The sequence below is a fragment of the Burkholderia cenocepacia genome (assembly GCF_900446215.1).
GTDB lineage: Bacteria > Pseudomonadota > Gammaproteobacteria > Burkholderiales > Burkholderiaceae > Burkholderia > Burkholderia cenocepacia.
Window position 1 is genome coordinate 166974 of record NZ_UAQZ01000014.1, and the last position, 230686, is coordinate 397659.

Annotated in this window: 193 protein-coding genes, 2 tRNA genes and 1 pseudogene (1 of these 196 running past the window's edge); 63 read left to right on the plus strand and 133 right to left on the minus strand. The window is 67.9% G+C overall.

The genetic code is table 11. The features are described from left to right. The 5 genes from zapE to typA all read right to left on the minus strand — a co-directional run. Nucleotides 1–882 carry the 5' portion of a cell division protein ZapE gene (zapE, locus tag DTA15_RS27485; protein ID WP_012492563.1) on the minus strand. It extends 216 nt beyond the left edge of the window, so 882 of the gene's 1098 nt are visible here — the first part of the coding sequence; it begins with the start codon at nt 880–882; the stop codon falls past the left edge of the window. A gap of 98 nt (nt 883–980) precedes the next feature. After that, nucleotides 981–2411, minus strand: coding sequence for a dihydrolipoyl dehydrogenase (gene lpdA / locus DTA15_RS27490; RefSeq protein WP_006483484.1), 1431 nt, complete (start codon nt 2409–2411; stop codon nt 981–983). 81 nt (nt 2412–2492) lie between these two features. Further along, nucleotides 2493–3770 carry a 2-oxoglutarate dehydrogenase complex dihydrolipoyllysine-residue succinyltransferase gene (gene odhB, locus DTA15_RS27495; RefSeq protein WP_006493538.1) on the minus strand — a complete coding sequence of 426 codons (1278 nt, stop codon included), beginning with the start codon at nt 3768–3770 and terminating at the stop codon, nt 2493–2495. 136 nt (nt 3771–3906) lie between these two features. Then, complete coding sequence (locus DTA15_RS27500) at nt 3907–6771, minus strand: 2-oxoglutarate dehydrogenase E1 component (protein WP_006495342.1); 2865 nt, start codon at nt 6769–6771, stop codon at nt 3907–3909. 316 nt (nt 6772–7087) lie between these two features. Then, the gene (typA, locus tag DTA15_RS27505) at nt 7088–8914 is read right to left on the minus strand and encodes a translational GTPase TypA (RefSeq protein WP_006490690.1); all 1827 of its coding nucleotides are present in this window, start codon (nt 8912–8914) and stop codon (nt 7088–7090) included. A gap of 326 nt (nt 8915–9240) precedes the next feature. Here typA and DTA15_RS27515 point away from each other — a divergent pair, with 326 nt between their 5' ends. From DTA15_RS27515 to DTA15_RS27530, 4 genes are all read left to right on the plus strand, one after another. Further along, the gene (locus DTA15_RS27515; protein WP_034178626.1) at nt 9241–9732 is read left to right on the plus strand and encodes a MarR family winged helix-turn-helix transcriptional regulator; all 492 of its coding nucleotides are present in this window, start codon (nt 9241–9243) and stop codon (nt 9730–9732) included. A gap of 87 nt (nt 9733–9819) precedes the next feature. After that, nucleotides 9820–11316, plus strand: a complete 1497-nt coding sequence (locus DTA15_RS27520; protein ID WP_012492562.1) for an efflux transporter outer membrane subunit — start codon at nt 9820–9822, stop codon at nt 11314–11316. Nucleotides 11317–11368: 52 nt separating this feature from the next. Beyond that, entirely contained in the window at nt 11369–12583 is a 1215-nt protein-coding gene (locus DTA15_RS27525; RefSeq protein WP_006490688.1) for an HlyD family secretion protein, read from the plus strand. Between the two features lie 28 nt (nt 12584–12611). After that, complete coding sequence (locus DTA15_RS27530; RefSeq protein WP_012492561.1) at nt 12612–14171, plus strand: DHA2 family efflux MFS transporter permease subunit; 1560 nt, start codon at nt 12612–12614, stop codon at nt 14169–14171. A gap of 108 nt (nt 14172–14279) precedes the next feature. On the opposite strand, the gene truB is transcribed toward DTA15_RS27530, so the two are convergent. From truB to DTA15_RS27575, 9 genes are all read right to left on the minus strand, one after another. Continuing rightward, nucleotides 14280–15212 (minus strand): tRNA pseudouridine(55) synthase TruB, encoded by a 933-nt coding sequence (truB, locus tag DTA15_RS27535; RefSeq protein ID WP_006490683.1) that lies wholly within the window; start codon nt 15210–15212, stop codon nt 14280–14282. Nucleotides 15213–15225: 13 nt separating this feature from the next. Next, nucleotides 15226–15624 (minus strand): 30S ribosome-binding factor RbfA, encoded by a 399-nt coding sequence (gene rbfA / locus DTA15_RS27540; protein WP_006490681.1) that lies wholly within the window; start codon nt 15622–15624, stop codon nt 15226–15228. A gap of 115 nt (nt 15625–15739) precedes the next feature. Continuing rightward, nucleotides 15740–18655, minus strand: coding sequence for a translation initiation factor IF-2 (gene infB / locus DTA15_RS27545; protein WP_006490685.1), 2916 nt, complete (start codon nt 18653–18655; stop codon nt 15740–15742). Nucleotides 18656–18746: 91 nt separating this feature from the next. Further along, entirely contained in the window at nt 18747–20222 is a 1476-nt protein-coding gene (gene nusA, locus DTA15_RS27550; RefSeq protein ID WP_006495348.1) for a transcription termination factor NusA, read from the minus strand. Beyond that, on the minus strand, nt 20222–20680 hold the full coding sequence (gene rimP, locus DTA15_RS27555; RefSeq protein ID WP_006490686.1) for a ribosome maturation factor RimP: 459 nt from the start codon (nt 20678–20680) through the stop codon (nt 20222–20224). The genes nusA and rimP overlap by 1 nt, the downstream gene beginning before the upstream one ends. Before the next feature lie 430 nt (nt 20681–21110). Beyond that, a complete protein-coding gene (gene rluB, locus DTA15_RS27560) occupies nt 21111–22862 on the minus strand; it encodes a 23S rRNA pseudouridine(2605) synthase RluB (RefSeq protein WP_012492560.1) in 1752 nt (583 codons plus the stop codon). Between the two features lie 60 nt (nt 22863–22922). Beyond that, nucleotides 22923–23960 (minus strand): SMC-Scp complex subunit ScpB, encoded by a 1038-nt coding sequence (gene scpB, locus DTA15_RS27565; protein WP_012492559.1) that lies wholly within the window; start codon nt 23958–23960, stop codon nt 22923–22925. A 272-nt stretch (nt 23961–24232) separates the two neighbouring features. Further along, the gene (locus DTA15_RS27570; RefSeq protein ID WP_006486111.1) at nt 24233–25435 is read right to left on the minus strand and encodes a pyridoxal phosphate-dependent aminotransferase; all 1203 of its coding nucleotides are present in this window, start codon (nt 25433–25435) and stop codon (nt 24233–24235) included. A 74-nt stretch (nt 25436–25509) separates the two neighbouring features. Continuing rightward, nucleotides 25510–26412, minus strand: a complete 903-nt coding sequence (locus DTA15_RS27575) for a LysR family transcriptional regulator (protein WP_006486096.1) — start codon at nt 26410–26412, stop codon at nt 25510–25512. 431 nt (nt 26413–26843) lie between these two features. Between DTA15_RS27575 and DTA15_RS27580 the strand changes: the two are divergent. Then, nucleotides 26844–27239 (plus strand): annotated as a pseudogene (locus tag DTA15_RS27580) (transposase); the annotation flags it as partial. 201 nt (nt 27240–27440) lie between these two features. Beyond that, entirely contained in the window at nt 27441–27692 is a 252-nt protein-coding gene (locus tag DTA15_RS27585; RefSeq protein WP_006495353.1) for a hypothetical protein, read from the plus strand. A gap of 194 nt (nt 27693–27886) precedes the next feature. On the opposite strand, the gene DTA15_RS27590 is transcribed toward DTA15_RS27585, so the two are convergent. Then, nucleotides 27887–28204 (minus strand): hypothetical protein, encoded by a 318-nt coding sequence (locus tag DTA15_RS27590; protein WP_006495354.1) that lies wholly within the window; start codon nt 28202–28204, stop codon nt 27887–27889. 160 nt (nt 28205–28364) lie between these two features. On the opposite strand from DTA15_RS27590, the gene DTA15_RS27595 reads away from it, so the two are divergent. The 3 genes from DTA15_RS27595 to DTA15_RS27605 all read left to right on the plus strand — a co-directional run bounded on the left by DTA15_RS27595 (nt 28365) and on the right by DTA15_RS27605 (nt 29960). After that, nucleotides 28365–29081: a YdcF family protein gene (locus DTA15_RS27595; protein ID WP_012492558.1), complete on the plus strand. Its 717-nt coding sequence runs from the start codon at nt 28365–28367 to the stop codon at nt 29079–29081. Nucleotides 29082–29290: 209 nt separating this feature from the next. Continuing rightward, nucleotides 29291–29566, plus strand: a complete 276-nt coding sequence (locus DTA15_RS27600) for a hypothetical protein (protein ID WP_006486101.1) — start codon at nt 29291–29293, stop codon at nt 29564–29566. 136 nt (nt 29567–29702) lie between these two features. After that, the gene (locus DTA15_RS27605; RefSeq protein ID WP_006486090.1) at nt 29703–29960 is read left to right on the plus strand and encodes a hypothetical protein; all 258 of its coding nucleotides are present in this window, start codon (nt 29703–29705) and stop codon (nt 29958–29960) included. 47 nt (nt 29961–30007) lie between these two features. Here DTA15_RS27605 and DTA15_RS27610 read toward each other — a convergent pair whose 3' ends face one another. From DTA15_RS27610 to DTA15_RS27625, 4 genes are all read right to left on the minus strand, one after another. Further along, nucleotides 30008–30298 carry a putative quinol monooxygenase gene (locus tag DTA15_RS27610; RefSeq protein ID WP_006486097.1) on the minus strand — a complete coding sequence of 97 codons (291 nt, stop codon included), beginning with the start codon at nt 30296–30298 and terminating at the stop codon, nt 30008–30010. 533 nt (nt 30299–30831) lie between these two features. Next, a complete protein-coding gene (bamC, locus tag DTA15_RS27615) occupies nt 30832–32040 on the minus strand; it encodes an NlpB/DapX family lipoprotein (RefSeq protein ID WP_012492557.1) in 1209 nt (402 codons plus the stop codon). A gap of 140 nt (nt 32041–32180) precedes the next feature. Further along, a tRNA-Pro gene (locus tag DTA15_RS27620) sits at nt 32181–32257 on the minus strand. A gap of 131 nt (nt 32258–32388) precedes the next feature. Next, entirely contained in the window at nt 32389–33102 is a 714-nt protein-coding gene (locus tag DTA15_RS27625; RefSeq protein ID WP_006486100.1) for a class I SAM-dependent methyltransferase, read from the minus strand. Nucleotides 33103–33421: 319 nt separating this feature from the next. Here DTA15_RS27625 and DTA15_RS27630 point away from each other — a divergent pair, with 319 nt between their 5' ends. From DTA15_RS27630 to DTA15_RS27645, 3 genes are all read left to right on the plus strand, one after another. Continuing rightward, nucleotides 33422–34300 carry a tyrosine-protein phosphatase gene (locus DTA15_RS27630; RefSeq protein WP_006486109.1) on the plus strand — a complete coding sequence of 293 codons (879 nt, stop codon included), beginning with the start codon at nt 33422–33424 and terminating at the stop codon, nt 34298–34300. A gap of 294 nt (nt 34301–34594) precedes the next feature. After that, complete coding sequence (locus DTA15_RS27640; RefSeq protein ID WP_020979829.1) at nt 34595–36805, plus strand: hypothetical protein; 2211 nt, start codon at nt 34595–34597, stop codon at nt 36803–36805. A gap of 279 nt (nt 36806–37084) precedes the next feature. Then, entirely contained in the window at nt 37085–38050 is a 966-nt protein-coding gene (locus DTA15_RS27645; protein ID WP_006476181.1) for an IS110-like element ISBcen8 family transposase, read from the plus strand. Nucleotides 38051–38066: 16 nt separating this feature from the next. Here the strand turns inward: DTA15_RS27645 and DTA15_RS27650 are convergent, their stop codons facing one another. The 13 genes from DTA15_RS27650 to DTA15_RS27715 form a co-directional block, all read right to left on the minus strand. Continuing rightward, on the minus strand, nt 38067–38480 hold the full coding sequence (locus DTA15_RS27650; RefSeq protein WP_006486110.1) for a MerR family transcriptional regulator: 414 nt from the start codon (nt 38478–38480) through the stop codon (nt 38067–38069). Between the two features lie 58 nt (nt 38481–38538). Then, nucleotides 38539–38925, minus strand: coding sequence for an integration host factor subunit alpha (locus tag DTA15_RS27655; RefSeq protein ID WP_006486093.1), 387 nt, complete (start codon nt 38923–38925; stop codon nt 38539–38541). A 72-nt stretch (nt 38926–38997) separates the two neighbouring features. After that, entirely contained in the window at nt 38998–41427 is a 2430-nt protein-coding gene (pheT, locus tag DTA15_RS27660) for a phenylalanine--tRNA ligase subunit beta (RefSeq protein ID WP_012492555.1), read from the minus strand. Between the two features lie 97 nt (nt 41428–41524). Further along, nucleotides 41525–42538, minus strand: coding sequence for a phenylalanine--tRNA ligase subunit alpha (pheS, locus tag DTA15_RS27665; protein ID WP_006486107.1), 1014 nt, complete (start codon nt 42536–42538; stop codon nt 41525–41527). A 148-nt stretch (nt 42539–42686) separates the two neighbouring features. Continuing rightward, nucleotides 42687–43046 carry a 50S ribosomal protein L20 gene (gene rplT / locus DTA15_RS27670; RefSeq protein ID WP_004192938.1) on the minus strand — a complete coding sequence of 120 codons (360 nt, stop codon included), beginning with the start codon at nt 43044–43046 and terminating at the stop codon, nt 42687–42689. A gap of 30 nt (nt 43047–43076) precedes the next feature. Beyond that, on the minus strand, nt 43077–43274 hold the full coding sequence (gene rpmI, locus DTA15_RS27675) for a 50S ribosomal protein L35 (protein WP_004191477.1): 198 nt from the start codon (nt 43272–43274) through the stop codon (nt 43077–43079). 190 nt (nt 43275–43464) lie between these two features. Continuing rightward, nucleotides 43465–43989 carry a translation initiation factor IF-3 gene (infC, locus tag DTA15_RS27680; protein WP_071734130.1) on the minus strand — a complete coding sequence of 175 codons (525 nt, stop codon included), beginning with the start codon at nt 43987–43989 and terminating at the stop codon, nt 43465–43467. 49 nt (nt 43990–44038) lie between these two features. Next, nucleotides 44039–45946, minus strand: a complete 1908-nt coding sequence (gene thrS, locus DTA15_RS27685) for a threonine--tRNA ligase (RefSeq protein ID WP_006486105.1) — start codon at nt 45944–45946, stop codon at nt 44039–44041. A 271-nt stretch (nt 45947–46217) separates the two neighbouring features. Then, nucleotides 46218–46294 (minus strand) — tRNA-Val (locus tag DTA15_RS27695). An 85-nt stretch (nt 46295–46379) separates the two neighbouring features. Beyond that, nucleotides 46380–48614 (minus strand): RelA/SpoT family protein, encoded by a 2235-nt coding sequence (locus tag DTA15_RS27700; RefSeq protein WP_006486099.1) that lies wholly within the window; start codon nt 48612–48614, stop codon nt 46380–46382. A gap of 49 nt (nt 48615–48663) precedes the next feature. Beyond that, the gene (locus DTA15_RS27705; RefSeq protein WP_006486103.1) at nt 48664–49017 is read right to left on the minus strand and encodes a RidA family protein; all 354 of its coding nucleotides are present in this window, start codon (nt 49015–49017) and stop codon (nt 48664–48666) included. An 80-nt stretch (nt 49018–49097) separates the two neighbouring features. Further along, nucleotides 49098–49994, minus strand: coding sequence for an alpha/beta fold hydrolase (locus tag DTA15_RS27710; RefSeq protein WP_012492553.1), 897 nt, complete (start codon nt 49992–49994; stop codon nt 49098–49100). Between the two features lie 123 nt (nt 49995–50117). Beyond that, a complete protein-coding gene (locus DTA15_RS27715; RefSeq protein WP_012492552.1) occupies nt 50118–51026 on the minus strand; it encodes a LysR family transcriptional regulator in 909 nt (302 codons plus the stop codon). Nucleotides 51027–51160: 134 nt separating this feature from the next. Between DTA15_RS27715 and DTA15_RS27720 the strand changes: the two genes are divergently transcribed. Genes DTA15_RS27720 through DTA15_RS27730 form a run of 3 tightly spaced genes read left to right on the plus strand, consistent with a single transcriptional unit; the run spans nt 51161 to nt 53491 of the window. Further along, nucleotides 51161–51718: an ester cyclase gene (locus tag DTA15_RS27720; protein WP_006486092.1), complete on the plus strand. Its 558-nt coding sequence runs from the start codon at nt 51161–51163 to the stop codon at nt 51716–51718. Between the two features lie 11 nt (nt 51719–51729). Then, complete coding sequence (locus DTA15_RS27725; RefSeq protein WP_012492551.1) at nt 51730–52740, plus strand: polysaccharide deacetylase family protein; 1011 nt, start codon at nt 51730–51732, stop codon at nt 52738–52740. Between the two features lie 37 nt (nt 52741–52777). Then, complete coding sequence (locus DTA15_RS27730) at nt 52778–53491, plus strand: SDR family oxidoreductase (protein ID WP_006488511.1); 714 nt, start codon at nt 52778–52780, stop codon at nt 53489–53491. 76 nt (nt 53492–53567) lie between these two features. On the opposite strand, the gene DTA15_RS27735 is transcribed toward DTA15_RS27730, so the two are convergent. Continuing rightward, nucleotides 53568–54209, minus strand: a complete 642-nt coding sequence (locus DTA15_RS27735; protein WP_006488513.1) for a CoA transferase subunit B — start codon at nt 54207–54209, stop codon at nt 53568–53570. A gap of 1 nt (nt 54210) precedes the next feature. Further along, nucleotides 54211–54915 (minus strand): CoA transferase subunit A, encoded by a 705-nt coding sequence (locus tag DTA15_RS27740; RefSeq protein WP_006488507.1) that lies wholly within the window; start codon nt 54913–54915, stop codon nt 54211–54213. Nucleotides 54916–55135: 220 nt separating this feature from the next. Between DTA15_RS27740 and DTA15_RS27745 the strand changes: the two genes are divergently transcribed. Next, nucleotides 55136–55681, plus strand: coding sequence for a LuxR C-terminal-related transcriptional regulator (locus DTA15_RS27745; protein WP_006488515.1), 546 nt, complete (start codon nt 55136–55138; stop codon nt 55679–55681). Nucleotides 55682–55809: 128 nt separating this feature from the next. Here DTA15_RS27745 and DTA15_RS27750 read toward each other — a convergent pair whose 3' ends face one another. Both DTA15_RS27750 and DTA15_RS27755 read right to left on the minus strand, forming a co-directional pair. Further along, nucleotides 55810–56259: an acyl-CoA thioesterase gene (locus DTA15_RS27750; RefSeq protein ID WP_006488508.1), complete on the minus strand. Its 450-nt coding sequence runs from the start codon at nt 56257–56259 to the stop codon at nt 55810–55812. A gap of 32 nt (nt 56260–56291) precedes the next feature. Continuing rightward, nucleotides 56292–57074: an SDR family oxidoreductase gene (locus tag DTA15_RS27755; RefSeq protein ID WP_011545236.1), complete on the minus strand. Its 783-nt coding sequence runs from the start codon at nt 57072–57074 to the stop codon at nt 56292–56294. Nucleotides 57075–57253: 179 nt separating this feature from the next. On the opposite strand from DTA15_RS27755, the gene DTA15_RS27760 reads away from it, so the two are divergent. After that, a complete protein-coding gene (locus DTA15_RS27760; RefSeq protein ID WP_006488512.1) occupies nt 57254–58927 on the plus strand; it encodes an electron transfer flavoprotein-ubiquinone oxidoreductase in 1674 nt (557 codons plus the stop codon). A 150-nt stretch (nt 58928–59077) separates the two neighbouring features. Here the strand turns inward: DTA15_RS27760 and aroC are convergent, their stop codons facing one another. The 3 genes from aroC to DTA15_RS27775 all read right to left on the minus strand — a co-directional run bounded on the left by aroC (nt 59078) and on the right by DTA15_RS27775 (nt 62996). Next, nucleotides 59078–60178, minus strand: coding sequence for a chorismate synthase (gene aroC / locus DTA15_RS27765; protein ID WP_006488506.1), 1101 nt, complete (start codon nt 60176–60178; stop codon nt 59078–59080). 288 nt (nt 60179–60466) lie between these two features. After that, nucleotides 60467–62401 carry an MFS transporter gene (locus DTA15_RS27770; protein WP_006488514.1) on the minus strand — a complete coding sequence of 645 codons (1935 nt, stop codon included), beginning with the start codon at nt 62399–62401 and terminating at the stop codon, nt 60467–60469. A 139-nt stretch (nt 62402–62540) separates the two neighbouring features. After that, the gene (locus DTA15_RS27775) at nt 62541–62996 is read right to left on the minus strand and encodes a CBS domain-containing protein (protein ID WP_006488504.1); all 456 of its coding nucleotides are present in this window, start codon (nt 62994–62996) and stop codon (nt 62541–62543) included. A 157-nt stretch (nt 62997–63153) separates the two neighbouring features. On the opposite strand from DTA15_RS27775, the gene DTA15_RS27780 reads away from it, so the two are divergent. Further along, a complete protein-coding gene (locus tag DTA15_RS27780) occupies nt 63154–63471 on the plus strand; it encodes an Mpo1-like protein (protein ID WP_006488510.1) in 318 nt (105 codons plus the stop codon). A 15-nt stretch (nt 63472–63486) separates the two neighbouring features. On the opposite strand, the gene DTA15_RS27785 is transcribed toward DTA15_RS27780, so the two are convergent. Further along, entirely contained in the window at nt 63487–64815 is a 1329-nt protein-coding gene (locus DTA15_RS27785; RefSeq protein ID WP_020979863.1) for a YihY family inner membrane protein, read from the minus strand. A 145-nt stretch (nt 64816–64960) separates the two neighbouring features. On the opposite strand from DTA15_RS27785, the gene wrbA reads away from it, so the two are divergent. Genes wrbA through DTA15_RS27805 form a run of 4 tightly spaced genes read left to right on the plus strand, consistent with a single transcriptional unit; the run spans nt 64961 to nt 68266 of the window. Beyond that, on the plus strand, nt 64961–65581 hold the full coding sequence (gene wrbA, locus DTA15_RS27790; RefSeq protein WP_012492548.1) for an NAD(P)H:quinone oxidoreductase: 621 nt from the start codon (nt 64961–64963) through the stop codon (nt 65579–65581). After that, nucleotides 65578–65970, plus strand: a complete 393-nt coding sequence (locus tag DTA15_RS27795; protein ID WP_006497741.1) for a DUF2069 domain-containing protein — start codon at nt 65578–65580, stop codon at nt 65968–65970. The genes wrbA and DTA15_RS27795 overlap by 4 nt, the downstream gene beginning before the upstream one ends. A gap of 18 nt (nt 65971–65988) precedes the next feature. Further along, the gene (locus DTA15_RS27800; protein ID WP_006485637.1) at nt 65989–67410 is read left to right on the plus strand and encodes an FAD-binding oxidoreductase; all 1422 of its coding nucleotides are present in this window, start codon (nt 65989–65991) and stop codon (nt 67408–67410) included. A gap of 25 nt (nt 67411–67435) precedes the next feature. Continuing rightward, complete coding sequence (locus DTA15_RS27805) at nt 67436–68266, plus strand: metallophosphoesterase (RefSeq protein WP_006485635.1); 831 nt, start codon at nt 67436–67438, stop codon at nt 68264–68266. Nucleotides 68267–68324: 58 nt separating this feature from the next. Here DTA15_RS27805 and DTA15_RS38725 read toward each other — a convergent pair whose 3' ends face one another. Both DTA15_RS38725 and DTA15_RS27810 read right to left on the minus strand, forming a co-directional pair. Continuing rightward, nucleotides 68325–68477 (minus strand): hypothetical protein, encoded by a 153-nt coding sequence (locus tag DTA15_RS38725; protein WP_006476208.1) that lies wholly within the window; start codon nt 68475–68477, stop codon nt 68325–68327. Nucleotides 68478–68594: 117 nt separating this feature from the next. Continuing rightward, nucleotides 68595–69536, minus strand: coding sequence for a LysR family transcriptional regulator (locus DTA15_RS27810; RefSeq protein ID WP_006485634.1), 942 nt, complete (start codon nt 69534–69536; stop codon nt 68595–68597). A gap of 157 nt (nt 69537–69693) precedes the next feature. Here DTA15_RS27810 and DTA15_RS27820 point away from each other — a divergent pair, with 157 nt between their 5' ends. The 4 genes from DTA15_RS27820 to DTA15_RS27835 are packed head-to-tail and all read left to right on the plus strand — an operon-like array spanning nt 69694 to nt 74566. Continuing rightward, complete coding sequence (locus DTA15_RS27820) at nt 69694–71259, plus strand: efflux transporter outer membrane subunit (RefSeq protein ID WP_012492547.1); 1566 nt, start codon at nt 69694–69696, stop codon at nt 71257–71259. A gap of 14 nt (nt 71260–71273) precedes the next feature. Then, nucleotides 71274–73478, plus strand: a complete 2205-nt coding sequence (locus tag DTA15_RS27825; protein ID WP_006490436.1) for an FUSC family protein — start codon at nt 71274–71276, stop codon at nt 73476–73478. Beyond that, nucleotides 73475–73678 carry a DUF1656 domain-containing protein gene (locus DTA15_RS27830; protein ID WP_006476212.1) on the plus strand — a complete coding sequence of 68 codons (204 nt, stop codon included), beginning with the start codon at nt 73475–73477 and terminating at the stop codon, nt 73676–73678. The genes DTA15_RS27825 and DTA15_RS27830 overlap by 4 nt, the downstream gene beginning before the upstream one ends. Before the next feature lie 12 nt (nt 73679–73690). Next, the gene (locus DTA15_RS27835) at nt 73691–74566 is read left to right on the plus strand and encodes an efflux RND transporter periplasmic adaptor subunit (protein WP_006490438.1); all 876 of its coding nucleotides are present in this window, start codon (nt 73691–73693) and stop codon (nt 74564–74566) included. Between the two features lie 21 nt (nt 74567–74587). Here DTA15_RS27835 and DTA15_RS27840 read toward each other — a convergent pair whose 3' ends face one another. Next, nucleotides 74588–76261: a methyl-accepting chemotaxis protein gene (locus tag DTA15_RS27840; RefSeq protein ID WP_020979851.1), complete on the minus strand. Its 1674-nt coding sequence runs from the start codon at nt 76259–76261 to the stop codon at nt 74588–74590. A gap of 406 nt (nt 76262–76667) precedes the next feature. Here DTA15_RS27840 and DTA15_RS27845 point away from each other — a divergent pair, with 406 nt between their 5' ends. Beyond that, on the plus strand, nt 76668–77906 hold the full coding sequence (locus DTA15_RS27845; RefSeq protein ID WP_006491594.1) for an MFS transporter: 1239 nt from the start codon (nt 76668–76670) through the stop codon (nt 77904–77906). A 69-nt stretch (nt 77907–77975) separates the two neighbouring features. On the opposite strand, the gene DTA15_RS27850 is transcribed toward DTA15_RS27845, so the two are convergent. Continuing rightward, nucleotides 77976–78770 (minus strand): 5'-methylthioadenosine/adenosylhomocysteine nucleosidase, encoded by a 795-nt coding sequence (locus DTA15_RS27850; protein ID WP_370448169.1) that lies wholly within the window; start codon nt 78768–78770, stop codon nt 77976–77978. After that, entirely contained in the window at nt 78770–81133 is a 2364-nt protein-coding gene (locus DTA15_RS27855) for a UvrD-helicase domain-containing protein (protein WP_006490410.1), read from the minus strand. Before DTA15_RS27855 ends, DTA15_RS27850 begins: the two co-directional genes overlap by 1 nt. A gap of 224 nt (nt 81134–81357) precedes the next feature. Here DTA15_RS27855 and DTA15_RS27865 point away from each other — a divergent pair, with 224 nt between their 5' ends. Both DTA15_RS27865 and galU read left to right on the plus strand, forming a co-directional pair. Next, nucleotides 81358–84225, plus strand: coding sequence for a valine--tRNA ligase (locus DTA15_RS27865; protein WP_006490439.1), 2868 nt, complete (start codon nt 81358–81360; stop codon nt 84223–84225). Between the two features lie 87 nt (nt 84226–84312). Then, the gene (galU, locus tag DTA15_RS27870) at nt 84313–85197 is read left to right on the plus strand and encodes a UTP--glucose-1-phosphate uridylyltransferase GalU (protein WP_006490437.1); all 885 of its coding nucleotides are present in this window, start codon (nt 84313–84315) and stop codon (nt 85195–85197) included. A 52-nt stretch (nt 85198–85249) separates the two neighbouring features. On the opposite strand, the gene DTA15_RS27875 is transcribed toward galU, so the two are convergent. The 7 genes from DTA15_RS27875 to DTA15_RS27905 form a co-directional block, all read right to left on the minus strand. Further along, entirely contained in the window at nt 85250–85864 is a 615-nt protein-coding gene (locus DTA15_RS27875) for a DUF4136 domain-containing protein (RefSeq protein WP_006490440.1), read from the minus strand. Between the two features lie 37 nt (nt 85865–85901). Beyond that, complete coding sequence (locus DTA15_RS27880) at nt 85902–88289, minus strand: CHASE2 domain-containing protein (RefSeq protein ID WP_006490408.1); 2388 nt, start codon at nt 88287–88289, stop codon at nt 85902–85904. A gap of 10 nt (nt 88290–88299) precedes the next feature. Further along, nucleotides 88300–89661 (minus strand): FecR family protein, encoded by a 1362-nt coding sequence (locus tag DTA15_RS27885; protein WP_012492544.1) that lies wholly within the window; start codon nt 89659–89661, stop codon nt 88300–88302. Beyond that, nucleotides 89658–90362, minus strand: coding sequence for a response regulator transcription factor (locus DTA15_RS27890; RefSeq protein ID WP_006490421.1), 705 nt, complete (start codon nt 90360–90362; stop codon nt 89658–89660). Before DTA15_RS27890 ends, DTA15_RS27885 begins: the two co-directional genes overlap by 4 nt. 267 nt (nt 90363–90629) lie before the next feature. Beyond that, nucleotides 90630–91064 (minus strand): hypothetical protein, encoded by a 435-nt coding sequence (locus DTA15_RS27895; RefSeq protein WP_012492542.1) that lies wholly within the window; start codon nt 91062–91064, stop codon nt 90630–90632. A 283-nt stretch (nt 91065–91347) separates the two neighbouring features. Continuing rightward, entirely contained in the window at nt 91348–91575 is a 228-nt protein-coding gene (locus tag DTA15_RS27900; protein ID WP_006402122.1) for a sulfurtransferase TusA family protein, read from the minus strand. Nucleotides 91576–91692: 117 nt separating this feature from the next. Further along, nucleotides 91693–92628 carry a LysR family transcriptional regulator gene (locus tag DTA15_RS27905; protein ID WP_012492541.1) on the minus strand — a complete coding sequence of 312 codons (936 nt, stop codon included), beginning with the start codon at nt 92626–92628 and terminating at the stop codon, nt 91693–91695. 110 nt (nt 92629–92738) lie between these two features. On the opposite strand from DTA15_RS27905, the gene DTA15_RS27910 reads away from it, so the two are divergent. Next, nucleotides 92739–94259 (plus strand): CoA-acylating methylmalonate-semialdehyde dehydrogenase, encoded by a 1521-nt coding sequence (locus tag DTA15_RS27910; protein ID WP_006488924.1) that lies wholly within the window; start codon nt 92739–92741, stop codon nt 94257–94259. Between the two features lie 57 nt (nt 94260–94316). Here DTA15_RS27910 and DTA15_RS27915 read toward each other — a convergent pair whose 3' ends face one another. The 8 genes from DTA15_RS27915 to DTA15_RS27950 form a co-directional block, all read right to left on the minus strand. Then, nucleotides 94317–95201 carry a MurR/RpiR family transcriptional regulator gene (locus DTA15_RS27915; protein ID WP_006488922.1) on the minus strand — a complete coding sequence of 295 codons (885 nt, stop codon included), beginning with the start codon at nt 95199–95201 and terminating at the stop codon, nt 94317–94319. 294 nt (nt 95202–95495) lie between these two features. Beyond that, entirely contained in the window at nt 95496–96668 is a 1173-nt protein-coding gene (locus DTA15_RS27920; RefSeq protein WP_006488917.1) for a Gfo/Idh/MocA family protein, read from the minus strand. A gap of 32 nt (nt 96669–96700) precedes the next feature. Continuing rightward, complete coding sequence (locus DTA15_RS27925) at nt 96701–97627, minus strand: TIM barrel protein (RefSeq protein ID WP_006488923.1); 927 nt, start codon at nt 97625–97627, stop codon at nt 96701–96703. Between the two features lie 39 nt (nt 97628–97666). Next, the gene (gene iolG, locus DTA15_RS27930; protein ID WP_006488925.1) at nt 97667–98680 is read right to left on the minus strand and encodes a bifunctional inositol 2-dehydrogenase/D-chiro-inositol 1-dehydrogenase; all 1014 of its coding nucleotides are present in this window, start codon (nt 98678–98680) and stop codon (nt 97667–97669) included. Between the two features lie 74 nt (nt 98681–98754). Beyond that, nucleotides 98755–99666 (minus strand): sugar phosphate isomerase/epimerase family protein, encoded by a 912-nt coding sequence (locus DTA15_RS27935; protein WP_006488926.1) that lies wholly within the window; start codon nt 99664–99666, stop codon nt 98755–98757. 43 nt (nt 99667–99709) lie between these two features. Then, nucleotides 99710–100735 (minus strand): ABC transporter permease, encoded by a 1026-nt coding sequence (locus DTA15_RS27940; RefSeq protein WP_006488918.1) that lies wholly within the window; start codon nt 100733–100735, stop codon nt 99710–99712. A 27-nt stretch (nt 100736–100762) separates the two neighbouring features. Next, nucleotides 100763–102346 (minus strand): sugar ABC transporter ATP-binding protein, encoded by a 1584-nt coding sequence (locus tag DTA15_RS27945; protein ID WP_012492539.1) that lies wholly within the window; start codon nt 102344–102346, stop codon nt 100763–100765. 66 nt (nt 102347–102412) lie between these two features. Next, a complete protein-coding gene (locus DTA15_RS27950) occupies nt 102413–103339 on the minus strand; it encodes a sugar ABC transporter substrate-binding protein (protein ID WP_012492538.1) in 927 nt (308 codons plus the stop codon). A gap of 317 nt (nt 103340–103656) precedes the next feature. On the opposite strand from DTA15_RS27950, the gene DTA15_RS27955 reads away from it, so the two are divergent. The 5 genes from DTA15_RS27955 (at nt 103657) to DTA15_RS27975 (ending at nt 110023) form a co-directional block, all read left to right on the plus strand. Further along, a complete protein-coding gene (locus DTA15_RS27955) occupies nt 103657–105612 on the plus strand; it encodes a bifunctional 5-dehydro-2-deoxygluconokinase/5-dehydro-2-deoxyphosphogluconate aldolase (RefSeq protein ID WP_006489372.1) in 1956 nt (651 codons plus the stop codon). Nucleotides 105613–105658: 46 nt separating this feature from the next. Then, nucleotides 105659–107542 (plus strand): 3D-(3,5/4)-trihydroxycyclohexane-1,2-dione acylhydrolase (decyclizing), encoded by a 1884-nt coding sequence (iolD, locus tag DTA15_RS27960; protein WP_006494057.1) that lies wholly within the window; start codon nt 105659–105661, stop codon nt 107540–107542. Between the two features lie 59 nt (nt 107543–107601). After that, complete coding sequence (iolE, locus tag DTA15_RS27965; RefSeq protein ID WP_006481603.1) at nt 107602–108531, plus strand: myo-inosose-2 dehydratase; 930 nt, start codon at nt 107602–107604, stop codon at nt 108529–108531. Between the two features lie 56 nt (nt 108532–108587). After that, nucleotides 108588–109406 (plus strand): 5-deoxy-glucuronate isomerase, encoded by an 819-nt coding sequence (gene iolB, locus DTA15_RS27970; RefSeq protein ID WP_006481608.1) that lies wholly within the window; start codon nt 108588–108590, stop codon nt 109404–109406. Nucleotides 109407–109528: 122 nt separating this feature from the next. Further along, nucleotides 109529–110023, plus strand: a complete 495-nt coding sequence (locus tag DTA15_RS27975) for a heme-degrading domain-containing protein (protein WP_006481607.1) — start codon at nt 109529–109531, stop codon at nt 110021–110023. Between the two features lie 46 nt (nt 110024–110069). Here DTA15_RS27975 and DTA15_RS27980 read toward each other — a convergent pair whose 3' ends face one another. From DTA15_RS27980 to DTA15_RS28015, 8 genes are all read right to left on the minus strand, one after another. Beyond that, on the minus strand, nt 110070–110816 hold the full coding sequence (locus DTA15_RS27980) for an SDR family NAD(P)-dependent oxidoreductase (RefSeq protein WP_006481604.1): 747 nt from the start codon (nt 110814–110816) through the stop codon (nt 110070–110072). Between the two features lie 193 nt (nt 110817–111009). Beyond that, complete coding sequence (locus DTA15_RS27985) at nt 111010–111714, minus strand: ABC transporter ATP-binding protein (protein WP_012492537.1); 705 nt, start codon at nt 111712–111714, stop codon at nt 111010–111012. Beyond that, nucleotides 111711–112463: an ABC transporter ATP-binding protein gene (locus DTA15_RS27990; protein ID WP_006485993.1), complete on the minus strand. Its 753-nt coding sequence runs from the start codon at nt 112461–112463 to the stop codon at nt 111711–111713. The genes DTA15_RS27985 and DTA15_RS27990 overlap by 4 nt, the downstream gene beginning before the upstream one ends. Continuing rightward, on the minus strand, nt 112460–113689 hold the full coding sequence (locus DTA15_RS27995; RefSeq protein WP_012492536.1) for a branched-chain amino acid ABC transporter permease: 1230 nt from the start codon (nt 113687–113689) through the stop codon (nt 112460–112462). Before DTA15_RS27995 ends, DTA15_RS27990 begins: the two co-directional genes overlap by 4 nt. Then, entirely contained in the window at nt 113682–114617 is a 936-nt protein-coding gene (locus DTA15_RS28000) for a branched-chain amino acid ABC transporter permease (RefSeq protein WP_006485992.1), read from the minus strand. The genes DTA15_RS27995 and DTA15_RS28000 overlap by 8 nt, the downstream gene beginning before the upstream one ends. A 9-nt stretch (nt 114618–114626) precedes the next feature. After that, nucleotides 114627–115064, minus strand: coding sequence for an acyl-CoA thioesterase (locus DTA15_RS28005; protein ID WP_006485994.1), 438 nt, complete (start codon nt 115062–115064; stop codon nt 114627–114629). A 163-nt stretch (nt 115065–115227) separates the two neighbouring features. Beyond that, nucleotides 115228–115764 carry an NUDIX domain-containing protein gene (locus tag DTA15_RS28010; protein ID WP_006494058.1) on the minus strand — a complete coding sequence of 179 codons (537 nt, stop codon included), beginning with the start codon at nt 115762–115764 and terminating at the stop codon, nt 115228–115230. A gap of 112 nt (nt 115765–115876) precedes the next feature. Continuing rightward, nucleotides 115877–117148 carry a YbfB/YjiJ family MFS transporter gene (locus DTA15_RS28015; RefSeq protein WP_012492534.1) on the minus strand — a complete coding sequence of 424 codons (1272 nt, stop codon included), beginning with the start codon at nt 117146–117148 and terminating at the stop codon, nt 115877–115879. A gap of 125 nt (nt 117149–117273) precedes the next feature. On the opposite strand from DTA15_RS28015, the gene DTA15_RS28020 reads away from it, so the two are divergent. Then, entirely contained in the window at nt 117274–118188 is a 915-nt protein-coding gene (locus DTA15_RS28020; RefSeq protein WP_006489674.1) for a LysR family transcriptional regulator, read from the plus strand. 140 nt (nt 118189–118328) lie between these two features. On the opposite strand, the gene alaS is transcribed toward DTA15_RS28020, so the two are convergent. After that, nucleotides 118329–120953 (minus strand): alanine--tRNA ligase, encoded by a 2625-nt coding sequence (gene alaS, locus DTA15_RS28025; protein WP_006489675.1) that lies wholly within the window; start codon nt 120951–120953, stop codon nt 118329–118331. Nucleotides 120954–121196: 243 nt separating this feature from the next. Here alaS and DTA15_RS28035 point away from each other — a divergent pair, with 243 nt between their 5' ends. Then, entirely contained in the window at nt 121197–122417 is a 1221-nt protein-coding gene (locus tag DTA15_RS28035; protein ID WP_006489673.1) for a CaiB/BaiF CoA transferase family protein, read from the plus strand. Between the two features lie 33 nt (nt 122418–122450). On the opposite strand, the gene DTA15_RS28040 is transcribed toward DTA15_RS28035, so the two are convergent. Continuing rightward, nucleotides 122451–122999, minus strand: coding sequence for an RBBP9/YdeN family alpha/beta hydrolase (locus tag DTA15_RS28040; RefSeq protein WP_006489670.1), 549 nt, complete (start codon nt 122997–122999; stop codon nt 122451–122453). Between the two features lie 191 nt (nt 123000–123190). Next, entirely contained in the window at nt 123191–123400 is a 210-nt protein-coding gene (locus DTA15_RS28045) for a YMGG-like glycine zipper-containing protein (RefSeq protein WP_006497729.1), read from the minus strand. Nucleotides 123401–123653: 253 nt separating this feature from the next. Between DTA15_RS28045 and DTA15_RS28050 the strand changes: the two genes are divergently transcribed. Then, nucleotides 123654–125363 (plus strand): glutamine--tRNA ligase/YqeY domain fusion protein, encoded by a 1710-nt coding sequence (locus DTA15_RS28050; protein WP_006482253.1) that lies wholly within the window; start codon nt 123654–123656, stop codon nt 125361–125363. A gap of 134 nt (nt 125364–125497) precedes the next feature. Here the strand turns inward: DTA15_RS28050 and DTA15_RS28055 are convergent, their stop codons facing one another. The 3 genes from DTA15_RS28055 to DTA15_RS28065 all read right to left on the minus strand — a co-directional run bounded on the left by DTA15_RS28055 (nt 125498) and on the right by DTA15_RS28065 (nt 127825). After that, the gene (locus tag DTA15_RS28055) at nt 125498–125971 is read right to left on the minus strand and encodes an NUDIX hydrolase (protein WP_006482252.1); all 474 of its coding nucleotides are present in this window, start codon (nt 125969–125971) and stop codon (nt 125498–125500) included. Nucleotides 125972–125979: 8 nt separating this feature from the next. Beyond that, entirely contained in the window at nt 125980–126366 is a 387-nt protein-coding gene (locus DTA15_RS28060; protein ID WP_006482251.1) for an RT0821/Lpp0805 family surface protein, read from the minus strand. Between the two features lie 109 nt (nt 126367–126475). Next, a complete protein-coding gene (locus DTA15_RS28065) occupies nt 126476–127825 on the minus strand; it encodes a cytochrome-c peroxidase (RefSeq protein ID WP_020979792.1) in 1350 nt (449 codons plus the stop codon). A gap of 222 nt (nt 127826–128047) precedes the next feature. On the opposite strand from DTA15_RS28065, the gene DTA15_RS28070 reads away from it, so the two are divergent. Then, nucleotides 128048–129634 carry an acid phosphatase gene (locus DTA15_RS28070; protein WP_006490385.1) on the plus strand — a complete coding sequence of 529 codons (1587 nt, stop codon included), beginning with the start codon at nt 128048–128050 and terminating at the stop codon, nt 129632–129634. 109 nt (nt 129635–129743) lie between these two features. On the opposite strand, the gene DTA15_RS28075 is transcribed toward DTA15_RS28070, so the two are convergent. From DTA15_RS28075 to DTA15_RS28100, 6 genes are read right to left on the minus strand one after another with little or no spacing between them, the layout of a single operon-like run. Continuing rightward, on the minus strand, nt 129744–131249 hold the full coding sequence (locus tag DTA15_RS28075) for an alginate export family protein (RefSeq protein WP_012492532.1): 1506 nt from the start codon (nt 131247–131249) through the stop codon (nt 129744–129746). Further along, nucleotides 131246–131947: a YoaK family protein gene (locus DTA15_RS28080; protein ID WP_006497734.1), complete on the minus strand. Its 702-nt coding sequence runs from the start codon at nt 131945–131947 to the stop codon at nt 131246–131248. Before DTA15_RS28080 ends, DTA15_RS28075 begins: the two co-directional genes overlap by 4 nt. Beyond that, nucleotides 131944–132858, minus strand: coding sequence for a hypothetical protein (locus tag DTA15_RS28085; RefSeq protein ID WP_006482679.1), 915 nt, complete (start codon nt 132856–132858; stop codon nt 131944–131946). The genes DTA15_RS28080 and DTA15_RS28085 overlap by 4 nt, the downstream gene beginning before the upstream one ends. 26 nt (nt 132859–132884) lie before the next feature. Beyond that, nucleotides 132885–133346, minus strand: coding sequence for a DoxX family protein (locus tag DTA15_RS28090; protein WP_006482676.1), 462 nt, complete (start codon nt 133344–133346; stop codon nt 132885–132887). Nucleotide 133347: 1 nt separating this feature from the next. After that, complete coding sequence (locus DTA15_RS28095) at nt 133348–135237, minus strand: amidohydrolase (protein ID WP_006482680.1); 1890 nt, start codon at nt 135235–135237, stop codon at nt 133348–133350. Nucleotides 135238–135255: 18 nt separating this feature from the next. Next, entirely contained in the window at nt 135256–135423 is a 168-nt protein-coding gene (locus tag DTA15_RS28100) for a DUF1427 family protein (protein WP_006493101.1), read from the minus strand. Between the two features lie 98 nt (nt 135424–135521). On the opposite strand from DTA15_RS28100, the gene DTA15_RS28105 reads away from it, so the two are divergent. Beyond that, nucleotides 135522–136445: a LysR family transcriptional regulator gene (locus tag DTA15_RS28105; RefSeq protein WP_006482668.1), complete on the plus strand. Its 924-nt coding sequence runs from the start codon at nt 135522–135524 to the stop codon at nt 136443–136445. Nucleotides 136446–136508: 63 nt separating this feature from the next. Here DTA15_RS28105 and DTA15_RS28110 read toward each other — a convergent pair whose 3' ends face one another. Further along, on the minus strand, nt 136509–137195 hold the full coding sequence (locus tag DTA15_RS28110; protein WP_006482670.1) for a hydrolase: 687 nt from the start codon (nt 137193–137195) through the stop codon (nt 136509–136511). A 274-nt stretch (nt 137196–137469) separates the two neighbouring features. Here DTA15_RS28110 and DTA15_RS28115 point away from each other — a divergent pair, with 274 nt between their 5' ends. From DTA15_RS28115 to DTA15_RS28130, 4 genes are read left to right on the plus strand one after another with little or no spacing between them, the layout of a single operon-like run. Next, nucleotides 137470–137730 (plus strand): XapX domain-containing protein, encoded by a 261-nt coding sequence (locus DTA15_RS28115; RefSeq protein WP_006482681.1) that lies wholly within the window; start codon nt 137470–137472, stop codon nt 137728–137730. Between the two features lie 25 nt (nt 137731–137755). Further along, nucleotides 137756–139336, plus strand: a complete 1581-nt coding sequence (locus DTA15_RS28120) for a cation:proton antiporter (protein WP_006482678.1) — start codon at nt 137756–137758, stop codon at nt 139334–139336. A gap of 44 nt (nt 139337–139380) precedes the next feature. Further along, a complete protein-coding gene (locus DTA15_RS28125) occupies nt 139381–139773 on the plus strand; it encodes an OsmC family protein (protein ID WP_006482674.1) in 393 nt (130 codons plus the stop codon). Nucleotides 139774–139805: 32 nt separating this feature from the next. Beyond that, entirely contained in the window at nt 139806–140690 is an 885-nt protein-coding gene (locus DTA15_RS28130; RefSeq protein ID WP_006482682.1) for a pirin family protein, read from the plus strand. 55 nt (nt 140691–140745) lie between these two features. Here the strand turns inward: DTA15_RS28130 and DTA15_RS28135 are convergent, their stop codons facing one another. The 13 genes from DTA15_RS28135 to DTA15_RS28200 all read right to left on the minus strand — a co-directional run bounded on the left by DTA15_RS28135 (nt 140746) and on the right by DTA15_RS28200 (nt 160655). After that, on the minus strand, nt 140746–140943 hold the full coding sequence (locus DTA15_RS28135; protein ID WP_006482672.1) for a hypothetical protein: 198 nt from the start codon (nt 140941–140943) through the stop codon (nt 140746–140748). Next, on the minus strand, nt 140925–142481 hold the full coding sequence (gene bcsG, locus DTA15_RS28140) for a cellulose biosynthesis protein BcsG (RefSeq protein WP_006482675.1): 1557 nt from the start codon (nt 142479–142481) through the stop codon (nt 140925–140927). The genes DTA15_RS28135 and bcsG overlap by 19 nt, the downstream gene beginning before the upstream one ends. Nucleotides 142482–142508: 27 nt before the next feature. Then, nucleotides 142509–145046, minus strand: a complete 2538-nt coding sequence (gene bcsA / locus DTA15_RS28145) for a UDP-forming cellulose synthase catalytic subunit (protein WP_006482677.1) — start codon at nt 145044–145046, stop codon at nt 142509–142511. Continuing rightward, on the minus strand, nt 145043–145822 hold the full coding sequence (bcsQ, locus tag DTA15_RS28150) for a cellulose biosynthesis protein BcsQ (RefSeq protein WP_012492531.1): 780 nt from the start codon (nt 145820–145822) through the stop codon (nt 145043–145045). The genes bcsA and bcsQ overlap by 4 nt, the downstream gene beginning before the upstream one ends. Beyond that, nucleotides 145819–146052, minus strand: coding sequence for a hypothetical protein (locus DTA15_RS28155; protein WP_012492530.1), 234 nt, complete (start codon nt 146050–146052; stop codon nt 145819–145821). Before DTA15_RS28155 ends, bcsQ begins: the two co-directional genes overlap by 4 nt. Further along, entirely contained in the window at nt 146049–148028 is a 1980-nt protein-coding gene (bcsE, locus tag DTA15_RS28160; RefSeq protein WP_006499000.1) for a cellulose biosynthesis protein BcsE, read from the minus strand. The genes DTA15_RS28155 and bcsE overlap by 4 nt, the downstream gene beginning before the upstream one ends. 16 nt (nt 148029–148044) lie before the next feature. Then, on the minus strand, nt 148045–151950 hold the full coding sequence (locus DTA15_RS28165; protein ID WP_020979845.1) for a cellulose synthase subunit BcsC-related outer membrane protein: 3906 nt from the start codon (nt 151948–151950) through the stop codon (nt 148045–148047). Further along, nucleotides 151935–153164, minus strand: coding sequence for a cellulose synthase complex periplasmic endoglucanase BcsZ (gene bcsZ / locus DTA15_RS28170; RefSeq protein WP_034195702.1), 1230 nt, complete (start codon nt 153162–153164; stop codon nt 151935–151937). Before bcsZ ends, DTA15_RS28165 begins: the two co-directional genes overlap by 16 nt. 3 nt (nt 153165–153167) lie before the next feature. Further along, nucleotides 153168–155501: a cellulose biosynthesis cyclic di-GMP-binding regulatory protein BcsB gene (bcsB, locus tag DTA15_RS28175; protein WP_012492527.1), complete on the minus strand. Its 2334-nt coding sequence runs from the start codon at nt 155499–155501 to the stop codon at nt 153168–153170. Nucleotides 155502–156349: 848 nt separating this feature from the next. Next, a complete protein-coding gene (locus DTA15_RS28185; protein WP_012492526.1) occupies nt 156350–156802 on the minus strand; it encodes a hypothetical protein in 453 nt (150 codons plus the stop codon). Beyond that, complete coding sequence (locus DTA15_RS28190; protein ID WP_012492525.1) at nt 156802–158205, minus strand: phosphatase PAP2/dual specificity phosphatase family protein; 1404 nt, start codon at nt 158203–158205, stop codon at nt 156802–156804. Before DTA15_RS28190 ends, DTA15_RS28185 begins: the two co-directional genes overlap by 1 nt. Further along, complete coding sequence (locus tag DTA15_RS28195; RefSeq protein ID WP_006481856.1) at nt 158202–159971, minus strand: bifunctional alpha/beta hydrolase/class I SAM-dependent methyltransferase; 1770 nt, start codon at nt 159969–159971, stop codon at nt 158202–158204. Before DTA15_RS28195 ends, DTA15_RS28190 begins: the two co-directional genes overlap by 4 nt. A 78-nt stretch (nt 159972–160049) precedes the next feature. Continuing rightward, nucleotides 160050–160655: a CDP-alcohol phosphatidyltransferase family protein gene (locus DTA15_RS28200; protein WP_006481852.1), complete on the minus strand. Its 606-nt coding sequence runs from the start codon at nt 160653–160655 to the stop codon at nt 160050–160052. 123 nt (nt 160656–160778) lie between these two features. On the opposite strand from DTA15_RS28200, the gene DTA15_RS28205 reads away from it, so the two are divergent. The 3 genes from DTA15_RS28205 to DTA15_RS28215 are packed head-to-tail and all read left to right on the plus strand — an operon-like array spanning nt 160779 to nt 162722. Beyond that, nucleotides 160779–161126, plus strand: coding sequence for a hypothetical protein (locus tag DTA15_RS28205; protein ID WP_227743224.1), 348 nt, complete (start codon nt 160779–160781; stop codon nt 161124–161126). After that, nucleotides 161123–161755 (plus strand): lysophospholipid acyltransferase family protein, encoded by a 633-nt coding sequence (locus DTA15_RS28210; RefSeq protein ID WP_006481857.1) that lies wholly within the window; start codon nt 161123–161125, stop codon nt 161753–161755. Before DTA15_RS28205 ends, DTA15_RS28210 begins: the two co-directional genes overlap by 4 nt. Nucleotides 161756–161792: 37 nt before the next feature. Beyond that, nucleotides 161793–162722, plus strand: coding sequence for a phosphatidate cytidylyltransferase (locus DTA15_RS28215; protein ID WP_006481850.1), 930 nt, complete (start codon nt 161793–161795; stop codon nt 162720–162722). 40 nt (nt 162723–162762) lie between these two features. On the opposite strand, the gene DTA15_RS28220 is transcribed toward DTA15_RS28215, so the two are convergent. Then, nucleotides 162763–163587, minus strand: a complete 825-nt coding sequence (locus DTA15_RS28220) for a hypothetical protein (protein WP_006481846.1) — start codon at nt 163585–163587, stop codon at nt 162763–162765. 275 nt (nt 163588–163862) lie between these two features. On the opposite strand from DTA15_RS28220, the gene DTA15_RS28225 reads away from it, so the two are divergent. Together DTA15_RS28225 and DTA15_RS28230 are read left to right on the plus strand one after the other, a co-directional pair. Beyond that, complete coding sequence (locus DTA15_RS28225; RefSeq protein ID WP_006481853.1) at nt 163863–164660, plus strand: helix-turn-helix transcriptional regulator; 798 nt, start codon at nt 163863–163865, stop codon at nt 164658–164660. Between the two features lie 387 nt (nt 164661–165047). Next, a complete protein-coding gene (locus DTA15_RS28230) occupies nt 165048–165869 on the plus strand; it encodes a carbon-nitrogen hydrolase family protein (protein WP_006481851.1) in 822 nt (273 codons plus the stop codon). 44 nt (nt 165870–165913) lie between these two features. Here the strand turns inward: DTA15_RS28230 and DTA15_RS28235 are convergent, their stop codons facing one another. From DTA15_RS28235 to DTA15_RS28245, 3 genes are read right to left on the minus strand one after another with little or no spacing between them, the layout of a single operon-like run. Beyond that, the gene (locus tag DTA15_RS28235; RefSeq protein WP_006481849.1) at nt 165914–166225 is read right to left on the minus strand and encodes an AtuA-related protein; all 312 of its coding nucleotides are present in this window, start codon (nt 166223–166225) and stop codon (nt 165914–165916) included. Then, nucleotides 166225–167583: an acyclic terpene utilization AtuA family protein gene (locus DTA15_RS28240; RefSeq protein WP_012492524.1), complete on the minus strand. Its 1359-nt coding sequence runs from the start codon at nt 167581–167583 to the stop codon at nt 166225–166227. Before DTA15_RS28240 ends, DTA15_RS28235 begins: the two co-directional genes overlap by 1 nt. Before the next feature lie 39 nt (nt 167584–167622). Further along, nucleotides 167623–168921 (minus strand): CitMHS family transporter, encoded by a 1299-nt coding sequence (locus tag DTA15_RS28245; RefSeq protein WP_006481569.1) that lies wholly within the window; start codon nt 168919–168921, stop codon nt 167623–167625. Nucleotides 168922–169018: 97 nt separating this feature from the next. On the opposite strand from DTA15_RS28245, the gene DTA15_RS28250 reads away from it, so the two are divergent. Further along, a complete protein-coding gene (locus DTA15_RS28250) occupies nt 169019–169915 on the plus strand; it encodes a LysR family transcriptional regulator (protein WP_006491842.1) in 897 nt (298 codons plus the stop codon). A gap of 39 nt (nt 169916–169954) precedes the next feature. Here DTA15_RS28250 and DTA15_RS28255 read toward each other — a convergent pair whose 3' ends face one another. Then, on the minus strand, nt 169955–170539 hold the full coding sequence (locus DTA15_RS28255) for a flavin reductase family protein (RefSeq protein ID WP_006481567.1): 585 nt from the start codon (nt 170537–170539) through the stop codon (nt 169955–169957). Nucleotides 170540–170671: 132 nt separating this feature from the next. Further along, nucleotides 170672–171097: a VOC family protein gene (locus DTA15_RS28260; protein WP_006481570.1), complete on the minus strand. Its 426-nt coding sequence runs from the start codon at nt 171095–171097 to the stop codon at nt 170672–170674. A 112-nt stretch (nt 171098–171209) separates the two neighbouring features. On the opposite strand from DTA15_RS28260, the gene DTA15_RS28265 reads away from it, so the two are divergent. Beyond that, entirely contained in the window at nt 171210–172100 is an 891-nt protein-coding gene (locus DTA15_RS28265) for a LysR family transcriptional regulator (protein WP_006481573.1), read from the plus strand. A gap of 15 nt (nt 172101–172115) precedes the next feature. On the opposite strand, the gene DTA15_RS28270 is transcribed toward DTA15_RS28265, so the two are convergent. From DTA15_RS28270 to DTA15_RS28285, 4 genes are read right to left on the minus strand one after another with little or no spacing between them, the layout of a single operon-like run. Next, nucleotides 172116–172865 (minus strand): hypothetical protein, encoded by a 750-nt coding sequence (locus DTA15_RS28270; protein ID WP_006481566.1) that lies wholly within the window; start codon nt 172863–172865, stop codon nt 172116–172118. 36 nt (nt 172866–172901) lie between these two features. Continuing rightward, entirely contained in the window at nt 172902–175469 is a 2568-nt protein-coding gene (locus DTA15_RS28275; RefSeq protein ID WP_034195703.1) for a TonB-dependent siderophore receptor, read from the minus strand. A 54-nt stretch (nt 175470–175523) separates the two neighbouring features. After that, entirely contained in the window at nt 175524–176507 is a 984-nt protein-coding gene (locus DTA15_RS28280; protein ID WP_012492522.1) for a FecR domain-containing protein, read from the minus strand. A 3-nt stretch (nt 176508–176510) separates the two neighbouring features. Beyond that, nucleotides 176511–177020, minus strand: coding sequence for a sigma-70 family RNA polymerase sigma factor (locus tag DTA15_RS28285; protein ID WP_006490536.1), 510 nt, complete (start codon nt 177018–177020; stop codon nt 176511–176513). 488 nt (nt 177021–177508) lie between these two features. Between DTA15_RS28285 and DTA15_RS28295 the strand changes: the two genes are divergently transcribed. After that, a complete protein-coding gene (locus DTA15_RS28295) occupies nt 177509–178669 on the plus strand; it encodes a porin (protein ID WP_012492521.1) in 1161 nt (386 codons plus the stop codon). On the opposite strand, the gene DTA15_RS39205 is transcribed toward DTA15_RS28295, so the two are convergent. After that, nucleotides 178657–178836: a hypothetical protein gene (locus DTA15_RS39205; protein ID WP_006492085.1), complete on the minus strand. Its 180-nt coding sequence runs from the start codon at nt 178834–178836 to the stop codon at nt 178657–178659. The genes DTA15_RS28295 and DTA15_RS39205 overlap by 13 nt on opposite strands. 246 nt (nt 178837–179082) lie before the next feature. Here DTA15_RS39205 and DTA15_RS28305 point away from each other — a divergent pair, with 246 nt between their 5' ends. Then, nucleotides 179083–180312, plus strand: coding sequence for a lytic transglycosylase domain-containing protein (locus DTA15_RS28305; RefSeq protein WP_006490616.1), 1230 nt, complete (start codon nt 179083–179085; stop codon nt 180310–180312). A 65-nt stretch (nt 180313–180377) separates the two neighbouring features. Here the strand turns inward: DTA15_RS28305 and DTA15_RS28310 are convergent, their stop codons facing one another. From DTA15_RS28310 to DTA15_RS28360, 11 genes are all read right to left on the minus strand, one after another. Beyond that, nucleotides 180378–182501 carry a phospholipase effector Tle1 domain-containing protein gene (locus DTA15_RS28310; protein ID WP_006490603.1) on the minus strand — a complete coding sequence of 708 codons (2124 nt, stop codon included), beginning with the start codon at nt 182499–182501 and terminating at the stop codon, nt 180378–180380. A gap of 5 nt (nt 182502–182506) precedes the next feature. Beyond that, nucleotides 182507–182986 (minus strand): DUF3304 domain-containing protein, encoded by a 480-nt coding sequence (locus DTA15_RS28315; protein ID WP_012492520.1) that lies wholly within the window; start codon nt 182984–182986, stop codon nt 182507–182509. A gap of 8 nt (nt 182987–182994) precedes the next feature. Beyond that, complete coding sequence (locus DTA15_RS28320) at nt 182995–183369, minus strand: DUF805 domain-containing protein (protein WP_006490533.1); 375 nt, start codon at nt 183367–183369, stop codon at nt 182995–182997. Continuing rightward, nucleotides 183366–184256: a DUF4123 domain-containing protein gene (locus DTA15_RS28325; protein ID WP_012492519.1), complete on the minus strand. Its 891-nt coding sequence runs from the start codon at nt 184254–184256 to the stop codon at nt 183366–183368. The genes DTA15_RS28320 and DTA15_RS28325 overlap by 4 nt, the downstream gene beginning before the upstream one ends. A 5-nt stretch (nt 184257–184261) precedes the next feature. After that, nucleotides 184262–187066, minus strand: coding sequence for a type VI secretion system Vgr family protein (locus DTA15_RS28330; protein WP_006490576.1), 2805 nt, complete (start codon nt 187064–187066; stop codon nt 184262–184264). A gap of 342 nt (nt 187067–187408) precedes the next feature. Beyond that, on the minus strand, nt 187409–188335 hold the full coding sequence (locus DTA15_RS28335) for a hypothetical protein (RefSeq protein ID WP_006490524.1): 927 nt from the start codon (nt 188333–188335) through the stop codon (nt 187409–187411). Then, on the minus strand, nt 188332–192033 hold the full coding sequence (locus tag DTA15_RS28340) for a type VI secretion system Vgr family protein (RefSeq protein ID WP_012492517.1): 3702 nt from the start codon (nt 192031–192033) through the stop codon (nt 188332–188334). The genes DTA15_RS28335 and DTA15_RS28340 overlap by 4 nt, the downstream gene beginning before the upstream one ends. Before the next feature lie 61 nt (nt 192034–192094). Then, complete coding sequence (locus DTA15_RS28345) at nt 192095–194494, minus strand: T6SS phospholipase effector Tle1-like catalytic domain-containing protein (protein WP_006490570.1); 2400 nt, start codon at nt 194492–194494, stop codon at nt 192095–192097. Beyond that, nucleotides 194491–195099, minus strand: coding sequence for a DUF3304 domain-containing protein (locus DTA15_RS28350; protein WP_006490559.1), 609 nt, complete (start codon nt 195097–195099; stop codon nt 194491–194493). The genes DTA15_RS28345 and DTA15_RS28350 overlap by 4 nt, the downstream gene beginning before the upstream one ends. Nucleotides 195100–195183: 84 nt before the next feature. After that, complete coding sequence (locus DTA15_RS28355; protein WP_006490520.1) at nt 195184–196038, minus strand: DUF4123 domain-containing protein; 855 nt, start codon at nt 196036–196038, stop codon at nt 195184–195186. Nucleotides 196039–196040: 2 nt separating this feature from the next. Next, nucleotides 196041–198836, minus strand: a complete 2796-nt coding sequence (locus tag DTA15_RS28360; RefSeq protein ID WP_006490556.1) for a type VI secretion system Vgr family protein — start codon at nt 198834–198836, stop codon at nt 196041–196043. A gap of 479 nt (nt 198837–199315) precedes the next feature. Between DTA15_RS28360 and DTA15_RS28365 the strand changes: the two genes are divergently transcribed. Beyond that, the gene (locus DTA15_RS28365; RefSeq protein ID WP_006490523.1) at nt 199316–199579 is read left to right on the plus strand and encodes a PAAR domain-containing protein; all 264 of its coding nucleotides are present in this window, start codon (nt 199316–199318) and stop codon (nt 199577–199579) included. A 36-nt stretch (nt 199580–199615) separates the two neighbouring features. After that, complete coding sequence (locus DTA15_RS28370; protein ID WP_006490611.1) at nt 199616–201013, plus strand: hypothetical protein; 1398 nt, start codon at nt 199616–199618, stop codon at nt 201011–201013. Nucleotides 201014–201235: 222 nt separating this feature from the next. Here the strand turns inward: DTA15_RS28370 and DTA15_RS28375 are convergent, their stop codons facing one another. Then, the gene (locus DTA15_RS28375) at nt 201236–201571 is read right to left on the minus strand and encodes a hypothetical protein (RefSeq protein ID WP_012492516.1); all 336 of its coding nucleotides are present in this window, start codon (nt 201569–201571) and stop codon (nt 201236–201238) included. Between the two features lie 273 nt (nt 201572–201844). Next, nucleotides 201845–202591, minus strand: coding sequence for a MipA/OmpV family protein (locus DTA15_RS28380; protein ID WP_006490517.1), 747 nt, complete (start codon nt 202589–202591; stop codon nt 201845–201847). Nucleotides 202592–202833: 242 nt separating this feature from the next. Here DTA15_RS28380 and DTA15_RS28385 point away from each other — a divergent pair, with 242 nt between their 5' ends. Both DTA15_RS28385 and DTA15_RS28390 read left to right on the plus strand, forming a co-directional pair. Next, a complete protein-coding gene (locus tag DTA15_RS28385; RefSeq protein WP_006490542.1) occupies nt 202834–203559 on the plus strand; it encodes a response regulator in 726 nt (241 codons plus the stop codon). Beyond that, the gene (locus DTA15_RS28390) at nt 203560–204951 is read left to right on the plus strand and encodes an ATP-binding protein (RefSeq protein WP_043033206.1); all 1392 of its coding nucleotides are present in this window, start codon (nt 203560–203562) and stop codon (nt 204949–204951) included. 46 nt (nt 204952–204997) lie between these two features. Here the strand turns inward: DTA15_RS28390 and DTA15_RS28395 are convergent, their stop codons facing one another. The 6 genes from DTA15_RS28395 to DTA15_RS28420 form a co-directional block, all read right to left on the minus strand. Next, nucleotides 204998–206038, minus strand: coding sequence for a FecCD family ABC transporter permease (locus tag DTA15_RS28395; protein WP_006490591.1), 1041 nt, complete (start codon nt 206036–206038; stop codon nt 204998–205000). Next, on the minus strand, nt 206035–207015 hold the full coding sequence (locus DTA15_RS28400; RefSeq protein WP_006492108.1) for an ABC transporter substrate-binding protein: 981 nt from the start codon (nt 207013–207015) through the stop codon (nt 206035–206037). The genes DTA15_RS28395 and DTA15_RS28400 overlap by 4 nt, the downstream gene beginning before the upstream one ends. Nucleotides 207016–207020: 5 nt before the next feature. Beyond that, nucleotides 207021–207797 carry an ABC transporter ATP-binding protein gene (locus tag DTA15_RS28405; RefSeq protein WP_006490619.1) on the minus strand — a complete coding sequence of 259 codons (777 nt, stop codon included), beginning with the start codon at nt 207795–207797 and terminating at the stop codon, nt 207021–207023. 20 nt (nt 207798–207817) lie between these two features. After that, nucleotides 207818–209908, minus strand: coding sequence for a TonB-dependent receptor (locus DTA15_RS28410; RefSeq protein WP_034178414.1), 2091 nt, complete (start codon nt 209906–209908; stop codon nt 207818–207820). 258 nt (nt 209909–210166) lie between these two features. Then, nucleotides 210167–211075 (minus strand): SphA family protein, encoded by a 909-nt coding sequence (locus tag DTA15_RS28415; protein WP_006490525.1) that lies wholly within the window; start codon nt 211073–211075, stop codon nt 210167–210169. Between the two features lie 161 nt (nt 211076–211236). Continuing rightward, on the minus strand, nt 211237–212160 hold the full coding sequence (locus tag DTA15_RS28420) for a LysR family transcriptional regulator (RefSeq protein WP_006490514.1): 924 nt from the start codon (nt 212158–212160) through the stop codon (nt 211237–211239). 119 nt (nt 212161–212279) lie between these two features. On the opposite strand from DTA15_RS28420, the gene DTA15_RS28425 reads away from it, so the two are divergent. From DTA15_RS28425 to DTA15_RS28445, 5 genes are read left to right on the plus strand one after another with little or no spacing between them, the layout of a single operon-like run. Then, on the plus strand, nt 212280–213161 hold the full coding sequence (locus DTA15_RS28425; RefSeq protein ID WP_006490560.1) for an intradiol ring-cleavage dioxygenase: 882 nt from the start codon (nt 212280–212282) through the stop codon (nt 213159–213161). After that, nucleotides 213158–213460, plus strand: coding sequence for a Dabb family protein (locus DTA15_RS28430; RefSeq protein WP_006492128.1), 303 nt, complete (start codon nt 213158–213160; stop codon nt 213458–213460). The genes DTA15_RS28425 and DTA15_RS28430 overlap by 4 nt, the downstream gene beginning before the upstream one ends. 7 nt (nt 213461–213467) lie before the next feature. Further along, nucleotides 213468–214535, plus strand: a complete 1068-nt coding sequence (locus DTA15_RS28435) for a maleylacetate reductase (protein ID WP_006490547.1) — start codon at nt 213468–213470, stop codon at nt 214533–214535. Nucleotides 214536–214571: 36 nt separating this feature from the next. Next, on the plus strand, nt 214572–216245 hold the full coding sequence (gene mhpA, locus DTA15_RS28440) for a bifunctional 3-(3-hydroxy-phenyl)propionate/3-hydroxycinnamic acid hydroxylase MhpA (RefSeq protein WP_227743226.1): 1674 nt from the start codon (nt 214572–214574) through the stop codon (nt 216243–216245). 13 nt (nt 216246–216258) lie between these two features. Next, nucleotides 216259–217326: an alpha/beta hydrolase gene (locus tag DTA15_RS28445; protein ID WP_006490585.1), complete on the plus strand. Its 1068-nt coding sequence runs from the start codon at nt 216259–216261 to the stop codon at nt 217324–217326. Nucleotides 217327–217351: 25 nt separating this feature from the next. On the opposite strand, the gene DTA15_RS28450 is transcribed toward DTA15_RS28445, so the two are convergent. Both DTA15_RS28450 and DTA15_RS28455 read right to left on the minus strand, forming a co-directional pair. Then, nucleotides 217352–217792, minus strand: coding sequence for a nuclear transport factor 2 family protein (locus DTA15_RS28450; RefSeq protein ID WP_006490563.1), 441 nt, complete (start codon nt 217790–217792; stop codon nt 217352–217354). Nucleotides 217793–217839: 47 nt separating this feature from the next. Continuing rightward, nucleotides 217840–219864 (minus strand): oxidoreductase, encoded by a 2025-nt coding sequence (locus DTA15_RS28455; RefSeq protein ID WP_006490590.1) that lies wholly within the window; start codon nt 219862–219864, stop codon nt 217840–217842. Nucleotides 219865–220015: 151 nt separating this feature from the next. On the opposite strand from DTA15_RS28455, the gene DTA15_RS28460 reads away from it, so the two are divergent. Further along, complete coding sequence (locus DTA15_RS28460; protein ID WP_006490577.1) at nt 220016–220597, plus strand: PadR family transcriptional regulator; 582 nt, start codon at nt 220016–220018, stop codon at nt 220595–220597. Nucleotides 220598–220756: 159 nt separating this feature from the next. Here DTA15_RS28460 and DTA15_RS28465 read toward each other — a convergent pair whose 3' ends face one another. The 7 genes from DTA15_RS28465 to wecB form a co-directional block, all read right to left on the minus strand. Then, entirely contained in the window at nt 220757–221737 is a 981-nt protein-coding gene (locus DTA15_RS28465) for an NADPH:quinone oxidoreductase family protein (RefSeq protein WP_006490601.1), read from the minus strand. A gap of 139 nt (nt 221738–221876) precedes the next feature. Beyond that, nucleotides 221877–223706, minus strand: coding sequence for an acyl-CoA dehydrogenase (locus tag DTA15_RS28470; protein ID WP_006490595.1), 1830 nt, complete (start codon nt 223704–223706; stop codon nt 221877–221879). A 109-nt stretch (nt 223707–223815) separates the two neighbouring features. Continuing rightward, the gene (locus DTA15_RS28475; RefSeq protein WP_006490608.1) at nt 223816–224583 is read right to left on the minus strand and encodes a class II aldolase/adducin family protein; all 768 of its coding nucleotides are present in this window, start codon (nt 224581–224583) and stop codon (nt 223816–223818) included. Between the two features lie 73 nt (nt 224584–224656). Continuing rightward, the gene (locus DTA15_RS28480) at nt 224657–226981 is read right to left on the minus strand and encodes a xanthine dehydrogenase family protein molybdopterin-binding subunit (protein ID WP_006490526.1); all 2325 of its coding nucleotides are present in this window, start codon (nt 226979–226981) and stop codon (nt 224657–224659) included. Then, a complete protein-coding gene (locus DTA15_RS28485; protein ID WP_006490528.1) occupies nt 226978–227439 on the minus strand; it encodes a (2Fe-2S)-binding protein in 462 nt (153 codons plus the stop codon). Before DTA15_RS28485 ends, DTA15_RS28480 begins: the two co-directional genes overlap by 4 nt. Nucleotides 227440–227790: 351 nt before the next feature. Next, on the minus strand, nt 227791–228801 hold the full coding sequence (locus tag DTA15_RS28490) for a zinc-binding dehydrogenase (protein ID WP_034178406.1): 1011 nt from the start codon (nt 228799–228801) through the stop codon (nt 227791–227793). Between the two features lie 299 nt (nt 228802–229100). Continuing rightward, on the minus strand, nt 229101–230318 hold the full coding sequence (gene wecB, locus DTA15_RS28500) for a non-hydrolyzing UDP-N-acetylglucosamine 2-epimerase (RefSeq protein ID WP_006490561.1): 1218 nt from the start codon (nt 230316–230318) through the stop codon (nt 229101–229103). Nucleotides 230319–230686: the final 368 nt, after the last annotated feature.

Sequence of the window (230686 nt, forward strand, 5' to 3'; positions counted from 1 at the left end):
CCGCGGCGACATCTGCGGCACCTCGGACAGCACGATCGCATGGAAGCGGCTCGCCAGTTCCAGGTAGTCGTTCTGCGAACGCGGGCCGCCGCACAGCGTCGCGAAATCGAACCACACGACGCCGTCCGCCTTGCGCAGCGCCTTCAGTTCGCGTTTCTCGATATGCAGGATCGGGCTCTCGTCGGGCACCGCCGCGAGCTTGCCGAATGCATGGCGCAGTTCGCGATCGGCCTCCGCGCCGAGCGGCGTGTGATACATCTTCACCTGCGCGAGCGTGCGCTGGCGATAGTCGACCCCCGCATCGACGTTGAGCACGTCGAGCTTTTCCTTGATCAGCGCGATCGCCGGCAGCATGCGGTCGCGATGCAGACCGTCCGGATACAGATCGTCGGGATCGTAATTCGACGTCATCACGAACTGCACGCCGTTGTTGAACAGGCGATCGAGCAGGCGGTACAGGATCATCGCGTCGGCGATGTCCGACACGTGAAACTCGTCGAAACAGATCAGCCGGTAACGCTTCGCGATGCGTCGCGCGAGTTCGTCGAGCGGATCGGCCTGCCCTTTCAGCTCCTCGAGCTCGCGGTGCACTTCGCGCATGAATTCGTGGAAATGCAGGCGCGTCTTGCGCTGCACGGGTACGACTGCGTAGAAGCTGTCCATCAGGAAGCTCTTGCCGCGACCGACACCGCCCCACATGTAGACGCCGCGCGGAAGATCCGGATGATTGATGAGCTTCTTGAAAGCGTTCGAGCGGCGCGCCTTGTATTCGACCCATTCGTCGAAACAGCGCTGCAGGCGATCGACGGCCGCGCGCTGCGCGGGATCGGACTGATAGCCGCGCGTGGTCAGTTCGCGCGTGTAGTATTCGGTGACGTTCATCGGGCAAACCGGAAAGAACGAAGGCGAGCGGGAAACCCCGCCCGCCTTCGTCATGAGACGGCTGCGCCGGCCGACGGCCGGCAGGCGCTACCCCGTGCTCAGCTGTTCAGCGAGCGCTTGTCGACGGCGAGCGCCGCTTCGCGCATCACTTCCGACATCGACGGGTGCGGATGGCAGATGCGGGCGATGTCTTCCGACGCCGCCTTGAATTCCATCGCCACCACGGCTTCCGCGATCAGGTCCGACGCGTTCGCGGCGATCACGTGCACACCGAGCAATTCGTCGGTCTTCGCATCCGCGATCATCTTCACGAAACCGTCCGGCGCGTTCATGCCGAGCGCGCGACCGTTGATCGAGAACGGGAACTTGCCCGTCTTGATCTCGCGGCCTTCCGCCTTCAGCTGCTGCTCCGTCTTGCCGACCCATGCGATTTCCGGGTACGTGTAGATCACCCACGGAATGCAGTTGTAGTCGATGTGCGGCTTCTGGCCGTCGATCACTTCCGCGACCAGCACGCCTTCGTCTTCCGCCTTGTGCGCGAGCATCGGGCCGCGCACCACGTCGCCGATCGCGTACACGTTCGGCACCGCCGTGCGGCAATGGTCGTCCACGTCGATGAAGCCACGCTCGTTCGCCTTCAGGCCGATCGCCTCGAGGCCGAGGTTGTCGGTGTTCGGCACGCGGCCGACCGACACGATCAGGCGGTCGGCGTCGAGCGTCTGCGCGTTGCCGTCCTTGTCCGTGTAGGCGATCGACACGCCGTTCGCGGTCGTCTTCACTTCACCGATCTTCACGCCGAGATGGATGTCGAGGCCTTGCTTCTTGAACAGCTTGGCCGCTTCCTTCGCGAGCGCTTCGTCGGCTGCGCCGAGGAATGCCGGCAGCGCTTCGAGCACCGTCACGTCGGCGCCGAGGCGACGCCACACCGAGCCGAGCTCGAGGCCGATCACGCCTGCGCCGATCACGGCGAGCTTCTTCGGCACCGAGTCGAACGTCAGCGCACCTTCGTTGTCCGACACGATCTTGTTGTCGACCGGAATGTTCGGCAGGTGACGCGCCTTCGAACCCGTCGCGATGATCACGTTCTTCGCGGTGACGACTTCGGTTTCACCCTCGCCGCTCACTTCGATCTGCACGCCGGCGTCGGTCTTGCCGGTGAACTTGCCATGGCCCTTCAGCCAGGTGATCTTGTTCTTCTTGAACAGGAACTCGATCCCGCTCGTCATCTTCTCGACGATCGCGTCCTTGCGGCCGAGCATCTTCGCGACGTCGATCTTCACGCCGTCGACGGTGATGCCGTGGTCGGCCAGGTGATGCGACGTGTTCTCGAACTCTTCCGACGACGCGAGCAGCGCCTTCGACGGGATGCAGCCGACGTTCAGGCAGGTGCCGCCGAGCTTCAGCGCGCCGGCCGGGTTCTTCCACTTCTCGATACAGGCAACGGTCTTGCCGAGCTGCGCGGCGCGAATCGCGGCGATGTAGCCGCCGGGGCCGGCGCCGATCACGACGACGTCAAATTCCTTGGACATGACAATCCTTTCTACTTGTACGCCCGCAGGTTCGCGTGTGAGTGCGACCCTGCGGAACGGGTCGATGCAGTGAGACTCGGCTTACAGGTCGAGCAGCAGGCGTGCCGGATCTTCCAGCGCATCCTTCATCGCGACGAGCGACAGCACGGCTTCGCGGCCGTCGATGATGCGGTGGTCGTACGACAGCGCGAGGTAGTTGATCGGGCGGATCACGATCTGGCCGTTCTCGACGACCGGGCGCTCCTTCGTCGCGTGCACGCCGAGGATGGCCGACTGCGGCGGGTTGATGATCGGGGTCGACAGCATCGAGCCGAACACGCCGCCGTTCGAGATCGAGAACGTACCGCCCGTCATTTCCTCGATCGACAGCTTGCCGTCCTTCGCCTTCTGGCCGAATTCGGCGATCTTCTTCTCGATCTCGGCGAGGCTCAGTTGATCCGCGTTGCGCAGGATCGGCACGACCAGGCCGCGCGGCGAACCGACCGCGATACCGATGTCGAAGTAGCCGTGATAGACGATGTCGTTACCGTCGATCGACGCGTTCACGAGCGGGAATTTCTTCAGCGCATGGACGGCGGCCTTCACGAAGAACGACATGAAGCCGAGCTTCACGCCATGTTCCTTCTCGAACTTGTCCTTGTACTTGTTGCGCAGTTCCATGACCGGAGCCATGTTCACTTCGTTGAACGTCGTCAGGATCGCGTTGGTCTGCTGCGATTCGAGCAGACGCTCGGCGATACGCGCACGCAGACGCGACATCGGCACGCGCTGTTCCGGACGATCGTTCAGCCACGTCGCGGCCGACGCCGGCACCTTCACTTCCGGCAGCGACGGCTTCGCAGCGGCGGTCTTCGCCGGTGCGGCGGCCGGAGCAGCCTTCGGTGCGCTGCCTGCAGCCAGCGCGTCGCCCTTCGTGACGCGGCCGTCGCGGCCCGAACCTGCGACGTCGCCCGTCGACAGGCCCTTCTCGGCCAGCAGCTTCGCTGCGGCCGGCGATGCGGCGGCCGAGCTCGATGCGGTTGCGGCTGCCGGCTGAGCGGCCGGTGCGGCGGCAGCCGGCGCGGCGGCCGGCTTGACTTCGGCGGCGCCTGCCGCTGCTTCGGCAGCACCTGCCTTCGCTTCGGTGTCGATCGTCGCGATGATCTGGTCGGCCACGACCGTGTCGCCGTCGTTCTGCAGCACTTGCGCGAGCACGCCCGCTGCCGGTGCCGGCACTTCGAGGACGACCTTGTCGGTCTCGAGTTCGATCAGGATTTCATCCTGCGCGACTGCTTCGCCCGGCTTCTTCTTCCACTGCAGCATGGTGGCTTCCGACACCGACTCCGACAGCTGGGGGACTTTGACTTCTACGATAGCCATGTGATTTTCCTGGATGCTTAATCTGGGGTGTGACGAGGTTCGTGCGATGCCTTCGGCCGGTGCGGTTCGCTACGCGCCCGGCGGGCCAAAAGGGACGGGAAAGCGCCGCGCGCCTTCCCGTTTCGCTTGACGTCGGTTATTTCGCGATCGATGCGCTCTTCAGGCGGCCGAATGCCCCTTCGATCAGGGCCTTCTGCTGCTCGTAGTGCTTCGCGTAGTAGCCAACCGCCGGCGAGGCCGAAGCCGGACGGCCGCTGTATGCCAGCTTCTGCCCTTCCTTCATGCCTTCCTTCAGATGGTGCTCGACGTAGAACCAGGGGCCCTGGTTCTGCGGCTCGTCCTGCACCCAGACCACTTCAGTCGCGTTCTCGTACTTCTTCATTTCGGCTTCGAACTGCTTGTGCGCGAACGGATACAGCTGCTCGATCCGGATGATCGCGACGTCGTTCGCCTTCGCTTCGCGGCGATGTGCAACGAGGTCGTAATACACGCGGCCCGAGCATACCAGCACGCGCTTGACCTTCTTCGCGTCGATGCCGCCGTCGGTTTCGCCCAGCACCGGCTGGAACGAACCCTTCGCCAGTTCGGACAGGTCCGACACGGCTTCCTTGTGACGCAGCAGCGACTTCGGCGTGGCGACGATCAGCGGCTTGCGGAACAGGCGGATCATCTGGCGACGCAGCAGGTGGAAGATCTGCGCCGGCGTCGTCGGCTGAACGACCTGCATGTTGTGGTCAGCGCACAGTTGCAGGAAACGCTCGATACGCGTCGACGAGTGTTCCGGACCTTGGCCTTCGTAGCCGTGCGGCAGCAGCATCGTGAGACCCGACACGCGGCCCCACTTCACTTCGCCCGACGAGATGAACTGGTCGATCACGACCTGCGCGCCGTTGACGAAGTCGCCGAACTGCGCTTCCCACAGCACGAGCGTGTTCGGCTCGGCGGTCGAGTAACCGTACTCGAAGCCCAGCACCGCTTCTTCCGACAGCACCGAGTCGATCACCGTGAACTTCGCCTGACCTTCGGCGATGTTCTGCAGCGGCACGTACGTGCCGTCGTTCCAGCGCTCGCGGTTCTGGTCGTGCAGCACCGCGTGACGGTGCGTGAACGTGCCGCGGCCCGAGTCCTGGCCCGTCAGGCGCACCGAGTAGCCCGATGCGACGAGCGACGCGAATGCGAGGTGTTCGCCCATGCCCCAGTCGAGCGGCTGGTCGCCGCGCGCCATGTTGCGGCGGTCGTTGATCACGCGCTCGACGAGCGGGTGGACCTTGAAGTTTTCCGGGACGGTCGTGATGCGTTCGCCCAGGCGCTTCAGTTCGGCGAGCGGCACGGCCGTGTCGGCTGCGTCCGTCCACTTGCGGTTCAGGAACGGAACCCAGTCGACCGCGTACTTGCTCTTGTAGTTCGACAGGACCGGATCGACGGTGTGGTGGCCGTCGTCCATCGCCTTGCGGTACGCCTTCACGTAGTTGTCGGCGTCTTCGGCGGTGATCACGCCCTGCTGCACGAGCTTCTCGGCGTACAGCGCACGGGTGCCCGGGTGCTGCGCGATCTTCTTGTACATCAGCGGCTGCGTGACCGCCGGCGTGTCCTGCTCGTTGTGACCCAGCTTGCGGAAGCAGACGATGTCGATCACGACATCCTTGTGGAACTGCATCCGGTAGTCGATCGCGATCTGGATCGCGAGCACGACGGCTTCCGGATCGTCGCCGTTCACGTGCAGCACCGGCGCTTCGATCATCTTGACGACGTCGGTACAGTACAGCGTCGAACGCGCATCGCGCGGGTCGGACGTCGTGAAGCCGATCTGGTTGTTGATGACGATGTGCAGCGTGCCGTGCGTGCCGTAACCGCGCGTCTGCGCGAGGTTCAGCGTTTCCATCACGACGCCCTGGCCAGCGAAGGCCGCGTCACCGTGGATCTGCACCGGCAGCACTTGCAGGCCGTCTTCGTCACCGCGACGGTCCATCCGCGCCTTCGCGGAACCTTCGACCACCGGGTTCACGATTTCGAGGTGCGACGGGTTGAACGCGAGCGACAGGTGGACCGGGCCGCCTTCCGTCGACACGTCCGACGAGAAGCCCTTGTGGTACTTGACGTCACCGGCCGGCAGGTCGTCGACGTGCTTGCCTTCGAATTCGGCGAACAGGTCGGCCGGCATCTTGCCCAGCGTGTTGACCAGCACGTTCAGACGGCCGCGGTGAGCCATGCCGATGATGATTTCCTGCACGCCGCTCTTGCCCGCGTGCTGGACGACTTCGTCCATCGCCGCGATGAAGCTCTCGCCGCCTTCGAGCGAGAAGCGCTTCTGGCCGACGTACTTGGTGTGCAGGTAGCGCTCGAGGCCTTCGGCGGCCGTCAGGCGATTCAGGATGTGCTTCTTCTTGTCGATCGAGAACGACGGCGTCGCGCGGGTCGACTCCAGGCGCTCCTGCCACCAGCGCTTCTGTTCCGGATCACTGATGTACATGTACTCGGCGCCGATCGTGCCGCAGTACGTGTCGCGCAGACCCTTGACGATATCGCGCAGCGAAGCCTGGTCGAAGCCGAAGTACAGGTTGCTTGCGCTGTAGGTCTGGTCGAGGTCGCCTTCGGAGAAGTCGTAGAACGCGGGTTCGAGCTCGGGAATGGCCGGGCGTTCGCGGCGCTTCAGCGGATCGAGATTGGCCCATTGCGAGCCGAGGAAGCGGTAGGCGCTGATCAGCGACTGGACGTGCACCTGCTTGCGTGCGGTCGCGAGATTGCTGGTGCTTTCGCGCGGGATGAAGGCATTGGCCTTAGCACGCTCGGCGAACGATTCGACGATCGGGAAATGCGCAACGTCATTGGCGTTGGAGCCGTCCGTTGCAGGCACGTTCTGCAGCGCGTCGAAATACTCTCGCCAGTTCTCCGGCACCGACGCCGGATTGTTGAGGTATGCATCGTACAGTTCTTCAACGTACGAAGCATTGCCGCCGAACAGATAGGAGTTCAGCTGAAACTGCTTCATTACATCTGACATTTTACGCTCACCTTTCTTCGAGCTTCTCGAGAAATAGCGGGTTACTCAACCTTCCGCGACACGGCCTGACCGTTTAGCGGATTGCGAATCAAGTCTTGCTTGGAAGGACCTAAAACTTGCGTGCGCGCAGCATATCACAGAACCGATACCGGAGTTCACGGCGAAATGTGCCTGAAAGCACCGCGCGGCGGGGTTTTGCCGGATTGCCGCGACCTGCGGGAACAGTGTTTTGCAGGCAATCCGGTTGCCCGACGCGCGGATGCAAAAAAGGCTGCCCGAAGGCAGCCTTTTTCGTCGTGTCGGGAACGGCCGATGCTCAGTCGACCGCGCCTTCGCGGCTCGCGCGGCGACGTTCGTGTTCCTTCAGAAAGCGCTTGCGCAGGCGGATCGACTGCGGCGTCACTTCGACGAGCTCGTCGTCGTCGATGAATTCGACCGCGTATTCCAGCGACATCTGGACCGGCGGCACGAGGCGCACGGCTTCGTCGGTACCCGACGCACGCACGTTGGTCAGCTGCTTGCCCTTGATCGGGTTCACGACGAGGTCGTTGTCGCGGCTGTGGATGCCGATGATCATGCCCTCATACAGCGCGTCGCCCGGCTTCACGAACATGCGGCCGCGATCCTGCAGCTTCCACAGCGCGTAGGCCACGGCCGCGCCGTCGTCCTGCGAGATCAGCACGCCGTTGCGACGTTCGAAGACCGAACCGTCCTTGACCGGTGCGTACGAGTCGAAGATGTGGCTCATCAGGCCCGTGCCACGCGTGAGCGTCAGGAATTCGCTCTGGAAGCCGATCAGGCCACGCGCCGAGATCTTGTATTCGAGACGCGTGCGGCCGCGGCCGTCCGACGCCATGTCGAGCATTTCGCCCTTGCGGCGGCCGAGCTCTTCCATCACGCCGCCCTGGTGTTCGTCCTCGACGTCGACCGTCAGCAGCTCGTACGGCTCGTGACGCACGCCGTCGATTTCCTGCATCACGACGCGCGGACGCGACACGGCCAGCTCGTAGCCTTCGCGGCGCATGTTCTCGACGAGAATCGTCAGGTGCAGCTCGCCGCGACCCGACACTTCGAACACCGTTTCGTCGCCGGTATCCTTCACGCGCAGCGCGACGTTGTGGTTCAGCTCCTTCATCAGGCGGTCGCGGATCTGGCGGCTCGTCACGAACTTGCCTTCGCGGCCGGCGAGCGGCGACGAGTTGACGAGGAAGTTCATCGTCAGCGTCGGTTCGTCGACGGTGATCATCGGCAGCGCTTCCGGCGTGTCGACCGCGCAGATCGTCGCGCCGATGCCGACGTCTTCAATACCGTTGATCAGCACGATGTCGCCCGCTTCGGCCGACTCGACCTGCACGCGCTCCAGGCCCTTGAAAGACAGCACCTGGTTGATCTTGCGGTTCAGCACGTCGCCTTCCGGGCCGAAGCGCATCACGACCGGCTGGCCCGGCTTGATGCGACCGCGCGTGATGCGGCCGACGCCGATCCGGCCGACGTACGTCGAATAGTCGAGCGACGTGATCTGGAGCTGCAACGGCGCTTCCGGATCGGCCGGGCGAACCGGCACGTGCTCGAGGATCGCCTCGAACAGCGGACGCATGTCGCCTTCGCGGGCCGCCGGGTCGAGCGACGCGTAGCCGTTCAGGCCCGACGCGTAGACGATCGGAAAGTCGAGCTGCTCCTCGGTCGCGCCGAGCTTGTCGAACAGGTCGAAGGTCTGGTTGATCACCCAGTCGATCCGCGCGCCCGGGCGGTCGATCTTGTTGACGACGACGATCGGCTTCAGGCCGAGCGCGAGCGCCTTCTTCGTGACGAAGCGCGTCTGCGGCATCGGGCCCTCGACCGCGTCGACGAGCAGCAGCACCGAGTCGACCATCGACAGCACGCGCTCGACTTCGCCGCCGAAGTCCGCGTGCCCCGGGGTGTCGACGATGTTGACGTGCGTGCCTTCGTATTCGACCGCGCAGTTCTTCGCGAGAATCGTGATCCCGCGTTCCTTTTCGATGTCGTTCGAGTCCATCACACGCTCGGCGACTTGCTGGTTGTCGCGGAAGGTGCCGGACTGGCGAAGCAGTTGGTCGACGAGCGTCGTCTTGCCGTGGTCGACGTGAGCGATGATGGCGATATTGCGAAGGGCGCGGGTCATAGAAACCTGGAAATCGTTTGAACGCGCAAACGCGCGCGCTCGTTTTCACGGGCGCGCGCTGTTGCAGCTTGGAAAGCCACAAATTATAGCACGTGCGCGTGTCGACAGCTGACCCGCACGGTGCAACGCAACAAAACGGGCGCCACCGCCACCCTTCCGAACCGGTCGACCGCCCGGCGCGCCGCCATCGAACGACCGAAAAAACCTTATCCCGACAAGGGACTCTCGCCGGACAAAGCGCGCGTTTGCCGTTCGATTAACATTTGCCGCGGCAAGCAATTGTGCCTATACTGCTGCCTAGTCAACTATTGCAGCTTCAGGGTTTTATGTCGGATTCTCCTACCCCACCGCCCGTTTCGCCGCTGTCTTCTTACCAGATGAACGACAGCGTCGGTTATCTGATGTCGCGCGTGAAGTCCGTGATGACCAACCTCGTCACGCAACGCACGCAGGAAGAGCTCGGCATCACGGGCACGCAGGCGAGCATGTTGTTCATGATCGCGGTCGGCAAGTGCTCGACGGCCGCCGAACTCGCGCGCGAATACGGGATCGACGCAAGCGCGGTCACGCGCCTGCTCGACCGGGTCGAGAAACGCGGCCTGCTGTCGCGCGTGCGCAGCGTCGAGGACAGGCGCGTCGTGCGGCTCGAGCTCACCGACGAAGGCCGTGCGCTCGCCGAACGGCTGCCGCCGATTTTCCGCAGCGTGCTCGACCAGGTGCTGGACGGGTTTACGCCGGAAGAAGTCGGGTTCCTGAAGAGCATGCTGCGCCGCATTCTCAGCAACTATTGCGAGACGGCCGGCGGTAGCATCACGTAATAGTTGCCATAACAATTACTTTTGACAGATTAATGTAAGGAAATCCTTGCAGTGTCCATCATTCATTCCGAGTCAGGGGTTAGCGCGATGAAAACCTCCCCGTTGTCCGTGCGCGCCGGGTCGTGCCGCGCCGCCGTCGCCGCCGCGGTCGCCACGCTGGCGCTGGCGGGCTGCGCGAATTACATCGGCATCAAGAGCGACAAGCAGATCGCCCCCGCGTCGCAATTCGAATCCACCCAGAGCCTGCCGGCCCAGGGCGGCCAGTGGCCGGCGCTCGACTGGGCCAGCCAGTTCGGCGATCCGCAACTGCCGAAGCTGATCGACGAAGCACTGCAGGGCAACCCGTCGATCGCGCAGGCGCAGGCGCGCATCGCGAAGGCCTCGTCGTACATCGAATCGTCGCGCTCTAACCTGATGCCGAAGGCCGAAGCCAGCTATTCGTGGACACGCGAGCTGTATTCAGCGAACGGGCTGTTCCCGCCCCCGTACGGCGGCCAGTGGTACAGCGAGAACAACGCGCTCGCGAGCGCGTCGTGGGAACTCGATCTGTGGGGCAAGAACCGCGAACGCCTGCACACGGCCGTATCGCAGGAAAAAGCGGCCGAAGCCGACATGCAACAGGCGCGCATCACACTCGCGTCGTCGGTCGCGCGCACCTACAACTCGCTCGCGCAGCTCTACGCACTACGCGACATCGCGCAACGCGAGATCACCAACCGCGAGACGGTCGGCAAGATCACCGACGGCCGCGTATCCGCCGGCCTCGACACCAACGTCGAACGCCAGACGGCGCGCGGCAACATCGCGACGACCCAGGCTTCGCTGTCGGACCTCGACGGCCAGATCACGACGGTGCGCTACCAGCTTGCCGCGCTGCTCGGCAAGGGTCCGGATCGCGGGCTGCAGATCGCGGCGCCCGTGATGAATCCGAGCGGCAACGTCACGCTGCCCGGCAACCTGCCGGCCGACCTCGTATCGCGCCGCCCCGACATCGTCGCCGCGCGCTGGCAGGTCGAAGCCGCGATGCACGACGTGAAGGAAGCGAAGGCCGAGTTCTACCCCGACGTGAACCTCGCGGCCGGCTTCGGCTTCGATGCGTTCGGCTGGGGCAAATTCCTGAACTTCGCGAGCCGCCAGGCGCAGTTCGGCCCGGCGATCCACCTGCCGATCTTCGATGCCGGCGCGCTGCGTGCGCAGCTCAAGGGCCGCTACGCGGACTTCGACCTGTCGGTCGCGAACTACAACCAGACGCTGATCAGCGCGCTGAACGACGTCGCGACGCAGGTCGCGTCGATCCGTGCGATCGATCGCCAGATGGGCGACGCGCAGCGCGCGCTCGACGCGTCGACGCGCGCGTACGATCTCGCGGTCATCCGCTACAAGGCCGGCCTGTCGCCGCAACTGCAGGTGCTGACGGCGGACAGCAACCGCCTCGCAGCGGAACAGACGGTGACCAACCTGAAGATGCGTCGCCGCGACATGCAGCTCGCCCTGATCAAGGCGCTCGGCGGCGGGTTCGACGCGACCGGCACGCCGCTCGCCGCGCCCGATGCCGCCACGCCGACCAAACAGGCCGCCAACTGAGCCGGCGCCACTACTACGCAGACACTCGAAATAACGGACGGAGAAAATCGCCATGAGCGACCAACAAAACGCCGCCAGCGCGCAGCCGCAGAACAACGGCAAGCGCAAACGAATGATGACGCTGCTCGTCGCGGTCATCGTGATCGCGGCCATCGCATACGGCCTGTACTACTTCCTCGTCGCCCGCTTCCATGAAGACACCGACGATGCCTACGTGAACGGCAACGTCGTGCAGATCACGCCGCAGGTCACCGGCACCGTGATCGCCGTGAAGGCGGACGACACGCAGACGGTCAAGGCCGGCGACCCGCTGGTCGTGCTCGACCCGGCCGATTCGCAGGTCGCGCTGCAGCAGGCGGAAGCCAACCTCGCGCAGACGGTACGCCAGGTGCGCGGCCTGTTCGTCAACGACGACCAGTACCGCGCGCAAGTCGCGCTACGCCAGTCCGACCTGTCGAAGGCCCAGGACGACCTGCGTCGCCGCCTGGCCGTCGCGCAAACGGGCGCCGTGTCGCAGGAAGAAATCTCGCACGCCCGCGACGCGGTGAAGGCCGCGCAGGCATCGGTCGACGCCGCGCAGCAGCAGCTCGCATCGAATCGCGCATTGACCGCGAACACGACGATCGCATCGCATCCGAACGTGATGGCCGCCGCCGCGAAGGTGCGCGACGCATACCTCGCGAACGCACGTAACGTGCTGCCGGCGCCGGTCACCGGCTACGTCGCGAAGCGCTCGGTGCAGGTCGGCCAGCGCGTGTCGCCCGGCAACCCGCTGATGTCGGTGGTGCCGCTGAATGCCGTGTGGGTCGACGCGAACTTCAAGGAAGTCCAGTTGAAGCACATGCGCATCGGCCAGCCGGTCGAAATGACGGCCGACATCTACGGTTCGTCGGTCACGTACCACGGCAAGGTCGTCGGTTTCTCGGCCGGCACGGGCTCGGCGTTCTCGCTGCTGCCGGCGCAAAACGCGACCGGCAACTGGATCAAGGTCGTGCAGCGCCTGCCGGTGCGGATCGAACTCGATCCGAAGGATCTCGACAAGCATCCGCTGCGCATCGGCCTGTCGATGCAGGTCGACGTGGACATCAAGGACGAACGCGGCGACCAGCTCGTCAACGCGCCGAACACCGTCTACGAGACCAACGTGTTCGCGAAATACGGCGACGAAGCCGACGCCGAAATCGCGCGCATCATCGCCGAGAACGCAGGCGGCAACGCGTCGGCGCCGGTCGCGGCGAAGCAGAACAGCGCCGCGAAAATGATGTAACCGTTCCGACTCCGGAAAGACAACCGACATGGCACAGGCTCCTGTCTCCCACCCGCCCTTGCAGGGCGGGCAACTCGTGCTCGGCACGATCGCGGTGTCGCTCGCGGTGTTCATGAACGTGCTCGACACGTCCATCGCGAACGTCGCGATCCCGACCATCTCGGGCGACCTCGGCGTGTCGTCCGACCAGGGCACGTGGGTCATCACGTCGTTCGCGGTCGCGAACGCAATCTCGGTGCCGCTGACCGGCTGGCTGACCGACCGTTTCGGGCAGGTTCGCCTGTTCCTCGCGTCGATCATCCTGTTCGTGATCTCGTCGTGGATGTGCGGGCTGTCACCGAACCTGCCGTTCCTGCTCGGCTCGCGCGTGCTCCAGGGCGCGGTCGCCGGCCCGATGATTCCGCTGTCGCAAGCGCTCCTGCTGTCGAGTTATCCGCGCGCGAAGGCGCCGATGGCGCTCGCGCTATGGGCGATGACGACGCTGATCGCGCCCGTCGCGGGTCCGATTCTCGGTGGCTGGATCTCCGACAACTATTCGTGGCCGTGGATCTTCTACGTCAACATCCCGGTCGGCATCGCCGCCGCCGCCGCGACGTGGGCGATCTACCGTAATCGGGAGTCGGCCGTGCGCCGTGCGCCGATCGACGGCGTGGGCCTCGCGCTGCTGGTCGTCTGGGTCGGCTCGCTGCAGATCATGCTCGACAAGGGCAAGGATCTCGACTGGTTCGCGTCGACGACCATCGTCGTGCTCGCGCTGACCGCTGTCATCGCGTTCGCGTTCTTCGTGATCTGGGAGCTGACCGCCGAGCACCCGGTCGTCGACCTGTCGCTGTTCCGCATCCGGAACTTCACCGGCGGCACGGTCGCGCTGTCGATCGGGTACGGCCTGTACTTCGGTAATCTCGTGCTGTTACCGCTGTGGCTGCAGACGCAAATCGGCTACACCGCGACCGACGCCGGCCTCGTGATGGCGCCGGTCGGGTTGTTCGCCATCCTGTTGTCGCCCCTCACCGGGAAGTATCTGCCACGCACCGATCCGCGCTTCATCTCGACGGCGTCGTTCCTGACGTTTGCGCTGTGCTTCTGGATGCGTTCGCGATATACGACGGGCGTCGACGAATGGTCGCTGACGCTGCCGACGCTCGTGCAGGGCATCGCGATGGCCGGCTTCTTCATCCCGCTCGTGTCGATCACGTTATCCGGCCTGCCCGGCCACCGCATTCCCGCGGCGTCCGGCCTGTCGAACTTCGTGCGGATCATGTGCGGCGGCATCGGCACGTCGATCTTCCAGACCGCATGGGACCACCGCAACAACTTCCATCACGCGCAACTGGTCGAGCAGGCGAACCCGTACAACCCGACGTTCAACCAGGCCGTCACGCAGATGGGCAATCTCGGGCTGTCGCAGAACCAGGCACACGGACTGATCAACAACATGGCCACGCAACAGGCCGCGCAGCTCGGCGTGAACGACCTGTTCTACATCTCGGCGGTCATCTTCGTGCTGCTGATCGCACTGATCTGGATCACCAAGCCCGAACGCGCGGGCGGTGGCGATGCCGGTGCGGCGGCATCGGCGGCGCACTGAGCGCTACCCGGCACGCCGCATCCCTGCGCGGTCACGCCAAGCAAAAAGCCCGGTCGAAATCGACCGGGCTTTTTCATGCCGCTGCATGCACTTGCGTGCACGACTACATCATTGCGCCGTCACGACCAGCCGTTCCGGGGCGAGCACGCCATTCGCCTTGCGCGCCACGCCGAGCAACCGCGTCGCGTCATACACACGCACGCGCTCGCCATCGGCCGCGTCGATCGGCTCCAGCGCCGACAGCGGCAGGCGCTGACCATGCAGGAACCGCTTCGCGGACGCGTCGTCGAGCCGAATGGCCGGGAACGTCGACAGCAACGCATCGACCGGCTGCAGCCATGCATCGCGCGCCGCTTCGGCAGCGTCCGACAGCGCATCGAGCGTCACCGCATGCTCGAGCGTCAGCGCGCCGACGCCCGTGCGACGCAGCATCGTCAGATGCGCGCCGCAACCCAGCGCCTCGCCGATATCCTCCGCCAGCGTGCGCACATACGTGCCCTTGCTGCAGGTCACGCGAAACGTCACGTCGGGCAGTTCGCAGGCGAGCAGTTCGAGCGCATGAATCGTCACGTTGCGGCCCTCCCGCTCGACGGTCTGGCCCGCACGCGCATATTCATACAGCGGCTTGCCGTCGCGCTTGAGCGCCGAATACATCGGCGGCACCTGCACGATGTCGCCGGTGAAGCGCACGAGCGCGGCTTCCACCGCCGCACGATCGCATTCGACCGGCCGCGTGTCGATCACGTCGCCTTCCGCGTCACCGGTAGCCGTGCGCTGGCCGAGGCGCATCGTCGCTTCATAGGTCTTGTCGGCGTCGAGCAAGTCCTGCGAGAACTTCGTCGCCTCGCCGAAGCACAGCGGCAGCAGGCCCGAAGCCAGCGGATCGAGCGTGCCGGTGTGACCGGCTTTCTTCGCGAGAAGCAGGCGCTTTGCGCGAATCAACGCATCGTTGCTCGACAGGCCGACCGGCTTGTCGAGCAGGAGAACGCCGTCCAGCACGCGCCGGGGCACGCGCGGACGTTGGGGTGCTGCATTCGTCATAGGCCGGTCGAGCTCAATCGTCCTTGGCAGGCGCGCCGGCCTCGTCGTCGTCCTTCGCGCGCGTCGAATTTGCTTCCTTGATCAGGCGCGACATTTCGACGGCCTTCTCGATCGTCTGGTCGTAGTGGAAATGCAGCGTCGGCACCGTATGAATGTGCAGGCGCTTGAACAGCAGGTTGTGCAGGTGGCCCGACGCATGGTTCAGCGCCTCCTGCGTCTTGTCCGGATCGCCGGTGAGCGCCGTGAAGTAGACCTTCGCGTGCGCATAGTCCGGCGTGAGTTCCACGCTCTGGATGGTTACGATGCCGATGCGCGGATCCTTGACCTCGCGCATGATGAGTTCGGACAGATCGCGCTGAATCTGGTCGGCGATCTGAACGTTGCGATTGGGGGAAGTACGTTTCCTGGACATGATCGATCCGTGATCCGTTTATCAGGATGAAGCGGCGGCCATGTTCGGCACGCCACCATGAAAATGGGCGGGACAGGCCCAAGCCTGCCCCGCCCATGAGCCGATTACGCGACGATTACAGCGTCCGCGCGACTTCGGTCACTTCGAAGACTTCGAACTGGTCGCCTTCGATGATGTCGTTGAAGTTCTTCACCGACATACCGCACTCGAAGCCTTGCTTCACTTCCTTCACGTCGTCCTTGAAACGCTTCAGCGATTCGAGTTCGCCCGTGAAGATCACGACGTTGTTGCGCAGCACGCGCACCGACGACGAGCGCTTGACGATACCGTCCGTGACCATACAGCCTGCGACCGTGCCGACCTTCGGTACCTTGAAGACCTGGCGCACCTCGACCATGCCGGTGATGACTTCGCGCTTCTCCGGCGCCAGCATGCCCGACATCGCCGCCTTCACCTCATCCACTGCGTCGTAGATGATGTTGTAGTAGCGGATATCGATGCCGTTCGCTTCGGCCAGCTTGCGTGCCTGAGCATCCGCACGCGTGTTGAAGCCGATGATGACCGCCTTCGATGCCGTCGCGAGGTTGACGTCGTTTTCGCTGATACCACCGACCGCGCTGTGCACGATCTGCACGCGCACTTCGTCGGTCGACAGCTTGAGCAGCGACTGCACGAGCGCTTCCTGCGAACCCTGCACGTCTGCCTTGATGATGAGCGGCAGGTTCTGCACTTCGCCTTCGCCCATCTGCTCGAGCATGCTTTCCAGCTTCGCGGCCTGCTGCTTCGCGAGCTTCACGTCGCGGAACTTGCCTTGACGGAACAGCGCGATTTCGCGCGCCTTGCGCTCGTCCGGCAGCACGATCACTTCCTCGCCCGCACCCGGCACTTCCGACAGACCCTGGATTTCGACCGGGATCGACGGACCGGCTTCCTTCGTCGGCTTGCCGTTCTCGTCGAGCATCGCACGGACGCGGCCGTAAGCCGTACCGGCCAGCACGATGTCGCCGCGGTTCAGCGTACCGGACTGCACCAGGATCGTCGCGACCGGGCCTTTACCCTTGTCGAGCTTCGCTTCGATCACGATGCCCTTGGCCGGCGCTTCGACCGGTGCCTTCAGCTCCAGCACTTCGGCCTGCAGCAGCACGTTCTCGAGCAGATCGTCGATCCCTGCGCCCGTCTTCGCCGACACCGGCACGAACGGCGAATCGCCACCGTATTCTTCCGGCACGACGCCTTCCGCGACCAGCTCCTGCTTGACGCGATCCGGGTTCGCTTCCGGCTTGTCGATCTTGTTGATCGCGACGACGATCGGCACGCCACCCGCCTTCGCGTGGGCGATCGCTTCCTTCGTCTGCGGCATCACGCCGTCGTCGGCCGCCACCACCAGCACCACGATGTCGGTCGCCTTCGCGCCGCGTGCACGCATTGCCGTGAACGCTTCGTGACCCGGCGTATCGAGGAACGTGATGACGCCACGCGGCGTGTCGACGTGATAAGCGCCGATGTGCTGCGTGATGCCGCCCGCTTCGCCCGCGGCAACCTTCGCGCGGCGGATGTGGTCGAGCAGCGAGGTCTTGCCGTGGTCGACGTGACCCATCACCGTGACGACCGGCGGACGCGGCAGTTGCTCCGCATCGGTACCGGTTTCGCCTTCGACGAGCAGCGCTTCCGGATCGTCCAGCTTCGCGGCGACCGCGCGGTGGCCCAGTTCCTCGACGATGATCATCGCCGTTTCCTGGTCCAGCACCTGGTTGATCGTGACCATCTGGCCCATCTTCATCATCACCTTGATGACTTCGGAGGCCTTGATCGACATCTTGTGCGCGAGATCGGCAACCGACACGGTTTCCGGCACGTGCACTTCACGGACGATCGGTTCGGTCGGCGCCTGGAACGACGATGCGCTGTCCTGGTGACGGCCGCGACCCTTCGGGCCGCCGCGCCAGCCGCGGTCGACGCCGCCGCTCGAGTCGCCGCGCGTCTTGATGCCGCGACGCTTCGACGCGTCGTCCTGCCAGCCGCCCTTGCCTGCGCCCGGCTTCTTGTTGCGGTCGCCCGCGCCTGCCGGCGCTTGCGTCGTGGCCGGTGCCGCGGCGCCGGCCGGCTTCTTCACGGCCGGACGCGCCTGCGCACCTTCCGGCTTCGCCGGCTTGTGCAGCGTGCCCTTCGCTTCGGCCGGCTTCGCCGGTTCCGCCGGCTTCGGCGGCTCGGCTGCCTTGACCACGGCCTTGCGCGGCGTGTTCATCATTTCGCGGATCGCACGCGCTTCGGCTTCCGCCGCCGCGCGACGCTTGCTGATCTCTTCCTGCTCGGCGCGCGCCTTGTCGGCCGCCTCGCGGGCAGCGTCCTCGGCCTTCTTCGCCGCTTCGCGCTGCGCCGCACGTTCGGCGGCTGCGCGTGCCTCGTCCTGCGCGGACTGCGTCGGCGCGGTTTCCTGCTCGGCGGCGGCCTGCTGGGCTGCCGCCTGCTGCGCTGCGGCGGCTTCCGCCGCGGCACGCTTCGCAGCGGCTTCTTCCTCGGCGCGACGACGCTCGGCCTCGGCCGCTTCCTCGCGGGCGCGACGCTCGGCTTCCTCGCGTTCGAGGCGTTCCTGACGCTCGCGCAGCTCCTGCGCCTGCTTCTCGAGCAGCTCGGCCTCGCGGCGCGCTTCTTCCTCGCGACGCTTCAGTTCCGCATCGTCGTCCGCTTCGGCGACCTGCGCCTGACCCTGTTCCGCACCTTCGCTCACGTCGTCGCGCTTGACGAACGTACGCTTCTTGCGAACCTCGACCTGAATGGTGCGAGCCTTGCCCGTCGCGTCAGATTGCTTGATCTCCGACGTATGCTTGCGGGTCAGCGTGATCTTGCGCTTGTCGCCGTCGGTTGCGCCGTGTGACTTGCGCAAATGATCGAGCAGACGCGCCTTGTCCGCTTCGGACAGCGCATCGTCTTCACTCGCTTTCTGGACGCCCGCTGCCTGCAGCTGTTCGAGCAGCACACCAGCAGGCATTTTCAGTTCCGCGGCAAATTGGGCTACGTTGTTACTCGCCATTCATTCCTCTTAGTGCAAGGACCGATTCCTTGCGGTTAGCATCGGGTCAGGCCATACGGCCGCCATCAAATCAGTGCGCCATGGTCATTTCTCACTGGAACCAGTGTTCACGTGCTTTCATGATCAACGCCTTAGCGGCATCCTCTTCCATCCCGGTCATGTCGACCAGTTCATCTACAGCCAGCTCGGCGAGATCGTCGCGCGTCTGCACGGCGTGTTCGGCCAGCTTCGCGAGCAGCTCCGGCGTGATGCCGTCGAGGCTCTTGAGATCCAGCGCTGCGTTCTCGACCTTTTCTTCGTTCGCGATGGCCATCGTCAACAGCGCGTCGCGTGCGCGGTTGCGCAGTTCGTGCACGGTGTCCTCGTCGAACGCTTCGATTTCGAGCATTTCGTTGAGCGGCACGTACGCGATCTCTTCGAGGCTCGTGAAGCCTTCGTCGATCAGGATGTCGGCAACTTCTTCGTCGACGTCGAGGCGCGCCATGAACAGTGCACGCAGCCGGTCGCGCTCTTCACCCTGCTTCAGGGCGGATTCGTCCGGCGTCATGATGTTGATCTGCCAGCCGGTCAGTTCGCCGGCAAGGCGAACGTTCTGACCGCTGCGGCCGATCGCGACAGCCAGTTCGTTCTCGTCGACGACGACGTCCATCGAATGCTTTTCTTCATCGACGACGATCGACTGGACGGCTGCCGGCGCGAGCGCGCCGATCACGAACTGGGCGGGATCCTCCGACCATAGCACGATGTCGATGTTTTCGCCACCGAGCTCGTTGCGCACGGCCTGCACGCGCGAACCGCGGATGCCGACGCAGGTGCCGATCGGATCGATCCGCTTGTCGTATGCGATGACGCCGATCTTCGCGCGCACGCCCGGGTCGCGGGCAGCCGCCTTGATCTCGAGCAGGCCCTGTTCGATTTCCGGCACTTCCATCTCGAACAGCTTCATCAGGAATTCGGGCGCCGTACGCGACAGCTCGATCTGCGGGCCGCGCGCGGTGCGGTCGACCTTCGCGATGTACGCACGCACGCGGTCGCCCACGCGCAGGTTTTCCTTCGGGATCAGCTGATCGCGGCGCAGCAGCGCCTCGACGCGGCCCGATTCGACGATGAAGTTGCCCTTGTCGAGGCGCTTCACCGTACCCGTCATGATCTTTTCGCCACGCTCGAGGTAGTCGTTCAGGATCTGCTCGCGCTCCGCGTCGCGCACCTTCTGCAGGATCACCTGCTTCGCGGCCTGCGCGCCGATGCGACCGAACTCGATCGACGGAACGGGTTCCTCGACATACTCGCCGACTTCGACGTCGGGCTTCTGCTCACGTGCTTCGAACAGCAGGATCTCGCGATCCGGCTCCTGCAAGCCTGCCTCGTCGGGCACGACGAGCCAGCGACGGAAGGTTTCGTGCTCGCCGCTTTCGCGATCGATATGGACGCGGATTTCGGCGCCTTCGTCGAACAGCTTCTTGGAAGCGGACGCGAGCGCAGCCTCGAGGGCGCCCAGCACCACATCCTTGTCGACGTTTTTCTCGCGCGCCAGCGCATCCACCAGCATCAACACTTCGCGACTCATTATTTGCGGCTCCTAAAGTCAACTTGCGGAATCAGGCGGGCTTTGTCGATATCGGCCAGCGTGAAATCCAGCATGGCTGCCTCGCCCTTCTTCCCCTCAAATTCCAAACCGATCGTTTCGCCATTCGGCGCGTGCAGAATGCCCCGGTACGTCTTGCGCCCGTCCAGCGGCTTTTTCAAGGTCACGGAAACTTCGCTGCCGGCGAAGCGCTCGAAGTCGGCCAGCTTCTTCAACGGGCGGTCGAGCCCCGGGGACGAGACTTCGAGCCGTTCGTAATCGATATTTTCGACCGTCAAGACGTGCTGGAGCTGACGCGTAACCTTTTCGCAGTCATCGAGCGAGATGCCGGCAGGCTGATCGATATAGATGCAAAGCATGCCGCGCCCGGTGCGCTCGAGTTCCACCAGCTCGTAGCCGAGCCCGGTGACCGTGGTTTCTATCAGTTCCGTCAGTTGCACAGTGTCCTCTCAGGTGTTCGCGCCCGCCGCTCGCGATTCACCCGCGGGCGCGCGCCTTAGCCGGCGCAGGAAGCGCTACCCGAGATGCCTAACCGTTTCAGCAAAAAAAAATGGGCGGAACGCCCATCTTCTTACTGGTGGTCGCACCTGAGCCGCACATTGAATCCGTACGCCCAGCGACTCCGCGATTATAGCGATTTTTGGCGCAAACGCCAAGCCAGCCGGTAAAAGCAGCGCGTCGACAGCCTTTACGGACCAAAAATGCGAAATCGGGCTACCCGATCGACCGGGACTCCCGTGCCGCGCCGGTGATCGTCGTTGTCGCGGCACGCGACACGGATCAGCCGAAACGCGTCGACAAAGCCGGCCGGATGCCGGCCTGGCCGACGCGCCGGCGGCCTTGGGCCGCCGTACGCCGACCGACAGGCGCTTAACGGCTGCGCGTACGACTGCGCTGCGGACGCTGACCGCCGCGCGGACCGCCGTTGCCGCCGCCGTCGGCACGATTGCCGTTCGGCGTGCGGTTACCACTGCCCTTGCTGCCGCCGCGCTTGCCGCCCGCGCCATCGCGCTTGGGGCCCGCGCCATACGACGCACGATTGCCGTCGACATCGCGACCACCGCCGGCGCGGTTGCCGTCGCGGCCGCCACCCATGCGGTTGCCGTCACGACCGCCGCCCGTGCGGTTGCCATAGCCCGACGGTGCAACCGGCAGGCTGCCGTAGCCGCTCAGGCCCGGCAGGCCCGGCGCGCCGCGCCGGCCACCACCGCGACGCGGCTGGTCGAGTTGCCCGTGCGTCGTCAGCACCGGCTCGCGGCCGATGAAACCCATCGACGTCTGCATCGGATCGGGCTGGCGCCGCTCGGTCGGACCGGCACCGCCGCGCTTGCCCTTCTCCTCGGACGGCGCCTTCAGGCCGACGGTCGCCATCAGCTTGCGCACCTGCGCATCGTCGAGCTCCTCCCAACGACCACGCTTCAGGCCGCGCGGCAGCGGAATCGGGCCGTGACGCGTACGGATCAGCCGGCTCACCATCAAGCCGACCGCTTCGAACATCCGGCGCACTTCACGGTTGCGGCCTTCGGCCAGCGCGACGTGATACCAGTGGTTCGTGCCTTCGCCGCCGCCATCGCGGATGCGCAGGAAATTCGCCGGACCGTCTTCGAGCTCGACCCCGTGCAGCAGCTTCTGCCGCATGCCTTCGGCCAGCTCGCCGACCACACGCACCGCGTACTCGCGCTCGACGCTGTAACGCGGATGCATGAAGCGGTTCGCGAGGTCGCCGGAGGTCGTCAGCATCAGCAGGCCTTCGGTATTGAAGTCGAGGCGGCCCACCGCCAGCCATTTCGCCGTCTTCATCGGCGGCAGGCGGTCGAACACCGACGGACGACCTTCCGGATCCGCGTGGCTGACGATCTCGCCGGTCGGCTTGTGATACAGCAGCACGCGCGGCGGCTTGTTCGGCAGCTTGCGCTTGACCGGCTTGCCGTTGATCCGCACCTGGTCGGTCGGCATGATCCGCTGGCCGATGTGCGCGGGCTCGCCGTTCACCGACACGCGGCCGGCAACGATCAGTTCTTCCATTTCGCGGCGCGAGCCCATGCCCGCTTCCGCCAGCACCTTGTGGAGCTTCGGCGCGTCGTCGTCCGGCGACAGCACGCGCTTGTTCGCCGGCTGGTTGCGGCCGCGACGCAGCATCGGCGCACGCACGCCGCTACCGCCCGCGGAGTTGTCCGCGTCGAAGGCGGGCGACGTCACGTACGCGAACAGTTCGTCCTGGGACGCATCGCCTTCCACGGCCTTCGCCGCGCCACCTTCGGCTTTCGATGCACCGCGACGGCCCTGGCCGCCTTGACCGCCCTTGGCCGCACTTTCGCGCTTGCCGGCCGGCTTGCGACCGCCCTTGGCCGCACCTTCCTTGCGCGGCGCACGCGCCGGCGGCGCATCGGCGGCCTCGGCCGGCTGCGCATCGGCGCCCTCGGCACCCTGCTGCTCGCCTTCGGCGCCCTTCGACTTGGCCGCCGCGCGACGCCGCGCGATCAGGCTGCGCGGGCCGCGCCGCAGACCGCGGCGGGGACGCTCGTCGCCACCCGCGGCCGAAGCATCCTGCTCCGGCGCATCGTCGGCACGCGCTGCCTGCACGGCAGGCGCGGACGATTCAATATCGTGGATATCTGTCAAAACAACCTCAAAATGTCAGGTCTCGCGCCCGGCGCGGGCGCGGCAAGAAGTTGGCCGCGATCAGGCGCGACGCTGTTCGGGTTCTGCTTCGTCGTCCGGCAGCGCGTCGGCGCCGATGGGCGCACTGGCGCTTCGTACGGCATCCGCGAGACTGTCGGACGTGTCGTCCAGCGTCTCGTCGTCCGCGGGACGGGAACGGGAGGCGTCGGCCTGATCGGCCTCGCCGGGCATGTCGCCGGCCGCTTCCGCTCCGTCTCCGGCAGCCGCTTCGGCGGCCGGCTTGCGATCTTCCTCGCTCCAATCCGCTGGCTGCGGCTCGGGCTGCACATCGGCCGGCACTGCTTCGGCGCCAACCTGTTCCGTCTGCTCCGTTTGCCCGCGATCAGCATCGAGCGTATCGCGACTCGGCATTTCCTGCGTCGACGCGACGTCGGCCGCGGCATCGCCGGAGGCCTCGGCCGACTCGCCGGCGGGCACTTCATTCGCCAGTGCCTGCGGTACGTCGCCCGCCGCATCGTCGGCCACCGGCACGTCACCGTCGAAATCCATGGCCTGCTGCGCGAGCAGCGCGGCCTCGATGTTCGCGGCCGGCTCTTCGAGCGCCGGCAGGTCGTCGAGCGCCTTCAGGCCGAGATCGTCGAGGAACTGCTTGGTCGTCGCATACAGCGCCGGACGCCCCGGCACGTCGCGATGACCGATCACCTCGATCCAGCCGCGATCCTCGAGTTGCTTGACCACCTGCGTATTGACCGTGACGCCGCGAATCTCTTCGATGTCGCCGCGCGTGACGGGCTGCCGGTACGCGATGATCGCGAGCGTTTCGAGCACCGCGCGCGAATATTTCGGCGGCTTCTCGGGATGCAGGCGATCGAGATAATGACGCATCGCCGGCTTGCTCTGAAAGCGCCATCCGGTCGCCAACGCCACCAGTTCGACACCGCGACCGGACCAATCCTGTTTCAGATCTTCGAGCAACGTGCGGACCGTGTCAGCCGACACGCCGTCGGCAAAGAGCTTGCGCAAATCGCCGAGCTTCAGCGGTTCCTGCGCGCAGATCAAAGCAGTCTCGAGGACGATCTTCGCCTCTTGGGTATTCATGCAGCTAGGCCAGACCCTGTGGTCAAACGAACCGGATCAACAAACAGACGAAAGGAACGGAAGACGCGCTCGCCCGATTCTGATCGGTCATATTGATGGGAGCACGAACCGGGGGCGGCGAACCAACTTCAGGCCAGGCCCAAACCGGACGGAACAGCACGGCTCAACGACGGAACCGCGTGACTGAGCGCCATATTACGCAAAATTGCCCGGTGCGTAAAGATGAGTGGAACAGGCCGCCGCCCGGGCGGCGCGCCCGCTCCGGCCCCGCTTCAGCGGGCGCCCGTGCCGCGTGCAAGGAACCGGCGCAGCCGCTCGACGCCCGCATCGAGCCGCGCCGGATCGCACGCGTAGCACCAGCGCACGAACCCTTCTCCCTCCGGGCCGAATGCGCGCCCGGGCGCAAGGCCGAGCCCCGCTTCGCGCACCAGCGTCGTGCAGAACGCCAGGCTGTCGGCCGCACCCGGCAGCCGCAGGAACAGGTACATCGCGCCCGGCGGGGGCGGCACCTCGACGCCCGGCAGGGTCCGCAGCGCGGCAACCAGGTGATCGCGCGCGTCGCGCAGCGCCGCGACGAACGACCGCACGAACGGCTCGCCGTCGCGCAACGCGACCTCGGCCGCGGCCTGCACGAAGCCCGGCGCACACGACGTGTTGTATTCGACGAGCTTCGACAGGTCGCCCATCACCGATGCCGGCGCAATCAGCCATCCGAGCCGCCAGGCCGTCATCGCCCACGCCTTCGAGAATGAATTGACGACCACGACGCGCTCGTCGCGCGACGCGATATCGAGGAACGACGGCGCGCCGCCGTCGCCGAATGCAAGCCGCTCGTACACCTCGTCGGCGACCAGCCAGATGCCGTGACGGCGACAATGGGCGAGCACGACCTGCTGATCGTCGCGCGACATCGTCCAGCCGGTCGGGTTGTTCGGCGAATTGATCAGCAGCATCCGCGTATCGGGCGTCAGCGCCGCGAGCAACCGGCCGACATCGAGCTGCCAGCCCGCGTCGCCATAGTCGAGCGGCACGCAGTCGACCTGTGCACCGAGGATCTTCGGAATCTCGACGAGATTCGGCCACAGCGGCGTGATCGCGACGACCCGCTCGCCCGGCCCGACCAGCATCTGCGCAGCCAGCATCAGCGCACTCACACCCGAACTCGTCACGGCCACCGTGTCCGCCGGCGTCGCACCGTGACGCGCGCCGACATAGGTCGCGATCGCGTCGCGCAGCGGCGCCGTGCCGAGATTGTGCGTGTAGAAGGTCGTGCCGTCGCGCAGCGCGGCCGCTGCGGCGTCGCGGATGAAGTCCGGCGTCACGCGATCGGATTCGCCGAACCAGAACGGCAGCATGTCCGGCACGCCGAAGCCGGCGTTTGCGACCTCGCGGATCAGCGACGGGCGCAGCGCCTGCACCGCGGCACGCGCCGCCGGCTCGTCGTTTGCCGGGAAAAAACCTGCGGATTGCGTCATCGAGCACCACCGCCGAGGAACACGATCCGCGTAGTGTACCGGCCGGCAAGCCGGACCGCGCACGTTGGCAAGCGTCAGTCGAGATCCTCGGCCCTCGCCGGCATCTGCCGCACGAGCTCCCAGATCGCCTGCGCGGCGGGCGACAACGACCGGTCGCGACGACGCACCAGCTCGACGGTACGCTCGGTGCGCGGCGTGAGCGGCCGTGCGATGAGCGTCGAGCCGGCGGGCAGCGGCAGCGACAGCCACGGCTGCACGCTCACGCCGACACCGGCCTCGACCAGCCCGAACACGGTCGCCGAATGCCCGAGTTCCTGCATGACCGTCGCGTTCACGCGATGCGTGGCCAGCGCCGCATCGATCAGCGGCCGGCTGCCCGACGCATGATCGAGCAGCACGAGGCGCTCGCCGTCCAGCGCCGTCCACGGCACCTCGGCCCGCGCCGCGAGCGGATGGTCAGCGCGCGCGACAAGGCAGAACGAATCGGTCATCAGCGGCTCGCAGACGAGATCGGCGACCGTCAGCGGCCCGATCACGACGCCGAAGTCGACTTCGCTCGACTTCACCTTGCGCAGCACGTCGCTCTGCACGTCGTCGCGCAGGCCGAGCGTCACGAACGGGAACTGGCGCTCGCACGACGCCACCACGCGCGGCATCAACCTGCATGCGATCGTCGGGCTAGCCGCGACGATCACGCGCCCGCGACGCTGCTCCCCTATTTCGCGAATCTCGCGCAGCGTGTCGTCGAGATCGTCGAGCAGGCGCGACACGCTCGCGATCAGGTTCGCGCCGACGTCGGTCAGTTGCACGTCGCGCGTCGTGCGGTCGATCAGCTTCAGCCCGAGTTCGGCCTCGAGCTCGCGCACGCAGCGGCTGACCGCGGACTGCGTGAGCCCGATCTCGTCCCCCGCCCGACTGAAGCTCCTGAGCCGCGCGACTTCGATGAATACGCGAAGCTGGCGCAGCGTAACGTTCATCTCCTGACCTCATCAATCGTCGATATCGATGCGCGATTTTAATGTGCGAACCCGGCTTCGGCGAACGAATCCGGCACCCGCCGCACATGTTTCGCTGCGGTGCAATACGTTCGCAAACGCACGTGACACGGGCGAATTGCACAAGATTGGTGATTGTCCCGATTTGCTGCCGGGTTATTTTGGCGTCTTATACGCCCCTAGCTGACTTAGCCGTTAGCTCGCTGCCAAGCGGCTCTCGAGGAATTCACCTCCGACATGGCACGCTTCGTGCATTACCTGGCGCACAGGGCACAGGTTTCGTCGGACGGAAGAGCAGAAACGCCGCTGCCGGCCAACCGGACGCCCCCACCCGGCACTCGCCGATCGAGTGCCTGAAGAGTGCGCGGCGCAGGGCAGCGCACCGGAGTTAGCTTCGCTGAGGTGAGGACATGATGCTGTTCGACGATTTGAGAGATAACGAGTGGGCGCTGGTCGAGGGTCTGTTTTGCTCGGAGCCCGCACGGAGTGAGCGGCGCGGCCGTCCCCGCGTGGAAGCCCGGTCGGTGGTCAACGCCGTACTGTGGGTACTGTCGACGGGTGAAGGTTGGTCGAAACTGCCGGGCCGCTATCCGTCCCCGCCGACCTGCCGCCGCCGCTTCGACGAATGGCAGGCCGACGGCACGCTTGCCGAGATCGTGAAGCGACTCGGCACGAGCGGTCGGCAAATCTCGCTGCGCGGACGCATCGGCGCAAGCGCGGCGAAGCCGCCTGCCCCGCCGAGCCGCGACCGGCTGCGCGGCGCCTTCTGGACCAACCCGGAATCCTGGCGCGCGCCCGTCAAGATGGCGTAACGCATGCTCGATCGGGCGGCTTCGGCCGCCCGGTTTCTTTCTGCGATGCGACTTTGTCGCGACGCATGTCTTGCCGTCGATTACCGTTGTCGTGTCGCGAAACATCTATTTACTATTATTTACAGCAAGCCTGCACTCCCACGCTTACCTTAGCGACATATCAACAGGCCGCACGGACGGCTTGAAGGGAGCCCCGCCATGAAAACAATGTCACTGCTCGTTGCATGCGGCATTGTCGTTTCCGTGGCGCTCGCCGCTCCTGTCCATGCCGACGATCGCGTGAAGCCGCCCCATCGCCAGCAGGATCATCGCAACACCCTCCGCCAGCCGCCGTCCGCCAACTCGTCCAGCCGGCAAACCGTGCCGCGCGGCGACTTGCGTGGCGACATCGCGAGCAACGCACGGGCGCGGATCGGCTCGCAGCCGCCGGGCGTGCCGCGTCATCCGTAGTCCTGCCGATTTCGACGTTTCGCCAAAGAAAATGCCCGCATCCGGGAACTGCGCCGCATGCGGCGAGTCACATCGTTGCCATGAGCACAGCGTGGCAGCAGCAAAAGTATCCGGTACGCCCGTATCCTCGCGATACGGGCTTTTTTTGCGTCGCCGGCCTGCCGCGGCGATGCACGGGGCGGGATGAAGAACCGCTACAGGCGGCTTTCGAGAATCGCCACGGCGCTCGCTTCGCTCAATGCGTAGTCGTCCATGCGGCGATCAGTCCAGGACAGTAATTTCTCGTCGCGCTCGAGGCGCGAGAATTCGGCTCGACCGCTGTCGGTCAGTACGGCGATGTCGACCGGTGCATGGAAGCCCGGTGCGGGGGCAACGGTTTTCTGCCTGACCGTGTCCATCAGCCCGAGCGAACGGAGATACTCGAACACGCCCGGGCGGCGTGCCCACGGTACCTGGCGGTACTGCACTCGTCTCAATGCGTCGAGCACCGCTTCGTTGGAATACGTGGCCATCTCGATTCTTTCTTAAAGTGCAGCGACAATGCGAAGCGGCGCGCCGGGCGGGGTCTCCGCCCGCCGAAACCGCCACCGATTCTGGAGGCCGACGTTGTTCGGCGTCGCGTCAGGGCCGGATCGTCAGCCGTCCATAAAAAGACACCATACCCCAATCAAATTGATTCTGTTCGATTCATTTGTACTTCTCTTCATCGGTTTCATGCTCTGCCGCAAGCGGCGTCGAACCATTTCGATCGTCGCCGCTGCGCTGTTCTGGCTGCTCGCGACGGGCTGGCTCGCCGCGCCGCTGATCGCCTGGAGCGAGGCAGGCGTCACGCCGGTCGAGCATCCCGACATGCATGGACGAACCACGCTGATCCTCATCGGCGCCGGCACGCTTCGCACCGATGCCGGATTGCAGCCGCCGCCCGACGGCGCCGCGCGCATCCGCAAGATTGCGGCGCTCTATCGCACGTGCCGGCAGCAGGCCGAACGCTGCACCGTGGTGATGTCGGGCGGCGACCCGCAGCATCACGGCGATACCGAGGCGGCCGTCTACGGGCGCCAGCTCGTCGCGCAAGGCGTGGCGCCGGCCGACCTCGTGCTCGAACCGAACAGCCGTACAACCTACGAAAACGCGAAATTCACTGCGTCTATACTACGCTCACAGTATGACGACGCGCGCATTCTCGTCACGTCGTCGTACCAGATGCGCCGGGCGCTGCTCGATTTCCGCCGCTTCGGCATCGATCCGCAACCCGTTTATGCGAATCTCCGGCGCGCGCAGACGGGGTGGCTGCCGCGCTGGCGCAATGTGGCCAACGCCGAACACGCGCTGCACGAGCTGGTCGGGATCGCGCAATTCCACGTGTATCGTTGGCTCGGCTGGTTTTGACGACCGCATGGAAATCTCCGCACTCCCCTGGATGGCAGGCGCGTGACGAACCGCGCGAAGTGTTGCGCGACTTCAACGGGGCCTTGCGTCGTGCGGCGATCCGGTGCACATTGATCCGTCACTTTTGTTACACTCGACACGCACTCGATTGCAGTCGCCAGACAAAACGGCAACACTCGGGTTCATCACCACTTAGCGGAGGTAAAGCAATGAAGAAGACGTCCCTGGCTATCCTGGTAGCGATGTCGGCGCTGACTGGCGCAGCGTATGCGCAAGAGAGCACGCAGATCCAGACCATCACCGATCCGGCCAAGATCGCCGAGATCGAGCAGCGTGCACAAGCGCTGCAACAGCAGCAAGCGGCCGAAGCGGCTCAGCCGGCGGCGCAGGAAGAGCATCACCACGGCAAGAAGGCTGCGCATCACAAGGCAGCTGCGAAGAAGGCCGGCAAGAAGGCAAAGGCTGCAGACGCTGCCAGCCAGTAAGTTCGGCGGCACCGCATCAGCGAAAAGCCGAATCCGGGCAACCGGGTTCGGCTTTTTTGGTTGCGGCGCCCGCGCGCTGTGCTAAAGTCGCGCACCGAAATTTTCCACCCGTGCGCACCCCGGTGCGGAGGACAGCATGAGCAACATTCAACTCGACATCGAGTGGACCGAAGCCGCCACTCGCAAGATCAAGCAACTGATGCCCCGCGGCTCGGACGACGCGTTCCTCGCGCTGCCGCCGATCGAGTGCCTGCCGATGGAGGGCGACGTGCTGTTCCTCGGCCCGCAAGGCAAGCAGCAACCGTTCATCGTTGCCGAGCGCCAGTATCACCATGACGGCGACGCAGACTGGACGATCATCCTGATTCTCGACGTACCCAGCGCGTCGCACTGACGCGCCGCCGCGACCGGACACGTCCGGTCGCCCCACCCGGCTCAGACTCAGAGGAGCTTCGACAGCACGCGGATTTCGGAACGCTCGATCCAGTCCGCGGCCGCTTCGCGATAAGCGAGAATATGCGCGGAACGCGCATGAGCGGCCAGCGCCTCCTCGCTCTCCCAACGCTCGACGAATACGAACCGCGCGGGCTCCTTCAGATCGCGGTGCAGGTCGTACTGCAACGCGCCGGCTTCGTTGCGGGTCGGCTCGACGATTCCCTCGAGCACGGCGCGCAGTTTTTCCTCGGCCCCCGGCTTCGCCACGATCAGCGCCACGACTGCAATTTCCGCCATTCCCGCCTCCTTCATCCGAAAAAGTCCGAGAATACGCGAATCCTGCGCCGCACATCGGCTACCCGGATACGACATGGCGACGGCACCAAAAAAATAGCCCGCGCTTCAGAGAAGCGCGGGCGAAACCGTCGCCCTACGAGGATAGGCGACGGGGCCATCGAGATCCGCACGCTGGCGCGGACCATCATCTGTTGCGCCGACGCTTGGCGCGTCGGCATGTGAAGGCGTCGATCCCGTTGTTCATGCGCTCGCCGCGCATTCCCGGTCCCTGACGCCGTCCTCCCTGTTCTAACGATTCCAACCTATAAAGCAGGTTGCGTGCCAGGCATTACACGCGCAATATTCCATTGATTTATAAGGAAAAATTTTTAGATCGACGACAATGCGACACGTGTTCTGTCGTCGTAACGCGGGGATGTTACGTAACGTCACGAGAAGGGACGGGCCCCGCCGAACATGCGCACACGCTGGCGAGCGGACATGAAAAAAGCCCGCCGAATGGCGGGCTTTTCAAGGGTGCGGAGACGCCGGGATCAGCGGAGCTGATTCACGAGCAACCCCATGATCTGGCGAGCGGCCGACGACGAATCGATTGCGCCCGAATCGTCGACGACCGCGACACGCGTCTGATCGGCCGTAAGCGCCTTCACGTTGACGCGATACTGCTTCGCCTGCTTTTCCTTCTTGCCGTGGAACAGCTGGCTCCAGAAGCCCTGCTCGGCCGAGCTCAGATCCTTCGGATCGACATAGCGCACGAAATACAGGCCCTTCGTGCGATCGCGATCGTCGACCGTGAAATTCGCGCGATCGAGCGCGAGACCGACGTGCAGCCACGACCGGTCGTACGGCTCGCCGAGCGTGACTTCGGACGGCACGGCCGCTTCGGCCGCGTCATTGCCTTGCGCCGACGTACGCGAGACGTTCTGCGCAGCGATCGCCGCGGCAGCCTTCGACGACGCGTCGGCATCGGCCTTCTTGTCCTTCGAGACCGCGTTGTCCTTGATGTTCGCGATCGGCGGTTCGCCGTTCTTCGCGCGCTGCTCGTTCTGCGCGAGCACGGCCATCAGCCGCTTCAGGTATTCCGTCTCGAGCGCCGGATCGTTCGGCTTCGGTTCCCACTTGCTCGAATCGTTGTTCGCGCCGGTGATCGCCTCGCGCATGCCCTTCTGGCTGATGAACACGTAGGTGCCGCCGTTCGGCGCCGAATCGAGACGCGTGCGGTACTTGTTGCGCTCGGCCGTCACGTACGAATTGCCCATCGCCTTCGAGATCACGCTGCGGATCAAGCCGTCGTTGATCTGCGGATGGGTTTCGTTCCAGTCGGTTTCCATCACGCCCTTGTCGCGCTGGTCGACGACGAGCAGGAAGCCCTGCTCCTGCCAGAAACGGCGAACCTGCGGCCAGATCGCGGCCGGCTGCTTGCCGTCGATCACGAGCCAGCTTTCGGTGCCGTCGCGCTGGATATGCATGCCGGCGACGGCCGGCGCGACGGTGTCCAGCGCAGGCGCGGCCTGCTGGACCTGCTGGAGCGCGGACAGGGAAGTCGCGCCGCCCTGGGGCGGCAGCGAACGCTGATCGGCCGTCTCGTCGAGCATGTTGGGCGGCACTGCGAGCGACGCTTCCTTCGATTTCGAATCGCTCTTGTAGTCCACTTTCGTGGGCGACGACGTACCGCAACCGGCGACGAGCGCGCCGGTGGCGAGCACTGCAGCGAACCGCATGGTAAGACGAAGATCAGTCATGTTCGGGGAATCCTCTTCCGCTAAATCACGGCGCTTTCCGTGGATCAACCTTGCATTTTACCGGGGCCGCGTTGCGATGTGCAAAAAAGCGGCGGCCAAGAAAAAACCCGCGTCAGCTTGAGCTGACGCGGGTTCTTGTCTGGTCGGGGCGAGAGGATTTGAACCTCCGACCACCTGCACCCCATGCAGGTACGCTACCAGGCTGCGCTACGCCCCGAAAGAAAAAAATTATAACAGACAGTTTCCCGATTTAGAACGGGTCGCATGCATTTTGTGAATGTTCTCGTGCAATTTTTTGGCGTGATGGCGGCGATGCAGGCAATCCGCGGCACTCACCGCGCATCGTCGTCACCGCTTGCGTGCGACGCAGATGACCGTCAGGCCGGCGACGCGATTGAAGCGGAACATCGGCAACTCGATGCGGCAGATCGTCTTCAGCAAGCCGTTGACGAACGGATGATGACGACGCAGTTGCGACGCAGGCTCGCGCGGCTGCGAACGCGCCCGCTCGCCCAGCCGCAACGCGGCCGCGAGCGGAAACGTGAGGCCGAAATAATAGGCGCCGTGCTCGACGTCGAGCCCGGCACGCCGCACCACGCCCTCGAGGCCGCCGAGCGTATACCTGCGCTTGTGTTCGAGGAAATCGTCGTGGCCGCTCCACAGGAACTGGAACGCGGGCACCGTGATCAGGAACCGGCTGCCCGACGGCGCACCGTGCACGTACTGCGTCAGCAGCCCGACGTCGTCGTCGACATGCTCGAGCACGTCCATCAGCAACACGAGATCGGCATCGAATCGATCGACGGCGCGCCGAAAGTGGATGGGCTTGCCGGCCGCCTCGCCGTCGCTGTCGTCGGCATAGCTCGTATCGACACACCACGCTTCCGTCGCTTGCGTGCGTTCGAGCAGATGCTTCGAGAAAAAACCGGAGCCCGCACCGACGTCGAGTATCCGGTTCGCGCCCGACGCGCCCAGAAACCGGCGAATCGCGCTCGCCTTCGACGCGTAGTACCAGTGATCGCCCACCCCCGCACCGAGTACGTCGACTTCCTTCAGGTCCATGGCGCTTCCCCGTGATGGCTGCCGTGTCGTGATATCGAACCCGCCACTGATGCCGATCTTACCTCGCCGCCATCGCCGCGCGTATCGGTCGATGCCCGGGGCCGCGCCGCTACCCGGCATTCGCCCCTAATCGAAAAGGACGATGGCCGCTTCACGGCAAATCGCTACCGTGCGGTAAGCCGGCGCGAGATCGACGTGCCCGGCAAGCCGTCCGACTGCATGCCGATCGATCCGGCTCACCCCGGCCTTGCCATGTCGCGCGCAGGCAGCGGCACCGCGGTCGCGACGCCTGGTAACCGTCTCCGACACAGGGCATCGAATGCATCAGAAAAACGAAATTTCCCGTCGACATTTTCTCCGGCTGGGCGCCGGCACGATCGGCATCGCGCTGGGAAGCGCGTCGCTGCTGTCGGCATGCGGCGGCGACGCGATAGCGGTCGCGCCGGTCACGACGCCGCGGCTGGCGTCCGCGTCGAACTTTCGCGACACGGCCGGGCCGGACGGAACCGGCTACGTGACGACCAGCGGCGCGAAGATGAAGAAAGGCGCGATCTATCGCTCGTCCGCGCTCGCGCTGTCCGCCGCCGACGTCGCGACCGTCGGCACGCTCGGCATCACGCAGGTCGATGACCTGCGCACGCCCGCCGAGATCAAGACGCAACCCGATGTACCGCTCGCCGGCGCCGCCTGGCAAAACCTCAACGTGCTCGGGGCCGCCAGTATCGACCCGATTCCGACGACCGGCGCGACCGCGACGGCATTCATGCTGAGCATGTATCGCGCATTCGTCACGTCGGACAGCGCGCACGCCAGCTACCACGCGCTGTTCACCGGCTTCGCGGGCAGCGGCGACAACCGAGTGTTCCACTGCACGGCCGGCAAGGATCGCACCGGCTGGGCGACCGCCATTCTGCACTCGATCCTCGGCATCTCCGGGCAAACGATTCTGGCCGACTACCTGCTGACCAACGTCTATAGCGCAGCCGATATCGCCGCTTCGGTCGCCCACGCCCGACAAGCCGGCGGACAAAACGCGGCGGACATGATGACCGCACTGCAAGGCGCACACGCCGACTATCTGCAGGCGGCCTTCGATCAGGTCGCGACGTCGTACGGCTCGATGGCGTCGTACCTCGAGAACGGCCTGCAACTCGATCCGGCTACGCAAAACGCGATCCGGGAGCGCCTGCTGGTCTGACCGGCCGTTGCTGTGCGCATCCGGTGAAACCCGCGCCGGCCAAGGCCGGCCGCGGTTTTTCAGGGCTGCCTCGAAAGACGCCGACCGCCGGCCCGCACAAACCAAACGGCCGTTTGATACGGCCGTTCATCCACCGCGAATCCGTTGTCTGGCCGCCCGCCGGCGCCCCGCGCCCGGGCGTCCGTTGTTTGGTAACGCCGCTCTAGCGCGCTATGACACACTGCACGGCATCGACGCTCGCGCCGTGCAGTCGCGCGCGCCGCCGTCGATCAAGACAAGACATGGAGACAGACGATGCGGAATGCGGTCCGGCGCGGCCATCGCTCGCCTTTGGCAATTTTCGACTGGTTTTCCGGCCTGCGACGCACGGTCGCCCCGGGATCGCCCACGACGTCCCGAGTGTTCGGCTGCGGCGCGCTGGCGCTTGCAGTCCTCTGCACCGGCTGCGCGGAATCGGCCGCGCAGCGCGACAGCAACACGTCCATCGCATCGACGAAGATCGAACGCACCAAGGCCGAGCGACTCGCGCGCGAACAGCAGATCGCGCGCACCGTGCCGTCGCTCGCATCGATCAGCCTCACGCAGCCGCGCCCGTTCACGCTGCGCGACTCGGGCCAGAACGGCGCGATGACGTTCCTGCGCGACGTCGATTTCCGCATCGTCAACAACCTCGGCTTCTTCATCCACCAGTTGTCGGCCACGCTCGTGCCGACGCAGGCCGGCGCGCCGATCGTCTTCGACGATCCGACGAGCTTCGAGATCGACGTACATGAAGGCACGGTGACGCTCGACAACGCGAAGCTGACCGCCCTCTTCAACACCTACATCTTCGGCTATCGCAACGCGCCGCTGCGCAAGCTCGCAGTGTCGGCCGGCGACGGCGTGATCCATCTGCAAGGCGAGATGCAGCGCGACGGCTGGGTACCGTTCTCGCTGACCGGCACGCTCGCGATCCGCGACGGCAGCCAGCTCGTGTTCCACCCGACCGGCGTACGCGTGTCGGGTATCAACGCGCAGCCGGTGATGCGCGCGGCCAACGTGAAGATGGCCGACCTGCTGAAGGTGCAGACCCCGATCGCGCAACTTGCCGGCGACGATCTCGTGATGGCGGTCGACAAGCTGATGCCGCCACCGCGCCTGAAGCTCACGATCACCGCCGTGCGCGTGACGCCGGCAGGCCTCGACCTGAAGCTCGACGACGGCACGCATGCCGGCTTCGCGATGCCGGCGAATGCCCCGCAGCAGGCGATGTACATCCGCGGCGGCGACGTGAAGTTCATGCGCTCGATGCCGATGAACGCCGACATCCTGATCGGTCCGGTCGATTCGTCGAAGCGCGAGCAGACGTTCGTGTTCGACCTGTATCACTATCGCGACCAGGTGTCGGCCGGTTACTTCAACTTCGACGAAAGCGGCGCGATGGCGATCCGGATGCCTTCGTATACGGGCCCGGCGAGCGGCGCGCTGCTCGGCAACGCGGCGGCGCGCCTGAACGACAGCTTCCTCGCCGCGCAGCAGACTGCGCTGCGCGACGTGCGCCAGCACTGGGAAGCGTACGCGCTCGCGGCGGATGCGATGCGGCCCGGCATGCAGAAGGTCGCGATGCGGCGCACGTCGACGACGCCGTTCAACGAACGGCACGTGTCGAACCGCAACCCGACGATCCATCTGCGCAACGTCGACTTCAACCTGTCCGGCGATATCGGCTTTCATGTCGAGGATCTCGACGTGGAACTCGTGTCGAGGCGGCCCGGCGAACCGGTCGATCTCGACGATCCGAACCAGTACGACATCCGCATTCTCGGCGGCACGGTCGTCGAATCGTGGAAGGCGATGTCGGCGCTCTTCAACAACTACCTGCTCGACTATTCGCCGCGTTCGCTGAACGACCTGCAACTGAGCGCGGACGGGCAGAACCTGCGCGTCCAGGGCGGCATCAAGCTGTGGAATCACGTGCCGGGGGTCTGGCTGCCGACCGACATGAAGGGCTCGCTGACGGTGCTCGACGACCGGCACCTCGCCTTCAAGCCGTCGCAGGTGTCGGTGCTCGGCATCCCGCAGGCGACGCTGCTGCGCTCGCTCGGCATCGAGCTCGCGTCGCTGACGCCGTTGCGCCGACGCGGCGCGGAACTGCGCGGCGACACGCTCGTGCTCGACCAGTACACCGTGTTCCCGCCGCCCGTGCTGAACGGCAAGCTCGGCCAGGCAACGGTCGAACGCGACGGCTTGCGTCTCACGTTCCGGCGCGCAGCGGGTGCAGCCGCGCCGAAGCGGCCGCAGATCGATGCGCCGAGCTACATGTGGATGGAAGGCGGCGACATGAAGATGTTCAACGTGCTCGAGCTGAACGTGCGCGCGTTGATCCGGAATTCGGCCGAGGCGGGCCCGATGCGGTTCGACCTGTACGGATACCGCAGCCAGGTCGCGCAGGGCTCGGTGCGGATGCTGCCGGACGGCACGCTGGTCGTCGACATCGGGCAGAAGAATCCGCTCGCGTCGCGCTGATCCGCATGCGCGACCCGCATGAAAAAGCCCGGTGGCAGGTCGCCAACCGGGCTTTTTCAATGCTGCCTGCGCGCCGTGCGCTTGTATGTTCAGTACTGACCAGTACGGTAAAGTCTGGTGGTAGCCAGACGAGACCGTGCAGTTTGCCCCGCGCTTGGGTGTTGGAGCCCGTGACTGAGTACAAAACGCACGGTTGCCGTGCTGGTCTTCCTGAAGCCCGAACGGTTACGCGCGCCATTTACATCGAGTGCGCATGTACAAGCATGGGATCCGAAGATCATGTCTGCTCCTTCTGCCGTAACGGTCGGCATTGACGTCGCAAAAGCTCACGTCGATGTTTCCGTACTGGGTGCCAATCTGGACATCCGTCGATTCAACAACGATGCCGAGGGCCACTCGGCCCTGGCTGTTGCCCTTCAGCCGCTGAACGTGCAGTTGGTCGTGATGGAGGCGACCGGTGGCTACGAGACCGAGCTGGCGTGCGCCTTGCAAGGTGCGGGTTTGCCGGTCGCTGTCGTCAACCCTCGGCAAGCACGCGATTTTGCCCGCTCGATGGGACGTCTGGCGAAAACCGATGCCATCGACGCACGTATGCTTGCCGAACTGGCTTCCGTGCTACTGCGTCGGGACGATCTGTCCCGCTTGCTACGTCCCGTTCCCGACGAGCGGCAGCAGTGGCTGGCTGCACTGGTGACCCGACGGCGCCAACTACTCACCATGCTCCTTTCGGAGCGACAGCGGCTCCAGATCACGCCGGTTGGTCTGCATTCAAGTCTGCTGGCTATCATTGCCGCCATCCAGGCACAACTCGATGACATTGACGCTCAGATGGTCGCTCATGTACGCCAGCACTTCGGTGAACTCGACCGCCTGTTGCAGTCCACACATGGAATTGGCCCGGTATCCAGCGCCTGCCTGATCGCAGAACTGCCCGAATTGGGCCGGCTCAATCGCCGTCAGATTGCAGCCCTCGTTGGCGTCGCTCCCATTGCTTGCGATTCCGGCTTACGTAATGGGCGACGACGGGTTCAAGGTGGCCGCTTCGCGATCCGTCGCGTGCTGTACATGGCTACATTGACTGCCACACGCTACAACCCCGCCATCAGAGCCTTCTATCAACGCCTGAAGGCCGCCGGCAAACTGTCCAAGGTCGCGCTTGTTGCCTGCATGCGCAAGCTCCTAACCATGCTCAATGCCATGGTCAAAACCAACACGCCTTGGGACGATTCACTTCATCGGGCTTGACTCGGAAGACGGTTACTCAGTCGTGTTTCAGTCCGTCGATCACGTCCAGCAACGCCTGCCGCAACGCGATGACGTCGACGGTTGCGCCCGGCTTGGCCGCCCCACGCGCATCGACGGCCTGCGCGTCGGATTCGGCTGGCTCCGCCGCGGCCCGCTCGCTGCCCGGCGAATCGAGCCGGTTGCGCGCGCCGTTGATCGTGAAGCCCTGCTCGTACAGCAATTCGCGAATCCGCCGGATCAGCAGCACTTCGTGATGCTGGTAATACCGCCGGTTGCCGCGCCGCTTCACCGGCCGCAGTTGAGTGAATTCCTGTTCCCAGTAACGCAGCACATGTGGTTTGACCCCGCACAGTTCGCTGACTTCGCCGATCGTGAAGTAGCGCTTCGCGGGAATCGGAGGCAAGACGACTTTCTCAACCGTGGTGGTCATCGTCGGTTAACCGTCGGTAAAGGGTGCGCGGCGGCCGCGCGGGGCGTGGGCGCGCGTCTTACTCCGCGCCGTTTTCGACCAGCGCCTTCAGCTTCTGGCTCGCGTGGAAGGTTACCACCCGGCGGGCCGCGATCGGAATCGCCTCGCCCGTCTTCGGATTGCGGCCCGGACGCTGCGGCTTGTCGCGCAACTGGAAATTGCCGAACCCCGACAGCTTGACGCTTTCACCGTTTTCGAGCGCGTCGCGGATCACTTCGAAAAACGCCTCGACCATGTCCTTCGCTTCACGCTTGTTCAGCCCGACGCTGTCGAACAGCAGCTCCGCCAGTTCCGCCTTCGTCAGCGTCGGCGTCTCGGTGGACGCCGGCGCCGAAGCGTCGCGGTTCATCGCGCTGCGTTGCGCCGTCAGGAGGGCTTCGAATTCACTCGAGGTCATGTCGTTCATATCTGCCATACAGCGCGTTGAATCAAAACTTACGATGGAAAAAAGCCGCCCGCGAACGGGCGGGCCCTCTCCTTAGCCGCGCAGGCGCGCCCCGGCGCGAGCCATCCGCTCGACCAGCGTCTGAATCGCCTGGTCGACGACCTCGTCCTGCAGCGTGCCAGCCGCATCCTGCAGCGTCACGCGGAAGGCAAGGCTCTTCTCGTTCGCGGCAAGACCACCGGAAGTATTTGATTTTGCACGAAATTCGTCGAAGAGTACAACCTTCTGAACGAATCGGCAGGCCTCTTCGGCAAGCGCCTTCTTCATTTCGTCGAAAAGTGCCTGAACCTCGACCGCCTGATCGACGACAACGGCGATATCGCGACGGACCGGCGGGAATTTCGACACGTCGGTCGGCGCGGGCAGCGCACGGGCGATCAGCGCGTCCGCGTCGATCTCGAACATCACCGGCGGGTGCGGCAGCTCGTATTTCTGCATCAGGCGCGGATGCAGTTCGCCGATCCAGCCGACCGCGCGGCCATCGATTTCGATGCGTGCGCTGCGGCCCGGATGAAGGGCCGGATGCTCGGCCTTCACGAAACGCGCAACCGCCGGCGCGAGCAGCGCTTCGAGATCGCCCTTCACGTCGAAGAAATCGACCGCGCGGGTCGTCACGCCCCACTGCTCGTCGAGTGCCGGACCGTACGCCAGCGCGCCGACGCGCTTGGGCTGCGCATGGCCTTCAACCGCCAGCTCGCCGGCCTTCACCGACGGATCGGCGACGAACACGCGCCCCGATTCGAACACGCGCACGCGATCGGCACGGCGGTTCAGGTTGTGGCGCAGCACGGCGATCAGGCTGCCGAACAGCGTCGTACGCATCACCGAGAGCTGGCTCGCGATCGGGTTCAGCAGGCGGATCGGGTTGTCGTTGCCCGCGAAATCGTGCTCCCACTCCGCATCGACGAAGCTGAAGTTGACGGTTTCCGCGTAGTCGCGCGCGGCCAGCGCGTGACGGATGTCGTGGATCGACCGCCGCGTCTCGTGGGTCGCGCGCATTTCGCTGGTCGCGACCGGCGGCCGGGCCGGGATCTTCTCGAAGCCGTAGATGCGCGCCACTTCCTCGATCAGGTCTTCCTCGATCTCGATGTCGAAGCGATGCGACGGCGGCGTGACGAGGAACGCGTCGTCTTCACGCTCGAACGGCAGGCCGAGGCGCGTGAAGATATCCGCGATCTCGTCGGCGTCGATCTTCACGCCGATGATGCGGTTCGCGCGCGACACACGCATCTTCACCGGCGCGCGCTGCGGCAGGTTCACCGCCTGATCGTCGACCGGGCCGGCCTTGCCGCCGCAGATCTCGAGAATCAGCTGCGTGATGCGCTCGACGTGCTCGACGGTCGTCGCGTAATCGACGCCGCGCTCGAAGCGATGCGCCGCATCGGTCGAGAAGTTGTACTTGCGCGCGCGGCCGCGGATGCTGTCCGGCCACCAGAACGCGGCTTCCAGATAGATATTGGTCGTATCGAGCGTGACGGCCGTGCTGTCGCCGCCCATGATGCCGGCCAGGCTTTCGACCTGACGGTCGTCCGCGATCACGCCGACCGTTTCGTCGAGTTCGACCGTATTGCCGTTGAGCAGCTTCAGCGATTCGCCGCGCTTGCCCCAGCGCACTTCGATGCCGCCGTGGATCTTGTCGAGATCGAACACGTGCGACGGGCGGCCGAGTTCGAACATCACGTAGTTCGAGATGTCGACGAGCGCGGACACGCTGCGCTGGCCCGAACGCTCGAGGCGCTCGACCATCCACTGCGGCGTCTTCGCATGCGCGTTCACGCCGCGGATCACGCGGCCCGAGAAGCGGCCGCACAGATCGGGCGCGGCGATGCGCACGGGCAGTGTTTCGTCGAGCTCGACGTTCACCGGGCGGATGTCGACCGGCGTCAGCGGTGCGCCGGTGATCGCGGCCGTCTCGCGGGCGATACCGAACACCGACAGGCAGTCGGCCTTGTTCGGCGTCAGCTTGATTTCGAAGATCGTGTCGTCGAGATTGAGGGTCTCGCGGATGTCCTGACCGACCGGCGTGTCTTCCGGCAGGATCAGCAGCCCGCTGTGATCCTCGGACAACTTCAGCTCGCGCGCCGAGCACAGCATCCCCTGGCTCTCCACGCCGCGCAGCTTCGACAGCTTGATCGCGAACGGCTTGCCGCCCTCTTCCGCCGGCGGCAGTTCCGCACCGACCAGCGCGACCGGCACCTTGATGCCGGGCGCCACGTTCGGCGCGCCGCACACGATGTTCAGCGTCGCGCCGGTGCCGGCGTCGACCTGGCAGACATTGAGCTTGTCCGCATCCGGATGCTTGACGACTTCGAGCACGCGGCCCACGACGATCTTCGACGTCGGCGGCGCAGCCTTGCTCAGCGATTCGACTTCGAGCCCCGCCATCGTCAGCGCGTGCGACAGCTCGTCGGTCGTCAGCTGCGGGTCGACAAAGGTTCTCAACCAGGATTCAGGGAATTGCATGGATGTCTACGTTCGAAACAGGTTAGATCGACGCCCGGGCCCCGTCGGAAACGTCCATCGGGGCGTGCGCGGGCACAGGTCGGCGCGGCGAGCGGCGTTATGCGAACTGGCGCAGGAAACGCAAGTCGTTCTCGAAGAACAACCGGAGATCCTGGACGCCGTAGCGCAGCATCGTCAGGCGCTCGAGGCCGCTGCCGAACGCGAAACCGATGTAGCGCTCGGGGTCGAGGCCCATGTTGCGGATCACGGTCGGATGCACCTGCCCCGAGCCGGAAATTTCGAGCCACTTGCCGGCGTTCTTGCCTTGCTCGAACATCATGTCGATCTCGGCCGACGGTTCCGTGAACGGGAAATACGACGGACGGAAGCGCACGAGGATGTCGTCGCGCTCGAAGAATTTTTTCAGGAAGTCGGTATAGACGCCCTTGAGGTCGGCGAAGCTGATGTTTTCGTCGATCCACAGCCCCTCGACCTGATTGAACATCGGCGAGTGGGTCGCATCGCTGTCGACGCGATACGTGCGGCCCGGCGCGATCACCTTGATCGGCGGACGGTTCATGCGCGCATAACGCACCTGCATCGGGCTCGTGTGCGTGCGCAGCAGCAGCTGGCGGCCGTCGGCATCCTTGCCTTCGACGTAGAAGGTGTCCTGCATCGAACGCGCCGGATGGTTCTCCGGGCTGTTCAGCGACGTGAAGTTGTACCAGTCGGTCTCGATTTCGGGGCCGTCGGCCACGTCGAAACCGATCGAGCCGAAAATCTGTTCGACCCGCTCCCACGTGCGCATCACGGGGTGCAGGCTGCCGGCGCCGGCGCCGCGGCCGGGCAACGTCACGTCGATCGCTTCGGCAGTGAGGCGCTGATTCAGCAGCGCGTCGGCCAGCGCCTGGCGACGGGCGGTGAGCGCGGCTTCAACCTGCTGCTTCGCGACGTTGATGCGGGCGCCTTCGGTCTTGCGTGCTTCGGGATCGAGCTTGCCGAGGCCCTTCAGCAACTCGGTCAGCGCACCCGATTTGCCGAGAAATCGTGCTTTCTCGTTTTCGAGCGTGGTGATGTCGGCAGCCTGTTCGAAGGACTGCTGCGCGTCGGCGACAATCTGGTCCAGATCCATAGATCCCATCATTTCCAACGTCATTCGGTCTTGGCGAGCGAAACCGCCCACCAAACAAAAAAGGGGCTCGGAAGAGCCCCGTTTTCGCTGCAGCGGCCGAGACTACCGGAACCTCGCTGCAACTAACCACGCAGTGCTAATTTCGCAATTAGGCTGCAACGGCGGCTTTCACCTGCTTGACGATCGCAGCAAAAGCAGCCTTGTCGAACACCGCCATGTCGGCCAGCACCTTACGGTCGAGTTCGATCGACGCCTTCTTCAGGCCGTTGATGAACACGCTGTAGGTCATGTCGTGCTGGCGAACTGCCGCGTTGATACGCGTGATCCACAGTGCGCGGAACACACGCTTCTTGTTGCGGCGATCGCGGTACGCGTACTGACCAGCGCGCATCACCGCCTGCTTGGCGATGCGGTAGACGTTATTGCGGCGGCCGCGATAACCCTTGGCCAGGTTGATGATCTTCTTGTGGCGGGCCCGTGCGGTTACCCCACGTTTGACTCGAGGCATGTTTCTCTCCTTGGAGTATCAGTTGAGGGGTTACGCGAACGGGAGCATCGCGCGGACGGAGTTCAGATCGGAATCATGAACTGCCGTTGCGCCGCGCAGATGGCGCTTGTTCTTCGTGGTTTTCTTGGTCAGGATGTGGCGCTTGAAGGCTTGACCGCGCTTGACGGTACCGCCCGGACGCACCACGAAGCGCTTTGCAGCGCTCTTCTTGGTCTTCATCTTAGGCATGACGAACAACTCCAGTTTATTAGATGGCGATGGGTGTGCGGTTGGCTTGCGCCCTTGACCCGCCCTTCGAAACCCAGTCCACTTGTGTACGGCGACCCGCTTGCGCAGCCGCCGTCATTGTTGGCGCGCCGCCCTGACCGGGCGACGCGCCGAACCACTGTCGAACCTGCGCGCGACGCGCGCGGGCCCGTTACTTCTTTTTCTTCGGCGAGAGCACCATGATCATCTGGCGCCCTTCCATCTTCGGCATCTGCTCGACCTGGCCGACTTCCTCGAGATCCGTGCGCAGACGTTCGAGCATCCGCATACCGATTTCCTGGTGAGCCATTTCACGGCCGCGGAAACGCAACGTGATCTTCGTCTTGTCGCCCTCTTCGAGGAAGCGCACGAGATTGCGGAGCTTGACGTTGTAATCCCCGTCATCGGTACCCGGGCGGAACTTGACTTCCTTGACCTGGATGACCTTCTGCTTCAGCTTCGCTTCGTGCTGCTTCTTCGATTCCTGGTACTTGAACTTGCCGTAATCCATCAGACGGCAAACCGGCGGCACCGCTTGCGGCGCGATTTCCACCAGGTCAACATCCAGTTCTTCCGATTTACGGAAAGCGTCAGCGAGTTTTACGATACCGAGTGGTTCGTTCTCGATCCCGACCAGGCGCACTTCCGGCGCAGTGATTTCACCGTTGATGCGGTGCGACGACTTATCAGTAGCGATGTTACGTTTCCTCTAAAAATTAAAAAAACGAGCCGCGCTGCCAGGGCGGTTACTTGAACGAGCGCAGGTCTTCCTGCAGACGCTCAACGAAGGCTTCGACCGGCATTACGCCAAGATCGACGCCGCCACGGGCACGCACGGCTACCGTTTGCGCATCACGCTCCTTATCGCCCACGACGAGGAGATAAGGCACCTTTTCCAGCGTGTGCTCGCGTATTTTATAGCTAATCTTCTCGTTGCGCAAATCGGCCGCCACTCTAACCCCTTGTTTTTGCAACGATTGGGCCAGAGACTGCGCATATTCGGCCTGACTTTCGGCGATATTGAGCACAATTGCCTGATACGGCGCGAGCCAGACCGGCATTGCACCAGCATGGTGCTCGATCAAAATGCCGAGGAAACGCTCCATCGAACCGACGATCGCGCGGTGCAGCATCACCGGCCGGCGGCGGCTGTTGTCTTCCGCGACGTATTCGGCACCCAGGCGCTCCGGCAGCACCATGTCGAGCTGAAGCGTGCCGCACTGCCACGAGCGGCCGAGCGCGTCCTTGATGTGGTACTCGATCTTCGGGCCGTAGAACGCGCCCTCACCCGGCAACTCTTCCCACGTGAGACCACAAGCCGTCAGCGCGTCGCGCAAACCTTGCTCGGCACGATCCCACGTCTCGTCCGTACCGGCACGCTGATCGGGGCGCAGCGACAGCTTGATGTCGATGTGATCGAAACCGAAATCCTTGTACACGCTCATGGCCAGCGTGTTGAACGCGATCGATTCCGAGATGAATTGATCTTCCGTACAGAAGATGTGCGCATCGTCCTGCACGAAGCCGCGCACGCGCATCAGGCCGTGCAGCGCGCCCGACGCCTCGTTGCGGTGGCACGAGCCGAATTCCGCGTAACGCAGCGGCAGGTCGCGGTACGAACGCAGGCCGTGCTTGAACACCTGGACGTGGCCCGGGCAGTTCATCGGCTTGATCGCGTAGTCGCGCTTCTCCGACTCCGTCGTGAACATGTTCTCGCGATAGTTCTGCCAGTGGCCCGACGCTTCCCACAGCGAGCGGTCCATGATCATCGGCGTCTTGATCTCGAGATAGCCGGCCTCGTTGACGCGGCGGCGCATGTACTGCTCGACCTGCTGCCACAGCGCCCAGCCCTTCGGATGCCAGAACACCATGCCCGGCGACTCTTCCTGCATGTGGAACAGGTCGAGCTGCTTGCCCAGCTTGCGGTGGTCGCGCTTTTCCGCTTCCTCGAGCATGTGCAGGTACTGGTCCTGGTCTTCCTTCTTCGTCCAGGCCGTACCGTAGATGCGCTGCAGCTGCTCGTTCTTCGAATCGCCGCGCCAGTACGCGCCCGCGACCTTCATCAGCTTGAATACCTTCAGCTTGCCGGTGGACGGCACGTGCGGGCCGCGGCACAGATCGGTGAAGCCGCCGTGCGAGTACAGCTTGATTTCGTCGCTTTGCGGAATCGATTCGATGATCTCGGCCTTGTACTTCTCGCCGATGCTGCGGAAATAACCGGCCGCCTCGTCGCGCGACACGACACGGCGCGTGACCGGCTCGTCCTTCTTCGCGAGTTCCTGCATGCGCTTTTCGATCTTTTCGAGATCTTCCGGCGTAAACGGGCGGTTGTACGAGAAGTCGTAATAGAAACCGTTGTCGATCACCGGACCGATCGTCACCTGCGCGTCCGGATACAGCTCCTTCACCGCATACGCGAGCAAGTGGGCGGTCGAGTGGCGGATGATGTCGAGGCCGTCGGCATCCTTGTCCGTGACGATCGCGAGCGACGCGTCGCGGTCGATCACCGTCGACGTATCGACGAGCTCGCCATCGAGCTTGCCACCAAGCGCAGCCTTCGCAAGGCCGGGACCGATCGAGGCCGCAACCTCGGCAACTGTCACCGGATGCTCGTATTGTCGAACTGAGCCGTCAGGCAAGCGTATCGAAACCATAGCAATCTCCGTGATGCCGACAGTGGGCGGCAGACCAGGTACGCGAGATCGAACTCACGCGTGAAAAATTCGCGACAAAAAAAATGCGGCCCCGCTTTCGAGGGGCCGCATTCGATACTTCACTCAAACTGAAAGGGCGAAAACGTTCCTCGACTAGCGTCGCTCCGAAGTGGTTTCGGTCAACGTTCGCGGTGTCATAACCGTATTCGCCTTGTTCGCGTTGAGTTGTGTACTGCATCGAACACCCGGAGGCCGGGCATTCTCAATTCGTTGGTAGGCTCGATTGGACTCGAACCAACGACCCCCACCATGTCAAGGTGGTGCTCTAACCAGCTGAGCTACGAGCCTAGAGAAGCTAAGATTATATGGAGCCGTTACGGGCTTGGCAAGTGTTTTTATGCGGTCGCAGCAAAATAACGCGGTTCCAACCCCATCACACCTTCCGCCCCGCCCGCACGACGCCCTGCACCTCGCCGAGCAGCGTACATGCGCGCTGCACCTGCGCCGAATTCGATACCTCGACCGTGAACTGCATGAATGCCGCATTGCGGCGGCTCTGCGTCTTCACGCCCACGACGTTGATCTTTTCGCGTGCGAACACTTCGGAGATATCGCGCAGCAACCCTTGCCGGTCGCTAGCCTCGATCATCAGGTCGACCGGATAGACGGACGCGCCGCGCCCGCCCAGCACGTCGGCGGACCAGGTCGTCTGCAGCACGCGTTCCGGCGCGCGCTCGACCATCCGGCGAAACGTCGGGCAGTCGGTGCGGTGGATCGACATCCCCTTGCCGCGCGTGACGAAACCGCTGATCGGATCAGGCGGCGCCGGACGGCAGCAGCGCGCCAGTTGCGTCAGCAACGCGTCGACGCCGACCACCAGCACGCCGGTCGACGCGCCGTGCGCGACGCTCGCGCCGCTGCTGCGCTTCTCGAAATCGGCCGGCGCCTCGGGCGCCGGTTCCGGCGGCGGTGCGTCGGACAGCGCGTGCTCGACGTTGCGCAGGCTGAATTCTTCCTTGCCGACGACCGAGAACAGCTCCTCGGGCGACTTGAAGCCGAGCTTCGCGGCGAGGTTGTCCAGGTTGACCGACGTCTTGCCCTCGCGCTGCAGCGTCTTTTCGACCAGCGCACGACCATGCGCGACGTTTTCTTCCTGCTCGATCGAGTTGAACCACGCGCGCACCTTCTGCCGTGCACGCGGGCTCTTCAGGTAACCGAGCTGCAGGTTCAGCCAGTCGCGCGACGGGCCGCCTTCCTTCACCGCGACGATCTCGACCGTCTGGCCGTTCGCGAGCGACGTGTTCAGCGGCACCATCACGCCGTCGACGCGCGCGCCACGGCAGCGATGGCCGAGCTCGCTGTGCAGGTGGTACGCGAAATCGACCGGCGTCGCGCCCTGCGGCAGCGCGATCACGCGCGCCTGCGGCGTCAGCACGTAGATGTGATCGTCGTCGAGCGACGTCTCGCGCAATTGCGCCCACGCCTGGTCGCCCGACACTTCGGTGCCGTCCTCGACGTCGTCCTTCCACGCGAGCAACTGGCGCAGCCACGCAATCTTCTCGTCGTACTTGTCGCTCGCCGAGAACTGGCCGCCATAGCCGCGCGCGCCGGCCTCCTTGTAGCGCCAGTGCGCGGCGACGCCGTACTCGGCGAAGCGATGCATCTCCTGCGTGCGGATCTGCACTTCGAACGCACGGCCGTCGTCGCCGATCACGACCGTATGCAGCGACTTGTAGCCGTTCGGCTTCGGCCGCGAGATGTAGTCGTCGAATTCCTTCGGCACCGGCTGCCACAGGTGATGCACGATGCCGAGCACCGCGTAGCAATCCTTGATGTCGGGCACGATCACGCGAAACGCGCGCACGTCGTACAGCTCGGAGAAATCGAGCTCCTTGCCGCGCATCTTGCGCCAGATGCTGTAGATATGCTTCGGCCGGCCGCTCACGTCGGCCTGGATGTGCGCTTCCGCGAGCTCGTGCTGCAGCCGCGCGATCGCCTGCGTGACGTACGCCTCGCGCTCGATGCGCTTTTCGTCGAGCAGCTTCGCGATCCGCTTGTAGGTGACGGGATCCTCGAAGCGGAACGCGAGATCCTCGAGCTCCCACTTCAGTTGCCAGATACCGAGACGGTTCGCGAGCGGCGCATAGATCTCGAGCGTCTCGCGCGCGACGTCGGGCGGCGGATCGAGCTTCGCGGCCGCGTAATAGCGCAGCGACTGCAACCGCGACGCGAGCCGGATCAGCACCACGCGGATGTCCTGCGCGAAGGCGAGCAGCATCTTGCGCAGCGCCTCGATCTGCGTGCGCCGCTCTTCCGCCGCGTCGCGCCCGGAGTCGGGCTTTGCGTTCTGCGCGGCGCGCAGGCTCACGGTACCGAGCCGCAACAGCTTGCGCACGTCGGACACGAGCCGCGCGACCTCGTCGCCGAAACGCTCGGTCAGCTCGCGCTCGGGGTCGCTCAGGTGCGGCGTCAGCACGAACAGCGCGGCGGCCTGCATCGCGGACGGATCGACGTTCAGCGTGCGCATGATCGCCGCCGTGCCCGCCGAGTGGTCGGCGAGCAGCTCGCCCGACGACAGGCGCGCGTCGCCGGCCCGCTCGCGCACGAACGCGAGCACGTCGTCGAACGACGGCGCCGCGACGGGAGAGGCGGAAACGGATTCGGTCATTGCACGGCCTGCCGGAATACGGTCATCGTCGGATAACGCTCAGCTCAGCTCAGCTCCGCTGCGCGGCGACGACCACGATCTCGACGAGCAGGGCCGGATCGGCGAGCTTCGCCTCGACGGTGGCGCGCGGCGGCGTGTTGCCCGGCGCGACCCATGCATCCCACTCCGCATTCATGCCTTCGAAGTTCGCGAGATCCGAGATGTAGATCTGCACCGACAGCAGATGCGCCTTGTCGCTGTTCGCTTCGGCGAGCAGGCGGTCGATGTGGCCGAGCACTTCGCGCGTCTGGCCGCGGATGTCCTGCGTGGTGTCTTCGGCGATCTGGCCGGCCAGATACACGGTGCCGTTGTGGATCGCGGTTTCGGAGAGCCGGGCCCCGACGTGGTGACGAATGACTGCCATGAAAATGTTCCGGTCGTGATGAGTGAGGAATCGGACGGCGGCACGGCCCGCGTGCCGCCGAACCGCATATTATGACGCGTTTATGCGTCGCCTTCGACGAAAAACCGCCGCGCGAGCGCAATCTGGTCGGCGCTAACGAAGGCGGGCGCGTGGCCCGCGCCCGGAATCTCGACCTGCGTCACATGGCGGCCGCGGCGAACCATTTCGGCCGCCGTCTCGCGCGACAGCAAGTCGGACGTCTCGCCACGCACGACGAGCAGCGTCGCATCGGTCGCCTCGATCGCGTGCCACAGCGCGGCTTCGCCGAGTGCGGCCAGTTCGGGCGTCGTGGCCTTGAACGGCTCGGCGATGCGCGGGTCGTAGCGCATCGTCCAGCCGCCTTCGGGCAGCTCGTGCAGCAGCGGCCCGTTGATCTCGCGCCACTCGTCGGCGCTCAGCGCGCCGAACGGCAGCGACAGCGACGTCAGGTAGTCGATCCCCTCCTGCTCGGTCGCAAAGCGCGGCTGCACGCCGAGGTATTCGCCGATACGCGTCAGCGAATCGGGCTCGATGCGCGGGCCGACGTCGTTGACGATCATCCGGCGCACCGGCGAACCGGGCAGCCCGGCCAGCGCCATGCCGATCAGGCCGCCCATCGACGTGCCGAACCAGTCGACCGATTCGACGTCGAGCCGCGCAATCAGCGTCACCATGTCGGCCACGTACTGCGGAATCGCATAGTGCCGCGGATCGGCCAGCCGGTCCGATTGGCCGCGCCCGACGACATCGGGGCAGACGACGCGATACGTATCGGACAGCGCGGCGGCAAGCCGGTCGAAATCGCGTCCGGAGCGGGTCAGGCCGTGCACGCAGACGAGCACGCGCGGATTCGCGGGATCGCCCCACTCGGTATAGGCGACGTGGTGAAGGCCGGCCGCGCTCGCACACTGCACGCGCCGCTGGCGGGGAACCGGGGGATTCGCTGGGGTCGTTGGCATCGTTGGCATCCTGTCGAACGGGGGCGACGCGCGGGACAACGCCTGCGGCGCCCGATGCAAACGATTGTAAACCGCTTCGGAATGACGGGCCGCGACGCGCCCGGCCCACCATCCGGAACGGGTTCAATCGTGGCGGCGCCACGCGTGACGCAACTGCTCGCGCAGGAAATCGACGAACGTCCGCACGCGCAACGACACGTGACGGCCGCCGGGATAGACGGCATGCAACGGCGCGGCGGGCGCCTCGAAGGCCGGCAGCACGCGCACGAGCCGACCGGCGTCGAGATCGGCGCCGACGTCCCAGATCGACTTCAACGCAATGCCCGCGCCTTCGAGCGCCAGCGTGCGCGCCGCGCCGCCGTCGTTCGTCAGCAGCGTGGCCGTCACCTCGACCGCCACGTCACCTTGCGCGCCGTCGAACCGCCATTCGGCACGCGGCTGATCGCCCATCACAATGCATCGGTGTGCACGGAGCTCGGCCGGATGGGCCGGCCAACCGTGCGCCGCGAGATAGCCCGGCGACGCGCACAGCACGCGATGATTCGGCGCCAGCTCGCGCGCGATCATCGTCGAATCGGCCAGATTGCCGATCCGCACGGCGACGTCGATATCGGCTGCCAGCAGATCGACGACCGTATCGGTCAGCATCAGCTGCACGGTCAATTGCGGATGTCGCTGCTGAAATGCCGCAATGAGCGGCGCGATCCGCAGGCGGCCAAGTTCGCCGGGCGCCGTCACGCGCAGCACGCCGCTGACCGTGCCGCGGCGATCGCGCATCAGCGTTTCGGCATGCTCGACCTCGGCCAGGATGCGCAGCACCTGCGCATGAAACTGCGCACCGTCGTCGGTGAGCGTTTGCTGCCGCGTCGTTCGGTGCAGCAGGCGCACGCCGAGTCGCGACTCGAGATGCGTGAGCCGCTTGCTGACGACCGACAACGACAGGTCGAGCTCGCGCGCCGCCGCCGACAGGCTGCCGGCCGACACGATCCGCGCGAAGGTATCGAGCGCCGGGAAATCGTCGATCAGCGTCATGGCGTGCACCTCGCCCAAACCTTTCCTTTTTTCGAATAATCCATTCGCATTTTGCCAGTATTTGCATGCAGAACGGAAACCTACCATACCTGTTCCGCGTCGTCGCACGACGCCTTCACAGGACCCTCGAAACCATGTCGATCCGCCTTCGTTCGGCCGCCCGCCCCCTCGCGCACGCATTCGCGGCAGCCGCCTGCGTCGTGGCGCTCTGGCCCGCCGCTTCCCGTGCCGCCGACCTCGTCGCACCGCACAGCCTGACCGTCGCGGCAGGCTTGCCGGCCGCGCAGGCCCGCGCGCAAATCCTGGCCGCGCGCCGCTACGGCACCTTCTGGAATACCGGCGACCCTGCGCTGGCTCGCGCGGCGCTCGCCGCCGACTTCACCGACCGAACGCTGCCGCCCGGCCGCGAACAAGGCGTACCGGGGCCGCTCGCGGCCTCGGGCACGATGCGCGACGCGATCCCGGACCTGCGCTGTGACATCGAACAGATGATCGTCGCGGGCGACCGGGTCGTCGTGCACCTGCATTTCCGCGGGCATTTCACCGGCGCTTTCAACGGAACGGCGGGGCGCGGACAGGCGATCGACTTCATCGCGACCGATATCTACCGGATCGACCAGGGCCGGATCGCGGAAAACTGGCACATCGAGGACAACCTGACGCTGATGCGTCAGCTCGGGCTCGTCGGCTGACGGAGGGAACGATGACTCACGGCAACCACCCTCCCGCGACGCCGCTGCCGCGCCGCACGTTCCTGGCCCAGGCCAGCGCCGGGCTCGCGGCCGGCGTCGCGGCGGCCGCAGGCGCCTCCCTGCCGGCAACCGCCGCGCCAACGGCGGCGCTCGCCGTACCGGGCGCCACGCCGTTCTGGCCCGACGGCGCGCGCATCGTGATCTCGATCTCGATGCAGTTCGAAGCAGGCGGACAGCCGCCCACGGGCGCGGACAGCCCGTTTCCGACCGTCGCGTTCCCGCCGTCGGTACCGGTCGATCTCGCCTCGGCCACCTGGTTCGCGTACGGCTACCGGGAAGGGATTCCGCGCCTGCTCGATCTGTGGGACCGGCACGGCGTGAAAGTGACGTCGCACATGATCGGGGAAGCCGCGCGCCGGCACCCCGATCTGGCGCGCGAGATCGTGTCGCGCGGCCACGAAGCCGCCGCGCACGGCCCGACGTGGCGCGCGCAATTCACGATGAGCCGCGACGACGAGCGCCGCTTCCTGACCGAAGCACGCGACATGGTCGAAGCGGTGACCGGCCAGCGTCCGACCGGCTACAACTGCAACTGGCTGCGGCGCGGACCGCATACGTTGTCGCTGCTGCAGGAACTCGGCTACACGTATCACATCGACGACGTCAGTCGCGACGAACCGTTCGTCGAGACCGTCGGCGGTCGCGATTTCGCCGTGGTTCCGTACACGCTGCGCAACAACGACATCCTGCTGATCGAAGGCCGCCACTACACGCCGGCGATGTTCCTCGAGCAGATCAAGCTCGATTTCGACCAGTTGTACGCGGAAGCCGGGCAGCGGCGCAGACTGATGTCGATCAGTGCGCACGACCGGATCAGCGGCACGCCGCAGATGGTCCGCGCGTGGGACGACTTCCTGCACTACGCGCGATCACATCCGGGGGTCGCTTTCATGCGCAAGGACGATATTGCGCGCTTCGCGCTGCGCAACCCGTCGACGCTGCGCGAGACCGAAACGATCTGACCGGATGCCGTTCAACTCATCACCAGGAATGACCTTCATGAATGATCCGCTCCACGGCAAGAACGTCCTCGTCGTCGGAGGCAGCTCCGGCATCGGCGCCGCCACCGCGGCGGCTTTCGCGCGACACGGCGCGCGCGTGACGATCGCGTCGCGCGATCCGGGCAGGTTCGACGTCGATGCCATGCCGGGCGCGCACGTGCGGACCGAAACGCTCGACATCACCGATACGGCGGACGTCGATGCGTTCTGCGCGCGCGCCGGCCAGTTCGACCACGTCGTGATTTCGGCCGCGAAGACGGCCACGGGCGCAGTCCGTGCGCTGCCGCTTGCCGACGCGCAGGCTGCGATGGACAGCAAGTTCTGGGGCGCGTACCGCATCGCCCGCGCGATCGATATCGCGCCCGGCGGCTCGCTGACGTTCGTGTCGGGCTACCTCAGCGTGCGACCGAGCGCGTCGTCGGTGCTGCAAGGCGCGATCAATGCGGCGCTCGAGGCGCTCGCCCGCGGCCTGGCGCTCGAGCTCGCGCCGGTTCGCGTGAATACCGTGTCGCCGGGCCTGATCGCGACGCCGCTGTGGGACAAGCTCGCGCCCGATGCACGCGACGCGATGTATGCCGGCGCGGCCCGGCGGCTTCCGGCCCGCAGGGTCGGCCAGCCGGAGGATGTCGCGAATGCGGTCCTGTATCTGGCGGCCACGCCTTATGCAACCGGTTCGACGGTACTGATCGACGGCGGCGGCGCGATTGCGTGACGCATGCGGTCATGACAAAACGCCCCGCGTTCCGTGAGGAACGCGGGGCGTCGAGCATGACGCAACGACGTGATGCTCAGGCCACGGCGCTGACGTCGAGCGGTGCGCCCGTCTTCGACTGGATCTCTTCGGCGCTCACGCCGTCGGCGAGTTCGAGCACCTTCAGGCCGGCCGGCGTCACTTCGATCACGCCGAGATCGGTGATGATCAGGTCGACCACGCCGACGCCCGTCAGCGGCAGATTGCATTCGTCGAGGATCTTGTGCTGATCGCCTTTCGCGACATGCTCCATCAGCACGACGACACGCCCCACGCCCGCGACGAGGTCCATCGCGCCGCCCATCCCCTTGATCATCTTGCCCGGGATCATCCAGTTCGCGAGGTCGCCCTGCTTGCTGACCTGCATCGCACCGAGGATCGCGAGGTTGATGTGGCCGCCGCGGACCATCGCGAACGAATCGGCCGACGAGAAGATCGACGAGCCCGGCAGCGTCGTGACGGTCTGCTTGCCGGCGTTGATGAGATCGGCGTCGACTTCGTCTTCGGTCGGCGACGGGCCGATGCCGAGCAGGCCGTTCTCCGACTGCAGCCACACCTCGACGCCTTCCGGCACGTGGTTCGCGACGAGCGTCGGCAGGCCGATGCCGAGGTTCACGTAGAAGCCGTCCTGCAGTTCCTTCGCCGCGCGCGCGGCCATCTGGTCACGATTCCAGGCCATGTCAGTCTCCTTTCGCGCGTACGACGCGTTGTTCGATGCGTTTTTCGGGCGTCGCGTTCAGCACGATGCGCTGCACGAAGATCCCCGGCGTATGGACCTGGTCCGGATCGAGCGCACCGTTCTCGACGATCTCCTCGACCTCCGCCACGGTGATCTTGCCGGCCATCGCGCACATCGGGTTGAAGTTGCGCGCGGTGCGGCGGTAAATGAGGTTGCCGGACTTGTCGGCCTTCCATGCCTTGACGAGCGCGACGTCGGCCGTCAGCGACGGCTCGAGCACGTAGTGGCGATCGCCGAACTGGCGCGTTTCCTTGCCTTCCGCGATCACGGTGCCGTAGCCGGTATTCGTGAAGAACGCGGGGATGCCCGCGCCGCCCGCGCGCAGCTTTTCGGCGAGCGTGCCCTGCGGCGTGAATTCAAGCTCGAGTTCGCCGGCCAGGTACTGGCGCTCGAACTCCTTGTTCTCGCCGACGTACGACGAGATCATCTTCTTGATCTGGCGCGTTTCCAGCAGCAGGCCGAGGCCGAAACCGTCGACGCCCGCGTTGTTGCTGATGCAGGTGATGCCCTTGACGGCCGAATCGCGCAACGCCGCGATCAGCGCCTCGGGAATCCCGCACAGGCCGAAGCCGCCCACCGCGAAGGTCTGTCCGTCGCGGACGATCCCCTCCAGCGCGGCAGCCGCGCTTGGATAGACTTTGTTCATCAGTTGTCCCTTCCTCTATGGAAACCAGCAAAACCGGTTCACGCGCCACGTGGCGCAAGCCCGCCGCATCATTCTATGCATGCGCGGCAAAGCCTGCGTCGAGGCACGCTGTTTTTATGTCGCGACACACCGCCGCGAGATGCCTGAAAGGGTACGATGTGACGCCGATGCGGCACAATACGCAAAAATACATAAGCATTTGCCTCCGCTTGCCTGCGCCATGCCCGATCTCGATTACCAGACCGCCTTCCATCTCGCGCCGCTCGGCCTCGTGCTGTCGCGCGACCGCGTGATCGAGGACTGCAACGACGCGCTCGCGTCGATCTTCCGCTGTGCGCGGGCCGACCTGATCGGAAAATCGTACGCGGTGCTCTACCCGTCGACGGACGAATTCCAGCGGATCGGCGAGCGCATCGCACGCGTGATGGTCGCGAACGGCATCTACTCGGATGACAGAATCATGAAACGCGCGGACGGCGAGCTGTTCTGGTGCCACGTGACGGGCCGCGCGCTCGACCGCACCGCACCGCTTGCGGCCGGCGTCTGGACCTTCGAGGATTTGAGCGCGACGCGCCGCGTCGCGGTCGAGCTGACCCCGCGCGAGCGCGAGATCGCCGCGCAGCTCGCGACCGGCAAGACCAGCAAGCAGATCGGGCGCGTGCTCGACATCAGCTCGCGCACGGTCGACATCTACCGCGCCCGGCTGATGCGCAAATACGGAACGAACAATACGCCGGAGCTGCTGCAGCGCCTGCTCGGACAGTGAACGCGCGTCGCATCGCGGCGCTCGAATGACGATCGGCCGCACACGGCGGCCGATCCGGGGAAACATCGGGGCAACAACGAACACGGCGCGCCACCGGCAACCCGGTGCCGGCCTGCCGATAGCCGCGCTCAGCCGACTTTCGTCGCGAGCGCGTGCTCGATCGTGTCGCGCAACAGTTGCGGCAGTGGCACCGACTTGCCGAGCGCGTAATCGACCCACACGCAACGCGCGTTGCCGCGGGCATAGACATGCTGCGGATCGTCCGCGCGCGTGAGCTCGAACCCGGTGTCGAAACTGCTTCGGCCGGGCTTCGCGGCCGACATCTTCGCGATCACGTCGCCCGGATAGTGCAGCTGCTTGAGGAACTCCATCGACGCGGTGACGATGACGGGCCCCTGCCCCTCGCCGTTGCCGCCGGCAATGCCGAGCTGCTCGAACCACGAAATCCGCGCCTGCTCCATGTAGCGGAAATAAACCGTGTTGTTCACATGGCCGAACGCGTCCATGTCGCCCCAGCGGATCGGCATCGACATCTCAAAAACGGGGGAGTAATCGTTTGTTGCGTTTGTTGCGCTCATTGCAGTCTTCTTTGTTGCTGAATGTCATCCGCTCACGCGAGGCCGAAGCCGTCGTCCGCGGAGATGATCGAACCATTGATGAACTGCGACTCGTCGGCCGCGAGCAGCAACAACAGCCCGTCGAGATCCTGCGGCTTGCCGACACGCCGGCGCGGCAGCATCGACTGCAGCTTCTGGCCCTGCTCGGTTTCCCACAGGTAATGATTGATTTCGGTATCGATATAGCCCGGACAGATCGCGTTCACGTTGATCCCGTGGCGGCCCCACTCCAGCGCCATCGCGCGCGTCATCTGCACGACCGCGGCCTTGCTCATCGCGTACAGCCCGATCTGCGGGAATACGCGCAGCCCGGCCACCGACGCGATGTTGATGATCCGGCACGGCGGCTTGCCGTTGCCGCCGCCGTTTGCGCGCATGATCATCCGCTTCGCGACTTCCTGCGCGACGAAAAATGCGCCGCGCGTATTCGTATCGAACACGAACTCGAAATCCGCGGGCGTCACGTCGACGAGCTTCTGCATCGTCGACACGCCCGAATTGTTCACGAGGATGTCGATCGTGCCGGCTTCCGTCTCCGCATGCGCGACGGCCGCCTTGATGCTCTGGACGTCGGTCACGTCGAGCGACACGACGTGCGCCGCGCCGCCCGCCGCCTCGATCTCCGCGCGCAACTCCTTCAGGCGCTCGACGCGGCGGCTCGCGAGCACGACCTTCGCGCCGGCCTGCGACAGCACCTGCGCAAAACGCTGCCCGAGGCCGCTCGATGCGCCCGTGACCAGCGCAACCTTGCCTTCCAGATTGATCGATCGACCCATTTGCACATCCCCTTTCGATGTCGTTTCGCCGGCCCGGGCGGCTCAGCCCGAGCGGCATTACCCTAGCACAAAAAATAGAACGATCGTGCTAATCTACCTGCATGTTGTTGCGGCAAGCGTTTCGTTTCGCAGACAATACGCTCCCGAATAAAAGCATTCTAACGGTTAGAGGAACGCCAATGACCCCCGCAAGCCTCATCGAGCAATACGGCCCGCGCGAATCGATGGAATACGACGTCGTGATCGTCGGCGGCGGCCCCGCCGGGCTGTCGGCGGCGATCCGGCTCAAGCAGCTGGCCGCCGAGAAAGGCGCCGAGATCGGCGTGTGCGTGCTCGAGAAGGGTTCCGAGATCGGCGCGCACATCCTGTCGGGCGCGGTGATGGACCCGCGCGCGATCACCGAGCTGTTTCCCGACTGGAAGGAACGCGGCGCGCCGCTCGACGTCGAGGTGACGGAAGACCGCTTCCTGTTCCTGTCCGAGAAGAGCGCGGTCACGACGCCGAACTGGGCGCTGCCCGACAACTTCAAGAATCACGGCAATTACGTGATCTCGCTGGGCAACGTCACGCGCTGGCTGGGCCAGCAGGCGGAAGCCTTGGGCGTCGAGATCTTCCCCGGCTTCCCCGCCGCGGAGATTCTCTACAACGACGACGGCTCGGTCAAAGGCGTCGCGACCGGCAACATGGGCGTGGGCAAGGACGGCGAGCCGACCGAGAACTTCCAGCTCGGCATGGAGCTGCACGCGAAGTACACGCTGTTCGCCGAAGGCTGCCGCGGCCATCTCGGCCGCCAACTGATCTCGAAATTCAAGCTCGACGCGAACGCCGATCCGCAGGCGTACGGGATCGGCATCAAGGAACTGTGGGAAATCGATCCGGCCAAGCACAAGCCCGGCCTCGTGATCCACACGGCCGGCTGGCCGCTGAAGTCCGATACGTACGGCGGCTCGTTCCTGTATCACATGGACAACAACCAGGTCGTGGTCGGCTTCGTGGTGGGCCTGGGCTACACGAACCCGTACCTGTCGCCGTTCGAGGAATTCCAGCGCTACAAGACGCACCCGTCGATCCGCGCATTCCTCGAAGGCGGCAAGCGCGTGTCGTACGGCGCGCGCGCGATCACGGCCGGCGGCCTGCTGTCGCTGCCGAAGACGGTGTTCCCGGGCGGCGCGCTGATCGGCGACGACGCGGGTTTCCTGAACGCGTCGCGGATCAAGGGCAGCCACGCTGCGATCAAGACCGGCATGCTGGCGGCTGATGCGGCATTCGACGCGGTGCAAGCCGGCCGTCAGTCGGACGAGCTCAATGCGTATCCGGATGCGTTCAAGCAATCGTGGCTGTACACGGAGCTGTACCGCGCGCGCAACTTCAAGCAGTGGATGGCCAAGGGCCTGTATCTGGGCACGCTGATGGTCGGGCTCGAGCAGAAGGTGATGGGCGGCAACGTGCCGTGGACGCTGCATCACCAGCATGCGGACCACGAGATGCTGAAGCCGGCGTCGCAGTGCGAGCCGATCGCGTATCCGAAGCCGGACGGCAAGCTGACGTTCGACCGGCTGTCGTCGGTGTTCATCTCGAACACGAACCACGAGGAGAACCAGCCGGCGCACCTGACGCTGAAGGATGCGAGCGTGCCGGTGAACGTGAACCTGCGTACCTACGCGGGGCCGGAGGCACGCTTTTGCCCGGCGGCGGTGTACGAGTTCGTGAAGAACGACGACGGCAGCGAGCGCCTCGTGATCAACGCGCAGAACTGCGTGCACTGCAAGACCTGCGACATCAAGGACCCGACGCAGAACATCGTGTGGGTCACGCCGGAAGGCGGCGGCGGGCCGAATTACCCGAACATGTAACCTGCCGGAACGCGCCGCCACGAGCGGCGCGTTTTTTTGGGACATGGCACACCGCCACAAACGAAACGGGGCGCTGCTTGAAGCAGCGCCCCGTTTTGCATGCTGGGCAGGCCACCAGGCGAGGCGCCTCCGCGCCTCCCCTGCTTTGTATCAGGTCGCGCTGCCGGCGATCTTCGGCGTGGGCGTCTCGACGTCGCCGCACTGCGCACGATGGCGCAACGCATGGTCGATCAGCACCAGCGCGAGCATCGATTCCGCGATCGGCGTCGCGCGAATGCCGACGCACGGATCGTGGCGACCGAAGGTTTCGACCGTCGCCTCTTCCCCGGACTTCGTGATCGAGCGGCGCGGCGTGCGGATGCTCGAGGTCGGCTTGATCGCGATCGACACGGTGATGTCCTGCCCCGTCGAAATCCCGCCGAGCACACCGCCCGCGTGGTTGCCGACGAAACCGGCCGGCGTCAGTTCGTCGCCGTGCACCGAGCCGCGCTGCGCGACGCTGTCGAAGCCCGCGCCGATCTCGACGCCCTTCACCGCGTTGATGCTCATCATCGCCTTCGCGATATCGGCATCGAGCCGGTCGAACACCGGCTCGCCCCAGCCGACCGGCACGCCCGACGCGACGACGTCGATGCGCGCGCCGATCGAATCGCCCTCCTTGCGCAGCGCATCCATGTACGCTTCGAGTTCCGGCACGACCGCTGCATTCGGCGAGAAGAACGGGTTCTCGTGCACGTGCGACCAGTCGACGAACGGCACGTCGATTTCGCCGAGGCCGCTCATGTAGCCGCGCACCTCGACCCCGAAGCGCTCGCGCAGCCACTTCTTCGCGACCGCGCCGGCGCCGACGATCGGCGCGGTCAGGCGCGCGGACGAGCGGCCGCCGCCGCGGTAGTCGCGGATGCCGTATTTCTGCCAGTAGGTGTAGTCCGCGTGGCCGGGACGGAACGTCTCGACGATGTTGCCGTAATCCTTGCTGCGCTGGTCGGTGTTGCGGATCAGCAGCGCGATCGGCGTGCCGGTCGTCACGCCCTCGAACACGCCCGACAGGATCTCGACCTCGTCGGCCTCCTGCCGCTGCGTCACGTGCCGCGACGTGCCCGGCTTGCGGCGGTCGAGCTCGACCTGGATGTCGGCTTCGGTCAGCCCCATCCCCGGCGGGCAGCCGTCGATCACGCAGCCGATCGCGGGACCGTGCGATTCGCCGAAGGTCGTGACAGTGAAAAGCGTGCCGAGGGTATTGCCGGACATGATGGAACCGCCCAAAGAGAAATGGGCAAACCGATGCGCTGCCGGGGCCGCGGGCAGGTCGATCGTTTGCCGGTCGAGAAAAAGAGGTAAACCGCTATTATGCCAGCCGTCCCGGGCCCGCGGGCCGCGTGAACCGTTCAGACCACACGGGCCGGCGCGGATAAGGGCAGAGGCAACGCGGTACGGCGATCGCAGGCCCTCGGTGTTACGCGCGGGAGCCGCCGAACCGCGGCCCCCATCCCGGCCCGGCGCGCGGATCGATCATTCCGCGCCGGGCTCGGCGCCCGCCTACTTCCGCGCGCCGCGCAGCTCGGTCACCGCCGCCTGCAGCGCCTCGGGCGTCGCCACCGACGCCGGGATCGGTTCGCCGACCGCGAGCGTCAGCCGGCTCATCACGCCGCGCTTGATGGGTCGCGGCATCCGCGCATCGGCATGTCGCGAAAAATAGCTGCCCCACAGCCCGCGCAGCGCCATCGGGATCACCGGCGCCGGCGTGCGGCTCAGGATCTCGGTGATGCCGTGATGGAACGTGTTGATGTCGCCCGTCTTCGTCAGCTTGCCCTCGGGGAAGATGCACACGAGCTCGCCGTCCTTCAGCGCGGCCTCGCACAGGTCGTACGCCCGCGCGAGCATCGCGGGATCCTCGTGGCGCGGCGCGATCGGGATCGCCTTCGCATGCCGGAATACCCAGCTCGCGAAACGCGTCTTGAAGATCCGGTGATCCATCACGAAGCGAATCGGCCGCGGGCTCGCGGCGGCCAGCACGAGCGCATCGACGTAGCTGACGTGATTGCACACGAGCACCGCCGCCCCTTCCGCCGGAATCCGTTCCGCGTGCACGAGGCGGATCCGGTAGAACGTATGTACGAGCACCCACGCGACGAAGCGCAGCAGGAACTCGGGCACGAGCAGGTAGATATACGTCGCGACTACGACGTTCAATAGCGCAGTGACGAGGAACAGCCCCGGAATGTCGACCCCGGCCTTGGTCAACCCCATCGCCATCACGGCCGACAGGATCATGAACAGCGCGTTCAGGATGTTGTTCGCGGCGATGATCCGCGCGCGGTGCGTCGGCGCGCTGCGGCTCTGGATCAGCGCGTACAGCGGCACGCTGTAGAAACCGCCGAACATCGCGAGCAGGAACAGGTCGGCAAGGATGCGCCAGTGGCGCGCGCCGGCCAGGAATTCGCCGACCGACAGCAGATGGCCGGGTGACGGCAGCGCGTGGCTCGCGAAATACAGTTCGATCGCGAACACGCTGATGCCGATCGAGCCGAGCGGCACGAGGCCGATCTCGACGCGCCGCTGCGACAGCCGCTCGCACAGGAGCGAACCGAGGCCGATGCCGACCGAGAACGTCGCGAGCAGGATCGTGACGACGTCGGGGCTCGCGGACAGCACGTCCTTCGCGAAATTGAAGAACGACGTGAGGAACGTCGCGCCGACGAACCACAGCCACGAGATGCCGAGCAGGCTCAGGAACACCGTGCGGTTCTGGCGCGCGAGCCCGAGGTTGCGCCAGGTCTCGCTGATCGGGTTCCAGTTGATCACGAGGTCCGGCTGCGGCGCGGGCGTCGACGGCACGCGCTGCGCGACGAGCCGCCCCGCCAGCGCGATGGCGACGACGCTCACCGCGAGCACGCGCTCGCCGCTGCCCTCGATGCCGGCCGCCGCGCCGCCGATGATCGTGCCGATCAGGATCGCGATGAACGTGCCCATCTCGACGAGCCCGTTGCCGCCGACCAGCTCGTGCTCACCGAGATGCTGCGGCAGGTACGAATACTTGACGGGTCCGAACAGCGTCGAGTGCATCCCCATCATGAACGTGCACAGATAGAGCAGCGTCGCGCTGTGCGTGACGAAGCCGGCCGCGCCGACCAGCATCAGCACGATCTCGAAGGTCTTCACGAAGCGCGTGAGGGTCGCCTTGTCGTATTTGTCGGCGATCTGGCCGGACGTCGCCGAGAACAGCACGAACGGCAGGATGAAGATCGCGGAAATCAGGAATGCGGCCGTCTTCGCATCGACGCCGGAGAACCGCGCGGTGTGATATGTGACGAGCGACGTGAACCCGATCTTGAAGACGTTGTCGTTCAGCGCGCCGAGGAACTGGGTCGTGAAGAACGGCGCGAAGCGGCGCTCGCGCAGCAGGTCGAACTGCGATGCGTGGGCGCGCCGTTCGTCGCGCCGCCCCGAAGTGGCTTGCGTGTGATCGCTCATGCGGAATGCGCGCGCGTCGTCTGGGCGATGCTGCGCGGGCCTCGTGTTGTCGTTGAAAAAACGGCGGCGCAGGACATGCCTGCGCCGCCGCGTGCCGGATGGCGGCGCCCATGCATCGACGTGCCGGGCGCGACGCGATTCACGGTTTGTGCGCTTCGGCTTCCGATTCCGGCCAGTCGCGGATGTACGCCTTCAGCATCCGGTTCTCGAAGCTCTGCGCCTCGACGACCGTCTTCGCGACGTCGTAGAACGAAATGACGCCCATCAGCACCTTCTTGTCGAGCACCGGCATGTAGCGTGCGTGACGCTCGAGCATCATCCGGCGCACTTCGTTGACGTCCGTTTCCGGCGTGCAGGTGAGCGGCTCGTCCATCACCTTGCGCACCTGCACGTCGCCGATCGCGCCGCCGTTCACGTGCAGGCGCAGGATGATCTCGCGAAACGTCAGCATGCCGACGAGATCGCCGTACTCCATCACGACGAGCGAACCGATGTCGTGTTCGGCCATCGTATCAACCGCTTCGCGCAGCGGCTTATCGGGCGTCACCGTAAACAGCGTGTTGCCCTTCACTTTCAGAATATCGCTGACGCGCATCGTAGTCCCCTCATGCTTGAATGCAAAATCTCTTTCGATCCTATCGGAAAGCCTGTCAAAAGGAAAGCACGGGCCGGCGCGGCGGCCCGCCGCCGCTTGCGGACGCCGGCCGCCGGCCGCACAATGGCCGCATGAACAGCGGCCCGAGGAGACGGCCATGGCGCATACGCATACGGAGCAATTCGCCAGCTTCGCTGATTTCTACCCGTATTACCTGAACGAGCACCAGAATCTCACGTCGCGGCGGCTGCACTTCATCGGCTCGCTCGGCGTGATCGGCTGCGTGGCGATGGCGGTCGCGACCGGCTACTGGCTGTGGCTGCCGGCCGCGGTCGTCTGCGGCTACGGGTTCGCGTGGGTCGGGCACTTCTTCTTCGAGAAGAACCGCCCGGCCACGTTCCGGCACCCGATCTACAGCCTGATGGGCGACTGGGTGATGTTCAAGGACATCTGCACCGGCAAGATCCCGCTGTAGCCGCCGGGCCCGCCTTCAGGCAGGCCGCGGCGGTCGCGCGTGCGGATCGGCCACGCCCGGCGCCGGGCCGGCGCTGCCGGCCGGGTGCGCGCCCGCCAGCCGGTGCGCGGCGATCAGCGACGCGAGCGTCACGTCGAACCGGTCGTTCGACAGCACGTCGAGCAGCGCGGCCCCGTCGACGTGGCTGCGGCGTCGCTGGAGTTGGTAGGTCAGCTCGGTGCGATCGATCACCAGCACGTCGAACAACTGCGCGAGCGTCAACTGCTCCGGATTCGCGAGCAGGATGTAGCGCGGCGTGCTCTCGCCGCCGCCGTCGAGCCGCGCGACCCATTCGCGCTCCTCCATCGTCGTCAGCAGCCGCTGCGCGGTTTCCATGTCGCAGCGCAGCATCGTCGCGAGCCGCATCGCCGTGTAGCCGCGCTTGCCGGCCGCGCGCGCTTCGGCCAGCCGCGCGAGCAGCTCCAGCGCGTCGAGCAGGTCGCTGCCCGGATAGTGGATGCGGTGGAATTGCCCGACGCGAATCGCCGGCAGCGCCGACGCCACCATCGCGCCGAGCAGCGCGATGAACCAGCTCAAATACACCCACAGCAGGAACACCGGCAGCGCCGCGAACGCGCCGTACACGGCCGTATAGGTCGGAATACGCCGCACGTAGTAGCCGAAGCCGCGCTTCGCGAGTTCGAACGCGATGGCCGCGAACAGCCCGCCGATCACCGCGTCGCGCCATGCGACCGCGCAGTTCGGCAGGTACACGTACAGCAGCGTGAACGCGAGCACCGTCAACGGCAGCGACGCGAGCGCGAGCAGCCACTCGACGATCGACGTGGACGGCCCCGCGCCGGTGAACGCGAGCGACTGCGTGAACAGGTACGACGAGATCGACAGGCTCACGCCGAACAGCAAGGGCCCGAGCGTGATCAGCGCCCAGTACGCGAGCACGCGCTGCGCGAACGGCCGCGGCTTGCGCACGCGCCAGATCAGGTTGAACGCCGATTCGATCGTCATCATCGTCATCACCGACGTGACGACGAGCACGATCAGGCCGGCCGTCGTCAGCCCCTTGGCCTTCGACGCGAACTGGTTCAGGTACTTGAAGATCTGGATGTTGAACTGCGCGGGCATCAGGTGATCCGCGAGGAAGCCCTGCAGCGAGATCTGGAACGACGCGAACATCGGGAACGCGGTGAACAGTGCGAACGCGACCGTCACGAGCGGCACGATGGCCAGCATCGTCGTGAAGGTCAGGCTGCCCGCCACCTGCGGGATCCGGTCCTCGGCGCTGCGCCGGGCCGCGAACTGCGCGAGGCGCTTGATGGTGTCGAGATCGACGCTCAACTTCGGCAAACGGCTTCTCCTTCTTGATGCTGCGCGCGTCACGGCGCGCCGCCGCCGCGCTGCGCGACGGCTTCAGCCCCTATAATAGCCGCTCGATTCCAGCAGGGGCCGACTGCACCGGGCACGCGCGCGGCCGCACGCGGCTCCGTCGCCCATGAAAGACATCCTCGTCCTCTATTACAGCCGTCACGGCGCCACGCGCGATCTCGCGCTCGCGATCGCGAACGGCATCGACAGCGTGCCGGGCATGCAGGCCCGCATCCGCACCGTGCCGCCCGTGTCGGCCGTCTGCGAAGCCACCGCCCCCGACATCCCGGCCGACGGCCCGCCGTACGCGGAACTGCGCGACCTCGAGGAATGCGCGGGCCTCGCGCTCGGTTCGCCGACCCGCTTCGGCAACATGGCCGCCGCGCTCAAGTATTTCCTCGACGGCACCACGCCGCAATGGCTGTCGGGCGCGCTGACCGGCAAGCCGGCGAGCGTGTTTACGTCCACCGGCAGCCTGCACGGCGGCCAGGAATCGACGCTGCTGTCGATGATGCTGCCGCTGCTGCATCACGGGATGATGATCGTCGGGATCCCGTACACCGAATCCGCCCTCAGCACGACGCGCACCGGCGGCACCCCGTACGGCGCATCGCACGTCGCGCAGCACGACCGCGCGGCGTCGGGCGGGCTGTCGGCGGACGAGAAGGCGCTCGCGGCCGCGCTCGGCGTACGGCTCGCGCGCGCCGCCGCGGCGCTCGCCAGCGCCCGGTCCGCCGAGGCGGCATGAACGCTCCCGCCCGCCCCGCCGTCGCGGCCCGGCCGCGCTACGCGCTGGCCGCCGCCGCATGTCTCGTCGCACTGATCGCCCTGTCGCTCGCGTGGGAGCTGTGGCTCGCGCCGCTGCGCCCCGGCGGCTCCGCGCTGATGCTCAAGGCCGTGCCGCTCGCACTCGCGCTGCCCGGCGTCTGGCGGCGTAACATCTATACGATGCAATGGGCGAGCATGCTGGTCCTCGTCTATCTTGCCGAAGGCATCGTGCGCGGCATGTCCGATCGCGGGCTGTCCGCGACGCTCGGCTGGTGCGAGACCGCGCTCGCCGTCGGCTTCTTCGTGGCGGCGCTGGCTTACGTCGCGCCGTTCAAGCGCGCGGCGAAAAAACCGCGCGCCACGTCCTGACCCTTACGCGACAAGGTGATGATGTCCTCCGAAGCTTTCGTTTCCGCGTGCCGCGACGCGATCGGCGCCGACCACGTGCTGACCGATCCGCACGATACCGAACCGTTCCTGACCGACTGGCGCCGCCGCTACAAGGGCGCCGCATGCGCGGTGCTGAAGCCCGCGAACACGGTGGAAGTCGCCGCGCTCGTGAAGCTCGCCAACGCGCACGGCGTCGCGCTCGTGCCGCAGGGCGGCAACACGGGCCTCGCGGGCGGCGCGACGCCCGATGCGAGCGGCAGCCAGGCCGTGCTGAGCGTCGCGCGCCTGAACCGCGTGCGTGCGCTCGATCCGCACAACAACACGATCACCGTCGAAGCCGGCGTGATCCTCGCCGACGTGCAGGCGCGCGCCCGCGAAGGCGGCCGGCTGTTCGCGCTGAGCCTCGCGGCGGAAGGCAGTTGCACGATCGGCGGCAACCTGTCCACCAACGCAGGCGGCACCGCGGTGCTGCGCTACGGCAACGCGCGCGAGCTGTGCCTCGGCCTCGAGGTCGTGACGCCGCAGGGCGAGATCTGGGACGGGCTGCGCGGACTGCGCAAGGACAACACCGGCTACGACCTGCGCGACCTGTTCATCGGCGCCGAAGGCACGCTCGGGATCATCACGGCAGCCGTGATGAAGCTGCATCCGCTGCCGGCCGCGCAGGTCACGGCGCTGGCCGCGCTCGAGTCGCCGCACGCGGCGCTCGATTTCCTCGCGCTCGCGCAGCGCGCGGCCGGGCCTTTGTTGACCGGCTTCGAGCTGATGTCGGATTTCTGCATGCAGCTGGTCGGCAAGCACTATCCGCAACTGCGCTACCCGTTCGCGCAGACGCACGCGCAAACGGTGCTGCTGGAGCTGTCCGACAACGAAAGCGAAGCGCATGCGCGCGCACTCTTCGAGAAACTGATGGAAGAAGCGTTCGAGGCCGGGCTCGTGGTCGACGCGGTGGTCGCGGAGAATCTCGCGCAGTCGCGTGCGTTCTGGGACCTGCGCGAGCACATCCCGCTCGCGCAGGCCGACGAAGGGCTCAACATCAAGCACGACATCGCGGTGCCGATCTCGTCGATCGCACGCTTCATCGACGAGACCGACGCGGCGATCCAGCAAGCCGCGCCGGGCGCGCGCATGGTCACGTTCGGCCACCTCGGCGACGGCAACCTGCACTACAACGTGCAGATGCCCGAAGGCGGCGATGCGAAGGCGTTCCTCGCCGCGTTCCAGGCGCCGATCAACCGGATCGTCTACGACAACGTGCACCGCCACCACGGCACGATCAGCGCGGAGCACGGCATCGGCCAGTTGAAGATCGACGACGCGCAACGCTACAAGTCGCCGGTCGAAACGACGCTGATGCGCACGCTGAAGACCGCGCTCGACCCGCGCGGCCTGATGAATCCCGGCAAGGTCCTGCGCTGAAGCCGCCCACTCCGGAGCCAAGCCCGTGAAAATCCGCGTCCTGTCCGACCTGCACCTCGAAAGCAACCTGCCCGACGCGATCCCGCACGCCGATGCGGATCTCGTCGTGCTGGCCGGCGACATCCACAACCACGCGGAAGGCCTGCGCTGGGCCGCCGAGACGTTCGACCCGGCGGTGCCGGTGATCTACGTGCCGGGCAACCACGAGTACTACGACGGGGAATTCGGCGCGCTGGAGACGGCGATGCGCGACGCGGCGCATACGCTCGACAACGTGCATTACCTGAACAACGGCGTCTACGTCGATCCCGCCCAGCGCTTCCGCGTGCTGGGCACGACGCTCTGGAGCGATTTTTCGCTGTTCGGCCGGGACGAAGCCGACATGGCCGCCGCGATCGACGCCGCGCTGCGCGTGATGCTCGATTTCAAGGGATTGATCCAGGTGACCTGGCCGCACGATGCGGCGCTGCATGCGGCAGCGGGCGAGCCGGAACGGGATTTCGCGCCGGCCGACGCGATCGCGCTGCACCGGCACGGCCGTGCATGGCTGGAAACGCAGCTGGCGGCGCCGTTCGCGGGCAAGACGATCGTCGTCACCCATCATGCGCCGCACCGGCGCTCGCTGGCGGAACGCTATGCGGACGATCTGGCTTCGGCGGGATTCGTGACGGACATGGCGGAACTGGTACGGCCGCCGGTGGATCTGTGGCTGCACGGCCACACGCATACGTCATTCGACTACGTTGCGGACGGCGGCACGCGCGTGGTGTGCAATCCGCGCGGCTACATTCATCGCCGCACCGGCGAACGGGAAAACCCCGCGTTCGCGTGGGACAAGGTCGTCGAGCTCGGCTGAGCGCCGGCCCGGGCGGCCGCGTTGCGCGGCCTTGCCCGTCCGAAACGTGACGGCGGGATCAGCGGCCGGGGCGGCGCGGCTCGCGCACGCGGACCGGCACCGGCTTCATCTGCGCCTTCGCCTTCATCGCACGCAGCAGGTCGCGGGTCGCCGCCGCGGCGGCAGCCGCGCCTAGCAGGACGCCAAGGCCGATCATCAGGTGCGTATCCATCGCTACTCCGGTGTGGTGTATCTCGTTAATTCCAACAGTATCAAACTGTCTGACACACGTTCGTAAAAAAATGTTGCGTGAAGGACAAATCTCGTCAGATTGCGGTCGACCGCGCTGTCATGTCGCACGCGTGTACTGCTCGAGCGCCGCTTCGTCCGCTTCGAGCGTGAGCGGCAGCTCTTCGCGCAGGAAATCGACCCAGGTGCGGATTTTCGCGTCGAGGTACTGGCGCGACGGATACAGCGCGTAGATGTTCATCACGTGCGACCGGTACTCGGGCATCACGCGCACGATGTGCCCGCTACGCAGCCAGCCGATCGCCGAATAGAGCGGCAGCCCGCCGACGCCCATCCCCTCCCGCACGGCCACCGCGAGCGCCTCGGCGACGTTCACGCGAAACGGCGGCGCCGTGATCGGCACGACCTCGTCGCCGTTCGGCCCCGCCAGCGCCCATTCGTCGAAGTGAAAGCCCGGCGCGACCATCCCCAGGCACACGTGCTGTGCGAGATCGGCCGGCCGCTGCGGCACGCCGTGCGACTCGACGTAGCCCGGCGATGCGCAGACGACGCTGTAGCTCTCGCCGAGCCGCTGCGACACGAGCCCCGAATCGGGCAGGTCGCGGCCGACGACGATCGCGACGTCGTACCCCTCGTCGAGCAGGTCGGGCATCCGCTGCGCGAGCGTCAGCTCGACGTGCACGTCCGGATAGCGCTCGCGGTAGCGCGCGATGGCCGGCACCAGATAGTGCTGGCCGAGGCTCGTGAAGCAATGGACCTTCAGCTTGCCGGACGGGCGCGCGTGCGCGTCGCCCGCCTCGGCTTCGGCCTGGTCGACGTAAGCGAGGATCTGTTCGCAGCGCTGCAGATAACGCTCGCCGGCCTCGGTCAGCGCGATCCGGCGCGTCGTGCGGTTCAGGAGACGCGTGCGCAGGTGGGCCTCGAGATCCGAGACCGCGCGCGACGCGTAGGCGGTGGTCGAATTCATCTGCTGGGCGGCCGCGGTAAAGCTGCCCGCGTCGACCACGCGGACGAATACCCGCATGTTTTGTAACGTATCCATCCCATTACCCGTGTGAATCCGGAGGGATTGTTGCACAGGGTCCAACAAATATTATCTCAGGATTCGTAAAAATGACTTGCACCGTTGTCCATTTATTCAGGAATCACTGAAAAATATAATCGCCTCCGACTCATCTATATCCGAAAGGGAGAAAATCGTGCAGTCTCCGGCGACAAAAGGGACGCTCGCACTGGCGGTTCTTGCAGTCTCATTAATAATGGCCGGTTGCGCGAGCATGGGCGACAACAAACCCCAGTCCACTCGCATCGAAGCGAACGCACTCGACGCCGGCGCGGCCATCCGCGCCGCCGACCGCGACGCGGGCTGGCCCGCCGCCGACTGGTGGCGCGCGTACCGCGATCCGCAGCTCGATGCGTGGATTGCCGCAGCCCAGGCCGGCAACCCGACCCTCGCGGCCGCCGAGGCCCGCGTGCGCGAAGCGCAGGCAATGGCGCGCGTCGCCCGTTCGGCCGAACTGCCGCAGATCAACGGCAACCTGTCGCTGATGCGCCAGCACTGGCCGGACAACGTGTACTACGGCCCGGGCCCGCTCGCGAACGCCGACACCTGGAACAATACCGGCTCGCTCGGCCTGTCGTACCACCTCGATCTGTGGGGCAAGGACAAGAACGCGACCGAGCGGGCGCTCGACACCGCGCATGCGACCGCCGCCGACGCACGGGCGGCGAAGCTCGAACTCGAAGTCAACGTCGTGCGCGCGTATGTCGGCATGTCGATGAACTACGCGCTGCTGGATCTCGCGCACGAGACGTTCGAACGCCAGCGCTCGCTCGCGGATCTCGCGCGCAAGCGGCTGCAGGCCGGCCTCGGCACGCAGCTCGACGTGAGCCAGGCGGAATCGACGCTGCCCGACTACGAGCGCCAGATCGACAGCTATGAAGAAGCGATCCAGCTCGCGCGCCATCAGCTCGCCGCATTGGCCGGCAAGGGCCCGGGCGCCGGCGACGCGATCAAGCGGCCGCAGCTTGCGCTCGACGCGCCGGCCGGCCTGCCGTCGGCGATGCCGGCCGACCTGCTCGGCCGCCGCCCCGACGTCGTCGCGGCGCGCTGGACGGTCGACGCGCAGGCACGCGGCATCGACGTCGCGAAGGCGTCGTTCTATCCGAACATCGACCTGCTCGCGACGGTCGGCGGCTTCGGCGTGACCGCGCCGTTCACCGACTTCCTGCGCGCGATGAACGGCGGCTGGACGGCCGGCCCCGCGCTGTCGCTGCCGATCTTCGAAGGCGGCCGGCTGCGTGCGCAGTTGGGCGCCGCGAATGCCGGCTACGACCAGGCGGTCGAGCGCTACAACCAGACGATCGTCGGCGCGCTCAAGGACATCGCCGACCAGGTCGTGCGGATCCGCTCGCTCGATACGCAGAAGAAGGACGCCGCGCGCTCGGTGGCGGCCAACAATCGCAGCTATCAACTGTCGCGCGAAGGCTTCCGCCGCGGGCTGACCGATTACGTGAACGTGCTGGTCGCGCAACAGCAACTGCTGCGCGCGCAGGAGACGGCCGCCCGCATCGATGCGGAACGCCTCGCCGCGCATGCACAGTTGATGGCGGCGCTCGGGGGTGGGGTCGAGACGGGCAGCGACGTGCCGAAGGACGAAGCCGCCGCCGCGGTTGCCGTGCCGGGCACGAAGTCCGCGGCAGCGGTCGCCCGGCCCGCGGAAGTCGCCACCACCGGCGCGTCCGGCGTGCCGGCCGCACGGTAACGCGGAGCGTCGCCATGTCTGCCTCCTCCCCCGCTTCCACGCCCGCCGGCGGTCCGTTCGCGGCCTGGTATGCCGCGTTCGGCGACTGGGCCCGCACCGACGGCGCCGCGTGGCTCTACCTGTTCAAGGCGCTGCTCGCCGCGTTCATCGCGACCGGCGTGTCGATGCGGCTCGACCTGCCCGCGCCGAAAACGGCGATGACGACCGTGTTCATCGTGATGCAGCCGCAAAGCGGCGCGGTGCTCGCAAAAAGCTTCTACCGCGTCGCCGGCACGATCTTCGGGCTGATCGCGACGCTCACGTTCGTCGGGCTGTTCCCGCAGCAGCCGCAGCTGTTCCTGCTGGCGGTCGCGCTGTGGGTCGCCCTGTGCACGGCCGGCGCCGCGCGCAACCGCAACTTCCGCAGCTACGGCTTCCTGCTGGCCGGCTACACGACCGCGCTGATCGGGCTGCCCGCGTCGCAGCACCCGGACGGCGCGTTCATGAGCGCGATGACGCGCGTGGCCGAAATCATGGTCGGGATCGTGTCGGCCGGCGTGGTCAGCGCGCTCGTGTTTCCGCAGACCACCGGCGAGCAGATGCGCACGACGGTGCGCAAGCGCTTCGGCAGCTTCGTCGACTACGTCGCGGCGGCGCTGTCGGGCCAGCTCGACCGCGCGCATATCGAAACCATCCATACGCGTTTCGTCGCCGACGTGGTCGGGTTCGAGGCCGCGCGCAGCATGGCCGTGTTCGAGGATCCGGACACGCGGATGCGCAGCGGCCGCCTTGCGCGGCTGAACAGCGAGTTCATGAGCGCGTCGAGCCGGTTTCATGCGCTGCACCAGTTGATGAACCGGCTGCATGCGGCCGGCGCGCAGGCCGCGATCGACGCGATCGAACCGTACTTTCGCGAGATCGCGCCGCTGCTGCTGACCCCTGCCGGCGAACCGGTGCGCACGTCGGCCGACGCGGGCCATGCGGCCGCGCAACTGCTCGCGTGGCGCGACGCGCTGCCACGCCGCATCCGCGCGACCCGCGCCGCGCTCGAAACGCAGCCGGACTTTCCGCTGCTCGACTTCGATACCGCCGCCGAACTGCTGTACCGCTTCATCACCGACCTGCACGAGTACGCGGCCACCTACGCGTCGCTGTCGAGCGCGACGCACGAACGCGAACGCTGGATCGAGCGCTACGAGCCGCGCACCAACGCGACGGCGATGGTGATCGCGGCGATCCGCACGGCAACCGTGATCCTCGTGCTCGGCTGGTTCTGGATCGAGACCGCGTGGCCGAGCGGCGTGACGCTCACGCTGACCGCGGCGGCCACCTGCGCGCTCGCGTCGTCGACGCCGCGCCCGACCGCGATGTCCGCGCAGATGGGCATGGGCACGGCGCTCGCCGTCTGCACCGGCTTCCTGCTGACGTTCGGGATCTACCCGCACATCGACGGCTTTCCGCTGCTGTGCGTCGCGCTCGCGCCGCTGCTCGCGATCGGCATCTTCATGACGCTGAAGCCGAAGCTCGCCGGCTACGGGATGGGCTACCTGATCTTCTTCAGCTTCCTCGCCGGCCCGGACAACATCACGCACTACGACCCGACCGGCTTCATGAACGATTCGCTCGCGCTCGTGCTGTCGATGCTGGCGTCGGCGATCGCGTTCGCGGTGCTGTTCCCGCCGACCGCGCCGTGGCTCAAGAAGCGGCTGTTCGCGGACCTGCGCCACCAGGCCGTCGCGGCCGGCCACGCGCGGCTCGCGGGCCTGCGCACGCGCTTCGAAAGCGGCGCGCGCGACCTGATGTACCAGGCGCACACGCTGTCGGCCGACCAGCCCGACGTGCAGCGCGACGCGCTGCGCTGGATGTTCGCGGTGCTCGAAACCGGCAACGCGACGATCGACCTGCGTCACGAGCTCGCGATGCTGCCGTCCGACCCGCGCTATGCGCCCGCGATGCCGTGGCGGCGCGCGATCGAGACGATGCGCAGCGCACTGTCGGCGCTGTTCACCCGGCCGAGCGCCGCGCGTTTCGACGCGACGCTCGCCGCGACCAATGCGGCGATCGACGCGACCCGGCAAACGCTGGATGCGTTCGAGCCGTCGCGCGAAGAGCGCCACCGGCTGCAGCGCATCCTGAGCCACCTGCATTTCGTGCGGACCGCGCTGCTCGACCCGGAATCGCCGCTCGAGCCGCTCAACCGCAACCGCCCCGTGCGTCCCCAACCAGGAGCCTCGTCATGATGCCGCGTGAAATCGCCATTCTCGATGCCTACATGCCCACGGTGGTGCTGATGTTCGTCCTCGGCGCGATCGCGACCTGGGCTGTCGACCGCCTGCTCGCCTATACGGGCCTCTACCGTCTCGTCTGGCACCCGTCGCTGTTCCGGGCCTGCCTTCTCGTCTGCATTTGCGGCGGACTGAGTCTTGCCGTTTACCGTTGATTCCGAACCATCATGATTCTCAGAAAACTCTTCGGCTTCGTCGCGACCGCCGTCATCCTTCTCGTCGCGATCCTGATCGGGCGCTCGCTGTGGGTGCACTACATGGACGATCCGTGGACACGCGACGGGCGCGTGCGCGCTGAGATCGTCAACGTCGCGCCGGACGTGTCGGGCGCGATCGTCGAGCTGCCCGTGCATGACAACCAGCTCGTGAAGAAGGGCGACCTGATCATGCAGATCGATCCGTCGCATTACCAGATCGCGGTCGAGCAGGCGCAGGCGGCGGTGGCCGCCCGTCGCGCGGAACTGCAGATGCGCCGTGACGACGCGGCCCGCCGCGCGGACCTCGATGCGCTCGTCGTGTCGAAGGAAAACCGCGAGAATGCGGCGCACAGCGCGTCGAGCGCCGACGCGCAGTATCAGCAGGCCATCGCCGCGCTCGACGCCGCGAAGCTGAACCTCGCACGCACGCGCGTCGTCGCGCCGGTCGACGGCTACATCACGAACCTGCAGACCTTCAAGGGCAACTACGCGGTGGCCGGCCAGGCGAAGCTCGCGATCGTCGACAGCCACTCGTTCTGGGTCTACGGCTACTTCGAGGAAACCAAGCTGCCGCGCGTGAAGATCGGCGCACCGGCCGAAATGCGGCTGATGAGCGGCGGCGTGATGAAGGGCCACGTCGAGAGCATCTCGCGCGGCATCTACGATCGCGACAACCCGCAAAGCCGCGACCTCGTCGCGGACGTGAACCCGACCTTCAACTGGGTGCGCCTCGCGCAGCGCGTGCCGGTGCGCATCAAGATCGACGAAGTGCCGGCCGACGTGGTGCTGTCGGCGGGCACGACCTGCACGGTCATCATCGACCCCGACAAGCAGAAGAAGTCGTAAGCGCCGGCGCGCGCCGCGCGCTCAGGCGGCGATGCGGAAGCGCCCGACCAGCGCCTTCAATGCCTGCGCCTGCTCGTCGAGCGCGTTCGCGGCGGCCGCCGCCTGTTCGACGAGCGCCGCGTTCTGCTGGGTGCCGGCATCCATCTGCGTGACCGCGCGGCCGATCTCGTCGATCCCCGCGCTCTGCTCGTCCGACGCCGCCGAAATCTCGCCGATGATGTCGGTCACGCGCTTCACCGCGCGTACCACGTCGCCCATCGTACGGCCCGCGTCGTGCGCGAGCGCCGCGCCGTTCGCCACGCGCTCGACCGACGCGCCGATCAGTTCCCGAATCTCCTTGGCCGCGGTCGCCGAGCGCTGCGCGAGCAATCGCACCTCGCCGGCGACCACCGAGAAGCCGCGCCCCTGCTCGCCGGCACGCGCGGCCTCGACCGCCGCGTTCAACGCGAGAATGTTGGTCTGGAACGCGATCCCCTCGATCGTGCCGATGATGTCGCGAATGTTCTTCGCGCTGTCGTCGATCTCGCTCATCGTCGCGACCACGCGCCCGACAACTTCCCCGCCCGTCTCCGCGACCGCCGACGCATTGGCCGCGAGCGTGCTCGCCTGCCGCGCGTTCTCGGCGTTCTGCCGCACGGTCGACGTGAGCTGCTCCATGCTGGCCGCGGTGCGTTCGAGCGCGACGGCCTGCTGCTCGGTGCGCCGCGACAGGTCGAGGTTGCCGGTCGAGATCTCGCCGGACGCGGCCGCGATGGCCTCGGCGCTCACCGCGATCTCGCCCACGGTTGCCGCGAGCCCCGTCTGCATCTCGGCCAGCGCGCGCACCATGCTGTCGCGGTCGTGGCGAGCGAGCGTGATCGGCCGCGTCAGGTCGCCGCGCGCGATGTCCGCGGCAATCTCCTTCGCGAGCGCGGGCTCGCCGCCGAGCTGCGACGCGAGGCGTCGCACGACGCGCTCGGCGATCGCGACGGCCAGCACGATCAGCGCGGCCGTCATCGCCGCGATCATCGCGAACGACGACGAAAAAATGGTCGCGGACGCATCGAGCGTCGCCTTCGACTTCTCGCCGCGCGTCTTCACGAGTTCGGCGACGAGTTTTTCGAGCTTGCCGGTTTCGACCAGCAGCGACACGTCCTGCGTGCCGACCTGCCAGTTCATCTGCGACAGGTCGAGCGGCTGCGCGCGCACCAGCGTGACGAAATCGCGCAGATGCGTGCTCCACGTGCCGACCGCCGTCGAGAAGGCGTGCAGCCGCGCCGAATCGCCGGCATCGGCCGGATCGGCATAGCGCTGCAGCGTGCCGAGCGCCTGGCCGATCGACGCAAGCCCCGCGCTCACGTCGGCGCCGAGTTCGTCGCGCTCCTTCGCGGTGGTCGCGGTCAGCAGCATCTTCTGCGCGCGGCTCGCCCGCAGCACTTCGGCGCGGACTTCCTCGGCCGCCCGGCTCGCGACGTGCCCCTGCTCGTAGACCGACGCGATCGACGCGTTCAGCCGGCTGATCTGCCATAGCGAAAACACGCCGATCGCGAGCGTGCCGGCCAGCAGGATCGCGAATGCGGCGCGCAACGTCGCCTTGACGGTACACGGCCGACGCGTGCGACGCGCCGCGCGCGCACGCCGAGCGGCGCGACCGGCGGCAACGTCGGGTGCGGCGGCGGCCGCACCCGGCTGTGGATGCAAAGATGCTGCTTTCATCGATCTATCCCCGTATTGATCACGCTGCCGGAAAGGTCGGTCCGGCGTTCCCGCGACGGCTGGCCATGCCGCGCGTCCTGCGCCCTGTCCGGCGGGTAGCCGGCGTCGGACGCGGCGCGCCTGTTGTCATTGGGTCGTTCTACGGCCGCCACCGCCGTTTCTTGAGTCCGGTAAACCACCACCCGGCCCCGGCGCGGCCGCCGCCGAAGCGGCCGACGCGCCGCCAGCGTTATACCTGTCCAAAAAAGCCCGCACCGGCCGATCCGTCACACGAATGTCCGATTCGCGATAAAACTTGGCCTGACATTCTCGATACGCCACATTACACTTCTTTGACGCATCAACGAATCGACAACGCGCCGATCCCCAGCAGAGCGCGCCAGCCACCTCAACTCGTTCAGCTCACATGGAAACCAGCCTCGACTCCGGCTCCGCCGGCGCAGCCGCCGCCCAGCCGTCCGCCCCGCCCGTTGCCCGCACCGTCTACCCGGTGCTCGGCGCGATCAGCTTTTCGCACATGCTCAACGACATGATCCAGTCGTTGATCCTCGCGATCTACCCGATGCTCAAGAGCCAGTTCGCGCTGTCGTTCGCGCAGATCGGCCTGATCACGCTCACCTACCAGATCACCGCGTCGCTGCTGCAGCCGCTGGTCGGCCTCTATACCGACAAGCGTCCGAAGCCGTATTCGCTGCCGGTCGGCATGGGCTTCACGCTCGCCGGGCTGCTGCTGATGTCGGTGGCGTCCAATTTCCCGATGCTGCTGGTGGCCGCCGCGCTCGTCGGCTGCGGCTCGTCGGTGTTCCATCCCGAATCGTCGCGGGTCGCGCGGATGGCGTCGGGCGGCCAGCACGGGCTCGCGCAGTCGGTGTTCCAGGTGGGCGGCAATGCCGGCTCCGCGCTCGGGCCGCTGCTCGCCGCGCTCGTGATCATTCCGCACGGCCAGCACAGCATCGCGTGGTTCTCGGCGGCCGCGCTCGTCGCGATGATCGTGCTCACGCAGATCGGCCACTGGTACAAGAAGCATCCGTCGATGAAGAAGAAGGCCGTGGCGGCCGGCCACCCGACGCTGTCGCGCGGCCGCGTGATGGGCGCGATCGGCGTGCTGGTGCTGCTCGTGTTCTCGAAATACTTCTACCTCGCGAGCATCAACAGCTATTTCACGTTCTACCTGATCGACAAGTTCCACCTGTCGGTGCAGGCCGCGCAGATCCACCTGTTCGTGTTCCTCGCGGCGGTGGCGGCCGGCACGCTGATCGGCGGCCCCGTCGGCGACCGGATCGGCCGCAAGTACGTGATCTGGGTGTCGATCTTGGGCGTCGCGCCGTTCACGATGCTGCTGCCGTACGCGAACCTGTTCTGGACGAGCGTGCTGACCGTGATCATCGGCGTCGTGCTGGCGTCGGCGTTCGCCGCGATCCTCGTCTACGCGACGGAGCTGATGCCCGGCAAGGTGGGGATGGTCGCGGGCCTGTTCTTCGGCTTCGCGTTCGGCCTGGGCGGCGTCGGCGCGGCGGTGCTCGGCCAGCTCGCCGACGCGACCAGCATCCCGTTCGTGTACAAGGTGTGCTCGTTCCTGCCGCTGATCGGCGTGCTGACGGTGTTCCTGCCGAACCTCGAAAGCAGCGGGCGCAAGAAGGCGTGACGAACGACCAGCCGCGGCGTGCACGCCGCGGCTGGTCGAACGGTACGAACGGAAAATTCGACGGCGGCTTCAGGCCGCCGTCGTCGCATGCAGCGTCAGGAAACGCTTGAGGATGCCGGACGAATAGCTGCTCGCGATCGCCGACAGGAAGTGCGAGAACGACTGCGTCGCGTGATCGTCGGCCGTATCGGAGATCGTGCGCACGAGCGCGAACGGCACGTCGTGTTCCGCGCACACCTGCGCGATCGCCGCGCCTTCCATTTCGACCGCGAGCGCATCCGGCAGCGCGTCGCGCAGCGCGACGACTTCGCGCTCGCTCGACACGAAGCGGTCGCCACTGATGACGAGCCCCGCGTGCAGCGCCGCACCGGCGAGCCCGAAGCGCTCGGCGAACTGCGCGCCCTCCTCCTCGACGAACAGCGTGCACGCGGCCCGCAAGCGGGCCGTCAGCGCCGCGTCGGTCGCGAAACGCGTGATGCCGAGCAGCGGCACCTCGTAACGCGGAAAGAGCGGCGACGCATCGAGATCGTGCTGCAGCAGCGTATCGGCCACGACGACGTCGCCCACCCGCACCGTGCGCGACACACCGCCCGCGACGCCGGTGAACACCACGCCCGACACGCCGAACACATGGATCAGCGCGCTGACCGTCGCGGCGGCCGCGACCTTGCCGACCCGCGCGAGCGTGACGACGCAGGCCGCGCCGTGCACGGTGCCGACGTGATAATCGCGGCGGCCGAGCGTGACCGTCTTCATCGCGCCGTCGGCGCGCATCGCGGCGATCAGGTCGCCGAGCTCCTCGGGCAGCGCGGCCAGGATGCCGAGCGGACGCGCGGCGGGCGTCACGATCATGTCGACGTCCATCATTCCACCGCCTGCAGTTTCGCGACCGCCAGCGCGAGCCATTTCTCGCCGTGGCGCTTGAACTTCACCTGCGCCTTCGCATCGGTGCCGTTGCCTTCGAGTGCGGTGACCGTGCCTTCGCCGAACTTGGTATGGAACACCTGCTGGCCGACCCGGAAGCCGGCGTCGGCCGCGCGCTGCTTGTCCGCGAACGCGGGCAGCGGCGCGGACACGGCCGCGTCGACGATCTGCTCGCGACTGCCGCCGCCCGGCCGCGCGAACCAGTCGCGCCCGTACCCGGCGTTGTCCGAACGTCCGCCCCAGCGCGAGCCGGCCTCGACCTTCGGCGTGAGCCACTTCAACACGTGCTCGGGCAACTCGTCGAAGAAGCGCGAGCGCACGTTGTAGCGGGTCTGGCCGTGCAGCATCCGGCTTTGCGCGAACGACAGGTAGAGCCGCTCCTTCGCGCGCGTGATCGCGACGTACATCAGCCGGCGCTCTTCCTCGAGGCCGTCCGATTCGAGCACGCTGTTCTCGTGCGGGAACAACCCTTCCTCGAGCCCCGTGATGAACACGGCCGAGAACTCGAGCCCCTTCGCCGCGTGCACCGTCATCAGCTGCACGGCGTCCTGGCCGGCCTGCGCCTGGTTGTCGCCGGCCTCCAGCGACGCATGCGACAGGAAGCCGGCGAGCGGCGTCATCGTGTCGGGGTTCTGTGCAGGGTCGGCGGGCGAGGCGGGATCGAGCACGTCGACCGCCGGATCGTCCGTCGCGGTACCGAGTTCGGGCGCCGCGATCGCCCCCGCGCGCAGCGGGATCGAACGGGCCGGCGTGTCGAGCCCGTAACCTTCCTCGGCGATGAACGCGGTGGCCGCGTTCACGAGTTCCTGCAAGTTCTCGAGGCGATCCTGCCCTTCGCGCTCGCCCTGGTAGAAATCGGCGAGACCGCTCGCGCGTACGATGTGCTCGACGGTGTCGGGCAGGTTCATGTGCTGCGTGTCGGCCCGCATCTTCGCGATCAGGTTCGCGAACCCGCCGAGGCTCGTGCCGGCCTTGCCGGTCACGTACGGAATCGCCGCGGCCATCGAGCAGCCGTACAGGCGCGCGGCGTCGGCCAGTTGCTCGATCGAGCGCGCACCGATGCCGCGCGTCGGGAAATTCACGACGCGCGCGAATGCCGTGTCGTCGTTCGGGTTGTCGATCAGGCGCAGGTACGCGAGCGCGTGCTTCACTTCCTGCCGCTCGAAAAAGCGCAGGCCGCCGTACACGCGGTACGGAATGCCCGACGACATCAGCGTGTGCTCGATCGAGCGCGACTGCGCGTTGCTGCGGTACAGGACGGCCACTTCGCTGCGCGCCATCCCGGTATTGATCAGCGAGCGGATCTCCTCGACGATCCAGCCGGCTTCCTGCGAATCCGTGCTGGCTTCGTACACGCGCACCGGTTCGCCGTGGCCGGCGTCGGTGCGCAGGTTCTTGCCGAGGCGGTGCGCGTTGTTCGAGATCAGCTGGTTCGCCGCGTCGAGGATGTTGCCGTGCGACCGGTAGTTCTGCTCGAGCTTGATCAGGTTGCGCACGCGGAATTCGTCTTCGAAGTCGCGCATGTTGCCGACGTTCGCGCCGCGGAACGCGTAGATCGACTGGTCGTCGTCGCCGACCGCGAAGATCGCGTTCTCGCCGCCCGCGAGCATCTTGAGCCACGCGTACTGCAGCTTGTTGGTGTCCTGGAACTCGTCGACGAGGATGTGCCGGAAGCGCGCCTGATAGTGCGCGCGCAGCGGCGCGTTGTACGCGAGCAGCTCGTAGCAGCGCAGCAGCAGCTCGGGGAAATCGACAACGCCTTCGCGCTGGCACTGCTGGTCGTACGCCTGGTACAGCTCGACGAACTTGCGGTTGAAGTTGTCGGTCGCGTCGACCTTGTCCGGGCGCAGCCCCTGCTCCTTCGCGTTGTTGATGAAGTACTGGACGTTCTTCGGCGGGTACTTTTCGTCGTCGACGTTCGCCGCCTTCATCAGCCGCTTGATCGCGGACAGCTGGTCGGCCGTGTCGAGGATCTGGAAGGTCTGCGGCAGGCCGGCGTCGCGCCAGTGCGTACGCAGCATCCGGTTGCACAAGCCGTGGAACGTACCGATCCACATCCCGCGCGTGTCGATCGGCATCATCGCCGACAGGCGCGCCATCATCTCGCGCGCGGCCTTGTTCGTGAAGGTGACGGCGAGCACGGTGGGCGGCGACGCATAGCCCTGCTGGATCAGCCACGCGATGCGCGTGATCAGCACGCGGGTCTTGCCGCTGCCCGCCCCTGCGAGGATCAGCGCCGGTTCGTTCGGCAACGTGACGGCGGCGAGTTGTTCGGGGTTCAGATTGGCGAGCAGATCGGGCATGGAGCGGCAGCTGACGGGCGAGAAAAATGCGGACCCGACATTATAAGTCGGCCGCGCGATGCCGTTTCCGATCCGTCCGGTCGCAGGTCGCATGCGCGTTGCAGGCCGGTTGCGCGCGCGTCCCGACAGGCCCGCGCCGGCAAGGCGATGGCTGGCCGATGGGCATCCATTTATAATTGTCAGATTCGGCATCCAATTCACGCATTTTTCGGCAGATTTCCAACATGAGCGACAACACGCTTGCGAAGAGCTTCGAGCCCCATACCATCGAGTCCCAATGGGGGCCGGAGTGGGAAAAACGCGGCTATGCCGCCCCGGCATTCGATCCGTCCCGCCCCGATTTCGCGATCCAGTTGCCGCCGCCGAACGTGACGGGCACGCTGCACATGGGCCACGCGTTCAACCAGACGATCATGGACGGCCTCGCCCGCTACCACCGGATGCTCGGCGAGAACACGCTGTGGGTGCCCGGCACCGACCACGCGGGGATCGCGACCCAGATCGTCGTCGAACGCCAGCTCGACGCGCAGGGCGTGTCGCGCCACGATCTCGGCCGCGAGAAGTTCGTCGAGCGCGTGTGGGAATGGAAGCAGAAATCCGGCTCGACGATCACCGACCAGGTGCGCCGCCTCGGCGCATCGACCGACTGGTCGCGCGAATACTTCACGATGGACGACAAGATGTCGGCCGCCGTGCGCGACGTGTTCGTCACGCTGTACGAACAAGGGCTGATCTACCGCGGCAAGCGCCTCGTCAACTGGGATCCGGTGCTGCTCACCGCCGTGTCGGACCTCGAAGTCGTCAGCGAAGAGGAAAACGGCCACCTGTGGCACATCCGCTACCCGCTCGTCGACGGCTCGGGCTCGCTGACCGTCGCCACCACGCGCCCCGAGACGATGCTCGGCGACGTCGCGCTGATGGTCCATCCGGAAGACGAACGCTACGCGCACCTGATCGGCCAACGCGTCACGCTGCCGCTGACCGGCCGCGAGATCCCGGTGATCGCCGACGACTACGTCGACCGCGAATTCGGCACGGGCGTCGTGAAGGTCACGCCCGCGCACGACTTCAACGACTACCAGGTCGGCGTGCGCCACAAGCTCGCACCGATCGAGATCCTGACGCTCGACGCGAAGATCAACGACAACGGCCCCGAGCAGTATCGCGGCCTCGACCGCTTCGACGCGCGCAAGGCGATCGTCGCCGACCTCGACGCGCAGGGGTTCCTCGACTCCGTGAAGCCGCACAAGCTGATGGTGCCGCGCGGCGACCGCACGGGCGTCGTGATCGAGCCGCTGCTGACCGACCAGTGGTTCGTCGCGATGACGAAGCCGGCGCCGGAAGGCACGTTCAATCCGGGCAAGTCGATCACCGAAGTATCGCTCGACGTGGTGCGCGACGGCCAGATCAAGTTCGTCCCGGAAAACTGGACGACCACGTACTACCAGTGGCTCGAGAACATCCAGGACTGGTGCATCTCGCGCCAGCTGTGGTGGGGCCACCAGATTCCCGCGTGGTACGGCGAGAACGGCGAGGTGTTCGTCGCGCGCAACGAGGAAGACGCGCGCGCGCAAGCCGCCGCGAAGGGTTACACGGGCGCGCTCAAGCGTGACGAAGACGTGCTCGACACGTGGTTCTCGTCGGCGCTCGTGCCGTTCTCGTCGCTCGGCTGGCCGAACGAAACGCCCGAACTGAAGCACTTCCTGCCGTCGTCGGTGCTCGTCACCGGCTTCGACATCATCTTCTTCTGGGTCGCCCGGATGGTGATGATGACCACGCACTTCACCGGCAAGGTGCCGTTCCATACCGTCTACATGCACGGCCTCGTGCGCGACGCGGAAGGCCAGAAGATGTCGAAGAGCAAGGGCAACACGCTCGACCCGATCGACATCGTCGACGGCATCGACCTCGAGTCGCTGGTCGCGAAGCGCACGACGGGCCTAATGAACCCGAAGCAGGCCGCGACCATCGAGAAGAAGACGCGCAAGGAATTCCCGGACGGCATCCCCGCGTTCGGCACCGACGCGCTGCGCTTCACGATGGCGTCGATGGCGACGCTCGGCCGCAACGTGAATTTCGACCTCGCGCGCTGCGAAGGCTATCGCAACTTCTGCAACAAGCTGTGGAACGCGACGCGCTTCGTGCTGATGAACTGCGAAGGCCACGACTGCGGCAACGACAAGCCGGAAGTGTGCGGCGCGGGCGACTGCGGCCCCGGCGGCTACCTCGACTTCTCCGCGGCCGACCGCTGGATCGTGTCGCTCTTGCAGCGCACCGAAGCCGACATCGCGAAGGGTTTCGCCGATTACCGCTTCGACAACATCGCGAGCAGCATCTACAAGTTCGTGTGGGACGAGTACTGCGACTGGTATCTCGAACTCGCGAAGGTACAGATCCAGAACGGCACGCCGGAACAGCAGCGCGCCACCCGCCGCACGCTGCTGCGCGTGCTGGAAACGGTGCTGCGCCTCGCGCACCCGGTCATCCCGTTCATCACCGAAGCGCTCTGGCAGAAGGTCGCGCCGCTCGCCGGCCGCTATCCGCAGGGCAAGGCCGAAGGCGAAGCGTCGCTGATGACGCAGGCGTATCCGGTCGCGAACCTGCAGAAGCTCGACGAGGCGTCCGAGCAGTGGGCGGCCGACCTGAAGGCGATCGTCGACGCGTGCCGCAACCTGCGCGGCGAGATGAACCTGTCGCCGGCCACCAAGGTGCCGCTGCTCGCGGCGGGCGACGCCGAGCGCCTGCGCTCGTTCGCGCCGTACGTCCAGGCGCTCGCGCGCCTGTCGGAAGTACAGATCCTCGCGGACGAAGCGGCGCTCGACAAGGAAGCGCACGGCGCGCCGATCGCGATCGTCGGCCCGAACAAGCTGGTGCTGAAGGTGGAAATCGACGTCGCGGCCGAACGCGAGCGCCTGTCGAAGGAAATCACGCGCCTGACGGGCGAGATCGCGAAGTGCAACGCGAAGCTCGGCAACGAGGCTTTCGTCGCGAAAGCCCCGCCGGCCGTGGTCGAACAGGAGCAGAAACGCGTCGCGGAATTCCAGCGCACGCTCGAAAAACTGCGTGCGCAGCTCGATCGGTTGCCTGCGTAACAAACGGTAAGGTCGTTTGCGTTCACTATAATGCGAACGTGAACATAGACCGTCTGACAAGTCGATTACAGGAATAAAGGTTCGATCATGTTGAAAGTCACCAAGGCGGTATTCCCCGTTGCCGGTCTCGGCACGCGGTTCCTCCCGGCAACGAAGGCGAGCCCGAAGGAGATGCTGCCGGTCGTCGACAAGCCGCTGATCCAGTATGCGGTCGAGGAAGCGATCGCGGCGGGCATCACCGAGATGATCTTCGTCACCGGGCGCAGCAAGCGCGCGATCGAGGATCACTTCGACAAGTCGTACGAGATCGAGGCCGAACTCGAGGCGCGCGGCAAGGAAAAGCTGCTCGAGCTGGTGCGCAGCATCAAGCCGAGCCACGTCGACTGCTTCTACGTGCGCCAGCCGGAGGCGCTCGGCCTCGGCCACGCGGTGCTGTGCGCGGAAAAGCTGGTTGCCGACAACCCGTTCGCGGTGATCCTCGCGGACGACCTGCTCGACGGCAACCCGCCGGTGATGAAGCAGATGGTCGACGTGTTCGACCACTATCACAGCTCGGTGATCGGCGTCGAAGAGATCCCGCCGTCGGAGACGAAGTCGTACGGCATCGTCGACGGCAAGGAATGGGAAGAGTCGATCGTCAAGATGTCGGCGATCGTCGAGAAGCCGGCGCCGGAAGTCGCGCCGTCGAACCTCGGCGTGGTCGGCCGCTACATCCTGAAGCCGCGGATTTTCGAGCACCTGCGCGCGCTAAAGCCGGGCGCGGGCGGCGAGCTGCAGCTCACCGACGCGATCCAGGCGCTGCTCGCCGACGAACAGGTGCTGGCCTACAAGTATCAGGGCACGCGCTACGACTGCGGCAGCAAGCTCGGCTACCTGAAGGCGACGGTCGAATTCGCGCTGCGCCACCCGGAAGTCGGTGCGGAGTTCGAGACGTACCTGCGCACGCGCGACGGCGCTCAACCGACCGTCTGAACGCGGCAAGGGCGCGCCCCGGCGGGCCCGCCCTCACCTCACGGCCACCGCTTCAGCGCGCGTCGGCCGGCTTCACCGAGACGACGCCCGGCATGCCGCCCGCGTCGTCTTTTTTCGTCTTGACCAGCCAGCCGCTGCCGTCGCCGAACGGCACCTTCGCCAGCGCGCTCTTCACGAGCGCCGGCGCGGCCTGCTGCGTGCCCGGATCGCGGTCGCGCAGCGAGGCCGATACGCGATAGACGTCGGCGCCGGATTTCGCATCGACGAAACGCAGCGTCAGCACGTGGCGGTACACGCGCCCCATGAACGGCAGCGCGAGCGGCGCGGGCCCGTCGACCGTCACGCAGGCGCTGCTCGCCGCGCCGCACCGCTCGGCGATCGCCGCGACCGCCGCCGGCTGCGTCGCATACGCGATCGACAACCGGTAACGCGCGTCCTTGAGCGGCTGCGCATCGAAGCCGCGGCGCGCGAGCTCGTCGCGCACCAGCGTCTCGATCTGCCGGTACTCGGCATCGCCCGCCTGTGCGGCCGTCCGCACGAAATCGTAGCCGTGCGCACCGGATGCAAATGCATTCGGCTGCCCGACCGCGCTCACGCCGGTCGTCACGCCGGCGCAACCCGTCAACAGCGACGCCGCCAGCGCGGTCGCTGCCCATTGCTTTCTCATGACTTTCCCCAAATGCCTGCCGTCGCGCCCGGCCCTGTCAGGCGGACGGCTCGTCGATCGCGGGCAGCGACACCGTCACCGCGGTGCCGACACCCACTTCGCTGTCGACCGACACGCTGCCCCCATGGCGCGTGACGACCGTCTTCACGAACGCCATGCCGAGCCCGGAACCCGAGATTTCGGGCCGCTCGCCGGCATGGAATCGCTTGAAACGCTCGAACAGATGCCGCTGATCTTCCGGCGCAATGCCGTACCCCTGATCGCGAATCGTACAGAACATCCGCTTCGATGCGTGTTCGACCGTCAGCGTACACGTGATCACCGTGTCGGACGGACTGTATTTGACCGCATTGTTCAGCAGGTTCACGAAGGCGCGCGTGATCAGCGAACGGTCCGCGCGCACCCAGCACATGTCGGTGCCCACGCCGGTCTCGACGCGGATGTGTTTCGCCTGCGCCTGCGGCCACACCTCGTCGCTCGCATCGATCAGCACGTCGACGAGGCTCGTCACCTCGAGCTGGTACGCCTGCGACTCGGCGCGCGCCAGCTGCACGAACTCGTCGGCGAGCGACAGCGCGCGGTGCGCATAGCGCTCGATCCGCGCGAGCAGCCCGCGCATCGCGTCGCTCTCGACGCGGTCGCGCTCGATCTCGACCAGCGCGAGGATCGACGACTGCGGCGAGCGCATGTCGTGCGACAGCAGGTGCAGCGCTTCCTCGCGCTGCCGCTCGGCCGCGTGCAGCTCGGTCACGTCGACGAGGCCGGCAATCCAGCCGGTCACGCGCCCTTGCGCGTTGGTACACGCCGCGTAGCGTAGCAGATGGTCGAGCCCGTCGCGATCGCGCACCTCGATGCCGCGCGCCATCGCGTCGTGCTCGGCCTCGAGCGTCGGATCGAGCACGGCCGGCCAGTGCTCGCGGATCGCCGCGTCGTGCTCGGCGTTGCCGTCGACGGTCTTCATGAACGTCAGCTCGCCAAGCGCGGTGCGCAGCGGCCGCCCTTCCGGCAGCGGCAACGCGAGCCGCGACCCGTAGCGTTTCGCCGCATGGTTCGCGATCAGCACGGTGCCCGCGAGATCGGTCACGAAGATCGGCTCGGGCATGCTGTCGAGGCTGTCCCACACGAAGCGCTTCATGTCCTGCACGCGCTGCGCGGCCTGCGCCATCAGCGCCATCTGCCGCTCCAGCACGTCGCCGCCGACGCTGCGCGTACGCGGCGCCTCCGGCAGCAGGTGCGGTTCGTCGGCAAGCTTCTGCAGCTCGCGACGCAGGTACGACATCGTCATTTCGAGCCGCCGCCAGTTCCAGATCGGGTAGACGGCAATCAACCCGAAGATCGCCGGCGCCGGCGTGAGCCAGATGCGCGCCTCGAACAGCAGCACGAGGCTCGCGACGACGGCGAGCGCGGCCAGGCTCAGCGTCAGCAGCAGCGCGCGCCACGGCGACAGCATCAGGAAGCCCCCGAGCAACACGGCGAGCGGCAGCAGCGACGCGACGAACAGCCCCGCGCGCGACGCGGGCGAGATCGCGCTGCCGGTTGCCAGCATGTCGAGCACGTTCGCATGGATGTACACGCCGGCGAGCGGGCCGAACTCGCCGGACACCGGCGTCGCGAAGCGGTCGTACAGCCCCGACGCGGTCACGCCGACGACGACGATCTTGCCGCGCAGCGCGTCGGGCTTCACGCGCCCTTCGAGCACGTCGTCGAACGACAGCGTCGGATACGCGGGCGTATTGCGGCTGAACGGGATCAGGTAGCGGCCGTCGCCCGCCGCATCGCGCGACAGGTCGTGCGCGTTCGCGCCGGGCACGCCGCCGACCGGGTGCAGCCGGCCGGCCTGGATCGCCCGATAGACGGGCACCATCAGCTGCGGCCAGCGCACGCGCCCGTCGCTTTCGAACAGCGCGACGCTGCGCACGATGCCGTCGCGATCGACTTCGAGATTGATATGGCCGAGCCCCGTCGCGCGCGCGGCGAGCGCGGCGACCGGCGGATCGACCGAGCGCGTGCCGTCCGCCTGCTCGGGGCTCAACAGCACCGGCAGGAAAGTCGGCACGCGGCTCATCGCATCCGCGAACGTGCGATCCTCCGGCGACGGTTCGGTAAACAGCACGTCGTAGACGACGGCGGCCGGCTGCGCGCGCGCGAGCGTGTCGAGCAGCCGTGCATGCACGTCGCGCGGCCACGGCCAGCGACCGAGCGCGGACACGCTCTGGTTGTCGATGTCGACGACGACCACGTCGGGCGACAGCGGCAGGCTGCGCAGCATCAGCAGCCGGTCGTAGATCAGCCCGTCGACGCTCGACGACAGGCGGCCGAGCGCGCACGCGAGAATCACCGCGATCCCGAGACAGCCGATCGCGATCCATTCGATCAGGAAGCGGCGGCCGAGGCGCCGCCGCGGAGAAACGGAGTCGGGTTTCATGCGCCGCGGGTCAGCGCGACAACGTGAACGCGCTGACCGGACTGGTCTTCTCGTAGAACTTGCCGCCTTCGAATTCCTCGACGGTCACGGCCCAGAAATAGTCGCCCGGCGGCAGGTGCGCGACGGTGATCTGGCGCGCGTGCAGGCCGACCTGATCGACGACCGGCGCGCTCAGGTCCTTCGAGCGCGACAGCACGAACCGGTAACGCGCCCCCTTGCCCGAACCGTTCGGCGACCAGCGGAACTCGTAACCGCCCGCGCCTTGCGACGCGCTCGCATCGAGCCCCATCACGCGGCGCTCGAACGCATAGGTGCGCGGCAGCCCTTCGAGGCCGTTCGCATCGATCGCGGCGATCCGCACGAAGTAATTCCCGTTCGGCACGTCGCGGAACACCGCACGCGGCGAATCGGTGCGCGTTTCGCGGAACAGGTCGAGCAGCCCCGCGTCGTGCGCGAGCTGCACGCGATACGCGTGCGCCCGCGGGAGCGGCGCGACGTCGAATGCGACGTCGGGCTCGTCCTGCACCTTGTCGGGATGCGCGAGCGAGGGCGCGCCCAGCAGCTGGACGGGCGCACCGACCGCGCCGGACGACGTCGCGACGCTGCCGAAGTTCGCATGCACGAGGGTCGCGCCGGCCGCCTGCCGGCCACCCGCGACGCCGACGGTGCCGTCGAGCACTTCGACGCGCGTCGCCGCATTGCCGGCCGCGTCGTAGTTCACGCGAAAACGCGTGCCGCGCACGCCGGCCACGACCGACGGCGAGCGGATCTGGAAGCGGTCGTCGCGCTTCTTCAGGTGGGTGACTTCGCTGTCGACCGAGCCGCGCGTGAGTTCGAACTCGCGATCGAGCGTGCCGGTCAGCACCGTGCGGCGCAGCGACTTCAGGTCGAGCTGGCTGTCGGGCGGCAGGCTCATGTGCGTGCCGTCGGTCAGCTCGATCGTCACGAAGCCGTTCGGGCCGGTGCGCACGCGGTCGCCTTCGGCGAGCGTCGCATCGTTCGCGAGCGGCGCGAAAGCCGCGCCGGACGCGCGCTCGGCCGTGCCCTGCACCGCGATCACGCGTGCGGTGAGCTTTTCCTTGCGCAGCCGCGCGACCGGCAGCTTCAGCGCGACGCCGGGCTGCAGGTGCTTCGGCGCCGGCACGCCGTTGATCTGCTGGAGCAGTTGCCAGTCGTCCGCGCCCTGCAGGTAGCGCGCGGCGACGTCGTACAGCGTGTCGCCCGCCTGCGTGCGATAGACGACCGTCTTGCCCGCGGCGGCGGGCGGCTGCGCCGCGGCCTGCTGCGCGGTGAACGCCAACGCGACCGCGCAGGCGGCGCGCAGCGCCGCCGTGCGCACGCTCGCCGTGCGCTGCGTGATTCGCATGGTCACTCCGGTTCCCCCTGGCCGACCCGCTCGAGCCGGTAGCCGTACCCGTAGATCGGCGCCAGACGGTAGCCGTTTTCGGGCCGCAGGCCGAGCTTGGTGCGCAGCATCGAAATATGCGTATCCATCGTGCGCGACGGGATGTCGGTCGCCTGCTTCCACACGAGGTCGAGAATGTGCGCGCGCGACAGCGGCCGGTCGAGATGCTGGAACAGCAGCAGCGCGAGCTCGAATTCCTTTTGCGTGAGGCTCACGGCCTTGTCGCCGACGTACGCCTGCTTCAGGTTCACGTCGAAACGGAACTGGTCGAATTCGCGGACGGTCGCCTCGGCGTTGACCGGATACGCGCGGCGCAGCAGCGAACCGATGCGCGCGCGCAGGATCGGGCCCGACACGGGCTTGACCACGTAATCGTCGGCGCCGGCGTTGAGGATCTGCGTGATCCCCGCCTCGTCGTCGCGGCTCGTCATGAAGATGATCGGCAGGCTGTGCTCGGTCTGATTGGCGCGCACCCACTTGAGCACTTCCTCGCCGGACATGTCGGGCACGTTCCAGTCGAGCACCAGCAGATCGAACGTCTCGCGCTGCAGGCGCTTCTTCAGGGCCTTGCCTTCCTTGAACGCATAGCACGTATGGCCAACGGCCGTCAGCGTTTGACTGACGAAATCCGTCTGGGCCGGATCGTCATCCAGTACAGCAATTCTCATAGCACCCCGCAAATCGAAGTCGATTCGTCCATCCGGCTCCCGCGCCTGCCCCGGCCGCGCAGCCTGCGCGCGGCGTCCGGATACCGGCCGGCGAGCCGTCGTTCGCCGCTCGCGCCACCTGCGCAAACCGGCGACCCCGGTCAAATATCTCAAAAACGGGGCACGGACGAACCGGCGATTTCATCATAGTAGTATGAAATTCGCCAAGAAATTGCGCGGACTATCGCCCTTTCTTCGAATAATCCTTTCTGTTGCGCAACCGGGCGCCTATTCGGCGCCCGCGATGCCGGCCACCGGCTCGGCAAAATCGTCGATCGGCATGCGTGGCGACGGCGACTCCGACAGCGGCGATTGCGCAAGCATCCGCTGCAGCTGGTCGCGCACCCGCTCCCAGGCATGGGCTGCATAGTCGGGCTGGCCCGCCGCCCATGCCTGCGCCAGATCGAACACGCGTTCGATCGTCGCACCGCAGTAGGTCAGGCCGGAGCCGTCGTCCCGCGCGGCGTCGCGCAGCCGTTCGTCGAGCCATTCGGCCAGCCACGGCATCTCGGCCGCGGCCGAATCCGCATACGCCTCCAGCGCGGCACGCGCGTGGCGGTCCTGTTGCGGATCGAGCTCGATCCGGCTCAATTCCGAGGTGCGCACGGGCGCAATGCTTTCCGCTCCGGACGGACTTCGAAGGGTCCCTGGTCTGAAGGACATGTCCTCTCCCCGTTGTACGACGGTAGCGTCAGGCATGGCCCCCGTGCCCGCCGTACGACGTACCGTGGCCGGCGCCTCCGCTGGGAGCGGACGACCGGCCGGGTCAGTATACGCAGCCGGTCACGCAACGAGGTTTAAGAATTGTCAGAGAGGGGCGCCCGGCTAGGGGCGCCCGGCTAGGGGCGCCCGGCTAGGGGCGCCCGGCTAGGGGCGCCCGGTCAGGTGCGGCCGGTCAAGCGCGCCGGCCAGGAGCCCGGCGCGGCGGGACGTGCGACGCGCGCCGTCAGCGGCGACGCATCAGGAACACGAAGGTCTTGTCCTGGGTCGTCGATTCGACGATCTCGTTGCCCGTCTGCTTCGCGAACGCGGCGAAATCGCGCTGCGAGCCCGGATCGGTCGCGAGCACCTTGAGGATCTGCCCGCTTTCCATATCGGCAAGCGCTTTCTTGGCACGCAGGATCGGCAACGGGCAATTGAGCCCGCGCGCGTCCACTTCCTTGTGAATCTGCATCGGCTGTCGACCTTCGAATGACGCGCCACACACGGCGCGGGAGGAAGCCGCGATTTTACCGCAGCGCCGCGGCGCCTGCCCGGCCCGCCCACGGCCGGGCGCCCGCCGGCGCCCGGCTCACGCGCCGGAAAAGCCGCCCGCGAGCCGGTCGCGCAGATGCCGCACGAGCGCGCGCACCGCGCTCGGCACGACCGGGCTGTACGGACGAATCGCGAAAATGTGGTCGCCGAACGCGCCCGACGGCCGCCAGCCGTCGAGCAGCGCGACGAGCCGGCCGGCGTCGAGATCGCGCCGCGCGCTGAAGTCCGGCAGCAGCGCGATGCCGAGCCCGCCGAGCGCGGCCTCGCGCATCGCCTCGCTGTTGTTCGCCGCGAAACTGCCGCGCACCGGCACGCTCACGCGCTGGCGCCGGCGGCCGTCCGGCTCGAAGCTCCACGCGGCCGGCTCGTTGTCGCGCAGGTAGCACAGGCAGCTGTGATCGACGAGTTCGCTCGGGTGGCGCGGCGCGCCGCGCGCGTCGAGATAGTCGCGGCTCGCGACCAGCAGCGAACGCGTGTCGCACAGCTTCCATGCGACGTGGGTCTGCGGCGCGGTGGTCGTATGGCGGATCGCGAGGTCGAAGCCCTCCTGCGTCAGCGAATGCAGGCGGTCCGACAGGTCGAGCTCGATCTGTACGCCCGGATGCTGGCGCAGGAAATCGGGCAGGTGCGGCACGACCTGCTGGCGGCCGAGCGCGACCGGCGCCGTCACGCGCAGCAGCCCGCGCGGCTCGCCGGCGAGATCCTTCACGCGCGCGAAGTGCTGGCCGATCGACTCGAACGCGTCGCGCGTGCTGTCGACGAGCGTCTGGCCCGCGTCGGTGAGCCGCACGCTGCGCGTGGTGCGGCGCACGAGCGGCACGCCGGCCGCCTTTTCGAGATCGGCGATGCGCTGGCTCATCGCGGCCTTGCTGATGCCGAGCCGCTGCGCGGCAGCGGTGAAACTGCCGGCCGCGGCCAGCACCGTCAGCGAATGGATATGCGGCCAGAGCGCGTGGACATTTTGCTGATTCATCCACCGATTATTCAGAATTCTGAACAGTGAATCAAGTTTCGCGGCCTTCTCGCGCCCTGCCGCTTTGCCTAGACTAGGTTCCGTCCACCCCCTATTCCCAGGAGACACGCATGACCACGGTTCCCGCCTATACGTCCGACGCCGACGTCGGCCACTACCTCGACGGCGCGCCCGTCGCCGGCCGCAGCGGCCGCTTCCAGGACGTCTTCAATCCCGCTCTCGGTCGCGCGGTGCGCCGCGTCGCGCTCGCCGGCAACGACGAGGTCGAACGGGCCGTCGCGTCGGCCCGTGCCGCGTTCCCGGCCTGGGCCGACACGCCGCCGATCCGCCGCGCGCGCGTGCTGCACCGCTTCCTGCAGCTGATGAACGAGCACCGCGACACGCTCGCGGCGATCATCACCGCCGAGCACGGCAAGGTGTTCTCGGACGCGCAGGGTGAAGTCGCACGCGGCATCGACATCATCGAATTCGCGTGCGGCGTGCCGCAACTGCTGAAAGGCGACTTCACCGACCAGGTCAGCACCGGCATCGACAACTGGACGATGCGCCAGCCGCTCGGCGTCGTCGCGGGCATCACGCCGTTCAACTTCCCGTGCATGGTGCCGTGCTGGATGTTCCCGGTCGCGCTCGCGACGGGCAACACGTTCGTGCTGAAGCCGAGCGAGCGCGACCCGTCGGCCGCGCTGTTCATCGCCGACCTGCTCACGCAGGCAGGCCTGCCCGCCGGCGTGTTCAACGTCGTGCAGGGCGACAAGGGCGCGGTCGATGCCCTCCTCGACCACCCGGACGTGCAGGCCGTCAGCTTCGTCGGCTCGACGCCGATCGCGGCCTACGTGCAGCAGCGCGCGGTGCAGTCGGGCAAGCGCGTGCAGGCGCTCGGCGGCGCGAAGAACCACCTCGTCGTGATGCCCGATGCGAACATCGACCAGGCCGTCGACGCGCTGATCGGCGCCGCGTACGGCTCGGCCGGCGAGCGCTGCATGGCGATCAGCATCGCGGTGCTGGTCGGCGACGTGGCCGACAAGATCGTGCCGGCCGTCGCCGAGCGCGCGCGCAAGCTGGTGATCGGCGACGGGATGTCGCCGGAAGTCGAGATGGGCCCGATCGTCACCGGCGAAGCGTTGAAGCGCATCGAAGGCTATATCGAGCAAGGCGTGAACGAAGGCGCGCAACTGGTGGTCGACGGCCGCGGGCTGCGCGTGCCGGGCCGCGAGGCAGGCTTCTTCACCGGCGGCACGCTGTTCGATCACGTGAAACCCGACATGCGGATCTACAAGGAAGAGATCTTCGGGCCGGTGCTCGGCTGCGTGCGCGTGAAGGATTTCGGCGAAGCGGTCGACCTGATCAACGCGCACGAGTTCGGCAACGGCGTGTCGTGCTTCACGAGCGACGGCGGGATCGCGCGCGAATTCGCGCGGCGCATCCAGGTGGGGATGGTCGGCATCAACGTGCCGATTCCGGTGCCGATGGCATGGCACGGCTTCGGCGGCTGGAAGAAGAGCCTGTTCGGCGACATGCACGCGTACGGCGAGGAAGGCGTGCGCTTCTACACGCGCCAGAAGTCGGTGATGCAGCGCTGGTCGTCGAGCATCGGCAAGGGCGCCGAATTCGCGATGCCGACCGCGAAGTAAGCCGGCCGGAGCGCCCTCCGCCGCCGCGTTCGGCGGACGGCGCACCGGCAGCCGGGATCAACCGGCCTTCGTGCCGTGCGCACCGTCGGCGGTCGGCAGGTACGACAGCTCGAGCCGGTACGCGAGCGCGACGAACAGGCTCTGCGCGAGGCCCATCGTGGCCGTCAGTGCACGAAAACCGAACGTCGCGCTGTCCTGCACCATCAGCGTCACTTCCGCCTCCCGCGCGAGCGGGCTCATCCGGCTGTCGGTGATCGCGATCAAGCGCGCGCCGCGCTGCGCGGCCTGCTGCGCGACCTGCACGGTCTCGTCCGCATACGGCATGAACGAGATCGCGATCATCACGTCGCCCTCGCGCACCGACCGGATCTGGCCGAGATGCATGCTGCCGAGCGCGCTGAACAGCCCGATGCGCTTGTCCGTGTGCTGCAACGCATAGTCGAGATACACGGCGATCGGGAACGCGCGCCGCGACCCGGCGATCCAGATCGCCTGCGTATCGGCGAGCAGGTCGACGGCCTGCGCGAGCGCCTGCGAATCGAGCGTCTGCCGCAACTGCTGCATCCCGGCAATGCTGCCCTTGATGAATTCGTCGGCGATCTGTTCGGGCTGCAGGCTCGACGAGCCGGCCTCGATCACGTCGCGCAGCCGCAGGTTGTACGCGCGCCCCGGCGCGATCTGCTGCGCGAGCCCTTCGCGGAACAGCCGCTGCATCTCGGAGAACCCGGAGAAGCCGAAGTGCTTCGCGAAGCGCACGACGGCCGACGGCTGCACGCCGCAGGCCTCCGCGAGCGACTGGATGCCTTCCAGCCCAAGCTGGTCCCGATGCGTTTCCACGTGGCGCGCGATCACCTTCAGGCGATTGCTGAGGCCGTCGTACTCCTGCGTCAGGTGCTGCAGGAACGCCTCGACGGTGGCGGGAGGTTTCTCGGATGAACTCATCGGATAGCGCGAAGTTGACGGCCCCGGTGCGCGCGCGTGGCTGGCCGGCGCGGCCCGGGGCTCGACTGGATACATGCATGAAGGGCGAATTTAATCACGTTTGCGGCACGGCCCGCGCCGCCTGCTCGCTCCCACGCGCTCGATCATCACTTGCACACGCTCCACGGCAAGACTGGAAACGATTGTCCAACGCGCTCGCGGCGTCGTAAAGATTAGGGCGTCTACCGAGGCCGGCGGTCGCGAAAAAACGCGACCAAACGCGACGACGCGCGGCGCAGCCGGCCCGCCCCCGTTTCAACGATAGTCGACCCACACGCTGCCCGCATCGGCCGAACGCACGCAATTCTCGACCCAGCGTACGCCCTCGACACCGGCGTGCACGTCCGGAATACGGATGGCCTTCACCGCCGCCATGTCGCCGCGATCGGCCGCGTCCATTGCGAGCGCGAAGCGCGCGTAGAGGTTCGACCAGGCCTCGAACAACCCTTCCGGATGCCCGGCGCCGATGCGGTCTTCGCGCAATGCGTGCGGATGGAGGTACGGCATCCCGCGATCGAGCACCTGCGCGGGCTGCCCCTGGATTTCGTAGCGCAACTGGTTCGGATGCTCGTCCCACCATTCGATGCTCGCCTTCGAGCCGATCACGCGCACCTTCTGCCCGTGCATCGAGCCGGCATTCACCGCGCTCGACCATACGTAGCCGATCGCGCCGGTGTCGTATTCCATGATCGTGAACGCGTTGTCCTCGAGCGGCGCGCGGCTCTTCACGAAGCTCTGCCGCGAACACATCAGCCGCCGGATCTTCAGTGCCGGCGCCATCACCTCGGAGATGTACAGCGGATGCGTGCCGATGTCGCCGAGCACGTAGCTCGGGCCCGCGAACTTCGGATCGACGCGCCAGCGCGCGGCCGCGCTCGCGGCCTCGACGCCCTCGCTGTGGAAGCCGTGCGCGAACTGCATCTGCACGATGCGGATCTCGCCGAGATCGCCGCGCGCGATCATCTCGCGCGCCTGTTCGATCATCTGGTGTCCGGAATACCCGTACGCGACGCCGACGATCCGGTTCTTCTCGACCGACAGACGCTGCAGCGCCTCGGCCTCCTCGGTCGTGAAGCACAGCGGCTTCTCGCAGACCACGTGCAGCCCCGCGTTCAGCGCGGCGCGGCAGATCTCGAAGTGCGTGTTGTTCGGCGTCGCGATCGACACCGCACGAATGCCGTCGGGGCGACGCGCCTCGGCGTCGAACATCGTCGCGTAGTCGGGATAGCAGCGCTCGGCCGCGACGCCGAGCTTCACGCCGAACTGGCGGCCGCGTTCGGGATCGAGGTCGAATGCGCCGGCGACCAGCTGGAAGCTGCCGTCGCGCAGCGCGGCCGACCGGTGGCTGTAGCCGATCTGGCTGCCGAGGCCGCCGCCGACCATGCCCCAGCGAATCGAATGGCCAAGCAGAATCTGTCCGTCAATCATGATGGTGGTGTTCCTGGTGCGGGTTCAGGGGATCATGCAAAACCGGCCGACGCGAGAAACGCGCGGCTCGCGGCGACGTCGCGCAGGCTCGTGCCGGCGTTGCGCGGGTCGCGCTCCTGTTCGATCGTGATGTAGCCCGCGTAGCCGATGTCGACGAGCGCCTGGCGGATCGCCGGGTAGTCGAGCACGCCGGTGCCGATCGGGCACATCACGCCGCGCGCGCAGGCCGCGAAGAACGCGATGTGCTCGCCCATCACCGCGTCGTATACGGCCGCGTCGATATCCTTGAAGTGCACGTAGTCGAGCCGTGCCGCATGGCGGCGCAACCACGTTTCGGGGTCCATGCCCGAGTAATACAGGTGGCCGGTGTCGAGACACAGGCCCGCCATGTCGGCCGGAATGTCGGCGACGATCCGGTCGATCTCGTCCGCGAACTCGATGTAGCCGCCCGCATGCGGATGGATCACCGCGCGCACGCCGAACTCGTCGCGCGCGATCGTCGCGATCTGCCGGATATGCTCGACCATCCGCGCCCAGCGCTCGTCGGACAGCCGCGGCGCGCGATCGCCGTGGCCGGCCGCGTAGTCGCGTTCCTCGTGGCCCCAGTCCATCACGACCAGGTATGGCGCCGCGTAGCGCTGGCCGCCCTGCGTCGGCAGCTTCGGCAGTTGCGTGATCAGCGCGCAGATGTCGCGCGTCTGGCGCAGCAGGTTCGGCAGGTTCTCCGGCGCCACGAGATCGTCGAAGATCGTGCCGGCCGTGATGCTCAGGCGTTGCCGTTCGAGCTCCGCGCTCACCGCGTCGAGGTCGAGCGGGATGTAGCCGTACGGCCCGAGCTCGATGCCCGAGTAGCCGGCCTGCGCGGCCTCGGCAAGCACGTGCCGCCACGGCGGCAGGTGCGGGTTCTTCACGTCGTCGACGCCCCAGCAGCAGGGCGCGCAGCCAATCTTCATCGTCATGTCGGTCGGTCCGGCAAGTAAGCGGCGCGCAGCCGCGGGTCAGCCGCGATAGAACGCGGGACGCTCGGCCATCGCGATCGGCTCGACCGCGCCGCTCTGCTGGGCCCGCACGCACGCGTCGGCCGCGACCGCCGCCGCGTAGCCGTCCCACGCGGACGGCCCGGTCAGCGCACCCTGCCGCACGCCGTCAATGAACGCCTGCAGTTCGACGTCGTACGACGCGATGAAACGCTCCTTCCAGTCGGTCATGATCTCGACCGACTGCCGCGCCGCATGCCTGAGCCCGACGGCCGGCGGATCGGGCAGCTTCGCGATGCCCTGCTCGCCGACCACCTCGCACTGGATGTCGTAGCCGTACTGGCAGTTCACGAAGATCTCGACGTCGATGCGCACGCCGCTCGCGGTCTCCAGCAGCACGATCTGCGGATCGGCGAGATGCGCGCTCGCATGGCGCGTCTTCTTCGGATAGACGACCTGCGCGCTCGTGTAGTCCTCGCCGAGCAGCCAGCGCAGCACGTCGAGTTCGTGGATCAGCGTGTCGGTGATCGCCATGTCGGTCGTGTAGCGCTCGCCGACCGACTGGTTGCGGTGCGCGCAATGCAGCATCAGCGGCGCGCCGATCTGGCCGCTGTCGATCACGCGCTTGAGCGCGCGATAGCCTTCGTCGTACGGCCGCATGAAGCCGACCTGCACGAGCCGCTTGCCGTGCGCGACTTCCGCTTCGACGATCCGCATGCAGCCGTCGGCCGTGACGGCCAGCGGCTTCTCGCAGAACACCGGCTTGCCGTGCGCGATCGCGTCGAGCACGAACGCTTCGTGCGTCGGCCCCCACGACGTGACGAGCACGGCCTGCACGTCGGCGGCCGCGACCACTTCGTGGCCGTCGCCGTAGATCTCGGCGTCGAGCCCGTACTTCGTCACCGCATCGCGCGCCTGCTGCGGATCGATGTCGTTGACGGCCACGACGCGCGCGCCGGACAGCGTGCGGGTCAGTCTGCGGATGTGGTCCTGGCCGATCGCGCCGCAGCCGATCACGCCGATTTGCAAGGTCATGCAGTTCTCTCCAGTCGTTCGTTCATCAGCGACGCGGCCCGTGCCGCGCCGGTCAGTCATCGGTCATCAGCCGTTCAGCGCGCGGTGCGATCGAAATGGCGATCGACGTAGCGCTGGATCGCGTCGCGCATGTAGCGCGACGAGGCTTCCGCGCGGTCTTCCCACGCGAACACGCACGACGACATCACGCCGTCGAAACCGGCCGCGCCGAGCGCGCGGAAAAACACGTCCCAGTCGATCTCGCCCTGCCCGATGTCGAGATGCTGGTGCACGCGGATCTGGTTCGAGCCGGGCGGGTTCACGATGTAGCGCAGCTGGCTGCTCTTGCGGTGGTCGAACGTGTCGGCCACGCGCACGTGCGCGAGGATCGGCGCGGCCTGCGCGATCATCGCGGCCATGTCGTCGCCGTAGTAGAACGTGTGCGGCGCGATGTACGACAGCTTCAGCGACGGCGAACCGAGGTTCGTGACGATGTCGATCGCCGGCTGCAACTGCTCGATCCAGTCCTCCGGATGCGGCTCGACCGACAGCACGATGCGTTCGCGCTCGAGGATCGGCAGCAGCTCGTCCATCGAGCGGAACCACGCGGCCTCGCACAGCTCCTTCGGGTTCGCGCCCGGCCGCTCGCCGACCGAGCGCTCGGGCGACGCGCCGCGCCCGAACTCCGACACCATCAGCGGGCACTCCATCTCGACCGCGACCTCGACCGCCTTCCGCCAGCAGCGCACCGCCCATTGCCGCTCGTCGTCGAACGGGCTTGCCCAGCGGTACATCGGCTGCAGCGACGCGAGGCCGACGCCGCTCGCGCGCAGCGCCTGGCGGAACGCGGCCATGCGTTCCCGCGTCGCGCGCGGCATCACCCACCAGTCGAGAAAGTCGCTGCGCGGCGACAGCTCGATCTGGTCGTAGCCGAGCTCGGCCACCGCGTGCGGCAGCCGGTCGAGCGGCAGGTGGCGAATCATGTAGGGGTCCAGCGCGATCTTCATCGGGTGTCCTATGCGAAGTCTGATTTCGGGATCACGCGCGCGCTCAACGGCGCGACTTCTTGTTGCGGTACTGGTCGGCGATCACGGCCGCGACGATGATCGCGCCCTTCACCATCTCCTGGTAGTACGCGTCGATGCGGATGAACGTGAAGCCCGATGTCATCACGCCGAGGATCAGCACGCCGATCACGGTGCCCGTCACGCGGCCGAGGCCGCCCGACAGCGACGTGCCGCCGATCACGACGGCCGCGATCGCATCGAGCTCGTACATCACGCCCATGCCCGACTGGCCGGAGATCGCGCGCGCGGCCGTCACCGTGCCGGCGATCCCGCTCAGCAGGCCCGCGACCGCATAGACGAACACCAGGTGCCGCGTGACGTTGATGCCCGACACGACGGCCGCATGGCGGTTCGCGCCGATCGCATAGGTGTACTTGCCGAAGCGCGTATAGCGCAGCACGACGTGGAAGATCGCGGCGATCACGAGAAAGATGATCACCGGGTTGGCGCCCGCGCCGATCGCCGCGAACTGGTCGGTCAGCATCGACACCGGCATCCCGTTGGTGAACCACTTCGCGAAGCCGCGCGCGGCGACCATCGTGCCGAGCGTCGCGATAAACGGCGGGATGCCCGTCATCGCGATCAGCGAGCCGTTCAGCAGGCCGACCAGCAGCCCGACGCACACGCCGGCCAGCACCGGCCAGATGATCGGCAAGTCGGTGAGGTGCGGAAACACCGCACGCGGGAAGTCGGACACCTGCGCGAGGCTCGCCGACACGACGGCGGCCGCCGCGACGACCGACCCCGACGACAGGTCGATCCCGCTGGTGATGATCACGAGGTTCACGCCGACCGCGATGATGCCGATCACGGCCATCTGCAGCACGATGATCTCGAGCCGCTCGGTATTGAACAGGAAGCTCTGGCCGACGACGATCCAGCCGACGATCTCGAAGAACAGGCTGATGCCGACCAGTACGAGGAAGATGCTCAGTTCGGGCGGCCACTTCGTATGCCGCGACTTGAGTGTCATGGTCTGCGCATCCGCGACCGGGTTCAGGTTGCCCATTTCAGTTGTCTCCAATCTTGTTTCGGCTCAGCGCGACGCGAGATCCATGATGCGGACCTGGTCGGCGTCCTTGCGATCGACGATGCCGGTCATGCGCCCTTCGTGCATCACCATCACGCGATCGCTCATCCCGAGCACTTCCGGCATTTCGGACGAGATCATCAGCACCGCGACGCCCTTGCCCGCGAGCGCGCTGACGAGCCGGTGAATCTCGGCCTTCGCGCCGACGTCGATGCCGCGGGTCGGTTCGTCGAGGATCAGGATGCGCGGCTGCGTGAGCAACCACCGGCCGATCAGCACCTTCTGCTGGTTGCCGCCCGACAGGTTCTGGATTTCCTCGTGCAGCCCGGGCGACTTCACGCGCAGCATCCGGCTCATTTCCTCGCAGTCGCGCTTCAACTGCGCCTGCTGCACGAAATTGAACTTCACGTAGCGGTGGCTGAGCACCGCCGCTTCCATGTTCGCGAGCAGGTCGAGATTCAGGAAGCAGCCGGAATCCTTGCGGTCCTCGGTGAGGAACGCCATCCCGTGCTTCATCGCCTGCGCGGGCGTCGCGATCCGCACCGGCTTGCCGTCGATGCGGATTTCGCCCGAGGTGGCCGGCACGACGCCGAACAGCGCCTCCGCGACGTTCGAGCGCCCCGAGCCGACGAGGCCGGCGACGCCGAGGATTTCGCCCGCGCGCAGCTCGAAGCTCACGTCGCGGAACACGCCGTCGACGCAGAGATCCTTCACCGACAGCACGACGTCGCCGATCGGCACGTCCTCCTTCGGGAACATCTGCGTGATCTCGCGCCCGACCATCATGCGGATGATGTCGTCGCGCGTGACGTCGCTCGACGCATGCGTGCCGATGTACTTGCCGTCGCGGAACACCGAGAACTCGTCGGCGATCTCGAACAGCTCGTTCATCTTGTGCGTGATGTAGACGATGCCCTTGCCCTGCTCGCGCAGTTGGCGAATGATCCGGAACAGGTGCGTGACTTCCTTGTCGGTCAGCGCGGAGGTCGGCTCGTCCATGATCAGCACGTCCGAGTCGAACGACACGGCCTTCGCGATCTCGACCATCTGGCGACTCGCGACCGTCAGCGTGCGCACGTCGGTTTCCGGATCGATGTCGATCGACAGCCGCTCGAACAGCGCGGCCGTGCGGCGGCGCAGCTCGGCGTGATCGATCAGGCCGAAGCGGTTCTTCGGTTCGCGGCGGATCCAGATGTTCTCCGCGACCGTCATGTACGGCATCAGGTTGAGTTCCTGATGGATCATCGCGATCCCGCGGTCGAGCGCGTCGAGCGGGCCGTTCAGCACGACCGGTTCGCCGTTGATCAGGATTTCGCCCTGGTCGGGCGTGTAGACGCCCGCGATGATCTTCATCAGCGTGGACTTGCCGGCGCCGTTCTCGCCCATCAGCGCATGAACGGTGCCGCGGCGCACGCGGAACTGCACGCCGTCGAGCGCGACGACGCCGGGAAAGGACTTGCCGACCCCGCGCACCTCGAGCACGCAGTCGGCCGCGGAAGGCGGCGGCGAACCGGACGCGCCGGCCGCCCCGGACGAAGCCGCCGGCGCGTCGCCGGCGGCCATCGGGCGCGCGATCCTGGCTGTAAACATGGACGTTCCTCGACAAGTCGCGCGAACCCGGCGTACCGGGCCCGCGCAGTTCAACGGAAAAACCGGTCAGTGCTTCGCGTACTGGTTCATGTTGTCGGGCGTCACGAGCTCGAACGGCACGTTCACGTAGCGATCGACGGGCTGCTTCTTCGCGAGCTTGAGCGCCGCGGCCACCGCCTGCGCGCCCTGCCCGGTCGCGTTCTGGTACACCGACACCTTCAGCTCGCCGGCCTTCATCGCGGCAAGCCCGTCCGGCGTCGCGTCGATGCCGGCGACGACGGTCTTCGGCGTGAGCTTGCGCGCGGCCTTCAGCGCGTTGATCGCGCCGATCGCCATTTCGTCGTTGTTCGACACGATCGCGTCGAACTTGGTCCCGGAGCTCAGCCAGTTCATCGTGATGTCCTGGCCCTGCGTGCGGCTCCACTTGCCTTCGCGCTTGTCGACGATCTTCATGCCCGCGCAATCCTTCGTCGCGATCACGTCCTCGATGTCCTTGGTGCGGGCGCGCGCCGATTCGTTGGACAGCTCGCCCATCAGCACGAGGATGTCGCCCTTGCCGCCGAGCAGCTTGCACACCTGGCGCGCCTGCAGCGTGCCCGACTGCTTTTCGTCGGAGGCGACGACCGCGACGCCGGCCGGCAGCTTGTCGAAATCGACCGGCTTGCGGTTCACGTAGACGAGCGGGATCTTCGCGGCGGTCACCATCTTCGTGATCTTCGGCGTCGCATCGGTATCGACCGCGTTCACGATGATCGCGTCGACCTTCTGCGCGATCATGTTCTGGACCTGGCTCAACTGCTTGCCGACGTCGTTGCCGCCGTCCTCGATCTGCACCGTCGCGCCGTCCTTCTTCGCCGAATCGGCGATGCTGTTGCGCAGGATGGTCAGGAATGTGTCGTCGAACGATGCCATCGTCACGCCGATCTTCTCGGCATGCGCGAGCGGCGCAGCCAGGATCGCGGCGGCCGCGACGGCCATCAGCTTGGTCTTCATGATCAATCTGTCTCCTCATCTCCGGGGGGCGGAAGACGGCGCGTTGCGCGCCGCCGGGCCGAGTCCGATCGGGTCCGATCGGGACTGAAGCACCCGGATGAAACTGTAGATCACTTCCTCGAAAATTTGGAAATTTATTTCTACGTGATTTCACCTAGGGAACTGGATTTCCAAAAAGTCTAGACTCCGTTCCGTAGCCCGAATCCCAGCGACAGGCAGCCTCGCGTCGTGCAGCACCTGCTGCGGACAGCCGTCGCGGGATCGGTCCCCTAATCTGCCGGCAGCGCCGAACGCCGGCCGCGAGCGTGACACGTGATATGAGCCTGCTGAACTTTCCGAGTGACCGCCCCATCGATCTCGCCTGCCTCGGCCGCGTGGCCGTGGATCTCTATGCGCAGCAGTACGGCAGCCGCCTCGAGGACGCGCGCAGCTTCCAGATGTATCTCGGCGGCTCGTCGGGCAACGTCGCGTTCGGCGTCGCGCGGCTCGGGCTGAAGACCGCGATGATTTCGCGCGTCGGCGACGAGCAGATGGGCCGCTTCCTGCGCGAGACGCTCGAGCGCGAAGGCTGCGACACGAGCCAGTTGCAGACCGACCGCGAGCGCCTCACCGCGCTGGTGCTGCTCGGGCTAAAGGATCGCGATACGTTTCCGCTGCTGTTCGTGCGCGAGAACTGCGCGGACATGGCCGTGCGCGCCGACGAGATCCGCGAGGACTTCATCGCCGGTTGCCGCGCGCTCGCGATCACCGGCACGCATCTGTCGACGCCGGGTACGCGCGAGGCGTCGCTGACTGCGCTCGGCTATGCGCGCCGCCACGGCGCGGTGCGCATCCTCGACATCGACTACCGGCCGGTGCTGTGGGGGCTGACCGCGCGCGGCGCCGGCGAAAACCGCTACGTGCCCGACGCGCAGGTGACGCGGCAGTTGCAGCAGGTGCTCGGCGAATTCGACCTGCTGGTCGGCACCGAGGAGGAATTCCTGATCGCGGGCGGCGTGCCGCACGACCTGATCGGGTCGTTGCAGGCGGTGCGCGCGATCACGAACGCGACGCTGGTCGTCAAGCGCGGTGCGCTCGGCTGTTGCGTGATCGAAGGCGACATTCCGGCCAGCATCGACGCTGCGCCGACCTTTCTCGGCGAGCGCGTCGAGGTGCTCAACGTACTCGGCGCGGGCGACGCATTCCTGTCGGGCCTGCTGTCGGGGCTGCTGCGCGGGCGCGACTGGGCCGAATCGACGCGCATCGCGAACGCGTGCGGCGCGATCGTCGTGTCGCGCCACGCATGCTCGGCCGCGATGCCGACGCCGGCCGAACTCGCGCACTGGTTCGACGGCAGCCGCAATCCGCAGGTCGATGCCGACCGCACGCTCGCGCACCTGCATCGCGTGACGGTGCCGCGCCGCGACTGGGACGACCTGTGCGTGATGGCGTTCGACCATCGCAGCCAGTTCTACGAGCTCGCGGTGCAGGCCGGCGCGGACGAAGCGCGGATCAAGACGCTGAAGCGCCTGCTCGTGCGCGCGGTCGAACAGGTCGAGCGCGATCGCGGCATCGCCGGCCACGTCGGCGTGCTGATCGACGGCGGCGCGTACGGCAGCGACGCGCTCGCGTCGGCCACCGGGCGCGGCTGGTGGGTCGGCCGTCCGGTCGAGCTGCCGGGCTCGCGCCCGCTGCGGTTCGACGACACGCGCTCGGTCGGCTCGTCGCTCACGCACTGGCCGACCGAACAGGTCGTGAAGTGCCTGGTTCACTATCACCCCGACGACCCCGTCGACCTGCGCGTCGAGCAGGAGCAGCGCGTGCTGGAACTGTGGGAAGCCACGCGTGCGAGCGGCAACGAGCTGCTGCTGGAAATGATTCCGCCGCGCGCGGTCACGCCGGCTGGCACCGAGGACGACGCGGTGCTGCGCACCGTCGCGCGCTTCTACAACCTCGGCGTGAAACCCGAATGGTGGAAGCTCACGCCGCTCACCGCCGACGGCTGGACGCGGCTCGCCGCGCTGATCGCCGAGCGCGACCCGTATTGCCGCGGCGCGGTGATCCTCGGGCTGAACCAGCCGCTGCAATACCTCGTCGACAGCTTCCGCTCGGCGACCAACCCGATCGTCAAGGGCTTCATGGTCGGCCGCACGCTGTGGGCCGATGCGTCGCTGAACTGGTTCGCGGGCCGGATCGACGATCAGGCGCTGATCGACGAAGTGGCCGGCAATTTCGCACAACTGGTCGACGCGTGGCTCGGCCGCCGGGCCGCCGCCCGCGCCGCCGCGGCCTGATGCCTCCGTTCGTGACGACCACCCGACTTCTCTCTATCGACCGACGATGACCACCACCGTAAGACTGACCGTCAGCCAGGCGCTCGTGCGCTACCTGGCCGCCCTGCGCGCCGAAGTCGTCCAGCCCGACGGCCGCACCGAGATCCTGCCGTACTGCGGCGGCGTATTCGCGATCTTCGGCCACGGCAACGTGGCCGGGCTCGGCGAAGCGCTGCACGCGGAGAAGGATCGGCTGCCGACGTTTCGCGCACACAACGAACAAGGAATGGCCAACGCGGCCGTCGCGTTCGCGAAGGCGAATTTCCGCCAGCGGATGATGGCCGCGACGTCGAGCATCGGCCCCGGCGCGACCAACATGCTGACCTCGGCCGCGCTCGCGCACGTCGGCCGCCTGCCGCTGCTGCTGCTGCCCGGCGACGTGTTCGTGTCGCGGCTGCCCGACCCCGTGTTGCAGCAGGTCGAGGATTTCGAACAGGGCGACGTCAGCGCGAACGACTGCTTCCGGCCCGTGACGCGCTACTTCGACCGCATCACGTCGCCCGAGCAACTGCTCGTCGCGCTGCCGCGCGCGATCCAGGTGATGACCGATCCCGCGCAGTGCGGCCCCGTCTGTCTCGCGCTGCCGCAGGACGTGCAGACCTTCGCGTACGACTGGCCCGAGGCGTTCTTCGCGCCGCCGCTGATCCGGATGCGCCGCCCGCCGGCCGACGCGCTCGAGCTCGCCGATGCGCTCGACGTGCTGAAGGCCGCGAAGAAGCCGCTGATCGTCGCCGGCGGCGGCGTGCTGTACAGCCAGGCGTGGGACGCGCTGCGCGCGTTCGCCGACACGCATGGCGTACCGGTCGCCGAATCGCAGGCCGGCAAGGGCAGCCTCGCGTGGGATCACCCGCTGAACCTCGGCTCGATCGGCGTGACGGGCTCGCCCGCCGCGAACCGCGCGGCCGCGCAGGCCGACGTCGTGTTCGCGGTCGGCACGCGGCTGCAGGATTTCACGACCGGTTCGCACGCGCTCTACGGCGACGCGACGCTGCTGAGCCTGAACGTGCAGCCGTTCGACGCGGGCAAGAAACGCGGCCGGCAACTGGTGGCCGATGCGCGCACGGGCCTCGGCCAATTGTCGGCCGCGCTGGCCGGCTGGCGCGCCGACCCGGCGTGGACCGCCGCGAGCCGCGACCAGGCCGCCGCGTGGAACGCGCGCGTGACGGAGCTGACCACGCGGATTCCGACGGACACGCTGCCGTACGACGCGGAAGTGATCGGCGCGGTGCGCGACTCCGCGGCCGACGCGGGCCTCGACAGCGCGCGCGACGATCTCGTCGTGTGCGCGGCCGGCACGCTGCCGGCGGAGTTGCACAAGCTGTGGCGCAGCGGCGTGCCGGGCAACTACCACATGGATTACGCGTATTCGTGCATGGGCTACGAAGTCGCGGGCGGCCTCGGCGCGAAGCTCGCGCGGCCCGAGCGCGAAGTGATCGTGATCGTCGGCGACGGCTCGTACATGATGCTCAACGCCGAACTCGCGACCTCCGTGATGCTCGGCCGCAAGCTGATCGTCGTGATCCTCGACAACCGCGGCTACGGCTGCATCGAGCGGCTGCAACTGAATTGCGGCGGCGCGAGCTTCAACAACATGCTCGACGACTGCGTGCCCGAAGGCGGCGAACGCTCGACGATCGACTTCGCGATGCACGCGCGCGCGATGGGCGCCGAAGCCGTGCACGTGCGCGACATCGGCGAATTGCGCGACGAAATGAAACGCGCCCGCGCGGCGAAGAAGAGCCAGGTGCTCGTGATCGACACCACGCACCGTCGCACGACCGACGACGGCGGCGCATGGTGGGAAGTCGCGGTGCCGCAGGTGTCCGAACGCGCGGGCGTCGTGGACGCACACCGCGCGTATCTCGACGCGAAAACCCGCCAGCGACGCTGAGCCGCCCCCTTTCCATCGGCCGCGCCGAGACAACAACATTCGAATCAAGGAAGCACGTCATGAGCTGGAACGTCCGCATCGGTATCAACCCCCTGTCGTGGATGAACGACGACCTGCCGTCGCTCGGCGGCGAGACGCCGCTCGAAACGGCGCTGAAGGAAGGCGCCGAAATCGGCTATGCGGGCTTCGAGCTCGGCAACAAGTTTCCGAAGACCGGCCCCGAACTGAAGGCGAAACTCGCCGAATTCGGGCTCGTATGCGTGTCGGGCTGGTATTCGGGCTTCCTCGCGGAGCTCGCGCCGGGCATGACCGACGCCGATGCGGTCGCCGCCGAAATCGAGCGCTGCCGCGCGCACATGACGAAGCTGCAGTACAACGACGTGACGGTGGTCGTGTACGGCGAGTGCGCGGGCACGATCCAGGGCAGCATCGACACGCCGGTCGCGAAGCGGCCGCGTTTCGTCGACGACGCAGCGTGGCGGCGCTATGCCGCGCGCCTCGATGCGTTCGGCGCGCACCTGCTCGACACGTACGGGATCCGGCTTGCCTACCATCACCACATGGGCGCGTACGTCGAATCGCCGGACGACGTCGACCGGTTGATGGCGCTGACCGATCCGGCGAAGGTGTTCCTGCTGTTCGACACCGGCCACGCGTATTTCGGCGGCGCGGCCGACCCGGTCGCACTGCTGAAGAAGCACGTATCGCGCGTGGCGCACGTGCATTGCAAGGACGTGCGGCCGCAGGTGGTCAACCAGGCGCGCAACGACGGCTGGAGCTTCCTGAACGGCGTGATCAACGGCACCTTCACGGTGCCGGGCGACGGCGCGCTCGACTACGATGCGACGCTGCGCACGCTGAAGGACGCCGGCTACGAAGGCTGGCTCGTCGTCGAGGCCGAACAGGACCCGGCCGTCGCGCCGAGCTACGCGTATGCGAAGAAGGGCTACGAGTCGCTGCGCGCGATCGTCGACCGGTTGAGCGCGTGAGCCCGCACGAGGGCGCGTGAGCGCTCGAGCCCTACCCTATTGCGGAGACCCCTTTCATGACGATTTCTCCCCTGCTGGTCAAGGCATCCGCCGACCGCGAAATCTGCAACGTCACGCCCGAATCGGCCGGCTGGCAGCACGTCGGCTTTCGCGCGCTGCGCCTGAAGGCCGGCGACACCGAAACGCTCGACACCGGCGCGCGCGAACTGTGCGTCGTGGTGCTCACGGGCACGGTGCGCGCGGACGTCGACGGCGCAACCTACGATGCGCTCGGCAAGCGCGACAGCGTGTTCGAGGACGTGTCGCCGGACGCGCTGTACGTGCCGGGCGGCAAGACCGTCACGCTGGTCGCGACGCGCGATGCGGAAGTCGCGCTGTGCACCGCGCCGTACGCGAGCGGCGACAAGCCGGTACGGCGCCTCGACGGCGAGCGGATGCGCCGCTCGGTACGCGGCCAGGGCACCAACACGCGCTATGTGTGCGACATCCTGATGGGCGACAATCCGGCCGCCGACCGGCTGCTGGTCGTCGAAGTCGTCACGCCGGCCAGCCATTCGAGCAGCTATCCGCCGCACAAGCACGACCGCGACGCGGCGCCCGACGAAACCTCGCTCGAGGAAACCTACTATCACCGGATCGATCCGCCGCAGGGTTTCGCGTTCCAGCGCGTGTACACCGACGACCGCAGTCTCGACGAGGCATGCGCGGTCGAGAACCACGACGTCGTGATGGTGCCGCGCGGTTACCACCCGGTCGTCGCGCCTCACGGCTACAACCTGTACTACCTGAACGTGATGGCGGGCCCCAGCCGCGCATGGGCGTTCAAGAACGATCCCGCGCACGAGTGGATGCTCGATGCGGCGCCGAAACGCTGAAGCGTTGAAGCGCTGAAGTGCCGAAACACCGAAGCACTGAACGAAACACGGGCCCGCGCGCGGCCCGTGACGATGCGACGCCCGGCGCGCGCGGACAGCGCCGGCAACGCTACGGAGCCGCCATGGTGACGCCCCCCTTTCGCCTCGAACCCCACGCCTTCGACGACGATGCGTCGAATCCGGCGCTGCCGCACTTCAACGCGGCCGTCGCGCGCCGCATGGGAGAAATCGCGGTCAACCTCGCGTCGCGACGCGGGCTGCCGATCGCGGTCAGCATCGTCGGCGAGCAGGCGCCGCTGTTCTACTGCGCGCTCGACGGCAGCGACGCGCACGACAGCGACGCGATCCGCCGCCGGCAGAACACGGTGCTGCGGTTCGGCCAGAGTTCGCTCGCGGTCGGCGCGCGCTTTCGGCGGGCCGGCTGGTCGCTGCGGTCGCAGGGCCTGTCGGACGACGACTACGCGCTCGACGGCGGCGGCGTGCCGTTGCGGATCGCCGGCGCCGGCATCGTCGGCGCGATGACGATCGCGGGGCTCGGCTCCGAAGCCGATCACGCGCTCGTCGTCGAATGTTTGCGGTGGCACGTCGGCGCGAATGCGCTGGCGATGAGCGCGTAGCGGCGCGAACGGCGCCCACCCACCGTTCGCGCGGTACCGCGGACGATCAGTTCAACCCGCCGCTCACGACGAGGTGCTCGCCAGTCATCCAGCGCGCATCGTCCGACGCGAGGAACACGGCGACCGACGCGATGTCGTTCGGCTCGCCGAGGCGGCCGAGCGGCGTCTGGCCGAGCACCTGCGCTTCCAGATCGGAGCCGATGATGCCCGCGCTGTGCGTGCCCTCGGTCACGATCATCCCCGGGTTGATCGCGTTCACGCGGATCTTGCGCGGGCCGAGTTCGAGCGCGAGCACGCCGGTGATCGCGTCGACCGCACCCTTCGTGCCGCTGTACACGGCGCTGGCCGGCGGCGTGATGCTGGTCACGACCGAACTGATGTTGATGATGCTCGCGCCTTCGCCGAGATGCTTGACGGCCGCCTGCGTGGTCAGCAGCACGCCGAACACGTTCGTGTCGAACTGCCGGCGATAGTGTTCCTCGGTGATCGCTTCGATCGGCGCGAATTCGTACACGCCCGAATTGTTGACGAGCACGTCGAGACGGCCATACGTTTCGATCGCCGTATCGACGATGCGTTGCGCGTCGGCGGCCTTCGACACGTCGCCGCCGACCGCGACCGCGCGGCCGCCCGCTTCGGTGATCGCGCTGACGACCGCGTCCGCGCCTGCCTTGCTACTCGCGTAGTTGACGACGACCGCCGCGCCTTCGTCGGCCAGTGCCTTCGCGATTGCCGCGCCGATGCCCTTCGATGCGCCCGTGACGATCGCGACCTTGCCTGCCAGCTTGCTCATGATTTCATTCTCCAGTCCGAAGACGTTCGATGGATGGTGCCGGTTGCCGCAGCGAGGCGGTGATGCGTCGTTGCATCGTTGCGTCGCGATGGCGACCGGCCTGACTGGCAATGTACTTGTGCGGCACCGCAGCGATAAAGCGGCTTGAAGCGAATTGACTGGCGGAGTTTGCCGAACAATCGATCGGGCGTCGTCAGCCGGCGCTCAGCCATGCGTGGGCGACTTCGCCGCCCAGCCCGTCGAGCGCGCCGTCGTAGACGATCCGTCCCCGCCCCATCACCGCCACGCGCCGCGCGAGCCGCGGCGCGAGCTGCAACCGCTGCTCGATCAGCACGATCGCGACGCCGTCGGCCTGCAGCGCGGCAAGGCACGCGCCGACTTCGTCGACCGCGAGCGGCGCGAGCCCTTCGGCCGGCTCGTCGACGATCAGCACGCGCGGGCGGCCGGCGAGCGCGCGCACCAGCGCGAGCACCTGCTGCTCGCCGCCCGACAGCCGCCCCGCCTTCACGTCCGCGCGTGCGGCCAGCAGCGGAAACCGGTCGAGCAGGCGGTCGAGCGCTGCGCGTTCGGCCGTGCCGCGCGCGCCGCGCAAACCGAGCCGCAGGTTGTCGCGCACGGTCAGCAGCGGGAACACGTCGCGGCTTTCAGCCACGTAAGCGACGCCGCGCCGCGCGATTTCGAACGTGCGCGCGCCCGTGCATTCGGCGCCGGCGATGCGCACCGAACCGGCCGTGCGTACGAGCCCCATCACGGCCTTCGCGAGCGTCGAACGCCCCGATCCGTTGCGACCGAGCAGCGCGAGCGTCTCGCCCGGCGCGAGCGCGAGATCGACGCCGTCGAGCACGGGCTGCACCCCGTACCACGCGCGCAGCCCGCGAATGTCGAGCACGGCGCTCATGTCGCGCCCTCGCCCAGGTACGCGGCCCGCACGCGCGAATCGGCGCGGATCGCGTCGGGCGCGCCGGTCGCGACCACCGCGCCGCGCACGAGCACCGTGATGCGTTCGGCGAACCCGAACACCGCGTCCATGTCGTGCTCGATCATCAGCACGGTGCGGCCCTGCGTCGTCGCGCGGATCAGCGCGATCATCCGCGCCGCCTGCGCGCGGCTCATGCCGGCCGTCGGCTCGTCGAGCAGCAGCGTACGCGCGCCGCTTGCAAGCGCGATCCCGAGATCGAGCGCGCGCTGCTCCGCATAGCTCAGTTCGCCGGCCGGTGTGTCGCGCCGCGTGTCGAGGCCGACGTCGTGCAGCACGCGCGCGGCCGCGAGATCGATCGACGCCGATTCGCGCAGCCGGTTCCACCAGCGCCGCCGTTCGGCCGGCGCATGCAGCGCCGCGCAGCGCAGATTGTCGAATACGGTCAGCCGCGCGAACACGCTCGTCTGCTGAAAACTGCGGCCGATGCCGAGGCGGCTCGCGACGACGGGCCCGCGTCCGCGCAACTCGACGCCGTGCAGCACGACACGCCCGCGCGTCGGCCGCGTCGCCCCGGCGATCACGCCGAACAACGTCGACTTGCCTGCGCCGTTCGGCCCGATCAGCGCGTGACGCTCGCCGGCCGCGATGCTCAAATCCACACCGTCGAGCACCGTCTGCGCGCCGAAGCGCTGCACGACGCCATGAAGCGCGATCGCGTTGCCGTTCATCGCGCGTCCTCCCGCGGGGTCGCTGCCGCGTCATGCGCGAGCCGCGCGCGCCAGCCCCACAGCAGTGTGCCGATGCCGGCCGCCGAGCATGCGACGGCCCAGCCGACCGGCGTATCGGCATCGATGCCCCACGCGCCGAACGCGAGGCCCGTGCCGTCGTCCTGCGCGAACCGCCACGCATAGCCGAGCTCGGCCGCGCAGACGATCGCGACGCCCCAGAACGCGCACGCGCCGACGCCGCACAGCACGCGCCACCGCTCGGCCGCCGGCGCGCCGCGGCGCAGCGCATGCGCGAGCGTTTGCGCAATGCCGGCGATCCCGCCCGGCGCGGCCACGACGACCGCGACGAACAACACGCCGAGATACAGCGCCCACGCGCGCGACACGCCCGCGACGACGATACTCAGCGCGGTCAGCACGGCCACGCCGACCGCGGGCCCGAAGAATGCGCCGGTGCCGCCGATCACCGCGGCGATCAGCACGGTCGCCGAGCGCGCCATCGACACGCTGTCGGGCGTCGCGATTTCGACGTCGATCAGCGTCAGCGTGCCGGCGATGCCGGCGAAGAACGATGCGCAGGTCACCATCGCGAGCCGCACGCGGCGCGGATCGGTGCCGAGCGCCGCGACGCGCGCCGGGTTGTCGCGCACCGCGTTCGCGAGCCGCGCGAGCGGCGTGCGCGTCAACGCATGCATCGCGCACGCCGACACGACGCACCACGCGGCGATCACCGCATACGCGTGCGCCGGCGCGCCGAAATAGCCGTTGCCCCAGGACGCGCCGCTCGCCCGGTCGATCGGCACGCCGCCGAGGCCGCCGAACCACGCGGGCACGCTCCACGCGGCCGCCGCGACGCATTCGCCGAGCCCGAGCGTGATCATCGCGAACGCGGTGCCGGAGCGGCGCGTCGCCAGCAGCCCGGCGACGAACCCGAAGCCCGCGCCGGCCACGCCGCCGACGAGCGGCAACAGCGGCAGCGGGCCGCCGACGTGATTGAACCAGTGGGCGGCCGCGAACGCGCCGAGACCCGCGAACGCCGCATGCCCGAACGACAGCAGCCCGGTCGTGCCGAGCTGCAGGTTGTACGACAGCGCGAGCACGACGAGCGCGGCCGTCTGCGCGAGATAGCCGAGCACCGCGCCGTGCGGCCACAGCCACGCGGGCAGCGCGACGCACGCGGCGAACAGCGCCCAGCGCGCGGATCCGGCCAATGCGCGGCTATGCATCGACACGCTCGCCGAACAACCCGCGCGGTCGCGCGACCAGCACCGCGACGAGCAGCAGGTACGGCACCAGCGGCGCCAGTTGCGCGATCGACACGGCGGCGACGCTATCCGGCAGCGCGATGCCCGTCCATTGCACGAGGTCGCGCAGCGACGTGTCGCTCGCCGCCGCGAAGGTCTGCGCGAAACCGACCGCGAGCGACGCGACGAACGCACCGCCGAGCGAGCCGAGCCCGCCGATCACGACCACCGCGAACACGACCGACCCGACGGTTTCGGCCAGCGCGGGCTCGATTACCGCGAGCGGCGCACCGATCACGCCGGCCAGCGCCGCGAGCGCGGTGCCCGCGCCGAACAGCGCCGTCATCACGCGCGGCACGTCGTAGCCGAGCGCCTCGACGGCCGCGCGATGCGTGAGCGCCGCGCGCACGACGAGCCCGATACGCGACGCACGCAGCAGCACGCCGAGCGCGACCAGCATCGTCGTGGACATCGCCATCATGAACAGCCGGTAGCGCGGCAACGCGAGACCGAACACGGTCACGGGCGCGCCGTCGAACAGCGGCGGCACGGGCGCCGGCAGCGGCGCGAGGCCCCACGCGAGTTTCGCGCCCTCGCCGATCAGGTACGCGAGACCGAAGGTCAGCAGCAGTTCGCTCGTATGGCCGCGCGCCTGCACACGGCGCAGCAGCGCGCGTTCGCAGCCGGCGCCGAGCAGCCCGACCGCGAGCGGCGCGAGCACGAGCGCGGACCAGAAGCCCGCCCAGGCCGCGATGCCGTAGCCGACGTACGCACCGAGCATGTAGAAGCTCGCATGCGCGAAGTTGAGCACGCCCTGCACGCTGAAGATCAGCGTGAGGCCGGCCGACAGCATGAACAGCAGCAAGCCGTAGCTGAGGCCGTTGAAGGCCTGGAGCGCGAACGCGTGCACCGCGTGGCGTCAGGCGGCGAGCGGTTCGAGCGCGGCGCGCAGCGCGTCGGGCAGCGGCACCGGACGGCGCGTGCCGCGATCGACGTACACGTGCACGAAGTGCCCCTGCGCGGCGGGTGACGCATCGCCCTGCGCAAACAGCCCGACTTCGTAGCGCACGCTCGACGTGCCGAGCTTCACGACGCGCAGCCCCGCGTCGACCGCTTGCGGGAACACGAGCGGCGCGAAGTAGTTGCACTGCGTCTCGACGACCAGCCCGATCGTCTGCCCGTGCTCGACGTCGAGCACGCCCGCGCGGATCAGGTACTCGTTCACGACGGTGTCGAAGTAGCTGTAGTAGACGACGTTGTTCACGTGCCCGTAAACGTCGTTGTCCATCCAGCGGGTCGTGATCGGCAGGAAGTGGCGATAGGCGTCGCGCGGACGCGGCTGTGGCTTGTCGGACATGGCGATGGCGGTCAGGACGATGGAAGCGAAGGGAACGAGGGAGATGACGGCGGCGAAGACGACGCGTGGCGGCCGCACGACGCGGCGCGCCGGCCGGCGACGAAGCGCCGCGTCGCGATCGCGCGCGCCGCGGCGGATGAAACCCTGCGGGCAGGCCGGCCCGTCACTGCCCCGGCCGGTCGACGAATTCGAAATCGAGGCCGCGCGCGCGCATCCAGTCGGCGAGCGCGACGCCCGTGCCGGCGCGCCACGGGCGCAGCAGCGGCGGATCGACGAGCTTGTACTCGAGCAGTTCCGGCGACAACGACACCGTGCCCGACGCCCGCACGTGGTACGCGATGATCAGTTCGTTCTTGCGGATGAATTCGTACACGCCGACGAGCGATACCTGCTCGGCCTTCAGCGCGGTTTCCTCGAACACCTCGCGGGCGATGCCGTCCTCGGGCGTCTCGCCGTTTTCGAGAAAGCCGGTGATCAGCGCGAACATCCCTTCGGGCCACGCCGCGTTGCGCGCGAGCAGGATCTTGCCGTCGAGTTCGACGATCGCGGCGACGACCGGCAGCGGGTTGTTCCAGTGCACGTAGCCGCACGACTCGTCGGGGCATGCCTGGCGAACGCGGCCGCCCTCATGGTCGGGATCGGCCCGCTCGGTGAGCGGGCTCGCGCAGCGCGGGCAAAAACGGTAGTCGGCGGTGGTCATCGATGAGAATCTGGCGAGCGCCGGACGGCCGCCTGCCGGCTGCCCGCGCACCCGCTCGGCGCGGGAAAGGCTTCATTCTAGCGAGTTTGCCCGCGCCGGAGACGATCCGGCCCTACCCGCGCCGGGATGATCGGCGCCCGCGCGCGGCGGTCGCCGCGAAGCCGGCGGCGCCGATCAGCAGCGCGGCCACCGCGACCCACAGCGCGGGCGTAAACGACCCGAAGCGCGCGGCCAGCGGCGCCGCGACGAGCGGCCCGAGGATCTGCCCGACGCCATACGAGGCGGTCGCGTAACCCATCAGCCCGGCCGCGCGCTCGCCGTGCAGGCGCCGCGCCTCGCGCATCGCGAACAGCGTGATCGCGGTGAACGGCAGGCCGAGCAACGCGCTGCCGATCGAGAAGCCGGCCGCGTTCGGCCACACGATCCCGGCCGCGATGCCGAGCGCCTGCGTCGCGCAGCCGGCCGCCAGCAGCAGCCGGTTGTCCCAGTGGCCAGGTAGCCGCGCGGCGGTGATCGCGCCGACGATCAGCGCCGCGCCGAACATCGGCCAGAACAGGTCGGGCCACGGCGAACCGGCCGGCAGCGCGGCGCGCGCGATCACCGGCAGGAACGTCGCGGTGATGATGTAGCCGAAGCCCGGTGCGCCGTACAGCACGACGAGCCACGCGGCGTCCGCGCGACGGCTTCGCGGGGCGGCCCGCGCCGCCGGGGCGACCGGCACGCCGGTGGCCGCATGTGGCGCGGCAGCGGTCGACGTTGGCTGCGCGTGCGCCACGGCCGGCGCCGCACCGAACGTGCGCCAGATCGCGACCGACAGGACGGCCGACAACGCCGCGAAACCCAGCCAGCCCAGCGCGGCATGCTGGCCGGCCAGCGCACTGCCGATCAGCCCCGTCACCACGATGCCGACGCCCGGCCCCGCGTAGATCACCCCGCTCCATTCGGGCGCAGCCAGCTCGGCCAGACGCCGCAACCCCCATTGCGACATGAACACGAACGTCCATGCGCTGACGACGCCCGCGACGAAACGCACGACGAGCCACGCCGGCAGCCAGTGACCGATGCCCATCGCGGCGGTCAGCAGCACGGTCGCCGCGAGCCCGAAGCGCACCATCCGCGCCGGCGCGACGTGCAGCGCCGCGCAACTGACCGCGCCGACGAAGTAGCCCGCATAGTTTGCGGACGCAAGCCAGCCGCCGGCTTTCAGGTCGATCGAGCCGTCCGCGAGCATCAGCGGCAACAGCGGCGTGAACGCGAAACGGCCGACGCCGAGCACGACGGCGAGCCCGACCATGCAGGCGAGCGCGGCCGCGCGGGCGCGGCGGTCGGCCTGGTCGGACGAAGGCACGCGGGCGGCGGCGGGCGGAGCATCGAAGCGGGACATGGCGGCATGGGCCGGCGCTTCGCGCGCGCCAGCCGGATCGGAAATCGGAATGGGTCCATCCTAGCTTGACCAACCATTCTCGAAAAATGAATAATTAAGAATCGACTCATCCCTCGGAGAGAATCATGGACCTGGCGGCGCTGGCGATTTTCCGGGCGGTCGTGCGCGAGAACGGCGTGACGCGCGCGGCGGCCAAGCTCAATCGCGTGCAGTCGAACGTCACGACGCGCATCAAGCAGCTGGAGGAGGAACTCGGCGCGGCGCTGTTCGTGCGCGACGGCCGCCGGCTCGTGCTGACGCCGGCCGGGCAGACGCTGCTGCCGTATGCGGAGCGCCTGCTCGCGCTCGCCGACGAGGCGCGCGACGCGGTGCGCGAGGACACGCCGCGCGGGCGGCTGCGGCTCGGCACGATGGAAAGCACGGCCGCGAGCCGGCTGCCGACCATCCTCGCGCGCTATCACCACGCGTGGCCCGACGTGTCGCTCGAATTGCTGACGGGCACGACGGGCTGGCTGATCGACCGCGTGCGCGACTTCGAGGTCGACGCCGCGCTGTTCGCGCGCCCGCCCGAGCCGGACATGCTGCCCGACACGTTCGAGACCGTGCCGATCTTCCGCGAGGATCTCGTGCTGCTCACGCCGCGCGGCCATCCGCCGGTGCGCACGCCACGCGACGTGATCCTGCCGACGCTGATCGCGTTCGAGCGCGGCTGCACGTATCGCAAGTACGTCGAGCAGTGGTACGCGGCGCACGGCGTGAAGCCGGCCCGCGTGCTCGAGCTCGGCTCGTATCACGCGATCGTGGCGTGCGTCGCGGCCGGCGCGGGCATCGCGGTCGCGCCGCGTTCGGTGCTCGATCTGCAGCCCGAGACCGGCAACATCGCCGCGCACAGGATTCCCGAACTCGAAGGGATCGACACGCTGCTCGCGTGGCGGCGGGGCTATGCGTCGGCGGCGCTCGCCGCGCTGCGCGATGCGCTCACCGACACCGCGCGGCAGCCCGGCGACGTGACGAAGCCGACGGTGACCGTACCGGCCTGACCCGTGCCCGCGCGTCGCCGCATCGATCGACACGCCTCGACCGCACAAACGAAACGACCCGACCGGCGCCTGCCGATCGGGTCGTTTTTCGATTCACGCGATGCCGTCAGGGCGACGGCATCGCATCGGTCGTGCAACGATCAGAGCCGTTCTTCGACCCAGCCCTTCACGCCGGCCAGCGCGCCCGGCAGGTTCGCCGGCTCGGTGCCGCCTGCCTGCGCCATGTCCGGACGGCCGCCGCCCTTGCCGCCGACCTGCTGCGCGACGAAGTTCACGAGCTCGCCGGCCTTGACCTTCTTGCTCGCGTCCGGCGTGACGCCCGCGATCAGGCTGACCTTGCCGCCTTCGACGGCCGCCAGCACGATCGCCGCGCTCTTCAGCTTGTCCTTCAGCTTGTCGACCGTTTCGCGCAGCGTCTTCGCGTCGGCGCCGTCGAGCGTCGCGGCCAGCACGTACACGCCGCCGATCTCGACGGCCTGCTGCGCGAGCTCGTCGCCCTGGCTCGACGCGAGCTTCGACTTCAGCGCGCCCAGTTCCTTCTCGAGCGACTTCACCTGGTCCTGCACCTGCGCGATGCGCTGCGTGAGTTCCGACGGCTGCGCCTTCAGCGCCGCGGCCGCTTCGTTCACGCGTGCGTCGAGTTCCTGCACATAGCGCACCGCGTTGTCGCCGGTGATCGCCTCGACCCGGCGGATGCCGGCCGCGACGCCGCCTTCGACGACGATCTTGAACAGGCCGATGTCGCCGGTGCGGTGCACGTGCGTGCCGCCGCACAGTTCGCGCGAGAAGCCGAGGTCGAGCACGCGCACTTCGTCGCCGTACTTCTCGCCGAACAGCGCCATCGCGCCGCCCTTCACCGCTTCGTCGTACGGCATCACGCGCACGATGCCCGGCGCGTTCGCCAGGATCTCGTTGTTGACGATCTGCTCGACGCGACGGATTTCGTCGTCGGTCATCGGTGCGTTGTGCGCGAAGTCGAAGCGGGTCTTTTCCGCGTCGACGAGCGAACCCTTCTGCTGCACGTGCGCGCCGAGCACTTCGCGCAGCGCCTTGTGCATCAGGTGGGTGGCCGAGTGGTTGCGCTGCGTGCGCGCGCGGCGCTGCGCGTCGATTTCCGCGCGCAGCACGTCGCCGACCTTCAGCGTGCCCTGCTCCAGCGTGCCGTGGTGGCCGATCACGTCGGCCTGCACCTTCAGCGTGTCGGCCACCGCGAAGCGCGTCGCGGCGTTCGCGAGCACGCCCTGGTCGCCCACCTGGCCGCCCGATTCCGCGTAGAACGGCGTGTGGTCGAGCACGACGACCGCATCCTGGCCGGCCTTCACTTCGTTGACGGCCGAGCCGTCGACGTACAGCGCGACGACCTTCGCGTCGTCGAACGCGATTTCCTCGTAACCGTGGAAGGTGGTCTTCGCGCCCGAGTATTCGAGGCCCTGCGTGGCCTTGAACTTGCCGGCCGCGCGCGCCTGCTCGCGCTGACGCGCCATCGCGTCGTCGAACGCCGGCTCGTCGACCGTCATCCCGCGCTCGCGGCACACGTCGGCCGTCAGGTCCAGCGGGAAGCCGTAGGTATCGTGCAGCTTGAACGCGAGTTCGCCGTCGAGCACCTTGCCGCCCTTCGCGTCGACGTCGGCCAGCGCGGCCTCGAGGATCGACATGCCGTGCTCGATCGTCTCGAAGAAGCGCTCCTCTTCCTGGCGCAGCACGTCGGTCACGCGCTGTTCGGCTTCCTTCAGCTCCGGGTAGGCGGTGCCCATCTCGGCGACGAGGTCGGCCACCAGCTTGTGGAAGAACGCGCCCTTGCGGCCCAGCTTGTAGCCGTGGCGGATCGCGCGGCGCACGATCCGGCGCAGCACGTAGCCGCGACCTTCGTTGCCGGGAATCACGCCGTCGACGATCAGGAACGAGCACGCGCGGATGTGATCGGCGATCACCTTCAGCGAGTTGTTCGTGAGGTCGCTGATCTCGGTCACGCGCGCGGCGGCCTTGATCAGGTTCTGGAACAGGTCGATCTCGTAGTTGCTGTGCACGTGCTGCAGCACCGCGGCGAGACGCTCGAGGCCCATGCCGGTGTCGACCGACTGCTTCGGCAGGCGCGTCATGTTGCCCTGCGCGTCGCGGTTGAACTGCATGAACACGAGGTTCCAGATCTCGATGTAGCGGTCGCCGTCTTCCTCGGGCGACCCCGGCGGCCCGCCCCACACGTCCGGGCCGTGGTCGTAGAAGATCTCGGTACACGGGCCGCACGGGCCGGTGTCGCCCATCGTCCAGAAGTTGTCCGATGCGTAGCGCGCGCCCTTGTTGTCGCCGATCCGGATGATCCGCTCGGTCGGCACGCCGACTTCCTTCGCCCAGATGTCGTATGCCTCGTCGTCTTCCTGGTAGACGGTGACCCACAGTTTTTCCTTCGGCAGCTGGTAGACCGCGGTCAGCAGCTCCCACGCGAACTTGATCGCGTCGTGCTTGAAGTAGTCGCCGAACGAGAAGTTGCCGAGCATCTCGAAGAACGTGTGGTGGCGCGCCGTGTAGCCGACGTTCTCGAGGTCGTTGTGCTTGCCGCCCGCGCGCACGCTGCGCTGCGCCGTCGTGGCGCGCGAGTACGGGCGCGGGTCCGTGCCGAGGAAGACGTCCTTGAACTGGACCATGCCCGAGTTCGTGAACATCAGCGTGGGGTCGTTACCGGGCACGAGGCTCGACGAGCGGACGATCGTGTGGCCCTTCGATTCGAAGAATTTGAGGAATTTCTCGCGGATTTCGGCAGCTTTCATGGCGTGCGGGGACAGTCTGGCAAAGACGGCTTCAAACGCCGGCGCCCCAGGCGGGGCGCGCGGCGGCATGGATTCGGAAACGATCGATTATACGATACAGACCGCCCGCCCAAGCGGCGGCGGCCCGCTGCGCCGGACGACCGGCCTGGGCCACCCGCGCGGCCGATTCGCCTTAAGATGCTCGGCATGCCAATCGGCCTTGCCCGGCAAGGCAGGCCAGCCATGAAAGGAGACGATTCGACGATGGGTGCCCTGAGCCATATCCGCGTGCTGGACCTCACCCGCGTGCTCGCGGGCCCGTGGTGCGCGCAGACCCTTGCCGATTTCGGCGCGGACGTGATCAAGGTCGAGCGCCCGGGCGCCGGCGACGACACGCGCCACTGGGGGCCGCCGTACCTGAAGGACGCGGACGGCGCGGATACCGCCGAGGCCGCGTACTACCTCGCGGCGAACCGCAACAAGCGCTCGGTGACGATCGACATCGCGACGCCCGAGGGCCAGCGGATCGTGCGCGAGCTCGCCGCGCAGAGCGACGTCGTGCTCGAGAACTACAAGGTCGGTCAGTTGAAGAAATACGGGCTCGACCACGACGCGCTGCGCGCGGTGAAGCCCGATCTCGTCTACTGCTCGGTCACCGGCTTCGGCCAGACCGGCCCGTACGCGCACCGCGCGGGCTACGACTTCATCGTGCAGGGGATCGGCGGCTTCATGAGCATCACCGGCGAGCGCGACGGCGAGCCGGGCGGCGGCCCGCAGAAGGCCGGCGTCGCGATCGCCGATCTCGCGACCGGCCTCTATTCGACGATCGCCGTGCTCGCCGCGCTCGCGCACCGCGACCGCACGGGCGAAGGCCAGTACATCGACATGGCGCTGCTCGACGTGCAGGTCGCGCTGCTGGCGAACATGAACACCAACTTCCTCGCGAGCGGCAAGCCGCCGGTGCGCTGGGGCAACGCGCATCCGAACATCGTGCCGTACCAGACGTTCCAGACGAGCGACGGCTGGATCATCGTCGCGGTCGGCAACGACGGGCAGTTCCGCAAGTTCGTCGAAGCCGGCGGCCGGCCCGAGCTGGCCGACGACGAGCGCTTCGCGACGAACCCGTCGCGCGTGCGCCATCGCGACACGCTGGTGCCGATCCTCGCGGAAATGGTGAAGGCGCGCGGCAAGGCCGACTGGATCGGCGCACTCGAAGCGGCCGGCGTGCCGTGCGGGCCGATCAACGATCTCGACGAGGTGTTCGACAACGAGCAGGTGGTCGCGCGCGGGATGCAGGTAGCGCTGCCGCACCCGTGCGGCGCGGACGTGAAGCTCGTGCGCAACCCGATCCGGATGAGCGCGACGCCGCCGGACGCACGCACCGCCCCGCCGCTGCTCGGCGCGCAGACGGAAGAGGTGCTGCGCGACATGCTCGGCTACGACGACGAGCGAATTGCCGCGCTGAAGGCGAAACAGGCGATCTGACGCGTCAGGCTCGCGCGGCGGCGAACGGCCCGGCTAGCGCGCGAGCGCGTCGAGCCAGCCGCGTGCGGCCGGCCAGTCGCCGAGCCCGCTGTCGGCGTTGATGTGGCCGCGCGGGCCGATGTCGCGGAACGCGCTGCCCCACGCATGCGCGCAGCCGCGTGCGAACGCGAGCGAACCGTACGGATCGTCGCTGCTCGCGACGACGCAGGTCGGAAACGGCAATCGCTCGTGCGGCACCGGGCCGAAGCCGTGCGCGTCGACCGGGAACGCCGGCCCCGCGGGATCGGGCAATGCGACGAGCAGCGCGCCGCGCACTTTCGCGAGCGCGGCCGGGCGTGCGTAGCGGGTCGCCCACCAAGCGGTGGTCAGCGTACCGAGGCTGTGGCCGGCGATCAGCACGGGCCCGCGCGCGGCTTCGACCGCCCGGTCGAGCGCGAGACACCAGCCGTTGCGGAACGCACGGTCCCAGTCGGGCATCGCGACCCGCGAGAAGCGCGCGTCGGCGCGCTCCCAACGGCTCTGCCAGTGAAGCGGGCCCGAATTGGCGTAGCCCGGCAAGACGAAAACGACGGAGTCGGTCATGGAAGGGTTGGTCGACGAATGGAATCGTGTTGTAGCGTCGACGCAGTGTCGCACACCCGCCTCTCCCTGATGGTGCCTGTCGAAATCCGGGGGATGTGCGTGACGTTCGTGCGGGTCGTGATGCACTCAGGCAGGCGTCACGACCGGCCGGCATGCGTGGCGCCCGCGTCGCGGGCGCCTGCCGGCGGGGATCAGCGGACGCCGGCGCCGACCAGGCCGCCTGCCGCCGCGCCGGCCACCGTGCCGACCGGGCCGCCCGTGATCAGGTAGCCGAGCGCGCCGCCCGCGGCCGCGCCGATCCCGGCATTGCGTTGCGTATGCGTCATCGCGCATGCGCCGAGTTGCGACAGGGCCGCGACGATCACCGCGGTACGAACGAGAAAAGTGGTCTTCTTCATCATGATTATTGGCTTCCTCCCGCCACGCAAAAATTGCGAATGGCGGCATTGAATCGGTAAAGCCATCATAGGAAAACCCGAACGGCGCCGGCAATCCGATTTACGTCGTGTTACAGCCGACACACACTCGATATATTGCGGTACGCATCGCGAACGGACGGCGCCGGACCGGCAGGCCGCGCGGGACGCACCCCGGTCAGGTAGAATTACAGGATTAAACCGGCGCGACGCGCCGACACAACCTGACGCCAACCGCATGAGCACCGAACGCAACGACGCCCCCGCGGCTTCCAATTTCATCCGTAACATCATCGACGACGACAACCGCACCGGCAAATGGGGCGGCCGCGTCGAGACGCGCTTCCCGCCCGAGCCGAACGGCTATCTGCACATCGGTCACGCGAAGAGCATCTGCCTGAACTTCAGCGTCGCGCGCGACTACGGCGGCGTGTGCCACCTGCGCTTCGACGACACGAACCCGGAAAAGGAAAGCGTCGAATACGTCGACTCGATCGTCGACGCGGTGCGCTGGCTCGGCTTCGACTGGCGCAAGGACGCGGTCGATCATCAGTATTTCGCGAGCGACTACTACGACAAGCTGTACGAGTTCGCCGAGCTGCTGATCAAGCGTGGCAAGGCGTACGTCGACAGCCAGAGCGCCGACGAAATGCGCGCGAACCGCGGCTCGCTGACCGAGGGCGGCAAGCCGTCGCCGTTCCGCGAGCGCACGCCGGAAGAGAACCTCGACCTGTTCCGCCGGATGAAGGCCGGCGAGTTCAAGGAAGGCGAGCACGTGCTGCGCGCGAAGATCGACATGGCGTCGCCGAACATGAACATGCGCGACCCGGTGATCTACCGGATCCGCTACGCGCACCACTACCGCACCGGCGACGCATGGTGCGTGTATCCGATGTACGACTACACGCACTGCATCTCGGATGCGCTCGAAGGCATCACGCATTCGCTGTGCACGCTCGAATTCGAGGATCACCGCCCGCTGTACGACTGGGTGCTGAACGAACTCGCGGAAGCCGGCGTGTTCACGCGCCCGCTGCCGCAACAGATCGAATTCTCGCGGCTGAACCTCACGTACGCGATCACCAGCAAGCGCAAGCTGCTGCAACTCGTCACCGAAGGCCACGTCGACGGCTGGGACGACCCGCGGATGCCGACGATCGTCGGCGTGCGCCGCCGCGGCTTCACGCCGGAGAGCATCCACCTGTTCTGCGAGCGGATCGGCGTGACGAAGATCGATTCGTGGATCGACATGAGCATCTTCGAAGGCGCGCTGCGCGACGACCTCGACGACAAGGCGGCGCGCACGGTCGCGGTGCTCGATCCGCTGAAGCTCGTGATCGACAACTATCCGGAAGACCTCGAGGAAGCGTGCACGGCGCCCGTGCATCCGCACCATCCGGACCGCGGCGTGCGCACGTTCCCGATCTCGCGCGAACTGTGGATCGAGCGCGAGGATTTCGTCGAAAATCCGCCGAAGGGCTATTTCCGCCTGTTCCCGGGCAACAAGGTCCGCCTGCGCTACGGCTACGTGATCGAATGCACGGGCTTCGACAAGGACGCCGACGGCAACGTGACGGCCGTGCACTGCAACTACTTCCCGGACAGCAAGTCGGGCACCGAAGGCGCGAACACGTACAAGGTCAAGGGCAACATCCACTGGGTCAGCGCGAAGCACGCGCAGCCGGCCGAAGTGCGGATCTACGACCGCCTGTTCAAGGAGCCGCACCCGGACGCGGGCGGCGCGAACTTCCTCGAGGCGCTGAACCCCGATTCGAAGAAGATCGTGCAGGCGTACCTCGAGCCGGGCAACGGCGACGTCGCGCCGGAAACGCGCCTGCAGTTCGAGCGCCACGGCTACTTCGTTGCAGACCGTGTCGATTCGAAGCCGGGCAAGCCGGTGTTCAACCGGATCGTCGGGCTGCGCGACAGCTGGGGCAAGCCGGCCTGACGGCCTGCTCTGCGCGGTAGCGCGCGGCCCGCAAGCCGCCGCTGCCTCGGCATGAAAAAACCGGCTCCAGGGCCGGTTTTTTCATGGGCGCGTGCCGAAGAACGGCAGGCGAAAACGGAAGCCGCGGCGCCCGTTCACGCGCCCGACAACCGCCGATGCAAGTCCGCCAGCGACAGCTTCGTGCGAAACAGCCGCGCGAGACTGCGGCTCGCATAGGTGTCGATGTCGCCCGGCACGGTCCAGCGGTACGCGTCCATCTCGGGAATCATCGAGCCGTCGCGACGGCTCGGAAACAGCGACGTGCACGTGCAGTGCGCGGGATCGATTTCGCCGTCGGCCACCTGCACCGCGAACAGGTGCAGGTCCTTGTCGTGCCGGTACGCGAAGCGGCCGAGATCGAGCAACCGCGCCGGCGCGAACGCGATGCCGGTTTCCTCCCGCAGTTCGCGCAGCGCGGCGTCGGCCGGCGTCTCGCCCGGTTCGCCCTGCCCCTTCGGGATGTCCCAGTGCGTGGTGTCCGTCGCATGCGCGAGGAACACGCGGCCGGCCGCATCGAGGATCACGACGCCGCACGATACCGTGCGCGGCGCGCCGCCCCGCTTCGTCATGCGCGTGCTCAGCGCTTCTGCAGCTGCCACTTGCCCGCGGCCGTCTTGCAATAGACGGGCTTGAGCGTCATCGTCTGGCCCTTCGCGGTGATTTCGGTCGCGACTTCGCGGCAGGTCTTGCCGTCCGCCTCGGTCGTGCTCGGCGTGAGCTTCGCGTCGATCTGCGTGCCGCGGCCGCTGCTCTGCCACGTCGTGGTTTCGCCGTCCTTGCCTTCGTCGCGCGCCTGCACGACTGCCTTGGAAAGCGACGCGCGGTCGGTCTTGCTGAAATAGCTGATCGGCGTGTCGTTCAGGAAGTTCAGGTTGTTCTGCGCGTGGGCGGGCAGCATCGCGGCTGCGCACGCGGCGCCGGCCAGCACGCGCGTGACGACGGAAAGGGATGCACGCATCGACATGTTTTTCTCCTTGGATGTTCGATCGAAAGGCGCGGTGCATGCCGGCGAACCGGCACGCACCGCGCCCGTCAGCGAGCGAGCATAGCATGCGTGCTGCGATGAAGGCCTTCTAGGGCTTGGCGGCGACGGCCGTTTGCTGATATCCGTCAGTCAGCGTGCCCAGGAACGCGATCACGTCCTTGATCTCGGCCGCATTCAGCGCCGGCTGGTCGCCGCGCTTGCGGTCGAACGGCGCTTCGCGGTTGATGTTCGGCCAGTAGCGCTTCGGCAGGTCGTCGTAGATCTGCACCTTGCCGTGCACGACCGGGTAGAACTTCTCCGGATGGATGTCGCGTTCGACGTAGAAGCGCATCACGTCCTCGAGCGAGTGATACACGCCGTTGTGGAAGAACGTCTTGCGCAGCGCGACGTTGCGCAGCGACGGCGTGCGGAACAGCCCGCAGAATTCGTCGCGCCCCTTCAGGTCGGTGCGTTCGGGACCGCAGGCGCCGAGATCGTAAAAGCGCGGGTCGCGATTGACCGGCAGCGCGCGGTTGCGCGGCACCGCGATCGCGATCAGCCCGAAATCGCTGAACTGCGGCGGGCCGCCTTCGAGCGTGCGCTGGCTGATGTGGCAGCTCGCGCAATTGCCCTTCTTCTCGTCGTTGAACAGCTGCAGCCCGTGCAACTCGGCGGGTGTGAGCTGCGCGTGGCCGGCCAGATATGCGTCGTATTTGCTCGTGTACGGATCGAACAGCGCCGGCTGCTGCTGGAATGCATCGAGCGCGCGCAGCACCGCATCGAACGTCGCCCGGTCGTCGCCGAGCACCTGGTCGCCGAACGCCTTGCGGAACGCGTCGGCATACGGCGCGGCGCGGACCGCCTTCGCGACCCGCGCAGGCGAGCTGCTCATCTCGAACGGCGACAGGAGCGGAATGCGCGCCTGCGCATCGCGCGTATCGACGCGGCCGTCCCAGGTCAGCCCACCGGTCGGACCCGCGTCGACGCTTTCGTCGCCTTCGTCCGGCGAATCGTGGAAGTGCTCGCTGAACGGCGGGATGCCGCGCAGGTACTTCAGCGACGGCACCGCGCGAAAGCCGGTACGGTGCATGTCGTCGCCGCCCAACTGCACCGACAGCGCGTTCGGCGGCCCGAACGCATGCTCGGCGCTATGGCACGACGCGCAAGCGAGCTTGCCGGACCCGGACAGCGACGGATCGAAGAACAGCTGCTTGCCGAGCGCCGTCATCTGCTTCACGCCCTCGAACACCTGCGCGCGCGTCTGCGGCTGGCGAGCCGGCGCGACCGCCGGGGCGGCCGGAGCAGCCTGCGCCGCCGGGACGACGGACGCGGCCGACGCGGTCGTGCCGGGCTGCGCGTCGCAACCGGCGAGCGCGGCGAGCGCGCCAGCCACCGCGAGCGTCGCCGCGGCGGGGACCAGCGACCGCGCGAACGCGAAGGATTTCAGAAAGGTGTGCATCGTCGTTGTTCTGGTAGCGGTGGGCAATCGGCCGGAGCTTATGTCAGTTCCGTGACCGTTGGATGACGTTCAACCGACAGTCAATTGAAAGCGTCCCTACACCCGGCTGTCAAATCGGTTCCAGATAATGCGCGCAGCCGGGCGGTACCGCGAGGTTCGCGCGCCGGCCCTCCGCCACCCGGTTCCCACACGCGACCAACGACGAATGAGAGAGAACATCGCATGAAGAAGCACGCCTGGATTCGCTACACGCCGATCGCCCTTGCGGCCGCGCTCAGCCTGACCGCCTGCGGCGGCGACGACGTGACGCAGCAGGGCCTGTCGGCCGTCAAGAACGTCGTCGTGATCTACGCGGAAAATCGCAGCTTCGACAACCTGTACGGCAACTTCCCGGGCGCCAACGGTCTGCAGAACGCGACGGCCGCGAATTCGGTGCAGAAGGACCGCGACGGCTCGACGATGGCGACGCTGCCGAAGATCTGGGGCGGCCTGACCGCGACCGGCATCACGCCGGCGGTGACCGAGGCGATGACGGCGAACCTGCCGAACGCGCCGTTCGCGATCGACGATCCGAACGGCTTCAACCAGTCGATGAGCATCGCGACGCGCGACATCGTGCACCGCTTCTACCAGGACCAGATGCAGATCAACGGCGGCAAGAACGACATGTACGCCGCATGGACCGACGCGGGCGGCCTGACGATGGGCCACTACACGGCCGATCCGTCGAAGCTGCCGCTGTGGAAGATCGCGCAGCAGTACGTGCTCGCCGACAACTTCTTCATGGGCGCGTTCGGCGGCTCGTTCCTGAACCACCAGTACCTGATCTGCGCGTGCGCGCCGTACTACCCGAACGCCGACAAGAGCCCGGCGGCCGGCAAGATCGCCGTGCTGAACGCCGACGGCAAGTCGCTGAAGGTCGCGACGAACTCGCCGGCTTCCGCGCTGAGCGGGCCGCCGAAGTTCGTCAATGACGGCGCGCTGACGCCGGACTTCTACGGCATCAACACGATGCAGCCGGCGTATCAGCCGAGCGGCAACAAGGCGGCCGCGGGCGGCGATCCGCTGCTGGCCGACCCGGCCAATCCGTCGACGATGCCGCCGCAGACGGCGACCAACATCGGCGACCTGATGACCAACGCGGGCGTGTCGTGGGCGTGGTATGGCGGCGCGTGGGGCCAGGCGCTGCAGGCGAGCCAGAACGGCACGTCGAACGTGATCTACGGCGCCGACCTGTCGACGCCGAACTTCCAGCCGCACCACCAACCGTTCAACTATTTCGCGAACCAGGCGCCGGGCACCGCGAGCCGCGCGCAGCACCTGCTCGACGGCGGCGCGAACGGCGCGGAGTTCATCAAGGCAATCGACGCGGGCACGCTGCCGCAGGTCGCGTTCTACAAGCCGCAAGGCAACCTGAACGAGCACCCGGGCTACACGGACGTCACGTCCGGCGACCAGCACATCGCCGATGTGATCGCGCACCTGCAGGCCAGCCCGCAGTGGAAGAACATGGTCGTGGTCGTCACGTACGACGAAAACGGCGGCTTCTGGGATCACGCCGCGCCGCCGACCGCCGACCGCTGGGGCCCGGGCACCCGCATTCCGGCGCTGATCGTGTCGCCGTTCGCGAAGAAGGGCTTCGTCGACCACACGCAGTACGACACGGGTTCGATCCTGCGCTTCATCACGCGCCGCTTCTCGCTGCCGCGCCTCGCCGGCCTGCAGCAACGCGACGACGCGCTGAAGGCGAACGGCGCCCAGCCGATGGGCGACCTGACGAACGCGCTCGCGCTGTCGCCGAACCTGTAATCGCATCGCGGTCACCGCGAACGAGCCGGCGGCGATGCCGGCTCCGAACGAACGAAGGGCGGCCTCCTGGCCGCCCTTGTTCATGGGTCCGCGTGACCGCGCGCTTGCCTTACCAGCCGTACTTCAGCTCGACGCCGACGTAGTCGGCGTTGTGCCCGCCCGCCTGCCGGATCGCATCGCCGACCTGGAAATGCACGGCCTCGAGCGCGCCGATCAGGTTCGCGGCGATCGTCCAGTCCGCACGCAGCTGCACGTACATCCCCGTCCACAACCCGCCCTTGCCCGCGGTGCCCGGCACGACCGCATTGCCCTGCTGGTAGACGGCGTCGCCGGTCGTCTCGCGCCACTGGAAGCCGAGCGCGCCGAGCAGCGACAGGTTCGGCGACGGCTTCAGCGTCACGGACGGCTTCACGTGGATCAGGTTCGAGTAGCCGGTGTAGCCGGCGAGCGTGAAGTAGTAGCCGTTCGGAAACAGCGGATTGAACGTGCCGATCCGGCCATCGCGCGGATGCCGGTCGCCCGACGCCGCGTCGACCTGCAGCGCGATGCGCGGCGACCACGGCGCGTCGAGCCGGTAGCCGGCGATCGAACCGACGGCCCATGCGGCGATCGTGTCGTTGCCGACCGTGCCGGTCTGCAGCATCGTTTCGAGGTCCCAGTCGAAGCGGCCGTGCGTGCCCGTGTAGCGGACGTCCCACACGTCGCGATGCTCGGGGCCGCTCGCGTCGAGGAAACGCCCGTGGCCGCGGTTGTAGCGCGACCAGTAGCCGGACAGATCGCCCGGCCCGACCGACTGCCGCTCGAAGCGCACGCCACTGAACGTGAGATCGCGATTCGACACGTCGTCGAACGTGGACGCGGTACGGTTCTGCACCGGCTGCGTCGCATACGCGATGAAGCGCCACTTCCGATACTCGTAGTCGACCCACACCGCATCGAACGCCTGCCGCACGTTCGGGCCGTCGCGCGCGGCGATGAAGCGCTGCAAGTCGAACGCCATCTCCTGACGGCCGACGCGGAACTTCAGCGTGCCGCCGCCGAGCGCGCCCGTGTAGGTCGCGAACGCCTGTTCGAGATCGAGCGGATTGCGGTCGACCGGCGCGATCGTGTTCTTGCCGAACGCGCGCGCATCCTGCAACTGCACGAAGAACTGCCAGTGCCGGCCGAGATGCGCATCGGCATGCACTTCGACGCGCTGGATCAGGTACGTATCCGATTGCGCGGCGCCGATGCCGAACAGCGGCGCGTCGTTGGTTTCGAGCCGCTCGCGCAGGTTCACGCCGAGCGACAGATAGGAGGACGGATCGTTGCCGAGCGCAATGGCTTTCAGCCCGTCGAGCGGCGCGCGCGGCACACAGGGATTCGCGAGCACCGACCAGTCTTCCTGCCAGCGGTTGAACAGGACGGCGGGACGCTTGGCCGGGCACGTCGATGCGCTGGTGGCGGCGGGCGCCGAGGCCGATGACGCGCTCGATGTCGGCGTCGACGCCGACGCGGCTGCCGTTTCCGCGAACGCCGCGTCGGCGCCCGAGAGCATCAATCCCGCGACGATCGACACGCGCGCGGCCCGCTCGAAGTGGCGGCCGCGGCGCCCGCTTCGCCGACGCTCGATCATGCGGGCTCCCGCGGGGTCGTGCCGGCCGCTGGCGACGCCGCCCCCAGCGCCAGCGCCGCCAGCGCACCGACGGGCGCGAGCAATGCAAGAAACCCGACCGCGCGAAACCCGAGCGCGCCGCATGCCGCGCCGAGCGCGAACGCGACGATCGCCGGCAGCATCTTCGCGAAGCGCGCCCGCGCCGTCGCACGCGCGCTGTCCGCCGTGCCGGGCGACAGCATGTCGACGGCATCGAGGATCGCCTGCGTCACGTTGCCCGTCATCACCGTGTTCGGCACGCCGCCCGCGCGCGCGATCACGCGCGGATGCGCATTCTGCACGCCCATCGCGAACGTGCCGACGATGCCGGCCACGAGCGCCGGCAGGCTGTCCGGTTGCGTGACGGGCGTCGCCCACACGCCGGCCGCGCAGAACCCGAGCAGCAGCACGGCCTGCACCGCGTGCAGCATGCGCGTGCCCTGCCAGGCCGGCCGCGCGGCCATCGACCGCGCGATCAGGCTGCTCGCGATCACGCCGCACACGAACGCAGGAAACACGCTGAGCTTCAGCACGACGCCCTGGCCGAAGCCCGCGATGCCCGCGCCGATCAGCACGAAGTTGCCGGTGACGTGCGCGGTGAACAGCCCGAACAGCGCGACGAAGCTCAGCGTGTCGACGAAGCCGGCCACCGCGGCAAGGATCGTATCCTCGTGCTTCATCGCGCCGCGCTCGCGTGGATCTCGGCGACGTAGCCGCCCGGAAACTGCACGAGCGCCGCGTCGCGGCCGTCCGACGTGAAGGCCGGCACGAGCACCGTCACGCCCGCGGCCTGTGCCTGCTTCAGCGTCGCGGCGAGATCGGCCACTTCGTAGCCGGTCATCTCGCGGCCGAACGGGTAAGGCAGGTGACCATCGGTCACGAGCACGGTCATCTTGCCGAAGCCCGATTCGATGCGAATGCGGCGGTACGTGTCGTTCGGCCGGCCGATTTCAATGCCCGGCGCCTTCAGGTCGTCGGACACCACCTTGCCCTTCGAGAACTTGACGAAATCGTGCACGAACTTGCGTACGCTCTGCGGCGACACGTACACGCGATTCTCGGGGATGGTCTGCAACGCGTCGTAGTGCGGCGCCTGGGTATGCCAGTAGAGCTGCATCTTCACGTCGCCCGCCCACGCGATGATCGCGTCGCGGCCGATCGGATCGGGGAACGTGTCGACGATCACGTCGGCGCCGTGCTCGCGCGCGGATTTCACCGCGACATCCATGTCGGTCACGAGATAGCCGGTGCGTTCCGCGCAGAACGGATACGGAATCGGCGTCTTGAAGCCGAATACCGAGATCGTGCCGACCGGCGTGAGCACCAGCTGCGACATCGTCTGGCTCGGCGTCGGCGTGACCTGGAACACGCCCTGCTTCGACTTCTTGCCGCCGAACGTCGCGACGAAGCTGTCGGTGAAGCGGTCGAAGTCTTCCGGCGCGACGCACACGTGGGTCGTGTCGTACTGCGGACCGACCGCCACCGTCGGCGCGACCGCCGGCGGCACCGGCGGTTTCGCGAACGCCGCCGGCGCACCGGCAAGGCCGCCCGCGCACATCGCGGCGAGCAGCACTGAACGAATCGTTTTCATGAAAGGCTTTCCTGGTTGTTGCATCGTCATCGATTGGAGCGGCCATCATCGGCCGCGTGCGGTGCATCGGCGAGCCGGGTCGCGAGCACGAGTGCCGCGATCAGCCCGAGATGCTCGAAAAAGCTGTTGAGCGCCATGAAGTGCTCGGCGCCCGTCCGGTTCCAGAAATCGTTGGCCACGGCCATCGCGACCAGCGTCAGCATGCCGAGGCTGCCGGCGCCGAGCCACGTGAAGCGGTTGAACACCACGCACAGCGAGCCGGCGATCTCGACCGCGATCGCCAGCGCCGCCCACAGCGCAGCCGGCTGCAGGCCGAAATGCGCCTGCTCCGCCACCGCGCCGTGAAAATCCAGCGCCTTCGCGACGCCGCCGATCAGATACGCGGACACCAGCGCGAGCCGCGCGAGCGGCAGCACCCCCGGCTGCGCGAGCAGCGCGCGGACCCACGCCGGATTGCCGGCGCCGCCGCGGTGGGTCGGGGCCGCCATGTCAGACCGCCCAGCACGAACAGCCGAACGCACCCCAGAAGCCCTTCGCGTCGGACGTCGGCAACGCGTTTGCCCATGCGTCCGCGTGCGCATGCTGGTGAACGTTGCATTCGTTCGCGCAGCCGCACATCGCGGCGGCGGCCGCGCGTTGCAACGGTGCGCCGTTGCGCTGCGTCGCGCCCCAGCCGCCATAGCCCCCGAACTCGCGAACGGGCGACCAGTCCGGCATCGCCGGCGGGATCGGCGCGTCGTGCGACGCGAACGGCCCCGCGCCCCATACGATCTTCCCGTCGACCACCGTCAGCAACGCGGTCGTGCCGGCGATATCGTCCTCCGCGCACGCGAAGAAATCGCGGTCCGGGACGATCAGGTCGGCCAGTTGCCCGACCGCGATGCGCCCTTTCTTGCCCTCCTCGTTCGAGAACCACGTCACGTACTCGGTCCACATCCGCAGCGCGGTTTCGCGATCGAGCAGGTTGCGCTGCGGATACATTCTGAGGCCACCGACCGTCTTGCCCGTCACGAGCCATGCAAGCGACACCCACGGGTTGTACGACGCGACGCGTGTCGCGTCCGTGCCGGCCGACACCTTGAGCCCCTTGGCGAGCATCTTCGCGACAGGCGGCGTCGCCTCCGCGGCTTGCGCGCCGTAGCGCTCGACGAAGTATTCGCCCTGGTACGCCATCCGGTGCTGCACCGCGATACCGCCGCCGAGCGCGGCGATCCGGTCCATCGATTGCTCGGTGATCGTTTCTGCGTGATCGAAGAACCAGTTCAGCCCTTCGAGCGGGATGTCTTCGTTGACCTTCTCGAACACGTCGAGCGCGCGGCTGATCGTTTCGTCATAGGTCGCGTGCATGCGCCACGGCCAACGGTTTTCCGCCAGCACGCGCACGACACCTTCGAGGTCATCCTCCATCTGCGCGGGCAGATCCGGCCGCGCCACGCGGAAGTCTTCGAAGTCGGCCGCGGAAAACGCCAGCATCTCGCCCGCGCCGTTATTGCGGAAGTAGTCGGTGCCGTCGTGGTACTTGACGCTCTTCGTCCAGTTCACGAAGTCTTCCTTCTCCGCGTTCGGCTTCTGCGTGAACAGGTTGTACGCGATCCGGATCGTCATCTCGCCCGTGTCGTGCAGCTTGCGGATCACTTCGTAATCGTCGGGATAATTCTGCGACCCGCCGCCCGCGTCGATCACACCCGTCACGCCCAACCGGTTCAGCTCGCGCATGAAGTGGCGCGTCGAGTTGTACTGATACTCGAACGGCAGCTTCGGGCCTTTCGCGAGTGTCGCGTAGAGGATCGTCGCGTTCGGGTTCGCGAGCAGCAGGCCGGTGGGGTTGCCCGCGTCGTCGCGCAGGATCGTGCCGCCCGGCGGCTCCGGCGTGTCCTTCGTGTAGCCGACCACCCGCAGCGCGGCCGCGTTCAGCAGCGCGCGGTCGTACAGGTGCAGGATGAACACCGGCGTGTCGGGTGCGACTGCATTGAGTTCGGCGATCGTCGGCAGCCGCTTCTCGGCGAACTGGTGCTCGGTGAAGCCGCCGACCACACGCACCCACTGCGGCGCGGGCGTGATCGCGACCTGGCGCTTGAGCATCTCCATCGCGACCGCGAGCGACCGCACGCCGTCCCAGCGCAGCTCCAGGTTGTAATTCAGGCCACCGCGAATCACGTGCGTATGGTTGTCGATCAGGCCCGGCAGCACGGTGCGGCCGTCGAGGTCGACGACCTTCGTCGCACGGCCCGCGAGCGGCACGATCTCCGCATTGCCGCCGACCGCGACGAAGCGGCCGTCCTTGATCGCGACGGCGGTCGCGACCGGGTTCGCACGATCGAGCGTCGTGATGCGCCCGTTGTGCAGGATCAGATCGGGTTGGGTATCGGTTGCGCTCATGAAATGTCCTCGATGCGGTCAGAAGCCGAGCCAGTGACGAACCGGCGCGATGGCCTGCGCGCCGGCCAGCATGCCGGCGAGGCCCACCAGCGCGATCAGCGGCGGTGCCGGCGAGCGCACCCTGATCACGCTGTACACGACGCCGATCAGCGCGCCGGCGCCCAATGAAATTAGATAAGATTCCATAACGTTTTTTCTCCCGGCCGGATTAGAATCACCGGCATCGCGAGGCCGCCTGCGCGGCGCATCGCATCCGTTTCGCTTCCCTGCCATTCACGCCGACCATGCAACACCTTCCTGATCTCGAAGCCTGGGCCATCTTTGCGCGCGTCGCGGAGACCGGCTCGTTCGCGAAAGCCGCCGACCTGCTCGGCGTATCGCAACCCACCGTGTCGAAGGCGATCGCGCGCCTCGAAAAACGCCTCGGCGCGATGCTGCTGTACCGCACGTCGCGCAAGCTGTCGCTCACGCCGACCGGCGAACTGCTGCGCGACCGCGCGATCCGCCTGCTCGCCGATGCGGAGCTGATCGAGAACGAAGCGTCCGCGCAGGCGCTCGAGCCGCACGGCCTCGTGCGCGTGAATGCGCCGATGTCGTTCGGGCTGCGCCATCTGTCGCCGGTGCTGCCGGCGTTTCTCGAACGCTATCCGCGCGTCGACATCGATCTCGTGCTCACCGATCACATCGTCGACATCGTGTCGGGCGGCTTCGACGTCGCGATCCGCATCGCCGAGCTGAACGATTCGACGCTGCGTTCGCGCCGCCTCTGCGCGGTGCGCCGGCCGCTCGTCGCATCGCCCGCGTATCTCGACCGGCGCGGCCGCCCCACGCATCCGCGCGACATCGAACAGCACGTGTGCCTCACGTACACCAACTTGCCGACCCCCGAGCACTGGCGCTTCCGCCATCCGGCGTCGGGCGACGAAGTCGGCGTGTCCGTCCACGGGCGCATCCGCACCAACAACGCGGACGTGATCCTCCCCGCGCTCGTCGGCGGTCACGGCCTGGCGCTGCAGCCCGAGTTCCTCGTGTGGGACGCGATGCAGCGCGGCGAGCTCGAGGAAGTGATGAGCGACTGGAAGATCGCGGACATCAACGTGAACCTCGTCACGCCGCCCGGCATGCTGCGCGCCGCGCGCGTGACGGTGCTGCTCGACTTCCTCGCGGAACGCTTCGCGCACGCGCCGTGGGCGCTGCCCGCCGCCTGAACGCGTGATGAGCGGTGGCAGGCGCTCGCCGCCTCCGGCGCGGCCAGCGCGGCCGCCGGCCCGTTACTTCGCGGGCACGGCCGGAATCGACTCGTGCGGCGTCGCGGTGCGCTGCGGCGCCTTGTGGACCATCGTGTACGCGTAGTCGACGCCCATCCCGTATGCGCCCGAGTGCTCCTTCGCGATCGCCATCACGGCGTCGTACGTGTCGCGGCGCGCCCAGTCGCGCTGCCACTCGAGCAGGACCTGCTGCCACGTGACCGGCACCACGCCGGCCTGCACCATGCGCTGCATCGCGAAATCGTGCGCGGCCTGCGACGTGCCGCCCGACGCGTCGGCGACCATGTAGATCTCGTAGTCGCCCTCGAGCATCGCGCACAGCGCGAACGTCGTATTGCAGACCTCGGTCCACAGCCCCGACACGATCACCTTCTTGCGACCGTTCGCGGCGAGCGCGTCGCGCACCTTCTGGTCGTCCCACGAATTCATCGACGTCCGTTCGAGCGTCTTCTGGTTCGGGAACACGTCGAGCAGCTCGGGATAGGTGTGGCCCGAGAAGCTGTCGCTTTCGACCGTCGTGATCGTGGTCGGGATGTCGAAGACCTTCGCGGCCTTCGCGAGCCCGACGACGTTGTTCTTCAGCGTCTGGCGATCGATCGACTGCACGCCGAACGCCATCTGCGGCTGCTGGTCGATGAAGATCAGCTGGCTGTTGTGCGGCGTCAGTACTTCAAGCTTCGGGTTGCTCATGGCGAATGGGGTCCTGTGAACGGAAAAAGGGGGCCTGCCTCGACCGTGAAAACGGGAGGAGCCTGGTGTGCGTCGACGCCGGATCGTCATCCGGGCCGAAATATTTAAGCCGCAAACGCACGGCGCGAACACCCAAGAAATGGAATCGATCCGATTCCTGAACGAATGCCCGTTCGGGGCTGCCCGCCCTTTTTTTCTTCACGCAAACCCGCTACGCTTTCAAGTTCTTGACGGCATGCACCGCGCCGCCCGTCGGCCCTCACGGAAGCTCACCATGAAACCGTATTTCCTGTCGCTGATCGCCGGCCTCCTCGCGGGCGTCATCTACGGCGCACTCGGCGTGAATTCGCCGGCGCCGCCGCTCATCGCGCTCACCGGCCTGCTCGGCATGCTGGCCGGCGAACAGATCCTGCCCGTCGCGCGCCGGATGTTGTCCGGCCATCGGCTGAACACCGCATGGCGCGACGCACAGTGCAGCCAGCACATGTTCGGCGCGCTGCCGGGCGGCGCCGCGAACGACCGCAAGCCTTCGTGATCCACCCCATCGCCGCCGGCCGCGCATGACCAACGTCGAGCTGTTCCATTACCTGCTGCTGTTGATCTGCGGCGCGGGCGCCCTCACCTGGCTCGCCGAGCGGATTTCGATTCCGCCGGCCGTCGTGCTGCTGCTCGGCGGCTGCGTGGTCGCCGTCGCGGGCAAGCGCGTGCCCGACATGGACCCGGCGCTGCTGCTCGCGGCCGTGCTGCCGCCGCTGTTGATGTCGAGCGGGTTCTACACCGCGTGGAAGGAATTCCGGCAGGAACTCGCGTCGATCGCGTCGCTCGCGCTCGGCGCCGTGGCGTTCACGACCGTCGCGGTCGCGCTCGCCGTGCATGCGGCGAATCCCGCGCTGCCGTGGGCCGCGTGCTTCACGCTCGGCGCGATCGTGTCGCCGCCCGACGCGGTCGCCGCGAAGGCAATCCTGCAACGCCACCCGCTGCCCGCGCGGCTCGTCGCGGTGCTCGAAGGCGAAAGTCTCGTCAACGATGCGTCGGGCCTGCTGCTGTACCAGATGGCCGTGTCGGCCGCGCTCGCCGTGTCGATCACGGCGGCCAGCGCCACCGGCCTGTTCTTCTCGCTCACGCTGATCGGCATCGCGGTCGGCCTCGCGTGCGGCCACGCGATGTGCTGGGTGCTGCCGCGCCTGCGCGATCCGATGCTCGGCATCGTCGTGACGTTCGCGATGGCATGGGGCAGCTACGGGATCGCGGAAGCCGTCGACGGCTCGGGCGTGCTGTCGGTCGTCACCTGCGGGCTCGTGCTCGGCGTGCGCCAGCATCGGGTGTTCAACGCCGACATGCGGATCAAGGCGAAGGCGACGTGGGAGGCGATCGTGTTCGTGCTCGACGCGCTCGTGTTCATCCTGATCGGCCTCGCGCTGCATGCGATCCTCGCACGCGTGAACCACGAAGGCGCGGTGCTGATGGCCGGCCTGCGGGTCGCGCTGCCGGCGACGGCCGCCGCGATCGGTGCGCGCGTCGTGTGGGTGTTCGTCGCGATGTGGCTGCCGGGCCGCCTGCGTGCGCGGCGCGCGGGCCACACGCCGTGGTCGTGGCGCGAAGCCGTCGTGCTCGGCTGGTCGGGCATGCGCGGCGTCGTGAGCCTCGCGGCCGCGATCGCGCTGCCGGCCAACTTCCCCGGCCGCGACCTGATCCTGTTCAGTACCTTTCTGCTGATCATCGCGACGCTCGTCGTGCAGGGCGGCACGCTCGCGCCGCTCATTCGCGTGCTGAAGCTGCGCCCGGCCGCGCGCCACACGATGTCCGAACATGCGGTGCGCGCGCACACGTTCGGCGCGGCGCTCGCCGAACTCGATACGCTCGGGCAGCACGGCTCGGCGCTCGAGCAGCCGTCGCTCGATCGCCTGCTCGCCGAATACCGCAACCGCGTCACGTTCAACGAACGCGCGCACCGGCAAGGCGCCGAACCGGCCGGCGTGCGCGCCCGCATGCTGCGCGTCGAACTCGAGCTCGTCGGCATATCGCGCCGCGCGCTGCTCGACCTGCATCGCGACGGCAAGGTCGACGACGCGGTACTGCACCGCATAGAATCGGAACTCGATTTCGAGGAGCTGCGGCTGCAGCGCCTGCTCGAACCGTAACGTCCGGCCTGCCCGGCCCGTCCCCTTTCCCACCTGGAACCGCAATGAGCGAACTGTCCGTCGAAGCGAGCATCGGCTCGGTCGATTACCTCGTCCACTTCACCGACGGCGTCCATCAGTGGCGCGCCGACGAACCCGCGTCGCTCGGCGGCGGCGATGCGGCGCCGACGCCCGTCGCGCTGCTGCTGTCAAGCCTCGGCGCCTGCACCGCGATCACGCTGAAGATGTATGCGCAACGAAAAGGCTGGCCGCTCGCCGAAGTGCACGTGAAGCTCGCGCACGAATCGGGCAGCGCAGGCAGCACGATCGTGCGCCGCATCACGCTCGACGGCGACCTGACCGACGAGCAGCGCGAACGCCTGCTGCAGATCGCGAACGCGTGCCCGGTCCACAAGATCCTCACGCATCCGATCACGATCGACACGGCGATCGCCTGATCGCTGCCCGCCACCGTCACGAGATTCCCGTCATGTCCGCCTCGATCAAGACCCTGCTCACGCCGCGCGAAAGCGACATCGGCAACCTCGTCGTGCGCCGCGTGCTGCCCGCGCTCGCCGCGCGCCTCGTCGGCCCGTTCATCTTCTTCGACGAAATGGGGCCCGCGATGCTGCCGGCCGGCCGCGGCATCGACGTGCTGCCGCATCCGCACATCGGGCTCGCGACCGTCACCTACCTGTTCGACGGCTCGCTGATGCATCACGACAGCCTCGGCTTCCGGCAGAAGATCGTGCCGGGCGACGTGAACTGGATGACGGCCGGCCGCGGCATCGTGCATTCGGAGCGCTCGCCCGACGAGGATCGGCCGCGCGAGCAGCCGGTACACGGCATCCAGACCTGGGTCGCGCTGCCGGTCGAGCATGAAGACACCGCGCCCGCGTTCGTCCACCACGCGGCCGACACGCTGCCGTCGTTCACGCGCGACGGCGCGACCGTGCGCGTGATCGCGGGCACCGCGTTCGGACTCGCGTCGCCGGTCGCCGTGTTCTCGCCCACGCTTTATGCGGTTGCGGAATTCGCGTCGGGCGGGCAGCTCGCGCTCGATGCGGAGCACGACGAACGCGGCGTATATCTCGTCGACGGCGACCTCACCGTCGACGGCACGCCGCTCGCCCCGGCGACGATGGCCGTGCTCGAACCGGGCGCGACCGTCGCGCTCGCGAGCGCGCACGGCGCACGCGCGATGCTGCTCGGCGGCGCCCACCTGCCGGGCGAGCGGTTCATCGAATGGAATTTCGTGTCGAGCGAACGCGCGAAGATCGACGCGGCGCGTGCCGCATGGGCCGATCAGACGTTCGGCAAGGTGCCGGGCGAAGAAGGCGAATGGACGCGCCAGCCGGAACGCCGAACGCAGTAAGCGGCGCGCCCCGACCCGCCGACGACGGCCGGCCGCCACGCCGGCCGTCGTGCGTTTACCGCTTCAGTCCCATCAGCTTCGCGAGCGTCGGCCAGCGATCGAGCGACGCATCGAACGCGCGGCGCGCCTGTTCGTCGACATAGCGTTCGGGATCGAGCGCGGGCAGATGCCGCGCGAGGCCGATCACGTCGTTCGGTTGCGACAGGCGCTCGTCGTCGCCTTCGCCGGCGATCGTTACTGTTCGTCGATCCATACGCCATCCGGAGTTTTCACCGCGTAACCCGCGGCCGTCTGCATCGTCACCGTGCCCTCGTTCTCGCCGATCATCCGCGTGCGCGGCAAATCGGCCGCGTATTGCGCGAGCGTCGCGCCCGGCTTGAACGGGCTGTTCGACACGAGGTTCGACAGCAACTGCGCGAGCGCGAGGAAGCTGGTCGGCTGCTCGATCACGGTCGTCGCGCCGTGGTTGCCGGCGAAGCCGACGAGCCGCACGCCGACCGGCCCGTGCACGATGCGCGGCGTCGGAATCTCGCGCAGGCCCGCGACCTGGTTCTTGTCGCCGCGCAACGCGGCGCCGTGCTCGGGCACGAACACGATCACCGCGCGGCGGCCCGATTGCGCGATCAGGTCGGCGAGACGATCGAAATCGGTCATCATTTTCGTCGCGCGCTGCGGATACGAGTCGATGCTCGTCAGCGCGCTGCCGACGACGCGGTTGCCGTCGTGCAGGCTGATCGTGTTGTAGTACAGCGCGACCGGCCCCGGCACCGCCGCACGCTGCGCGTACCAGTTCGCGAGCGTCGCATAGTCGTCCTTGATCGCCGAGCCGTCGAACGCGTGCATCGCGACGGGCGCGGCTGCGTTCGAGATCATCGGCGCATCGGGCACGCCGATGTTGTCGTGGATCACCTGCAGGAAGTTGTCGAAATGGCCGTCGTGGTTCAGCAGCGACTGCACGGTGTAGCCCGCGCCCGCCAGTTGCGAGAACAAATGGCACTGCTGCGGTGCGGGCTTGTACAGGTCCGCATGCGCTTCCTGCCCGCAGCTCGCGCGCAGCACGCGGATCGCCGCCGGGCCGCTGTAGCTCGCGGCCGTGCTGAAGTTCGTGAACAGGTAGTCGAAGTGGCTCAGCATCGGGTGGTTGCGCACCTTCGCCGCATCGAGGTCGTCCCAAGACAGCGAGCAGATGTGCAACACGATCACGTCGAACTGCGCGGCCGGATCGCTGCCGAGATGGCCGAACGCGACCTGCCGCTGCGACTCCTGCGCGCGGAACGTCGCGAGCGCCGCGTTGTGGTCCTCGGGCTGGTCGACGCGCGTGGCGCCCGCCACGTTCGCCTGCGGCTGGGCCGGCGCGACGACGCGCGCCATCAGCCCGCTGCCGGCCTGCCACAGCGGCATCACGATCAGCGCGGCCAGCACGAACGTCGCGACGCGCAGCCAGCGATTGACGATGAAATAGACGATCAGCACGCCGACGATCGTCAGCGCCAGCACCGGCGGCAACAGACGCGGCAGCAGTTCCATCCAGTAGTCGAGGCGGAACGTGCTGACTTCGCGCGCAGCCTCCGCGAGACGGGCGAGCGGCGGCGCATGCAGCTCGCGCGCGAGCAGCGGCACCGCAATCGCGATCGCCACGACCTGCCGGACGATGCGCCACGCACGCGCGCGCAGCGGCGCGCTCGCCGCCAGCGCCACCGCGAATGCGAGGTTCGCGAGCCAGAACGGCTGCAGGTGCCCGGTCGCGAACAGCGCGAACTTCAGGATGAAATACAGATTCCAGAACGTCATCTAACCCACTCCATGATGCGCGCCGCGTCAGTCGCGCGCGCGATCGAGTTTCGGCGCGAGCATCGTCTGCACGCCGCGCGCCGCACCCTTCCACATTCGTACGTAACCGTCCAGCCCGATCCGCAGCACTTCCTTGAGCCCGCCGAGCGGCGTGTCGGGCCGCGCGCCTTCATGCCAGTCGAGCCACGCATCCGCGCGGCCGAACGTGCATTGCACGAGCTGGCGTTCCTGTTCGAGCGTCAGTTCGTCGAAACTCACGCCGACATGGGTCGACGTCACGCGCGTCACGCGCACCGGGAACGGGAACGCGCGGTCGCCGCGCGTCACGCACACCGTCAGCGTGTCGCCGACGGCGAGCGGCAGCCCGGGCACCGCTTCGAGCCCGAGACCGCCGGTCGAGTAGTCGCTCGTGAAGCACGCGGCGGTCGAGCCGTCGGCGAGCAGCAGCATCGCCGGCACGCGCATCGCGATCCGGTGCGTGACGCGCACCTGCCTGGTCTCGCGCGCGACGGCCAGCGCCGCGCCGAGCATCGCGAGGTTGTACACGGTCCAGCCGAGCGTGATCAGGATCGTCGACGCCTCGTCACCCTGGTCGGCCACGAGCCGCCACAGGCCGGCGGCGATCGCGAGCACGTTCAGCGCGAACAGCACGAGATACGGCTTCGACGTCGACCAGTCGACGTAGCCTTCGTCGATCTTGCCGCCCTTGTCGGTCACGTTGAACTTGCCGTGCTTCGGGCTGAAGAACGCGACGGTGGTCGGCAGCGCGATGTACCACGCGAGCACCGATTCGTAGACCTCGGCCCAGAACGAATGCCGGTAGCGGCCCTGCATCCGCGAGTTCGCGATGTTCGCAAGCACGAGATACGGGATCACGTAGCTCGCGAGCGCCAGCGACGACGCGTTGATGAAGTACAGGTGGAAGAACAGGTACGCGAGCGGGATCGTCAGGAACACCAGCCGCGGAATCCCGTAGAAGAAATGCAGCATCGCGTTGCCGTAGCAGATCCGCTGGATCAGGCCGAGCCCGCGCCCGAGGAACGGGTTGTCGATGCGGAAGATCTGCGCCATCCCGCGCGCCCAGCGCGTGCGCTGCTTCACGTGGCCCGCGAGGCTTTCGGTCGCGAGGCCGGCCGCCTGCACGGTCGGCAGGTACGCCGACGTATAGCCGCGCCGGTGCAGCTTGAGCGCCGTATGCGCATCCTCGGTCACGGTCTCGACCGCGACGCCGCCGACCTCCTCCAGCGCGCTGCGCTTGAGCACCGCGCATGAGCCGCAGAAGAACGTCGCGTTCCACAGGTCGTTGCCGGACTGCACGAGGCCGTAGAACAGGTTGCCCTCGTTCGGGATCTCGCGGAACGTGCCGAGGTTGCGCTCGAACGGATCGGGCGAGAAGAAATGGTGCGGCGTCTGCACCAGCGCGCACTTCGGGTCGCGCAGGAACACGCCCATCGTCGTCTGCAGGAACGAGCGCGTCGGCACGTGATCGCAGTCGAAGATCGCGATGTACTCGCCGTGCGTCTTCGGCAGTGCGCGGTTGATGTTGCCGGCCTTCGCGTGAAGGTTGTCGTCGCGCGTCAGGTAATCGATGCCGGCCTCGGCCGCGAATGCCGCGAATTCCGGACGGCGGCCGTCATCGAGCAGGTATACGCGCAGTTTCGCGCTCGGCCAGTCGATGCTCTGCGCGGCGAACACGGTCGGCTTCACGACCGACAGCGGCTCGTTGTAGGTCGGGATATAGACGTCGACGGTCGGCCAGTTGTCCGGATCGTCGGGCAGCGGCACGATCGGCCGGTCGAGCGGCCACGCGGTCTGCACGAAGCCGAGCAGCAGGATCATCCACGTATAGGCTTCGGCGCCATACAGCAGGTAACCGGCGACGGCTTCGACCGGGCTGCGGAAGTCGAGCGTCTGGGTCGTGCGCCACCACACGTAGCGCACCGCCGCGAGCAGCGCGAGCGACGCGAGCGCAAGGGTCGGCAAATGGCCCGGCAGGCGGCGCAGCGCGAGCGCGAGCACCGCGACGATCGCGAAGAACGCGAACTGCGCGCCGGGCATCAGCGGCGACATCCCGGCCGCGGCCCACAGCACGGCGCCGGCCACCAGCAGCAGCGGCGCGAGCCAGCGGCGCCGGCCGACGCCGTTCGCGCGCGCATCGAGCCAGCCGCCCCAGCGCGCCCACGGCAGACGCTCGAGCATCGCGTTGATGCGCCTGCCGAGCGCGCGCCCGGCCACGTAGACGGGCACCACGAACGTGTCGAACCACGCGAGCGGATCGCGCGCGGGACGGCCGTCGGCCACGCGCGGCGCGCGCACGATCGCGCGCCACAGCCATTCGCGCACGCTGAGCGGCTGCAGCACGCCCCAGTCGTGCGCGAGCCGCAGGAACGCGACACGCACCCAGCGGCGTACGTGATCGGGCCGGCCAGGCGGCGGCGCGTGGAAAAACAGCCGCACGAGCCAGTCCACCCGCGTGCGTTCCGACGGCAGCCCGATGCCGCGCGCGCACCAGTCGGCCACGCGCCGGCCGAACGCACGCAGTTGCGCGCCGAACACGGCGTTCATCGCCCCGCTCCGGTACGGCCCGCGACGGTCGCCGCGAGCCACGTGTCGACCCAGTTCGCGACGCCGTTCAGGTCGTGCGACGCCTGCGAATACGGCGCGTCGTCGAAGATCCAGCTGCCGCGCGCGAGCGCCTCGGGCACGGCCGCGTCGACGTGGATGCGCTGCTCGAGCATCGACGCCGGCCCCGCGACCGCACGCAGCATCGCCAGCGCGTCGCGCTGCATGTCGCGCGCCGGGTTCAGCCGGTTCACGACGATCTGCAGTTCGCCGCGGCCGGCCCGCAACGCGCCGAGCCGCGCGGCCGTCGTCGCGCACGCGACCGGCTCCGGCGGCACGACGACGAGCGTCAGGTCCGCGCAACGGATCGCCTGCGCGGCCTGCGGCGACGGATAGCGGGCGGTGTCGACCAGCACGACGCCATCGGCCGGCAGCGCGATCTCGTCGAGCGCGCGCGGCAGCCACGCCGGATCGGCCACGAGCCGCGCATCGCACGCGGCGGCCTCCGCCGCATCGACTTGCCCGTACGGCACGAACAGCACGCCGTCTGCGTTGCGCCACGTGTGCGCGTGCCACGGTTCGGCGCCGCCCAGCAGGCTGTGCGCGAGACCGTGTTCGGCCAGCGTATCGAGGCCGAGCGTCGCGCCCATCAGGTTCTGTGCATCGAATTCGACGGCGACGACCGGCCGGCCGCGGCGCGCGAGCAGTACCGCGAGCGCGGCGGCGAGCGTCGTGCGGCCCGCGCCGCCCGTCGTCGAGGTGAGGGCGATCGTTTTCATCGTGGCGCCTTGCTGTCGCGCTCGTTGAGTTCGCCGCCTTCGTTGCCGGCGCCCGGCAGCAGGCGGCCGCGCAGCGCGACCGGCACGAGTGCGCACGGCACCGCGTCGCGGCGGTCGATGCCGCGCGGCGCGTGGAAGCCGCGGCCGACGCCGAGGTGCTGCGCGACGATCCATACCGGCACCGCGATCACGATACCGACGATGAAGCCGATGACGAGTTCGGCGATCATGCGTCCTCCTGCTTGCGCAGCGGCATCGCGCTGCGGACGGCGCCGCGCGCACGCGCGGCGGGAATGACGGGGTCCGGCGTCGACGCGACGCCGGCCTCGACGGCGGCGGGCGTGGCCTGCTGCGGCACGCCCATCGCGTCGAGCGCGACGAGGGTATCGATCGCGTCGATCGCGGCGCTCACCTCGCTCGCGTCGGGCAACGCCGCACCGGGCTCGGCGGGCGCGGTCGATGCGCGCGCGGCGCCCGCCGGCTGCGGCGCCGCGAACAGGTCGCTGTAGTCGGCGATCGGCGCGCGCCGGTTCGCGGCCTTCAGCGTCTCGAGCTCGGTATCGATGCTGCCCTGCCCGAGGCACACGACGCGGTCGGACAGCGTATCGACCGGCACGTCGAAAATCCGCGCGAGCGCATCGTCGGCGTCGACCGGCTCGCACGCGAACAGGAACACGAACAGGTGCGCCGCATCGGCCGTCACGACGTCGCCCGCGCGACGCGGCCGGCAGTGCCGCAACGCATCGACGTGCGACACGCCCGGCAACAGCGTGAGCTTCGCGAGCGTATGCGGCAGCGCGAGCACCGCGCCGCGATCGAGCACCGCGCGAATCCGCTGGCAGAACGCGCCGACCGGCAGATAGCCGAGCACCGAATCGCCGAGCGCGGCCGCGAGCGCCGCGCGATAGTCGGCCGCGACGGGCCGCGCGTAGAGCTGGCCGCGCAGCGCATGCACGGCGGCCTGCATCCGCGAGACGGGCAAGTCGCGCGCGACGACCCGGTTCGCGCCGACGCTCAGCACGAGCACCTCGAACTGGTGGCGCAGCACCTCGCCGCGCTCGACGACCGCGATCTTCAGCGCGCCGCCGCACTGCCGGCGCAGCGCGTGCACGTCCGCGCACAGCGCTTCGAGTTGCGCATGCGAGCGGAACACGAGTACCGCGGTCGCGGCCTGCGCGCTCGCGCACGCGGCGACGACGGCCGCATTGTCGTCGACGATCTCCCAGCCGTCCGGCACGCGGCTCGCGCCGTCGACCACCGCGCGGCTGACCACCACGCGATCCTCGTCACTCGCGAGCTTCATCCGGCGCGCCGGTTCGGTCGCGCCGCCATCGACGCTCGCCGACAGCCGGCCGCCCGGCGCGAAGCGCAGCGGCCGCACCTCGCCGGCCGCGAGCGTGTCGCCCGCGCGCCAGAAATCGACGATCCACAGCAGCTCGCCATGCGTGCGCTGCAACTGCGCGACGCCCGAGCAGATGCCGTGAAAGCCGCTGCGCGGCGTGCGATCGGCATCGCGCACGAGCGGCGCATCGTCGGCGCGCGCGTCGCCGCCCGCGCGGGTCGCTTCGGGGTCGAGCAGCAGCACGAGCGCGATCCGGCGCGTGCGGCACCAGTCGGCCAGCGCGTGCGCTTCGTCCGCGAGCGCGACCGGATCGTCCCAGCTGAACCAGCGCTGGGCGCCTTCGACGAAATACAGCGAACGGGCATGCAGCCCGTAGCGCTTCATCGCGCGCAAGCCGCCGGTCAGCCGCGCGAACGGGCCCGGTGCCGCGCGACGCGGCGTGCCGCCGGCCGCACCGGCATCCACACCGTCGTCGGCCGGCCCGGCCGCCGGCGGCATCGCCAATACGTTCAGGTTGCGCGGCCAGCCGGCCGGCTGCGCGCCGCCCGCGAAGCCGAGCGAGGCCATCTGCGCGGCGACGCGCGCCGGATCGCGCGCCAGCACGACCGTGACGTCGCGCGTGCGCGCCTGGCGCGCGCTTTCCCACACGAGCGCATCGCAGCCCGGCGTGCCGGCGGCCGCGTAGATCGCATACAGGCCGCCGGCTTCCAGTTGCGTCCAGGTATCGGGCAGGCCGTCGATCGCGAGCCGGCTCAACGCGCCGGCGCGGCCGCCCGCCGGCCCCATGCGCAACGACGCGCGCAGGCGATCGACCAGGCTGGTGGCGCCGGGCGCGAGGCGGGTGGCATCGAATTCCGTAGTCACGGCGTTCCCCTAGTCCCTAGTAATCCGAATAAAGCCGCACCGGCGTCGGCGTGACGAGCCAGCTGCGCGGCGCGCGCGCATCGAACGCATAGCGCAAATACACGAGCGCCGAGCTCGGCGCATAGTCGTGCGACCGGTCGATGTGCAACTGCGCGCCGACGCTCAGGTGCGGGTTCACGCGATACTCGACGATGCCGTTCACGCCGTAAGAAAACGACACGCCGCGCGTCGAGCTGCCCGCATAGACGAACCCGGCCGCCACCTGCGCGGCGCGCTGGTCCGAGAACGTCGGGTAATACAGCGAATCCTTTTCGTAGCTGTTCGAGATCCCGCCGGTAACGGTCAGGTCCCACGACAGCGCATCGCGCCGCCCCGCCCATTCGATCGGCACGCCGAGCGACAGGTAGCGTTGCGGGCTGTAGTAGCCGCCCTGCCCGTACGTGTAGTAACGCAGGTTCTGCGCGTAGTGCCACGCATTGCCGACGAGCCCCGTGCTGAGCTTCATCGTCGCGCGCTCGTACACGGGCACCGTGAAGCCGGTGCGCAGCGTGACTTCCGCGTTGCGTTCGACGTTGCGGCCGGACAGCACGCCCGCGCCGAGCTCCGCGAACAGGTTCGTGCGGCCGACGTCGACCGACGCACGCAGGTTCACGCCGTCGCGGCGCACGCCGCCCCACACCGCGCCGGTCCACGGGTCGCGCATCCCCGCGTACGACAGCACGCTGCTCGTTTCCGGCCTTCGCGACGCATTCACCGAGAAGATCGCGGGGCCCGCGTCGAAGCGATAGCGCACGCCGCCGACCAGGTAGTGCACGGGGAAGCCGAGCGGCGACGTGCCGAGATCGACGCGCCACGCGTCCGACAGATAGCCGGCGCCGAGCGCGACGCCCGTCGTCGACTGGTGCAGCGAACCCGGCGGATTCGCGAGCAGCGCGGCGGCCGGCTGATTCAGCTGGAATGGCGGCGGCAACCCGTTTTGCGCGCGGAGCGCCGCGTAGGTGCCGAACGTCTTCAGCGAATAGGCGTCCGGGTTGCTCGTGTCGAGCGTGCCCGGGTCGAGATGCACGGTGTCGATCTGCGCGAACACGTGCCCGTCGTAACGGACCGGCATCTGCATATAGATCGGCACCTGCTGCGCGCGATACGACGAGATGCCTTCGTCGCCCGATTTGTACGCGGGTATCCAGCCGGTCTCGATCTCGGGATTGCGCCGCTGCTGCAGATCCGCGAACGCGGCCTGCGCGGGCGTCAACCCGTCGCGGCCCGGGCTCACGCCCGTCGCGCGTTCCTGCGACTGCGACAGCCGGTACAGCGACGCCGCGTCGTCATAGCGCCCCTGCGCCTCGGCCACGCGTCCGGCGGCGACCGTCACGTCGGCGCGCGCCGGATACGCGGCCTGCAGCCGGTCGGTGACCTGCGCGGCTTCGTCCGGGCGGCGCAGCGCGTTCAGGCGGCGCACGGCCGACAGTTGCGTGTCAACGTCGTCGTCCGGCGTGCGCGCCAGCACGGCCTGCACGCGCGCGCGTGCGGCGGCACGGTTGCCGCTGTCCTCGTCGCTCCGGGCGAGCGCGAGCTGCACATCGGCATCGTCGGGCGTGCGCGCCACGACCGGCGCGAGCGCATCGCGCGCGGCATCGTAATGGCCCTGCGCGCGTTCGAGATCGGCGAGTTCGAGCGCGTAACGCTTGTCCGCCCGGCCGGCCGGGCTCGCGCGGTCGAGCAGCGTGCGCGCCTGTGCGTAGTCCTGTCGCGCGATCGCGTCGTCGGTCTGCCGCAGCACGAGCCGCAGCGACTGATCCTCGAGCCGCGCGGTCTGCGCGGGCGTCAGCGACGAGTCGCGGCGCAGCGTGTCGAGCCACGCGGCGAGCGCGTCGTCGCGCCCCGCGCGGCCGAGCAGGTCGCCGTAGCGCAGCCGCACGTCCGCGTCGGCTTCGCGCGGATGCGCGGCGATCCAGTCGCGCAGCGGCGCGAGGCCGCGCTCGGGTTCGCCCGCGTCGATCCACTGCGCGCCGATCGCGGCGAGCATGTCGGGATCGTCCGGTGCGCTCGCCTGCGCGTGCGCGAGCGTGGCGGCGAATGCCGCGCGGTCGCCGCGTGCGTGCGCGCTGCGTGCGTCGGCCAGCGCGCTTTCGGCATCGAGCTTGCGCGCCAGTGCGCGCATCCCGTCCGAACGGTGCGCGTCGTCGACCGGCGCCAACACGGCTTGAGCGCCCGCGACATCGTCGAGCGAGTTGCGGTACAGCGCGTTCGCGTAGCGCATCTCGGGCGTATCGCGCTGCGCGAGCCCGTCGTCCATCACCGTGCGGCCGAGCTGCGGCAGCCCCATGTCGCGATAGAGGCGCGCGAGCGCGAAGCGCGTCCACGGCGCGTCGGGCGCCGCGCGCACGGCCGCCTCGTAGCGCTGCGCGGCCGGCCCGCGTGCGCCCTTGTCGGCCAGCGCGCGCGCCTCGTTCGCGAGCAGGTCGCTGCGCAGGCCGTCGAGCGCGCGGCGGTCGTCGGCGCCCGTCACGCGCCCTTGCAGCGCGTCGAGCAACGGGCCGATCCGGTCCGCGCGGCCGGTGTTTTCGTACAGCGTGGCCGTGTCGCGCACGGCCGACAGGCTCGGCGAACGCGCGGCCAGCAAGCCGCGCAGCAACGGCTCCGCCTGCGCCCAGTCGCGCTGCGCGAGCAGCGCATCGGCGAGCTGCAACTTCGCGTCCGGGTTGTCCGGCTGCATCGCGAGCGCCGCCCGCGCGGCGCGCTCGGCCTCCTTCGGGCGCCCCGCACTGGCCGCTTCACGGCCTTGGGCGAGCAACCCCCAGAACTGCGCGGTACGCGCGAGGCTTTGCCATTTGCCGCGCTGGTCGGTCGCACGCGTCGCGGCCCGCGCGAATAGCACGCGCGCTTCGTCGTGCCGCCCCTCGCGCAGCCGCAGCAGGCCGAGCCCGCCCAGCGCGTCGGCGTCGTCCGCCCGCGCCCGCGCGGCGCGCGCGAGCAGCGGATCGGCGGCGGCCAGGTCGCCGCGCGCGAGTGCCTGCAGCCCGCGCTGTTGCGCGATGTAGTCGGGATCGCGTTCGAGCCGACGCCGCGCGTCGCGCTGCCGATCGAGGCCGGCGGCGCGGTCGCGGAATTCGGTGTCGTCCGGCGCGAGCGCGAGATACGCGTGCAGCGCGTCGAGATACGCGGGATCGCTGCCCGCCGATTGCAGCACGCGCCGCCACAGCGCCATCGCTTCCGTGTGGTCCGCGTCGGTGCGCTGCGCGAGCGACGCGGCGATCCGGTTCGCTTCCGCGCGCGTGTCGTCGCGCTGGTTCAACAGCCGCGCGAGCGCGACCGATGCGCTCGTGTCGCCCGGATCGGCCGCGATCGCGCGGCGCAGCGCGGCGATCGCCGGCTCACGCCCGCCCGGCGCATTGGACACGATCTGGTAATACTCGGCGCCGAGCGCGCCCGCTGGTGCGCCGTTCGGAAACAGCGCGACGATCCGTCGTGCCGCCTCGTCGGCACGGCCGCTGCGCGCGAGCAGCCGGATCTGCGCCATCTCGCCGCGCCCGCTCGTCGCGACGCGGTATTCGTCGGCCACCCGCCGCGTGGCCGGCACATTCGGCGACTGCGCCTGCAGCCGCGCCAGCGACGCCTGCGCGCCTTTCGCATCGCCCAACCGCAGCAGCACGCGCACCTGTTCGGCCAGCAGCTCGGGATCCCCCGGCGCAATCAGCAGGCCCTTGCGCAGCGCATCGCGCGCGAGATCGTCGCGATGCTTGATGCCCCACATCCGCGCGGTGTCGAGCTCGCGCCGCGCATCGGCGGCGGCCGAGGTCGACGGTGTCGCCGAAGTCGCGGAGTTCGCGATCGCCGGGCCCGACGCCGCCGCGCACACCGACGACGCGAGCCATGCGAATCCCGCGACGTGCGGCGCGGCGCACTTCAGCGGGCGGCGCACGAACGGTCTCCCCAGCGGGTGTCGAGCGTGCCGTCCGCCCCGAACCGGTAGCGGCCGTCGCGCCAACCGAGGCCGAACAGCGTCAGCACGCTGGTGTAGTAGCCGGGCGCCGACTGGCGCGCGAGCGTATCGACGCGGGCCGCCTGTGCATCCGCGAGCGCGTGCTGGCCGCGCGCGTCGAGAAACGGCACGGCCGCCGCGGAGAAGCCGCCGTTGCCGTCGTTCGGCCCCGCGACGCCCGTCGTCGTATCGACCCGCTCGGGCGGCGCGCCGTGCGCGGCGATGGCATCGGCGAACGGCGCGAACTTCGCGAGCAGCGGCGCGGCGAGCGGATCGGCACGGTCGAGCATGCCGGCCCACAGGTACACGCGGATCGCGTTGTACGCGCTCTGCGCATGCGTGTCCGGATCGGGCCCGAAACCCTTGCCCGCGCGATACAGCGCCCAGTCCGGCGAGAACCCCTTCGGCGCGGTGTCGAGCAGCACGCGCCCGGTACTGGACGCCAGCGCGGCCCAGCGACGGTCGTCGGGCAGCCGCGCGCCGAGCGCGCGAATCACCTGCGGCGGCGAATAGCTCGGGTTCACGCGCCATTGGCCGTCGGCCAGCTTGAACCCGGTCGGCCCCGGCAGCAGCGTGAGGCCGAGGCCCGGCACGGTCGCCGTCTCGGCGTCGAGCACGCGCTTCGCGAGCAGCGCGCCGCGGGCCGTATAGCTGCGCTCGCGCCACAGCCGTCCGGCCTCGACGAGTGCATACGCGATCCACAGGTCGGCGTCCGACGCAGGGTTCGCGTCGAGCACGCGCCACGCGCCGTCGGGCGCGCGGCCCCACAGCCACGCAGGCAGGTGCGCGCTCAGGTCGCCCTGCGCGAGGTTGTTCTCGGTCCATGCGAGGATCGTGTCGAACATGCGCCGGTCGTTCGCGACCAGCGCGAAGAACAGTCCATACGCCTGCCCCTCCGATACCGTGCGCGAATCGGCCGAGCCGACGTCGATCACGCGGCCGTCGGCCGAGATGAAATCGCGCTTGAACGCGTCCCAGCGCGGCCACGCCACGCTGCATCCGGCGCCGGCCGCGTCGGCCGCGCCAGTCCCGGCGGCGTGCGCGCGCGTGGCCATGCCGGCCGCCGCGCACGTCACCGCCAGCGCCAGCGCGAACGTCGCGCCGACACGCCGCGCCGGCCGCGTTGCCCGTCGCTTCGTCATTGCCCGCGCCATCCGTTACATCCCCCGTCGACGCGCGGCGATGCGCTGCAGCACGCTGAACACGCCGAGCGCGAGCAGCAGCCCCGCGACGACGCCGACCGCGCCGAGCACGACCGGATGCCGCGCCGCCTCCGTCCACACGCGCGCATACCACGGCACGAAGCCGACCACGTAAGGCTCGCCGACCCGCAGGCTGTCGACCTGCCCCGGCCGCACCAGTGCGAGGTCGCCCTGCAGTTGCGACACGAGCCCGGCGTTCTCGAACACGTCGAGCAGATCGCCGAGGCGCGCCTGGTCGGTCGCCGTCAGCGCGACGACGCTGCGGCCGCGGCTGCCCGGCAGCTCGAAACCGGCGAGCGCCGCGAGCGGGCCCGTCTGTTCGATGTGCGCGCCGCCGTCGGCGAGGCCCACGCCGTTGCGCCAGCGCTCCTTCACCGTGAACGCGACGCGCGTCGCGCCGCCGCCGGCGCCGCCCTGCTCGCCGATCGCGAGCGGCAGCGCCGCGCGCCAGTGCGCGAGCAGCGGCGACGCCGGCGAGCCGTCGATCACGAGCAGATCCTTGTGCCCGGACAGCGCGGCGACGTCGCCGGGCCGCGCAACTTGCACGCGCAGCGCCGGGAAGCCGGTCCATTCGCCCATGTGGCCGAGCATCGTCAGGTAGGCCTCGAGCTCCTGCGGCGACGGCCGCTCGGGCAGCACGATGGCCGTCTGCGACAGGTCGGCGAAGCGCGTGAACGGGAAGCCGCTGTTCGCGAAGAACGCGAGGTTCGGCAATTGCGCGTAATGAACGAAGTGCGAGAAGTCGATCGTCGAATCCGGATCGATCGCCGCGCGCTGCGGCTCGGTGGCCGTGCTCGAACACAAGCCCGTCTTCTGCGAATCGAGCGAGAAGCGGAACTGCAGCTGGTTGCCGCTGCCGACGCGGAACGCGGGAATGTCGACGTCGCTCGTCACGCGCCCTTCCGGCACCGACAGCAGCGGCAGCTGCATGCGGCCGTGCGCGTCTTCGGCGTGGGCCGGCCCGAGCCGGTACGACTTCACGAGCTGATCGTTGATCTCGACCGCGAGCGTCGAGTTGTCCTGCACGGTCGGCGCCGTGTAGCGGTAGCGCAGCGTGATCGGCACGCCCGCGCCGTTCCACGAATGCAGATCGGCCGGCACGCGCAGGTTCAGCCGGATCGCGTCGGGCGTCGTGCCGCGCACTTCGAGCTGGCGCGGATCGTCGACGAGCTCGCGGAACGCGATCGGCCGGTTCACCGGCAGCCAGCGCGGTGCGTCGTACGGCTTGCGCGGCGCGCCCAGATCGACGTGCGCGACCGACGCCGCCGGCCCCGACAATGCCGCGCGGCCCAGCACGAGCGTCGCGACCGCGTCGTCGACCTCGGCCGCCGTGCGGCCCGTGACGACCAGCAGCTTGCGCCCCGGCGCGGCCGGGTTGTCGGCGACCGCGAGCAGCGGGCCGTTGACGGGTGGGAGCGCGAGACCGGCCGGCAGCGTCGCGGCCGTGCCGACCACGACGGCCTGGTCGTCGGCCGGCAACGCGGCCGACACCGGGAAACGCGCATGCCGGTAGTCGGCCAGCGCGCCGAACCACGACGCGAGCACGCCCGCACTGCGCAGCGTCGCCGAATCGGCCGTCGCCGGCAGCACGAACGGCAGCCGCACGCGGCCGTTGTCGCGCCGGTCGAAGAACGGTGCGGGCAGCAGCGCGAGATCATTCGGCAGGCGCACCGGCGATTCGTCGAGGATCAGCTCGCTCGTCGGGCTCACGTCGGCCCACAGCGCCGAGTTCGACGGATCCTCGCAATGGTCGAGCGTGTAGTGCGCGATCAGGCGCAGGCCGATCTGGTTGAAATCGGAGACGTAGCGCGGATCGATCGGGATCTCTTGCGTCACCGTGCGGCCCGCGCGCGCGGCGTCGAACGGGACGGTCGCGACCACCTCGCCGTTCACCGACACCTTCAGGTGCGACAGCGGAAAGACCAGCGACGGCGAATATGCGTAGGTCAGGCGCAACCGCGCGCCGGTGATCACGCGGTCGAGCCGCACGCCGGCGTTGATCGTGCGCGCGTCGTCGGCGCCGCGCAGGCGCAGCGGATCGAACGCGCCGAGCGACGCGAACGGCACATGCACGGTCGTCGCCGGCAGGCCGGCGGCCGGCGCGCTGGCCGCCGCCGGCGCGGCCACGGGCCCCGCGGCGGGCGCGACATCGGCCGCCGCCGCGTGACCGGCAGCGGCCGTCGAAGCGGCGGCCGGCACCGCCGGCATCGGCGCGGCCGACAGCGCGGCCGCATGGAAAGCGCCGGTCATCGCGGTCGCGAGGACGAACAGCGACACGGCCGGCTTCATGCACCGCTCCGCTTCGTCACGATGGTCCCGTCCTTCTGCGCGTCGAAAGCGACGCGCGCAAAGCAGCTATGCCCGTAAGTGCACATCCCCTCTGCTTCCCCTCATTCATGGCCTGATTGCATTTATCGGAACGACGCGGCGGATTCTTCAATGATCGGTTCGCCGCGCGGCGGCGCGCCTGGCACCGGCGGCCGCCCATTCGTCACACTATCTCAAAAATAGAACAGAACTTACCGTGATTCGCGACTGAGAAGCGAAAAAAATCTCAATTCGGTCGGAAATGCTGCGCAGGAAGAGTGAATGGCAAGAATTGCGCCGTTGCTGCCGGATGGCCGGAACGGCGTCGTTCCGACGCACGGCGGCCGGCCGGGGCACCGGTGGCGGCCCGTTGCAGGCCGCCCGGAACGCGCTGCCGCGAGCGGCGCGTATGCTACCGCAAGCGCGCGTCGCGCGACGTATTTTCTTCGTGAAAAACTGACCTGGATCAATTCGTCGACGCCGCCATCCGCCACCGGGGCGGGCAGCGGCGCGACGCAGGTCGAAATCGCGAAATCCGAGGCCGGCCCCTGCGAGCACGCTGGCGCGGGGCCGGTTGCCGTCGATCGCGCGCTCCGGCTGCGCCCGCCCCCGGCCTCCGCGATGACGCGCATGCGCGACGCACGCGGCCCGCGCGCGGCCGGTCGGCACATCGGTCGAACGACAGGGGCGCTACGGCCAGCTATCCGCACCGGCAGTGTGAAACGGTCGGCCAACGGCGCCCATACGAAGAACGTACCCACCGCGCATCCGAACCAGACGCTGCAGGAAACCCATCGAACACGATCGCGGCGCACCGGCACCGCCCCTCGCTAACCGATCGGCGACACCGCGATCGCGATCCCGACGACGAGCCACTGCACGATCGCCACCAGCACGGCGGCCCGGCACAGCCCGACCGCGCCGCGCACGCGCGCGTCGAGCGTGCGCCCGGCCTTCGCCGCGTCGATCCAGCCCAGATCGGCGAGCGCGCGATCGAGCGCCGCGAGCCCGTCGTCGACCGCCCCGTCGTCGCCCACCGTCCGCGCCAGCGCGGCAAACAACCGCCGGTCGATCTCGATACGAACCGCGTACCACAGCGCCGCGATCCCCGCCCCCGCGCTGACGACGGCCAGCAGCACGCGGGCGAGCGTCGCCGGCGCCCAGCCCGCCGCGATCCAGCCACCCGCGCCGGCCGCGGCGAGCGCGGCCACGAGCGCCCATGCGCCCGCGTCGAGCGCGCCGCGGGCGGCGGCAATCCTGAACGGTGCCGACGGATCGCGCATCACACGCGCCCCGCATCGCGACGGCGATCGATCCACTGCTGCAGCACGGCCACGCCGTCATCCGACCACACCGCGTGCGGCCGGACCGCGCGCACCGCGGCCAGCGCGTCGCGCGCATCGGCCAGCCCGCGCCGCGCGGCGAGCCACGCGGCCGCGCACAGCACGCTGCGGCCATAGCCGAGCGCGCAGCAGACCAGTACGTCGCGCCCCTCGCCGTGCAGGCGTTCGAGCGCCGCGACGGCCTGCGCGAGCTGCGCCGCGGTCGGGGCGACGAGATCGAGCTGCGGCACCGACGCATACGCGAGCGCTGCATCGGCCGCCGCCCAGCGCGGCATCTCGGCGGTCAGGTCGACCAGCGCGGTGAAGCCGTCGCGCCGGATGTCGCGCGTCGTCGGCGTCCGGCCGATCGACACACGCTCGTCGATCCGCACCGGCGCCGGCTGCCGGAACGTCCACAGCCGCGAATTGACGAACGCGCCGGCGATCGTCGGCGCGAGCAGCCAGCCGATGAAGACCGGTAACCGTCCGTGCGCATCCTTCTGGAACGCGCCGGGCGCGCCACGTCGATAAGCCCATGCGACGCAGGCGAGCGCCAGCGCGACCCACCCTGCCGCCAGCGCCCAGCCCGGCGCGCGCGGCACGCACGCCAGCGCCGCGAGTGCGACCAGTGCGGCGCCGCACGCGTAGCGGCGCGCGAGCGCGCGGCCGGCTGCGGATGGCGACGCCTCGGCGCCCGGCAATCGGCCCGCGGCATCGCGCAACGGAAACAGGAACAGTGCGAGACAGCCGACGGCCGCCCCGGTCGGCACGTCGATCGCGTGATGCTGGTAGGTCGTCAGCACCGACACGCCGATTGCCGCGAACCACAAATGCAGCACGACGCGGGCGAACGTGCCGCGCAGATGCTTCGCATAGACGGCCCACAGCACGACCAGCAACCCGATATGCAGCGACGGCGCCTGGTTGAACGGCTTGTCGAAACCCATCAGCAGCGTGAACAGCGCACCGGCCACGCCGCCCGCGTCGGGTCGCTCGAAGCCGAAGCGCAGCGGCCACGCGATGAAACACGCGACCGACACCAGCTGCACAGTCAGCAGCCGCTTCACGTGATCGAGCAGATCGTCGCGGCGCGTCCAGAAGAAGAACGACAGCGCATACAGCAGGTCGATCGACCAGTACGGCACGATCGTCCACGGCACGAACGGGATCGCCTGCTCCCAGCCGAACGCGAAGGTCGGCACCGCGGCGCGGCGCGCCGCGAGCCAGTTCGCGAAGCCGTAGGTCGAGAAGAACACCGCGCCCATCGCCGCGAGCCAGCCGAAGCGCAGCACAAACGACGCGTCGCGCGCGCCGGCCGCCGGCTCGGTCAGCCCGCCGCCCGCGCCGCCGCCGAGCGCGCTCATGACGCGTCGACCCGCTGCGCGAGGCTCACCGTGAAGATGCCCATCTCGTCGATCCGCTGGTCGAGCTTGCGGAAGCCCGCCCGCGCGACGAGCTCGTCCATTTCGGCCTGCGAACGGCGTCGCATCACCCAGGTCGATTCGCCGCGGTGGTTGTTCAGCGCGCGGGCGATGAATTCGAGCTGCGGATGCCACGGCTGCCCCGTATAGACGAGATAGCCGCCCGGTGGCACGGCCTGCGCGAGCCCGCGCAGCGAACGCTCGATCAGCGCGTTCTCGCCGAACAGCTCGTACAGGCCCGACACGATCGCGAGCGTCGGCCGCGGCTCGAGCGTCACGAGCGACGCCTCGTCGAACGCGTCGCCGCGTTCGAAGCGCGCGATCGGCTCGAGGCCGCGCTGCGCGATCAGCACGCGCCCGGCCTCGACGTTCGGCGGGCTGTAGTCGCGCAGCGTGATGTCGTCGGGCGCCGCGCCGTCGCGCTCGGCGGCCATTGCGATCGCGTCGAGCACGTAGCGCCCGTGGCCGGCCGCGATGTCGACGATCCGCACCGGCGAGCCGTGCCCGCGCAGGCGGCCGATCGCCGCGCCGATCAGTTCCTGCAGATGCACCTTGCGCTGGCGGATGCCGACCCAGCCGGGCGAATCGAGATACGTGCGGTCGATCAGCGCGCCGATGCCGAGCCGCCCCTGCGCGCGGTTGCGGTACACGTAGTCGAGCGTCGAGCCCGAATCGAAGCCGAGCCGCAGCCCGAGCGCGATGCCGTCCGACAGCGCGCCGCCGGCTTTCAGGCCGGCGCGCGTGAGCGCCCAGTACGCCCGCGCGAACACGTTGGCCGGCGGCCGGCCGAGCGCCGCATATTCGTCGTGGAACGCGCCGCGCCGGTCGGCATCGACGAGCGACACGCGCGGGCTCGGCGCATCGAATTCGCGCAGCACGAACGCGCGCAGCGGCGCGAGCGCCTGTGCACGGTCGCGCTCGCCGAGCGTGTCGTGATAGAAGCCCGGCAGCACGATGCGCTCCTTGCGCGCCGAGCCGAGCCGTTCGAAGAAGCGGTCCTGCGGGCCGCGATGCACGACCCAGTCGGCGCCCGAAATCAGCAGTTGCGTGGGCACGGTGATCGCGGCCGCGTCGGCGACGATCCGCTGCGCGGTATCGTGCAGGTCGAGCAGCATGTTGACCGCGATCGGCCGCGTGATCAGCGGATCGGACGCGTAGCTCGCGATTCGCTCGGGATCGTGCGTGAGGAATTTCGGTTTCACGTAGCTGTTCACGTAGAACAGCCCGCGCAGCTTGTGCATCAGTCGCAGCCCGGGCCGCGCGAACGGCACGTAGAGCTTGATGTGGAACGCCGGCGACGCGACGACCAGCGCGCGGATCGGCGGCGCGTAGTCGTGCGCCCAGGTCGCCGCGAGCACCGCGCCGACGCTCTGGCCGACCACGGCCATCTCCTCGATCGCGATGCCGTGCGTGTCGCGGATATGCTCGACGAAGGTCTGCAGGTCGCGCACCGACGCGGCCGCGCTCGGGCTGTAGCCGCGCGCGCCCGGCGAGCGGCCGTGGCCGCGTGCGTCCCATGCAAAAAAGGCGAACTCCGGCAGGTCGAGCTCGTCGACGAGGTGCGCGACGCGCGCCGAATGTTCGTGGCCGCGGTGCAGCAGCACGATGGCGCCGCGGCAGCGCGCGCCTGTGGCAGGCCAGTGACGATAGAACAGCGTTTCGCCGTCGTGCGTGATGAAGTCGGCCTCACGGGCCGTGCGTGCGCTCATGCGATCTCTCTCGTTTCGTTATTCGAATGTGTGCGGCGCCGCCCTCCGGCGCCGGTCCGGCTTTCGCGTCGGCTGCCGTCAGCCGCCCGCTTCGGCGATGCCGGCCTGGACGCGCCGCACCACCGTCACGATCGACAGCACGATCAGCAGCCGCCACAGCCACGCGGCGACGCTGCCGACCGGCAAGCCGAAGCCGATCCACAGCGCGAACGCGCCGAGTGCCAGCGCCCGGTCGCTCTTGCCGAACGGGCCGTCGTAGCGGCGCGTCGCGCCGACGAGCGGGCCGATCAGCCCCGCGCATTCGACGATCACCGCCGTCAGCGCGAACAGCCAGACGTCCGCCGGAGCGAACGCGGGAATGGCGAGGAACGGCAGCACCAGCGCGACATCGGACACGATGTCGCCCAGCTCGTTCAGGTACGCGCCGAGCGTGCTCTTCTGCCCGTGCTCGCGCGCGAGCATCCCGTCGATCGCATTGAGCGCCATCCGCGCGAACAGCCACAGCGGAATCAGCAGGAACAGCGCGCGGGCGAACACGCCGAGCCCGGCGAGCGCGCCGACGACGATCGAGCCGCCGGCCGCGAACAGCGTGACCTGGTTGGCCGTGACGCCGCGTTCGGCGAGCGAATTCGCGAACGGGCGCAGACGATTCTGGAATTTGGGTTTGAGTGCGTAGAGGCTCATCGTTTCGTATTCGTTTTATTCGTGCGGCACGGTCGGATGCATTTCCCGCCGCGATGCCCCGGGCGGCGAAACGGCCTTGGCCGGCCTGGCTGGAACGGCCCTCATCGTCGCCGAGCCGCCCCGATGCGTCAAGCCTGCGGCCGGCCGCGCGGCGCGGCGCCAATCTGGCATTTTTTGGCGAAACTCGCGATAATCCGCTGGCCCGAGCGCAGCGAGATCGATTCGAACTGCAGACGGGCACTCGTGCAACAGCCGATTATCACGCCGCCGACCGGCGCATTCGCCGCGACGCAACAGCGTGCGACGGCGAATCGTCCGATTATCGCGGACCTGCGACAGGCAGCCACGAATTTGAAAAAATTTAAACAAGAGCCGTCCGGCGCGCATCCTGCCGCGCCGGCATTCCGGGGTTCCGCCCGCCGCGCATGCGCAGCGGGCCGGGCATGCACGCAGGAGGCAGCGCGCCGATGAACATCCTCAACGTCTGGCAGCGCGATTTCCTGCTGTCCATCGTGCGGCTCGTCGCCGGCGCGTATCCGGTCTGGCATCAGGCGCCGCCGTCCCCGACGCAGAAGATCTACTTCTCGAACCATACGAGCCACATCGACACGCTCGCGATCCTCGCCGCGCTGCCGCGCGACGTGCGTGCGGTCGTGCGGCCGGTCGCCGCGCGCGATTACTGGGACAGCAGCGACCTGAAGCGCCACATCGCGCAGAAGCTGCTGAACGTCGTGCTGATCGACCGTCATCGCGAATCCGGGGGCGACCCGCTCGATCCGGTGCGCGACGCGCTGCGGCAGGGTCACTCGATCATCATCTTCCCGGAAGGCACGCGCGGCGCCGACGTATTGCCGCAGCCGTTCAAGAGCGGGCTGTTCCATCTCGCGACCGAGTTCCCGGACGTGGCGCTCGCGCCCGTCTATCTCGAGAACCTGCAGCGCATCATGCCGAAGGGCGCGATCTGGCCCGTGCCGCTGATCTGCAAGGTGCATTTCGGCGCGAACGAAGCGCTCGGCGCTCAGGAAGACAAGCCGACGTTCCTCGCCCGCATGCGCGACGCGGTCATCGCGCTCGCGCCGCCGCAGCGGCCCGCCGGCTGAACGCGGCGCCCCCTTCTTCCTTTTCCGGACATCAACCATGCGAACCCTCTTCTGGGAACTGGTCGCGGGCGTCACGGGCGTGCTCGTCGTCGCGACCGTGATCGGCGCGATCCTCGGCGCGCGCAGCGGCGGCACGAGCGCGACCATCGTCAACCTGAACCAGCGCATCCGCGCGTGGTGGGCGATGATCGCGATCATGGCCGTCGCGATCGGCCTCGGCAACAACGTCACGTATCTGGTGTTCGCGCTGCTGTCGTACCTGACGCTGCGCGAATTCATCACGCTCACGCCGACCACCGCGAGCGACCACACGACGCTCTTCATCGCGTTCTTCGTCGCGATCCCCGTGCAGTACCTGCTGCTCGGCATCAACTGGTACGGGATGTACTCGATCTTCGTGCCGGTGCACCTGTTCTTCGCGATGTCGCTCGTGTCGGCGCTCACGCAGGACACGCGCGAATTCCTGAGCCGCAACGCGAAGATCAACTGGGCGCTGATGGTGTGCGTGTACGGGCTGAGCCACGCGCCGGCCGTGCTGATTCTCGACATCCCGCGCTACGCCGGGCAGAACGCGCTGCTGCTGTTCTTCTTCCTGTTCGTCGTGCAGATCAGCGACGTGCTGCAATACGTGGTCGGCAAGCTGTTCGGACGCCGCAAGATCGCGCCGCAGCTGTCGCCGTCGAAGACGATCGAGGGCTTCGTCGGCGGCGGCCTGCTGGCCACGCTGTGCGGCGCCTCGCTGTATCGCGTGACGCCGTTCAGCTTCGGCGCGGCGTTCGGGATCTCGCTCGCGATCGTGATCGCGGGCTTCGTCGGCGGGCTCGTGCTGTCGGCCGTCAAGCGCTCGCTCGGCACGAAGGACTGGGGCTCGATGATCGCCGGCCACGGCGGGATGCTCGATCGCGTCGATTCGATCTGCTTCGCCGCGCCGGTGTTCTTCCACCTCGTGCGCTATCTGTACGTGTGAGGCGCGGGCGGCGCCATGCCGCCCGTGCCTGCGCGAAGCATCAGTACCCTTCGCGCAATGCCTTCGGCACGACGTAGCGGCCCCGTGCCGCGTCGAACTTCACCGTATGGCGCGCGTGGATGGCCTTGCCGCCGCGCGTGCCCGTTTCCGTGACCGTCAGCGGATAGACGTCGCCGGCGCCGGCCAAGTCCGGCGCGATCTCGAAGCGCCGTTCCTCGCAACGCGCCCGCGCATTCGCACATTCGCTCGATTCGGCATTGTCGAGCGCCTCGTCGATGCGCGCCGCCGCCAGCACCAGCGCATTGCCGTACGGCAGCCAGATCGACCGGAAGGTTTGCGTATAGCCTTGCCGCATGTCCCCTTCGCCGATGACGAACCCGAACAGGTGCGGCCCGAGCCGCTCGATGCGCACCGTGCCGGGCTCGCCGCGCTGGCCCGACGCGATCTGCGTCTTCTTCACGATCGGCTCGAGCGTCTTGCCGTCGGCCGTCGGCTTCAGCACGTACAAATCGATCGCGCCGGTCGAAGCGTCCGAATCCATGCCCGGCATTCCGTTCTGTACCGCAGCCTCGGTCTCGCCGCACATCGCGAGCAGCATGCGCGGGCCGTCCGCGGTCGCGACGCGCAGCGAACCGCACGGCGCATAGATGAAATCGTCGCCGTCTGCCTGCCAACCCTTGCGGTCGGCACGCCAGTTGCCGTACGTGTCGTGGACGAAGGTCTTCAACGAACGGTCAAGCTGGACCGGCTCGGCCGCATGAACGGGCGACGGCGCGGAGAGCGCCGTGAGTACCGCGAGTGCGCCAAGTGCGGCGAGCGAAGCCGCGAGCGGCTCGAGACGTGTGTTCCGGTGCGGGACGGTCATGACGAGGTTCGTTCTGGTCGGAAAGAAACGTTGCGGAAAGTTGCAAGTGTGAGTTGCAAGTGTGCACGATCACGGTTGCCGTGGCGCGATGCCGGTGCCGCGCACCGGCCACGCCGCACGGCCTCGCCAATCGCGTCGGCCGGCGTTACGATCTCGTTCTTCACTCCAGGCTCCGTACGATGCGCGCGGGAATCGGCCGGCGAGGCCGTCGCGTCCACGCACGGCGCGGCGCCGCACGCGCCGTACGGCCGCCCCCCCCCGACATGGACACCCGCATGAACCTGACCTTGCAGGACGTCGCCTGGCACCGCTCGGTCGGGCGGCTCATCGAGACGCTCGACCAGCCGGGTTTCTGGCTGTCGCTGATCCGGCTGATCGAGGAATACGTCGCGGTCGACAGCTGGGTCGCGCTGATGTTCGGCGACGGCCGTCCGCAGGTGTTCGCCGAATGCGCGTACGAAGGCGGCGGCCCCGACCCGCTGTTCCGCGACTACGTGCAGGGGCTGTACCTGCTGGACCCGTTCTACATCGCGAACCGCGACGCGCCGACGAGCGGCCTGTTCCGGCTGTCCGACGTCGCGCCCGAGTGCTTTCGCGACACCGAGTACTACACGCGCTATTTCACGCACAACGTCGTCGAGGACGAGGTGCAGTTCAACGTCGTGCTCGATGACACGCGCACGCTGTGCCTGTCGCTCGGCAGCAAGCGGCGCTTCAGCCCCGAACACGTGGCACTGCTCGACCTGGTGCGGCCGTGGGTCGCCGCGCTGATGCGCCAGCGCTTCGCATACGAGCCCATGCTGGCCGAACCGGCTCCGTCGCGCCGGCCCGGCGCCGATGCCGGGAACGGCTTCGAGCACGCGATGGCACGGCTCGGCACGCCGCTCACCGCGCGCGAGCTCGACGTGATCCGGCTGATCCTGAGCGGACGCTCGAACAAGGAAGTCGCGAGCAAGCTGGACATCTCGGCCGAAACGGTCAAGGTGCACCGGCGCAACATCTACGCGAAGCTCGCGATCAATTCGCAGTCTGAACTGTTTGCGCTGTTCCTGAAGGCGCAGACCGATACGTGACGATCGGGTGGCGTGACGCGTTCGCGGCCCGCATTGCGCCCCTCCCGTACCGCCGATACGCGCTATCGGCTGCGCCTTCTGTGCAAACGAACGGCACGCCCCTATCCTTGCGCGATCCGATCCGGTCTGCCCGTTCGACACGAAACGGGCGGCAGACGCTGGCCTGGGTTCTGATGGCACCTCCTCGTCAGTCAGGACCTGTTCGCCGACCCTTTCCGAAGGGTCGGCGTTTTTTTCATGGCTGCCCGCACGTCGTTCACGAGATCAATACCCCCAACGGGTTAGCACGTCGGCGGGATGGGCAACGACAGGGTTCGGCGCATACTAGGACCTCGTTCCAACCGCTCCGCCGCCTGTCGCGACGGGCCACTGCCCCCGAAACCACCCATGAAGCTGAAGCTCGACATCGTGCAGCTCGCCGGCCGCGACGGCGACACGCCCACCAACCTGCGGCGCACGCTCGAAGCGATCGCGACCTGCGCACCCGGCACCGACCTCGTGATGTTCCCGGAAGCGCAGCTCACCGGCTTCCTCGATCCGTCGAATCTCGCCGAACTCGCCGAGCCGCTCGACGGCTCGAGCGTCGGTGCGGTGATCGCGGCCGCCCGCGCGCGCGACGTCGCGGTCGTGGTCGGGCTGATCGAGAACGATGGCGGCCGCTTCTACAACACGACCGTGTTCGTCACGCCGAACGGCATCGCGCTGCGCTACCGCAAGACGCACCTGTGGGTCAGCGAGCACGGCGTCGTGCTGCCCGGCGACCGCTACGCGACAGTCGAATGGCGCGGCGTGCGGATCGGCCTGCTGATCTGCTACGACAGCGAATTCCCGGAAACCGGCCGCGCGCTCGCCGCGCTCGGCGCGCAACTGATCCTCGTGACCGACGGCAACATGGAGCCGTACCGCAACGTCCACCGCACGTCGGTGACGGCGCGCGCGATGGAGAACCAGGTGTTCGCGGCGGTCGCCAACCGCGTCGGCGGCGGCAGCCACGACGTCGTGTTCGCCGGCGGCAGCCTCGCGGTCGACCCGTTCGGCAACCTGATCTTCGAAGCCGGCAACACCGAATCGCGGCACGCGATCGAACTCGATTTCGATCAGCTCGCCGCGTCGCGGGCGGTGTACGACTATCGTCGGGATCAGCGCCTGCAGATCGCCGGCGAGCGCATCGCGCACGCGGACGGCCGTCGCGAACTGCTGATTCCGTAAGCGCCCTGCCGCGTCCGGGCCGCGACGCCGTCGTCACGCCGTCGTCACGCCGGATCGGGCACCTCGATCGCGAGCAGCGCCGAACTGACCGACTTGCCGTGCGCGTCGAGCGCGAGCGAGCGCGTCACGCCGCCGCCGAGCGCATCGCGCAGCACGAAGTTGAACGCGCCGAGCGCCGGCAGTTCGTAGCGCACGACGTCGCCGTGCACGATGCCCGCGAGCCATCCCTTCACCGTTTCCGCATCCAGATGCATGCGCAGATGGTCGTAATGACGCGGATCGCGGCAGATGATCGACACGTTCAGCGTATTGCCCTTGTCGCCGGTGCGCGCATGCGCGAGTTCACGCAGTTGCATCAGGCCTCCATGAATGAAAACGACGGCGTCACGGCCGCGCGCGGCAGCAGCACCGACTGCACGGCGATCACCTCGCGCGTCGACTTGAACGCGCCGCCGCCGCCGGCCGGTCCGTTCGTATAGAGCGTCTCGACTTCGTTGCCGATCCGCGCGGCTTCGGCGGCGTTCGCCGCGCGGCCGGCCACCCGCACGCGCACCTCGGCCGGCTCGCCGCGCACGGCCGGCGTCGCGTCGCCATACAGCGCATCGACGCCGATCAGGTCGAAGCGCAGCTCGCTCGCCGCGACGCCGGTCAGCGCGAGCCGCTCTCGAACGATGTCGAGCGCCAGACGCGCCCGGGCGAGCGCGCCGGGGCCGCCGTACGAGATCTGGCCTTCGCCGATCCAGCCGTCGACATACGCGACCGACACCTTCAGCGTATCGGGCCGCGCGGTGCCGCGCCCGCCCGTCACGCGCACGCGATCGGCCGCTTCCTCGGCGACCGCCACGCGCGTGAAATCGGCCACGACGTCGGGTTGCAGATACCGTGCCGGGTCGTGAATCTCGTAGAGCAGCTGTTCCTTGCAGGTCGCCGCGCTCACGCGGCCGCCCGCATGCGGCACCTTCGTGATCACGACCGCGCCGTCGGCCGCGACCTCGCCGATCGGGAACCCGAGCCGCGCCAGATTCGGCACGTCCTTGTAGCCGGGATCGGCGAAATAGCCGCCCGTCACCTGCCCCGCGCATTCGAGCAGATGGCCGACGACGGTCGCCTGCCCGAGCCGGTCCCAGTCGTCCATCCGCCAGCCGAACGCATGGATCAGCGGCGCGGCGAACAGCGACGGATCGGCGACGCGCCCGGTCAGCACGACGTCCGCGCCGGCCGCGAGTGCGTCGACGATCGGCGCGGCGCCCAGATACGCGTTCGCGGACACGATGCGGTCGCGATACGCGGCGACTGCGTCGCCCGATTCCTCGAAGCGGAACGCCCCGCGCAGCACGACGTCGAGCACGTCGTCGCCTTCGACCGCCGCGACTTTCAGCCCCGCGATGCCGAGCGACTGCGCGATCCGCGCGGTACGCCGTGCGGCCGCGCGCGGGTTCGCCGCGCCCATGTTCGACACGATGCGCACGCGCCGGGCCGCCGCGACCGGCAGCACCGCGTGCATCCGCGCATCGAGCAGCGGATCGTAGCCGAGCGCCGGGTCGTTGCGCCGCGCCTGCTGCGCGATCGCGATCGTGCGCTCGGCCAGGCATTCGAAGACCAGGTAGTCGAGCTGCCCGTGTTCGGCCAGTTCGACCGCGGGCTCGATCCGGTCGCCCGAGTAGCCGGCGCCCGCGCCGATGCGCACGCGCCGTTCAGGTTGCTTTGCTGTCATGTCCGTACCGTCGTCCGGCGAAACGCCCGCCGGGAAGAATCAAAAGACGCCGAGCACGACGCACGCGATCGTCATCACGATCGACGCGCCGAACAACAGCGGAAACGTGAATTTCTGATGCTCGGCCAGCTCGATCCCGCACAGGCCGACGACGAGGAACGTCGCGGGCGTGAGCGGGCTGACCGGAAAGCCCGTCGTCATCTGGCCGAGCAACGCCGCCTGTCCGACCTGCACGGCCGGCACGCCGAGCTGGCCGGCCACTTCCGCGATCACGGGCAGCACGCCGAAGTAGAACGAATCGGGATCGAACAGCATGCTGAGCGGCATCGACGCGAGGCCGAGCGCCACCGGAATGTGGCCGGCCATCGACGGCGGCACGAAGCCGACCGCCGCCTGCGCCATCGCCTTCAGCATCCCGCTGCCCTGCATGATGCCGGTGAACACGCCGGCCGCGAGCAGGATGCCGGCCATCATCAGCGCGGCACGCGCATGCGCGTCGATGCGCTTTCGCTGCATGTCGACGTCGGGGTAATTCACCATCAGCGCGATGCACAGCCCGACCATGAACATCATCGCGGGCGGAATCTTCTCGCCCATCACGACCATCGTGCCGAGCACGACGAGCGTCAGCACGAGGTTGAACCAGAACAGGTGCGGCCGGCGCAACGCCTGCTCGTCGGCCGTCAGTTCGCGCTTGGGCAGCGGAATCGACGCGTCGTCGCGCGACAGGCCGAGCCGCTTCTCCTCGCGCCGCCCGAGCCAGTACGCGACGCCGAACACGAACACGAGCCCGATCGCCTGCACCGGAATCAGCGGATTGAACAGCGCCGACACCGGCAGGTGCAGCGACGCGGACGCCCGGATCATCGGCCCGGTCCACGGCAGGAAGTTGATGCCGGCGGCCATCGACACGGCGGCGGCCAGCACGCGCCGGTCCATCTTCAGCCGGTCGTACAGCGGCAGCACGGCCGGAATCGTCACGAGAAAGCAGACGGCGCCCGAGCCGTCGAGGTGAATCAGCAGCGCGAGCAGCGTCGTGCCCATCACGATGCGCGTCGGCCGCGTGCCGACCGCGCGCAGGATCCGGTCGATGATCGGGTCGAGCGTGCCGGCGTCGGTGATCGTCCCGAAATAGAGGATCGCGAACACGAACATCCCGACCACGGGCGCGAGCCCCTTCAGCCCGTCGATGACGAACTTGCTGGTGTGCAGTCCGAAGCCGCCGAGCAGCGATGCGGCGATCGGCACGACGATCAGCGCGACGAGCGGCGACATCCGCTTCGACAGAATCGCGGCCAGCAGCACGACGATCGTGCCAAGCCCGAGTAACGGCAGCATCCGTGTCTCCTACCTTGTCTTTTGTTGGAGACGAGCGTAAGGTCGCCGCAGCGATAGCACAATTGAAATGATTTGATCGCAGCAATCACGAATCGTTATGGATCTGAATCTCCGCGACATTCGCGCGTTCGTCACCGTCGCGCACGCCGGCAACTTCACGCGCGCCGCCGCGCGGCTGCATCTGTCGCAGCCGGCGCTGACCGTGCAGATCCGCCGGCTCGAGGACATCGTCGGCGCGCGCCTGTTCGACCGCAACAGCCGCAGCGTCGCGCTCACGCAGACCGGGCGCGAGTTGCTGCCGCTGTTGCAACGCTCGCTCGACGACATGGAACGCGTGCTGCGCGATGCGCGCGCGCTTGGCGAAGGCACGAGCGGCACGGTGCGGCTCGCGTGCCTGCCGACCTTCGCGTCCAGCGTGCTGCCGGAGTTGATCCAGTCGTTCCGGCGCGACGTGCCGCGCGCGGGCTTCGAGATCCGCGACGGCGTCGCGAGCCTCGTCACCGCGCTGGTGCGCAACGAGGAAGCCGATCTCGGGCTGACCGGCGGCGATACGTTCGATGCGTCGCTGGAGGTGCTGTATGCGGGCGCCGACCGGCTCGTCGCCGTGTGCCCGAAAAATCATCCGCTCGCGCGCAAGCGCCGCGTCGCCACCGCCGACGTCGCCGGCGTGCCGCTCGTGCTCACCGCGCAGGGCACGAGCGTGCGCAGCGTCGTCGATGCCGCGCTGCAAGCGGCCGGCTGCACGCCCGACATCGCGTGCGAGCCGACCTACATGATGACGGCCGTCGCGATGGTGCGCGGCGGCCTCGGCGTGACGATCCTGCCCGCGACCGCCCGCGAGGTGCGCGCCGAACCCGACCTGGTCGCGAAGCCGATCGACGATCCGGCGTTCGTGCGGCCGATCGCGCTCGTCGCGAAGCGCGGGCGCACACTGCCGCGTGTCGCGCAGGCGTTCGCCGACCTCATGCTGGCGGAATTGAAAAAGCGCACGTAAGCCGCGCGCCCCGACGCAGGAAAGGTCGTCGTTCGGCGCTTACTGCGCGTCCGGATCGACGTGCAGCGATTCGCCGATCGCATAGAAATTGCCGCCCGCGATGTAGTGCAGGCTGCGCAGCGCGGGATCGGCCGATTCGAAATACCAGTGGCCGTCGCGAAACACGCGCGTGTCGGACCACGCAGCCACCACCTCGCCGATGAACAGGTCGTAGGTCTGCTGGTTGTGCGGCTCCGGAATCAGCCTGCATGCGAGCCAGCCCGAGCAGCCGGCGACGAACGGCAGGTCGTGGCCGTCGACGTCGAACAGCGTGACGCCCGCTTCGCGCAGCTTGTCGGGGCGCTCCGCGAGGCTGTGGCTGCCGACCGCGTGCGTGAGCTGCAATTGCGCGGCCGTCGGTACCTGGATCACGAACGTGCCGCTGCGCTCGACGAGCTCGCGCGTCTTCGCGGATTTGTCGAGCACGACCGTCAGCTTCGGCGGCAGGAAGTCGAGCGCGCACGCCCACGCGGCGGCCATCACGTTGTCGACGCCGTCGTGGCGGGCCGACACGAGCACGGTCGGGCCGTGATTGAGGAGACGGTAGGCCTTGTTCAGCGCCACCGGCGCGATGTGACTGTCCATACGGGTTCCTTGGAAAACGATGCGCACGGACCCATACCGTGCGGCGCGGCGCCGGCCGTCGCATCTGCGCGCGGCCGGGCCGAAGGCCGCATTCTCGCACCCAACGTCAATCGGCGCTGGCGCCGCCGCCGGTCACTTCGCGAACAACTGCCCGATGTCGCGAAACGCCTTGAATTCGAGTGCATTGCCGCACGGATCGAACAGGAACATCGTCGCCTGTTCGCCGACCTGCCCCTGGAACCGCACGTACGGCTCGATCACGAACGTCACGCCGAACCCGCGCAGCCGCTCGGCCAGCGCTTCCCAGCTCGCCCAGTCGAGCACGATCCCGAAATGCGGCACCGGCACGTCGTGGCCGTCGACCGCATTCGTATGCGCGCCTTCCTGCGACGCCGTTTTCGGATGCTCGTGAATCACGAGCTGATGCCCGTAAAAGTTGAAATCGACCCACTGCGCACTCGAGCGCCCCTCTTCCAGCCCGAACACGCGGCCGTAGAAATCGCGCGCGGCCGGCAGGTCGTAGACCGGAATCGCCAGGTGAAACGGGGAAAGACTCATGATGGCCTCGTGAAGAAACGCTCGCGTGGCGCGAGGACGGCATCATGGTAGACAAGGCCGAGCAAAAATTAAATCAATATATAGTTTTGCGATTCACAAATGGAATCGATGAATGATCCGCGAACTGAAAACCCTCGTCGCCGTCGCCCGGGAAGGCACCTTCGCCGCGGCCGGCAATCGTATCGGGCTCACGCAGGCGGCCGTCAGCGCGCAGATGCAGCGCCTCGAGGCCGAGCTCGGCTTCGCGCTGTTCGACCGGCAAGGGCGCTCGGCGCGGCTCAACGAGCGCGGCCATCACGTGCTCGACCAGGCGCAGGCGCTGATCGGCCTGTACGAGAACCTCAGCTCGACCGCACCCGGCTCGCCGGCCGCCGTGCGCGTGACGATCGGCGCGATCGCGTCGGTGCAGAGCGCGCTGCTGCCGGCCGCGCTGGCCGACTTCCATCGCCGGCACCCCGCGTGCCGCACGCGCGTGATCCCGGGGCTGTCGATCGAGCTGGTCAACCGGGTCGACGCGGGCGAGCTCGACATGGCCGCGATCATCCGCCCGCCGTTCGCGCTGCAGAGCGACCTGCACTGGACGACGCTCGCGCAGGAACCGTTCCGGCTGATCGTGCCGCGCGGCGCGAAGGGCAAGGACTGGGCCGCGCTGCTCGCGAACGAGCCGTTCGTGCGCTACGACCGCGCGTCGTTCGGCGGTCGCCAGGTCGACCGCTTTCTGCGCAAGATGCACATCGCGGTGCGTGACACCTGCGAACTCGACGAGCTCGACGCGATCGTCAAGCTGGTCGAGCACGGCGTCGGCGTCGCGATCGTGCCGCAAACCGCCGTGTATCGCCGCTGGCCGGCCGGCGTGCGCGCGATCGACCTCGGGCATCACACGTTCCATCGCGACATCGGGCTCGTGCATCGCGCGCGGCGCACGATGTCGGAACCCGCGCAAACGCTCGCGCAACTGATCGAGGCGGCATCGCGGCGGCGCGCGCCGCGGCCGGCCGCGTGATCGACACGTGGCGGCTCAGCGCCGCCCGGCCGCCCAGTCCACCGCCGCGTCGAACAGCGCGACGCCGGCCGGCGACAGGTTCGTGAACGTGTCGTTGTCGAGAAAGAACATCACGCGGCGCGCCGGCGCGAGCGTTTCGTAGTCCATCGTCGCGCCCTTCTCGTACGCGAAGATCGCGGCCTTGTCGGGCTGCCCGTACACGGTCGCGATCGTGATCGCGCCGAGCCCCGGCTTGCCCCAGCTCATCGGCGCCTGCTTGCCGTACGCGTTCGTCGCGCCGGCCGGCAGCCCGGCCGCGATCGGGTGCGGCGCGTTGACGAGCCACAGGTAGCGCTCCTTGCCCGTTTCGCCGAAGTCCACGTCGTGCCGCTTGCCCGTCATCGCGAGATCGTCGAGCAGGTCGTTTTCCCACGTCACGAGCGGCTTGTCGAGCGTGCGCCAGCCGGGCCGCACGTTCTTCGACGAGACCGTCGACGAGATCACGACCAGATCGGCGTCGCGCGCCGCATCGGGCGTGGCCGCCTCGTCGATCAGGCGCACCGTGTAACCGCGTTCGCCGAGATGCTGGCCGATGCGTTCGTCGACCTTCAGGTTCGGGCCGTGCAGTTGCACGAGCATCGCGACGCGCGTCACGGCCGGCGGCGCATCGGCGGCGAATGCGGGCGCCGATACGCCGGCGGCGAGGCCCGCGCCCAGCGCAAGCACCGAGCCCGCGATCGCGCGCAACAAGCGGCGGCGCGCGCCGTTCTTCATCTTCAGCTTCATCTGAATCTTCTCCGAAGCCGCGCGGCGATTGCATGGTCAGAACTGCAGCGTGGTCAGCAGCGCCACCTGGCGCGCGTCGCCGACCGCGACGAAATAGCGGTTCGCGCTCGACGGGTAGTACGTGCGGTTGAACAGGTTCTTCACGTTGAGCTGGAACGACAGCTTCTGCTTGCCGATCCGCGTGTCGTAGGTCGCGAACGCATCGGCGAGCACGTACGACGGCAGCGTGAAGCTGTTCGCCGAATCGCCGGGGCGCGCACCTACGTAACGCACGTCCGCGCCGAGGCGCAGGTCGTCGCCGCCCGCCACCGTGCCGAAGTCGTAGACCGCCGCGAACGACGCGGTGTGACGCGCGACGTTCCACAGCTGGTTGCCCGCGTACAGCGGATCCTCGGTCGTCTTCGCGTCGATGTACGCGTAGCTCGCGATCACGTTCACGCGTTCGCCGAGCTTGCCGGAGACGTCGAGCTCGACGCCGCGCGAGCGCGCCTTGCCCGACGTGCGCCAGTCGGTCAGCTTCGTCGCGTCGTTGTACTGCGACACCAGCACGTTCTTCTTGTCGATGTTGAACAGCGCGAGCGTGCCGGTTATCCCGCCGGCCAAGTCGAGCTTGCCGCCCACTTCCCACGCGGTCGCTTCCTCGGGCGGCGTCGCGCCGTCGATGATGTAGCCCGTCATCGGCGCGATCGACGACGACGGCTTCAGCGATTGCGAATAGCTGCCGTACAGCGAGAACGAATCGGTCCACTTGTAGACGACGCCCGCGCGCGGCAACCACTTCGAGCCGCTGAGATCGGTGTTCGCGGTAAATGGCCGGCCGCGCCCCGCGACCTGGTTGTACGTGATGTAGCGGATGCCGCCCGACACGATCCACTTGTCGGTCAGGTGGACGGTGTCCTGGAAGAATGCGGACGCATCGTGCAGCGTGTCGGTCTGGTCGCTGTCGCTCGCGGACACCGTGCTCGACGGCGGCAGCAGCCCGTACACCGGGTCGACATAGCTGAACGGCGTCTTCACGGCCTGGCGCAGCATGTCCTTGCGATAGATGCGGCGGTATTCGGTATCGAAGCCGACCTGCACGTCGTGCCGCATCCCCGCGAGCGACAGCTTGCCGGTCACGTAGCCGATCCCGTAGCTGTCGGTGCTGAGCGACCCGTGCGTCGCATCGTTGCTGCGCGTCATCGTGCCCTTCACCGGATCGACGCCGGTCGTGCGCAACTGGTTCGCATCGTAGGTCTCGCGGTTGTAGCTGTAGCCGACATGCGCGCTCCAGTCCGCGTTGAACTGGTGATCGACGCTCAGTTGCGCGAGATGCGATTCGCCGTCCATGTTGTTGAACGGCTCGTCGATGCGCCGCCGCGCGGGAATGTCGAGCGGCGCATTGGTGCGCGGATCGAGCGCGGTGCCGCGATCGAACGGCGAATGGAACTTGCGGTACTGGTACGACACCGCGACCTGCGTATCGCGGCCGTACCACGCGAGCGACGGCGCGACGAAGGTCTGCCGGTACTCGCCGAAGTTGCGCCAGTACTGCTCGCTCGACTGGTCGACGATCAGCCGGTACGCGAGCCGCGAATCGCCGACCGGCCCGGTCGAGTCGAAGGTCGCGCTGCCGCCGTTCTTGCCGTGCCCGAACGTCGACGCGCCGAGCGAGATCGCGTTGTAGCGCACGAGCTGCGGCTGCTTGGTAACGACGTTGACGACGCCGCCCGGGTCCATCAGCCCGTACAGCAGCGACGTCGGCCCCTTCAGCACCTCGACGCTGTCGGTCGCCGCGTTGAACGCGCGGCCCTGCACGAGCGGCATGCCGTTCTGCATGATCGAGCCGTCGCGGTTGCCGCCGAAGCCGCGTTTCATGATCGTGTCCTGCGTGCCCGCGAGCGTGTTGCCCTGCGTGATGCCGCTCACGTTGCCGAGCGCGTCGTCGAGATTGCGCGGCCGCTGGTCGCGCAGCACCTGCGCGGGCACGATGTTGACGGCCTGCGCGGTGTCGAGCAGCGGAATGTCCGAGCGCAGTACGCCGGCCTCCTTCGGCGCGCGATAGCTTTCGGCGCGCAATGCGCTGGAGCGCACGTTGATCGTCGGCAACTCGGCGGCCGGCGCGGCGCCGGCCGCGACAGGCCCGGCCGCCGAACCGTCGGCGCGCATCAGCGTGTAGCCGCCGCCCGGTTGGCGCAGCGCGACGAGCCCCGTGCCGGCCAGCAGGCGATCGAACGCGCCGTCGACGTCGAACCGGCCGTGCACGCCGCCGCTCGTCAGGCCCGCCGTCAGCTCGGTCGGAAACGCGAGCAGGATGCCCGCGTCGCGGCCGAACCGGTTCAGCACCGCTTCGAGCGGGCCGGCCGGAATGTCGAACGCGCGGCGCGACGCGCGCGGCGCCGCGGGCGCCGCATCGGCGTCGGTGTCGGCCAGCGCGGGCAGCGGCAGCAGTGCCGACAGCAGGACCGCGCCGGCGAGCCGGCGGGCAAGACGGCCCGGCGCGGCCGGGCGCGACGCGCGCGGCAGATGACGGGCGGGCGCCGGACGGCGCCGATACGTGAGACGGATGGAAGCCATGATCGGAGAGTCGGTGGACGATGGGCCAGTGCTGCTTTCATGACCCATGTCACGCGAACATCAAGAAACAGCTCAGGTCGGCGAAAAAATTTTCCGGCGCGCTCACGAACGGGCCGGCACGACGGTCGCCCAGTAACGCGTCAGGTAGTGGACGTCGATCGGCAGCGTCGCCGCCAGCGTATCGAGCACGCGCTGCGGATCGTCGAGCGGATAGGTGCCCGACACGCGCAGCTCGGCCACGGCCGGATCGCAGCGCAGGCTGCCGCGGCGATGGCGGTCGAGCTCGGCGACGAGATCGGCCAGCCGCATGCGCGACGCGACGAGCATGCCGTTCGTCCATGCGGCTGCATACGGATCGAGCGGCGCCGGCGCGTCGATCGCATCGCGCGTGAAATCCGCGCCCTCCCCGGCCGCGATCACGCGCATGCCGGCCGACGCATCGACCGGCTGCACCTGGACGGCGCCGGCGAACACCTCGACGCGCGTCGCGCCGTCGCGCTGCCGCACCGCGAAGCGCGTGCCGAGCGGCCGCAGTTCACCTTGCGCGGTCACGACGACGAGCGGCCGCGCGGGCAGACGATCGTCGTGGCCGCTGGTCACCATGATCGTGCCGCGCAGCAGGCGCAGGCGGCGCGCCGCATCGTCGAAGCGCACGTCGAGCGCCGTGTCGGTATCGAGCACGACGACCGTGCGATCCGCGAGCGTCACCGTGCGCCGCTCGCCGACCGCCGTGCGCAGGTCGGCCGGCCAGATCGCCGCGCGCCGCGCGGGTTCGGCCATCCATGCGGCGCCGCCCGCGAACAGCAGCACGGCCAGCGCCTTCGCGGCCGCGCGGCGGCCTGCCCGCTTCGGCAACAGCGCCGCGTGCGCGGCTTGCGTGTCGAGCCCGGCCGCCAGCCGGCCGAACCGGCCCTGCATCGCTTCGATGTGACGCCACGCCGCGTCGTGCGCCGGATCTTCCGCGCGCCAGCGCGCGAGCGCGGCGACGAATGCGTCGTCGGTACGGCCGGATTGCCGGTCGACCCACCATTCGACCGCGCGACGTGCAACGTGCGGCGGCACCGCCGGCGCTCCCGGGGCGGCCATCGGTCAGGCCGCCATCGCGAAAAAGCACTGCGTGCAGGCCTTCACGAGATAGCGCTTCACCGTCGCGAGCGATACGCCGAGTTCGCGCGCGATCTCGGCCTGCGTGAGCCCGTCGAGCTGCGCGAGCAGGAACGCGCGCTTCGCCGCGAGCGGCAGGCCGTCGAGCAGCCGGTCGATCTCGAACAGCGTCTCGACGACGACGGCCCGCTCTTCCGGCGACGGCGCCACTGCTTCCGGGCGCTGCGCGAGCACGTCGAGATACGCGCGCTCGATCTGCTCGCGCCGCCAGTGGTTGCTCAGCACCCGCTGCGCGACGGTCGTCAGGAACGCGCGCGGCTCGTCGGCGCCGATCGGCTCGTCGCGCGCGAGCAAGCGTACGAACGTGTCGTGCGCGAGGTCGGCGGCGCGGTGCGCGCACCCGAGCTTGCGGCTCAGCCAGCCGCGCAACCACGCGTGGTGGTCGGCATAGAGGGCGTCGATTTCTCGATGGAGGGACAGCTTGTCAGCGGACATGGCCGGGTTCCGGGGTGCGCGAGCATCAACCACTTTGTAAATGAGAATGATTATTATATACAAAAGTGAGATAGCGACCCCGGTTTCGGCACGCGGGTGACGCTCACGCCGCGATGCCTGGCGCAACCGCGATACCGCCGCCGGATGCGAACCGCCCCGTTCGGTTATCACATTCGCTCCGGCCGGGCCAATTCGATTCGTTAAATAGTAATTTGACGGATCGATAACAATATCGGGATTGCGGTAAATCGCCCGACAATCACGCCGAATTATCACGGCACACGCAAAATGCAATGAAAAACCGATGGAATGACAACCCATTGATACGCGTCTATCAATAATGCAAATCCCTCAATGGTGAATTTCCAGGAACGTCCCTGTCTGCATCAGACCACAACGAAGAATTTCATTTTTGCCGTTTTAGTGCGGCTCTGTAGTCTCCTGCCATTCCGGATCACGAACCCACACCAATGCGCCAAGGAGATGACATGAAACGCACGACCCTCTCGCTGATTTCGCTCGCGTCGTTCGCGGCGATGCCCGTCGCGCATGCGCAGTCGAGCGTCACGCTGTATGGCGTGATCGACACGTCGATCACCTATGTGAACCATGAACAAGGCAAGGACAACGCGTGGATGCTCGGTAACAGCAGCGCGGGCAACCTCGCCGGCAGCCGCTGGGGCGTGAAAGGCACCGAGGATCTCGGCGGCGGGCTGAAGGCGCTGTTCCAGCTGGAGAACGGCTTCGATCCGAGCAACGGCCGGCAGGGTCAGGGCGGCCGCCTGTTCGGCCGGCAAGCGTTCGTCGGCCTGACGAGCGACCGCTACGGCACGCTCACGTTCGGCCGCCAGTACGACCCGCTCGTCGATCTCGTGCAGGGCATCACCGCCGACAACTATCTGGGCAGCGTGTTCGCGACGCCGGGCGACGTCGACAACTACGACAACAGCTTCCGCGTCGACAACGCGGTGAAGTACACGTCGGCCGTCTATTCGGGCCTGCAGTTCTCGGCGATGTATTCGTTCGGCGGCATCGCCGGCAGCACCGGCGCCGCGCAGTCGTACTCGGCCGCCGTGTCGTACAACAACGGGCCGTTCAGCGTCGCCGGCGGCTACTTTCACGCGACCAACAGCCCCGCGTCGGGCGGCCTGCGCACCGGCTGGACCAGCTCGTCGGACGGCACGTTCGACGGCCCGATCAACAACGGCTACGCGAGCGCGCACTCGATCGGCATCGGCCGCATCGCGGGCCAGTACGTCGCCGGCCCGTTCACGTTCGGCGTCGGCTACAGCAACGCGCAGTACCGCCGCGACGCCAGCTCGGTGTTCGGCTCGAACGAGCACTACAACACGGGGCAAGGCTTCGTGAACTACCAGGCGACGAATGCGCTGCTCGTCGGCGTCGGTTACAGCTACACGCGCTCGGGCGGCGACACGTCGGCGACCTATCACCAGGTCTCGGCCGGCGCCGACTACAGCCTGTCGAAGCGCACCGACGTCTACCTGACCGCCGCGTACCAGCACGCCAGCGGCCAGACCGGCGACGGCAAGGGCGGCTCGATGGCCGCGCAGGCGTCGATCGGTTCGTACGGCTATGCGGGCACGAGCTCGCAGACGATGGTCAACCTCGGCCTGCGTCACCGCTTCTGATCGCGCATCGCGATACCGGGAAATGGCTGGCCGCGCGCCGCGCGGCCGGTCGACTTCGGATTTCGCAGATGGCGGCTTCGGCCGCCGATTTTTTTGTCGCTTTCTTTCGCTTCGGTGAACGGCCGACAAGCGATTTTCCCTTTCGCTCGCTCGATCTCCGGTTTCATCGCGCGAGTGACGTAATACGTCAGGTTTGGGACGCCACCATTGCAACGCTATTTGCGCAAATGCCGGCCGTTTTTACCGATCACGCATCGCCGCGGGCCGTGATCCGGCGCGATAAAAATGCGCGGCGAACGCGCCGGCAAATGCAAAGGAAAGTTTGACGCGAGCCATTTGCCCGCCCGCTATGGCACACTTCGCGTCTGCGTAATTTCCTTGCACCGGGCGGCCGGATTCCGCCCCAACCTGCCATGCCGCGTCATACTACTCGCCCGCTCAGCCGCGACACGCTGACCCTCGCCTCGACGATCGCGCTGTCGTGCGCGCTCTGCGGCGTCGCGCGGGCCGATTGCCTGGACGACGCGGCCGCGTTCCAGCACGTGAGCGTCAGCCTGATGCGCGGCATCGCGCAAGTCGAATCGGGGATGAATCCGAACGCGGTGAACACGAATACCAACGGCACGGTCGACATCGGGCTGATGCAGATCAACAGCACGTGGCTGCCGACGCTCGCGCGCGAAGGCATCACGCGGGAAAGCCTGTTCGATGCGTGCACGAACGCGTACGTCGGCGCGTGGATCCTGTCGCAGAACATCCGCCAGCTCGGCCCCAACTGGAACGCGATCGGCGCGTACAACTCCGCGTCGCCCGACAAGCGCCTCGCGTATGCGCGCAAGGTCTATGATGCAATCCGGACCATGCCGGATTCGCCGGATACTCCCATGCCCATCCTGCCACCGTCCTTTACGCCGCCGCAACAGGCGCAGACATACAACCCGTTCGCGAGCCTGAGCGTGTCGGCGCCGCCCGTCACGCGTGCGCGCACCGTATCGCCGGCCCCGCCGCCCCCGCCGCAGGGCGGCCCCGCCGGTCCGGCCGGCACGTACAACTTCGGCTGGACGGTCACCGGCGCCGACCAGGCCAAGCCGACCCAGGTGTTCGACGACGGCGCGCGAATCTACGTGCAGTTCAGCGACATGAAGCACGTGCCGGCGATCTTCACCGAGACGTCGGCCGGGCGCGTGCTGATGTCGTGGGAGCTGCAGTTTCCGTATGCCGTCGTGACGCGTCCCGCGCAAACGTTAATCTTCCAGCTCGGGCCGTTCGAAGCGCGCGCGCAGCGCGGCGCGGCAGCCGCGGGCATGACCGCGCAGGCCGGAACGGCGGGTGCGGCGACAGCCGGCGCATCGGCCTCGGCATCGGCATCGAAGAAGTCGGCCGGTACGGCGGCGAATACGACGACGAACGCGGCAGCCAATACGGCCGCGAAACGCACGGCCTCGGCCGATGCGCTGTGGTACGTGAATACGCCGTCGACGTCGGGCACCGCGACGGCGTCGCCGTCGACCGCGAATGTTCCGGCCACGCTGCCGACGGCCGTCACGTCGAACACGCCGCCGCCCGCGCCGGCCCAAGCACCGGCCGCGGCCGCGCAGCCGTCGCGTGTCAGCGCGGATGCGCTGTGGTACATCTCGAAGTAACGCGCGGGCCCGGCTGCCTGTAGGCAGCCGGCGTCGGCGAGCGGCGGACTGCCGGACGATCGGGCCTATCGAACGGCCGTCGTGCCGGACGGTGCCGATACGGTCGATACCAGCGACTGATACATGTCTGCGACGCGGTCCAGGAACGACTTGTCGGGTGCGGTCGCGATTTTCTGCATCGCCCTCGTGTTCAGGTAGTTCTTGATCGACACGAGGTGGCTCCACACCGCCTCGACATCGCTCTCGGCCATGCTGTCGTGCACGTGCTTCACGAACAGCGGATACATCGCCTCCACCTGGGGCAGGCGCTCGCCCGGATTGTTCCAGAGCCAGAACAGCGCCTGCGCCTGCGGATCGGTGTTGAATATCGATGGTGGCAACTCGCCGCCGAGCTGCTTCATTGCCTGCTTGCCATCGAACCCATATCCCGGGCGCGTACCGTGCTGCTTCTGGAAATCGATCTCGCGCACCAGCTTCTCGTAACGTCCGTACGCTAGCGGATTGGCCGCGCCGCCGAGCCAGCCCGGCTTGCGCTGCGCCGCGGCCGCGCGATTCTCGGCCTGGTCGTACCACATGCGCAGCCACTGGATATACACGACCATGTGGCCCTTGAGTTCGCCCTGGATGTCCTTCGGCAGATCGGTCACGACGATCGGGCGCGGCGGCGCCGGATCGGGCACGCGGCAACCGTCCGTCATGTCAGGCACGGGCTTCGGATTGAGGAAATCGAGCGGCCCGATCGACGGCTTGAGCGTCGCCGACGGATAGCCGACACCTGTGCCCAGCGGCGTGAGCGGCGGAATCTCGCGTGTCGTCGCCACGAGCTTCTTGACTGCCAGCCGGTAGTCGAGCTGGAAATTCTGGATCTCGGGCGGCGCGACGATCTGCTGATACAGCGCACCGTCCTCGTTGGCCAGCGCGGTCAGGCTGGGCATCGGAATGCCGGCGCCGTACGCGCGGTGGTACATCATCTCGAGCGGCACGCGCGCCAGCTTGTCGGAAATGCCGTCCTCGCCTTCGATCGCGCCGCCGCCCACGTCCACCTGCGCACCGGGAAACAGGCGCTCCTGCCGCCGACCGCGCATGTCGGACGGGTCGACGCCGAGCATCGTCAGCGGCTTGTACACGCGCAGTTCGTGGGCGGCCGCGTAGTGCACGCATTTCTCGATGTCCGGCGACAGGATCAGGTCCGACGACACCGCGTTGCTCAGCGGGATGTAGCCCGTCAGCAGGTTGTCGTCGAAGCGGTTCGTCACGCAATCGAACAGCCCCATGAACTTGATCTTGACCGAAACGCCATCGTATTTCCCCCCCTTGGCCACCTCGTCGAGCAATTGCCTGGCAAAGGCGAGCGCAAGGCCGCCGCCCATGTCGTAGCCGAAGATCGCGACATGGATCTTGTTCACCGTGCCGGCCTGCTTCGCGCCGGCCACCGCCGCCTTGAAATCCTCTACCGCCGCCTTCAGGCGCGTATCCACGCCCGTATTGAATAGCGCGGCGCCCAGCTTCGTATCGCGCGTGAGCTGGAACGACTCGGCCGCCGCGCCCAGCGATTCCTTGCCGACCTCCTTCAGCACGGTTTTCGGAATCCGGTACGGATACTTGACGACGTCGCGCCAGAAGCCCTTCCATTCGTGCCGCAGATAGCGCAGCGCACGATTCTTTTCCGACCCGGGCCGCTCGATCGCGCGCTCGATCCGCTTGCGCGCGTCGCCCAAGCCGTCTTTCGTCTTGCCGACCAGCGTGTCGAACGTGTCGCTCACGCGCTTTCCGAACGTAGGATCACTGATCTTTCCACTCTGCTTCCACGCGTCCTCGGCGGCCTTCTGCGCCTTTTCCTTGACCTTGTCGACCGTCTGCTCCTTGAGCTTGTCGCCGGCTTTCTCGCTGACCGTATCCGTCGCCTTGTCCTTCAGGACCTCGCGCAGCACACCGGCCTCGGGGTCGAAATCCGCGCCGAGTCCCGGATAGTAGAAGCGCCGCATGTTCTTGTTCTTCTTGTCGTACGCGGCGTTGAACAGCTTCAGGATATTGGTTCGCGGACCGTCCTTCTCGCCGAAGCCGAATCCGTCGAAATAGAAGCTGACCCACAGCATGTGTTCGCATGCGGGACACATTTGCTCGGCCTCCGCCTTGACGCGGTCCGTCTCTGCGGAGACGGCGTCCTTCTTCAGATTGATTTCGGCCATGGCACTTACTTCTCCTGCGTCGGCTTGAGTTCAGGCGCGTTCATGTCGTCGACCCACTGCAGCTCGGCCGTGCCGTTCTTGCGGAAATACACACGCAGATAGCGCGACGTCGGCGATTCCGGCTGTGGAATGGTCACGTCGATCGTCTTGCGCTCGGGCGGGATGCCGCGCTGAATGTCGTCCAGCGGCTGCGCAAATTCCCAGAACAGCTTCACCTTCTGTCCCGGCGTTACCTTGCAACCGCAGGCAAAGCCGCCGCCGCCGCCGAATGCCTCGCCGTCCTCGCGCGCCGACGGATTGCCGAAGCATCCCGACTTGTGCTCGTTGTCGAGCCAGAATTCGTGAAGCTTGCGCCCGTACTCGTTGTATCCGGTGACGCACACGTTATGCGGCTCTGCCGATACGTCGACACCGTGCTTGCTGCATGCGGCAAGCACGCCAAGCCCGACCAGCGCCACAGCGTGCATCCCTGCTCTGAATTTCATCGATACCCTCACAAACTTGCGTCGTTGTTGCCTGCATCCGGCGATGGCGGACCGAAGCGGTTGCACGCGTCGTCCCCGCGATAGAACCCGTTCATCGCAATGGTGATGAACGCGCCTCCGACCGGGATCGCATGAAGAAGCGTCCACCATCCGGACTTGCCGATGTCGTGCCAGCGCCGCACCGACACCGCGACGAGCATCCAGATCATCACGATCGCGAATGCCCAGCCGACGACATCGACGAACGTCGCGATACGTTGCGCTGCAGGCAGGTCGGCGAGCGCGTCGAACACGGAGCCCGCAATCAGCCACGGCACGGTCACGCCCCACCACTCGATGCGCCCGGCCCGGCCGCGGAATGAAAACAGGGCGGCCGCGTTCATTGCCGCGCCTCCTGTTTCGTCTCGGCATTCGCGGCATCGATCTCGATCAGGCGATCGAGCAATGCGTCGCACAACGCGTCGTGATCATGCCGATACGCAGCAATGCACTCGGCAACGACGCGCTCGTCGTCGAGCTCCACGTGGCCGACCATCGCCAGTGTCGCACCGATCCGGTAGGCAAGGCGGTCGTCACCCAATCCCTGCGCATCCAGCACGCGGATCAGACGACGCATGCGCGCGTAAGTATCGAACGGATCCGCGTCGACGGGGATCCGGCCGTTGCGTCGCAATTCGGCGAGCACGGCGTCCGGCCGGCTGCCGCGCCGCAAAGCGTCGAGCTCGCGTGCATCCACGCATGCGTAGAAGATTCGTTCGTGCCGGCGCGGATGTCGTACCGTACCGACGGTGCCATCGCGACGCACCCAGGTCCACGACACGCACGGCGACAACAGCGCCTGATAACGCGACTCGGACAGCGCGCCCGCCAGTGTCTGAAACACCGCCGCGTCGTAGAACCGCAGCAGTCCGTCGCGATCGTCGGGCAGCGTCACGCGCGTCCTGACGCCGAGTTTCGGCACGAGTTCATCGAGCGGATAGACGCTGACCAGCGACAGAAACGCGAACGGCCGCCGCGCGAGCTGCCGTTCGAGCAACGCCGGCACGTGCGGTGCACGATAGTCGCACACCAGCGCACAGACCTCCGGATTGCTCGCCTCGGGCTGGCCAGCGAGCACGTTGTGAACCTGTCCTGCCGCAATCAACTCGCGCCAGGGCGCCGCGTTGATCGGCAACTGCGACGCATCGGCCAACAGGTAGCGATGGGCATCCGGAAACGCTGCATGCTCGGCGGCCGCCGTCGTTTCCCATGTCTGGAGCAGCGCAGTCATCGTCGTCACCCGCGCGTGGCGATCGCTTCGTGGCGATGCGCGAGATCCCGCATGCATTCGACACATGCGGGCTTGTTCATCGACGGCAACTGGACGTTCGCGGATCGCGGGCCAGTCAGCGTGTGCTGGGCCGCATGGAACGTCGCTTTGCCCGGCGCGCCGATCACGATGTCGTTGCCTTCCATCTTCAGGAACGCGTTGGCCGCCGTCAGCAGCAGCCGCTTCGGCGACTGCAGCGCGACACTTGCCTTCGCGCTCGATACAGTCACCGCACGCTGCGCACTGGCGTCGAGCGTGCCGCCGTTCTGCGCCTGCACGGTGACGGCGCCCGTCGCAGCATGAAGCGCGATCCCGGCCGCCGGCACGGGACGGCTGCCGCCCGGGGTGCCGTGCGTGTACAGCGCAATGCCTTCCTTCGCGACGATGCTCGACTTGCCCTGGACCGTGACCTGCACGTCGCGTCCGGCGCTCAGTACGGTTTGCGTGCCCGACGTCCACACGTGGCTTTGCGCCGTCAGCGCAGCGACGCCGGCCGCGCCGTGCGCGACGAGATGCGGATGCTGCCACGCAACCGCACCGCCGCCGGCACCGCTCGCGCCACTGCCTTCGCGCGTTGCGCCGAGCGACACCTGGCTTTGCTGCAGGCCCTCGATCGCCACGAGCGGCGATGTCGTGTCGCCGACAGACGCGACACCATCGGGCTGCGCCGTGCTCGCGCCCGGCTCCGCACCCTGCTTGCGCGCGAATTTCGCAAGCCCCTGCAGCATCTCGCGTTGCTGCGCGAGCACCTGGCTCGCGGCACTCGCGTCCATCTGGTTCACGCCGGGCGCCGTGCTGATCAACAAGCCGGCGCCGGCGCGCAGCGCGGCGGCTGCCTGCGTCGACAGTTCGGCGCCGTAGCCGCGATCGGCCAGACGCCGGTTGTCCTGCACCTGCTTGATGTGCCCGAGCGTCAGGCCGCTGCCGTGATCGGTCGTATAAAGGCGCGCACTCGACTGCCCAGCCGTATCGTCAAGCATGAATTGTCGCGAGCCCCCCGCGCCGGTCTGACTCGCATTCAGATCCTGCGTCTTGAACCCGGTCAGCACGGCTGCGTGGTCGTTGCCGGCAAACCAGGCCGCCGCATTGGCCGTGCTGCCGCTCGGGCCGCCCGCCAGCGCATTGTGCTGCGCGTCCGCGTTGCCTTGCCCGTTGTACAGCGCGGCGACCGCGATCGGCCGGTCGGGCTGGCCTTCCAGCCATTCGGTCCAGACTTCCTGACCGACGCGCGGCACGCTCACCCCGCCCCAGTTGTCGCCGCCGATCGATGTCACCATGCGCGTCCAGGTGCCCGCGCCACGATCGGCCGGCGCGTTCGCCGCGCGCGGATGTTCGTCGCGACTCGCGGAATTCTGCCCGCGCTGCGCATGATGCTGGATCCGGATCCGGTGATCGCGTTCGGTATGAACCGGATCGCCCGCGCCGACCACGATGCTCGTCTGGGCGCCCGGCATCACCGCGACCGGATGCACGCGTGCGCCATGCCCGCTCGGCGCCAACGGCCGGTAAGCCTGGTCGAACGGCAGCGCGGCGAAGCGGTTCCGGTACACCTCGTCGCCGTCTACCAGCGCGCCGCCGGCGTGCGTCGTGGCGTCGAATGCCGCGTGCAGCGCCTGCGCGTCGCCCGGCTCGCCGGGCGCGATATCGAGTCCCGGCGGAATCGCGCCGAGCCGTTGCGCGATCGCGCCGTGCACGTCGGCGCTCACGTTCGCACGCGCGTCGTGCTCGACGCGCAGGCACACGAACGCGCGCGATGGATCGAGTGACGGATGCCGCGACATCGCGAAACGCAGCCCGGGCCGCAAATCGCGACGCGTGCCGCTGCCTTCGGTTTGCAGCGCCGCCACGCGCTGCGCGTCGAGTTGCTGCTGCGCGCGCTGGTCGCCGATCGCGGCGGTCTGGAACGCGTACGGGCCTGCGACATCGCGATCCTCGCCCGGCGCGACCGCACCGCTCGCACGCACGCTGGACGGACGGGTCGACAGGCTTCGGTGATCCCAGCTTGCGCGTGCGATGCTGCCGATGCGCCAGCGGCGCGCATTCATGAATTGCCGAATGCCACCGCGCGGGTCGCCGTCGCTCGTCTGATGGAAGCCGATGACTTCGGGTTCAGCCGGGGCGAAACGCTGGTTCGTATCGGCCAGCACGAGCGTGTGTTTGCCCAGGTCAGTCGAGTGCGCGTCGCCCTGGTGTTCGAACCAGTAGAAGATGCCCTCTTCCGCCCACAGTCGTTCGAGAAACGCGAAATCCGATTCGCCGGCCTGTGCGGTCAGGCTGCGGTTCGCATATTTCGCCGGGTCGGCAAGCGCCCAGCGCCATGCCGGCGCGATCGCGCCACGCGCATAGTGCGCAAAGATCTGCTCGCTGATCTCGACCACGCTCGCGTTCACGAAGTTGTAGCTGTCGACGCGCTGATGCAGCAGCGCGAGCCACGGTTCGACGACGAGCCGCACACGCGCGAGCCCGCCGTTGTAGCCGACGCGTTCCGCGGCCGTCACATGGCCGTGGAACGGGCGTCGTGCGCCCTGCCCGTCCGCGACCTGCCATTCGATGAGGATCGACGCGCCGATCAGTTTGTCGAGCGGCAGGTCGGGCCGCTCGGTCAGCGCGGTGAGCTGAAACCGGAAGCCGCCGCGATCGAGCGACTCCCATCCTTGCAGGCTCTCGGCGACAAGCTTGTCCGCGCCGAGCGGCGTGGTCAGCCACAGAAACCGGTCGTGCTGCGACCAGCCGCGGAAGAATGCCTGGATGAGATCGGATTGGGTCGACATGATGTTTGGCTCGGGGTTCGCTGGGCGATTTCTCAAATCAGTTCTGCCATGTATTTTTCGATGCCCGTATATTTCGCCGCCGGCATGATGTCCATATCCCGATCGGCTCCGCACACGGGGAAACGTCAATCCGCATCACGCCGCTCCCGCGCCGTTGCTTTGCCCGACCTCGGCATATTGCCGACTCGGGATCGCAAGATTGCTTGTGCAAATGTCCATTCCATCGATGCGCGCCCCGTGCCGCCTTCATCGCCTGAATTCGAGTTCGACCGGCATGCGATTCGAGTCGGAGCGAATCGACAGTGCCCGACGACGATGCGTGTGGCCTGCGTCACGTCAGGGTCACTTTCCCGTCAGTTTCACGTTTTCCAGCCGGTCCATCGGCGTAAAGAACCGCCCGTCCATTTCCTTCGGACGAAGAATGTCGAGGTTCACCGTGCCGACGAAAATATAGTTGCCGGCATCGACGCGCCGCATCGCCGAATGATCGGCAAAGGTCAGCGCAGAGTACGGCACCACGAATTCCACCCGCTCGGGCTGGCCCGGCTTGACGACGATTTCGCGGCGGTAACGGCGGGACGTGTCGCTCAGATATTTGCTGACGAGCCTGACGTCGAATTCCACATTGTCGCTGCCGCCACCGATCTGCACATATTGCAAATCGGGACGCGCCAAATCCGCCGACCAATGATCCGGACCATCGACCGTCACGTCCTGCTTGCCGTCGTTCGAGAACGTTACCTCGATCACAAGATGCTCTTGCGCGGGCCGCACCGAGAATGTCGGATGCAGATTGATTTCCGGGGTGCCGCGCGCCAGCAAATCATGGGCAAGATCGTAAAGTACCGACAGCTTGTCGTTGAATTGATCGTCGAACTGGTAGTTGTACGTGCCCTCGTAATGGTGGCCGCCCTTGTCAAACGAATAGACGAGCACGGCCCCCTTGTTGATTGCATGGATCTGCGGAATCGCCCTGCTGCTCAACGTCGCCTTCACCAGGTCGACATGCTGGCGATAGGTTCCTGTGAGACTCGCCGTATATTTTCCGATTCCAAAGTAACTCGATGGCGGCATCGGGTCGATATCCCGGCCCCGCGAAAAATACGACACCGTGTGGCCATCGGCCGTGAAGACCATCGACGGCGACGGATTCATCTGCCCCTGTCCACTACGAATCTCGAAATAATCCGGGCGATCTTGCGCAAGCGCCATGTCCAACACTCCGAAAGAAATCATCGACATCACAACAACGAGAAAAAAGCGCTTCATTTCAGCACTTCCCAGTCAATTCCGGTCTTTTCGTTGAACCAGTCACGGAAGCCGTACATGTAGTACTTCGGAATTTCCGGCTTTTGCGTGTACATTCCGCGGCCCATCAAGTTCGTTTCGGTGGTGCGCTGCCAGTTGTCGTCGAGCTGTGCCATCGTCACGTCGACCAGATGTCGCGAGTTGATGTACTTCCCGAACACGGCGCCGCCGTCAACAAAGTACTCATCCGGCCACCCGAACAAGTGCCCGCTCTCATGCGCGATCGCATTCTGGGTCGATACCGGGACAAACCGTTGCTGCTGCGGGTTCCACTCGACTTGCACTTCCCCCCAATTCTCCGAGTTCGCTCGCGTCACCTTGGGAAAGAGATTGATCTCGGCATGGCATCTCCCGGTTTGAACGAGTTCGACTTCAAGTTTCACCTTGACCTTGCATGTACATGCCTTGCCGAGCGGACACGCCTTCGGCTGCATCGAGTAATTCCCCCGGTTCAGTCCTTCCTCGATGCGCTTCTTGAAGCCCGACACGGCAGCAAGACCACCGGGTCGGTCCACTACCCTGATGATCAAGCCTTGCCGTATGCCATCGCTGTTGTACGGCACCGAAAACGGCTTGCCCGTCGCCGGATCCATATGGACGCGCCCCTGGTTGATCCAGTGTTGATCCTTCAGATGAACCTTGATACGGACGGTTGCCGTCAACGTCGCCGTCGCAGGTGCATAGCCGATATCGTACGTCCCGGTCGATGCCGCATATTGAAGCCAGTTGAGTTGCCCATTCTTCAACTTCGGATTGCCGCCCTCATCCGTCTCATAATAGTCGGCGGCCCCCATACTGACGGTATGCTCTTCCTTCTTGATCGCGGGGACGTGAAGGTTGCACGGTCCACTGTGCGCAGCCGCACCTTTTTTCGGCATGCCCTCCAGCTCACTGGACACGGGTGGTGGCGTCGAATAACCGAGAGAGGGACCGGATCCCCTCTCCGCCGCCGTGGGTGCAGCCGCGGAAGGCGCGGGCAGCGGTTGACCGGGCGCACGGGAAAATGCCTGCGCCGCGCCCATGGCACCGCTCGCTGTCGGTAGCGTCGCACCGACGATCGAACTCGCCGCACCCACCAAACTTCCGCCCCCTGCCACCGCCCCTCTCCCCGCCGGACTCGCCGCCAGCGCCTGCACGAGAAAGTCGCACGGATCGCCTTGCGGCAACACCGGCAGCGCCGGCAGCTTCACGCTCGTCGCCCGCGGCCCCGGGAACGGATGCCCGCCCGCCTTCACCGCGAATTGCCCCGGCGTCTCGACGACGATATCGCCACCCTTCAACGTGATCCGGTTCGGCCCCTGCTGCAGCACGATCGCGTCCTGCGCGAGCACGTCGACGCGCTCGTCGGTCGACGTCACGCGCACGGTCTGGTCCGCGAGAATCTCCATCGTCGACGCATGCGCCTCGACGCTCACCGGCCCTTCGCCCGCGATTGCCTTGAGCCCGCCCGCCACGCTGTACAAGCTCATCGCATCGCCCGTCGCCGCGGCCACGGTGGCACCGGCGCCCACATGCGCATCGCCTTGCGACGTCAGATGAACGTGCTGCGCCGCATACGACACCGCACTCTCCGGCGTCGTCACCACGATGTTCTCCGGCGACTCCATCAGCACCACGGGCGTCGCGAATCGCTCGACGGGATCGCCGCCGTCGCGCTGCGTCCCGGTCGGCTTGGTCGCGCTCTGACCACCCACGCTGCCCGCGTACTTGCCGTCCTGCGCAGGATCAATCGCCTTGAGGAAATCAGTCTGCGCCTTGTTCGCGCTCAGGCCGGCCGCCTGCGCACCGGTCGCCGCCGTGTCGAGTTCCTGCGCCGTTTTCGCCGCGCCCTTCAATTGCTCCACGCGTTCGGCGACATCCATCTGCGTCGACACGCCGAGCCGGCGCGCGGTACTCGACATCAGCACGCCCGCGCCGGCCCGCACGACACCCCATCCCTGCGTCGCCAGTTCGAAGCCTTCACCGCGATAGGCGCCGCGCATCGTCCCCTGCTGGTCGATCAGATAGCCCTGCGCGAGGCGCGTGTCGGCGGTCGAATTGCTCAGCTCGTGACGCAGTTGTCCGGCCGCATCGTCCATCACCCAGCGACTGCCGGGTTGCCCATCGAGGGTTTGCGTCTGCAGGCCCGTCAGTGTTCCTGAATGATTCGCGTCGCTGCCTTCGCCCGCGGAGAACGGCGGACGCACACGCCCGCCGTACACCTGGCCGAGCACGACCGGCGCATCGATGTTGCCCGACTCGAAGCCGACCACCACTTCCGCCCCCACGCGCGGTACAAACGCATGACCGAAATTCGGCCCGGCCGCCTGTTCGGCGACGCGAACCAGAATGCCCGAACGGTGATCGCCCGGCGCGTGGCCGGTCGGATTGGACCGGCTTGCCGTATCCGTCAACCCGCCCGGCAGCGGCGCGACACCGCGCATCCACGGAAACTGGATGCGGACCTGGTGATCGCGCGTGCTGCTGACGCGCCCACCCGGCTCGCCGACGACGATCGCAGTCTGCACCCCGTACACCGTCGGCCGGTCGCGGAACGGCGGCACGATCGGCGTGCCCTCCGGCACCGCGACGAAGCGGTTGCGATACAGCCCCTTGTCGAGCTCGCCGCGTCCGAACAGCTGGCCGATCTGCGCGCCGAGGTTGTTGACGGCCTCGTGCTCGATCGACAGCGGTACGAATCGCACGGTGCCGCCCAGATAGTCGTTCAGCGTATGGACCTTGCCGGTTTCGAGCGTGCGCGACGACCCGCCGCCACGGTAGACCCGTTTCGCGAGCTGCAGCGCGTCGAGACGCTGTTCGGCGTAACGCTGCGCATCGCCGCTCGTGTCGAAGCGGCCTGCGCGCTGGCCGTCGTAGATCTCCCGCACCGGCAGCAACGGCGCGTCGGCATCGGCGGGCTGTTGCGCATGGCCGGCAAGCGCATGAAGTTCGCTGGCTTTCCAGCTCGTCGCCACCACGCGATCCGGCACCAGCTGACGCCGATCGGAGAATTGCGTCATCACGCCGTCCGGATCGCCGACGTCCTGCGCATTGAATGCGATGGCGCTGCCGTCGGGCAGCCGCGCATGGCGGTCGAACACAACGACGGTATGGTCGCCCGACGGCGCCTTCCCCGCGTCTTGCCCGTGCTCGATGCGAAACGACAACCCGGCCTCGGACAACTGCCGCGACACGAAATCGAGATCGGTTTCGCGATACTGGCCGCGCAAGCGAAACGATCGCAGCGGCTCGACGAGTTCATAGCGCCAGTGCGCTTCCGGATAGTCGCCGAACACACGCTCGCAGATCCCCTCGGCGTCGAGGTCGACGAAATAGAGGCAATTGCGGCGCAGCTTCAGCAGCGCGAGCCACGATTCCATCGTGAGCCGATAGCGCGTGAACTCGCCGTCGCTCTCCGCATAAGCGGCATGCGTGACGTAGCCGTTCCAGCATCGTTCGCCCGCCGCCGTCGCGAGACGCAGCCGCACGGCGCTGCCGATCAGCGGCGCGAGATCGAGAAACGGCTCGCTCGACAGCACGTCGATCTCGAACCGGAACGATTCGCTGATCCCTTCACGACCGTGAAAGCGCTCTACGACGAATGCGTCCGGCATCGCGGTATCGATCTGGATATGACGGGTCGCTTGCCCGTACCCCGTTAATGCGGCAACTAGATCCATGTCGTTTCTCGGCAATCGCGCGCGAATGCGTGTCGCGCCGGCTGGTTCGTATCCAATCGGTTCATCGGAACAGCTTGCTCATGTCGACGTTGCGCTGCATCTGCTGACGCATCGCCTCCATGTCTTCCTGCACGCTCGGCACATGGGGCGCGTCCCAGCGCACGCCGTTCACGTAGACGGTGCGCCAGCGCAGGTAGCCCCAGACGAACGAAAACTCGCGCCCCGAATCCTGCAGCGCGAGACCACCGGTGACTTTCGGGTCGGTCAGCACGGCGCTGTCGGTCGGCGCGGTGGCATCCCGGGCCGCGCGGGCTTTCTGTGCAGCCTGCTGCGCGGCGTCGTAACGTTTCAGGATGCCGGCCTGCTGCGCGGTCAGCGGCGAACGCGGTTCGGGCTCCGGCGCGACGTTGGCGGCCGGCCCGAGCCCGAGCGCACCCGCCCCCATCATCTGCATGATCTGCGACGGTCCCGGCACGCCAAGTTGCTGGCGCTTCTTCCACTCGGCGTGCTTGCGCTCGAACTCGGCCTGGCGCGTTTTCAGCGCTTTGATCTGGTTGTGGTTCCACACGTCGTCGTCGTCGCCCAGCGGCTTGAACCATGCGCGCGAGTCATGCATGAAGTTGTCGTACAGCGCGCTGATCGGCGCTTCCGGCGGCCCCATGTTCCAGTCGCCGCGCACCTCGAGCCACTGCTTCCATTTCTCTTCGAGCTGCAGCTGGAAGAAATCCTCGGCGCGCTTGGCGCTCGCGCGCACGAGCGGGCCCACGAACGGAATCGCGGACTGCAGGCCCGCGGCGATCGGCAGGACGGCCGGCGAAATGACGGCCGCCGCCTTCGGGTTCTGGGTGATCTTCCGGCTGACCGTGTTGCCCGCGTACCGGCTCACGGTCGGTCCGCCTTCTTTCTCGCATTCGAGCAGGTCGCGCCATTCAAGCCGCAGTTCCTCGTTCGCGCTGTCGAGATCGACGGCATCCTGCGGATAGGCAGCCTTGGCGGCGAGAAACGACGGTTGCGAACGCAAATTGTCGAGCCGCATCTTGCGCCAGCGCAGGTAAAGCCCGTAGTGCGCGCGCATCAGGCCCGGCGTGCCGTGCTCCTTCGCGTAGTAATAGTCGGCGCTCGTGCTCACATAGGCGGAAAAGGCGCGCTTGAGCGCGGGAGAAATCGCGAATGCCGCCGCGGCTTCGGCAGCGACACCGGGCCCCTTGATATCGAGTGGAACACCGGCCTTGCGCGCTTCGCGATACATGTCGAGCAGCGGCACCTGCGACAGCTTGTCCGCGTCGCCGGTGCCGCGCCCCTGCTCGCCTGGCCCGTAACCGCCGCCGACATCCGAATGCACGCCCGGATAGACGATTTCCTCATGCCCGTCCCGCGACGCATCGATCAGGTCGAGCGGGAACGATCCGCGCGGCTCGTGGGCGGCGACCATATGGACGCAGCGGCGCACGTAGCGCGGCACGCCCATCAGTTCCTTGCGCCCCCAGCCGCCGTGCCCGTCGAACAGCGTCGCGGCCGTGCTTTGCGCGATGCCGACCGACGCGACCGTATCGAAGATGCCGAGAAAGTCGTAAGACACGGGCACGCCGCACAGGCTGAAATCGGGGTCCAGCGCATCGGCCAGCCAGTTCGAGAACGTGCGGGCCTCGGCCGCCCCGCGCGAAAAACCGAACACGTACAGCCGAATGCGCTGCAGTTTCGGCTTGCCCTTCACCAGCAGATCGCCGACGCGCACCTTCAGCTGCGCGCACCGGGCCCGCAATGCGACGCGGCGTTTCTCGTCCCATGCGCGCATCGTCGCGGTCCAGTTCGCCGTATCGACTTCGCCCTTGAGCTGCGCCCAGATCGTGTCGCGATCCCAGGTCAGTTCGATCCCGTTCTGCTCGGCGGCCATCAGCTTGAGCGCACCGACGCTCGAACTGCCGCGCGCGTTGATGTCGCCGAGACTGCCCGGCTTGGGCGGAGTGCCGCCGAGATCGATGCCCTTGAAATTCAGGTCGACGCTGACGGCCTTCGCGAGTTCCTTGTCGCTCTTGCCGAGCGCCGCGGACAGCGAATTGCCGAACGCGTGCGCATGCACGACGTTGTGGATCTGCAGCAGCGCCCAGTTGATGCGCCCCTCGCCGGCCCATCCCGTCGCCGCGCCGGCCGCGGCCTGCAGTCCGACGCCCTGGTCGCCGATCTCGTCGACGAACGGCGTGCCGACGCCGGCCACGTAAATGGCACTGTGATACTTGTCGCGCGGAAACACGTCGAACAGCCGCGCGACGTTGCTGTGCTTGCCGCCCGTGCGATCGCGATCGGCGTTGTTGCGCGTGCCGTCGAAGAAGATGCCGACATGCAGCGTCTTGCAGCAACTCATCCCGTCGTCGTCGTGCAGCCGACGCATGATCGCGTCCTGCTCCTCCCGGGTGACGACGCCGACGTCAGGCCGGTCGGCGCTCGCGAAGCGGAAACTCATTGCATGATCCTCTTGTCGGGATTCGGGCACTGCGGGTCGCTGTTGCGCAACGTGAAGTTCCCCGGGCACGCTTCATCGGGCGCCTGGAGATTTTCGGGGAAGCCCCGGTAGCCGGGCATCCACTGAGACGCATAGACCTTGATTCGATCGTGCGGAAAGAACAGGACCCACAGGAAGCCGTCCGAGAATGTGTCGTAGCGCTCAACCGGTACGACCCGGCTCGCAAGCGCCTTCGGATCCTTCCTGTACAGGTTGTCGTCCCGCCACTGCAGGTTGACGGTCAGTCCCGGATGCCATTGTTTCGGCAACGCGACGCAGCAGATGATCGCGCCGCCGCCGCTGCCGATGCGCGCCGGCACCGTCCCGCCCCAGGTGCCGTCGACGTAGAACGCGCCGATCGGAACGTCGGTGTAATTGAGGGCATTCAGCTTCAGCCCCATCGTGCCGGATGCGGCCGCCGCACCTGCGCCGCTCGACGCCCCGGCCGCAGTCGACGCGGCAGGCGACATGTCGGTCGCACGCGAGCATCCGGCCGTCCCGAGCAGGATGGCCATGAACATCAGCAGCCGAGCGGCAAACGTCGTGGAACCGGCATTCAAACTCATCTTTTCATCCTCTTGTCCGACGCCGTGCGGCGTGGATCGCTATCAACCACGTGCGCTGTCGCATGCACGCAAACCCGTGTCGTTCTATGCGGACGACGTCGCCGGCGCGAGCTCCGTCACCAGATACCCGGCCGCCACGAGCGCATCGAGCGCGGCTCGCGACGCCGCCGCAGGGGGGCCGTCGTGCCGCGCCCACGCCGCACTCACACACGCATGGGCTTGCGACGGCGTGGCCACCAGACGGCCGAAACTCTCCGGACGCTGGCGAACATGAAAAATCAGCGTGTCGATCTTCGCAGCCTGTCGAAGCCATTCGATCTGTTCGTCGTCGAGCACGTAGGGCTCGCCGCTGCGCCCGGCGTCCGCTTCATCGCCGGCCGCCTCGCCCACGGTGTCGAAATCGAGCGGGACGAGCGCGCCGGTGCGATCGAACACATGCCACGCGTCGATGCCATTCGTGAAGCGGCGGCGCTGTGCGGGCGTCAGCGCCGCGAGCCACGCGGGCAGGCAACGCGTATCGGCGAGACGCACCAGAAATGCTTCGCCGTCGGATGCCGCACTCGCCTCCATCTGTCCGCGCAGATGCGCGGCGAGCGCGGCCGTATCGCGCGCGCCATGCAGCAGGCTCACCATCGGTCGTCCGGACGTCTCGCGCAGCACGGTCTCCAGCATCGCCCGGCGCGCCGCCGCGTCCGCCGGCAGCGGTACGAGGCACGGCGAAATCGCCAGCAAGTCGTCGCCGTCGTACACCCCTTCGTACAACACGACGGCATCGTTGCGCTCGACCGCGGGCATTCGGTCACGCAACGCCGGCGCGAAACTCATGTCGAGCAGCAGGTGCCAACGGCCGTCGGCCGGCACGCGCTCGAAGAGCGCATTCAGCCGGTCCGGCGTGTCGTCGGGATAGCGGTCGATCCAGTCGGTCGTTTCGATCGTCATGCTCAGATCGCCTTGCCCGCGAGTGCGCTGCCCGACTGCATCGCGTGCAGCAGGCATTCGACACAGACCTTTTCGGGAAACTGCGGCAACGGCGTATTCAGTTGAGCGGGCCCCACGAATGCATGCTGCGCGGCATACACGACGAATTTGCCCGGGCAACCGAACGTGACGTCGCCACCTTCGATCGTCACGTGCGCCCCTCCGCTCACCGCGAGATGCACGGTCTTCTTCGCGGCGATCTCGACGTCCGCGCTCGCGGACGCGAGCGTCAGATCGTCGCGCGCGTGCAGGCCCAGCACATCGCGCTGCGCCTGCAGCGTCAGTCCGTCCTTGCCGGCGATCATGCCGATGCCGACACGCTCCGCATGGCTCGCGCCGGCCAGCCAGCCGATGCCTTGCCCGCTGTGAATGCGCAGCTGCTGCGCAGCGGCGAGATTGAAGTCGCCACCGCTGCCGAGCGACAGCGTTTCGCCGGCCGCCCATTGCAGGGCCTGGCCGGCAACCAGCCCGTGCCCGCCCCGTGCCTCGATGCCGAGCACGGCGTCGCCCGTGTGCGGCAGTGCGTTGCCGGTCGACCGCTGGGCGGCGTCGGCCGACGCCTGCGTGTAGCCGTTCGCGCCGACCGTCGTCGCGAAGCTCTGCGCAAGCGCATCCAGCGGCGCGGCGCTGCCGTTCAACGACGACTGGCCCGCCTGCTCCACGCCGCGCCGTGCGGCGAACGGCAGCGTCCCATGCGTATCGGCCGTCTGGTCGAATCGCCGAACCAATGCGGTGTGCCGCGCGAGCAGCGCCTGCAGCGCGGACGCATCGCCCGCCGGCTGGGCGGCGCCGGCAGGCGCGTAGCTCGACACCAGCAGGCCGCGCGTCGCACGCATTGCACCGTACGCATCCGAGCGCAATTCGACGCCCTGGCCACGAAAACTGCCGAGATAGTTGTCCGCCTGATGGCGCAGATGACCGAGGTTCAGTTGCGTGGCCGCGTGCGTAGTCGCCATCTGCAGGCGTCCCATGCCGTCCGAATCATCGGCGACGAGCTGGTTGTGGCCATGCCCGTCGAAACCCTGGCTCTTGAAGCCCGACAGCGCGCCGGCGTGATTGTGACGATCGGTGCCGCCGCCGGCGCCATGCCACGCGGGGCTCAGCCCGCTTGCCAGATTGCCCTGCGCGCTCGGCGCATGATCGCCCGCCTGCGTGTAGATCGACGCGTCGAGCGGCTTGCCGGCCGCCCCGCCCGGCGAAGGCGACTCGCCGCCTTCGCCGCGGCCATTGAACAGGCCGCCGAGCACGATCGGCCGGTGGATCAGCCCATGGTGAAACTGCACGAGGACTTCATGACCGATGCGCGGCAGCTGCTGAAGGCCGTGCCCGTCGCTCGCGAGCCGTTGTATGGCGCGCGTCGGATACGTACCCGCATCGTCTTGCGCCTGCCAGTGGAAGCGAACGCGCAACCGCCCCTGCGCATCGGCGTGCACGGGCCCCGTCGAACCGGGCCGTGCGTCGCCGGCCGGCCCGACGACGATCGCCGTCTGCGCACCCAGTGCCGTCGGAACCGGATTGAGTCGCTGCCCGGTTCCGTCGGCCAGCGTGGGCCGCCAGACCTGCGTTCGCGGCACCGCATCGAACCGGTTTGCATAACCGCCGGCCTGCGCTTGCCGGACCACGCGCGGATCGAGCGCCGCCGCCGGCAACGGCCCGAGTCGCCGTTCGATGGCCTCCATGACGGTCGCCGGCAGATTGTTGATCCCGACGTGCTCGACGCGCGTCAGCAGAAAATCCTCGGGCGCCGCGGCGCCGCGCACGGGCTGCCAGCCGGCATCGACGAGTTTCAGCGCGCGTCCTGCGCGCGCCGTGCGCAGCGTGCCGTAGCCGGTCCAGAAACTGGCGCGCGACACGATCGCATCGGCCTGGCGCCTTACCGTATCTTCCGCTTCGCGCAAGCTGTCGAACGCCTCCGGCCCGACGTCGTCGTAGAGTTCGCGCGCGCCCGCCGGCCGGCCGAGCGTCGTACTCGCGGTAGTCGCCCGGTTCACGCGATAATCGCTGCTGATCAGTGTGATGCGATCGGCCGTCAGCGACAGCGACTGCCCGATCCCGAGGATCACGTCGTCGGCGCCGGTCGCCGTCCCGCTCGAGCGGCGCGGCACCCCGCCGCGTCGCGCGGACGTATCGTCCTCGGCCAGTTGCGCGCTGTCGTCGAAGACCAGCATCGTATGCCCGGCAGGCGCGTCCTCGTCTTCGACGAAGCAGAACCCGAGGCCAGCCTCGGCCAGCAGATGCTGCACGAATTCGTAGTGCGTATGGGTTCGGTACTGCACGCGATACGCAGTGGGGCCCAGCGCATCGAGCCGCCGGCCAGCATCCGGCGTGAGACGCCACCGCGCGATCCCGGCGTACGGCGCGAACACCGTGTCGAGCACGTCGGCAAGCGTCTGGTTCACAAAGGTTCGCTCGTCGCGCGCATGCGCGAGTGCGGCAAGCCACGGCACGATCCGGAGATGGTAGCGAGCGAGGCCTGCGTCGTAGCCCCTGCACTCGGCCTCGGCGACGAGACCGCTGCGCAGCGTCGTCGTGCCGTTCGCGAGCGTGGTGCGAATCGCGACACGCTGCCCGAGCATCGCGTCGAGATCCAGTGCAGGATCCGTCGACAGCGCATCGACGTTCCATTCAAAGAGATCGGAGAGCGATTCGCGGCCGGTCCAGCGCTCGATTTGAAATGCCGCAAGCGCGCCCGATCCGTCCAGCGAATACAGGCGATTGAATGCGCCAAAAAGAGACGCAAATTCCGTGATGACGCTCATGCGATCCCGCTCTCTCAGGATTTGACGTTTTTAAATAGATATTGCTGCGACGAACACGGGATGATGCACGATTGCCGGCATCGCGCGATCGACATGCCGATCCGGCGGGAAATGCGCGGGCTCCCCCGCAACACCGCCCGCTGTCTGGCTGTACGCACGCCAATCGGATCAGGTGATGCGACCCCTATTGAAGCTTACTATTTTAGATTACGTCGCGGGGCTTCGCCATAAGCAAACAGACCCGGATTTAAAAATGCCGGCCTTGACGTGCGGCCATCACGCACGATAATGACGGCCTTCGGCTCGAAAGCTACATTACGGCTCAATCGAAACAGGCAACTATTGCCGAAAGGTAATAAATACCCGATTCAGCCGAAATCGATTCGAAAAACGTTGCCGATGACACGCGCGCGCCCTCCCGCACCGGGCGGCAAAGCCGCGCTGCATCGTCGATGATTCCAGCCAGGAGGCCTATCCGGATGACCAAACCCTTCATCGTCCTCGGGGACAAGCACAGCCATGGCGGCACCGTGACAAGCGCGTCCACGCTGTCGTCGGTCGACGGCCGCGGCATCGCGCGCCGCAACGACACGGTGACGTGTCCGATCCATGGCCCGAATTACATCGTCGACGGCGACGACACAATGATCGTGCAGGGCGAAGGCGTCGCGCGCGACGGCTACAAGACGGCCTGCGGCGCCGTACTGGTCGCGAGCCGGACGGCGGGCAGCGACGGCAACTGATACACGACGCCGCAAGTCACGGGGGAATCGACGGAAATGATCACGCGATTGCGCAAGACGGCATTCGTCGCCGCGCTGTTCGTCGCGGTGTGGATCGCCGTGTTCGTCTGGTGGAAAACGACCCGGCATGCCCCCACCGCCAGGGAGTTGCTGCTGTGCGGGCTCGTGCTGCCGGCGGCCCTCGCCGTCTGCGCGGCATGGCTGCGCCGGGCGCTCGGCCCGCATCCGGCGCTCGCGGCCGTCGCACCGCCGAGTTCGTCCGCATCGACGGACGCCGCTGCCACGCAAGATCCGACGTCGCACACGTGGTCGGCCCTGCTGCTCGACAGCAGCGTGAGGCTGCCGACGGGGGCGACGACCGCAGACATCGATGCGGCGGCCCGGGAAGAGCGTTCCGTCGCGCTTCATCCCGAACTGCAACGCCCGGACGGAACCGGCGTATTCGCAAGCACGGTCGACTCGGTGTCGCTCGACCGGCTCGATACCAGCCTGCTTGCACCCGACGCGCGGGAAACGCTGCAGGACGAGCATTGGCGCGGGCTGCTGCTGGCCGCCGATGCACTCGACGAATTGCGCGAGCGTCATGCCGTGTTGTCCGGCGCGGCCGCCGACGCGCCGCCGCTCAGGCTCCATCTGCTGATGCCGGAGCGCTGGCGACCGGTCGCCGCCACGCTCGCCGCATGGCTCGATGCGCACGCGGCGCGGGAAGCCGTCGCACCGGGCATCGTCCGTGCGCAATTGCGCACGGTCGCCGATCCCGTACAAGCATGGGCGGTCGTCGACGAACTGATCCAGGCGTTGCACCTGCAACCGTCCGGCGAACTGCACGTCGTCCTCGCGTTCGATTCCACCGCCAGTCAGGACGCAGTCGACGCGCTGGATCGCACAGGCCGGCTCTACGGTCGCGATCGGCCGAACGGCATGATGCCCGGTGAAGGCGCATGTGCATTGCTGCTCGGCCATCCCGACACACCGCATGCGATGTCCGTCCCGTCGATCCACCGGCTCGCGGCCGCGCGCCGCGCGGTTTCCGCCGATCACGGCAAGGCCGAAGCGACGACACTCGAACAGTTGCTGGCGGCGACGCGTACGCGCTTGTCGACGTTACGTCCCGACCTGTCGGCACCCGGATTCGTCACCGACGCCGATCAACGCAGCAGTCGCCGCACCGAAGTCGTGACGGTCAGCGAGCAGATCTGGGGCGATGATGCCGCCGAGCGCAGCCGCCACCTCGGGCTCGCCAACGGGGCGGGCGGCGCGGCGCTCGCGCTCGCTGCACTGGCCGTCGCCGCCGATCACGCGACAGAGGAAGGGCAAGCGGTATTGGCGGCATCGGTCAGCGACCCGCTCGCACGTGGCGTGATGCTCGTCACGCCGGCGATGACGGTCGACACCACGGCATCGGTGCCGCAATCCGGAACGGTCGCGGCGTGACATGACGCGCCGGTCAGCGCGGCGCGTCACGCGTCGTGCGAGCCCCGGTCGACGACGGTATCGAGGCGCCTGACCGCCGCGGACACCCATGCCGCTACCCGCGGCGATGAATCGCGACGCGTGCGGCCGACCGATCGGTCGCGCGCGACGTGCATGCCGGCGATAGCCGCGCTCGCGAAAGCGACATCAACCGCAACCGATTTTCGTCGGCGGCTGAATCCGTCACCCTCGCCGCACCCAGATCACTTTCCCGTCGCGAATGCCGAGATTGCGACGCTCCTCCCGGTAATCCATCGTGCCCGGCAACGACTTGCCGTCGCGCTCGAGCACGCGCCACAGGCAGCCGTCGAGCAGCGCGGTCGCATCGGCTTCGGTCTTGCCGACCAGCGCATCGTCGGGCGCGGCATCCGCCTTGCATACCTGCGCGGCGCCCGGCTGCAAAGGGGCCCTGGCCGCGCCGCCGGCGGTGGCGTTGGGGTGTTTCGTGTCCATGTCCGCACATCCTGCAAAGGTTGCGCTCGCAACGAGTGCAACGAGCATCGCGATCGTGTTCTTCATCGGTTTCTCCCTGTCGCGGCCCGGCGGTCCCTGTGCGGCATTCGTGCACGACCGGGCGTCGCATGCGTGATCGGTTCCGCACGCCGCCGGCCGTTTCCTGACGAAGCCGGCCGGCGAATGGCGGCCTTTCGCGACCCGGCCGAGCCGGCTCGGCGCACCTGCGTCGCAGGCCCGGCCTGACGCCGAACCCGCCCGCATGTTACCGCACGCGGTTCGCGGCGACGGCGCGACGCCGAGGGTTCGTGTGCGCGCTGCGCACACCGGGCCATCCGCTCAGAACTTGTACGTCACGCCCGCGATGCCGTAATAGTTGTTGCGCGACTGGACGATCGGGCTGTCGCCCGCGCGACCGAGCAGCCGCGTCACGCCGCCGGTCGCGAGCACCGACCAGTGCCGCGACAGCGACCAGGTCCACGCGACCGCCATCGCGGCGCTGTCGATTCCGCCGCTCACCGAATACGGCCGGAACCGGCTCGTCATCGACTGTGCGTCGGTCACGCCGTAGAAAGTCTGCATGTAGCGTCCCGAGCCCGCGTGCACGGTGCCCGTCACGACGATCTCGTGCTGCGACGTCTTGAGCACCGGTACCGCGAGATCCACGTGCCCCGACACACCGCGCGACGTGTGCGTGACGGGCGTATCGATCGTGACGCTCAGCTCCGCCGTATCGAAAAGCGTCACCCCGGCACGCACGCCGACGAGCACCGAGCCCGGAATCCGGCCCATCCCCTTCAGGTAGTCGGAGCCCGGCAGGTCGAAGCGGTTCTCGTCCGCGCGGCCCGCGTCGTAGCTCACCGCCGCCGACACGAACGCCCCGTGCGGCAGGTTCAGCCGATAACCGGCACCCTCCGTGCTGTCGATGAAGAAGCCGTTGCCGAACGTGGCGGAAAACGACGGCGCAACGACGCCGCGATACTGGTTGCTGCCCGGGTAGCGCGGTGCGAACCCGCCGCCGAGCGACAACGAATACTGGTTTTCCGCGTGAGCGGCGGCGGCGAGGGTCAGGCCGGCGAGCGGCATGCAATAGCGGTAGCGGCGAAGTAATGGGCGCACAATATTGAGATAAGAGTGACGAAGCCCGCAGTCTAGGTGCCGCCCCGCGCCGAGACTGTCCTGAATGTGCGGCGAATCTGTGCTCAATTGTGTTCGATTGTTCGAGATTGTCGCCCCGCTGCCCCGGCCGCCGGTCCGCCGGATAGAATTCGCGTGCCGCGCCGCGCATCGGCCTGCGTGTGAGCTGGCGCGTGCATCCTGAGGAGACCATGAACGAAGTTCCGCTCAAATACCGTGTGCTGCTGATCGAGGACGACGATCGCCTCGCGCAGCTCGTCCGCGAATACCTCGACGGCTATGAATTCGCGGTGACGGTCGTGCGGCGCGGCGACCTCGCCGTCGCGGCGGTGCGCGAGCATCAGCCGGCCCTCGTGATACTCGACCTGATGCTGCCGAATCTCGACGGCATGGAAGTCTGCCGCCGCATCCGCGCGTTCACCAACGTCCCCGTGCTGATCCTGACCGCGCGTGCAGACGTGTACGACCAGGTCGCCGGGCTCGAGACGGGCGCCGACGACTACGTGACGAAGCCGATCGAGCCGCGCGTGCTGGTCGCCCGTGCCCGCGCGCTGTTGCGTCGCGCGCAGCCGGCCGCGGCGGACACGCCCGCAGTCGCGCCCGACGCGCTGGTATTCGGTGAACTCACGATCTCGCCGCCGAACCGCACCGTCACGTGGCGCGGCGAGCCGGTCGAATTGAAGACCGCCGAATTCAACCTGCTGCTGATCCTCGCGCGCGCGGCCGGCACCGTGCTGAGCCGCGACGACATCCTGAAGCAGTTGCGCGGGATCGAATTCGACGGGCTCGACCGCTCGGTCGATTCCGGCATCTCGAAGCTGCGCCGCCGCTTCGAGGATGCGTCGTCGGAGCCGCACAAGATCAAGACGATCTGGGGTCGCGGCTACCTGTTCAGCCCTTCTGCGTGGGACGAATAAATGCTGCGCCCGTTGCTCCGGTTGTACCTCGTCGTGATCCTGTTCGTCGGCGCGTCGATCATCTTCATCCAGTTGTCGTTCGACCGGATCTTCTACGAGCGCGGCGCGCAGGCGCAGCGCGACTCGCTGACGACCTACTCGTTCGTGCTGAACGATTACCTCGAACGCCATCCGGGCGCGCAGCGCGAGCTCGCCTTGCGCGAATTGGCGCTGCACGGCCGCGAAGGATTCGGCTTCATGTCGATGGCCGACGCGCGTGCGCAGCTGAGCGGCGCGCCGCTGCGCGATCTCGATGCCGGCAAAATCGCGATCAGCTACAACGGCAAGGATTACTACATGCCGCTCGCGGACGGCTCGGTGCTGCATGCGCGCCCGATCGAGGCGCCGGACCTCGACATCCGCATCTATGCGTACATGCTGCTCGCGCTCGCGACGCTGTTCGCGGTGGTGCTGTGGATTCACTATCACTGGCGCGACATTCGCCGGCTGCAGGACGCCGCGCGCGCATTCGGCGCCGGTACGCTGTCGACGCGCGTGAAGCTGTCGGGAAAATCGAACATCTACGAGCTGTCGCAGCAGTTCAACGACATGGCCGCGCGCATCGAGGCATCGATCAAGCAGCAGCGTGAAATGATGCACGGCATCTCGCATGAACTGAAAACGCCGCTCGCCCGGCTCGAATTCGGCCTCGCGCTGCTCGCCGATCCCGACGAAACGGGCCGGATGCGCGAGCGTCGCGACGCGCTGCGGCGCGACGTGCGCGAACTCGACGAGCTCGTCACCGAGTTGCTGACGATCGGCCGGCTCGAACAGGGGGCGAGCGAACTCGCGCCGATGGAAGTCGTCGTCGACGCGCTGATCGACAGCGTCGCCGGCAACGTCGCGGACGACATCGCCGATCGCGGCATCGCGCTCGACGTGTCGACGCTCGACGCACCCGCGACCCACGTCTGCGACCCGAAGCTCGTCGCCCGCGCCCTGCTGAACCTGATCCGCAACGGCGCCCGCTATGCGTCGCGCAAGGTATTGCTGGCCGCCACCCGCGACCGGTCCGGCGCCCTCGTGCTGAGCGTCGACGACGACGGCCCCGGCATTCCGGCCGCCGAACGCGCCCGCGTGTTCGAGCCGTTCCAGCGGCTGGACTCGAGCCGCGACCGGCAGACCGGCGGCTTCGGGCTCGGGCTCGGGCTCGGGCTCGTACGGCGCGTCGCGCAGGTACACGGCGGCGACGTGCGGCTCGAGGATTCGCCGCTCGGCGGCGCGCGCTTCGTGATCACGCTCCCCGCGCGTGCGCTGCCGGACCGTCTCTTCGACGTCGCGCAGCCCGTGGAAAGCACGCACGCCGATGCGCGCCGCCGCAGCGGCACGGGCACGGTCGTCCCGCTGCGATGAAACAGGCGGCGGGCGTCCACCCGCCGCTGCCTGCCCGCCCCTTCGCTCAGCGCCGGCGCAACAGCGCGACGAAGAACAGGCTGCCGAACAGTGCGGTCACGATGCCGATCGGCAGATCCTCCGGCGCCGCGAGCGTGCGCGCGGCGACATCGGCCCACACGAGCAGGATCGCGCCGGCCAGCGCGGTGACCGGCAGCAGCCGGCCGTGCTCGGCCCCGACGACGCGACGGCACAGATGCGGCGTCACGAGCCCGACGAAGCCGATCGCGCCGCTCACCGCGACCATCGCGCCCGTCGCGAACGACGCGACGACGAACACCTCGCGCCGCATCCGCGCGCTCGGCACGCCGAGCGACGCGGCGGCGACATCGCCCGACATCAGCGCATTCAGTTCGCGTCGACGCGCATAGAGCGCGCCGCCGGCGAGCACCGCGCACACGGCCGGCACCGGCAGCAGATCCCAGCGCGCGAGCCCGACGCCGCCGAGCATCCAGAACAGCACCGACGACGCGGCGCGCTGGTCGCCGAGATACAGCAGCAGATTGCCGAACGCGGCCATCATGAACGACACCGACACGCCCGCGAGCAGCAGCCGGTCCGATTCGAGCCGGCCGCCGCGGTAAGCGAGCGCGACCACGCAGCCGGTCGCCGCGAGCGCACCCGCGAACGCGGCGACCGACAGCGTGAACGGGCCGAACGCCGCGCCGGCCACCACCGTGACCGCGATCGCGCCGAGCATCGCGCCCGCGCTCACGCCGAGCAGGTGCGGATCGGCCAGGCGGTTCGCGGTCGCCGCCTGCAACGCGACGCCGACCGTCGCCAGCGTCGCGCCGACGAGCGCCGCCAGCAGCGCACGCGGCATCCGGATCAGCCATACGATGCTGTCGTCGCCCGATACCGCCGCGAATGCGTCGGCACCACCGAACGCCGACGCGGCGTGCGCGGCGACGATTCGTACGGCATCCGGCATCGCAATCGACGCCGGACCGAACGCGGCCGACACGACGATCGACACGCCCAGCAGCACGGCCAGCATCGGCAGCACCACGCGCATGCGGGGCCGCGCCACCTGCCCGCGCACGCTCATCGTGCCGCGCCGGCGAATGCGGCCGGATACAGTGCGCGGGCGAGCGTCTCGACGGCCGCGACGTTCTCGGGGCCCGGCGTCGCCGCATCGTACGGAATCACGACGAAGCGCCGGTCGCGAATCGCGGCCACGCGCGCGAGCGCCGGCTGGCTCGACAGGAACTGCTGCTTCTGCGCGGCCGTGACCGCCGAATAGTCGACGATCACGATCACCTGCGGATCGCGCGCGACCACGCTTTCCCAACTCACCTGCGTCCAGCTGCGCGGCAGGTCGTCCATCACGTTGCGCGCGCCCGCCGCGGCGAGCAGCGCGGTCGGCATCGCGAGCCCGCCCGCCGTCATCGGCTTGTCGGTGCCGCTGTCGTACACGAACACGCGCAGCGGCGCCGGGCGCCCGATCGCGCGCGACACCGCCGCAAGCCGCGCGCGCATTCCGGCGACGACCTGCGCGGCGCGCGCATCGACGCCGAAGATACGGCCGAGATTGTTCAGGTCGCGGAACACGTCGTCGAACGACGCGGCCGACTGCTTCATCACGTGCGAACACGATTCGGTCAGTTCGTACGTGCGAATGCCGAACGGCGCGAGCGTCGCGGGCGTGACCGGCCCGCCGACGTGCATTCCGTAGTTCCAGCCCGCGAGATAGAAGTCGGCGCGCGCGGCGGCCAGCACTTCCAGCGACGGATACTGGCTCGCCAGTTCGGGCACGCCCCGCAACGCGTCACGCACGCGCGCGGTGCCCGTCTTCCAGCCGCCGATGCCCGTATAGCCGACGAGTCGATCCTTCAGGCCGAGCACGAGCATCATCTCGGTCAGGTTCACGTCGTTGCTCACCGCGCGCGTCGGCGCACGCTCGAACGTCACGTCGCGATCGCAACTGCGCACGGTCACGGGATAGGCCCCCGCATGACCGGCCGCGCAGCCGAGCACGGCAGCGGCAACCAGCCGGCGGGAGATGGAGGACAAGGCAGCAAGCATGGCGGTCATTCCGGATGAAGCGGCGTGATGCGCGGCCGGCCCGTGACGGGGTGGCGATCGACGAGCGCGGCGACGCCGAACACGTCGCGCAGCAGCGCTTCGGTCAGCACGTCGTCCGGCGCGCCGGACGCGACGACGCGGCCATGCGCGAGCACATGGAGCCGGTCGCAGTACGCGGCCGCGAGATTGAGGTCATGAATCGTCGCGAGCGTCGCGATGCCGAGGCGGCGCACGCGCGCGAGCAGTTCGAGCTGATGACGCAGGTCGAGATGGTTGGTCGGTTCGTCGAGCAACAGCAGTTCGGGCTGCTGCGCGAGCGCGCGGGCCAGCAGCGCGCGCTGCTTCTCGCCGCCCGACAGCGACGCGAAACGTTGCGCGCGACGCTCGACGAGACCGACATCGTGCAGCGCGGCGTCGACGATCCGGCGATCGTCGGCCGACTCCGCATCGAACGGCCGCTTGTGCGGCGTGCGGCCCATGCCGACCAGTTCGTCGACCGTCAGCCCGAAATCGTCCGGCGTTTCCTGCTGCAGCACCGCGATGCGCTGCGCGACCGCACGCGGCCGCATGCGCCACACGTCCTGCGTGTCGAGCGCGACGCGGCCGGCGTCGGGCCGCGCGTAGCGGAACACGCAGCGCAGCAGGCTCGTCTTGCCGCTGCCGTTCGGGCCGACCAGCCCGACGAACTCGCCGTCGGCGACCGTCAGCGTCACCGCATCGAGGACGTCGGGCGCGCCGCCGGGCGACCAGCGCACGCGTTCGATGTCGAGCATGTGGGTCATGGAGCGCATGTCGTGCCGCTTCAGAAGCGCATCGTCGCGACGAGCTCCGCCGAGCGCGACGGGCCGAGCAGCCATTGCTCGCCGCCGTTCGACGTCGTCACCGCGTACGTGCGGTTCGCGAGATTGCGCAGATACAGCGCGAGTTCGGTGCGCGACGTCGGCTGCCAGCGCAGCGACGCATCGAACACCGTATACGACGGCACCTGCACGCGATTCGCGTCGTCGCCGTAGGTCGCGCCGACGTAACGCACGCCCGCGTTCGCTTGCCAGCGCTCGGCGAACGCCCAGCCGACCCACAGGTTCGCGGTCTGCTGCGGCACGCCGGACGGCACGTTGCCGGCCCGCGACACCGTCGCGCCGCCGACCGTCTGGTTGAATGCGTCGTAGCGCGCACGCAGCAGCGCGACGTTCGCATCGATCGTCCAGCCGTGCGGCAGCCGCGCGCCGCCGGTCAGCTCGACGCCGCGCGACGACTGCCGGCCGACCTGCTGGCGCAGCGCCGGATTGAACGGGTCGGTGCTGAGCAGGTTGCGCTTCGTGATGTCGTACACCGCGACCGTCCAGTACGCGCGACCGTCGAGCAGCGTCTGCTTGAGCCCGGCTTCCCACTGTGCGCCGGTCGCAAGCCGGTCGTTCATCTGCGACGCGGACAGCGTCACGAGCGAGCCGACGCCCTCCGCGCCCGTCGTGTACTGCGCATACGCGCTGAACATCGGCGCGATGTCGAACACGAAACCGGTGCGCCAGCCGATGTTCGCGAACCGCTTGTCGAAGCCCGCGCCGGTCGCCGCCTGCTCGCGGCTGAACGCGATGTGGTCGTAGCGCAGGCCGCTCACCCACGCGAGCCGCGGCAGCACCTCGAGCCGGTTCTCCGCGAATACCGCGGCCTGCCGCGCGCGCGTGCTGAACTGCGGCACGGTCGGGTCGGGGCTCGTGAAGACGCCGGGATCGAAGCCGTGCACGGGTACCGTCGTTTCGCCGCCGTACGGCGAATTGTTGGTACCGCTGAACGTGGTCTGGCTGAATTCCGTGCCGACGACGAAACGGTTCGCCCGGCCGAACAGCATCCCGTCGAAGCGTGCGCTGAGCCGGTCGCCGATCTGCCGCTGGTGGTGACCGATGTCGAGATAGTCGCCGCGCGTGACGCGCGCGGTCGCCGAGTCGAGCACGTAGGATTCGGCGTTGCGCCAGTGGCGGTTGGACGTCAGATAGTAAAGCTGGTTGTCGATCGTCACGCCGGCCGTGGGCCGGTAGCTGGCCGACAGGCGCGTCCATTGGTCGTAGTAGGAAATCGTCGCGTCGCCGACCGTGTAGTTCAGCTTGCGCAGCGACGGATCGAGCACGCCGTTCGGCGCGGGCACGCCATAGTACGTCGCCGGCATCTGGCGCCCGTAGTCGTAGTCGAGCGTCAGCGTGAGCCGCGGGCTCACGTCGAATGTCAGCGCGCCGCCGATCGCCGTCGTATGCGTATCGGCCCGCTCGGCGAGACCGTTCGCGCGCGCATCGCTCGCGTAAAAGCGGTACGACAGCCGCGGGCCGAGCGCGCCCGTCGTATCGAACGCGAAGCGCTTCGCGCCGTCCGGACCGACGCCGACCTGCAGCGTCGTCTCGCGCGTGCGCTGCGGCCGCTTCGGCACCACGTTCACGCCCCCGCCGATCGCCCCTTCGCCGTACAGCACCGATGCCGGGCCGCGCAGCACCTCGATGCGCGCGACCGACCACGTGTCGAACGGAAACGTGATCGTGCCGGCCGCCGGCATCAGCCGCACGCCGTCGAGCAACGTCATCACCGACTCCTGTCCGCTGAAGCCGCGCACGCTCAGCGCGGTGCCGCCGGTGCCCGGCGCGATTGCGCTCGCAAAGCCGGCCGTGCGCGTGACCGCGTCGAGCACCGTGCGATCGCCGCGCGCCTCGATCGTATCGGCCGTGACGGTTTCGACGCTCGCGGGCGTGTCGAGGCTCGCGAGCCCGAGCCGCGAGCCCGTTTCGAGCGGTTGCGTCAGCGGGTCGGCCGACGCGGACGATGCGGTGACGTTGATCGCCGGCAGCGCGTGCCGGTCGTCCGGTGCCGAGGCGGCGGCGTCGGCGGCCAGCGCGCCGGTGGTGGCCATCGCGCAGCCCAGCAAGGTCGTGCAACTGCGTGCCGCGCGTGCGCGCCAGGCGCCCGTGTTCCGGCGCGGCGCGGCATGGCGCCGCTCCCCGCGCGCCGGGGTATGTCCGGTTCTCGTCACGTCGTATCGATCTTCGTTGGTGTCGTCGCACGCGGCCGGCCCGGCAACCCGGCCGGCCGGCGACGAAAACGTCAGATGATACAATATATCAACTTGATCCGTCAGGGTTTCGACAGCCTGGGTTCCCGCCCCGCGCGTCTACAGCGGGAAACTGAACTGCACCCACAGCTTGTCGCCCTGCGGCCGGTTGCGCACCGCGAACTCGTGCTGGTACTTCACGACCACGCCCGACGCCGGCCCCCACATGACGCGCAGTTGCGGACCGATCGCGACCGTTTGCCCGCGAAAGCCGTCCGCGCCGACCTTCACGCCGTCCTGCGTATCGTCCGTGAACTGCTTCAGGAACGTGCCCTGCACGCCGACCTGCACGCGCCGGTCGAGCGAATAGCCGATCAGGTAGTCGAGCACGGCGAGCGCGCCCGAGTGATAGCGCGTCGCGTGGTTCGGCGAATTCAGCTCCAGCAGCGTGGTCGTCGAAATCTCCCAGTCGCGGCCCGGAAACCACGTCGTGCTGAGATACGGCAGGAACGCATAGGTGTTCAGCCCCGGGTTCGCGATCCGGTTCACCGCATACGCGCCGGTCGGCACCGCGAACGACGGCGAGAAGAAGGCGAAGAACGTCTGCGACGCATTCGCGTAGTCGATCATGAACGGCTCGAGGATCACGTCGCCCAGCGACGTGCGGTTGCCGGTGCCGCCCGGCGTCGACAGATGCAGGCGCACGATCGGCACGATCGCGCTGCTCGACAACGAGAACGGCCCGAGCGTCGCGCCCCAGGTGTGGACGACCCGCGGCGTCTCGGCGACCACGCTCAGGTGAAATCCCGGCACCGCGCCGCCGCCGTCCGGTCCGGCAAAGCGGTTCGCCGTGTAGTAAAGCGAATAGTTGAAGTACTGCGTGTGGCCGGGCGGCGGCAGCAGACCGTTCAGCACCGTGTTGACGCCGAACGGATAGCTGATCTGCCCGCTCTCGGCAGCCGACGCCGGAACGTGCACGGCTCCCGCGATCAGGAGTGCCAACGGCACCCTTCGCAATGCGTATTTCATGTCGTCTCCAGACCGATTGTTATCGTGTAATCGCGAGCCGGACACCGCCGGCCCGGGGAGACGCAATGTAAAACGCACGACAGCGGCGAAAAAGACGACGATCGGGAGAACAGTTCTCCGTCACACGGAGAAATGCGCGACGGCGCGGCGCCCGCGGGTACTCAGCGGCCGACTTCCTTCCATTTGCGCGCGAGTCCGAGTCGTTCGAAACGCTCGATCAGGAACTCGGTGAAGACGCGGATCTTCGCCGGCTGGTGTCGGCGGCTCTGGTACGCGATGTTGACGGTGAGCGCGGGCAGTTGCCAGTCGGTCAGCACCGGCACCAGCTTCCCGGCGACGATATCGTCGTGAATGATGTAAAGCGGCTGGATCAGGATGCCGAGCCCGGCGAGCGCCGCCGCGCGGATCACCTGCCCTTCGTTCGCATCGAGCACGCTCTTGATCGTGACCGACTGCTTCTTCGCACCATGGCGGAAATGCAGCACGTATGGATCGTTCGCGAGGTTGTAGACGAGCAGCCGGTGATCGCCCAGCGCATCGGGCGTCGCCGGCGCGCCGTGCTTCGCCAGATACCCGGGCGACGCGGCCAGCACGCGCCGTGTCTCGGCGAGCTTGCGCACGGTGATGCCCGAATCCGCTTCGTGTTCGCGCGTGCGGATCGCCACGTCGATGCCGGCCTCGATGAAATCCGGGTAACGGTTCGCCGCGACGATCTGCACGTTCAGGTTCGGGTAGCGCCGGTGAAATTCGGGCAGCGCGGGCGCGATGTAGATCGACGCGAACGACACCGACGCGGTCACGCGCAGCGTACCGGCCGGAATGACGCTCGCTTCGTTGACGGCCGCGTCCGCTTCCGACAGCTCGTTGAGGATCGCGACACAACGCCGGTGGTACTCGTGCCCGGCGTCGGTCAGCCACAGCCGGCGCGTGGTCCGCTCGACGAGCCGCGCGCCCAGCCGCTCTTCCAGCGCGTTCAGGCAGCGGCTCGCCGCCGCGCTCGACATGCCGAGCCGCTCGGCAGCCTTCGACAGGCTGCCGAGCTCCGCCACCTGTACGAAAAACTCGATCTGCGTCCACTTGTCCATGCGTTCGATTCTTCCACCTGGCGGAGAACAAAACTCCTCCAAACCCACTTTTTTACGATTCGGGGAGGAATTAATGTTACGTCAACGCGCCATCGAACGACATCAGGAGACAAACCCCAATGCGCAATCTCAACGAAGACACCATCACGCAGGCCGTGATCGCGTCGCTCTCCGGCTGTCGCGACGAGCGGCTGCGCACGGTGATGACGAGCCTCGTCCAGCACCTGCATTCGTTCGCCCGCGAAACGAAGCTCACCGAGGCCGAGTGGCAGGCCGCGATCGGCTTCCTGACGGCCGTCGGCCGCATCACCGACGACAAGCGCCAGGAGTTCATCCTGTTGTCCGACGTGCTCGGGCTGTCGACGCTCGTGACCGCGCAGAACCATGCAAAGCCGGCCGGCTGCACGGAGGCGACCGTGTTCGGGCCGTTCTACGTCGACGGCAGCCCCGAATTCGGGATGTTCGACGACATCGCGAACGGCGCATGCGGCGAGCCGTGCTTCGTGTCGGGCCAGGTACGCGGCATCGACGGCACGCCGGTCGCGCATGCGTCGCTGGAAGTGTGGCAAGCCGACGAGGACGGCCACTACGACGTGCAGTTGCCTGGCGACGACGGGTCGGTCACGCATCGCGCGCGCGGCCGGCTGCGCAGCGGCGCCGACGGCCGCTATGCGTTCCGCTCGATCCTCGCCGAGCCGTATCCGATTCCGCACGACGGCCCCGTCGGCGCGATGCTCGATGCGCTCGGCCGCCATCCGTGGCGCCCCGCCCACCTGCATTTCATGATCGAAGCGCGCGGCTACGAAACGCTGATCACGCACGTGTTCCGCGACGGCGACCGCTATCTCGACTCCGATGCGGTGTTCGGCGTGCGTTCGACGCTGGTCGCCGACTGGGTCCGGCATGCGCCCGGCATCGCGCCCGACGGCTCGCGCATGGACACGCCGTTCTACACGCTCGACTACGACTTCGTGCTCAATCGCGCGGAGCGTGCCGCATGATCCGGCACGTCGTGATGTGGAAGGTTGCCGGCGCAACCGACCACGAACGCAGCGTCGCGCGCACCACCGTGAAGACGGCCTTCGAAAGCTTGCGCGGCCGGATTCCGGGCATGACGCACCTCGAGATCGGCGCGGATTTCAGCGCGGCCGATTACGCATGCGACCTGATCCTCGTCGCCGAATTCGAGTCGCGCGAAGCGCTCGACGGCTATGCGACGCATCCCGAACACGCCCGCGTGCGCGACGCGCTGACCGGACTGCGCATCGCGCGCCACCAGGTCGACTACGCAACGGAGTAACGAGCACATGGACTTCCTCTACCAGGCGCGCGCCGCCCGCGTGATCTTCGGCGCGGGCAGCCTCGCGCATCTCGAACGCGAAGTGCCGGCACTCGGCGCGCAGCGCGCGATCGTGCTGTGCACGCCGGAGCAGCGCGACCTCGCCGAGCGCATCGTCGAGCGGCTCGGTGCGCGCGCCGCCGGGCTGTACGACCGCGCGACGATGCACGTGCCGATCGAGATCGCCCGCGATGCGCAGGCGTTCGCCCGCTCCCGCGACGCCGATTGCGCGGTCGCGATCGGCGGCGGCTCGACGATCGGCCTCGGCAAGGCCATCGCGCTCGAAAGCGGCCTGCCGATCCTCGCGATCCCGACGACCTACGCCGGCAGCGAAATGACGCCAATCTACGGTCTCACCGAAGGCGGCGTGAAGCGTACGGGCAACGACGCGCGCGTGCTGCCGAAGACGGTGATCTACGATCCCGCGCTCACGGTCACGCTGCCGGTCGAACTGTCGGTGACGAGCGGCCTCAACGCGATCGCGCATGCGGCGGAAGGGCTCTACGCGAACAACGCGAATCCGGTCATGAGCCTCGTGGCCGAGGAAGGCATTCGCGCGCTGGCGCGCGGCCTGCCCGGCGTGCGGCGCGACCCGGCCGATCTCGACGCGCGTGGCCAGGCGCTCTACGGCGCGTGGCTGTGCGGGATGGTGCTCGGCAACGTCGGCATGGCGCTGCACCACAAGCTCTGCCATACGCTCGGCGGCAGCTTCGATCTGCCGCACGCACCGACCCACACGGTCGTGCTGCCGCATGCGCTCGCATACAACGCGGCGCACGCGCCGGACGCGATGCAGCGGATCGCCCGCGCGATCGGCACGGACGACGCCGCGCGCGGCCTCTACGCGCTGGCACGCGACAACGGCGCGCCGATCTCGTTGAAGGCGATCGGCATGCGGGAAGCCGACCTCGACCGCGCCGCCGACCTCGCGGCCGCGAATCCGTACTGGAACCCGCGCCCGATCGAACGCGACGGCCTGCGCGCGCTGCTGCAGGATGCGTTCGACGGCAACCTGCCCGGCTCGACGCTACGCTGAGCGCGAACACACGACAAACCAACAAACGAAACCGTCATGGAGACAACCCGCATGCATACCGAATCGAGCGCGCACGGCGAGCGCACCGTCGAACCCTGTGACGTCGCGATCGTCGGCTACGGCCCGACCGGCCTCGTCGCCGCATCGATGCTCGGCCGCGCCGGCCATCGCGTGATCGTCCTCGAACGCTGGCCGACGCCGTACGGCCTGCCGCGCCTCACGCACATCGACGGCGAAACCGCGCGGATCGTGCAGGCCAGCGCCGACGTCGATCACGCGCTGCGCAACGCGAAGGCGGTCGACACCTACCACTACCGCGACGCGAACGGCGACCTGCTGCTCGAACTGAACTGGACCGGCCGCGCGTGCGGCTATCCCGCGCACATCTCGATCTACCAGCCCGATATCGAGGATGCGATCGATGCACGCGCGAGCACGTTCCGCAACGTGACGATCCTGCGCGGCTGGGAAGTCGACACGCTGCAACAGGACGACGACGGCGTGACGCTCACCGCGCATCCGTGGCGCGGCGGCCAGGACGCGCAATGGACCGGCCAGCCGCGCACGATCCGCGCACGCTACCTGATCGGCGCGGACGGCGCGAACAGCTTCGTGCGCCGCACGCTCGGCATCGAGCGGTCCGATTTCGGCTACAACGAGCGCTGGCTCAATCTCGACTCGGAGAACAAGCGCGATCTCGGCGATGGCTGCGCGCGCACGACGATCTACTGCGACCCGGCCCGCGCGTACATGCACATGCCGATCGGCACGAAGCGCACGCGTTTCGAGCTGCGCGTGCTGCCGAACGAATCGACGGCCGACTGGGAAACCGAAGCGGCCGGCTGGAAGTGGCTCGACGATCACTACGGTTACGGGCCGGACGACCTGACACTGCTTCGCCACGTCGTCTACACGTTCGAAACGCGCATGGCCGAACGCTGGCGCGCCGGCCGCGTGCTGCTCGCCGGCGACGCCGCGCACACGATGATGCCGTACATGGGACAAGGCGCGTGCTCCGGCATGCGCGACGGCATCAACCTCGCATGGAAGCTGGATCTCGTGCTGACCGGGCGCGCGCATGCCGACCTGCTCGACACCTACGAAGCCGAGCGCCGCCCGCACGTGAGCGCGATCACGCAGATGTCGCTGTTCCTCGGGCAGGTCGTCAACGAGGACGATCCGCGCAAGGTCGCCGAGCGCGACGCGGCGTTCCGCTCCGGCGCCATGCCGCCGATGCCGCCGTTCCCGAAGCTCGAGCACGGCATCGTGCACGCCGAAGCCGACGGTACGCTGCTGCCGACGACCGGCGCGCCGGCGCCGCAAGGGCGCGTCCGCCGCGGCGCGGCCGAAGGCCGCTTCGACGACGTGGTCGGCCAGGGTTTTCAGCTCGTCACGCGCGAGCATCCCGCCCGCCATCTCGACGACGCGCAGCGCGCGTTCCTCGCGCAACTCGGTTGCCACGTTGCCGTGCTGGCCGATGACGTATGCGCGCCGGATGCGGTGATCGACATCGACGGCGAACAGCACGCGTTCCTGCAGGCGCACGGCATCGCCGCGTACATCAAGCGGCCCGATTTCATCGTGTTCGGTTCGGTGGCCGACCTGCGCGGCCTCGGCGCACTCGTCGATGCGCTGCGCGACACGCTGCACTGGTCGCCCCGTTCCACCACGCCGGCCGCGGTGTCGGCCCCAACCGCCCATGTTTCGTGAAGGAGACGCACGCATGACGACCGAACTGTCACCGTTCGCGCTGTCGCTGCAACGCGCGATGCCCGTCACGCGCCTGCTCGATTGCGGAATGGACTACGCGGACGCCGTGGCGCTGCACGCACGCACGTCGGCCGGCGAACCATGGGACGTCGCGGCCGAAGCGCTGGCCGACGCGCAGCTCGCGCGCGCCACCCAGGCGGCGGACGCCGGCCACCTCGTCACGGCCGCCGACGCGCAGGCGATGGCCATCGCCGCCCTGTTGTTCGCGCAGATGGCGTTCAACCACGACGTGCCGCGCAAGCGCGCGCTGTATGCGCGGCTCGTCGACGCGTCGTACGGCCTCGCGCGCTGGTCCGACAAACGGATCGAACGCGTCGAAGTGCCGTTCGGCGATGCGCGCCTGATCGGCTGGCTGGTTCATCCGCCGACGGAGCCCATCCGCGGCACCGTGATCGTGTTCGGCGGCCAGAGCGGCTGGGGCTTCGCGTACTGGCCGATCGCCCGCGCGCTCGCCGCGCGCGGCGTCGCGACGCTGCTTGCCGAAGGGCCCGGCCAGGGCGAGACGCGGCTCGAACAGCGGGTCTTCGTCGACGTCGACATGACCGCCGCATACCGGCGCTTCGTCGATCACGTCGCCGAACGCGTGCCCGGGCCGATCGGTATCTGGGGGAACAGCATCGGCGGATTGTGGGCGGCGTCGACCGCCGCATCCGACACACGGATCGCGGCCTGTTGCGTAAACGGCGCGCTCGCGGCACCCACGCTGCTGCCGTTCCGCACGTTCGTCGAACAGGCGGCGGCGATGCTCGGCAACGACGATCCCGAGGCGGTGTCGGCGAACTTCGCGCGCATGCGTTTTTCGTCCGAACGCGACCGCATCGCATGCCCGCTGCTGGTGCTGCATGGCGGCGCGGACCCGCTGATCCGGCTCGACGATCAGCAGCCGTTTCTCGATGCGGCGACGTCCGGTGACGCGACGCTCAGGGTCTGGCCGGACGGCGAGCATACGATCTACAACCACGCGTCCGAGCGCACCGCGTTCGCGTGCGACTGGTTCGTCGAGCGGCTCGCGCGGGCGTGACGACATGCGGCAGCCGCCGCACCGCTCAACCGCCGGTCTTGAATGCCGGCAACTGCTGCCCGAGCCGCGCGCCCATTTCCGCGCCGAGCGCCTGCAGCGCATTGAACGGCCGGACCATGACCTCGAATTCGACGATCCGGCCGTCGTCGTCGAAGCGGATCATGTCGATCCCCTTCAGCGCCTTGTCGCCGACGGTCGCACCGAACTCCAGCACGACGCTCTTGCCGTCGTCGGTCACGAACTGGCGGTGATACGTGAAGTTGTCGAGGATCGTGATCACCGTGCGCAGCGCCATCAGCAACGCGGGCGCCGGCCCGTACGGCTTGAATGCCATCGGCGAACGGAACACGGCGTCCGGATGGACGATCGATTCCAGCGCGCCGAAATCCTTGCGCTCGACCATCGCGTGCCACGCGTCGAGCGATTTCGCGACGGCGGGATGAACATTCAGCGGCGGGTGCGTCATCGCAGTCTCCAGTAACGTTGTTGGACGGGGGAAGAAACGAATCGGTATCAAAGGGTCGCGGCCAGCGTCGTGCCCTGGTGAATCGCGCGCTTCGCATCGAGTTCGGCGGCCTCGTATGCGCCGCCGATCAGATGCACGCGGCATCCGGCTGCCTGCAGCTGTTCCGCCAGCTCGCGCGACGGCTCCTGCCCCGCGCAGATCACCACGTTGTCCACCGGCAGCGTCCGTTCGACGCCGTCGATCGTCACGTGAAAGCCGTCATCGTCGATGCGCCGGTACGTGACCGACGACGACATCCCCACGCCGCGCGCCTTCAGCGCCGTGCGGTGAATCCAGCCGGTGGTCTTGCCGAGCCCGTCGCCGACTTTCGACGCCTTGCGCTGCAGCAGGTGCACTTCCCGCGCGGCCGGTTCGGGCCGCGCGGCGCCCAGCCCGCCGGCATTCGCATACGATCGATCGACGCCCCATTCGCTGAAGAACCGGTCCGCGTCGCCATGCTCGCCGCGATCGCGATGGACGAGATATTCCGCGACGTCGAAGCCGATACCGCCCGCGCCGACGATCGCGACGGAGTTGCCGACGGCCTTGTCGTCGCGCAGCACGTCGAGATAGCCGAGCGCCTTCGGATGACCGACACCGTCGATCGGCGGCGTGCGCGGCACGATGCCGGTCGCGATCACCACTTCGTCGAATTCACCCTGCAACAGCATCTCGGCCGTCGCACGCGTATCGACGTGCAGCGCGATGCCGCGCAGTTCGATCTGCCGGCGGAAATAGCGTAGCGTCTCGTTGAACTCCTCCTTGCCGGGCACCTTCCTCGCGAGATTGAACTGACCGCCGATCTCGGCGCCCGCTTCGTACAGCGTGACCGCGTGACCGCGCTCGGCCGCCGTGACCGCGAAGCCAAGGCCCGCCGGCCCGGCGCCGACCACCGCGATCCGCTTGCGGCGCGGCGCGGGCGCGATCACGAGCTCGGTTTCATGACACGCACGCGGATTCACGAGACACGACGTGATCCTGCCGCTGAACGTATGGTCGAGGCACGCCTGGTTGCAGCCGATGCACGTGTTGATTTCGTCCGCGCGCCCTTCCCGCGCCTTGCGGACGAATTCGGCATCGGCGAGGAACGGCCGCGCCATCGACACCATGTCGCAATAGCCGTCGGCGAGCAGTTGCTCGGCGACTTCCGGGGTATTGATCCGGTTGGTCGCGACGAGCGGAATGCCGACCTTGCCCATCAGTTGCCGCGTCACCCACGCATACGCGGCGCGCGGCACCTTGGTCGCGATGGTCGGGATGCGCGCCTCGTGCCAGCCGATGCCGGTATTGAGGATCGTCGCGCCGGCCGCCTCGATCGCCCGCGCGAGCCGGATCACCTCGTCGAGCGTGGAGCCGCCTTCGACGAGATCGAGCATCGACAGCCGATAGATGACGATGAAGTTCGCTCCCACACGCTCGCGCACGCGCCGCACGATCTCGACCGCGAAGCGGATGCGGTTGTCGTACGCGCCGCCCCACGCATCGTCGCGATGGTTCGTGCGCGCGGCGATGAATTCGTTGATCAGGTAGCCCTCGGAGCCCATGATCTCGACCCCGTCGTAGCCCGCATGCTGCGCGAGCGCCGCGCATCGCACGAAATCGGCGATCGTCTCGTCGACCTCGTCGCTCGTCAACGCATGCGGCGTGAACGGGTTGATCGGCGCCTTCAGCGCGCTCGGCGCCGCGAGCGCCGGGTGATACGCATAACGCCCGAAATGCAGGATCTGCAACGCGATGCGGCCGCCCTCCGCCTGCACCGCGCGCGTCACGACGCGATGCCGTTCGGCGTCCGCTTCGGTCGTCAGCATCGCGCCGCCGGGCGCCGGACGGCCGCGCTCGTTCGGCGCGAAGCCGCCCGTGACGATCAGGCCAGCCTCGCCGCGCGCGCGCTCCGCATAGAACGCGGCCATCCGCTCGAAGCCGTTCGGCGCTTCCTCCAGGCCGACGTGCATCGACCCCATCAACACGCGGTTCCTGAGTGACGTGAAGCCGAGTTCGAGCGGAGTCGTCAAATGCGGATAACGGGAAGCCATCGGGTGTCTCCATGTTTATGCAACAAGTTGCATTGATGGTAGCCCGCCGCCTTTGTTTATGCAACATGTTGCATAAACATGCGTTCGCCATTTGTGCTGCGGCCCCGATATGGCAAGATGCGGTTCATTCCGCCGCCTGCCTCGATCCGACATGTCCCTGCCGCACGCGCTTCTCACCGCCCTCGCCGAACGCCCCGGTTCGGGGTCCGAGCTCGCCGACCGTTTCGATCGCTCGATCGGCTACTTCTGGCAGGCGACGCACCAGCAGATCTATCGCGAACTCGGGCGTCTCGAGGAAATGGGCTGGATCGAATCGCTGCCCGCCGAGTCCGGTCGCGGCCGCAAGCGCGCGTACCGGATCCTGCCGGCCGGCAAGAAGGAATTGCGCCGCTGGATCGCCGAACCGGAAGATCCGACGCCGCTGCGCGAGGCGCTGATGGTGCGTCTGCGCGCGGAAGCCGTGCTCGGGCCGGCCGGCCTCGAGCACGAGATCCGGCGGCGCATCGCGCTTCATCAGGAAAAGCTGGATCTGTATCTGCAGATCGAGGCGCGCGACTTTGCGACGGCCGGCGATCCGGCGGCCGGCGATCCGGCGGCCGGCGCTCCGGCGGCCGGCGATTCACGCACGAAGCGGCTGCAGCATCTGGTGCTGCAGGCCGGCATCGCGAACGAGCGGTTCTGGGTCGAGTTTTCGCAGCATGCGCTCGACACGCTGCGCCTGCCGAAGGACTGAAGCCGCTGACGCAGGACGGGCGGCGTTCGTTTCAGCGCCGCGCGGCATCGCGTGCTCGCCTGCATAGTCCGGCGTGGTGGCAGCGGGTCGCGCCGCCCTCCGCCGTCATGAAGAAGCGGCCGCGCGGCCTGCATGGCGTCGCCGCGCGGCGAACCCGGATCACGCGTCCGGAAAAATCACGACCTTGCCCTTCACCTGCCGGTTCGCCATCCGCGCGATCGCGTCGGCCGCGCCGGCCAGCGACACGCGCTCGGTGATCGCGGGCCGCACCTTGCCGGCCGCGAACCATTCGGCGAGCAGCCGCATGTTCGCGGCATGCTGCGCCGGGTCGCGCCGCACCGCATCGCCCCAGAACACGCCCAGAATGTCGCGCTCCTTCAGCAGCGCGAGGTTCAGCGCGATCTTCGGGATCTCGCCGGCCGCGAAACCGACCACGAGGAACCGGCCGCGCCATGCGGTCGCACGCAGCGCCGCTTCGCTGCTGGCGCCGCCCACCGGATCGTAGACGACGTCGGCGCCGCGCCCGCCGGTCAGCTCGTCGACGCGGCGGCGCAGGTCTTCGGTCGCATAGTCGATCGTCTCGTCGGCGCCGGCTTCACGGCACAGCGCGAGCTTGTCCGCGCTCGACGCAGCCGCGATCACGCGCGCACCGAGCGCTTTCGCGATCTCGATCGCGGCGATCCCGACGCCGCCCGCCGCGCCCAGCACGAGCAGCGTCTCGCCCGCCTGCAGGCGCGCACGCTGCTGCAACGCGTGCAGCGACGTGCCGTACGCGAGCACGAGCGCCGCGCCCTGCTCGAACGTCATCCCCGGCGGCAGCGCGGCGAGCTGGTGCGCGTCGGCCACGCAGTATTCCGCGAACCCGCCGTGCCCGGTGAACGCCATCACCGAATCGCCGGGCCGCCACGCGGTGACGCCATCGCCGACCGCGTCGATCACGCCAGCAAACTCGGCGCCCGGCGAGAACGGCAGCGCCGGTTTCACCTGATACAGCCCCTGGACGATCAGTGCGTCGGGGAAATTGAGCGATGCCGCCTTCACCTGGATCCGGACCTGCCCGGCCGCCGGTTCGGGAATCGCGACATCTTCGATACGCAAGCGGTCGATCGGGCCGAATGCGGTACACAACAGGGCTTTCATGCGCTTCTCTCCTTGCCCGGTGTGGCCGGGCATCGGTACGGTCCGCGGGCGCCCCCGCGCGGCCGGTTCACGACGCGCGCGCGATGGCCGTCGGCATCCGCGCGCTCGTCGATATTCCGGAATGTCGTTGAAACCACGTTCAGAACCACGCGTCGCGCATGTCGAGCGTGGTCGTGTCGACGCTCGACAGCAGGTCGAGCTGTGCATCCACCTTCGGCAGTTCCCAGTGGAAGAAGTAGCGGGCCCCCGCGCGCTTGCCGTCGTGGAAATCGCCGTCGTGCCCGTGCGCGGCGAGCGTCACGTCGAGCCACAGCCAGGCGACGACGAGATGGCCGAACGCTTCGAGATACACGCTCGCGTTCGCGAGCCGCGTCTGCGGATCGCCGATCGCGCTCAACTGGCGTGTCACGTCGCCCAGCCGCGCCCAGCGCCGGGCCAATGCCTCGGCCTGCTCGCGCATGCCGGCATCCAGCGCTCGCGCACGCTCGACGGTCGCGCCGATCCGTGCATCGAGCGCGCGCAGCGACGCGCCGTCGTCCTGGCTCACCTTGCGGCCCAGCAGATCGAGCGCCTGGATGCCGTGCGTGCCTTCGTGAATCGGATTCAGGCGGTTGTCGCGATAGAGCCGTTCGACCGCGTAGTCGCGCGTATAGCCGTAACCGCCGTGCACCTGGATCGCGAGATCGTTCGCGGCAACGCACCACTGCGACGGCCAGCTTTTCGCGATCGGCGTCAGGATGTCGAGCAGGCGCGCGGCATCGGCGCGCACCGCCGCATCGTCGTGCGCGCGCGCTTCGTCGACAAGTTTCGCGCAGTACAGGATCAACGCGAGCCCGCCCTCGACGTAAGCCTTCTGCGCGAGCAGCATGCGCCGCACGTCCGGATGATCGACGATCGGCGCCTGCGGCGCGGCCGCATCCTTGCCGGCCGGCCCGAGCGGGCGCCCTTGCGGACGGTTGCGCGCATAGTCGAGCGCGTGCAGATAACCGGTGTAGCCGAGCGCCACCGCACCCGCGCCGACGCCGATGCGCGCCTCGTTCATCATGTGGAACATGTAGGCCAGCCCATGATTCGGCTGGCCGACCAGATAACCGATCGCGCCCGCACGCCCTGCCGGACGGTAACGCGTCCCTTCGCCGAAATTCAGCAGGCAGTTGGTCGTGCCGCGATAGCCCATCTTGTGGTTCAGCCCGGCGAGCACGACGTCGTTGTGCTCGCCGTTCGCATCGCCATCGGCGCCCGTCAGGAACTTCGGCACGATGAACAGCGAGATGCCGCGCGTGCCGGGTTGCAACCGACCATGTTCGTCGGGAATCTTCGCGAGCACGAGGTGGACGATGTTCTCCGCCAGCTCGTGCTCGCCGCCGGATATCCACATCTTGTTGCCGGTCAGCCGGTAGCGCGGGCCGAGCGGCGAATCGCATTCGAAATCGGCGCGCGTCGCGATGTCGGACAGCGACGAGCCGGCTTGCGGCTCCGACAGGCACATCGTGCCGAGGAAACGCCCTTCCAGCTCGGGGCGCGCGAACGCATCGATCTGCGCGGCGCTGCCGTGCGCGACGAGCAGGTTCGCATTGGCGACGGTCAGGAACGGATACGCGGCCGTCGCGATGTTCGCGGCCTGGAAGAACAGGAACGACGCGGCTTCGACCAGCTTCGGCAAGCGCATGCCGCCGAGCGCTTCGTCGTGCCCTGCGGCGATCAGCCCGGCGTCCGCGAACGCGCGCACGGCCGGTTCGACTTCCGGGATCAGCGTCACGCGTTCGCCGTCGAACCGCGGCTCGTCGCGATCGCCGCGCGCCGCATGCGGCGCGAACAGGTCTTCGGCGATCCGTTCGCTGGTGTCGAGCACCGCGTCGAAGGTCTCGCGACTATGCTCCGCGTAACGCGGCAGCGCGACGAGCGCTTCGGCGTCGAGCCAGTCGTACAGCAGGAACGCGAGATCGCGTCGCGACATCAACAGGCTCATCGTGCTGCCTCCCGGGGTGCCGGCCGTGTCAGCCGAATGAAGGGTTGCGTGGCTCCAAGTGCTGGCAGGAATTTAGCACGGTCGTTCGAAAACGACAACGACGAACACGCTAGTCCGCGTAGCCGGGATCGCGCCGATCGAGCCGGCGCAGCAGCCCGGGCCAGACGAGCGCCCCGGCGCCCATCCCGCGCGTGACCGCGGCGATCTGCTGTTTGATGCCGTCGAGAATCGGCTGCGCGATCGGCAGCAGCGCCGAGCCGCCCGCCTGCGCGCGGACCTGGATCATGCAGGCCGCTTCGAAGAAGTACATCGCGACGAACGCATCGGCCGGCGTCGCACCGACGGTCAGCAGCCCGTGATTGCGCAGCATCAGGTTCGTATTGCTGCCGAGATCGCGCACGAGGCGCGCCTTCTCGCCCTCGTCGAGCGCGATGCCCTCGTAGTCGTGATAGCCGAGCGACGCGAGCACGCCGAGCGACTGCTGCGACAGCGGCAGCAAGCCCGCTTCCTGCGCCGAGACGGCCACACCGTTGATCGAATGCGTATGCATCACGCATTGGGCATCGTCGCGGGCCGCATGCACCGCGCTGTGGATCGTGAAGCCGGCCGGGTTGATCTCGTACGGCGATTCGGACACCTTGCGGCCGTCGAGATCCACCTTGACCAGCGACGACGCCGTGATCTCGTCGAACATCATCCCGTACGGGTTGATCAGGAAGTGGTGCTCCGGGCCGGGCACGCGCGCGGAAATATGGGTGAACACGAGATCGTCCCAGCCGAACAGCGCGGTGAGGCGATACGCGGCCGCCAGGTTGACGCGCGCCTCCCATTCGGCGGGGGAAACCGTCTGCTTCACACTGACATCGGATGAGGCCACGTCACACTCCTTGTTCAAGGGGTCGATGCAAACCGGGCCGCACGATGCGGCCCGGCGCGGGACAGAGGTTGCGTCAACCAGCCTGCGGTTTCGCGAGCTGATCGGCCACCGGCAGGCTGCGGATGCGCGTGCCGGTCGCCGCGAAGATCGCGTTGGTCAGCGCCGGCGCGACGGGCGGCAGGCCCGGTTCACCGACCCCGCCGAGCGGCGTCGCGAAGTCGTCGGGCGCCACCAGATGCACGCGGATTTCACGCGGCGCCTCGTTCATTCTCAACACCTGGAAGCCGTTGAAGTTGCTCTGCTCCGGGTGGCCGTCCTTGAACGTGATCTCGCCGTGCAGCGCAATGCCGAGCCCCATCACCACCGCGCCCTCGAGCTGCGAGCGCACCCGTTCCGGATTGACCTGCGGCCCGCAGTCGATCGCGATGTCGACGCGCGGCACCGAGATCTTGCCGTCCGCGTCGACCTGCACCTCGCACACCGCGGCCGTGTACGACACGAAGCTGCGATGCGCGGCGATCCCGAGCCCATGCCCGTTCGGCAGCTTGCGGCCCCAGCCGGCTTCGCGCGCGACCGTCTCGACCACGCGTCGCAGCCGCCCCGTATCGACCGGATACAGCGCGGGATCCTCGCCGTAGTTCACGTTCTTCACCGTGATGTGCGGCTCGAAACGCCGAGCGGGCCCGATCAGCTCGAGCAGGAAATCCTTCGGATCGCGGCCGGCCGCATGCGCAAGCTCCGACACGAAACTCTGGATGCCGAACGCATGCGGGATGTTGTACACCGAGCGGAACCAGCCGATCCTCGTGTGCGCTTCCGCGGCCGGATTCTCGAGCCGCACGTTCGGAATCGCGAACGGCAGATCCGCGATGCCTTGCGCGAGCTCGCCCGGCTGCTCGTGCACGACGCCGGCCCGGAACGTCGACTGGATCGACGGCGCGACCGTGCGATGCTGCCACGCGACCACCTTCCCCGATGCATCGATCCCGCCGTCGAACGCTTCGAGCGACACCGCGTGGAAGTAGTCGTGCGCGATGTCGTCCTCGCGCGTGAAGGTCAGCTTCACGGGCGCGCCGACCGCCTTCGACAGCAGCGCGGCTTCCACCACGTAGTCGGGCTTCGACTTGCGGCCGAAGCCGCCGCCCAGCAGCGTCACGTTGACCGTCACGCGCTCCGCCGGCAAGCCGAGCGCCTTCGCGAGCTCGTCGCGCGTGGTCTGCGGCGCCTGCGTGCAGGTCCATACCTCGCAGCGGCCGTCGGCCACGCGCGCGACGGCCGCGGGCGGCTCCATCGTCGCGTGCGCGAGATGCGGGACGTAGTAGGTCGCGCGTACGCGTTTCGCGGCGCCGGCGAGTGCGGCCGCCACGTCGCCGTCGTTGCGGATCACGTCGCCCGGCTGCGCGGCAGCCGCTTCGAGCGTCTTGCGATATTCGGTCGAGTCGTAGCCCGCGTTGGGTCCGTGCTTCCAGTCGATCTTCAACTGCGCGCGCGCCTGGATGGCCGTCCACGTATCGCGCGCGATGACGGCCACGCCGCCGAGCGGCTGGAAGCCGGACGGCAGCGGCGTCGCCGCCAGTTGCACGACCTTGACGACGCCCGGCAGCTTCCCGGCGGCCGACGCGTCGAACGACGCCACCGTATCGCCGTAGGCCGGCGGCCGCGCGACGACCGCATACAGCATGCCGTCGAGCCGCGTATCGATTCCGTACTGCGCCCGGCCGCCGACGATGTCGCGTCCGTCGATCAGCGCCGTCTTGCCCTTGCCGATATAGCGGAATTCGGCCGGCGCCTTCAACGGCACGCTTTTCGTATCGGGCACCGGCAGCGCGGCCGCCTTCGCGGCCAGTTCGCCGAAGCCGAGCTTGCGCCCGCTCTTCGAGTCGACGACCTCGTGCACCGTCACCTTCACCTGGCGCACGTCGACGCCCCATTCGCCGGCGGCTGCCTGCGCGAGCATCGTGCGCGCGGCCGCCCCGGCACGGCGCAGCGCGGCGAAGCTCTGGCGCAGGCTGCGCGACCCGTCGGTGTTCTGGTTGCCGTAGCGCGGCTCGTCGCCGACCGCTTGCGCGACCTTCACGCGCGCCCAGTCCGCGCCCAGTTCGTCGGCCACCACGAGCGCCACGCTCGTGCGCACGCCCTGCCCCATCTCGGAGCGGATGCAGGTCACCGTGACGGTGCCGTCCGGTGCGATCGCAACGAACAGGTTCGGATCGTCGCGCAAGCCGTGCGGCATCCCGGCGCCGCCATACTGCGGATTCGCGCTGACGGGCGGCTGCACCGGCGCGGCCGCCCGAGCGAGCGACGGCACGCCGAACGCGAGCAGCAGCCCGCCGGACGCGAAGCCGAGCAGCAACGCGCGGCGGCTTTCGTTGTGGACGGAGAGTTCGGGCGCGCTCATGCGGCACCTCCGCGGCGCACGGCCAGCCGGATCGCGGCACGAATGCGCGTATAGGTGCCGCAGCGGCAGATGTTGCCGGACATCGCATCGTCGATGTCGGCGTCGGTCGGATGGGGATTGGTCTTCAGCAGCGACGCGGCCTGCATGATCTGCCCGGACTGGCAGTAACCGCATTGCGCGACGTTCAGTTCCTGCCACGCCTGCTGCAGCGGGTGCGTGAGGTCCGTCGACAGCCCCTCGATCGTCGTCACGCGCTTGCCCGACGCCGCCGCGACGGGCGTGATGCACGCGCGGATCGCCACGCCGTCGAGATGCACGGTGCACGCACCGCACAGCGCCATCCCGCAGCCGAACTTGGTGCCGGTGTGGCCGAGCACATCGCGCAGATACCAGAGCAACGGCATGTCGGGATTGCCGTCGAAGTGCTGCTCGCTACCGTTGACGGTCAGCGTGATCATCGTTCACCTCCTGGTTGCGATGCCCGCCGGGCAGGCATCGAGTGGGGATTCGAACGGCGCGGCGCACATTCCGAACGACCAGGCAGGCGTGGCGCCGTTTCGTCGACCGTGTCGCGTGCAGGCACGGCCGGGCGGATGCTGCGAACGATGCCGTCGGCCGGTTGCCCGCGCAACCTTTCGACGCCATTCCGGCCAGCCGCTCGTCCGCATGAATCGCCGTCCGCATTATCGAGCCATTTCGGATTTGATGTCGGATCGGCGCGGTTCGAGCGTTTCAGGCAAACGGCACGGGAATTCGGCCGGACACGGCATGCGTCGCCGGCCGATCGCGCCATGCGCCGACCGCTCCCGTCAGTCGACCAGCACCACCGGCTTACCCGAGAACCGCCGCTCCCGCAGCCCTTCCAGTTGCGCCGGCAACTTCCCGAAGTCGCCGGTGACGCGTGCTTCGGGTTGCATCCGGCCGTTCGCGATACCGGCGAGCAGCATGCTGCCCGCCGCGGTCGTCTCGAGCCACGCCGCATCGTCGCCATAGGTGTGCAACGCATTCAGCGCGACTTCATGAAGCGACGCGCTCGACGTGAACGGCGGTAGCGGCGGCGTGTCGAAGCGCCCCTGGATGCACACGATATGCCCGTTCGCGGCCACGGCAGGTGCCCAGCAGGCCGCATGCCGCGCATCGACGCTGTCGAACACCGCATAGAAACGCCGGGCCAGTTCGGGCATCGCGCCGATCGTTGCATCGACGGGACGCGGCAGGCAATGGCTTGCCCCGCGCTCGCGCAGGCGCTCCCAATGTCGTTCGTGGCTCGATACCGACACCACGAACCCGCGAGCGGCGGCGATCTGCACCAGATAGTTGCCGACCGCGCCGCCTGCGCCGCTCACGAGGATTTCCCTCGCCGCACGGCACGGCACCTTCTCGAGCGCCTGCCATGCGGTCAGCGCCGGGCACGGAACGCTCGCCGCCGTTTCGAAATCGAGCGTGTCGGGCACCGTCAGCAGCACGCCGGCCGCAACCGGTGTGTATTCCGCGAAACTCCCGTGCTCGCCGAGCGCCTGATGATAGGCGACGCGGCGGCCCAGCAGGTGGCGCATCGCGTCGTCCGCGACCGCGACCACCGTGCCCGCGCCATCGACGCCGGGCACATGCCCGGGGCGCCAGTTCACGAGCGCGCCGCCGAGCACTTTCCAGTCGACCGGATTGAGGCCGATCGCGTGATTGCGGACCAGCACCTGGCCGGGTTTCAGTCCCGGCGTTTCCCGTTGTTCGAGACGCAACTGCGCGGGATGCTCGCTGCCTTGCCAGGTCCACGCGCGATAGCGGGCCGGCAACGAGGCTTGATGAATGGATTGAGTCATGGGGGAATGGCAGGGTGTGACACACGACGGGCGCTCGGCGATCGCGTGCAAGTGCAAGGAGCCCGCATCGGATTTCGTCGCGTCGATGCGATTTCCGGAAGATGCGGGTGGGATATCCGCTGAAGTATCCGTGCATGGCGCCGTTTCGCGAAAGAGGCTTCCCGCGAAAACACTTTTGAATGCATCGGGAAAATGGGTTCCGGGTCGCGCACAGGCAAGCATCCGGCCGACCTCGCGGCCGGACCGGATGCTTGACGCCTGCGTCGAACGCGCCGGAAGGCGCTACCGCGCGCCCTTCCTCACGGCGACCGCAATGCCTGCAACCCGAGCGTGAGCGCGTTGAACGGCATTTCCGCAGCGCCCATCGAGAAACTCGTCGTCTTCGTCGGCACGCCGGGCGTGCGCATCAGCGCGTGAACGATCCGCTCGCTCGCATGGCCGTCACCGTACGGATTGCTCGCGCGCGACATTTCCTCGTAAGCGCTCTCGCTGTCGAACAAACGCGACGCCTCCCATACGATCCTGTCCTGATCGGTGCCGACGAGCCGCGCGGTGCCGGCCTGAATCGCCTCGGGCCGCTCGGTCGTCTCGCGCGTGACCAGCACCGGCTTGCCGAGCGCCGGCCCTTCTTCCTGAATGCCGCCCGAATCCGTGATGATGAAATAGGCGCGCGACATCAGGAAGACGAACGAAAGATATTCCTGTGGCTCGATCAGGTAGATATTGGGGACGTCGCCGAGCCGCGCGCGCGCCGGTTCCCTCACGTTCGGATTCAGGTGCAGCGGATAGACGAACTGCGCATCGCGATAGCGGTTCGCCAGCGTGCACAGGGCGTCGCAGAAATGCCGGAACGGTTCGCCGAAACTTTCGCGGCGATGGCCGGTGATCAGCACGACGCGTCGCGACGGTTCGAGAAACGGGAAGTACGCGGCGATCTTGTCCGACAGCGCGGCGGTGCGATCCAGCATGCGCTTGACCTCGTGCAACGCATCGATCACGGTATTGCCGGTCAGCGAGACCGCGCCGCCCGGCACGCCTTCGCTCAGCAGGTTGTCGCGCGCCTGCCCGGTCGGGGCGAAATGCCAGGACGACACCGCATCCGTCACGCGGCGATTCAGTTCCTCCGGCCACGGCGACCAGATGTCGCCGCTGCGCAAGCCGGCCTCCACGTGCCCGACCGGCAGATAGCGATAGAACGCCGCGAGGCTGACCGCGAGCGTGGTCGTCGTATCGCCGTGCACCAGCACGACGTCCGGCCGCAGTTCGTCGAAGACCATGCCGATCGCCTGGAGAATGCCGGTCGTCACGTCGGTCAGCGTCTGGCTTTGCCGCATCAGGTTGAGATCGTAGTCGGGCTTGATGTCGAACAGCGTTAGCACCTGGTCGAGCATTTCGCGATGCTGCGCGGTCACGCATACGCGGGCGTCGACATCCGCTTGCGCCTTCAATGCGCGCACCAGCGGCGCCATCTTGATGGCCTCCGGCCGGGTCCCGAACACAAGCAAGATCTTCTTCATCGTTGTCCTCGTTTAGCCACTGCGCGCCTGGCGATCCTGCACGTGGCGCGAAGCATGTATTCGGGCGGCGCATCGCGTACTCGCACGCGCTCGACACGCGGCGATGTTGCGGGGCGAGCGCGCCACCTCGTCCGCGCGGTCCGGGCCGCGCGAATCGTCGTACTACCGGCGTCCCGTTGCACTGGATCGATCACGTCATGAGCGGTTCCTCGCTGTGTCGAGCATTACGTCCTCCCACTACAGCAATATTCAAACCAGCGGGCCCGCATCCCGGCCCGCTTCGCTCAGCGGCCGTCGCGTGCGGACGGCGTGTTGCGGAATGTTTCACAACTGCTACGGGCGCTCGCCTCGCCGGATCGACACGACAA

Excerpts from the sequence above, each read along its gene's own strand:
- DTA15_RS28450 (WP_006490563.1), bottom strand. The coding sequence starts at position 217,792 with ATGACGCACCCGCCGCTGAATGTTCATCCCGCCGTCGCGAAATCGCTC.
- DTA15_RS28095 (WP_006482680.1), bottom strand. The coding sequence starts at position 135,237 with ATGAGCGCAACCGATACCCAACCCGATCTGATCCTGCACAACGGGCGC.
- DTA15_RS28465 (WP_006490601.1), bottom strand. The coding sequence starts at position 221,737 with ATGAAAGCCCTGTTGTGTACCGCATTCGGCCCGATCGACCGCTTGCGT.
- DTA15_RS28215 (WP_006481850.1), top strand. The coding sequence starts at position 161,793 with ATGCGAACCCTCTTCTGGGAACTGGTCGCGGGCGTCACGGGCGTGCTC.
- DTA15_RS27840 (WP_020979851.1), bottom strand. The coding sequence starts at position 76,261 with ATGAAAGCAGCATCTTTGCATCCACAGCCGGGTGCGGCCGCCGCCGCA.
- DTA15_RS28355 (WP_006490520.1), bottom strand. The coding sequence starts at position 196,038 with ATGACGATCGAAACGACCGACTGGATCGACCGCTATCCCGACGACACG.
- DTA15_RS27780 (WP_006488510.1), top strand. The coding sequence starts at position 63,154 with ATGGCGCATACGCATACGGAGCAATTCGCCAGCTTCGCTGATTTCTAC.
- aroC (WP_006488506.1), bottom strand. The coding sequence starts at position 60,178 with ATGTCCGGCAATACCCTCGGCACGCTTTTCACTGTCACGACCTTCGGC.
- DTA15_RS28275 (WP_034195703.1), bottom strand. The coding sequence starts at position 175,469 with ATGGGTCATGAAAGCAGCACTGGCCCATCGTCCACCGACTCTCCGATC.
- DTA15_RS27925 (WP_006488923.1), bottom strand. The coding sequence starts at position 97,627 with ATGACGATGAAGATTGGCTGCGCGCCCTGCTGCTGGGGCGTCGACGAC.
- DTA15_RS28075 (WP_012492532.1), bottom strand. The coding sequence starts at position 131,249 with ATGATCGAGCGTCGGCGAAGCGGGCGCCGCGGCCGCCACTTCGAGCGG.
- DTA15_RS27720 (WP_006486092.1), top strand. The coding sequence starts at position 51,161 with ATGTCGATCCGCCTTCGTTCGGCCGCCCGCCCCCTCGCGCACGCATTC.
- DTA15_RS28425 (WP_006490560.1), top strand. The coding sequence starts at position 212,280 with ATGCGCAATCTCAACGAAGACACCATCACGCAGGCCGTGATCGCGTCG.
- DTA15_RS27915 (WP_006488922.1), bottom strand. The coding sequence starts at position 95,201 with ATGAGTTCATCCGAGAAACCTCCCGCCACCGTCGAGGCGTTCCTGCAG.
- DTA15_RS27895 (WP_012492542.1), bottom strand. The coding sequence starts at position 91,064 with ATGTCCTTCAGACCAGGGACCCTTCGAAGTCCGTCCGGAGCGGAAAGC.
- DTA15_RS28285 (WP_006490536.1), bottom strand. The coding sequence starts at position 177,020 with ATGTCCGCTGACAAGCTGTCCCTCCATCGAGAAATCGACGCCCTCTAT.
- DTA15_RS28445 (WP_006490585.1), top strand. The coding sequence starts at position 216,259 with ATGACGACCGAACTGTCACCGTTCGCGCTGTCGCTGCAACGCGCGATG.
- DTA15_RS27730 (WP_006488511.1), top strand. The coding sequence starts at position 52,778 with ATGAATGATCCGCTCCACGGCAAGAACGTCCTCGTCGTCGGAGGCAGC.
- nusA (WP_006495348.1), bottom strand. The coding sequence starts at position 20,222 with ATGAGTCGCGAAGTGTTGATGCTGGTGGATGCGCTGGCGCGCGAGAAA.
- DTA15_RS28395 (WP_006490591.1), bottom strand. The coding sequence starts at position 206,038 with ATGAGCGTGCGCGGGCAGGTGGCGCGGCCCCGCATGCGCGTGGTGCTG.
- DTA15_RS28210 (WP_006481857.1), top strand. The coding sequence starts at position 161,123 with ATGAACATCCTCAACGTCTGGCAGCGCGATTTCCTGCTGTCCATCGTG.
- DTA15_RS27525 (WP_006490688.1), top strand. The coding sequence starts at position 11,369 with ATGAGCGACCAACAAAACGCCGCCAGCGCGCAGCCGCAGAACAACGGC.
- DTA15_RS27990 (WP_006485993.1), bottom strand. The coding sequence starts at position 112,463 with ATGAACGGCAACGCGATCGCGCTTCATGGCGTCGTGCAGCGCTTCGGC.
- rbfA (WP_006490681.1), bottom strand. The coding sequence starts at position 15,624 with ATGTCCAGGAAACGTACTTCCCCCAATCGCAACGTTCAGATCGCCGAC.
- DTA15_RS28315 (WP_012492520.1), bottom strand. The coding sequence starts at position 182,986 with ATGAAATTCAGAGCAGGGATGCACGCTGTGGCGCTGGTCGGGCTTGGC.
- DTA15_RS28310 (WP_006490603.1), bottom strand. The coding sequence starts at position 182,501 with ATGGCCGAAATCAATCTGAAGAAGGACGCCGTCTCCGCAGAGACGGAC.
- DTA15_RS28270 (WP_006481566.1), bottom strand. The coding sequence starts at position 172,865 with ATGAAGCTGAAGATGAAGAACGGCGCGCGCCGCCGCTTGTTGCGCGCG.
- DTA15_RS28350 (WP_006490559.1), bottom strand. The coding sequence starts at position 195,099 with ATGAGTTTGAATGCCGGTTCCACGACGTTTGCCGCTCGGCTGCTGATG.
- DTA15_RS28055 (WP_006482252.1), bottom strand. The coding sequence starts at position 125,971 with ATGACGAAGCGGGGCGGCGCGCCGCGCACGGTATCGTGCGGCGTCGTG.
- thrS (WP_006486105.1), bottom strand. The coding sequence starts at position 45,946 with ATGGTTTCGATACGCTTGCCTGACGGCTCAGTTCGACAATACGAGCAT.
- DTA15_RS27855 (WP_006490410.1), bottom strand. The coding sequence starts at position 81,133 with ATGCCCGATCTGCTCGCCAATCTGAACCCCGAACAACTCGCCGCCGTC.
- DTA15_RS27795 (WP_006497741.1), top strand. The coding sequence starts at position 65,578 with ATGAACGCTCCCGCCCGCCCCGCCGTCGCGGCCCGGCCGCGCTACGCG.
- DTA15_RS27590 (WP_006495354.1), bottom strand. The coding sequence starts at position 28,204 with ATGGCCACGTATTCCAACGAAGCGGTGCTCGACGCATTGAGACGAGTG.
- DTA15_RS27905 (WP_012492541.1), bottom strand. The coding sequence starts at position 92,628 with ATGAATCAGCAAAATGTCCACGCGCTCTGGCCGCATATCCATTCGCTG.
- truB (WP_006490683.1), bottom strand. The coding sequence starts at position 15,212 with ATGACGAATGCAGCACCCCAACGTCCGCGCGTGCCCCGGCGCGTGCTG.
- DTA15_RS28105 (WP_006482668.1), top strand. The coding sequence starts at position 135,522 with ATGCAACACCTTCCTGATCTCGAAGCCTGGGCCATCTTTGCGCGCGTC.
- iolE (WP_006481603.1), top strand. The coding sequence starts at position 107,602 with ATGAGCTGGAACGTCCGCATCGGTATCAACCCCCTGTCGTGGATGAAC.
- DTA15_RS27900 (WP_006402122.1), bottom strand. The coding sequence starts at position 91,575 with ATGCAGATTCACAAGGAAGTGGACGCGCGCGGGCTCAATTGCCCGTTG.
- DTA15_RS27650 (WP_006486110.1), bottom strand. The coding sequence starts at position 38,480 with ATGACCACCACGGTTGAGAAAGTCGTCTTGCCTCCGATTCCCGCGAAG.
- DTA15_RS27945 (WP_012492539.1), bottom strand. The coding sequence starts at position 102,346 with ATGTTTACAGCCAGGATCGCGCGCCCGATGGCCGCCGGCGACGCGCCG.
- galU (WP_006490437.1), top strand. The coding sequence starts at position 84,313 with ATGTTGAAAGTCACCAAGGCGGTATTCCCCGTTGCCGGTCTCGGCACG.
- DTA15_RS28265 (WP_006481573.1), top strand. The coding sequence starts at position 171,210 with ATGATCCGCGAACTGAAAACCCTCGTCGCCGTCGCCCGGGAAGGCACC.
- infB (WP_006490685.1), bottom strand. The coding sequence starts at position 18,655 with ATGGCGAGTAACAACGTAGCCCAATTTGCCGCGGAACTGAAAATGCCT.
- DTA15_RS28405 (WP_006490619.1), bottom strand. The coding sequence starts at position 207,797 with ATGACCCACATGCTCGACATCGAACGCGTGCGCTGGTCGCCCGGCGGC.
- DTA15_RS28410 (WP_034178414.1), bottom strand. The coding sequence starts at position 209,908 with ATGGCCACCACCGGCGCGCTGGCCGCCGACGCCGCCGCCTCGGCACCG.
- bcsB (WP_012492527.1), bottom strand. The coding sequence starts at position 155,501 with ATGAAGCCGGCCGTGTCGCTGTTCGTCCTCGCGACCGCGATGACCGGC.
- DTA15_RS28020 (WP_006489674.1), top strand. The coding sequence starts at position 117,274 with ATGGACCTGGCGGCGCTGGCGATTTTCCGGGCGGTCGTGCGCGAGAAC.
- DTA15_RS27910 (WP_006488924.1), top strand. The coding sequence starts at position 92,739 with ATGACCACGGTTCCCGCCTATACGTCCGACGCCGACGTCGGCCACTAC.
- DTA15_RS39205 (WP_006492085.1), bottom strand. The coding sequence starts at position 178,836 with ATGAAACCGGAGATCGAGCGAGCGAAAGGGAAAATCGCTTGTCGGCCG.
- DTA15_RS27825 (WP_006490436.1), top strand. The coding sequence starts at position 71,274 with ATGTCTGCCTCCTCCCCCGCTTCCACGCCCGCCGGCGGTCCGTTCGCG.
- DTA15_RS28065 (WP_020979792.1), bottom strand. The coding sequence starts at position 127,825 with ATGCACACCTTTCTGAAATCCTTCGCGTTCGCGCGGTCGCTGGTCCCC.
- DTA15_RS27520 (WP_012492562.1), top strand. The coding sequence starts at position 9,820 with ATGAAAACCTCCCCGTTGTCCGTGCGCGCCGGGTCGTGCCGCGCCGCC.
- bcsA (WP_006482677.1), bottom strand. The coding sequence starts at position 145,046 with ATGAACGCCGTGTTCGGCGCGCAACTGCGTGCGTTCGGCCGGCGCGTG.
- DTA15_RS28190 (WP_012492525.1), bottom strand. The coding sequence starts at position 158,205 with ATGAGCGCGCTCGGCGGCGGCGCGGGCGGCGGGCTGACCGAGCCGGCG.
- DTA15_RS27975 (WP_006481607.1), top strand. The coding sequence starts at position 109,529 with ATGGTGACGCCCCCCTTTCGCCTCGAACCCCACGCCTTCGACGACGAT.
- DTA15_RS27700 (WP_006486099.1), bottom strand. The coding sequence starts at position 48,614 with ATGACCGAATCCGTTTCCGCCTCTCCCGTCGCGGCGCCGTCGTTCGAC.
- DTA15_RS27710 (WP_012492553.1), bottom strand. The coding sequence starts at position 49,994 with ATGCCAACGACCCCAGCGAATCCCCCGGTTCCCCGCCAGCGGCGCGTG.
- DTA15_RS27920 (WP_006488917.1), bottom strand. The coding sequence starts at position 96,668 with ATGATTGACGGACAGATTCTGCTTGGCCATTCGATTCGCTGGGGCATG.
- bcsG (WP_006482675.1), bottom strand. The coding sequence starts at position 142,481 with ATGACGTTCTGGAATCTGTATTTCATCCTGAAGTTCGCGCTGTTCGCG.
- DTA15_RS28130 (WP_006482682.1), top strand. The coding sequence starts at position 139,806 with ATGTCCGCCTCGATCAAGACCCTGCTCACGCCGCGCGAAAGCGACATC.
- DTA15_RS27655 (WP_006486093.1), bottom strand. The coding sequence starts at position 38,925 with ATGAACGACATGACCTCGAGTGAATTCGAAGCCCTCCTGACGGCGCAA.
- DTA15_RS27610 (WP_006486097.1), bottom strand. The coding sequence starts at position 30,298 with ATGGCGGAAATTGCAGTCGTGGCGCTGATCGTGGCGAAGCCGGGGGCC.
- DTA15_RS28335 (WP_006490524.1), bottom strand. The coding sequence starts at position 188,335 with ATGAAGCGCTTTTTTCTCGTTGTTGTGATGTCGATGATTTCTTTCGGA.
- DTA15_RS38725 (WP_006476208.1), bottom strand. The coding sequence starts at position 68,477 with ATGGATACGCACCTGATGATCGGCCTTGGCGTCCTGCTAGGCGCGGCT.
- DTA15_RS28390 (WP_043033206.1), top strand. The coding sequence starts at position 203,560 with ATGCTGCGCCCGTTGCTCCGGTTGTACCTCGTCGTGATCCTGTTCGTC.
- DTA15_RS28295 (WP_012492521.1), top strand. The coding sequence starts at position 177,509 with ATGAAACGCACGACCCTCTCGCTGATTTCGCTCGCGTCGTTCGCGGCG.
- DTA15_RS27760 (WP_006488512.1), top strand. The coding sequence starts at position 57,254 with ATGACCCCCGCAAGCCTCATCGAGCAATACGGCCCGCGCGAATCGATG.
- DTA15_RS27890 (WP_006490421.1), bottom strand. The coding sequence starts at position 90,362 with ATGAGAATTGCTGTACTGGATGACGATCCGGCCCAGACGGATTTCGTC.
- DTA15_RS27640 (WP_020979829.1), top strand. The coding sequence starts at position 34,595 with ATGCGGAATGCGGTCCGGCGCGGCCATCGCTCGCCTTTGGCAATTTTC.
- DTA15_RS27745 (WP_006488515.1), top strand. The coding sequence starts at position 55,136 with ATGCCCGATCTCGATTACCAGACCGCCTTCCATCTCGCGCCGCTCGGC.
- DTA15_RS28195 (WP_006481856.1), bottom strand. The coding sequence starts at position 159,971 with ATGAGCGCACGCACGGCCCGTGAGGCCGACTTCATCACGCACGACGGC.
- DTA15_RS27830 (WP_006476212.1), top strand. The coding sequence starts at position 73,475 with ATGATGCCGCGTGAAATCGCCATTCTCGATGCCTACATGCCCACGGTG.
- DTA15_RS27755 (WP_011545236.1), bottom strand. The coding sequence starts at position 57,074 with ATGGGTCGATCGATCAATCTGGAAGGCAAGGTTGCGCTGGTCACGGGC.
- DTA15_RS28480 (WP_006490526.1), bottom strand. The coding sequence starts at position 226,981 with ATGAGCGCGCCCGAACTCTCCGTCCACAACGAAAGCCGCCGCGCGTTG.
- bamC (WP_012492557.1), bottom strand. The coding sequence starts at position 32,040 with ATGACTGATCTTCGTCTTACCATGCGGTTCGCTGCAGTGCTCGCCACC.
- lpdA (WP_006483484.1), bottom strand. The coding sequence starts at position 2,411 with ATGTCCAAGGAATTTGACGTCGTCGTGATCGGCGCCGGCCCCGGCGGC.
- wrbA (WP_012492548.1), top strand. The coding sequence starts at position 64,961 with ATGAAAGACATCCTCGTCCTCTATTACAGCCGTCACGGCGCCACGCGC.
- DTA15_RS28060 (WP_006482251.1), bottom strand. The coding sequence starts at position 126,366 with ATGTCGATGCGTGCATCCCTTTCCGTCGTCACGCGCGTGCTGGCCGGC.
- DTA15_RS27605 (WP_006486090.1), top strand. The coding sequence starts at position 29,703 with ATGAGCAACATTCAACTCGACATCGAGTGGACCGAAGCCGCCACTCGC.
- DTA15_RS28015 (WP_012492534.1), bottom strand. The coding sequence starts at position 117,148 with ATGTCCCGCTTCGATGCTCCGCCCGCCGCCGCCCGCGTGCCTTCGTCC.
- DTA15_RS28230 (WP_006481851.1), top strand. The coding sequence starts at position 165,048 with ATGAAGCTGAAGCTCGACATCGTGCAGCTCGCCGGCCGCGACGGCGAC.
- mhpA (WP_227743226.1), top strand. The coding sequence starts at position 214,572 with ATGGAGACAACCCGCATGCATACCGAATCGAGCGCGCACGGCGAGCGC.
- DTA15_RS28365 (WP_006490523.1), top strand. The coding sequence starts at position 199,316 with ATGACCAAACCCTTCATCGTCCTCGGGGACAAGCACAGCCATGGCGGC.
- iolD (WP_006494057.1), top strand. The coding sequence starts at position 105,659 with ATGACCACCACCGTAAGACTGACCGTCAGCCAGGCGCTCGTGCGCTAC.
- iolB (WP_006481608.1), top strand. The coding sequence starts at position 108,588 with ATGACGATTTCTCCCCTGCTGGTCAAGGCATCCGCCGACCGCGAAATC.
- DTA15_RS28235 (WP_006481849.1), bottom strand. The coding sequence starts at position 166,225 with ATGCAACTGCGTGAACTCGCGCATGCGCGCACCGGCGACAAGGGCAAT.
- DTA15_RS27950 (WP_012492538.1), bottom strand. The coding sequence starts at position 103,339 with ATGAAGACCAAGCTGATGGCCGTCGCGGCCGCCGCGATCCTGGCTGCG.
- DTA15_RS27530 (WP_012492561.1), top strand. The coding sequence starts at position 12,612 with ATGGCACAGGCTCCTGTCTCCCACCCGCCCTTGCAGGGCGGGCAACTC.
- DTA15_RS28420 (WP_006490514.1), bottom strand. The coding sequence starts at position 212,160 with ATGGACAAGTGGACGCAGATCGAGTTTTTCGTACAGGTGGCGGAGCTC.
- DTA15_RS27865 (WP_006490439.1), top strand. The coding sequence starts at position 81,358 with ATGAGCGACAACACGCTTGCGAAGAGCTTCGAGCCCCATACCATCGAG.
- DTA15_RS28460 (WP_006490577.1), top strand. The coding sequence starts at position 220,016 with ATGTCCCTGCCGCACGCGCTTCTCACCGCCCTCGCCGAACGCCCCGGT.
- DTA15_RS28280 (WP_012492522.1), bottom strand. The coding sequence starts at position 176,507 with ATGGCCGCCCCGGGAGCGCCGGCGGTGCCGCCGCACGTTGCACGTCGC.
- DTA15_RS27715 (WP_012492552.1), bottom strand. The coding sequence starts at position 51,026 with ATGACGCTGATCGACGATTTCCCGGCGCTCGATACCTTCGCGCGGATC.
- DTA15_RS27850 (WP_370448169.1), bottom strand. The coding sequence starts at position 78,770 with ATGGACGTCGACATGATCGTGACGCCCGCCGCGCGTCCGCTCGGCATC.
- DTA15_RS28360 (WP_006490556.1), bottom strand. The coding sequence starts at position 198,836 with ATGAGCGTCATCACGGAATTTGCGTCTCTTTTTGGCGCATTCAATCGC.
- DTA15_RS27955 (WP_006489372.1), top strand. The coding sequence starts at position 103,657 with ATGAGCCTGCTGAACTTTCCGAGTGACCGCCCCATCGATCTCGCCTGC.
- DTA15_RS28185 (WP_012492526.1), bottom strand. The coding sequence starts at position 156,802 with ATGCGCGATCCGTCGGCACCGTTCAGGATTGCCGCCGCCCGCGGCGCG.
- rpmI (WP_004191477.1), bottom strand. The coding sequence starts at position 43,274 with ATGCCTAAGATGAAGACCAAGAAGAGCGCTGCAAAGCGCTTCGTGGTG.
- DTA15_RS28135 (WP_006482672.1), bottom strand. The coding sequence starts at position 140,943 with ATGGATCGACGAACAGTAACGATCGCCGGCGAAGGCGACGACGAGCGC.
- DTA15_RS28035 (WP_006489673.1), top strand. The coding sequence starts at position 121,197 with ATGGGTGCCCTGAGCCATATCCGCGTGCTGGACCTCACCCGCGTGCTC.
- DTA15_RS28325 (WP_012492519.1), bottom strand. The coding sequence starts at position 184,256 with ATGACTGCGCTGCTCCAGACATGGGAAACGACGGCGGCCGCCGAGCAT.
- DTA15_RS28240 (WP_012492524.1), bottom strand. The coding sequence starts at position 167,583 with ATGACAGCAAAGCAACCTGAACGGCGCGTGCGCATCGGCGCGGGCGCC.
- DTA15_RS28155 (WP_012492530.1), bottom strand. The coding sequence starts at position 146,052 with ATGATCGCCGAACTCGTCATCGGCTTCATCGTCGGTATCGTGATCGCG.
- DTA15_RS28345 (WP_006490570.1), bottom strand. The coding sequence starts at position 194,494 with ATGAGTTTCCGCTTCGCGAGCGCCGACCGGCCTGACGTCGGCGTCGTC.
- DTA15_RS27935 (WP_006488926.1), bottom strand. The coding sequence starts at position 99,666 with ATGAAGATCGCGCTGGACCCCTACATGATTCGCCACCTGCCGCTCGAC.
- DTA15_RS27600 (WP_006486101.1), top strand. The coding sequence starts at position 29,291 with ATGAAGAAGACGTCCCTGGCTATCCTGGTAGCGATGTCGGCGCTGACT.
- DTA15_RS28250 (WP_006491842.1), top strand. The coding sequence starts at position 169,019 with ATGGATCTGAATCTCCGCGACATTCGCGCGTTCGTCACCGTCGCGCAC.
- DTA15_RS27775 (WP_006488504.1), bottom strand. The coding sequence starts at position 62,996 with ATGCGCGTCAGCGATATTCTGAAAGTGAAGGGCAACACGCTGTTTACG.
- DTA15_RS28120 (WP_006482678.1), top strand. The coding sequence starts at position 137,756 with ATGACCAACGTCGAGCTGTTCCATTACCTGCTGCTGTTGATCTGCGGC.
- DTA15_RS28010 (WP_006494058.1), bottom strand. The coding sequence starts at position 115,764 with ATGACCACCGCCGACTACCGTTTTTGCCCGCGCTGCGCGAGCCCGCTC.
- DTA15_RS28430 (WP_006492128.1), top strand. The coding sequence starts at position 213,158 with ATGATCCGGCACGTCGTGATGTGGAAGGTTGCCGGCGCAACCGACCAC.
- DTA15_RS27575 (WP_006486096.1), bottom strand. The coding sequence starts at position 26,412 with ATGAACGTTACGCTGCGCCAGCTTCGCGTATTCATCGAAGTCGCGCGG.
- odhB (WP_006493538.1), bottom strand. The coding sequence starts at position 3,770 with ATGGCTATCGTAGAAGTCAAAGTCCCCCAGCTGTCGGAGTCGGTGTCG.
- DTA15_RS28125 (WP_006482674.1), top strand. The coding sequence starts at position 139,381 with ATGAGCGAACTGTCCGTCGAAGCGAGCATCGGCTCGGTCGATTACCTC.
- DTA15_RS28340 (WP_012492517.1), bottom strand. The coding sequence starts at position 192,033 with ATGGATCTAGTTGCCGCATTAACGGGGTACGGGCAAGCGACCCGTCAT.
- DTA15_RS28100 (WP_006493101.1), bottom strand. The coding sequence starts at position 135,423 with ATGGAATCTTATCTAATTTCATTGGGCGCCGGCGCGCTGATCGGCGTC.
- DTA15_RS28255 (WP_006481567.1), bottom strand. The coding sequence starts at position 170,539 with ATGGACAGTCACATCGCGCCGGTGGCGCTGAACAAGGCCTACCGTCTC.
- DTA15_RS28305 (WP_006490616.1), top strand. The coding sequence starts at position 179,083 with ATGCCGCGTCATACTACTCGCCCGCTCAGCCGCGACACGCTGACCCTC.
- DTA15_RS27835 (WP_006490438.1), top strand. The coding sequence starts at position 73,691 with ATGATTCTCAGAAAACTCTTCGGCTTCGTCGCGACCGCCGTCATCCTT.
- DTA15_RS28220 (WP_006481846.1), bottom strand. The coding sequence starts at position 163,587 with ATGACCGTCCCGCACCGGAACACACGTCTCGAGCCGCTCGCGGCTTCG.
- DTA15_RS28400 (WP_006492108.1), bottom strand. The coding sequence starts at position 207,015 with ATGCTTGCTGCCTTGTCCTCCATCTCCCGCCGGCTGGTTGCCGCTGCC.
- DTA15_RS28080 (WP_006497734.1), bottom strand. The coding sequence starts at position 131,947 with ATGAAGCACGAGGATACGATCCTTGCCGCGGTGGCCGGCTTCGTCGAC.
- DTA15_RS28320 (WP_006490533.1), bottom strand. The coding sequence starts at position 183,369 with ATGAACGCGGCCGCCCTGTTTTCATTCCGCGGCCGGGCCGGGCGCATC.
- DTA15_RS28485 (WP_006490528.1), bottom strand. The coding sequence starts at position 227,439 with ATGATCACGCTGACCGTCAACGGTAGCGAGCAGCACTTCGACGGCAAT.
- DTA15_RS28435 (WP_006490547.1), top strand. The coding sequence starts at position 213,468 with ATGGACTTCCTCTACCAGGCGCGCGCCGCCCGCGTGATCTTCGGCGCG.
- typA (WP_006490690.1), bottom strand. The coding sequence starts at position 8,914 with ATGACCCGCGCCCTTCGCAATATCGCCATCATCGCTCACGTCGACCAC.
- alaS (WP_006489675.1), bottom strand. The coding sequence starts at position 120,953 with ATGAAAGCTGCCGAAATCCGCGAGAAATTCCTCAAATTCTTCGAATCG.
- DTA15_RS28490 (WP_034178406.1), bottom strand. The coding sequence starts at position 228,801 with ATGACTCAATCCATTCATCAAGCCTCGTTGCCGGCCCGCTATCGCGCG.
- DTA15_RS27740 (WP_006488507.1), bottom strand. The coding sequence starts at position 54,915 with ATGAACAAAGTCTATCCAAGCGCGGCTGCCGCGCTGGAGGGGATCGTC.
- DTA15_RS28070 (WP_006490385.1), top strand. The coding sequence starts at position 128,048 with ATGAAGAAGCACGCCTGGATTCGCTACACGCCGATCGCCCTTGCGGCC.
- DTA15_RS28050 (WP_006482253.1), top strand. The coding sequence starts at position 123,654 with ATGAGCACCGAACGCAACGACGCCCCCGCGGCTTCCAATTTCATCCGT.
- DTA15_RS27735 (WP_006488513.1), bottom strand. The coding sequence starts at position 54,209 with ATGGCCTGGAATCGTGACCAGATGGCCGCGCGCGCGGCGAAGGAACTG.
- DTA15_RS28045 (WP_006497729.1), bottom strand. The coding sequence starts at position 123,400 with ATGATGAAGAAGACCACTTTTCTCGTTCGTACCGCGGTGATCGTCGCG.
- DTA15_RS28470 (WP_006490595.1), bottom strand. The coding sequence starts at position 223,706 with ATGAGCCTGTTGATGTCGCGACGCGATCTCGCGTTCCTGCTGTACGAC.
- DTA15_RS27585 (WP_006495353.1), top strand. The coding sequence starts at position 27,441 with ATGAAAACAATGTCACTGCTCGTTGCATGCGGCATTGTCGTTTCCGTG.
- DTA15_RS28225 (WP_006481853.1), top strand. The coding sequence starts at position 163,863 with ATGAACCTGACCTTGCAGGACGTCGCCTGGCACCGCTCGGTCGGGCGG.
- DTA15_RS28040 (WP_006489670.1), bottom strand. The coding sequence starts at position 122,999 with ATGACCGACTCCGTCGTTTTCGTCTTGCCGGGCTACGCCAATTCGGGC.
- DTA15_RS27845 (WP_006491594.1), top strand. The coding sequence starts at position 76,668 with ATGGAAACCAGCCTCGACTCCGGCTCCGCCGGCGCAGCCGCCGCCCAG.
- DTA15_RS28385 (WP_006490542.1), top strand. The coding sequence starts at position 202,834 with ATGAACGAAGTTCCGCTCAAATACCGTGTGCTGCTGATCGAGGACGAC.
- pheT (WP_012492555.1), bottom strand. The coding sequence starts at position 41,427 with ATGCAATTCCCTGAATCCTGGTTGAGAACCTTTGTCGACCCGCAGCTG.
- DTA15_RS28245 (WP_006481569.1), bottom strand. The coding sequence starts at position 168,921 with ATGCTGCCGTTACTCGGGCTTGGCACGATCGTCGTGCTGCTGGCCGCG.
- DTA15_RS28005 (WP_006485994.1), bottom strand. The coding sequence starts at position 115,064 with ATGTCCGACAAGCCACAGCCGCGTCCGCGCGACGCCTATCGCCACTTC.
- DTA15_RS28205 (WP_227743224.1), top strand. The coding sequence starts at position 160,779 with ATGCGTCAAGCCTGCGGCCGGCCGCGCGGCGCGGCGCCAATCTGGCAT.
- pheS (WP_006486107.1), bottom strand. The coding sequence starts at position 42,538 with ATGGATCTGGACCAGATTGTCGCCGACGCGCAGCAGTCCTTCGAACAG.
- DTA15_RS27570 (WP_006486111.1), bottom strand. The coding sequence starts at position 25,435 with ATGACGCAATCCGCAGGTTTTTTCCCGGCAAACGACGAGCCGGCGGCG.
- DTA15_RS27500 (WP_006495342.1), bottom strand. The coding sequence starts at position 6,771 with ATGTCAGATGTAATGAAGCAGTTTCAGCTGAACTCCTATCTGTTCGGC.
- DTA15_RS27750 (WP_006488508.1), bottom strand. The coding sequence starts at position 56,259 with ATGAGCGCAACAAACGCAACAAACGATTACTCCCCCGTTTTTGAGATG.
- DTA15_RS28110 (WP_006482670.1), bottom strand. The coding sequence starts at position 137,195 with ATGAGCAACCCGAAGCTTGAAGTACTGACGCCGCACAACAGCCAGCTG.
- DTA15_RS27705 (WP_006486103.1), bottom strand. The coding sequence starts at position 49,017 with ATGGCAGTCATTCGTCACCACGTCGGGGCCCGGCTCTCCGAAACCGCG.
- DTA15_RS27940 (WP_006488918.1), bottom strand. The coding sequence starts at position 100,735 with ATGGGCAACCTGAACCCGGTCGCGGATGCGCAGACCATGACACTCAAG.
- DTA15_RS27810 (WP_006485634.1), bottom strand. The coding sequence starts at position 69,536 with ATGGATACGTTACAAAACATGCGGGTATTCGTCCGCGTGGTCGACGCG.
- DTA15_RS28455 (WP_006490590.1), bottom strand. The coding sequence starts at position 219,864 with ATGGCTTCCCGTTATCCGCATTTGACGACTCCGCTCGAACTCGGCTTC.
- DTA15_RS28415 (WP_006490525.1), bottom strand. The coding sequence starts at position 211,075 with ATGAAATACGCATTGCGAAGGGTGCCGTTGGCACTCCTGATCGCGGGA.
- DTA15_RS27985 (WP_012492537.1), bottom strand. The coding sequence starts at position 111,714 with ATGAGCGCCGTGCTCGACATTCGCGGGCTGCGCGCGTGGTACGGGGTG.
- DTA15_RS27980 (WP_006481604.1), bottom strand. The coding sequence starts at position 110,816 with ATGAGCAAGCTGGCAGGCAAGGTCGCGATCGTCACGGGCGCATCGAAG.
- DTA15_RS27515 (WP_034178626.1), top strand. The coding sequence starts at position 9,241 with ATGTCGGATTCTCCTACCCCACCGCCCGTTTCGCCGCTGTCTTCTTAC.
- DTA15_RS28375 (WP_012492516.1), bottom strand. The coding sequence starts at position 201,571 with ATGAAGAACACGATCGCGATGCTCGTTGCACTCGTTGCGAGCGCAACC.
- DTA15_RS28090 (WP_006482676.1), bottom strand. The coding sequence starts at position 133,346 with ATGGCGGCCCCGACCCACCGCGGCGGCGCCGGCAATCCGGCGTGGGTC.
- DTA15_RS28370 (WP_006490611.1), top strand. The coding sequence starts at position 199,616 with ATGATCACGCGATTGCGCAAGACGGCATTCGTCGCCGCGCTGTTCGTC.
- rplT (WP_004192938.1), bottom strand. The coding sequence starts at position 43,046 with ATGCCTCGAGTCAAACGTGGGGTAACCGCACGGGCCCGCCACAAGAAG.
- DTA15_RS27630 (WP_006486109.1), top strand. The coding sequence starts at position 33,422 with ATGCATCAGAAAAACGAAATTTCCCGTCGACATTTTCTCCGGCTGGGC.
- wecB (WP_006490561.1), bottom strand. The coding sequence starts at position 230,318 with ATGAAGAAGATCTTGCTTGTGTTCGGGACCCGGCCGGAGGCCATCAAG.
- DTA15_RS27770 (WP_006488514.1), bottom strand. The coding sequence starts at position 62,401 with ATGAGCGATCACACGCAAGCCACTTCGGGGCGGCGCGACGAACGGCGC.
- DTA15_RS28085 (WP_006482679.1), bottom strand. The coding sequence starts at position 132,858 with ATGAAAACGATTCGTTCAGTGCTGCTCGCCGCGATGTGCGCGGGCGGC.
- DTA15_RS28260 (WP_006481570.1), bottom strand. The coding sequence starts at position 171,097 with ATGAGTCTTTCCCCGTTTCACCTGGCGATTCCGGTCTACGACCTGCCG.
- DTA15_RS27625 (WP_006486100.1), bottom strand. The coding sequence starts at position 33,102 with ATGGACCTGAAGGAAGTCGACGTACTCGGTGCGGGGGTGGGCGATCAC.
- DTA15_RS27875 (WP_006490440.1), bottom strand. The coding sequence starts at position 85,864 with ATGAGAAAGCAATGGGCAGCGACCGCGCTGGCGGCGTCGCTGTTGACG.
- DTA15_RS28380 (WP_006490517.1), bottom strand. The coding sequence starts at position 202,591 with ATGCCGCTCGCCGGCCTGACCCTCGCCGCCGCCGCTCACGCGGAAAAC.
- DTA15_RS28330 (WP_006490576.1), bottom strand. The coding sequence starts at position 187,066 with ATGTCGACCCAATCCGATCTCATCCAGGCATTCTTCCGCGGCTGGTCG.
- DTA15_RS27995 (WP_012492536.1), bottom strand. The coding sequence starts at position 113,689 with ATGCATAGCCGCGCATTGGCCGGATCCGCGCGCTGGGCGCTGTTCGCC.
- DTA15_RS27800 (WP_006485637.1), top strand. The coding sequence starts at position 65,989 with ATGATGTCCTCCGAAGCTTTCGTTTCCGCGTGCCGCGACGCGATCGGC.
- DTA15_RS27645 (WP_006476181.1), top strand. The coding sequence starts at position 37,085 with ATGTCTGCTCCTTCTGCCGTAACGGTCGGCATTGACGTCGCAAAAGCT.
- DTA15_RS27725 (WP_012492551.1), top strand. The coding sequence starts at position 51,730 with ATGACTCACGGCAACCACCCTCCCGCGACGCCGCTGCCGCGCCGCACG.
- DTA15_RS27880 (WP_006490408.1), bottom strand. The coding sequence starts at position 88,289 with ATGAAACCCGACTCCGTTTCTCCGCGGCGGCGCCTCGGCCGCCGCTTC.
- DTA15_RS28200 (WP_006481852.1), bottom strand. The coding sequence starts at position 160,655 with ATGAGCCTCTACGCACTCAAACCCAAATTCCAGAATCGTCTGCGCCCG.
- DTA15_RS28115 (WP_006482681.1), top strand. The coding sequence starts at position 137,470 with ATGAAACCGTATTTCCTGTCGCTGATCGCCGGCCTCCTCGCGGGCGTC.
- iolG (WP_006488925.1), bottom strand. The coding sequence starts at position 98,680 with ATGACCTTGCAAATCGGCGTGATCGGCTGCGGCGCGATCGGCCAGGAC.
- bcsZ (WP_034195702.1), bottom strand. The coding sequence starts at position 153,164 with ATGGCGCGGGCAATGACGAAGCGACGGGCAACGCGGCCGGCGCGGCGT.
- bcsQ (WP_012492531.1), bottom strand. The coding sequence starts at position 145,822 with ATGAAAACGATCGCCCTCACCTCGACGACGGGCGGCGCGGGCCGCACG.
- scpB (WP_012492559.1), bottom strand. The coding sequence starts at position 23,960 with ATGAATACCCAAGAGGCGAAGATCGTCCTCGAGACTGCTTTGATCTGC.